This window comes from Cronobacter sp. HA18003, assembly GCF_011605905.1.
Lineage (GTDB): Bacteria > Pseudomonadota > Gammaproteobacteria > Enterobacterales > Enterobacteriaceae > Cronobacter > Cronobacter sakazakii.
Map to the genome: position 1 here is coordinate 1 of NZ_JAANQO010000025.1, position 204,677 is coordinate 204,677.

Consider the following 204,677-nt stretch of genomic DNA (forward strand, 5'->3'; position numbering starts at 1 on the left):
ACGGTTTCCACGGGATTTAACGTCCTGAGCTCTAAGCCAGGGCTGATAACTTTGGCCATAGCCCACTCCTATGCCGTCACCTAGCGCATTTTCATAATCCAAATAGGATTTGAGACGCCTACCCCTAGCCATGATCGTACCCTAAAAACGACATTGATACGTACCTATATGTGCATTTTATAGTCTCCAACCCTATAACCACACATTCAGTAAGTATACAACATTAGCGTCGTTTTTTGAGAATGGTTACAACTTTAGTGCTTTGTGTACAACTTTATTGTCCTCGGACATCAGCGAGCGCCTGGGCGCAGGCCCAGGCGGAGCTCCACGCCCACTGGAAGTTATAACCGCCAAGCCAGCCGGTCACATCCACCACTTCGCCGATAAAATAGAGTCCTGGCACGTTGCGCGCTTCCATGGTGCGCGACGAAAGCTCGTGGGTATCAACGCCGCCGAGCGTCACCTCCGCGGTGCGGTAGCCTTCGGTGCCGTTGGGCTGGACGCGCCAGCCGTGGAGCGTCTCCAGCAATTCCTGCTGCTGGCGGCTGTTGAGCTGTTTCAGCGTGACGTCCGGGATTTGCCCGAGGCTTTGCAGGCACTCCACCAGCCGCTTCGGCAGCAGCATGGCGAGCGTGTTTTTCAGGCTCTGATTCGGGTGCGCGGCGCGCTGTTCATCGATAAACGCGGCAGCGTCCGTATCCGGCAGCAGGTTAACGGTGACCCACTCACCCGGCTGCCAGTAGCTGGAGATTTGCAAGATCGCCGGGCCGGAGAGCCCGCGATGGGTAAAGAGAATGCTTTCGCGAAAGACCGTGCCGTTATCGGCGGTGACCACAGCAGGCACCGAGACGCCGGAGAGCGTCTGGATCTGCTCAAGCAGCGGCTTATGCAGCGTGAACGGCACCAGACCCGCGCGGGTTGGCAGCACTTTCAGGCCGAACTGCTCCGCCACTTTATAGCCAAACGGCGTGGCACCGAGGCCCGGCATCGACAGGCCGCCGCTGGCGATAACCAGCTTCGGCGTAGTCACGGTGCCGCCATTAAGCGTCAGGGTATAACCGCTGTCGTCGCGCGCGATCGCCAGCACTTCGCTGCGCAGCCGCACGGTGACGCCGCCTTTGTCGCACTCCGCCATCAGCATCGTGACGATCTGCTCCGCCGAGTCATCGCAGAAGAGCTGGCCGAGGGTTTTCTCATGCCACGCAATGCCGTGCTTGCCCACCAGATCGATAAAATCCCACTGGGTGTAGCGCGCCAGCGCCGATTTGCAGAAGTGCGGATTGGCGCTGAGGTAAGCGGCTGGCTCAACATAAAGGTTGGTGAAGTTGCAGCGTCCGCCGCCGGACATCAGGATTTTGCGCCCCGGTTTTTTGCCGTTATCCAGCACTAATACCCGGCGGCCCGCCTGCCCTGCCAGCGCCGCGCAGAATAATCCTGCCGCGCCCGCCCCTACGATGATGGCATCAAACTGTTCCACAACCCTTCCTCATTGCCGTTAAGGCCGCGAATTGTAAAGTTTCCTCTCTGGTCGCACCAGACAAAACCCTGTTACAAATTCTAATAAATTGAATTTAAAAGGTAATCTCTTTAGTTAAATTGACACTTCGGTGACACCGATTAAAAAAAGTCTATATTTCACTTTGCCCACGCCGCCGTTGTCTTAGATAATGCGCCGCGTTCATGTCCTCAAAATGGCGTAACGTCCTATGCTACATTTGTTTGCCGGGCTGGATTTACACACTGGCCTGTTACTATTGCTTGCTCTGGGATTTGTACTGTTTTATGAAGCTATCAACGGCTTCCATGATACGGCAAACGCAGTCGCAACGGTTATCTACACACGCGCTATGCGATCGCAGCTTGCGGTGGCTATGGCGGCTCTCTTTAACTTCCTCGGTGTTCTGCTTGGCGGCTTAAGCGTAGCCTATGCGATTGTGCATATGCTGCCGACTGATTTGCTGCTGAATGTGGGCTCCGCGCATGGCCTGGCGATGGTTTTCTCCATGCTGCTGGCCGCGATTGTCTGGAACCTTGGCACCTGGTATCTCGGTCTGCCGGCGTCCAGCTCCCATACGCTTATCGGCTCTATCATCGGGATTGGTCTCACCAACGCCCTGATGACCGGCACGTCCGTTGTGGATGCGCTGAATATCCCGAAAGTACTGAACATTTTCGGCTCGCTGATTGTGTCGCCGATTGTCGGCCTGGTGTTCGCGGGCGGGCTGGTGTTCTTGCTGCGTCGTTACTGGAGCGGCACCAAAAAACGCGCCCGTATCCATCTGACGCCTGCCGAGCGTGAAAAGAAAGACGGCAAGAAAAAGCCGCCGTTCTGGACGCGTATTGCGCTGATCCTCTCCGCTATCGGCGTGAGTTTCTCGCACGGCGCGAACGACGGTCAGAAAGGCATTGGCCTGATTATGCTGGTGCTGATTGGCGTGGCACCGGCGGGTTTTGTGGTGAATATGAACGCCTCCGGCTATGACATCACCCGCACCCGCGATGCTATCAGCAACGTCGAAACGTACTTCCAGCAGCACCCGGCGGCGCTGCGTCAGGTGGCGGGCATAGACCCGGTGATCCCAACGCCGGAGCAGGTGAACCCGACGGATAATCCGAAAGAGTTCCACTGCGACGCCAGCCGCGCCATCGTGGCGCTGGATCGCGCTAAAGGGATGCTTAACAACATCGACAGCTACGACAAACTGACCGTTGAGCAGCGCAGCCACCTGCGCCGCATCATGCTGTGTATCTCTGACACCACCGATAAAGTGGCGAAGCTCAAAGACACCAGCGCGGACGATCAGCGTCTGTTGAAAAACCTGAAAGCCGATATGCTCAGCACCATCGAGTACGCGCCGGTATGGATAATCATGGCGGTCGCGCTGGCGCTTGGCGTTGGTACGATGATTGGCTGGCGCCGCGTGGCGACCACCATCGGTGAGAAAATCGGTAAGAAAGGCATGACCTACGCACAGGGCATGTCGGCGCAGATGACGGCGGCCGTGTCCATCGGTATCGCGAGCTACACCGGTATGCCGGTTTCCACGACGCACGTGCTGTCATCGTCGGTCGCGGGCACCATGATCGTCGACGGCGGCGGTCTGCAGCGCAAAACCGTCACCAGCATTCTGATGGCCTGGGTCTTCACCCTGCCGGCCTCTATCATGCTCTCAGGCGTGCTGTACTGGATTGCGTTGCGTTTCGTGTAAGCGAATTTGCGTGAACGTTAAGAAGCGGGTCAGGAAACTGGCCCGCTTTTTTAATGCCAAATCATCAGCCCGATAAGGCTGATAATCACCAGCCCGCACAGAGCGCTGGTCAGAATAAACTGGCGGCGCACGCGTTCGCAGCGGCGAATAAATTCGTCGTCATGATGATCAAGATAACGTTGCCAGTAGATATACCACACAAGTCGGATCTGCTTGCTGGGCTGACCATGCGCGGTAAAAAACCCGCCGCCATCCACATACTGATACAGCAACGGATCGCATCCTCTGAGCACCACCAGCAGCGCGCGTAACGATGAGAAATAACGCGCCATGTTAATAACGCAAACCAAGAATAAGGCCCAAAACAGCGCGACGGTGCTGATCATACCTTCCCCCCGACGACTCGCCTGGAAAGCAATGGCTCTCCAATACCTGAAAGACTGTTCTGTGAAGCGTGCGTGCGTGAAAGTCGATCGGGTTCACATTTATTCACCCGAACGGCTTTTTTAATAGTGTAGGAGATCCGGTAATTTTTTTACCACATCGTTAATCCTTATCAACGCTTGCTGACCTATTTTCCGCTTCAATGTATGCGACCCCGGCGGATTGACGGATGTACCAGGGCGCTATAAGGTGAAATTAGCTTTAGCACTAAGTCTTTACGCCGGAATGAGTTCCCGCGATTGTGGTACGCAGGACGCGGGCACGGGGATGACGCCGCAGGTAGCCACGCGCCATCCAGTCCACTGGTCATCGACATCTTATGGAAGGAGTAACACTATGGCTTATAAACATATTCTTATCGCGGTCGATCTGTCCCCTGAGAGCAAGGTACTGGTAGATAAAGCGGTATCCATGGCGCGTCCCTACAACGCGAAAATTTCTCTGATTCATGTCGATGTGAATTATTCCGATCTTTACACCGGGTTAATTGACGTTAACCTGGGCGACATGCAGAAGCGCATCTCTGAAGAGACGCACCACGCGCTGACCGAGCTTTCCACCAACGCGGGCTATCCGATTACCGAAACCCTGAGCGGCAGCGGCGATCTGGGCCAGGTGCTGGTCGACGCCATCAAGAAATACGATGTGGATCTGGTGGTATGCGGTCACCATCAGGATTTCTGGAGCAAGCTGATGTCTTCCGCACGCCAGCTTATCAACACGGTTCACATCGATATGCTGATCGTCCCGCTGCGCGACGACGAAGAGGCGTAAGTGGCGACGGCGGGTGCGCAACGCTTACCCGCCCTACAGGCGTTTTTACGATGCAAAAGGCGCTGCCTTCCGGCAGCGCCACACTGAAGCAAGGGGCTGTCAGGCTGGCGTGCCCGTGTAGATATCAAACCGGTGGCCTTTCGTCACTACGGCGTTTGGCGTCGCAACGTCGCCAAGCGGCGGCGCGTAGTCCGGGCGTTTGACGACCACACGCTTGATGGCGAGCCTGCGGGCCGGTGCCAGCAGCCCGTCGGCGTCGAGATCCGGCCCCACCAGCGATTGAAACACCCGCATCTCTTTTTTCACCAGCGCGCTTTTCTGCTTGTGCGGAAACATCGGATCGAGATAGACCACATCCGGGCGCGGCGTTATCGCCTCAAGCGCCGTCAGGCTTGAGGCGTGAATGAGCTGTAACCGCTCGCGCAGCCACGGCCCGATTTCTGCATCCTGATAGCCGCGCGCGAGACCGTCGTCCAGCAGCGCCGCGACAACCGGGTTGCGCTCCAGCATCCGCACGTGACACCCCACCGACGCCAGCACGAACGCGTCGCGCCCGAGCCCTGCCGTGGCGTCCACCACCTGCGGCAGATAACTGCCCTTGATGCCAACGGCTTTCGCCACCGCCTCGCCGCGACCGCCGCCGAATTTACGCCGGTGCGCCATCGCGCCCTCGACGAAATCGACAAAAATCCCGCCAAGCTTTGGCTCGTCGCGCTTGCGCAGTTCAAGACGCGCGGACGTCATCACCAGCGCCATCGGGTTATCGGCATCGTGCGTCAATCCCCAGCGGGCCGCCAGAACAGATAAGGCGCCGTCTCCGGCGCCTGTTTCATCAATAAGACAAATGTTCACGCGTGTCGTCAGCCCTGGATGCCATAGTGTTCCAGCATCGCGTCGAGCTGCGGCTCGCGCCCGCGGAAGCGTTTGAACAGCTCCATCGGTTCTTCGGAGCCGCCGCGCGTCAGGATGTTATCAAGGAACGACTGGCCAGTTTCGCGGTTGAAAATCCCCTCTTCTTCGAAACGGGAATAGGCATCCGCCGCCAGCACGTCGGCCCACAGGTAGCTGTAGTAGCCCGCCGCGTAGCCGCCCGCGAAGATATGGCTGAACGCGTGCGGGAAGCGGCCCCAGCTTGGGCCTGGCACCACGGCGACCTGTTTTTTAATCTCCGCGAGCGTCTCCAGCACTTTCGCGCCCTGCTCCGGGCTGAACTGCGCATGCAGACGGAAATCGAACAGGCCGAACTCCAGCTGGCGCAGGATAAACATCGCCGCCTGGTAGTTTTTCGCGGCCAGCATTTTATCCAGTAGCTCCTGCGGCAGCGGCTCGCCGGTTTCATAATGGCCGGAGATAAACGCCAGCGCCTCCGGCTCCCAGCACCAGTTTTCCATAAACTGGCTCGGCAGCTCGACGGCATCCCACGGTACGCCGCTGATACCCGCCACCCCTGGGGTTTCGATGCGGGTCAGCATATGGTGCAGACCGTGACCAAATTCATGGAACAGCGTGATCACTTCGTCATGGGTGAACAGCGCCGGTTTCCCGCTCACCGGGCGGTTAAAGTTACAGGTGAGGTAGGCGACCGGTTTTTGCAGCGAGCCGTCCGCTTTGCGCATCTGGCCGACGCAGTCGTCCATCCACGCCCCGCCGCGCTTGTTCTCACGCGCGTAGAGGTCAAGGTAGAAGCTGCCGCGCAGCTCGCCGCTCTCGTCATACAGCTCGAAGAAGCGCACGTCCGGGTGCCAGACGTCGATATCTTTGCGCTCTTTGGCGCTGATGCCGTAAATGCGTTTTACCACTTCAAACAGGCCGTTAACCGCTTTGTTTTCCGGGAAATACGGGCGCAGCTGCTCATCGCTGATGCTGTAGAGATGCTGTTTCTGTTTTTCGCTGTAGTACGCAATGTCCCACGGTTGCAGCTCGTCAACGCTGAAGTGTTCTTTGGCGAAGGCGCGCAGCTGGGCAAGCTCTTTTTCACCCTGCGGGCGGGCGCGTTTGGCCAGATCGGTTAAGAAATCCAGCACCTGCTGCGGGTTTTCCGCCATTTTGGTGGCGAGCGATTTGTCGGCGTAGCTGTCAAAGCCGAGCAGTTGCGCCAGCTCGTGACGCAGCGCCAGGATCTCTTCCATCACCGGCGTGTTGTCCCATTTGCCCGCGTTCGGCCCCTGGTCAGAGGCGCGCGTGCTGTAGGCGCGATACATCTCTTCGCGAAGCGCTTGGTTGTCGCAGTAGGTCATCACCGGCAGGTAGCTTGGGATATCCAGCGTCAGCAGGAAGCCCTCCTGCTCTTTGGCTTCCGCCATCGCTTTCGCGGCCGCCTGCGCGCTTTCCGGCATCCCGGAAAGCTCAGATTCATCGGTAATCAGCTTCGTCCAGCCCTGGGTCGCGTCCAGCACGTTGTTGCTGTAGAGCGAGCCCAGCTCAGAGAGACGCGCGGCGATTTCGCCGTAGCGCTTTTGCTTCTCTTTCGGCAGGCCAATACCGGAAAGCTCGAAATCGCGCAGGGCGTTATCAACCGCTTTCTTCTGGGCCGTGTCGAGCTTCGCGTAGTTCTCACCGTCGCGTAAATCGCGATAGGCCTGGTAAAGCCCTTCGTGCTGGCCCACCCAGGTGCTGTATTCAGAAAGCAGCGGCAGCGTTTGTTCATACGCTTCACGCAGTTCCGGGCTGTTTTTCACGGAGTTCAGGTGGCTTATCGGCGAGAAAATACGGCCCAGTCGGTCGTCGGTTTCCGCCAGCGGCTGACAGAGCGATTCCCAGCTGTAAGGCGCGCCGCGGCCGACTATCGCCTCCACCTGCGCACGGCAATCTTCCAGCGCCTTCGTAACGGCAGGCACCACGTGCTCGGGTTTAATGGAGGAAAACGGCGGCAGTTCAAAAGGCGTCAGTAATGGATTGGTCATAAGCGCGTCCTGATTAGTGTTGTTAAGCGCATCTTGCAGCGACAATGTCTTGTAGCATGGGGTTTAGTGTAGTTAATTTCAATGGCTGGCGCTGGGCTTTAAGGGGCACGACAGCACATCCCGTAAGCGGTCACTTTCCGGTATACTGTTCAAAATCGATGTTCATTTACGCCTTTTGGAAACCCATCCTCCATGCTCAGTTACCGCCACAGCTTCCACGCCGGCAACCACGCCGATGTCCTCAAACACACCGTCCAGAGCCTGATCATTGAATCGCTCAAAGAGAAGGAAAAACCGTTTCTGTATCTGGATACCCACGCGGGCGCCGGGCGCTATCTGCTGAGCGGCGAACACGCCGAGCGCACGGGAGAATATCTGGAAGGCATCGCACGCATCTGGCAGCGGGACGATCTGCCCGCCGAGCTTGCGCCTTACATCAGCGCCGTGTCGCACTTCAACCGCAGCGGCCAGCTGCGCTACTACCCCGGCTCGCCGCTCATAGCGCGCCAGCTGCTGCGCCCGCAGGACAGCCTGCAACTGACCGAGCTGCACCCGAGCGATTTCCCGCTGCTGCGCGGCGAATTTCAGAAAGATGAACGCGCCCGCGTTGAGCGCGCCGACGGCTATCAGCAGCTGAAATCGAAGCTGCCGCCCGCCTCGCGCCGCGGCCTGATCCTTATCGACCCGCCGTACGAAATCAAAACCGACTACCAGGCGGTGGTTCAGGGCATCAGCGAAGGCTACAAACGCTTTGCGACCGGCGTCTACGCGCTCTGGTATCCGGTCGTTTTGCGCAACCAAATCAAGCGTATGATGAACGATCTGGAAGCCACCGGCATTCGCCGCATTCTGCAAATCGAGCTGGCGGTGCGCCCGGACAGCGATCAGCGCGGGATGACCGCCTCGGGCATGATTGTTATCAATCCGCCGTGGAAGCTGGAACAGCAAATGGCGACGCTGTTGCCGTGGCTGCACAAGGCGCTGGTGCCGGCGGGCACCGGCCACACGACGCTGAAATGGGTCGTGCCGGAGTAATCGCAGCTATAGGTGGAACCCCTGTTCGTCAGGACTACAATCGCGTTAATTCGAATCATTAAAAGGTAACAGCCATGACCAGACACTACGACTACCTCGCCATCGGCGGCGGCAGTGGCGGTATCGCTTCTGTCAACCGTGCGGCCATGTACGGCCAGAAATGCGCCCTGATTGAAGCCAAAGCGCTGGGCGGCACCTGCGTCAACGTGGGCTGCGTACCGAAAAAAATCATGTGGCACGCCGCGCAAATCGCCGAGGCTATCCACCTTTATGGCCCGGATTACGGCTTTGACACCACGGTGAACCATTTCGACTGGCAGAAGCTGGTGGCGAGCCGTACCGCCTATATCGACCGCATTCATACGTCGTATGACAATGTGCTGGGCAAAAATAACGTCGATGTGATCCAGGGCTTCGCCCGTTTTGTGGACGCGCACACCGTTGAAGTCAACGGCGAGCGGATCACCGCCGATCACATCCTGATCGCGACCGGCGGGCGTCCGAGCCACCCGGACATTCCGGGCGCGGAATACGGTATCGATTCTGACGGTTTCTTCGCGCTGTCGGCGATGCCGCAACGCGTGGCGGTCGTCGGCGCGGGCTATATCGCCGTTGAGCTGGCGGGTGTTATCAACGCGCTGGGCGCGAAGACGCACCTGTTTGTGCGTAAACACGCGCCGCTGCGCACGTTCGATCCGATGCTTTCGGAAACGCTGGTGGAAGTGATGCAGGCCGAAGGCCCGCAGCTTCACACGCATGCGACGCCGAAAGCCGTGGAGAAAAACAGCGATGGCAGCCTGACGCTGCACCTGGAAGATGGCCGTTCAGAAACGGTCGACGCGCTGATCTGGGCGATTGGCCGCGAGCCGGAAACCGATAATTTCAACCTGGCGGCCACGGGCGTTAAAACCAACGAAAAAGGCTATATCGTCGTTGATAAATACCAGAACACGAACGTGCCGGGCATCTACGCGGTCGGCGATAATACCGGCGCGGTCGAGCTGACGCCGGTCGCGGTTGCCGCGGGCCGTCGCCTCTCCGAGCGCCTGTTTAACAACAAGCCGGATGAGCATCTGGATTACAGCAATATTCCGACCGTGGTCTTCAGCCATCCGCCTATCGGCACCGTCGGGCTTACCGAGCCGCAGGCGCGCGAGCAGTATGGCGATGCGAACGTGAAAATCTACAAATCGTCGTTTACCGCGATGTACACCGCTGTCACCACGCACCGCCAGCCGTGCCGCATGAAGCTGGTCTGCGTCGGGCCGGAGGAGAAAATCGTCGGCATTCACGGCATCGGTTTCGGCATGGACGAAATGCTGCAGGGTTTTGCGGTGGCGCTGAAAATGGGCGCGACCAAAAAAGACTTCGACAACACCGTCGCCATCCACCCGACCGCCGCGGAAGAGTTTGTGACGATGCGCTAAGCGCCCATCGCCGCGCCTAAAAACAAGGGGAAGCGTCTGCTTCCCCTTTTTGCTGCCGCGCTTTTACCGCCGCGAGATTACCGGATCGTCTGGTAAATCGTCTCGCGGATTTTCACCCATTTCTTCGTTTCATCATTCGGGTTCGCCTGCGCGCGCAGTTGCGCCTGCTCAAGCTCATGCTTCTGGCGCTCCACGACCGCGGGCACGGTGCAAAACGTCTGCAAATACTCTTTACGCATGGACGTCATTTTCTCGCCCTGCGACAGCGCGTGGCTTAATGTCGTGATCATCCGGCGGCACGGTTTTTTTTCATCCATCTGGAGGCGATAGCGCAGCAGCGTTTCCAGCGTCTCTTCATGATTTTTCGCGAGCGCCTGCTCGGTCCAGGCCACTTTCCAGTTCATTCCGGCCTCGAGAAAGAGGCGCGTAACCAGTTTGTCATCGCGATCGATAGCCGCGCGCAGATTCTCTTCATCCCACGTGATGCCCATTTTGCTGAGCTTATGACGCGGGCTGTCGTCGTTGTTCTCAGGCTCTGCGGCCATGGCGGTCGCGACAGGCGCGGTCACTTCCTCTGCCGCTGGCGGTTTAAGCGTATCGCTGGCGATAAACAGCGCGCCGACCACCATCGCAATCGCGCCGAGGCCTACTGCGCCCCAGACCGCGCCCATCACCAGCTGGCGCGTCTCCTGCTTTTTGCCGTCCTGACGACGGCTCGGGCTTTCGATGGCATCGCGAACGTCAAAAATATCCCCACCGACCACGCTGTTTTTCTTCGCGGCATGATCGATAAACGCTTTCAGCTGTGCGTCATCGGCTTTCATCAGCGCCGCCGGGTTCACGCGCGTGCGCCCTTCGCCACAGGCTTTATGCAGCGGAGCGCTGATGGCATTGAAATAGTTATCCAGCATCACTTCCTGCGCGCCTGAAAGCGGTTTGCCGAGCGCGGCGACGTTGCGGATTTCGCGGATATCATCCAGCAGGGTTTGCAGCGTTTTGCGTGGCTCGACAAACAGCGTCAGCGATGTCGCGCCCTGGAAGAGTTTGTCGTAGTGGCGGGCGAAGAGCTTTTTATCGACCACCAGCATCGCCAGCTCGCTGAATAACATGCCGCTCAGGATGTCGCCCTTGTCGCCCATCTTCAGCCAGCGGCGCACTTTATCGCCGCCGCACAATTGTTTGAGCTGATTGACGCGCTGCTGCTCGTCCGGCCAGGCTTCGCGCACCATGCCGCGCAGGGTGAAATCGAGCGCGCGCAGCTGGCGCAGCGCGTCGGGCTGCATCGCCGTTTTATCGACATTCATCTCAGTGGAATAGCCCAGTTTCGGCTGCTGGTTACGCACTTTCTCAAGGCACGTCACAAAACGCAGCGCCGCGAGAAGCTGGTTCTCCGTCACGTCCTGGCCGCTCTCATACTGCGGCACCAGCTGTTGCAAGTGGCGCAGCTGCAACGTGAACTGCGACATATCGGCGTCGTTAAGGTTCAGCCGGCGGGCGACCGTCGCCCAGTTGCCAAGATTCAGACGCGCCTGGTCGAGCTGTTGTAAGAACCACTGCGGATCTTTGCCCTCCGCAACGTTAACGCCAAGCAAAACCAGGATTTCAACCGACGCCTGGCGGATCACCGTGAGCGCAGTTTCAAATGTTTCTCTTACCAGAGGCTGTGTGGAGCGGGCCATGTTGCATCCTTTTGCGCTCAACGCCCCGTCATAAAGGTGGGCGGAGCGGGCGAAATTTCACTTAAGTATCTTGTTATTTCTGAATTTTTTATCTGCGCTGACGGGCAGTGAGACAACATAGCTGAAAATAGCCGGAAAAAAAGTGACACGTCGGTTTTTGCGTGAAAAATCGCCTTTTCCTGCCTGAATTAGCAGGTAAATGGCGGCGCGAATGACAGCGGCGCGTTTTTCAGGCAACACTGTTTGCTGTACTTACCACATGGAAACCCTATGCACCCTGACACGCCCTTTAACGACGCGTTGTTGACGTTTAGTTCCACACGCCTCGATTACCGGCCCCTCACGCCCGACGACTGGCCGTTCTTTTTAAGCCTGCAACGTGACGACACGGTGATGCGTTTCGTGGCCGACCCGCGCTCTGACGCGCAACGGATGCAGGATTTCGCGTCGCGCCTGCCGCCCTGGACGCCCGCAAGCACCCGCTGGCTCTGTTTACTGATTAGCGAAAAGCACAGCGGGCAGCCGGTCGGCGTGACGGGCTTTGTGATGCGCGGTGAAGGGATTGCTGAAGTCGGGTTTCTGCTGGCGAGCGCCTTTCAGGGCCAGGGCTACGGCTATGAATCGCTGCGCGCTATCTGCCGCCTCGCTTTTGAAGGCTGTAGTCTGCGGCGTCTGGTGGCGACCGTCACCGGCGGCAATATCGCCTCGAAGAAGACGCTGGAAAAAGCGGGATTTCTTCAGGAGGGCACGCTGCGGGAAAGTTACTTTATCGGCGGACGCTGGCATGACGACTGGCTGTTTGGCCTGCTGGCACGCGACTCTTCACCGGAGAGTTAATTCTGACGCACGGTGGGTGCGCTGGCGCTTACCCACCCTACGCACAAATATATACGCCGGTTTTAACCCGCAGGGCGGGTAAGCGCAGCGCACCCGCCATGACGCAAAAATAGATACGCCGGTTTTAGCCCGTAGGGCGGGTAAGCGTAGCGCACCCGCCATGACGCAAAACCATATACGCCGGTTTCAGCCCGTAGGGCGGGTAAGCACAGCGCACCCGCCGTCTGCCCCCACATGCGACTCCGCCGAAAGACGTTTTTGCTTCCTTGTGCCAGGCTTAAAGAACATAAACCTGCAACAACACAGGGAGACGTATGAAAAAAACAGTGATTATCGCCACGCTTTCCGCGTTACTGGCCCTGCCTGCACTGGCAGAAGAGAAAGGCGGCTTCAAGAACGATGAAGCCCCGCCGCCGCCGCATCAGCTTAAAGAGGGCTACCGCGGCATTACCGATGCCCGCTCGATCGACGTGAAGCAGGCAAAAGAGATGCACGATGGCGCCTCCGTGACGCTGCGTGGCTATCTGATCAAGAAAAAAGGCGATGACGTCTATCAGTTCCGCGATAAAGGCGGTGATATCGACGTGATGATCCCGCATGCGGTTTTTCAGGGCAAAGAGGTCAGCCCGGATGAACTGGTGGGCATCAGCGGTACGCTTGATAAAAAACAACAGCCGTACCGCATTCGCGTGACGCACTTCCAGAAAGAGTAACCTGCCAGAACGCCTTGCCCGGTTGCGCCGGGCAAGGCAGCGCTTTACAGGAACATCCCGCCGGAAACCTCAATCCGCTGCGCGTTCATCCAGCCCAGCTCGTCGCCGATAATAGCCGCTATCGCCGCGCCGATATCATCCGGCAGCCCCACGCGCCCCAGCGCTGTCTGCGAGGCGATAAAACGGTTCAGTTCGTCGTTATCACGCACCTGTCCGCCGCCGAAGTCCGTCTCAATCGCGCCTGGCGCGATGATATTCACCGCGATATTACGGCTGCCAAGCTCTTTGGCCTGATAGCGCGTCAGCACTTCCATTGCGCCTTTCATTGAGGCATACGCTGAATAGCCCGGCAGCGCAAAACGCGTCAGCCCGCTGGAGACGTTCAGGATGCGTCCGCCGTTGTTAATGAGCGGCAGCAGTTGCTGCGTCAGAAAGAACGGCCCCTTGAAGTGAATGTTCACTAAATCGTCAAACTGCGCCTCGCTGAACTCGCCAAACGGCGCATAAATCCCGATCCCCGCGTTGTTGATTAAATAATCAAAACTGTCGCGCTGCCAGGTCTGTTGCAGTTGCGCCTTCACCTGTGCAACAAATGCCGGGAAGGAGGCGCTATCGGCGACGTTCAGCGCCAGTGCTGCCGCTTTCACGCCTTTTTGTTCAATTTCACGCACAACGGCCTCGGCATCTGCCCGCCGACGCTGGTACGTCAGCAAAATGCCAATTCCACGCTCTGCGAGCTTCAGCGCCGCGTTTTTACCAAGCCCGCGGCTGCCACCGGTGATGATTGCGATACGTTGCGTCATAAATACCTCGTCAGGGTCTGGGTGATGATTAAAAAAGAGCTTATTAGCTGACAGCAGAACGATAAAGATCGCAGAATACGCTTTACTGTTTCATTAAGAACAACAATGAGAGTCAGCGATGGATAAAATTCACGCAATGCGTTTATTCGTGCGAGTGGCAGAGCTGGAGAGCTTTACCCGCGCCGCCGAGACGCTGAGCCTGCCGAAAGGCAGCGTGTCGCGACAAGTGCAGGCGCTGGAGAGCGCACTCGGCACCCGCCTGCTGCACCGCACAACGCGACGGGTACATCTCACCCAGGACGGCCAGGTCTATTACGAGCGCGCGCGCGATCTGCTCGCGAATCTCGACGAACTCGACGGGCTGTTCCTGCACGATCCGGCGAGCGTCAGCGGGCGTTTACGTGTCGATATGCCGGTGGCGGTAGCGCAAAACGTAGTGATCCCGCGTCTGCCGGAATTTCTTCACCACTACCCTGGCATCGCCCTTGAGCTGAGCAGCAGCGACCGGCTGGTGGATGTGGTGCGCGAGGGTTTCGACTGCGTGGTACGCGTCGGCCAGCTGAAAGATTCCGGACTGGTAGCGCGCCCGCTTGGCAAATTAAGCCAGGTTAACTGCGCCAGCCCGGATTATCTGGCGCGCTTCGGCATTCCTGAAACGCTCGACGATCTCGCTTCGCACGCGCTGGTGCATTACACGCCAACGCTCGGCACGCGTCCGGCGGGCTTTGAAATCGGGCGTGAAAGCGGTAGTGAGTGGATACCAACTGGCGGCGTATTGACGGTGAACAGCACCGAAACCTACCAGGCCGCCTGTTTCGCCGGGCTGGGGATTATTCAGGTGCCGCGCATCGGCGTTCGCGAGGCGCTGCGCAGCGGCAAACTCGTGGAAGTGCTGCCGCAATACCGCGCCGCGCCGATGCCGGTCTCGCTGATTTATCCGCATCGTCGGCACCTCTCGCGCCGCGTTCACCTGTTTATGGAGTGGCTGGCGACCGTCATGAAAGGTTACGTTGACTAGCCGCGGGCTATACTTGGAAGCAAGTTGTAAAAAATAAAAGGAATCAACGCTAATGACCACGCCGGAGCAGCCTGCTAAACGCCCGACCGAAGATCTGAAATATCAGCCTGTCCCGCAGTTGGATACGCGCCCCGAGGAGAAAAACGCCGACGATAAACCCGCCGAGGGCGTTATCGGTACGGTGAAACAAAAGGTGGAAAAAGTAGAACGCCGTCCCGCAGTCGCGCATCTGCTTCGCGCCTTTGAGCGGTTTAACGAACGTATGGGCAACCAGTTTGGTGCCGCGATCACCTACTTTTCGTTTTTATCGATGATCCCGGTGCTGATGGTGTCGTTTGCGGTCGCAGGCTTTGTGCTCGCCTCGCACCCGACCCTGCTTCAGGACATTTTTAATAAAATTCTGCAAAGCGTCAGTGACCCGACGCTCGCCAAAACGCTTAGCAGCAGCATTAACGCCGCGGTGGAGCAGCGCACCACGGTCGGGATTGTGGGCTTTGCCGTAGCGCTCTACTCCGGTGTGAACTGGATGGGCTACCTGCGAGAAGCGATCCGCGCGCAGTTCCGTGACGACTGGGAGCGCGGCGCGGAAGACGACAAAGAGAAATTCTGGGTGAAATACCTGCGCGATTTTATCTCCCTGATTGGGCTGCTGGTGGCGCTGGTCATCACGATGTCGATTACGTCCGTGGCAGGCTCCGCGCAGGAGACGATTATCCGGCTGCTGCATCTGGACGCCATCGGCTGGCTGAAGCCGGTCTGGCATCTGATTGGCCTTGCCGTCTCTTTCTGTGCCAACTATCTGCTTTTCTTCTGGATCTTCTGGCGTCTGCCGCGCCACCGTCCGCGTCGCAAAGCGCTGCTGCGCGGCACCGTGATTGCGGCGATTGGCTTTGAGGTTATCAAAATCATTATGACCTATACGCTGCCGTCGCTCGTGAAATCGCCGTCCGGCGCGGCATTCGGCTCGGTGCTGGGGCTGATGGCGTTCTTCTATTTCTTTGCACGCCTGACGCTGTTCTGCTCCGCCTGGATTGCGACGGCACAGTACAAAGACGATCCGCAAATGCCGGGTAAAAACCCCGCGTAATCCCTCCGCGCGGGCTTGGAAAAACGCATTTTTTCAGCCCGCCGCCTCCCTTTCAGTATAAAAATCCAGGGTGTAACTTTTATTTAACCTAAAACCAGTTTTATCGACTGAATATGAAATTCTGTGAAGCATTTCATAGAAGAGAATAAGCTGGCGCTAAAACTATCCGCTTTTTGCCTGTTTTTTGCGCACTTTCGCGGTGCCCGCTGAATTGAAATGTCGTTTTTGCTGTGGCTAATATGGGGTTTCGACGTGACTACAATAAGAAAATTCTATGCAAGCAACCATCGCCACCAGCATCGACAACGAACACGACGCCGCGCCCGTCAACTCGCGCAGTAAGGTCGTCATCGCCTCGCTCATCGGCACCGCCATTGAGTTCTTCGATTTTTACATTTACGCCACCGCGGCGGTGATTGTGTTCCCGCACATTTTCTTCCCGCAGGGCGACCCGACCGCCGCCACGCTACAGTCGCTGGCGACATTTGCCATCGCCTTTGTGGCACGCCCGATAGGCTCGGCCGTGTTTGGCCACTTCGGCGACCGTGTGGGCCGTAAGGTGACGCTCGTGGCCTCGCTGCTGACCATGGGGATTTCCACGGTGCTGATTGGCCTGCTGCCGGGCTATGAATCGATCGGCATTATGGCTCCGCTGCTGCTGGCGCTGGCGCGCTTCGGCCAGGGTCTGGGCCTTGGCGGTGAATGGGGCGGCGCGGCGCTGCTCGCCACCGAGAACGCCCCGGCGCATAAACGCGCCCTGTATGGCTCCTTCCCGCAGCTCGGTGCGCCTATCGGCTTCTTCTTCGCTAACGGCACGTTCCTGCTGCTGTCGTGGCTGCTCACCGACGAACAGTTTATGAGCTGGGGCTGGCGCGTGCCGTTTATCTTCTCCGCCGTGCTGGTGTTGATTGGCCTGTATGTGCGCGTGTCGCTGCATGAAACGCCGGTATTCGCCAAAATCGCCAAAGCGAAGAAACAGGTGAAAGTGCCGCTCGGCACGCTGCTGACGAAACATATGCGCGTGACCATACTCGGCACGTTCATTATGCTCGCCACCTATACGCTGTTTTACATCATGACGGTCTATTCAATGACCTTCAGCACCACGCCGGCGGCGCAGGGCGGGCTGGGCTTCCCGCGTAACGATGTGCTGTGGATGCTGATGATGGCGGTGATTGGCTTTGGCCTGATGGTGCCGGTGGCGGGCCTGCTGGCGGATCGTTTCGGGCGTCGTAAGAGCATGATTGTTATCACCACGCTGATTCTGCTGTTCGCGCTGTTTGTGTTCCCACCGCTGCTGGGCTCCGGCAGTGAGGCGATGGTGATGGCGTATCTGTTGATCGGCCTGAGTCTGATGGGGCTGACGTTCGGCCCGATGGGCGCGCTGCTGCCGGAGCTGTTCCCAACCGAAGTGCGCTACACCGGTGCCTCGTTCTCCTACAACGTGTCGTCGATTCTCGGCGCATCGGTGGCGCCATATATCGCCACCTGGCTGCAGGCGAATTACGGGCTGTTTTACGTGGGAATTTATCTGGCGGCGATGGCGGCGCTGACGCTTATCGCGCTGATTGCCACCAAAGAGACGCGTCACCAGTCGCTGTAACTGGGCGCGTTAACGAAAAGGCTGCCCGCGGGCGGCCTTTTTTGTTTTTGGATTTGAGAGCGAAAATGGCGGGTGATTTGACGGCATCCGCCTGATGGCGGGTGCGCTGCGCTTACCCGCCCTACGGATGATATACAGGGTACGCGTCAGGTAGGGTGGGTAAGCGCCAGCGCACCCACCTTTGCGTTATGGCGGGTGCGCTGCGCTTACCCGCCCTACGGATGATATGCAGGGTACGAGTCAGGTAGGGTGGGTAAGCGCAGCGCACCCACCTTCCCCATGAAACCCTGTTACTTCTTCATCTGCCCCAGAATCGCGCTGCACTGGTTCTCGCTGCCTTCGGATGGCGAAATCAGCGCCAGCAGCGCCGCGGCGGGCGTCACTAGCGTCGCGAGCGCCGCCGCGACCGCGCCGCGGGCAATCAACGGCCCCGGCTTCACGCCGTAATCCGGATCTTTAAAGGTGCCGCGCACGTACAGCGGCGAGCGCAGCGTCACAATGCGCACCCCTTTGCTTTCCGGGTTAATGGTGAGATCCAGCCGCTCGTCGGCGAAACTGGTGGTGCCGGTGATGTTAATCAGCGCGTTTTCAGTATCAAACGCGAAAATCTCCGGGCGCGCCACGCCGTTGGTCAGGTTCAGATTCGCCGCCGCGCAGTTGACCCGCACTTCGTCGTCGCCAAAAATCTGCCCAACGATAAAGTTACCCACGTTCAGCCCCAGAATTTCCATCAGGTTACGGCTGATAACGCCGTCGTTCATCAACAGCTTCAGGTTGCCGTTACTGGTGCCAAGCAGCGACGCGACCGAGTTACCGGTGCCGCGCAGTTTCGCATCGCCGTTCAGCTCGCCAAGCGTGCGCTGCATCAGCTCGACGTCCGGCATCAGCTCTTTGAGCTTCAGCCGTCGCGCCTGAATTTCCGCCGCGCCCTGCATCGGTTGCTTGTCGCCGTCGAGATGGATATTGGCGTCGATAGTGCCGCCCGCCATGCCGAATTTCAGCGGCTTGAGATGCAAATCGCCGTTGTTGAGCACAATGTGGGTGGTGAGATCGCTAATCGGCAGGCGCGTGCTGTGTTCAATACGACGGCCTTTAAAGCGCACATCGGCATCCATCACGTCCCATTTGTTGGTTTCAAAGGTGTCGTGCGGCAGCACTTTATCGCCCGGCTGCGCCGGTTTTTCGCCTTTTTTCTGCTCGGAATTTTTGCTCTTCTCCGCCCCGGCACCGGAATCGACGCCAATCAGCGGGCCGAGGTCGGCAAGCCGCAGCTGGCGCGATTCCAGATCCCCTTCCAGTTTCGGTCGCGGTTTGCGCTGGCTGTAGGTCAGCGAGCCGTGAATATCGCTCTCACCGATGCGCCCGTTAAAACCGCGATAATCATAGACTGAGCCTTTGTCGCTGTTGATTTTAGCGACCAGCCGGCCATCCGTTTCAAACGGTGGCGTATCGGGCAGCAGCACGCCGGTCAGCTCATAGAGATCGCCCAGCGAATTACCCGCGAATTTCAGCTGTAAATCGACGCCGCCCATGTTCATCGGATCGTTAACCGTCCCGACAAACGCCACGCGGGTGTCGCCGGAGCGCAAATCGGCCTGCACCGGGAACGGCGTGCCTTCACTTTTCAGCGCCAGCATCCCGCCGATTTTCCCGCTGCCGCGCAGCGGCTGGTCGTTATAGGTGCCGCGCGCCTTCAGGCCAAAGACATAATCGCCAACCTTATCGTTCCCTTTTTTGTCTTTGTCACCGGTCACTTCGTTAAACGGCAGCGGTTTGCCAAGCGGATCGATGAGGATCTCCACATCGGCGCGGCTGACGTTATCGTCCACCCGCACGCGGCCCTGATCGAAGAGAATATTGTCGAGCCGGAAAGACCAGGAGGACGGCTGCTGCGCCGCTTCGCCTTCGCTCTGCTTCATGTCGAACGTCCAGTTATTGGTCTTTTCCGACAAGCGAATCAGCTGCGCGTCCGGCTTCTGGAATTTAATCCACGGTAGGTAAACCGTTTTGGTGAGCAGCGCCAGCGGGGCGAGCGTCGCCTCAACGCGAGGCAGATGGATCATGGTGACTTGCGGAATATCCGGCGGGTTGCCGAGCACAACATCTTCAGCGTGTACGTGCGGCCAGGGCACCCAGCTTCGCCAGCCGGGTTCGTCTTTATTACGCTCCCACACCACGCCCAGATCGCCACGTATGGCAAAGGGGCGGTTAAGCTCCGTGGAGACCTTCTGGTTGATGGTCGGCTTAAGCCGATTCCAGTCAAACGTCGCGATAATGATGATGGCGACCACGACCAGCAACAAGAAAACCCCTGCTACCACGCTGATAATTTTGGTTGTTTTTGTCATCCTCACACCTCGTCCTGATGATGCCTGCCTCAACTAAAGATAGTTGACGAAAGCGCAAAGCTCATCAGGAGAGTCTGAGTATTACCGTTTCCAGCGTTTCGAAAGGCACCGGGCGCGAGAGAAAATAGCCTTGTGCGGCCAGCGCAGGCGATTGTTGCACATCCTGCCACTCTTCCAGGGTTTCCACGCCTTCAACAATCACGCCTTCGCAGTAGTGATTCATCAGTTGCAGCAGCATGGTGAACAGATTGCGGCCTTCGCTGCTCTGACGCAGCATGATGAAAAGATCGCGCGCCACTTTGATGTAGTCATAACGGACTTCGTTAAGCGCTGAGAAATTCGCCATGCCGGTGCCGAAATCGTCCAGCCACAGCGGGCCGAATTCGCAGAAACTCGCGAACGTCGAGTCTTGCGGCAGGCTGATGTGCTCTACCAGTTCAAAGCGCACCCACGGCAACGCTTCCGTTAACGCGCGGATTTTCGGCATGTCGCGCATCGCCATGAGCGTCGGGCCATCAACGTTCACGGAGGCGAGAATGTTATTTTCTGTGAAAAACGGCGCGCGCGATGACAGCACCTGTAGCTGCTCTTCAATGACGTCCACGCGATAGCGTACCGGCAGCCCCGCGAAATAGCGGTCCGGCGCGATGCGGCGCGAGGGATCGCTCGGGTGCGTGACGATAGTCAGCAACTCAACCGCCAGCAGACGCCCGTCGGTGCGGTAAATCGGCTGATAGGTGTAGGTGCGCTCGCATTGCAGCCAGTAACGCCGCTCTTGCAGGCTTTCGACACTCGCCGACGGCAGCGCCAGCCGGTGAGTGACCTGTTTTAAATTCATGGTAAAGGGTCCTGTGATGTGAGGGTTTACCGGACTCGTCCTGGAATTATCGGCGCTGCGGTTGAGAACTTTATGCACAGTTGTCCGACCCGCAGGGGTATAAGGAATAACGCTTTTCTTCAGAAACAGGGGCGCAGCTCAAAAAATAATGGAACAGCGTTTTAAAAGGTTTGACTGCGCGATCGCGGCGGCACACACTAATGCCCATCTTCTCGTTTTCAGGTGAGTCACTATGTCAGAGCACAAGATTGCCGTGATTGGCGAATGCATGATTGAACTGTCGGAAAAAGGCGCGCAGATGAACCGCGGCTTTGGCGGGGATACGCTCAACACTGCGGTCTATATCGCCCGTCAGGTGAGCCCGCAGGCACTGTCGGTGCATTATGTCACCGCGCTTGGCAAAGACCCGTTCAGCCAGCAGATGCTCGATGCCTGGCAGGCCGAAAACGTGCACACCGAACTCACGCAGCGTTTGGATAACCGCCTGCCGGGGCTCTACTACATCGAAACCGACGAACGCGGCGAGCGCACCTTCTGGTACTGGCGCAACGAAGCCGCCGCAAAATTCTGGCTGGAGAGCGACGAGGCTGACGCCATCTGCGCGCAGCTGGCGCACTTTGATTATCTTTACCTGAGTGGTATTAGCCTGGCGATTTTAAGCCCACAGAGCCGTGAAAAACTGCTCGGCCTGCTGAAAGCCTGCCGCGCGAACGGCGGTAAAGTGATTTTTGATAACAACTACCGCCCGCGCCTGTGGGCGAGCCGCGAAGAGACGCAGCAGGTTTACCAGCAGATGCTGAGCTACACCGATATCGCTTTCCTGACGCTGGATGATGAAGACGCGCTGTGGGGCGAGAAGCCGGTTGATGAGGTCATTGCGCGCACCCAGGCGGCGGGCGTGCGTGAAGTGGTGATTAAGCGCGGCGCCGAATCGTGCCTGGTGGCGGTACAGGGTGAAGCGCTCTGCGAGGTGCCGGCGGTGAAATTGCCGAAAGAGAACGTAATCGACACCACCGCCGCAGGCGACTCGTTCAGCGCCGGTTATCTGGCGGTGCGCCTCACCGGCGGCAGCGCCGAAGCGGCGGCAAAACGCGGCCATCTGACCGCCAGCACCGTGATTCAGTATCGCGGCGCGATAATCCCGCGCGAGGCGATGCCGCGTTAAACCTGACGTCTTCGATGAGCCCGGCCTGCGCGCCGGGCTTTTTATTTCCGCCGCGCATGAAAAACCCGGCCGGAGCCGGGTGGTCATTAATTGCTTTTGTCAGCGGGCGGCGGAATGTCGGTGACATCCGGGCGCGCGTCATCCGGCGCAGGCGCTGCGGCGACAGGCGTCATAATGCGGTTCCAGGTCTCCTGAAGCGCCTTCACGCTGTACTCTTCCTCACCCTTCGGTTGCAGCAGAATAAGCGCCATCTCCTGAGAGAGTTGCTGGCGTAAATCCTGGTTCAGCTCCGCGGCGGTCAGGTTATTAAGGAAGCTCTGACGCAGGTTCTGGTACTGCTCCGGCGCAATATCCACCACCTGATTTTGCAGCGAACGCATCCGCTGGTTGATAAGCACATCGGTATCGGTACGCGCATAGGTGGCGAACAGCTTCTGTAGCTCCAGCTTTTTCTGGGCAATCAGCGCGTTGAACTCATCCACCGACAGGCCGTTTTCGCGCACGTTCGCCAGCTCGCGGGCAATAAGCGCCAGGTTGCTGTCGAGCTTATCATTCGGCGATTCAACGTTAATGGCGCACTGGGCGCGCTGGAACAGCACGCGGCAGTCAAAGCCGATGCCGATATCTTTGATGTTGTTCTTGCTCAGGTTCTGTTGAACGTGCCAGAACAGCGCCTCGCGCGCCAGATCCGCACGCCAGTAGCGCTGCAGCGCAGAAGATTCGCGGATCGGCTGCCACGGGTTATCCCACATAATGGAGAGACGATCCTGGCGCACGCTGTCGGTCATGATAGCGACCGGCTCGCGACGCAGCGGCGAGAGCGTTGGCACCGGGGCCGGAGTTTCACGCTTGCCTTTTAGCTCGCCAAAGGCTTTGTTGATCTGCTCCGCCACCGCGCGGCTGTCAACGTTGCCGACCACGATAAGCGTCATGGCGTCCGGGGTGTACCACTTCTTGTAGTAAGCGTCGAGCTGTTTGGCGTCTACCGGCTGTTTCAGGTCGACGGACGGATCGTGGCCCAGCAGCGTCGAGCCTTTCAGGCGCTGACGCCACCAGCCATCCTGCGTGTCCGGCCAGGTGGCGACCATATCCTGGGTTTGCAGGGCTTTGGTGATGCTTTCCGGCGTAATGGCGACCCGCCCGGCGGTGTCAGAGAGATACGTCAGCGCTTCTTTCAGCAGGTCGTTGCGGTTATTCGGCAGGCTCAGGTTGAACAGCGTGTAATCGTAGGAAACGACCACTGGCGGCATCGGGCGTTTTGGATCGATGCTCTGCTGCCAGAGCGAGCGCGCCTGTACGGCCTGGAGGCTGCCGCTCTGGGTGAGCGCCAGACGCGGCAGAAAACGGGTATAGCCGCTCTGCTGGGTGTTTTCAGCCAGCGACCCGGTGTTAACGGTCAGGCGAATTTCAATGCGGTCGCTCGGGCGCTGCGGCGTGGAGAGGATTTGCCACTGAAAGCCATTGCTCAGCGTGCCCTGTTGCCAGGCCGGGTCGGGCTGGAGCGGTTCTGCCTGCACGAGGCTGGCGGCGGCCATCAGTAAACCGCCAGCGATAAGTCGAATTCTTGTGCCCTGCATGTGTACCCCTGATCAACATTCCTGGTTAAAAACAGTCAAATGGCGACAAAAGGCTGCTGTGGCCCGTCGCCAAAGATAGCGCTTAAACTTTTCGTTAGACCGCAAAAAAGCGGAAATGTCGCGCAATAGAGTGAAATAAACGTTAATTATGCGCAGGCACCCGCCGCCAGAGCAAGCAGCGGCGGGCTAAAGAGTGAGATCAGGAGGAGATTTGCTGCGTTTTAGCGGCAGAATTCTTGTTATTCAACGTGTCATTGAGCTGTTTTTCATCGAGCTCTTTCACCCACTTCGCAACCACAATCGTCGCCACGCCGTTACCGACCAGGTTGGTTAACGCGCGCGCTTCCGACATAAAGCGGTCAATGCCGAGAATGAGCGCAAGCCCGGCCACCGGCAGATGGCCCACGGCGGAAATGGTCGCCGCCAGCACGATAAATCCGCTTCCCGTCACGCCTGCCGCGCCTTTTGAGGACAGCAACAGCACTACCAGCAGCGTTATCTGATGGAAAATATCCATATGGCTGTTGGTCGCCTGGGCGATAAACACCGCCGCCATCGTCAGGTAAATGGAAGTGCCGTCGAGGTTAAACGAGTAGCCGGTCGGGATAACCAGCCCCACCACCGATTTGCGACAGCCCAGTTTTTCCATTTTATCGAGCATACGCGGCAGCGCGGATTCCGAAGACGACGTGCCAAGCACGATCAGCAGCTCTTCACGGATATAACGAATGAATTTGAAAATGTTAAAGCCAGTGGCGCGAGCGATGCTGCCCAGCACGACCACCACGAACAGAATACAGGTGATGTAGAAGCAGACAATCAGCTGGCCGAGCTGTACCAGCGTGCCGACGCCATATTTACCGATGGTGAACGCCATCGCGCCGAACGCGCCGATGGGCGCGAGACGCATGATCATGTTGATGATGCCGAAAATGACCTGCGAGAAGCTTTCAATGACGTTGAAAATCAGCTGACCGTTGCGGCCCAGACGGTGCAGCGCAAACCCAAACAGTACCGCGAACAGCAGTACCTGCAGAATGTTGCCGCTGGCGAACGCGCCGATCACGCTTGAAGGGATAACATCCATCAGGAAGGCGACGATGCCCTGCTGCTGCGCCTGCTCGGCGTATACCGCGACGGCTTTGGCGTCGAGTGTCGCCGGGTCAACATTCATGCCCGCGCCCGGCTGGACAAGGTTCACAATCACCAGACCGATAATCAGCGCAATGGTACTGACGATTTCGAAATAGAGCAGCGCGACCGCGCCCGTACGCCCTACCGCCTTCATGCTTTCCATACCCGCGATGCCGGTCACGACGGTACAGAAAATCACCGGCGCGATAATCATTTTAATCAGCTTCACGAAGGCGTCGCCCAGCGGCTTCATCTGTGCGCCAAGCTCCGGGTAGAAGTGACCGAGCAATATCCCGATGGCTATTGCAGTCAAGACCTGAAAATAGAGGCTTTTGAAAAGAGAGCGTTTCATAGGGGTGTCCTTGAAGGTAATAACCACAGGAATTGTGTGTTAAAATCCCGCCTGCAGCGCTAAAAGTAACACCCGTAAAACATGTCAGATATATCAGAGCATCAAATTGGAAACATAAATGTTAAGATTTATGAGCTGAAACGCGTCAGCCCATAATGCCTTACACCTTTTGCAGCGACGTCACGGCGCTGTCAGCCACGCGTCTTCAAACGCCGCAGGCGTCGCCGCCTTGCCGAAAAGATACCCCTGGCCCACCGTCACGCCCGCGTTTAACAGCCAGTCACGCTGTGCCTCGTTCTGAATGCCTTCCGCCACCAGTTCAAGGTTAAGCTTTTTCGCCATGCTGATGATGGCCGCGACCACGCTGTCATCGTCCGGCAGGTTATCAATAAAGCTCTTATCGATTTTGAGGCTGTCCACGGGCAGCGCTTTCATTTTCTGTAGCTGGCTCAGGCTCGAATACCCCATGCCAAAATCGTCCAGCGCGATGCGCACGCCCGCCTCGCGCAGGGGGCGCAGAATGGCGATGGCGGCTTCGGTATCGTCAATACGCTGGCTTTCGGTCATCTCCAGAATCAGCGTGCCGGGCGCAATGGCGTAGCGTTCCAGTCGTTGCAGCATCGTTTGTACCAGATCGCGTTTTAACAACTGCAATGACGACACATTCACCGACAGCGGCAGCATAATGCCGTGCGCCTGCCAGCGCGCCAGTAACTGACACGCCTCGTCCAGCACCCAGTCGCCCACGGTAACGATAAGCCCGCTCGACTCAATGTTATCAATAAGCCCTACCGGTAACGTCCACTCGCCATCCGGCTGGCGCTCGCGCAGGAGCGCTTCGGCACCCACAATGTCGCCGTTGCGCATATCCACCTGCGGCTGCAGCCAGACGGCGTACTGGCGGCGCGCCAGCGCATTTTGCATCGCGCTTTCCTGCGCGCTCACCGGGGATTCGCCGAAAAACGCCACCTGATTGACGCCGTTGCGCCGGGCGTCCAGCGCGGCGGAAATCGCGCTCTGGTAAAGCGTCGAGGCGCTCTGGCGGCCATCGAACATCGCCACACCAATACTTGCCGCGCACGCTGGCGCGCCGCTGTCCGACTCCGGCGGTTCGTTAAGGGCCGCCAGCAGCTGTTGCGTCAGCGTCACCGCGTGTTCCGGCGTTTTCACGCCGTGCGCGATAATCGCGAAATCGTCCTGGCTTATCTGCGCCAGCACCATCCGCGGCGTCAGCACCGAGCGCAGCTTCTCAACGCGTGCGCGCTGGAGCGCCTCGCGCTGCGATTCGTCAATATCACGCAGCGGCTCACAAGCCACATACAGCAACGCGGTCGCACCGCCGCTCGCGACGGCCTGCTCAAGCAGTGCGACGAGCAACGCCTGGTTCGGCAAACCGGTGAGCGGGAAACGGGTGCCGCTGGTGCGCGCCTCGTCGAGCTGTTGCGCAAGCGCCTGCTGGTTGCGGTTATAAGTGCGCACCAGCATACCGATCTCATCATCCTTATGCAGACGCGGAATAGTGAGCTGATGATGCGCCAGCTCATGCGCGTCCAGCGCGTTCAGCGTGCGTGTGATATCACGCAGCGGGTGCAGGATCAGGCGGTTGATGCACCAGGTGATCGCCACCGAGAGGATCAGCGCCAGCAGCAGGAAGGTGGTCAGCAGGGTCGAAATCGCATTGATGATAAAGCGGTACATCCGCCAGGAGTCGGCCTGCAACACCAGATAGGCGAGCGGCTGCGGGTTGGCGGGCCGCTCCAGCGAATAGAGCGGCAGGGAGATCTGCACCGGCAGCTCAAAGACGCGGGCGAGCGTCACCGGAATCGGGCGCTCCGGCGTAAAGCGCATGCGCAACGCCTGGAACTGATTAGGCAACACGACATCCGCACGGCTAATCACGCCGGCGGGTTTAATTTCGCGAAGGATCGCCTCCGCCTCCGGAATATTGGCTTTCAGAATGGCCGCAGAGAGCGGCTGGCGCACCGAGCGGGCGATGCTCTCCATCTGCATGGCGGTGTGGTAGCGATGCGACTGCACGAAATGAAACAGCAAAACGACGCTGAAAATAAAAAGAAAAAAGACGGAAACGGCCGAAACCATCGCCATCTGTTTTATCGTGAGGGAACGACTGACTCGCAACTTGATTCTCCACTGATGCCACTGCCCGCATGATAATCACTCATAATTATCATTGCGGGCGGGAGTATACTGCATTGTTGTGGAATTTAACCGCGCGGGCGGGCCGAACGCGCATTAATCTTATTACCGGTCGGCGTACGGTGTCAGCGTCTGCGGCGGCATATCCATATCGCCCTGCCAGCCGCCCTGCGAGTAGCGGATAAACAGCGAGAAATTGCTCGGCGTATAATCCTTCGCCTGCTGAATATCAATGGCGGCACCCACCGACCAGTTTGAAGTAATGCGTCTTTCAATCAGCGCGTTGGCGGTATAACCCCAGCCGCTGCTGCTGCTGCCTTCTTCCAGCGCGTCCTTATCGGCGTAACGGCTTAACGCCGGATTTTGCGCGTTTATCACAGGCGTCGGGATAAGCCCCGACAGCGGATAACGGCGCTCGGTCTTCGTGCGGGAGTGCGACCACGAGCCTGACGCCCCAAGCTCCCACGACCAGTTTTCCGTTCTCATCCGCCAGGCGACCGGCACCGCGAAAGAGACGTACTCCTGCGGGCTGTAGTAGCCGCCCTGGCCTAAAGAATAACCGCTCAAATCTTTCTCATAGTGCCACACCATGTTGTTGAGCCCAATGGTGAGGCGCTGATTATTTTCGTTAATCAGCTTGTAGTAATAGCCGTTCATCCAGCGCACCCGCCAGTTATCAGCGACATTTTTGCCGGTGAGCTGATCGGCGTTAAGACTGGCCCAGACGCCGTGCGCCTCGCCGCGATCGTAGCTGAGGCTCGCGCCGCCGCCGGTAGCGCGCACGCCGCCCCACGTCGTGCCGGTATTAGAAGGCGCGTCGCGCTGGCCGCCAAAAGCCAGCATGGAGCTCGAAATCGGACGTCGATGCGCGTTCAGCGTATAGCCAATCGGCCCCAGATCGCTGCTGTAGCTTAAGCCGCCCACCACATCGACAACATCAAAGCCTATCGGCGTGGTGCCGATATCCATATCCCAGGTATCGTTGCGCCAGCCCGCCGCTACGCTCACGCCGGAGGCGCGCTGTTTCGCGTTGCCGGAACAGGGCGTTTCGGCGCAGGTGCCCCAGGTTTCGCTATAACTGTTGCCGCTAAAGCTGCCCGGATTCATGTTCACCGCGTCGGTACGCAGGAACAGCCGCCCGTCGCGCAGCGGCGCATCCACCTGCAACATCGTGGTATTCGCTTTAAGATCCGAATACCCCGGCGTACCGCTGGAGCCCCAGTAGTCGTGCTGGAGCGTGACGTTTAAATCCTGCTGGCGATAGAGATCCGCCGCATCGCCGCGCACGCTGCGCTTCAGCCAGTCGTCGCTGGCGTCGTTGCGGGTAAGCCGCGTGAAGGCGTCGTTATCACCGGGCCGCGTCGGGGTGATGCCGGAGGCGACCATCGCATCGCGATACGTCTGCAACGCCTGCTGCGGCTGCCCGTTCTGACGCTGAAAGCGCGCCGCGTCGCGCAGTACCAGCGCGCTTTCCTGCGAAGGCGGCTGCGTTTTCGCGGTAGCGGCCAGCACCGCGAAAGCCTGCTGCGCACGCGCCGTGTCGCCAAGCGCCGCTTCGGCATTGGCAATGCGCCGCTGCGTGCCCGGCGAGCGAGGTTCGCCGCCTGCGGCAGGCGTTTGCAGCGCCGCGAGCTGCTCGCGCGCCGCCGCGTTATCGCCCTGCGCGATCAGCACTTCCGCAAGCCCCAGCCGCGCCTCTTCGCTGGCGGGCGAGCGCGTTAATACCGTCTGATACTGCGCGCGCGCCGTGGCGTTATCGCCGCGCTGCTGCGCCCAGTCGGCGAGCGTTAAATCGATGCGATCGGAGACCGGCTGCTGGCGTAACAGCGCGATGGCCTGCGCCTCCTGGCCGCTGTCGCGCAGGCGATTAGCCGTCTCCATCAGTTCATTGGTTTGTAAACGCTGCGACAGCTCAAGAATGTTCGGCGTCCATTTGTCGCGCGCCAGCGTATTGAGGTGGCTTAGCGCGGCGCGCTGACGATCGCTGCCGGAGAGATAAAGCCCGTAGGCGTACACCTGTTCCGGGTCGCCCGGCTTACGTTGCGCCAGTTGGCCCATCACGGCATCGGCGTCGCGGCGCTGGCCGGCAGAAGCCAGATCGCTTGCCAGCCGGTAGGTTATCCAGACGCTGTCCGGGTCGAGCGCCAGACGCTGGCGCTGCACCGCGGCGGCGTCGGCGAAGCGCCCTTCGGCTTCGAGCGCGGCGGCCTGCTGCTCAAGGCGATCGTTCGTCATGCTGCGTTCGATATCGTCAATGCTGCGCCGCTGGCTGGCGGAGAGCGTGGCGATAAACGCTTCGGCGCGTTCCGGCGACTGGCGACGGTAGAGATTCGCAAGCCCCCTCACGGCGTTGCTATTGGTATTATCCATGCGCAGCGCCTGCCGGTAATAACGCTCGGCCGCCGCGTCGTCTTTCTTCGCCACGGCGACGTCGCCCAGGCCAAGCACCGCGTAGCTGTCGGTATTATCCACCGTCGCGGCCTGCTGATATTTCTGCTGTGCCTGCGCCAGATTTTTGGCTTTCAGCGCCGCGTCGCCCTGCTGTATTAACAGCCAGTAGCGGTTCACCTGTAACAGGCTCTGCCAGCGACCGCTGTTAGGGCTGTTCGGATCCTGTTTGAGCGCCTGCTCCAGCAGCGGCACGGCGCGCGCGCGGTTGCCCTGCTGAGAATACGCCTGCGCCAGCGCGCCCAGCGCTTCGCTGTCATTCGGGTTCGCTTTTACGGCGCTGGTCAGTTCCGAAACGGCTTTGGCCCCCTGACCCTGCTCAACGCGCGCGATGCCCTGCATTCTGGCGCGATAAGCCGGATCGGCAAGTTTAGTTTGCTGTTCAGCGAGCAGCCCTTTGGCTTTATCGGCGGTATCACCGCTGCTGAACACCTGTAAAAAACGCTCCAGCGCGGCGACGCTGTCGTCGCTTGCGGGCATACCCTGAATCTGCTGATACCAGAGGTCTGCCGCCGTTTCACGCCCGCCGCCCGATTTCGCCATCTGCTCAAGCACGCTGAAACCTTCCTGCTGGCGGTTGGCGGAAAAGAGCTGTAGCGCAAGCTGCGTGCGTAGCTGGTCATTGCCCGGCGCGCGGGCGTCCAGCGCCTGCATCTGGCGGATGGCCTCGTCGCGCTGCGCCGGATCTTTTGCGACCAGCGCCCAGTATTCAACGGCCAGATCGCCATCCGGCGGCGCGCCGTTAAACAGTTTTTGATACGCCGCCAGCGCCTCCTGCGTATGCCCCGTCGTGCCGAGCAGACGCGCCTGTTGCAGTTGCTGACGCCCTTCCGGCGAGGCCAGCGCAAGCGTGATACGCGCCTGTTGGTACGCTGAGGATTGCGGAGCGAGCTTGCCCAAGCGCGCAAACTGCTGCTGCGCGCCCGCGTTATCGCCCTGACGCAGCAGATAACGCATTTTAGCGGCGATAAAATCGGGATCGTCCGGGTTCATCAGCTCCAGACGATAGAGCGACTGGCGCACCAGATCGTCTCGTTTGGCCGTTTCGCCAAGCCGCACCTGTTCGAGCAACTGCTGTCGGATATCCGTCTGCGCCTGCGCCGGCCCGCTGAGGGCGACGCCGAGCGCCAGCGCGGTGATACTTAACGCGAACTTGTGCATGACTCTCCCCAGGCGGGTTGCAGCTCACCGTCAACGGTGAAGCGGAAACGGTGTTCATCCCATCCCTGGCCAAACAGGGTTAATACATAGCTAAAGTAGGCGTCCTGCTGCGGATAGTTGTCCGCCACGCGCTGGCGTTGCAGCGCCTGGATATCACGGTTTTGCAGGAACGGCAGCAGCGCGGCGGAGAAGCCCACCGGCCCGTTGCCCTGGGTTTTACCGTCGATAACACGAACTTTTTCCGGCGGCACGCCCGCTTTGATTGTGGCGGTTTCCATCGGGCTGAGTTTTTTGAGCAGCGGTGCCTGCTGTTCATCCGCCGGGTTCATCATGCCGACCCACAGATAAACGCGAATGGCGTCGTAGCTGCCAATCAGCGGTTTTTGCGGTGCCGCAGGTTTCATCACCCAGCCTTTCTTCGCCTCGTAGCTCACCCAGTCCGGCGAAAAGCCCTGCGGGGCCGTTTCCAGCAGCAGGCGCAGGTTGGTATCGCGGATGGTCGTCCAGGGTTTGCCGTAACGGGTGAAATAGCGCGCCAGCTGCGGCGGCATATAGCTCGGGTTAAAGCGCCAGAGCGTCGGCTCGGCAAAGCTCACTTTACCCGGCAGCAGCATGTCGCCAAGCGCGGGCACGTTCACCACTTCTTCTTTGGCGATGCGGTCCAGCAGCGCTTTGCCGGTGTCGCTGTAACGCGGCTCTTTCCACAAGCGTCCCGCTTCAAGCAGGCTCCAGGCTATCCACAGATCGGCGTCGGAAGCGGAATTGGTGTCGAGCACCGTCCATTCGTCCGGCCCTTTCATACCCCACAGCCAGGCGGGCAGCGTGTTTTTCAGCGAGCCTTGCGCAAGGTTATTTTCCGTCCACTGAAGAATGTTATCGAACGCCTCGCGGTCGTTGGCCGCAAGGGCGAAGAACAGCGCGTAGCTCTGCCCTTCGGACGTCGTGATTTTGCGCGGATCGCTTGGGTCAATCACGCGTCCTTCTTCGCTGATATAGCCGCCTTTAAAGCGGTCCCAGTCAGCCCAGCCACAGGCGGCATGGGCTGAAACGGTCGCCAGCAGCAGCCCCGCCGCAAGCCATCTGCACAGATTCTTCATGACGCGTTACTCATGGTTGCCCGGATCAAGACGACGACGGCTCAGGATACGCAGCAGACGCCACAGCACCCACGCCAGCAACACGACGCTGATGGCCGCGAAAATCGCCAGCAGGATCGGGTGGTTCGCCAGCGCATACCAGATACGATCGAACCACGGCAGGTGGCCCACGTAGTAAACATCACCCACGCGCAGGCTGTTCACGCCCGATTCACGAATAATCGAGACCGAGCCATACATCGCGGCGCGTTTACCGCTGTCATTGAGCGCGTCGTTGAGCAATTCATAGCCGCGCGGGCTGTCAGCCAGCAGCGCCACGACGCTGCGCTGATCGTGATACGGCGACTGGAAGCCCACGACTGCGGCCATCGGCCCGGAAGAGGTGATTTCCGTTTGCACCTGCGGCTGACGGTCGCGGTCGTCGGTATCGATAAGCGTCACGTCGCGCGTCGGGGTTTTCACCCAGCTTTGCGTGGCGTTCACCAGCATATCGATGCGTTTTTCATCTTTCAGCGACGCGGGCAGCGTACCGATCACCAGAATGTCGGCGTCTTTATTCTGCATGTCGCCGCCCTCGTTGGTGATGGTGAGGTTAACCGCCGGGAAACCGGTCTGCGCGCCGATAGTGCCTGCGGTGTCCAAAAGCGTCGTGAGCTGCGCCGGGTTCGGCTGTTTCGGCATCACGATAAGCGTATCGGAGAGATCCGCCATCCGGCTGAACGGGAAACCCGCGTTGGCGAAAGAGCGCAGATCCGGCATCGCAATAAAGTGATGATAGTTGGAGAAATCCAGCGTGGAATCATCGCCTATCACTACGCGGTTCGGCACCGTCTGGAAGGTCACGCAGTTGTCCAGCGTGCCGCCCGGCAGCGGGTTGGTATAGTTGAAATCAAACCGCAGCTGGTTCGCCGCGCCGAGGCGCAGCGTCGGCAGTGTCACTTCGGTTTTGCCGTCCAGCAGCCCCTGCAACAGCGGCAGACGCAGCAGCAGACGGTTGGTTTCATCTTTCGGCAGCAGGTTGAAAGATTGCAGGAACTGGTTGTTCAGGCTGATATCCATGCGCGAGTTATCGCGCGTGGCGGGCGACGTATAACGATAATTCAGACGCATATCGATGCCGTTGCTGCGCAGCAGATAGAGATCCGGCGGCAGGTTAAGCGTCAGCGAAATCGGGCTCGGCTCAAGGCCGGTCGCCTGTAACTGCTCTTCATAGCCTTTCAGCTCGCCAAACGTCACGGCGCGATCGGTACGCACCCAGTTCGGCGCATCGTAAGGCTGGCGGGCCAGCAGCGGTTTGACCTCGCCCACTTCGACGCTGTCGCCACGGAACAGCAGACTGCCCTGCGCGATGCCTTTAGCGGCCTGGAGTAAATCTTTATCGTCGCGTCCTTCAATCACCAGCAGTTTCACCCACGGGCTTTGCGGATGGCTCATCATGCGTACCATCGGGCCTTTCGCTGGCGGCAGGTCGCGCAGAAAGTCCGGGCGATTATCATTCGTGGCGAAGACGATCGCATGGCGCGTGGGGAGCTGGTTATAGAGCACCGGGAAGCGCTGACCGCGCCAGCCGGAGCGGGAGCCAAACCACGAGGAGACAATAGTCGCGGCCTGCTGGGTCGCGAGATCCGGCGCGGCGGCGAAGACCATCGGCAGCTCCAGCGGACGGTTATCGCGCGAATCAAAGAACGGCACCGGGAAGTGCGACAGATCGTTTTGCAATTGCAGCGTCTGGAAGGTGAGATTCAGGGCGCTGTTGCGTCCGATATCCATCCACAGCGTGTTGCTGGCCTGGTTTTCGCAGACGTCGCGATAGTGGCCGACAAACTCCAGGCGCACGCGGTTGAAATCGCTGACGTACAGCGGATCGATAGGCACCTGGGCGGTGGTTTTCTTGCCGAGCTGCTCTTTGGTCACCGGCAGCACGTCCATCAGCTCATCGTTCAGGTAAACCTTTAGCTGCGACTGTACCGGCAGCAGCGACGGCGACGGGGTGTAGGTCAGGTTCAGAGTGGCTTTCGAGATAATTTCATCGCTGCGCATCCCGAACTCGACAAAACCGTCCGGGCGGGTGCCTTTCAGAACCATGCTGCCTGGCGGCGGCGCGATGCTGGCGAAACTCAGCGTAACGTCGCGCGCGGGCGCGCCATCCTGAACCACGGGCGCACCGGCGCCTTCCACACCCGGCATCACCTGGCCGAGCACCGCGCCTTCCGTCGCAGGCGCAGGCTCGGTGCCCGCGACAGGCGGCGTGGCGGGCGTTAACGCCTCGGTGCGCGCAGGCGTGGCGGTCATGACGCCTTCAGTCGCAGGCGCGACCACCGGCGCAGTCGGTGCGGCGGTGGCGTTCGGATCGTTAGTGGCTTCAGGCGCGCCGTAGGCACCGGGCAACAGGCTCATTCCCACTGCCACAGCGCACATCCAGGAGAGTTTTCTTTTCATCGCATATTCATCATTGTTGAGCCATAACCGGGAGCGCACGCTCCCCCAGCGCCGTCCGCTCCGGACGACGGGGGATAAACGACACTATCCAGGAAACCAGCGTGGTAAGGGTGCGAAAGACAATTTTAAGTGACGCTGGCGCGAATTCCGCCAGGTGGCGATAGCCTCTGAAACCGAGCTTGAGGATATCGAGCATGCTTTCCAGCGGTTTGTCTTCCGGGAAACTGTCCTGCCAGAGCGCCCAAGTGTCGGCGCGCGCGAAGGTACACTGTACAAAATCGATGTGCTGGCGCGTGGTCAGGCCGTCGAGGTTGAGGCCGATTTCGTCGCCGAAGACGCGTACCACTTTCGCCGGGAAGACATACTCCTGCGCGCCGCGTTTCATCAGCAGGTTCACTTTTTGCCCCTGTAACCACTGCGCCCCGCCGTGCACCTTAATGCCGAGGCCACCGTCGGAGTAATCCTGCACCGTGCAGGAGAAGAGGTGACCGTCTTCACGGGCAATCGCCGCCGGCATCACCATCTCGACACGATGGGAGCGGCGCACCTGCTTACTTTCCACCGATACCGCCACCGCGCCGCCGAGGATAATCAGGTTGTAGAAGACCCAGACGATACTCACGATAACCGTCAGCATTTCGTTGGCCGGGCCGTAAAAGTAACGCCAGACGCCGACCAGCACGCCGAGCAGGTTGATCAACACCAGCATCAGATACGGACGTGAAATCACCCAGTCCACGTACTCTTCTTCCACCAGTCCGCCTTTGGCGGTGACGTTAAACTTCCCTTTGTGCGGGTTGAACAACGCCACCATCGTGGGCCGCGTAATGTACCAGGCGAGCACCGTTTCGTAGATTTCGCTCCAGAACGAGTGGCGATATTTGCCCTGAATTTTGGAGTTCGTCAGGCTCGCATGCGCCATGTGCGGCAGTACAAACAGCGCAATCATCAGCGCGGGCGCGTAGATGATGTAGGCGTGCAGCAACAGGAACGCCAGCGGCGCGGTCAGGAAGATAAGCCGCGGCACGCCGGAGAGGAAGTGCAGCATCGCGTTGACGTAGCACAGCCGCTGGCCGAGCTTAAGCCCTTTACCAAAGAGCGGGTTATCGAGACGGAAAATCTGCACCATGCCGCGCGCCCAGCGGATGCGCTGGCCGATATGCGCCGACAGGCTTTCCGTCGCGAGCCCCGCCGCCTGCGGAATACGCATATAGGCGGAGGTGTAGCCGCGCCGGTGCAGACGCAGCGACGTGTGGGCGTCTTCGGTGACGGTTTCTACCGCGATGCCGCCGATTTCATCCAGCGGGCCGCGGCGGATCACAGCGCACGAGCCGCAGAAAAAGGTCGCATCCCACATGTCGTTACCATCCTGCACCAGGCCGTAGAAGAGCGTCCCTTCGTTCGGCGTTTTACGAAAACGCCCGAGGTTGCGCTCAAACGGGTCCGGCGAGAAGAAGTGGTGCGGCGTCTGCATCATCGCGAGCTTTTTATCTTTCAGGAACCAGCCGAGCGTCAGTTGCAGGAAAGAGCGCGTCGGGACGTGGTCGCAGTCGAAAATCGACACGAACTCCCCTTTCGCGAGCTTCAGCGCGTTGTTGATGTTGCCCGCTTTAGCGTGCTCGTGCGTCGGACGCGCCACATACTCCACGCCAACGGATTGCGCGAAGCGGCGAAACTCCTCGCGGTTGCCATCATCCAGTATCCAGATTTTGAGCTTGTCTTTCGGCCAGTCGATGCCAAGCGAGGCGTAAATGGTGTTTTTCACCACGTGCAGATCTTCGTTATAGGTCGGCACGAAAATATCGACGGAAGGCCACGCTTTGAGATCTTTCGGCAGCGGCACCGGCTGGCGGTTAAGCGGCCAGATCACCTGGAAGTAGCCAAGCACCAGCACCACCCACGCGTAGGTTTCCGCCACCAGCAGCACCAGACCACACACCAGGCTGACCGGATCGTTCCAGTTCAGCGTCGAGGTGTAGCGCCACCAGATGTAACGGCAGGAGACGGTCAGCGACAGCACAATCAGCATCAGCGCCGAGAAGCGGCCCGGCATACGGCGCACCAGCAGCGCCACGCCCCAGAGCAGCAGCAGGAAAATAAACTGCGAGAGCGGGTTGAACGGCTGCGTCACACAGATAAGCGCCAGCACCAGCGAGAAAATAACCACCACGCCCAGCACGACGCGTCGCAGTCGTTCGTTAATGTGGCCGAGCTCTTTCTGCTCGTTAAGGTGGTCGGTTTCATCGCTGAAGCGTTGCGGGAGCGTCTCCAGCCAGAGGTTAAAGCGCTCGCGCCAGACCTGTACCTTTGAGACGGGCCGCCAGCGCGGCGTACCGACGGCGCGCCAGGGACGCAGCGCCACCAGCCATAATGCCTGGAGCAGATAACGCACGGTATCGAGCGGACGCGGGCGGTCGGGATGAATATGCGGGAACAGCAGCGCGTGCTGCGCGCGGATCGCCTGCCAGCGCGGGTTTTCCAGCGGCAAAAAGAGCCAGGCGAGCGTCAGCCAGAAACAGCCCAGCGCCGCGCTGAACGGCGGCGCGCCGTTGCGGCGATACGTGATATAACGCTCGCGCAGCCGCGCGCGAACCGGCGGCGCAAGCACCAGCGCGGAGAGGCTTATCATGCGCCCTCACTCCTGTAATGCAGCAGGCACCAGTTCGCCAGCGTGACAATCTCTTCGGCCACCAGCGAATCCGGGCGGTATTCTCCCACCGGCTGTTTGGCGGCCAGGCTCTCCATCATCGCCTCGTCGCGATGCACCGCGACCGGCACCAGGTTACGCTGCGTTTGCAGCCAGAGCTGCCAGATGTCGTTCTGTATCTGGCTTGAAATCAGGCGAAAATTCGCCAGCAGATCGCAGCCGCTCGGCAGCGCCTGCTGATGTAAGCGGGCGTGACAGTTGGCGTCGGGCTGCACCACGCAAAGCGTGCGGTCCGCCACCTGCAACAGGCTGCGGGTCACGGCGTCAAAGCCGCACGGCAGATCCAGCAATATCCAGCGCCACTGGCCGCTCGCCTTGAGCAGGTGAAGATGCTGCGCGAATGCGCCGAGCGCTGGCGTCACGTCGTTTTCCCGCTCCGTCTGCCGCAGCGCGCCATACGGCAGCACGTCCAGACCCGGTGCGTAACGCCAGGCGGTGGACTGCCAGGGTTTATCGTCCAGCAGCGCGCGCGCCCAGCCGTCAGCGTGGTCGAAATCGATATTAAAAGAGAGGCGCAGCAGGTTATCGGGCGAGGCGTCAATCACCAGCACCGATTCGCCCAGCTGATGCAGCGCCCAACCGAGCGCCGCCGTTAATGAGGTTGTCCCCACGCCGCCGCGCACGCCCTGTAATGCCAGAACGGTCATCCTTGCGCTCCTGCGTCGCGACGCGCTAATTCTGCCAGCAAGGGCCAGCGCGCAATTGCCGTCGCGAGTTGTTCACGTTGTGATATATCGGTGTAGTCGAGATCTGGAAGTGAAAACACCCGGCTGAGCGCTTCAAAATCATTCTGGAAGGTATAGCCACGATCGGGCTGGCGTGCGGCCTTAGCGTCATTCTCAGGCATATATTCTATTTTTCCTTAGAGCAATATCACTAAAGCCAGCAAACGAAAACAGTGAATCTACGCAATCCCGGTTTGCATGCTAATGATCATGTTCTTTAATTTCAATGTTAGGTTTATTTCCTGGCTTTCGCTAGTAAACTGACACTCATACTCTTTATATATTGAGGGCGCCATGGCTCTTGTTTTTTCAATTGGCATTGATTCGCTCTGGGATGAACTGCGCCATATTTCCGCAGGCGGAACAGCCTGGATAAATTGCGACCGCCACAGCGATGCCATTACATTCGTCAACCAGACGCTGCTTGCGCAAACCCCCGAAACCAAAGTGGCTGTAATTACGATGGACGCCGCCCCGGAAGCCGTGATTACGCCGCTGCCGGCTGCACCGCAAGGCCCGGATGAAGTACGCCTGTTTACCATGCCGAAAAATCAAAATGCACTTCATCGCCTGCATCACGATCTGCTTTGCAGTTTCGAACCTGAAAACTATTTCATTGTGCTGCTGTGCGCGGAAAACGCCTGGCAAGGCGTAGCGCCCGCTCATATTAAAGCCTGGATAAGAAAAAGCCAAAGCTGGGCGCAGGAACATCACTGCACATTGCTGATTATTAATTCCGGCGCGCAGGCCGACCAGCAAACTTCCATGCTGATGACCGAATATCAGCAGCTCTCCGGGCTTGCCACGCTGCGCTATCAGGGCGACGCCTGGCTGTATGATGTGGCATTCTGGTTTAACGATAAAGGCGTGAGCGCGCGTCAGCAGTTGCCGGTGACATTCATTAATGACCGCCTGTCGCTGGTGCCACGCCAGGAGGTCTCATTCCAGGCGCGCAGCGACGAACGCCGCGTGCTGAGCCATATCGCGGTGCTCGAAGGCGCGCCGCCGCTGTCGGAAAACTGGACGCTCTTTGAGGACAACGATTCGCTGTTTAACGAGGCGCGTCAGGCGCAGGCCGCGACGGTGATTTTCTCCCTCACGCAAAATAACCAGATTGAAGGGCTGGCGCGTCATGTACACGCCCTGCGCCGTCAGCGCGGCAGCGCGCTGAAAATCCTCGTGCGCGAAAACAAAGCCAGCGTGCGCGCCACCGACGAACGCCTGCTGCTGGGCTGCGGCGCGAATATGGTGATCCCGTGGAACGCTCCGCTCTCGCGCTGCCTGACGCTGATTGAAAGCGTGCAGAATCAGCAATTCACCCGCTTTGTGCCGGAAGATGTGAATATGCTGCTGGAGGCGATGCAGCCGCTGAAAATGCGCGGTTACCAGCCGTGGGATATCTTCTGTAACGCCGTCGGCGCGCTGATGAGCAACGTGTTAATTCCGCAGGACAACAAAGGGATTCTGGTCGCGCTGCGCCCCGTGCCTGGCATTCGCGTTGAGCAGGCGCTGACGCTCTGCCGTCCGGGCCGCATGGGTGATATCGTAACGCTCGGCGAAAACCGGCTGGTGCTGTTTTTATCGTTCTGCCGCATTACCGATCTCGACACCGCGCTGAGCCATATTTTCCCGCTGCCGATAAGCGAGCTGTTTTCCAACCGTATGGTGTGGCATGAAGATAAACAGATAGCGGCGGAGATCATGCAGATGAGCGCGATGCGCCCGGAGCAGTGGGCTGCGCCGCTTGAGATGACCCGTAAGGCAAGGGAAACGGCCGCGCTGCTCGCCGACACGCCAAAAACGGTCACGCGCCGTGTGCCGACGCCCGTTACGCTGCTTAACGACACCGCACAGGAGCGCGCGTTATGATGTCGATTAGCGATATTTTTCAGCTTATTGCGCTGTGCGCGCTGATTTTTATCCCGCTGGGATACGCGCTGTGTGTGGGCAAGCGTCGCATGATGAAAACGCTGCGCCCGCTGCTGTTTCGCCCCCGATTTGTTAAACCCGCTGGTACGTTGCGCCGCCGCTCTACCGTCAAGGCAAATTTAAAACATGACTAATCACGTTCACTCCGCTCCCCTTGCCCGCTCAGGCTGGCAAAACTGGCGCGGCCTTTCCGGCTGGAACTACTATTTTCTGCTGAAATTCGGCCTGCTCTGGACGGGCTATCTGAATTTCCACCCGCTCGCCAACCTGGTGTTTATGGCGTTTCTGCTGTTCCCTATTCCGAACCTGCGCCTGCATCGCCTGCGCCACTGGATAGCCATTCCTGTCGGTATCGGCCTCTTCTGGCATGACACCTGGCTGCCTGGCCCGCAGAGCATTATGAGTCAGGGATCGCAGGTGGCGGGCTTCAGCACCAGTTATGTGCTGGATCTGGTGGCACGCTTTATTAACTGGCAGATGATTGGCGCCGCCTTTGTTCTGCTGGTCGCCTGGATGTTCCTCTCACAGTGGGTGCGGGTAACGGTATTTGTGGTGGCGATTATGGTCTGGCTTAACGTGCTGACCGTAACCGGCCCGGTCGTCTCGCTGTGGCCTGCCGGGAATACCACGGCGGCGACGGTCACCACGACCGGTGGCGGCGCGGCACCGACCGTCGCGAACGCGGGGGGTACGGTGGTGGCGGGCGATATTCCGCTGCAAACCGCGCCTGCGAGCAACCAGAGCATTAACGACTGGCTGAACAGCTTTTACACCAGCGAATCCAAACGTCAGACAACCTTCCCGGCGAGCCTGCCGGCAGATGCACAGCCGTTCGATCTGCTGGTTATCAACATCTGTTCGCTGGCCTGGTCTGACGTGGAGGCCACAGGTTTGATGTCGCATCCGCTCTGGTCGCATTTCGACATCGTGTTTAAGAATTTTAACTCCGGCACGTCATACAGCGGCCCGGCCGCTATCCGCCTGCTGCGCGCGAGCTGCGGGCAGCCGTCGCATAAAAATCTCTACCAACCCGCGGGCGAGCAGTGCTACCTGTTCGATAACCTGGCGAAACTGGGCTTTAAGCGCCACCTGATGATGGACCATAACGGCGAGTTCGGTAACTTCCTGAAAGAAGTACGCGAAAACGGCAATATGCAGGAGCCGTTGTTGGATCAATCCGGGCTGCCGGTGAATCTGTTGTCGTTTGACGGCTCGCCGGTGTATGACGATACGGCGGTGCTGAACCGCTGGCAGCAAACCGTGAAGAGCGAGGGCAGCGGCGATCGCAGCGCCACGTTCTATAACCTGCTGCCGCTGCACGACGGCAACCATTATCCGGGCAACAGCAAAACCGCCGATTACAAAGCGCGCGCGCAGAAGCTGTTTGACGAGCTGGATGCATTCCTGACGCAGCTTGAGAAAGAGAACCGCAAAGTGATGGTGGTGGTGGTGCCGGAGCACGGCGCGGCGCTGCAGGGCGATAAGATGCAGGTGTCTGGCCTGCGCGATATCCCGAGCCCGTCTATCACCCATGTGCCGGTGGGCATTAAGTTTATCGGCATGAAAGTGCCGCATCAGGGTTCAGCGCTGGAGATAGACCAGCCGAGCAGCTTCCTCGCGATTTCCGAGCTGGTGGTGCGGATGCTGGACGGCAAAAACTTTGTGGCCGATAACGTGGACTGGCAGAAGCTGACCAGCAATCTGCCGCAGAGCGCGCCGGTTTCCGAGAACGCCAACGCCGTGGTGGTGCAGTATCAGGGCAAACCGTGGGTGCGTTTAAGCGGCGGCGACTGGGTACCTTACCCGCAATAATTTTTCGGGCCATGTTAAAAAAGCCGATGCGTAAGCGTCGGCTTTTCTTTTTAGCGCGGCGGGTGGTGTTGGCGCGGCGGGTGCGCAAGCTTACCCGCCCTACACAGGCCGCATATTTTGTAGGGGGTAGATAAGCGCAGCGCATCTAACAACCACTCCGCTACGGCGGGTGCGCGAGGCTTACCCGCCCTACACAGGTCGTATATTTCGTAGAGTGGATAAGCGCAGCGCATCCACCGCCTTGCACCGTAACGCCCATAAAAAAGCCGACGCTCTGCGTCGGCTTTTTACGTTTTGCTTCACCGTTAAGGAATACGCGGCTCGCCGGTTTCATCCTGATCGACGGCGAAACAGGCGACCAGTTGGCCGTTATATTCCTTAAGCTGCGGCTGGATCTGCGTACACGGGCCGAAACGACGACGGCAGCGGGCGCTAAAGGCGCACCCCGGCGGCGGGTTCAGCGGGCTCGGCAGTTCGCCGGTGAGCTTAATTCGCTCGCGGCGGTCGTCCGGATTCAGGCGCGGCGTCGCGGAGAGCAGCGCCTGGGTATACGGATGACGCGGGTTCGAGAAAATCTGGTCTTTTGTGCCCTTCTCCACGCAGCGGCCGAGATACATCACCATCACTTCATCGGCGATATGCTCCACCACCGACAAATCGTGGGAGATAAACACATACGACAGCCCCAGATCCTGCTGCAAATCCATCATCAGGTTCAGCACCTGCGCGCGCACTGATACATCCAGCGCCGAGACCGGTTCATCGGCTATCACCACATCCGGGTCGAGCATCAGCCCGCGCGCGATGGCGATACGCTGGCGCTGACCGCCGGAGAACATATGCGGGTAGCGATCGTAATGCTCGGTTTTCAACCCCACTTTCGCCATCATCGCCAGCGCTTTCTCGCGGCGCGCCTCTTTACTGAGACGGGTATTGATAAGCAGCGGCTCCTCAAGGATTTGCCCCACCTTTTTGCGCGGGTTCAGCGAGCCGTACGGGTTCTGGAACACGATCTGGATTTTCTGGCGGCGCAGTTTCTCCGCCGTTTCGTCCGGTTTCAGCAGATCCTGCCCCTGGTAGTACAGCTCGCCGCCGGTCGGCGTTTCAATCATGGTGAGCAGACGGCCCAGCGTGGATTTCCCACAGCCGGACTCGCCCACCACCGCCAGCGTTTTACCGCGCTCAAGCGTAAACGACACGCCATCCAGCGCTTTCACCAGACGCTCCGGCGCGAAGAGCCCCTTCTTCACCGGGTAATGTTTTTTCAGGTCGATAGCCTGCAACAGCGGTTGCTGCAGAGTGGCCTCATGCGTGCTCATAATTGGTTGGCCTCCCGGCATCATCGAGGGGGTAGTGGCATTTCGACTGGCGGCCATTGTCCACCAGGTTTAACGCCGGTTCTTCCACGCGGCAGCGTTCAGTCGCGTAGGGGCAGCGCGGGTTGAGCAGACAGCCCGTCGGGCGGTCATATTTCCCCGGCACCACGCCTGGCAGCGACGCCAGACGCGCCTTATCCTGCGCGAATTCCGGCAGGGCGCGCAGCAGCGCCTGGGTATACGGGTGACGCGGCGCGCGGAAGATATCCCGCGCTTCGCCGGTTTCTACCACCTGGCCTGCGTACATCACGATGATTTTGTGCGCCGCTTCGGCCACCAGCGCGAGGTCATGGGTGATAAGGATCAGCGCCATGTTCTCTTTTTGCTGAAGCTCCAGCAGCAGTTCAATGATCTGCGCCTGGATGGTCACATCCAGCGCGGTGGTCGGTTCATCGGCTATCAGCAGCTTCGGACGACAGGCGATAGCCATGGCTATCATCACGCGCTGGCTCATCCCGCCGGAGAGCTGATGCGGGTAGACATCCAGACGCGACGCCGGGTCCGGGATACCAACCTGGTTTAGCAGATCAATCGCACGCTGGCGGCGGGTCTTTTTATTGCCGCCCTGGTGCACTTTGATAGCCTCCATAATCTGGAAACCCACGGTGTAGCAGGGGTTCAGGCTGGTCATCGGATCCTGGAAGATCATCGCCACTTCGGCGCCCACCAGGTTTCGGCGCTCTTTTTCCGAAATACGCTGTAAATCCTGGCCGTTAAATTCCAGTTTGTCCGCCATCACGCGGCCAGGGAAATCGATAAGGCCCATAATCGCCAGCGAGCTGACCGATTTACCGGAACCCGATTCACCCACGATGCCAACCACTTCGCCCTGATTCACGCTGTAGCTCACGCGGTCTACGGCGCGGAACGGGGTGCCTTCGTTGCCGAAGTGCACCGATAATTTATCTACATTCAGTAACGCCATCTCGTGCCTCTTTACTGCTTGAGTTTGGGGTCGAGCGCGTCACGCAGGCCGTCACCCATCAGGTTAAATGCCAGCACCGTCAGCAGGATAGCGAGACCAGGGAAGGTCACGACCCACCAGGCACTTTGCGCGAACTGCAACACGTCGGAGAGCATGGTGCCCCACTCCGGTGTCGGCGGCTGCGCGCCCATGCCGAGAAAGCCCAGTGCGGCCATATCGAGAATGGCATTCGAGAAACCGAGCGACGCCTGAACAATCAGCGGCGCAAGGCAGTTAGGGAAGATGTTCACGAACATCTGGCGCATCGCGCCGGCGCCCGCCACGCGGGAGGCGGTCACGTAGTCGCGGCTCACTTCCACCAGCACCGCCGCGCGCGTTAAGCGCACGTAGTGCGGCAACGCCACGAAGGTCAGCGCGAGTGAAGCGTTAACGATTGACGGGCCGAAAATCGCCACCAGCACCAGCGCCAGCAGCAGGCTCGGCAGCGCCAGCATGATATCGACGATACGCATGATGATGGTATCGACGATGCCGCCGAAATAGCCCGCCACCAGGCCGAGCACAATGCCCATCACCAGCGACAGCACCACTACCAGACAGCCGACCAGCAGCGACAGGCGCGCGCCGTACATCAGGCGCGACATCACATCGCGGCCCACGTCATCGGTGCCGAGAATATGCGCCCAGCTGCCGCCATCCTGCCAGACCGGCGGGGCCAGTAGCGCATCGCGGAACTGCTCTGCCGGGTTGTGCGGCGCGATAAAGTTGGCGAAGACGGCTATCAGGATCATGATGACGACATACACCAGCCCGACGACCGCGCCTTTATTCCGTTTGAAGTAGTGCCAGAATTCCTGAATCGGCGTCATCGGCACCGGTGCGGCCACCACTTTGTTTTCAGTCATTTGCGTCATGATGGCCCCTTATTTCTTATGACGAATACGCGGGTTCACCACGCCATAGAGCAGATCGACCAGCAGGTTGACGAGAATAATCATCGTCGCCACCAGCAGCACACCGCCCTGCACCACCGGATAATCGCGGCGCTGGAGCGCGTCGATAAGCCAGCGGCCGAGGCCGGGCCAGGAGAAGATAGTTTCGGTCAGGATAGCGCCCGCGAGCAGCGTGCCTACCTGAAGCCCAATCACCGTCACGACCGGCAGCATGGCGTTACGCAGCGCGTGAATAATGATGACGCGCATACGGGTCAGGCCTTTGGCGCGCGCGGTGCGGATGTAATCCTCGCCGAGCACTTCCAGCATCGCCGAGCGGGTCATACGCACGATCACCGCCAGCGGAATGGTGCCGAGCACAATGGCGGGCAGGATCATATGCGCCAGCGCGTCGATAAAGTTGCCCTCTTCGCCCCAGATGGCGGTGTCGATAAGCATAAAGCCGGTCAGCGGGTTGGTATCGTCAAGGAACACCATATCGCTGACGCGCCCGGAGACCGGCGTCAGGTTTAGCTGCACCGAGACCAGCATGATCAGCATCATGCCCCACCAGAAGATAGGCATGGAGTAGCCGGTCAGCGCCAGGCCGACTGCCGTGTGATCGAAGATGGAGCCACGTTTAACGGCCGCCAGCACGCCCACCGGAATGCCCACGGCAACCGCGAAAATCATCGCGCAGACGCCAAGCTCCAGCGTTGCTTTAAAGCGCGGCACGAACTCGTCCCACACCGGGAGGCGGCTTTTAAGCGACAGGCCTAAATCGCCATGCAGCACACCCCAGATATAGTGGAGATACTGCTCCCAGAGCGGCTTATCAAGGCCCAGCTCGGCCAGCAGCTGCGCGTGACGCTCAGGGGAAATACCACGTTCGCCCGCCATGATCATCACCGGGTCGCCGGGGATCATATGGACGAAGGCAAAAGTGAGAAGGGTGATACCGATAAACGTCGGGATAACAAGCCCCAGACGTCGGAGGATGAACTGCAACATAACCCGGATTCTCTGTAATGACGCACAACCAGGGGATGTGGTCTGTATTGCTCACAAATCTCATTCCCTCTCCTTTCAGCGAGGGAATAAAGCACTGCTGCCGGGTGTGCTGCGCTTGCCCGGTCTGCAAGTGTAGACCGATATAAGCGCAGCGTCGCCGGACACGGGGCGCTCGCGCGCCCCTGACGGTTTTAATTATTCAACGGAGACGTTTTCGAAGTGGTGTTTGCCCAGCGGATCGACCACGTAGCCTTTGACTTCTTTACGCACCGGCTCATACACGGTGGAGTGCGCGACGATAAGCGCCGGCGCCTGATCGTGCATCACGACCTGAGCCTGTTTATAAAGCTCGATACGTTTGTTGTGGTCATCGGTGGCGCGCGCCGGCTGGATCAGATCCTCAAACGGCTTGTAGCACCAGCGGGAGTAGTTGGAGCCATCTTTCGCGGCGTCGCAGCTAAACAGGGTGGCGAAGAAGTTATCCGGATCCCCGTTGTCGCCGGTCCAGCCCATCATCACCGCCTGGTGTTCGCCTGCTTTGGCGCGTTTCAGGTACTCGCCCCACTCGTAGGTCACGATTTTCGCCTGAACGCCGATTTTCGCCCAGTCAGCCTGGATCATCTCGGCCATACGGCGCGCGTTCGGGTTATACGGGCGCTGTACCGGCATCGCCCACAGCTCAACGGTGAAGCCCTTATCCTGGCCCGCTTCTTTCAGCAGCGCTTTGGCTTTCTCGACGTCATAGGTGTAATCCTTCACGTCGTCGTTATAGCCCCACATGGTCGGCGGGATCAGGTTTTTCGCGGCAACGCCAGCACCCTGGTAAACCGCTTTGATGATGGCGTCTTTGTTCACCGCGTAGGTCAGCGCCTGACGCACTTTCACGTCGTCAAACGGCTTCTTCTCGGTGTTGAAAGAGAGATAGCCCACGTTCAGGCCCGCCTGCTCCATCAGGTTGATGCTCTTGTCCTGCTTCATGCGCGCGATGTCCGCCGGGTTCGGGTACGGCATCACCTGGCACTCATTTTTCTGCAGTTTGGCGTAACGAACGGACGCATCCGGCGTAATGGAGAAGACCAGACGGTCAATCTTCGGTTTGGTGCCCCAGAAGCCCGGGAACGCTTTATACAGAATGCGGGAATCTTTCTGGTATTGCTGAAGCTGGAACGGACCGGTGCCGATCGGGTTCAGGTCGACTTTCTCCGGCGTACCGGCTTTCAGCATGTTATCTGCGTATTCTTTAGAAAGAATCGACGCGAAGTCCATCGCCATATCGGCCAGGAACGGCGCTTCCGGGCGCGTCAGCACAAACTGAACGGTATTGTCGTCGACTTTTTTCACTTCGCTAATCAGCGTCGGCAGGCCCATGCCTTCGAAATATTCGTAGCTGCCGCCAGAGACTTTGTGGTACGGGTTTTGATCGTTTTTCTGACGATCAAACGAGAACACGACGTCATCGGCGTTAAATTCGCGCGTCGGTTTGAAATCTTTATTGTCCTGCCATTTCACGCCCTTACGCAGATGGAAAGTATAGGTTTTACCATCTTCGCTGACGTCCCATTTCTCCGCGAGGCCCGGAATAATTTCCGTAGTGCCGGTTTTAAATTCAACCAGACGGTTGTAAATAGGCACAGAGCTTGCGTCGTAGGTGGTACCAGAGGTGAAGAGCTGTGGGTTAAAGCCTTCCGGCGAGCCTTCTGAACAGTAAACCAGGGTTTTGGCTTGTACGCTTGCGGCGACGGTCATAGCCACCAGGCTCAGACCAAACTTCAGCATCCCTGACTTCTTCAAGGAAATACTCATTCTTCTGCTCCAATGTGATAGGTGTTGTGTGTTCCGTCAGACCTTTTTTATTTTTTGCCCGGTCCGATCGTTAAGTGTGAGGCTGGGGATTCCTTTCGCAAGGGAGACTGAGTTGCAGTACAGATTGTCCGTAAAATGACCCTCACGCCCTACAATCTGTCAACAGAACACGCAAACGTCAATACAGCTATCCGGGATTTACAACCGGGTTGAGAAACGGCAAACAAAGATTAAAAAAACCTCATGGGCATGTTTTCAGCACGGAAATTTATGCTACGCCGCCACTCGCAGAATAATCATCTTGATATTTTGTAACATCCAGCGCTTATGTTTTATCCGCTTAATGCAAAATTTCTGGCCCTGTGGCGAACTTATGAACGGTTTATGGCGCGATTTGTTAGCCATGCAGCAAAAAATGCTGAGGCAATATATAAGCAGAGCGGAAAGTATGTGGGATGTTTCATAACTATTTTCAATGAAATATGTCACAGAATCGCGTTCGCGCGGGAAAATCGAAGCTAAATAAGATTAACGAATTAAGCGGGTGAAAACTTTATTCAGGTATTCCCTGGAACAGAGTCTGAATGTGGGAGTGAAAAGCAATAACCTTTGGCCGCTTACGGTTTTATGGAGGGCCTCTTTAATACGATTTCAGCTCTGGTTTCTTTGACGCGTCACGCCTGAGGCATTCGCCACATCTCTGCCGTGTCGACAAAAAATGGAAACCCTTACGAACTGACAAAAGGTATTGAGGTATATGAAAAGGAATTTTCATGAGCCACGCGTGCTGCGCTTGCAATCATCGGTAGGCGTTTGCGGTGTAAATTATGCTGATGACGTAAAAGCGCTACAAGAATTGATGATGAAAGCTGGTTATCAGACAGCGACAGGGCGTTCCTTAAAAGTGGACGGCATATGCAACAACGAAACCAAAGAAGCCATTATCTGGTATCAACGTTTGTTAACACTGTCCCGATCAGGCCTGGTACAGCCATTTGATCAATGGTTCATTGAAGCATTAAAAAATGCCAGTCAACCCGAGTGGCGTCCACGGATTACTTCCGGGCCGCTACATGTACGTGAAGCACAATTTACTTTTGACAATGAAGGGACGGATTATATTACAGCCACCGATCCTTTCCGTCCGCACCCTTATCCCTGGTTCTCACGCATCTTACACTGGCCTCATTCTGCTGCTTCTGGCGTTACGCCTGGACGTGGCTACGATATGGGAAATCGAAGCGCAGGTGAGATTTTTGCGACACTAAGACAAGCGGGGATAGAAGAATACAAGGCCATTCTGGCATCTAAAGCCGCTTTTCTGAAAGGACGAGAGGCTGCCAGTTTCGTGAAATTTTATGGGCCGCTTTTCGGCGAGATTACGCACCAACAACAGATAAGACTGTTTGAAATTGCTATACAATTTTATATTTCCGAGGCGAAAAGGATCTTTAATGGACGCAAAGCGAGAATGATGTCTGCCATAAGCTGGGAAAAGATGCGTGTCAGATTAAAAGATATATACATCGATAGTTTGTATCAGGGATGTGAGTCAGCAGGTGAATTTGCCCGGTTGATTTTACTCGACGATCTGAAATCGGTGCGTTTATATCTGAAAACAGATCGCGCTCAGATGAACTCGCACGGAAGAAACTTAAAAAGGTTGCAATATATCAATGGGTTATAAGTTAATTTTTTTTCTGCCCTTTCTGTTGCTACCGACCACCTGCGTTGCTGCCTCGTCCATCATTTATGGAGAGGCAGCAAAGATGTGTGCGAAGAGTGCGGATTATGCCGCCGGAACGCGATGTCTTGAGAGGCAGCGCAAGCAAACGGAGCAGGCGCTACAACAGACGCTGGCGGCGGCGCTGAAGCAGGTACAGTCGGAAGACTGGCTGGAGGCTAATGCGGATTACGAGGATGAAGATTCACAAATCGTTGTAGATACGGCAAATGCGCTGAGAGGCGATCAGGCGGCATGGGAAAAACATAAGGCCCTGTTTTGTCAGGTGGCCAGTTCACAGATTAGTGCTAAAACCCCCAACTATTGGGTTCTATCCACCCAGTGCGAAATCAATATGAATAAGGCGCGTATCGACGAGCTGAAAGCATTAATGGCGCAGGTGCAACCTTAAAGCGCGAACGCCGGAAAGCAAAAAGCCCTGCTCGTTGAGCAGGGCTTTTCTAAATTTGGTCGGTGATAGAGGATTCGAACCTCCGACCCCTTCGTCCCGAACGAAGTGCGCTACCAGGCTGCGCCAATCACCGAATGCGGGGCGCATATTACTGCGCACCCTAATTCCCGTCAATCCCTTACTTTAAAAAAGCCTGTCGATCGGCTGAAAAGCCAGCGATATGGCTATTTTGCGGCAGAAGGGACATGACACCAGTTGTTATTCTGGTTGATGCCGCCGTCCGGCGACTGGTAGCCGAGGCAGCCCATAATGGTATCGAACAGCTCAACATGGCGATGCGGGCGCTTCTGCTCTGCCTGCAGTTTAAGCTGCGCGAACGCCTGCGCGTGCTGCGGATCGGCCAGATAGCTGTCGGACATCCAGACCATCATCGGCACGCGGAACTGTTCCGGCGGCGCGACGTTGCGCGGCGTGCCGTGCAGGTGCTCTTTCTCATTGATCGATTCGCCATGATCCGCGGCGTAGAACACAATCGCTTTCTTATTGCGAACCTGGTCGATCACATCGGAGATAAAGCTGTCGACGTACAGCACCGAGTTATCATACGCGTTAATCAACTCCTGACGGCTACAGTCTGAATCGACGCCCATGCACTCCGGCTGCCAGCGCGCATAGCTTCTTGGATAACGCTGCACATAGTTATAGTGAGAGCCTTTGGTATGCAGAATGATAAGGTGTTTGCCCTTATCGTGCCCCGCCAGCGAGTTTTTCATCTCATCCACCAGCAGCATGTCATCCACCTGCTTACCGCGGTTGCGCGGCTCGGCACCGATCTGCTCGCGGTAGGCGATGTTGTCCGCCATCGTGTTGCTGTAGAACCACATTTCGCTCTGCATCGCGTACAGATCCGAGCTAAAGCCCAGCTGTTTAAGCACCGCGAATACGTTCTGTTCTTTCAGCGTGCGCTGCGGGTTGTCATCCGCGCCGCCTTCACGAACAAACATGCAGCGCAGCGAGAGTTTGGTCGCCGTATCGCACGATTCACCGCGGAACGCCGCCAGGTTTTTCTCCTGGGCGAGTTTCGGCGTGGTGTTACGGTCGTAGCCAAGCAGGCCCATATGATCCCAGCGCGTGGTTTCGCCGATGATAAACACAACGTAAGTGTCATCGATACCCTGCGGAGCCTGCCAGGTAAACTTTTTGGCCGGGTTCAGCAGCGATTTGTTATCGCTGGATTCATCGACCTGCGCCCAGGCATACAGCCCCAGCGCGGAAAGCCAGTTCGACGGCAGATAGGAGTTTGCTACCACACCGCCGTAGCTTGGCATATCAACCCCAGACGTGCGCTCTTCATTTTTCTGCTGCAAATCCAGCAGGCGAATCGGTGCCCAGACCAGCAGGCCCGCCACAATCACCACCGCCGCGCTTTTCAGGCGCTGATCGCGGGTGCGCAGCTGACGCAGCAGCGTATCGCGGCAGCGGTTGCCCCAGATAAGCGTCAGCGGCACGATGCACACAAGAATCATCCACGCGATGAACTGCCAGCCGACCACTTCTTTCGAGAGATCGATATCGGTCGTCATTACCGACGCGATAATCCCGTAGCCAATCACCACGTTCATAAACGTCATGTAATAACTTGCCGCGGCAGAGAACAGCACCACCAGCGACGCCAGTACGCGCCAGACGCGCCGCCCCAGTAGCGACAACACACGCAGCAGGAAGAAGGTGACGAGCACCGTGGCCACCAGTTCAACGACCATCGACACGCCATTAACCCAGGAAAGATTCTGCGCATACCCGTCGAAACGACGATATAAAACCGCACAGTTAAAAAACAGACCGATGTAAACCGCCAGCAGAACGCTCAGTTTCTGTTGGGTCATCGAGAGGATGTATTTCATGCAAGCCGCCCGGCAAACAGGTGTGAAACCCGTTCCCCAAAAAATGAAAAAATAATGTATACGTGACAACGCTGAGGGAATCAGGCGATTCTTATCTCAGGCGCGGAGTAGTAGACCACAGCGACGGGAAAAAGTGCGGGCATTTAGAGCGGCCCGGCTCCTATTTACAAAAATATGAGGCCGGAACCGCATTTTACGGAACGGGACAACCGGTTAGTCGGTGATGACGTTCAGTTTAACGTCAATGTTGCCACGGGTCGCGTTGGAGTACGGGCACACGATGTGGGCTTTCTGCACCAGCGCTTCGGCTTCTGCACGGTCCATGCCCGGCAGATGAATATCCAGCTGGGCTTCGATCCCAAAACCGGTCGGCAGCGGCCCAATCCCTACCTGACCTTCAATAAAGGCATCCTGCGGGACTTTCTTTTTCTCCTGGGAGGCGACATGTTTCAGCGCGCCCAGGAAGCAGGCCGAATAGCCCGCGGCGAAAAGCTGTTCCGGGTTGGTCACCTGACCGCCCTGGCCGCCCATCTCTTTCGGCACGCCGAGTTTCACGTCCAGCACGCCGTCATCGGACGTCGCACGGCCATCACGGCCGCCCGTCGCTTTCGCTTTTGCGCGATAAACCACTTTTTCTAAGGACATCTTGTTCTCCTTTGTGTTGGCAATCACAGCTAGTAAGCATAGAACGTCTGAGCGAACTGGGGAGAAAGTGAGAACATTCGGGGAAAGTGCCGCCGCAGAGCGCAGCGGCAAAAGGACATCAGGCGCGGGCGTGTTCCCAGGCCTCGCGGCGCGGCTGGCGAATGGTGGTGGAGATAGCCAGCGAGACAATCAGCAGCGCGAAGATAACGCAGAAGGTGACGTAAAAGCCGCCGAACAGCGAGGCGATAATCGATCCGCAGATGCTGCCGATCCCAAAGCCCAGATAAATCACGCCGTAGTTTTTCGCAAGATTGTTCAGGCCGAAGAAATCGCTGACCAGCGACGGATAGACCGTGATGGTGCCGCCGAAATTAAACGCCACGCAGGCGATAGCCGCGAAGAAGGTCATTTCATTGAGCGGCGCGAAAAGCAGCGCGGCCATCCCCACCAGCGAGACCACCTGGCCGAGCGTAATGACGCGAATGCGCGGCATTTTGTCGGAGAGAATGCCGAGCACCAGGCGGCCCGTCAGGTTGGCGATGGAAATCACCGTGACCGCGTTCGCGGCGGTGGCGGCGTCAAGGCGCACCATGCCCTGCGCGATATCTTTCGCCACGCCAATCACATACAGGCCGCTCATGCAGGCGGTGAGGAACATCAGCGCCAGCATCCAGTACTGCGGTTTACGCATCGATTCGGCCAGACTGTAATCGCCTTCGCCCGCGCTGTTGCCGGTGCGCGCAGGCTGATTCGGCGCGTCTTTCATCAGCAGCGCGCCGCCGATAATCATCACCATCACCATGCCGCCCCAGATAACAAACGTGCGCTCAAGCCCGACGGACGCCAGCAGATGGCTGTCGATAAATTTAAAACCGAGGCTCCCGAGACCATACGCGCCGATAGAAAACGCGGAGATAAGCCCTTTGCGCTCCGGGAACCACTTCACGCAGTTAGAGAGCGTCAACAGATAACCGGCGCCGTCCGCGAGCCCCACCAGCACGCCCGCGCTCAGCCAGAGCATCATCAGGTTGCTGGCGTGAGAGGTGAGCACCAGCCCTAACCCCAGCAGCACGCCAGAGGAGATCGTCACGCGTTTCACGCCGAAACGCTCCTGCAGTTTACCGGCGACCGACGACGACAGCGCCAGCCCCAGGCTCAGCAGCCCGAAGGAGAACGCCACCTGGCTTACCGGCTCATCAAGCTTTTGCGACAGAGCGCTGTTAAACAGGCTCCAGGTATAGACCGAACCCAGCGCGAACTGGGTAATTATCGTGCCCACCAGGGTGAGCCACCGGGTACGCGAATGGATGGAAATACTCATGGTTGTTGTCCCACTGATAAGAAGAAAGCTTCACTACCTGCAACGATAGCGAAACCCCTACTTTTTCGGGGGAAAACGGCATGAGTTGCCGCAGAGGCGGAATGAACTGCCGCGGCGAAGGCATGGATGGCCTTGAACGGGCGCGAATAGCACGTTCTAAAAGGTGGCGCTGAGCCCGAGATTGTACATTTGCGCGTCGTTGTCGCTAAGCCGCCCTTCCGCCTGAGAGAACGACGCCCATGCCGCGAGATGCTTGTTAATCGGCATATCCGCGCCAACCGAAACATCCATCCACGAGCCATACTGGCTGCCAGGCAGCAGCGGCTGCATACTCCACAGCGGATCGCCATGCTGCTGGTTATAGCTCACCTGCGCCCACGGTCGCACCGCGCCAAGACGCGAATCGAGCCGCCAGCCGAGTGAGCCAACGCTCGCATGCCAGTAGGCGTTATCCGCGCTGGCACCGTTCTCCTGTAAAGGCAGGCCGTCGGCTTCGCGCCGCCAGCCCGCCACCGGGCGAGCGACGACCGGCAGCGGCCATGACAGGTTCAGGCCTGCCGGCATCGCCGCCTCGTCGCGCTGCGTCTGCGCTACGCGCTCGGCCAGGATCTCGTCATAACTCGGTGTGCGATCGCTGTCCCACGTATAACGTTCAGAAGTGTTACTTTGGGGGTCAACAGCGATATATTCCTGTTGCCAGGCGTGTGCCGCCTGGGTAAAAACCAGAGACCACAACAGCACCGCCGCGCGTCGTAACGCATGGCGTTCAGAGATAGTTATCATCATCAAAGCGACTCCAGAAGAGAGCCGGTTCCGGCAGTTTTTATTGGCGTTATTAGCGGATGTGCGAGTAACCCTGAATTAACTATTGTCTCTTTATTTGCCACGTCAAGCCGCTTTCGAAAATCGCCAGGGTGCCTGTTAAAACGAGGGGAATGCAGGATGGAACGTTGCGGATGGGTCACTCAGGATCCACTTTATCTCGCCTACCACGATGAAGAGTGGGGAGAACCTCAGAAAGACAACCACACGCTGTTTGAGATGATCTGTCTCGAAGGCCAGCAGGCGGGGTTGTCGTGGATTACCGTGCTGAAAAAACGCGAGCACTACCGCCGCTGTTTTCATGGTTTTGAGCCCGCCGTGGTGGCGCAGATGGGGCCGGAAGACGTCGACGCGCTGGTGCTGGAGCCGGGTATTATTCGCCATCGCGGTAAAATCGACGCCATTATCGCCAACGCCCGGGCGTATCTCGCCATGCAGGCGCAGGGGGAAGATTTTTCAGCGTTTGTCTGGTCATTCGTCGGGGGCGCGCCGAAAGTGAACTCCCCGCAGACGCTCGCGCAGGTGCCGGTGACGACGCCCGAGGCGCAGGCGCTCTCGAAAGCGCTGAAAAAACGGGGCTTTAAGTTTGTCGGCCCGACGATTTGTTACTCCTTCATGCAGGCCTGCGGGCTGGTGAACGATCATCTCGCCGGCTGCGGCTGCCACCCGGAGAACCGGCCATGATCCGCGCGCAGCGGCCTTCTGACCGCGACGCCATCCTTTCGCTGTGGCTTGCGAGCACCACCGCCGGACATCCGTTCATTCAGCCTGATTACTGGCGCGCCAGCCTGCCCGTTGTGCGTGACGTCTATCTGCCCGGAGCCTGCACGTGGGTGGACGAAAACGGCGGTACGCTTCGCGGGTTTATCAGCGTGATGCATGAAAATTTTATCGGCGCGCTGTTTGTGGCGCCTGACTGCGAGGGAACAGGCATCGGCACCGCCCTGCTGACGCATGTGCAGTCGCAGTACGATACCCTGAATCTTGAGGTCTACCAGAAAAACACCCGGGCGGTGAATTTCTATCACGCCCGGGGATTTCGTATTGAAGAGAGCGCGTGGCAGGAAGAAACCGGCCACCCGACCTGGATTATGCGCTGGCAGGCGGATCAAACGCCGTAACGTCCGGCGCGGGCCCGCGGTATTTCTCGACGCGCACCAGCGAGGAGTTCGCCGCGCAGCCGTTGCCGAGCCGCGAGGTCGGGATATCGCGCGTCAGCACGTTCACCGCGCCGTTTTTACAAAGCCCCTGCTGGTTCCAGTCAAAATCGGGCCACGCGCCCTGATGCAGACAAATCACGCCAGGCTTAATGCCGTCCGTGACCACGGCACCCGCCAGCACCTGGCCACGGGCGTTCCACACCCGCACCAGATCGCCGTGGGCGATGCCGCGCTTGCGGGCATCGTCCGGATGCAGCGTCACCGGCTCGCGCCCGGCCACGGCATAGCGCTCGCGAAGCGATGAATAGTTAAGCTGGCTGTGCAGACGGTGCGCCGGGTGCGACGAGAGCAGTTGCAGCTCGTCCGGCTGCGCGTTGCCGTGCCACTCGTCTGGCTCAAGCCAGGTCGGGTGCGGCGGACAGTCGGCATAGCCGAAGCGGGCAATACGCTCTGAGTAGATCTCGATTTTTCCGCTCGGCGTGCTGAGCGGGTTGGCCGCCGGATCGTCACGAAACGCGCCAAAACGCACAAACTCAGCGTTTTTCGGGTTCTCCGGCATCTCGATTATCTGATTCGCCTCCCAGAAATCCGCGAAATCCGGCAGCGTCACCTGCTGCGCTGCGCCGCGCTCACGGGCGATGTTGTAGAAGGTTTCCAGCCACTCCAGCTCGCTTTTGCCTTCGGTGAAACGCGCCCGTCCGCCAGTTTCCCAGCGCTCTGACAGTTCGGCGAAAATATCGAAATCGTTACGCGCTTCATACTGCGGCGGCACAACCTGCTTCATCGGCACCATATGCTGATTGCTGTAGTCGCCGGTCATGGTCATGTCGTTGCGCTCAAACGAGGTGGTTACCGGCAGCACGATATCGGCGTGCTTCGCCGCCGCCGTCCAGAAACATTCGGAAATCACCACCAGCTCCGGCTTTTGCCACGCCTTAATCAGGCGGTGCGTCTCCTGATGATGCGTGAAGTTGGCGCCGCCCGCCCACCAGATAAAACGAATATCCGGGAAGATGCGCTGCTGTCCGTTGTGCGGGTATTCGCCGCCGGGGTTTTCCAGCGCCTCGACAATGCGCGCCACCGGGATTTTATCGACCGCGTCAACGCCGCCTTCCACGCTGCCCTGCATCGAGGCCAGCACGGCTGCGCGTCGCGTCGGGTTGCCGCCGTTGGCGAAGTGATAAGAGAGCCCGAAGCCGCCGCCCGGCAGGCCAATCTGGCCGAGCATCGCCGCGAGTGTCACCAGCATCCAGTGTTTCTGCTCGCCATACTGCTGGCGCTGCATGCCCCAGCCCGCCATCAGCATGGTGCGGTTCTGGCTGAACAGGTGCGCCAGCTCGCGGATGGTTGCGGCATCGACGCCGCAAATCGCCGCCGCCCAGTCGGCGTCTTTCGGCGTGCCGTCGCGCTCGCCGGTCAGGTAGGCCGCAAACTGCGCGTAGCCGTGCGTACAGGCGTTAAGGAAATCGTCATCCTGCCAGCCGTTTTCCACCAGCGTATGGGCGATGCCGAGCATCAGCGCCACGTCGGTGCCCATATGCGGGGCTATCCATTCCATGCGATCGCCGAAGAAATCGGCGGTTTCCGGGCGCATCGGGTTGATGCAGATAAGCTTTTTGCCGCTCTCTCTGAGCTTCTCGAAATAGCCGATGCCCTGTTCGTCAGAGGCGTTCCAGGCAATTTTCAGCGTGTTGAGCGGGTTGGCGCTCCACAGCACTACGACATCGCTGTGCTCCAGCACCAGCGGCCAGCTGGTCTGCTGCTGATAAACTTCGTTGCCGCCGACCACATACGGCATGATCACCTGCGCGGCCCCCGTGGAGTAATCGCCCAGATGACCGGTGTAGCCGCCCGCGAGGCTCATATAGCGTTGCAGCAGCGTGGCGGCTTTATGCAGTACGCCGTTGGAGCGCCAGCCGTAGGAGCCTGCGAAAATCGACGACGGGCCGTAGCTTTCGCGAATGCGCCGGTGCTGCTGGTCAATCAGACGCAGCGCCTCGTCCCAGCTGATACGCACAAACTCATCCTGCCCGCGCACGCCCTGCGGGCTATCCGGCGAGGCGAGAAACCCTTTACGCGCCATCGGATAGCGCACGCGCGCTTTGCTGTGCACCTGGTCCGGTACGGCGGTTTGCAGGGAATTCGGGTGGCGCGTCGGCAGCGCGCCCTGAGAAGAGAGCACGGTTTCACCGTCGGTCTCGACAACCATTGGCCCCCAGTGGGCGGCGGTAACGATGCGTTTTAAAGCAGATGGGTTAGCCAAAACGGGCTCCTGACTGGCGTTTGCAGATGAGGCGGCGTGAGTATGGCTACTTTGTCGCCGCTCGATTCGTTATGGATAAAAAATCAGAACACTTCCCGGAATTTTCATCACATTCCCCCGTCATAATCAACCTCCGCCACTCCAGGCGAACCAGAATTAAATTGAATAAGGATATGCGATGAAAAAACGCATCATTTTTGTGGCCGCGATGGTCAGCGGCGCACTGGCCCTTTCAGGCTGCACCACAAACCCTTACACCGGCGAACGCGAAGCGGGTAAATCCGGCATTGGCGCGGGCATTGGCTCGCTGGTGGGCGCGGGCGTCGGCGTGCTTTCTTCGTCGAAAAAAGATCGCGGCAAAGGCGCGCTGATTGGCGCGGCGGCGGGCGCAGCGCTCGGCGGCGGCGTGGGTTACTACATGGACGTGCAGGAAGCGAAACTGCGTCAGAAAATGCAGGGCACCGGCGTGAGCGTCACCCGCAGCGGCGATAACATCATCCTGAATATGCCGAACAACGTGACCTTCGACAGCAGCCAGGCGAATCTGAAACCGGCGGGCGCGAATACGCTGACCGGCGTGGCGATGGTGCTGAAAGAGTACCCGAAAACCGCGGTGAACGTGGTGGGCTACACCGACAGCACCGGCGGGCAGGCGCTGAACATGAAGCTGTCGCAGCAGCGCGCGGAAAGCGTCGCCAGCGCGCTCATCACTCAGGGCGTTGCCGCTAACCGCATCCGCACCAGCGGCATGGGCCCGGCGAACCCGGTGGCGAGCAACAGCACCGAAGAAGGTAAAGCGCAGAACCGTCGCGTGGAAATCACCTTAAGCCCGCTGCAGTAACGGGCGACAGCCTCATCGGGAAAGCCCGATGAGGCTGCTTCACACCTTAGTGGTGCAGCATTTCATCCACCACCTGCGCTTTGCTTAACTGGTACGGATAGTACGTCGGCCAGTTATCCATCTCTTTCAGCAGCGCCTCATGGGACGTGTTTCCCATGTAAATGTGATAGTGCGCGGATTTACGCGGCGCGATGGTGTGATCGCTGAACTGCACAAACTTCGGCGCTTTTGACGCGCTGTCGGTGCATTCAAAGAGGTAGCGCACGCCTTTCTTGCCGGAGGCGTACTGCAAAATCTTATAGCCGTTATATTTATACGCGCAGGCGTTCACCGTCTGCCCGACGTGAAACTCCATCACGTTGTTTTCAATGCCGATCATGTCAACATCCGTGGCGTACCCTTTTTTGTAATACGCGCGATACTCTTCGACGGTTTTACCGCCTTCCTTCGCTTTTTTCGCCAGCACCGGATCGAGATCGCCGCTCATAAGATACGGATAAATCGACTGCCAGACGCCGTCCCAGTCGCTAAGCGTGCGGTCTTTGACATCTTTATCGTTGAACACCCCTTCGCTCGCCTGGCGTTCTGCCTCCGTCAACGGCTTGCCGTGGTGATGCCCGTGCGCCGCGCTTTGAGCGCTTGCCAGCAGAAGCCCCATTCCCAGTAATAAGGCTAATTTTTTCATTTCTGTCACTCTCCTGTGTGTTAATTATAAATTGATACGTTATAACATAATAAATAACAATGCCACACATTGAGAGACGGAAAATCACGGGTGCCAGTTATGCCCGTCACGCAAACGCCTGCTTTACGACAGCCACCGAAATAATCTAATAATAAAAACAGTCACCTGCCCGCCGGTGTTTTAGCCTGAGAAGGAAGCCTCATGACCACCAAAGCGCCACGCCCCACCATTAGCGACGTCGCCCGCGCCGCGAAAACCGGAAAAACCAGCGTTTCCCGCTACCTGAACGGCGAAAAACATCTGCTTTCCGACGCTTTGCTGGCGCGCATTGAGCAGGCCATCGCACAGCTCGATTACCGACCTAACCAGATGGCGCGCGGCCTGAAGCGCGGGCGTACACGGTTAATCGGCCTGATCATCGCCGATATCACCAACCCCTATTCGGTCAATGTATTAAGCGGCATTGAGGCGGCCTGTCGGGAGAAAGGCTTTACGCCGCTGGTCTGTAACACCAATAACGAGCTCGATCAGGAGCTGCATTATCTGGATCTCCTGCGTAGCTATCAGGTGGAAGGCATCGTGGTGAACGCGGTCGGCATGCGCGAAGAGGGGCTGAACCGGCTGCAACAGTCGGCACTACCGATGGTATTGATCGACCGTAAAATCCCGGATTTCGCCTGCGACGTGGTGGGGCTGGACAACACCCAGGCGGCGACCACCGCCACGGAACATCTTATCGAACAGGGCTTTGAGGCGCTGTTGTTCTTAAGCGAGCCGCTCGGGACGGTAAACACCCGCCGCGAACGCCTGACCGCTTTTCGCGCTACCGCCGCCCGCTACCCTGGCGTCGTCGCGGAAAATGCCGAAACGCCGTTGCACGAGGCCGATTATCTCGACAACACCCTGCGCCACTTCCACACCCGTTTTCGCGGAATGCGCAAAGCGGTCATTTCCGCCAATGGCGCGCTGACGCTCCAGGTGGCGCGCTCGCTTAAGCGTATCGGGCTGAACTGGGGCGCCGACATCGGCCTGCTCGGCTTTGACGAGCTGGAGTGGGCGGAGCTGGCGGGCGTCGGGATCACCACGCTGAAACAGCCGACCTGGCAGATTGGCTACGCCGCGCTGGAGCAAGTCGTCAGGCGCATCGAAGGCCAGGCGCAGGCGGTGCGGGAGCAGGTTTTCTCCGGCGAGCTTATCGTGCGCGGCTCGACGGCGCGCTGAGCGACGGTTCGTGACCCCGATCATAAATTCGCCATTCTGGACTTCTCTTTGGAACCGGTTCCATCTAGCGTATTAATTATGTTATGCAGATGTAATCACTCCGGAGAAGTTAATGGAGAGAGAAATTATCGTCGTCACCGCGGCTTACGGTAACGACAAAATCAAAGCCCTCGGCGGCCAGCAGGCCGTACTGCCGATCATCGCAGGCGCAGGCGCTGACGGCGTGGAGATCCGCCGCGAACTGCTCGATCCCGCGGAGATCGACGCCCTGCCCGCGCTGGCGCAGGCGATCGCCTCTCATCACCTGAAAGCCTGCTATTCAGCACCCGAACCGCTGTTTGAACACGACGGTAAAATCAACGCGCGCCTGCCTTCGCTGCTGGCAGAAGCTCACGAACTCAACGCCCGCTGGCTCAAGCTCTCACTTGGGCATTTCAGCCATCCGCACCAGGCGGAGCCGCTGGCGGGTCTTCTGGCGCCAAGCGACGTCGCGCTGGTCGTGGAAAACGATCAGACAGAATGCGGTCGCCTGGAACCGATGCGCCGCTTTCTCGCCGCGAGCAAAACGCTCAATCTTCCCGTCCGCCTGACGTTCGACATGGCCAACTGGCTGTGGGTGGACGATGCGCCGGAAGAGGCCGCCCGCGCGCTTTGCGCAGGCGTCAGCTATATCCATGTCAAAGCCGCCACCGCGCATCACTACCACTATCGCGCCATCGCGCTGGATGACGCCGGGCCGCGCTGGCGCACGCTGCTGAATATGCTGCCGCCGGACGCGCCGCGCGGCATTGAGTTTCCGCTGGAAGGGCGCGACCTGACCGCCGTCACCCGCCATTACGTCAACCTGCTGCGCGAGGAGTGAACATGGAACAGCCACTGGATGTGATTACCATCGGCGAAGCGATGGCGATGTTTGTCGCGACCGAGCCCGGCGATCTGGCGCAGGTAGAACACTTTTTTAAACGCGTCGCGGGGGCGGAGCTGAATGTCGCCACCGGTCTCGCGCGTCTCGGATTACAGGTGAGCTGGGTGAGCCGCGTCGGCAACGATTCGTTTGGCCGCTTCGTCCTGAATCAGCTCGAAAAAGAGGGCATCGCCACGCGCGGCGTGACGATCGACGACCGCTACCCGACCGGTTTTCAGCTGAAATCGAAAGTTACCGATGGAACCGATCCCAGCGTGGAGTATTTCCGCAAAGGCTCCGCCGCGAGCCATCTGAGCGGCGAAGATTTTAATGCCCCACTGTTTTACAGCGCTCGTCACCTGCACCTGAGCGGCGTCGCAGCAGCGCTTTCCCCGACCTCATATCAGCTACTGGATCACGCGGCGCGCGCCATGAAAAACCAGGGCAAGACGATCTCCTTCGATCCGAATCTGCGCCCGGTGCTGTGGAAAAGCGAGGCCGAGATGACAGAGAAGCTGAACCAGCTTGCCTGCATGGCGGACTGGGTGCTGCCAGGTCTGAAAGAAGGCCAGATCCTGACCGGCCAGCACAGCCCGGAAGGGATTGCCGATTTCTACCTGACGCGCGGCGTGAAAGCCGTCGTTATCAAAACGGGCGCTGACGGCGCCTGGTATCAGAGCGCCAGCGGCGAACAGGGTACGGTGGCGGCGGTGAAGGTCGAAAACGTAGTCGATACGGTAGGCGCGGGCGATGGCTTTGCGGTGGGCGTGATAAGCGCGCTACTGGAAGGCAAAACGCTGCGCGAGGCGGCGACCCGCGGTAACAAAATCGGCGCGCTGGCCATCCAGGTTCAGGGCGACAGCGAAGGGCTGCCGACTCGCGCGCAGCTCGGCGAGTCATAAGTCTACGTTTTTTTAACGCGACACATCACAAGACAACGTATTTCCCTCTCTCCTTTGAGAGAGGGCGGGCATGAGGAAAGCCTCACCCAAACATCACTAGTATGAACAGCTTCCGTCGTCCCCTACACCGACGAGACGCATCCACCTCAACCATAGAGGGAATACGATGAAAAGTCCGACTAACGCTCCAAAACGCTGGTGGTACATCATGCCGGTCGTGTTTATCACGTACAGCCTGGCGTACCTCGATCGCGCAAACTTCAGTTTCGCTTCGGCGGCTGGTATTAATGACGATCTCGGCATTACCAAAGGCATTTCATCGCTGCTGGGTGCCCTGTTCTTTCTCGGCTATTTCTTTTTCCAGATCCCTGGCGCGATTTACGCCGAGCGCCGCAGCGTGCGTAAACTCATTTTCATCTGCCTGATTCTGTGGGGCGGCTGCGCGTCGCTGACCGGGGTGGTCAGCAATATCCCGATGCTGGCGGCGATCCGCTTTATCCTTGGCGTGGTGGAAGCCGCCGTCATGCCCGCCATGCTGATTTACATCAGCAACTGGTTTACGAAGTCTGAGCGTTCGCGCGCCAACACGTTCCTGATCCTCGGTAACCCGGCCACCGTGCTGTGGATGTCGGTGGTTTCGGGCTATCTCATTCAGGCGTTCGGCTGGCGTGAAATGTTCATTATCGAAGGCATCCCGGCGGTTGTCTGGGCGTTCTGCTGGTGGGCGCTGGTGAAGGATAAACCGTCGCAGGTGAAGTGGCTGGCGGATGACGAGAAAGCGGCGCTGCAGGCGCAACTGAATAAAGAGCAGGAAGGCATTAAAGCGGTGCGCAATTACGGCGAAGCCTTCCGCTCACGTAACGTTATCCTGCTGTGCGCGCAGTATTTCGCATGGAGCATCGGCGTTTACGGCTTTGTGCTGTGGCTGCCGTCGATCATCCGCAGCGGCAGTGAAAACATGGGCATGGTGGAAGTGGGCTGGCTCTCCGCGGTGCCCTATCTCGCCGCGACCATCGCCATGATTATCGTCTCCTGGGCCTCCGATAAGATGCAGAACCGCAAGCTGTTCGTCTGGCCGCTGCTGCTGATTGGCGGGCTGGCGTTTATCGGCTCCTGGGCGCTCGGCGCGAACCATTTCTGGGCGTCTTACACCCTGCTGGTGATTGCCGGTGCCGCGATGTATGCCCCGTATGGCCCGTTCTTTGCGATTATCCCGGAGATGTTGCCGAAGAATGTGGCCGGCGGCGCGATGGCGCTTATCAACAGCATGGGCGCGCTCGGCTCGTTCGTCGGCTCCTGGGTGGTCGGCTATCTTAACGGCGCAACCGGCAACCCGTCTGCCTCATACATTTTTATGGGGGTGGCGCTTTTCGCCTCGGTGTGGCTCACTTTGATAGTCAAACCGGCCACCAGCCAACAGCTGCCGGTGGGCGCGCGCCACGCGTAACACGCTGCGGGCGGCGTGATGCCGTCCGCTTGTCTATTCTTTCTGTTTTGTTCAAAAGCTGGAGACCTGCATGAAGCCGTCCGTCATTCTCTACAAATCCCTGCCTGACGATTTGCTTGCCCGCCTGGAGAGCCACTTCAACGTGACCCGCGTGCCAGATCTGAGCCCGGAGACCATTGAGGCTCATGCCAGCGCATTTAGCGAGGCGCAGGGGCTGCTGGGTTCGAGCGAAAAGGTAGACGCGGCGCTGCTTGAGAAAATGCCCGCGCTTCGCGCCGCCTCGACGGTTTCCGTGGGGTATGACAATTTCGACGTGGACGCGCTGAGCGCAAAAAAGATAGCGCTGATGCACACGCCTACCGTGCTGACTGAAACGGTCGCCGATACGCTGATGACGCTGGTGCTGACGACCGCGCGCCGCGCACTCGAAGTGGCGGAGCGGGTTAAAGCGGGCGAATGGACCGGCAGCATCGGCCCGGACTGGTTCGGCTGCGACGTTCACCACAAAACGCTGGGCATCGTCGGCATGGGTCGTATTGGTCTCGCGCTGGCGCAGCGCGCGCATTTCGGCTTTAACATGCCGATTCTCTACAACGCCCGTCGCCATCACAGCGAGGCGGAAGAGCGCTTTAACGCGCGCTACTGTGACCTGGATACGCTGCTCGCCGAATCGGATTTCGTGTGCGTCATTCTGCCGCTCACCGACGAGACGCATCACATGATTGGCGCAGAACAGTTCCGCAAAATGAAGAAATCGGCGATTTTCATCAACGCAGGCCGCGGGCCGGTGGTGGATGAAAACGCGTTGATTGCCGCGCTGCAAAGCGGTGAGATCCACGCGGCCGGGCTGGATGTGTTCGAGCAGGAGCCGCTTTCGAAAGACTCTCCACTGCTGACGATGAAGAACGTAGTGGCGCTGCCGCATATCGGCTCCGCCACTCACGAGACGCGCTACAACATGGCCGCCTGCGCGGTCGATAACCTTATCAACGCGCTTAATGGCGACGTGTCGCAGAACTGCGTGAATCCGAAGGCGGTGAAGTAAAAACCACCTCCGGAGAAGTGGTTTAGCGTGACAATAAAAAACGGCTCATAAGAGCCGTTTTTTTTCACTGCATCGCGTTGGTCGCGGCCGTGTAAGCCTGGGTGAAGGCCTGATGTTGCGCGGCGAGCGGGCCTATCAGCGCGTTATACTGGCTCGCCTGCTGCGACGTCGGGAACTGGATGCCGTTAGCCGCAAAGCCCACCTGCGTGCCCTGCTGCGCGATGAAATCACCGACCTGCACCAGTTGCTGAGTGAACGTCTGCGCGGCCGGGATCAGCGGCTGCAGCGCGTTAGCCGGGCCGGTTACCACTTTTTCATAAGCTTTATCAAATACCGGCTTCAGATCGTCTGCCTGCTTAAGCGACGCGTGAGAGCTGTCCGCCTGCATTTTCGCATTCTGCAGTTGCTGGCTCATTACGCCCAGCGAACCGTTGGCCTGGCGCAGCGCTTCACGCTGGGTCATGTAATCCTGCGGCACGCGAATGCTATTTACGCTATCCACTACCGGGCGGATGCCGGCGTCCATCGCCTGGTTCACCTGCTGAGAGTAGCTGTAAAGGATGGCATAGTCGGAAACGAACGGACCGAACTGTTTTTTCTGATCGGCGGTCAGCGTCGGCAAACGTTCGCCGCTACGCATTACCGTGTTTTGCAGAAAATCGACGAACGCTTTGCGCTGGTCGCCCTCTTTATCAAAACACCCGCTCAGGCTGAATACCATTAACAACGCCGCCAGCGGCGCGAACCAGCGAGAGCAGGACTTACCTGTCGCCATTTTTTTGCTCCTTTCACTCATCAACGCGCACACCACTGCCAGTGTGCTTCAACGCCCACAAGGATAGTTCAGACGCGCCGCGCAGGATACCCTTTATTGCGCTGCAAAAGCGATTATGCGAAAGGCAGCGCGCCGTGCGTAAAAAAGGGCCGCCAGCCTGCGCTGACGACCCTTAATAAAGACGCTCACAGCCATACCGCCCCATAGCCTCGCCTGGCCTGAAAAGGCGGGGTTTCCCCCGCCCTCCAGACGCTACTTACCGGATTCGTAAGCCAGAAACGCAGCGGCCTCCCGATATCTGTCCTTATAACGGATTTCGCACAGCGATTTTCGTATAAGGAGCGTGAATATTAATAGCGTGGTACAAACGATTAATACGCACCAGATAAGCGCATTTCGCAGTAGTTTCATCAGCTTCTTTTCCTTGTCTTGCGACGGGTAAGAGGCTAATCTGCATATGTTCAGTATGGAGACAGCCTCGTTGGTTAATGAAAATTGACCTTCGGGGCTTTCTTCTTTCTGCCATCCGCCATAGCGGTAACTTTGCTGATTGCCGGAGGCAAAAAGCCTCAAGCGCCGGGGGTATTTTACGCTGCCTTTTTAAGCTGCCTGAATGTGATTCGGTGCTTTTCAGAAACCACCATGAGTGCTTTCCCATTGCATGACTGGAACCCTGTATATGAGCGTCAGAAGAGCGGTGCGCGCGTTCTAAAACGCCGGGCTTATGGCGGGATCGCGCAGGGGATAAAGGATCGCGCCATGATCTTTTACAAAACTATACTTTCTTAAGATTAATCCTAATATCAATCAATTAGGACGAGATATTCCACCGCCGAACCGCCACAACCGGCGCTCGCCAGTCAACAAGCGCAAAATCTTATACTACCCTGCCCGCAGTTTGGTTTTTTCCGAACTATGATTAAGAAGCTTCTTAGACGTTCACGATCCCGCTGTGTGATTAGGAGTCCAAAATGGAATCTAAAGACCCTATGTTTGAGTTGCTCAGCAGCCTCGAACAAATTGTATTAAAGAAAGATGCCTCTGATACGGTTACCCTGACGCAGAAACCTAACGTGTTTACAGAATTTGAACTGTTACGCAAAAGAACGGGCCTGAAAACAGATGATTTGGCTCGTGTAATGGGTGTCAGTGTCGCCATGGTTCAGGAGTGGGAATCCCGCCGTGTGAAACCCTCCAGCACCGAACTGAAGCTGATGCGCCTGATTCAGGCGAATCCCATGCTCAGTAAACAACTCATGGAATGAAACGCAAGCCAGTACACTTTTTTTCGCAAACAAAACGCCCCCGCCAATGCGGGGGCGTTGCTTTTCAGAATACATTTGGGTGCGCGCAGGCCAACCCGCCCTCCTGACCAGTGGATGGGGGATTGCTCCCCCATCCAAAGGCTACTTCCCTGGTTCGTAAGCAAGGATTGCCCGTATTTCCCGGCTTCCCTCTTTAATAGTGAATTCACATAAGCGATCACGCATTATTAAGGCGAAACACAGCACCGTAATACACAGCGCTAATATGCTTAAAAAAGCATATCGGGATTTTATTGGCATAATTGCCTCCTTATAGGGAAGAGGCTACAATCAGGCTGTTGGGTCTTGATTGCAGCCTCCCCCGAGGTTAAATGGAATTAACTTAGGGGGGCATTCATCTGACCAGCCTTTGCATCATGCCCAAGCCAGCCAGCCTGAGCACCCGCGCGCTATATTATCCGCAACCGTCTTATTAATAATTACGTGACCGCGTAATAACCCCTCGCTTTTTTGTATTATGATAATAAAATAAGAATTCAACGTAGCGAAAATCGCTATAAAAAAACCCGCCAGCGGCGGGCTTTTTATTATTAACGGAACACGTTACTGCAGCAGGGAAATATCCGCCACCTGCAGGAACAGTGCACGTAATTTTGACAGCAGCGTCAGACGATTAATACGCACCTGCGCATCGTCCGCGTTAACCATCACTTTTTCGAAGAACTCATCCACCGGCTCACGCAGCTGCGCCAGTTCGACCAGCGCTTCCTGGTAGCGGCCTTCCGCGAACAGCGGCTGCAGCTTGTCGCGCATTACAGCGACCTGCAGCGCCAGACGAATTTCCGGATCTTCTTTCAGCACCGATGCATGAACTTCATCGTTCAGCGGCTCGGTGGCTTTCGCGAGAATGTTGGAAACGCGTTTGTTCGCTGCGGCCAGCGCCACGGCTTCATCGAGCGTACGGAAGTGCGATACCGCCTTCATGCGGGCATCGAAATCCGCCGGGCGGGTCGGACGATTCGCCAGCACCGCCTGAATGGTGTCGACGCTGTAGCCTTCATCCTGATACCAAGCGCGGAAGCGGCCCAGCATGAAGTCCACGACATCATCCACCACTTTCGCGTTGGTCAGCTTGCTGCCGTACAGGCGCACCGCTTCTTCCGTCAGGGTTTGCAGATCGAGCGGCAGGTTTTTCTCAACGATGATACGCAGTACGCCAAGGGCAGCGCGGCGCAGCGCGAACGGGTCTTTATCGCCTTTCGGATGCTGACCGATACCGAAAATCCCGGCCAGCGTATCCATTTTATCGGCAATCGCCACGGCGCACGCCACCAGGCTTGACGGCAGGGCATCGCCCGCAAAGCGCGGCATATACTGCTCATTCAGCGCCACCGCAACGTCTTCAGACTCGCCATCATGACGCGCGTAGTGCATGCCCATGACGCCCTGGGTGTCGGTAAACTCAAACACCATGTTGGTCATCAAATCGCATTTAGAGAGCAGGCCCGCACGCGTCGCGTGATTCACATCCGCGCCGATCTGGCTCGCAATCCAGCCGGAGAGCGCCTGAATGCGGTCGGTTTTGTCGCGCAGCGTGCCGAGCTGTTGCTGGAACAGCACGGTTTCGAGACGCGGCAGGTGATCTTCCAGACGTTTTTTGCGGTCGGTGTTGAAGAAGAACTCCGCATCCGCCAGACGCGGACGCACCACTTTTTCGTTACCGGAGATAATCTGGCGCGGATCTTTGGACTCGATATTCGCCACAAAGATAAAGTTCGGCAGCAGCTTGCCGTCGGTACCGTACACCGGGAAATACTTCTGGTCGCCTTTCATGGTATAGACCAGCGCTTCCGCCGGCACCGCCAGGAATTTCTCTTCGAATTTCGCGGTCAGTACCACCGGCCATTCCACCAGCGAGGTGACTTCTTCAAGCAGGCTGTCGCTCAGATCGGCATTGCCGCCGATTTTCGCCGCTGCGGCTTCGGCGTCCTGCTGAATTTTAGCTTTACGCGCGTTGTAGTCGGCGATGACTTTGCCGCGCTCCAGCAGGATCTGCGGGTACTGATCGGCGTGGTCGATAGTGAATTCCGGCTCGCCCATAAAGCGATGACCACGGATCACGCGGTCGGACTGAATACCAAGAATAGTCGCCGGCAGCACTTCATCGTCCAGCAGCAGCGTCACGGTGTGAACCGGGCGCACGAACTGCACGTCGGACGCGCCCCAGCGCATCAGTTTCGGAATCGGCAATTTAGACAGCGCGGTGCTCACCATGTTCGGCAGCAGCGCCTGCGCGCTTTCGCCTTTCACATGGGCGCGATACATCAGCCACTCGCCTTTGTCGGTGACCAGACGCTCCGCCTGATCGACAGTAATGCCGCAGCCGCGCGCCCAGCCTTCCGCCGCTTTGCTCGGGTTGCCCTCTGCGTCAAACGCCGCAGAGACCGCCGGGCCACGTTTTTCGACTTCGCGATCCGGCTGAGACGCCGCCAGATTCGCCACTTTCAGCGCCAGACGACGCGGCGCCGCAAACCAGCTCACGACGCCGTGGGCCAGGCCCGCCGCGTCCAGTTCAGCAGTAAAGTTCGCAGCGAAGGATTCCGCCAGGCTGCGCAGGGCTTTTGGTGGCAGCTCTTCAGTGCCAATCTCCACCAGAAAAGTTTTCTCAGACATGGCAGCCTCTTATTTATTTCTGTTGCACATCGGGAAGCCCAGCGCCTCGCGGGAGGCGTAGTAGGCTTCGGCCACGGCTTTGGTCAGCGTGCGGATACGCAAAATGTAGCGCTGGCGCTCGGTCACCGAGATAGCCTTGCGCGCGTCCAGCAGGTTGAAGCTGTGGGCGGCTTTCAGAATACGTTCATAAGCAGGCAGCGGCAGCGGGTTTTCCAGCGCCAGCAGCTGTTGAGCTTCTTTTTCGTACTGCTCAAAGCAGGTGAACAGGAAATCCACGTCGGCGTATTCGAAGTTATAGGTGGATTGCTCCACTTCGTTCTGATGGAACACATCGCCGTAAGTGGTTTTGCCAAGCGGGCCATCGCTCCAGACCAGGTCATAAACGCTGTCCACGCCCTGAATGTACATGGCGAGACGCTCAAGGCCGTAAGTGATTTCACCGGTCACCGGTTTGCACTCCAGGCCGCCGACCTGCTGGAAGTAAGTGAACTGCGTCACTTCCATGCCGTTCAGCCACACTTCCCAGCCGAGGCCCCAGGCGCCGAGCGTCGGGTTTTCCCAGTTGTCTTCGACGAAGCGAATATCATGAATGGTCGGGTCCATACCCAGCTCTTTAAGCGACCCCAGGTACAGCTCCTGAATATTGTCCGGCGACGGCTTGATGATCACCTGGAACTGGTAGTAGTGCTGTAAACGGTTGGGGTTTTCGCCGTAGCGGCCATCGGTCGGGCGGCGGGAAGGCTGAACATAAGCGGCCGCGATAGGCTCCGGGCCCAGCGCCCGCAGGCAGGTCATCGGGTGGGAGGTGCCGGCGCCGACTTCCATGTCCAGTGGTTGAACGATGGTGCAGCCCTGACGAGCCCAGTAATCCTGTAAGGTCAGGATCAGGCCCTGAAAGGTCCTGGTATCAAACTTTTGCATATGATTTCGCACGCGATACGAGTGGGTTTATTTGGAAGCGGTCAGTATACCCGTTGACCGCCAGATATACAGCCTCAATCCACGACCAAAAGCGGGCGGTTGACGCGCGGTTGCGCCATTAACGCATGGAAAGGTGTAAAAATTGACCGTTCGCGTCGAAAGAGCAGGTAAAGCCCTCTTCACGCGCCGTATAGCCGCGCATTTCATAGCTTCCCTGATACGCCTCGAAACCGTTAACGGTGATATTCTGCGCATCGGTATTGTAGCGATGAGCGGCTTTTGCTTTACACTGCTGCTCCATTTCCAGCGAGTGCGGCGCGCTGACACGTCCTTTTTGCGCATGCTGCGGATGCGCCTCCTCGTGACTGCAACCGGCCAGCGCACCTGTGAACAGCACCAGCCAAAGCGTGCAGGGCAACAGCCTCGTCATAGTTTGTTATCTCCATGTTAAAATGACGACCAAAGCGCGGGTGACCGCAGCGGACAAAGGGCGTGCATTCTGCGAAATCGCCCTAAGGCTGACAACGGGCCGCCCTGAAACTCAGATTGTTCCGTGGAGCAGGATCCAGAATCAGGAAGTCACACTGCTGATAATTAAAGATGGTACAGAGGAACTGATGCAGCAAAAAATTCACTGGATAGACAATCTGCGCGCGATAGCCTGTCTGATGGTCATCATGATCCACACGACGACCTGGTATATTACTAATCCTTCACTGGTCAGCCCGCTAAACTGGGATTTCGCCAACCTGCTGAACTCTGCGTCGCGCGTCAGCGTACCGCTGTTTTTTATGATTTCAGGGTACCTGTTTTTCGGCGAACGCAGCGCCGGGCAGCGGCATTTTCTACGCATCGCGCTCTGCCTGGTTTTTTACAGCGCCGTGGCGCTCGCCTATATAGCGCTACTGACGCCAATTAATGGTGAGCTTTCGCTTAAGCTGTTGTTACAAAAGCCCGTTTTCTACCATTTATGGTTTTTCTTCGCCATTATCGTCATTTATCTGTTGTCGCCGCTGATAAGCGTAAAGCGCATCAATGGCCGGACGGCGCTGGCGCTTATCGTCCTGCTGGGTGTGGTCGCGAATCCCAATACCGTGGCGCAAAAGTTCGACGGCGTACAGTGGCTGCCGGTGAATCTCTATATCAATGGCGATACGTTTTATTACGTGCTGTATGGGTTGATGGGCCGCGCAATTGGGATGATGGAAACGGAGCAGCGCCCCGTAAGCCTGCTGGCGGGTATCGTGCTGGCGGTCAGCACCGTGTCGATTGCGAGCGGTACTCATCAGGCGCTCGAAAGCCACGGCAACTTTGCCGACACCTTTTATCTTTACTGCGGCCCGCTGGTGCTGATCGCCGCGTTAAGTCTGCTGGTACTGGTGAAAAATACGCTCAACCGCGAGATGGCGCCGCTCGCGTTTATCGCGCGTTATTCGCTGGGGATTTACGGCTTCCATGCGCTGATCATTCATTTTCTGCGCACGCGGCATATTGAATTTACGGCATGGCCGGCGCTGGATATCGCCTGGATTTTCAGTATGACGCTGGCGGGTAGCCTGGCGCTGGCCGCGCTGTTGCAGCGCGTCGACCGCCATCGTCTCGTCAGTTAATGGCGCGCGAGCGGGCGCGCTGGAACTGCCGGGCGGATGAAAACCCGGCAGCGACGGCCGCCTGCTCCGCACCCTGCCCCTGCAATAAACACTGGCTGGCAAGCGCCACGCGTAGCTGTTCCAGATAATCACGAACGCTGATCCCCAGATGCTCTTTAAACAGTCGCGTGAGATGACGCGGGCTGACGTGTACACGCGCGGCAATCTCCGTCAGGCTCCATGCCGCCTGCGGATTTGCTGCCAGCAAATCCTGCGCGCGATGCACGGCGGGGTGTAAATGATTCCGGTAACGCAGCCACGGCGAGAGCTGCGGATCGTCGCCGGAGCGGCGAAACCAGACCACCATTTCACGCGCCACGTCAAGCGCCGCGCGCGGCCCGCACAGGCGATGGATCAGGTGCAGGCTTAAATCGATGCCGGACGTAATACCGGCACTGGTCCAGATGCCGCGATCTTCTACAAAAATACGGTTATCGCGCACCTGCGCGCCGGGAGCGGCCATTTTCAGGCGCGCCAGTACGTCATGGTGCGTAGTGCATTCAACGCCATGCAGCAGACCGGCTTTCGCCGCCAGCAGCGAGCCCGAGCAGACGCAGATAAGCGTAAGCTGCTGGCTGTGGATCAGCGGCTGAAGCCGCATCAGCCAGTTGCGGGCGGCCAGCGCCTGCGGCGTAGAAAACCAGCGGCTGGAATCCGCGACACCAGGCAGGACGAGCAGGCTGCCTGGCGGCAATGTTTCCGGCAGCGGCGCGATACCCGCCACCTGTAAGCCGGTCGACATCACGACTCGCTCTTCAGGCCCGATGTAATTGAGGCTGAAGGCGTCACCCGCAAGCGCGAACGTCTCCGCCGGGCCTGTTAAATCGAGCGCCATGACGCCAGGCAACACCACAAACCAGACAGGAATGGTCATCCCAAAGACTCCAGACATTGCGCCACGCTGCTGATCGTCGCAAAACGCCCCGCCAGCACCGTTTCGGTACGGTGGCGCAATGCGTCCACGTCCAGCGTCACGCCTTTCCAGGTCATCGGAAACGTCAGCGTCGCTTCGCTGACAAATGTCACCCGGTAACCCAGATCAGAGGCGACCCGCGTTGTGGTTTCGCAGCACTGCTCGGTACGGATACCGCAGATAATCAGGTGGTTAATATCTCTTTGGCGCAGCCATAAATCCAGCCCGGTGTCGGTAAACGCGTTATGAACATGCTTATGGAATGTCACGGCGGCCTTATGACGCAGGAAAGGCATTGGCGTTACAAAGCCCGATTCAAGCGTAAACACGTCGTCGCCATCGACATGAAAGATATCAACAATCGGAATATTGCGTGCTTCGCAGCCTGCAATAAGCGTGTTGATAGCCTCGCAAAACGCCGGAAAATCGTCTTCACGCCAGTAGCTGCGGTGAAAAAAGGATTGCTGAGTATCGATATTGATAAGTGCAGTACGCGTCATTTCAGGACACCTGTTTAAGTGGGGTTGAACCCTATTCTCACAGGCATGAGTGACGCCGGGCAGACCAGAAAAGGACAAAAAACGGGTGTTTCAGGACGGCTTTCATAACACCCGTTTTTTGGTTATGACATCAACGGCAGTAACTGCCGGTAGAGCTTACGGAAGGTGTCGCGCTGCTCACCATAACGCTGTCGGCGCGCCGCATCCGGCTGATGCTGCTGTTCCAGCGCAAGCGGCGGCAGTAAGTCATTAAGGGGACGCTCTGGCGAAAGCGCAATCTGCGCAAGCCTTGCCGCGCCAAGCGCCGGGCCGACATCGCCGCCGGTGCGGTAATCCAGCGGCACACCGCTGATATCCGCCAGCATTTGCCGCCAGTACGCGCTGCGCGCGCCGCCACCAATCAGCGTAACGCTCTGCGGCGTTACCCCGCATTCATGCACCACATCCATGCCGTCTGCCAGCGCATAACCCACGCCTTCCAGCACCGCGCGCGCCAGTTCGGCAGGCCCATGCTCGTGCGTCAGCCCGAAAAACACGCCTTTCGCCAGCGGATTATTGTGAGGTGTGCGCTCACCGGAAAGATACGGCAGGAACCAGACAGCACCCACGTCGTCGCGCGCGCTTTGCGCCGCGGTAAGCAGCGCCGGTACGCTTCCCGCGCCGGTAATCCTTGCCGCCCAGTCGAGGCACGACGCAGCGCTCAGCATCACTGACATCAAATGCCAGCGCGCCGGTAAGGCATGGCAGAAGCTATGCACCGCGCTTTCAGGGTTTGCCCGAAAGCCATCGCTGACGGCAAAGTAAACGCCAGATGTACCGAGCGACAGCATCGCCTGGCCTGGTTCAGCAAGACCAACGCCCACCGCGCCCGCGGCGTTATCGCCACCGCCTGCCACCACCGGCACTGCATTCATGCCCCACGCCCTGGCAACGTCATCTTTCAGCTCGCCTGTGATTTCACTGCCTTCAAACAGCGCAGGCATATGCTCGCGTTGAAGGTGGCACGCCGCCAGCATGGCATCGCTCCAGTCGCGCTGCGCCACGTTCAACCACATCGTGCCTGCCGCATCGGACATGTCGCTCGCGAAAACACCGGTCATGCGCAGACGCAGGTAATCCTTTGGCAGCAGCACCTTGTCGGTTTGCCTGAAAATGTCCGGCTCGTGACGCGCCACCCACAGCAGTTTTGGCGCGGTGAAGCCGGGCATCATGAGATTGCCAGTAATTTCACGCGAATCGGGTACGTTTTCTTCAAGGATGGCGCACTCCTGCGCGCTTCGCCCGTCATTCCAGAGGATGGCCGGGCGCAAAATTCGCTGATGTGTATCGAGCAAGGTCGCACCATGCATCTGTCCGCTCAAGCCAATCGCTTTCACGTCTCGCAGGCTGTGCTGCGCACCCAGCGCCTGCATAGCGCGGTCAGTCGCCTGCCACCAGCTTTCGGGATCTTGCTCCGACCACAACGGATGTGGACGTGAGACCTGCAACGCTTCGCTGTGCGAGGCGACAAGCGCTCCCTGCTCATCCAGCAGAATAACTTTTACCCCTGATGTCCCAAGGTCGATCCCGATATACATAGCCGCTCCTGTGCAGGACGCCGCCCGAAGGCGGCGCAACGCGTTTTACTTATCAAACAGATAATAATTTACCAGGTTTTCCAGCTGTTCCTGATGTCCGCTCTGATGCTGCGGTGCCAGATTATGCTGCTCAGCGTATTGCGCCAGTTCAGCCAGTGTCATCTGCCCTTTCAGGATCTGCTGACCAAGCTCACCGTTCCAGCCGGCATAACGGCGGGCGACGCGTTTATCCAGTTCGCCCTCTTCGAGCATTTTCGCCGCGACTTTCAGCGACAGCGCCATCGTATCCATCGCGCCGATATGACCATAGAACAGGTCATATTTATCGGTGCTCTGACGGCGCACTTTGGCGTCAAAATTCAGCCCACCGGTCGTGAAGCCGCCCGCTTTGAGGATTTCATACATCACCAGGGCGTTCTCTTCGACACTGTTCGGGAACTGGTCGGTATCCCAGCCGAGCTGCGGGTCACCGCGGTTCGCATCTACCGAACCGAACAGACCGAGCGCAATGGCGCTGGCAATCTCATGGTGGAAAGAGTGGCCCGCAAGCGTGGCGTGGTTGGCCTCGATGTTAAGCTTAATCTCTTTCTCAAGGCCGAACTGTTTCAGGAAGCCATACACGGTTGCCGCGTCGTAGTCGTACTGATGTTTGGTCGGTTCCTGCGGTTTTGGCTCGATAAGCAGCGTACCGCGAAAACCGGTTTTATGTTTATGCTCAACCACCATCTGCATAAAGCGGCCAAGCTGTTCACGCTCCTGGCGCAGATCGGTGTTGAGCAGCGTTTCGTAGCCTTCACGTCCGCCCCACAGCACATAGTTTTCACCGCCCAGTTGATGGGTCGCGTTCATGGCGGTGACCACCTGCGTGGCTGCCCAGGAGAAGACTTCCGGGTCAGGGTTGGTGGCGGCGCCTGCGCCGTAGCGCGGGTGGGTAAAGCAGTTGGCGGTGCCCCACAGCAGCTTCACGCCGCTCTCCTGTTGCTTCTGCGCCAGCACTTCTACCATCTGGGCGAAGTTGTTCAGGTACTCCTTCAGCGACGCGCCTTCCGGCGATACGTCAACGTCATGGAAGCAGTAGTAAGGCACGTTGAGCTTATGGAAAAACTCAAAGGCCACGTCGGCTTTGCGTTTCGCGAGGCTCAGCGCATCGCCTGCTTGCTGCCACGGGCGTTCAAACGCGCCAACACCAAACATATCCGAGCCGTTCCAGCAGAACGTGTGCCAGTAGCAGGCAGCGAAACGCAGATGGTCTTCCATACGCTTGCCGGCAACCAACTCGTCAGGATTGTAATGGCGAAATGCCAGGAGATTCGTGGTTTTCGGGCCTTCATAACGTACACGTTCAAGTTGGTCGAAATAAGTCGGCATAATTAACTCCGTAATCAGGGCTGTTCCAGCGAGAATAAATTAATCCTGGAATTTACTTTCCCTTTGCTCAATTACGTTATTTCACACTGCGATTAAGAGAATGCACAAATGTGCGCTGGCTCGCAAAAACAAAGTTAGTTCCTTTCAATATTGCATTGCGCGATAAATTCCATTTTATTTGTGAAAGCTTTGGATTTAACATTAGAAATCCGATCGGCGTCATAAAATCAGAAATAAACAAAAAAACGTAACCCGAAGATTAAAATCTGTAATTGATCGCCAGCCTTTCCGCGCTAAAAATTCCTGCGTCCGTAAGTATGAATGTCCGTTTCGTCCCCGATGAATTAAGCCCATTCGTAACACTGGAACAGGTATAAAAATCATGAAAATAAAGCAGCTTATTCTTACCCTGTGCGCGTCGCTGGTGTTGACCAGCTTCAGCGGCATCGCAAAAGACGTCAAAATTGGCATGGCGATCGACGACCTGCGCCTTGAGCGCTGGCAGAAAGATCGCGACATTTTCGTTAGTAAAGCAGAGTCACTGGGCGCCAAAGTGTTTGTGCAGTCGGCGAACGGCAATGAAGAAACCCAAATGTCGCAGATTGAAAACATGATCAACCGCGGCGTTGATGTGCTGGTCATTATTCCCTACAACGGGCAGGTATTAAGTAACGTTGTCGCCGAGGCAAAGCGAGAAGGAATTAAAGTGCTGGCGTATGACCGTATGATCAATAATGCCGATATCGATTTCTATATTTCTTTCGATAATGAGAAAGTAGGCGAACTCCAGGCGCAAAGCCTGGTCGATAAGGTGCCGCAAGGGAATTATTTCCTGATGGGCGGCTCGCCGGTCGATAATAACGCGCGCCTGTTCCGCGATGGCCAGATGAAAGTTCTTAAGCCATTTATTGATAGCGGGAAAATAAAAGTCGTCGGCGATCAGTGGGTGGATGGCTGGCTACCAGAAAATGCGCTGAAAATTATGGAAAACGCGCTGACCGCGAACAATAACAAAATCGATGCTGTCGTCGCTTCTAACGACGCGACCGCAGGTGGCGCTATTCAGGCGCTGAGCGCGCAAGGGCTTGCCGGGAAAGTGGCTATTTCTGGTCAGGATGCCGACCTTGCCGGAATCAAGCGCATCATCGCTGGCACACAGACCATGACGGTTTATAAACCGATTACGCAGCTTGCTAATACGGCCGCCGAAGTCGCGGTGGAGCTTGGCAACGATAAGCAGCCTAAATCCGACGCCACACTTAATAACGGGCTGAAAGAAGTGCCTGCGCGCCTGTTAACCCCCATCAAGGTGGATAAATCCAATATTGAATCCACCGTCATTAAAGACGGCTTCCATAAGAAGAGCGAACTGTAATCCCACGGCGTTTGCGGTTCGCCGTAAACGCCAGTGACGCCCTCCGACCAGTGCAGGCGGACTTGTTATGCCTTATTTACTCGAAATGAAAAATATCACCAATGCCTTCGGCGCCGTTAAAGCGGTCGATAACGTGTCGCTCGCGCTGGCACCAGGCGAGGTGATGTCGCTGTGCGGTGAAAACGGCTCCGGCAAATCAACGCTGATGAAAGTGCTGTGCGGGATCTACCCCTGGGGCAGCTATGAAGGCGAAATCACATTTGCCGGTGAGCCGCTCAAGCCAGCCCATATTCGTGATACCGAGCGCAAAGGGATAGCGATTATTCACCAGGAACTGGCGCTGGTAAAAAATCTGACGGTGCTGGAGAACATCTTCCTTGGTGCGGAAATCACGCGCCACGGCGTGCTGGATTACGACGCCATGACGGTGCGCTGCGAAAAACTGCTGGCGCAGGTGAGCCTGTTTGTTTCTCCGCATACCCGAACGGGCGATCTCGGCCTTGGCCAGCAGCAACTGGTGGAGATCGCGAAAGCACTGAATAAACAGGTGCGTCTGCTGGTGCTGGATGAGCCTACGGCATCACTCACCGAGCAGGAGACTGCGCTGTTGCTGGATATCATTCGCGATCTTCAGCAGCACGATATCGCCTGCATTTACATCTCCCACAAACTAAACGAAGTAAAAGCGATATCCGACACCATTTGCGTCATCAGGGATGGCAAACCGGTCGGCACACGCCCGGCCGCGCAAATGAGTGAAGAGGAGATTATCTCCATGATGGTAGGCCGCGAACTGACGGCCCTCTACCCGAGCGAGCCTCATACGCCCGGTGATGAAATTTTGCGTGTGGAAAACCTGACGGCCTGGCACCCGGTGAACCGCCATATCAAGCGCGTCAGCGATCTCTCATTTTCGCTGCGTCGTGGTGAAATTCTTGGCATTGCGGGGCTGGTCGGTGCCGGGCGTACCGAGGCGATGCAGTGCCTGTTCGGCGTCTGGCCTGGACGCTGGCAGGGCGACATTTTTATCGACGGCAAGCCGGTGTCGCTTCGCAACTGCCAACAGGCCATCGCCCACGGGATCGCGATGGTGCCGGAGGATCGCAAAAAAGATGGCATTGTGCCGGTGATGGCGGTTGGGCAGAACATTACGCTCGCCGCGCTGGATGAGTTCAGCGGGCCGCTCAGTGCGCTGGATGCAGCGGCGGAACAGCAGTGCATTCTTGATTCGCTACAGCGCCTGAAAGTGAAAACCGCGTCGCCGATGCTGGCGATAGGCCGCCTGAGCGGCGGCAATCAGCAAAAAGCGATTCTCGCGCGCTGCCTGCTGCTTAATCCACGCATTCTTATCCTCGATGAACCCACGCGCGGCATTGATATCGGTGCCAAATATGAAATCTACAAACTCATTCACCAGCTGGTGCAGCAGGGTATCGCCGTCATTGTTATCTCATCGGAACTGCCGGAAGTGCTCGGTCTGAGCGACCGGGTGCTGGTGATGCATGAAGGCCGACTCAAAGCCAATCTCGTTAACCGCCATCTCACACAAGAACAGGTGATGGAAGCCGCCCTGAGGAGCGATCGCCATGTCGAAAAGCAATCCGTCTGAAATCAAGCTGGCCGCGCCGTCAGCCACTTCGCCGGTCTCGTTCGGCGCACTGAATAAAATCAACGTTCAGGTTTTTGTGATGATCGCGGCCATCGTGGTCATTATGCTGTTCTTCACTTTCATGACCGATGGCGCGTACCTGAGCGCCCGTAATATCTCAAACCTGCTGCGCCAGACCGCGATTACCGGCATTCTGGCGGTCGGGATGGTCTTCGTTATTATTTCCGCAGAAATCGATCTTTCTGTCGGTTCAATGATGGGTCTGCTGGGCGGAGCAGCGGCGATTTTTGACGTCTGGCTGGGCTGGCCGCTGCCGCTGACGATTGTCGTCACGTTACTGCTCGGCCTGCTGTTGGGCGCATGGAATGGCTGGTGGGTCGCTTACCGCAAAGTCCCGTCGTTTATTGTCACCCTGGCGGGAATGCTCGCGTTTCGCGGCGTGCTGATAGGCATCACCAACGGCACGACGGTGTCGCCCACAAGCCCTGCGATGTCGCAGATTGGCCAGAGCTATCTGCCGGGCGGCGTCGGCTTTGCCATCGGCGCGCTCGGGCTGGCGCTGTTTATTTTCTGGCAGTGGCGCGGTCGGATGCGCCGCCAGGCGCTCGGGTTGACCTCAACGCCTTCCAGTGCCGTTGTCAGCAAGCAGGCGCTGACGGCGGTGATTGTGCTGGGTGCCATCTGGCTGCTGAATGATTATCGCGGCGTGCCCACACCAGTGCTCATCCTCACGTTCCTTCTGCTGGCAGGCATGTTTATGGCACTCCATACGGCGTTTGGTCGCCGCATATACGCCATCGGTGGCAATATCGACGCCGCACGGCTTTCCGGCATTAACGTGGAGCGTACTAAACTTGCAGTGTTTGCGATAAACGGTGTGATGGTCGCGATCGCCGGCCTGATTTTAAGCTCGCGTCTCGGGGCCGGGTCACCTTCGGCCGGGAATATCGCCGAACTGGACGCCATCGCCGCCTGCGTTATCGGCGGCACCAGCCTTGCGGGCGGCGTCGGGAGCGTCGCGGGCGCGGTGATGGGCGCATTTATTATGGCGTCACTTGATAACGGCATGAGCATGATGGACGTGCCCACCTTCTGGCAATACATCGTCAAAGGGGCCATTTTGCTGCTGGCGGTCTGGATGGATTCCGCGACGCGTCGACGCGCATAAACATAACCTGCAATGGATCACATTGCAGGTGCGCGGTTATCCTGCCTCGCGGGATATGTGTTATTCAAACAACAGGTTCAAGGCTGGATACTGACACTATGTTTGAAAAGCGTCATCGCATTACGCTGCTGTTCAATGCCAACAAAGCTTATGACCGTCAGGTGGTTGAAGGCGTTGGTGAGTACCTGCAGGCTTCACAATCAGAGTGGGATATCTTCATGGAAGAGGATTTCCGCACCCGGATTGAGAATATTAAAGAGTGGCTTGGCGATGGGGTCATCGCCGATTTTGACGACCCGGAAATCGAGCAGTTGCTAAAAGATGTCGAGGTGCCGATCGTCGGCGTCGGCGGCTCTTATCACCGGCCCGAGCACTACCCGCCAGTGCACTACATCGCGACAGACAACTACGCGCTGGTCGAAAGCGCGTTTTTACATCTCAAAGAGAAAGGCGTTCACCGTTTCGCCTTTTATGGACTTCCCTCGTCCAGCGGCAAGCGCTGGGCCGCCGAGCGCGAGCATGCGTTTAGCGAACTGGTCGCGCGTGAGAAATACCGTGGCGTGATTTATCAGGGGCTGGAGACCGCGCCGGAGAACTGGCAACACGCCCAAAACCGGCTTTCTGACTGGCTCCAGACGCTGCCGCCGCAGACCGGCATTATCGCCGTGACGGATGCCCGTGCCCGCCATCTGCTTCAGGTATGCGAGCATTTACATATTCCGGTGCCGGAGAAACTGTGCGTTATCGGCATTGATAACGAAGAGCTGACCCGCTATCTCTCCCGCGTGGCGCTCTCTTCTGTGGCGCAGGGCACGCGCCAGATGGGGTATCAGGCCGCGAAACTGCTGCATCGTCTGCTGGATAATGAAAACCTGCCGCTCCAGCGTGTGCTGGTGCCGCCTGCCCGTGTAGTGGAGCGGCGCTCTACGGATTACCGCTCGCTGCACGATCCCGCCGTCATTCAGGCGATGCACTACATTCGCAATCACGCCTGTAAAGGGATCAAAGTCGAACAGGTGCTTGATGCTGTAGGGATTTCCCGTTCTAACCTGGAGAAGCGCTTTAAAGAAGAAGTCGGCGAAACTATTCACGCCGTGATCCATGCAGAGAAGCTGGAAAAAGCGCGCAGCCTGCTGATTTCTACCTCATTGAGCATTAACGAAATTTCACAGATGTGCGGCTATCCGTCGCTGCAATATTTCTATTCGGTATTCAGAAAAGAGTATGACACCACGCCGAAGGAGTATCGCGACAGATTCAGCGAGGTGATGATATAGCGTGCGCGGCAGTTTAACGTAAAAACGTTAAGCGACGCTTATGCTGGCAGGCGTTAATAGTGTCTGGATACAACGCTTCGCAAAGCAATAAAAAACGTCTTCCGAAGAAGACGTTTTTTGTGCCTGATTCATCAGAGCTGTTAATTAATTGGTTGCCAGCAGGTGCTGATTATCCTGATACATGGCAAACAGATAATTGTTATAGCTTTTCCCTTTAGTGGAATAGCCTTTCAGCTTATGGATCATATTACTGGCCGTCACTTCCTGATCCGCTTTACGCAGTTGCAGACGCGATTTGCGGAAAGAAGCATAAGCCGGATGCGTATTCAGATTCACCGCATAGGCATTAACGGATTCTTTAACGGAGTTAAAGTGAGAATAACCTTTCACTTTGCCTGGCTCGTTATTACAACGCTTGCTGGCGCATTTCATACCAAACAAGTTGTTGTTATTACGGGCAAGTTTCGAGGTTCCCCAGCCGCTTTCAGCCGCCGCCATGGTCGCGACCATGCTGGCAGGAATAATATCGACACGTTCAAACAGCGTATTCCACGGTACGCGGCGCGTGTTGCCGTTCCATTTTACCTTATAACGCTTCGCGATATCTTTCAGGCGCGCGCGTTCAGCAGGCGACCACTGGGCGTCATACTGCTTTGAGATAAGCCAGTTACGCTCAGCGGAAATAGCCGCATTCTGGCTGGTAATGTAAGGCATGACGGTCCGGAGAAACGCTTTTTTCCGTGGTGTTCCGGAAGGGTATTTTCGCAAATCAGGCAGTGAACCACTTATTACACTATTGCGAGAATACTCTTTTTTACTGCTTGCCAGTTTTTTACCGCTTGTCTTTGTAACGTGTACTGTGTGGCTCTTTTTCGTTGTGTGCTGCGTTGCCAGCACTTCACCCGAAAATGCCAGGGTGGCTAACATACACAGCGCCGCCCCTAATCGTCGAATTGAAGTCGATATCATCAGGTCTCCTGGTCGGATTTAAGCATTCCAACACCTTATTATTTAATTGGATTTAAGAAAGTAATCTTAAATCTTATCAAAAATACCGTTTTGGATCATCTAAAGAAATAAGTCGATTCTGAATTGTCGACGCTTACAGGTAGTTTAACTCGCTGAAAATAAACATTAAAAAATGCCATTTTTAGCATTTAATGCTGGCGTTGAAACGACGCGGCTCAGCCTCCCGTTTCCTCCCCTTTCACTGCCGCTTAAGGATGAGGAATTCCTTATATCGCCATGCGACACTGAACAAAAATCGCACAGGATGCATATAATGAACCTCTCCCCTCTCGCACTACTGCTGCTGCCGGGCATCGCGCTCGCACAGTGGTCCGCTCCAGACCTGCCTGCGTTTCAGGAAAAAACCCCCGGCGTGTTTATAAGCCAGGGGCCGCTGGCGAAAGGCACGCAGCCGCTGCGCCTGACGATGGACAATGCCTGCTGGCAGCCTGCCGGGCCTGTCAAACTGAATCAGATACTCTCACTGACGCCATGCGTTGACCCGGCTCCCGAATGGCGACGCTTTCGCGACGGCAATTACAAGGTGCAGATAGACACGCGATCCGGCACGCCGACCCTGATGTTAAGCGTCGAGCAGGAAGCGCAAAAAGCGGTCGCGGAAGTGACACGCCAGTGCCCGAAATGGGACGGCAAATCGCTCACGGTCTCCGTGAAAGAGACGTTCCCGGAAGGCAGCCTGGTGCGCGACTTCTACAGCGGCAATACCGCCACGGTCACGCAGGGGCAAATCACGCTGACACCCGCGCCCGGCAGCAACGGGCTTCTGCTGCTGGAACGGGCTGATGCCGCTTCGCAGGCCGCATTCAACTGGCATAACGCCACCGTCTATTTCGTCCTGACCGATCGCTTTGTGAACGGCGACCCGACCAATGACAACAGCTATGGCCGCCATAAAGACGGCATGCAGGAGATTGGCACGTTTCACGGCGGCGATCTCAAAGGGCTGACCAGCAAGCTGGATTATCTGCAAACGCTCGGCGTCAACGCGCTATGGATAAGCTCGCCGCTGGAGCAGATCCACGGCTGGGTCGGCGGCGGTACCAAAGGCGATTTCCCACATTATGCCTACCACGGGTACTACCCGCAGGACTGGACGAAACTGGATGCCAACATGGGTACGCCGGACGACTTACGCCATCTGGTCGATGAAGCGCACCGACGCGGCATTCGTGTTTTATTCGACGTGGTGATGAACCACACGGGCTACGCCACGCTCGCCGATATGCAGCAATTCCAGTTTGGCGCGCTCTACCTCAAAGGTGACGAGCTGAAAAAGACGCTTGGTGAAAACTGGACCGACTGGCGCCCTGGCGCAGGCCAGAACTGGCACAGCTTCAATGACTATATTAATTTCAGCGACAAAGCGGCCTGGGAAAAATGGTGGGGTAAAACGTGGATCCGCACGGATATCGGCGACTACGACAGCCCCGGTTTTGACGATCTCACGCTCTCGCTCACCTTTTTACCGGACCTGAAAACGGAATCGACGCAGCCCTCCGGCCTGCCAAACTTTTACCAGCACAAGCCGGATACCGCGGCACAGCTTATCGACGGTGCCACCCCACGCGATTACCTGACACGCTGGCTCAGCCAGTGGGTGCGCGATTACGGTATCGACGGTTTCCGCGTGGATACGGCAAAACATGTTGAGCTGGCCGCCTGGCAACAGCTGAAAAACGAGGCCAGCGCGGCGCTCGTCGAATGGAAAGCCAAAAACCCGGATAAAAAGCTTGATGACGCGCCATTCTGGATGACCGGCGAGGCCTGGGGTCACGGTGTGATGCAGAGCGATTACTACCGCCACGGTTTCGACGCAATGATAAATTTCGATTATCAGGAGCAGGCCGCGAAAGCCGCCGACTGCTTCGCGAATATCGATATGGTCTGGCAGCAGATGGCGGAAAAACTCCAGGGGTTCAATGCGCTGAGCTACCTCTCCTCGCACGATACCCGGCTGTTTCGCGAAGGCGGGCCGCGGGCGGCAGAATTACTTTTGCTCACACCCGGCGCGGTACAAATTTTTTACGGCGACGAAAGTGAGCGGCCTTTCGGGCCAACCGGTTCCGATCCAATCCAGGGCACACGATCCGATATGAACTGGCAGGATCTCAACGGCAAAAGCGCGGCGACGCTCGCGCACTGGCAAAAGCTCGGGCAGTTTCGCGCGCGTCACCCGGCCATCGGCGGCGGCAAGCAGACGACGCTTTCACTGCAACAGGGCTACGGTTTTATCCGCCAGCAGGGTGACGATACCGTTATGGTCGTCTGGGCTGGCCAGCAGTAATCACCAGGCGGCGTGTCTTCGGGCGCGCCGCCTCGTTATTCAGCATTTAATGCTGCATGCTGTCAGCATCGAAACATTTTGCATCAGAAAAGCCCCCGCCCGCCGATTTGCACCCGCCATCCTGTAGCGCTATGGTTAGCCTCTTTTTAAAAGAATGCGACAGACAGACCGCTATGACGTTTTCACTTTTCGGCGACAAATTTACCCGCCATGCAGGCATTACGCGCCTCATGGAAGATCTCAACGACGGATTACGCACCCCCGGCGCTATCATGCTTGGCGGCGGAAACCCGGCGCAAATCCCGGCGATGAACCACTATTTCCAGGAACTGCTGGCATCGATGCTTGAAAGCGGCAAAGTGACTGATGCGCTTTGCAATTATGATGGCCCGCGCGGAAAAAGTGAGCTCCTGGTAGCCCTGGCGGGCATGTTGCGAAAAGAGTTTGGCTGGGATGTCGAACCACAGAATATTGCGCTGACAAATGGCAGCCAGAGCGCATTTTTCTACTTGTTTAACCTGTTTGCCGGCCGCCAGGTGGATGGCACGTCGAAAAAAGTGCTGTTCCCGCTGGCGCCTGAATACATCGGCTATGCGGATTCCGGGCTTGAGGAAGACTTGTTCGTCTCCGCGCGCCCGAATATCGAATTGCTGCCGGAAGGACAGTTTAAATATCACGTCGATTTCGAGCACCTGCATATCGGCCCGGAAACCGGCATGATCTGCGTATCGCGCCCAACCAACCCGACCGGCAACGTGATCACCGACGACGAACTGATTAAGCTCGACGCGCTCGCCAACCAGCACAACATTCCGCTGGTGATCGATAACGCCTACGGCTTGCCATTCCCGGGCATTATCTTTAGCGAAGCGCGCCCGCTCTGGAACCCGAATATCATTCTGTGCATGAGCCTCTCCAAGCTCGGCCTGCCGGGCAGCCGCTGCGGCATTATCATCGGTAATGAAAAAGTCATCTCAGCCATCAGCAACATGAACGGGATCATCAGTCTGGCGCCGGGCGGCATCGGGCCTGCGATGGCCTGCGAGATGATTAAGCGCAACGATCTGCTGCGTCTGTCTCAGGAAGTAATCAAGCCTTTCTATCAGCAGCGCGTTCAGGAGACGATTGCCATCATTCGCCGTTATCTGTCGCCGGAGCGCTGCCTCATTCACAAGCCTGAAGGCGCAATTTTCCTGTGGCTCTGGTTTAAAGATTTGCCGATCACCACCGAGCTGCTCTATCAGCGCCTGAAAAAACGCGGCGTGCTGATGGTGCCGGGCGATTTCTTCTTTCCGGGGCTGGATAAGCCGTGGCCGCACACGCATCAGTGCATGCGCATGAATTATGTGCCGGAGCCGGAGAAAATCGAGGCGGGCGTGAAAATCCTGGCGGAAGAGATTGAGCGCGCCTGGCAGGAAGCGGGGCAGTAATCTCTCGGCCTCAGAGAAAACGCCGCCTCCTGGCGGCGTTTTTGTTCCTCAGAGCGTGATGATAAGCGCTCGCGCCTCACGCTCCGGCGTCAACACAACACCCCATTCGCTGCCCTTACTACTACCGCCGTCAACGGTTGCCACCTGCTGAATATTACGCAGGCAGAGTGTCCAGCCGGTCGCATGACCGCGCCCTTCGACCGTAATCCGCTTGCCCTCGCGCTTAGCGCATAGCGTAAAGGTCGTCTCGCCATTCGCGGCAGGCACCTCACAGCGCGCTTCAGCGCCGTCCGCCAGGTTAAACAGCTGGAACGCCGTGCTCTCATGCCACGCGTAGTCGGGCTTCTGTTCGTTATTACCGAGCGCCAGCAGCGTATTGTCGCGCACATACACCGGCAGGCTCAGGAAATCGTGACGCTGCTTATGCCAGCGGCCGCCGTCCAGCTCATCGTTATGCCACAGATGCGTCCAGCGCCCTGGCGGCAGATAAAACGCCACGTCGCCCGCCTCGCTGAAAACCGGCGCGACCAGCACGCTGTCGCCGAGCATATACTGGCGGTCAAGATAATCGCAGGCCGGGTCGTCCGGAAACTCCAGCATCATGGCGCGCATGACGGGCGTACCGCGCTCGTGCGCTAATACCGACTGACGATACAGATAAGGCATCAGGCGGCACTTCAGTTGTGTAAAGTGGCGCACCACATCGCAGGCTTCGTCGTCATACGCCCACGGCACGCGGTACGATTTGCTGCCATGCAGGCGGCTGTGGCTGGAGAGCAGCCCAAACGCGCACCAGCGTTTGTAGACATGCGCAGGCGCGGTGTTTTCGAATCCGCCGATGTCGTGGCTCCAGAAACCAAAGCCGGAAAGGCCGATGGAGAGGCCGCCGCGCAGGCTTTCCGCCATCGATTCATAGTTGGCGTAACAGTCGCCGCCCCAGTGCACCGGGAACTGCTGCGCGCCGACGGACGCCGAGCGGGCAAACAGCACCGCTTCTTGCTCGCCCACGGTGTCTTTCAGCACATTCCAGACCAGCTCGTTATAAATGAAGGCATAGTGATTGTGCATTTTTTGCGGATCAGCGCCGCTATGCCACACCACATCGGTGGGTATGCGCTCGCCGAAATCGGTTTTGAAGCAGTCAACGCCCATCCCGACCAGCCGTTTCAGATGGCCTGCGTACCAGTCACACGCCGCCGGGTTGGTGAAATCAACAATCCCCTGCCCTGGCTGCCATTTGTCCCACTGCCACACGGCACCATCAGGCCGCTTCAGCAGGTAGCCCTTCTCCATGCCTTCGCGGAACAGCGGTGATTTCTGGCCGATGTAAGGATTTATCCAGACGCAGATTTTCAGGCCGCGCGCCTTCAGGCGTTTAAGCATGCCTTCAGGGTCCGGGAACGTCGCCGGGTCCCACTCGAAATCGCACCACTGGAAGGCTTTCATCCAGAAGCAGTCGAAGTGAAAGACATGCAGCGGCAGTTCGCGCTCCGCCATGCCGTCGATGAACCGGTTCACGGTCTCTTCGTCATAGTTAGTGGTAAACGAGGTGGTCAGCCACAGTCCGAACGACCAGGCGGGCGGCAGCGCCGGACGCCCCGTAAAGCGCGTATAACGGTCCAGCACCGCTTTTGGCGTCGGGCCGTCGATAACGAAATATTCCAGATATTCACCCGCCACGCTGAACTGCACTTTCGAGACTTTCTCCGAGGCGACTTCAAAAGAGACGCACTCCGGGTGGTTCACCAGCACGCCATAACCGCGGTTGGTCAGGTAAAAGGGAATATTTTTATAGGCCTGCTCTGTGCTGGTGCCGCCGTCGCGGTTCCAGGTTTCTACCGTCTGGCCGTTTTTCACCAGGGCGGTAAACCGCTCTCCGAGGCCGTAGACCGTTTCGCCGACGCCGAGATCCAGCCGCTCGAACATGTAGCTGCCGCCGGTGTTGCTATCCTGCACATAGCCGTTGTTCTTCACCTGGCTGCCGGTAATGCGCTCGCCGTCGCGCAGAAAATCGAGCGCCCAGTTCTCACCTTTGGTCACCCGCACGCTGAGCGCGCCGCTTTGCAGCTCCGCGTAGCGGTCCGTGTCACGTAGCTCAACAGGCACCTGCGCTTGCGCATTGAGCGGATAATGCGGGCCGTGGTCTGGCACGCCCTGAAAATGTTCGATACGCACGCCGATGATTCCCTCCTGCGGCGAGAAAAAGCGCAGGGTAAAAAGCGGCGTATCGAGCTGTCCGGCGCGTTCGCGCACGTCGCGCGGCGCGGCATAAACCACCATTTCGCCGTCGCGCTGCTCAACATCGAATACCTGAACGGGATGCAGCAGGCTTAAACCCGGCTGAATCAGCCAGTTTCCGTCACTGATTTTCATGGCTTACCCCTTCGATTTCTGGAATGTCTTACTGACCGGCAATGTTTCAAATTCCCGCTGGTTATGGCGCGCGCTCTTCGCCAGCTCTGCAAGAATGTTTTTCAAAAACGGGGTCTTCAGCGTGTAGTAACGCTTCGCGATGATGGCGCTCAGCACGTAGCAGATGCCCGGCGCCAGCGTGAACAGTGAAACAATGATGGTGAGCGTGGCGCTGTTCTGGGTTTTCGCGGCGGCGTCATACCCGCCACCTGCCAGCATCCAGCCGATCAGCGCGCCGCCCAGCGCCAGGCCGAGCTTCAGCACAAACAGCGTGCCCGCGAAGCTAATCCCGGTGAGACGTTTACCGTTGCGCCATTCGCCGTAATCGACCGTATCGGACATCATGACCCACTGAATGGGTGTCACCAGCTGGTGCAGGACGCCAATAACGAAGATAAAAACGAACATAACGACGGTGGCGCTCATTGGCACGAAGAACATGGCGACACTCAGCACGGCCAGCGCGGCGTTGGTCCACCAGAAAACACTGACCTTGCACTTCCAGTCCGTCAGCGGTTTGGCAAGCGCGCTGCCAAAAAGATTGCCGACGCAGTAAAGGCCGAGGAACCAGGAGAAGAGCGCGGCATCGCCCATAATCCAGGTGACGTAATACATCATTGCCCCGCCACGCACGCAGACGGCGAGGATATTGAGAATGGTCAGCACGCCCACGACGCGCCACTGATCGTTTTGCAGGATATCGCGCAGGTCTTCACGCATGGTGGAAGTATTCGGCGGCGCCTCGACGCGTTCTTTAGTGGTGAAGAAGCAAAACGCGAGCATCAGAAACGCCACGGCGGCAAGCACCGCAATCCCTGCCTGAAAGCCGAACGCTTTATCTTCGCCGCCGAAAAAATTCACCAGCGGCATCATCAGTACCGTCGAGAGCATGCCGCCCGCCGTCGCCAGCACAAAACGCCAGGATTGCAGCGAAATACGCTGCTGCGGATCGCTGGTAATCACGCCACCCAGCGCGCAGTAAGGAATGTTCACGACCGTGTACATCAGCGTGAGCAGCGTATAAGTGACAGCGGCGTAGATCATTTTGCCGCTAAGGCTGAGCTCCGGCGTGCTGTAGGCGAACACGCACACCACGCCGAATGGTAGCGCGCCAAATAGCACCCACGGGCGGAATTTACCCCAACGGCTGCGGGTGCGGTCGGCAATAAGTCCCATCGCCGGATCGGAGATGGCATCAAGCGCGCGGGCCAGTAAAAACATCGTGCCGACAAACCCGGCGGGAATGCCGAAGATATCGGTGTAGAAAAACATCATGTAAAGCATGACGTTATCAAAAACGATATGGCTTGCGGCATCTCCCATGCCGTAGCCAATCTTCTCCTTCACGGAAAGCGCTTGCTCACTCATTCGGTGGTCCTCCGGCGATACGCGAAATTTCACTTAAGTTTTTAGCGCCGTTCGGAACCGCCAGAAATTCTGTTTTCTGGTTATTTATTTATGATTCTTACTTTCTGTGATCGCGATAACCTGCTGATGCAACGAATGAATAATTCTTGTGGCCCGTAACAACGGAAAAACACTTAAGCAAAACCGCATAACGGGTATCGGAAGGGCGAAAAAAGAGTGTGACGGGGGTATTGGTAAGCGTCTGAAACGCGCCTATAATGCGCCGGCCTCCATGTAGCAATGCAGGCGCGGAAGATCGTCGTCTCCGGTGAGGCGGCTGGACTTCAAATCCAGTTGGGGCCGCCAGCGGTCCCGGGCAGGTTCGACTCCTGTGATCTTCCGCCAAAATGCCTTCCCGCTTTGTGATTAGTCGCTTCTGAACTTCCTTTTGATGGCTTGTCTTTTATTCATTATTTTATCCGCCACAGTGATAAGCGCAGCTGAAATAATTAACGCCATAACCGTTGTGGAGCCGACAAAAAACAATTCCTCTAAAAGATCGATCTGACTTTCAATTTCGGTAAACCTTTCCGCGGAAGAATAATGGCTTACAAGATACCAGGCCAGGCAACCAGAATAATACCCAACATCAGAAAAAATAATGATAACCAGAAAACAAAAATAATAGACGCTTCCTTTGATAAGTTTATACCATGACCAGATGTTCATTAGTCTGATGATTAATCCCCACAAGAAAATATTAAAGAAAAGCAGTGAAACCGTTGCAAAGAGCGGCGGTAGTCCACCACCATAGGTTCCTGTTTCCATAAAAATTATGTTTGCTGGGGGGATAACAATTAATATCAATAATTGCAATAACTTTTTCATAAAAGATTTAAAACGTGTTGGCATAAGGCATTCCTATAACATTAATATCGCCATAGGCCTCAAGTCCGTTACAGTAAACAACATATTTCATTGTATTAAACAATGCTGTTCTCAAAGTATAAAAATCAGTTCTTTTATAAAAGGTTATACACCCATCCGAAACGCCAGTCCCATCCATTCTTAAGGGATGAAGTCTAAAACTTTTACGGGATGTCCCTCCGACAACAGTTGTGTCGTCAAGGAACCCATCTTGCCTAAACAAAGCGAACCATTCATCGTAGACATTACCTGTGGATCTTTCTTTTTGCCATGTCCGAAATCTCGAATACGGTCCACCTCGTGGACGATCGACTATCCAGTATTTCCCCAATGGAATAGGCCCGTTACGTCTTCCAGAAAATTCAAGCACATTTTTGTAACTGCCAAGCCCAGAAAACACAGGAAAAACGCCGACACCAGCGCAACGCAATAAGAGTTTGCCGTCTGCGGTTTTCTCATTGTAGTTAAGTTCACAATTGATCATAGCGCTATCCTAAGCATACATCTGGCTGTTCCAGGCATCCGTATATTGGATATTCCCGTTCAGGTATTTCCAGGTTATTTTGTTGTATATCAACCCTACGGACTCCACCGGAGTGGAAAGCAACCCTTCCGGGTGTTTAAAGTTTTGCATATTAGGATGGATACCAGTAATTCTTACATCTTCCAGTATCATCTGGAAAAATTCTTCTTCCATACCCGCGTGGTTAATTCGATACCAGCGAATGATAGCTCGCTGTAGTTTTTCACTGGTAGCGACTGCGCGATAAAGATAAGGCGATGATTTATCGAATTCCTTTTCTATGTTCATCAGGTTATGAACGCGTGTTGCTGTTAGTTTGCCGGTATTCCCGTCGTAAGGTACAGACAAACCATGACCAAAGCTCTGAACCTCTATACTCCCCTCGCGCCCCATCACTTCTGATCCACCACAAATTAACGCGCCCGAGGCGTCATAAAGCCATAAATGTGCCGGGACAGCCATAATGATCTCCTTTATTAAATCATATCGATGACATCACGCTTTTTCATTGCTTCATTGAATAGATCTCGACAGCAATAACGGTTATTTACCGCTATACGACACAAGAAGTAAAAAGGGGTTGTTATTTAATTAAGTTATCTTTGATGAAGATTAAAAAATGCAGTAGGTATTCATAGTTTTGATATCAACCATAAATTAATACACTTTCATAATTAATGATTCATGTCATCCCTTCAAATAACCCCCTAACAACCGCGACAAATGCATCTGAAATTGCCCGGTATAGTCGTGTGGAATAAACCCTTCGAGAAACGCCTTAGTCGGCCCGGTAATGACGCCCAGCGCCAGATGGGCGGTGAATACCGGGTCGGGGAAGGTATTATCCGGGGCGGTAATAAGTGTTTGCGCAATATCATTCACCATTCGCTCATACATCACGCCCATTAACCGGGCACCATCACGCTCTGCCGCCACGCCATACAGCGCTTTTGATTCCTCAGGATTCGCTAGTTTCAGTTGCAGATAGGCCTGCACTATCGCATCCGCCATTTCCCGGACGGGTTTGCCACGCACGGAAATACACGCGGCTTCAAGCGCATCGGCAATTTTGGTTAAGTGTAATTCCAGCACGCCGGAAAGCAGCGCGTCGCGGTTAGGGTAATACTGATAAAGGCTCCCGACCGACATCCCTGCGCGGTTGGCGACGCGCGTGGTGGTGCAACGGCTGAGCCCTTCGGTCACTAAAACCTGAATAGTCGCCGTATGAAGCGCCTCCACCGTCGCCACGGAACGGCGCTGGATCGGGGTTTTACGCGGGCTTAGCGGTGCTGCGGTGGTCTTCATGGAATGCGAATTCTTAAACTGAAGGATGCTTCATATACTAATACTTCCTTCACACCGGTACAGCAAGCAGGTCGTCATGAACACTATTGAAAAAAGCGGTACGTATAAACTCGGCAGCCGTGAAGTCAGACGGTTTGGATATGGCGCGATGCAGCTCGCAGGCCCAGGCGTATTTGGCCCGCCGAAAGATAAAAACGCGGCCCTCAGCGTATTACGCGCGGCCGTTGAGGCGGGCGTTAATCATATTGATACCAGCGATTTTTACGGGCCGCACATTACGAATCAACTGATTTGCGAAGCGTTATACCCTTACCGCGACGACCTGACGATTGTAACTAAAGTCGGTGCGACACGCGGAAATGATGCCTCGTGGAACCCGGCATTTTCGGCTGAAGAATTAACGCAAGCCGTTCACGATAATTTGCGCAACCTGAAGCTCGACGCACTGGATGTCGTTAATTTTCGCGTGATGTTTGATGTCCACGGCCCGGCGGAAGGATCTATCGAAGCGCCGCTCACGGCCCTGGTTAAATTAAAAGAACAGGGGCTGATTAAACATATCGGTTTAAGTAACGTCACGCAGAAACAGGTTGCGCAGGCGCGGCAGATAACGTCGATAAGCTGCGTGCAGAATATGTATAACATCGTTCACCGCCGCGATGAGGCGTTAATTGATGAACTGGCCGCCGTCGGGATTGCTTATGTGCCGTTTTTCCCGTTAGGCGGATTCTCACCGTTGCAGTCCTCAACGCTTGAGACTATCGCAACGCAATTATCAGCGACACCGATGCAGGTGGCGCTCGCCTGGCTGTTAAACCGCGCGGAGAATATTTTATTAATTCCGGGTACGTCGTCAGTCGCGCATTTCCATGAAAACAGTAAGGCCACGGAATTAACGCTCTCTCAGGAAACCCTCGACGCGTTAAATAAGCTGGCCGCGTAAGCGCGAAACGCCGTCAGATTTTACGCATTTCACCAGCGTGTTCGTAAAATCTGTACGGCGCTATTTTTTATCGTGTTCAGCCGCCGCTAAATCCGCCGGCACGTCAATGTCCTGCACGATGCCTGCGTCGTTTAGCGCAAGCGTTAATACGTCTGCGCGCGCCCTTGCCACCTGCACAATCGATTTTGCGCCCTCATCGCCAGAAAGCGCGACAAGCGCGTCGAAATACTCACGCCGGAAGCCGACCGGGTGACCATGACGCTGCTGGTAGTACGGCACCACCACGGGCTTTTCATTCAGCGCCTGCGCCACCCGTTGCAGCGACGCGGCCGTTATGAGCGGCAGATCGCCCGGCAGGATCAGCCAGCCTGCGGCGTCTGGTGTGGCTTTGACACCGAGCGCGATGGACTCGCCCATGCCGTCAGTGCCCCCTTCCGGCCTGACCAGATGCCACGGCAGGCCAGAGGCTTGCGCCGCCGCCAGTACGTGTTGCAGCACCGGCTTGCCTGCCAGCAGCGCCTCCAGCTTGTGCGTCGTTCCGCCGCCCGCGCGAAAGCGCTCGCCCTTTCCGGCGGCGAGAATAATGATGACCGGCTGTGCTTCGGGCATCAGACTGCGGCCTCACGGTTGAGTCGCGCCGCCGCAACATCAGCAAGAATCGACAGCGCCAGCGACTGCGCGTCGCGGGCTTTCGGGAAGATCCCGATCGGCGCTTTAATGCGGGCGATATCCTGCTCGCTAAAGCCCCGCTCGCGCAGTGCCACGGTGCGTGCGGCATGGGTGCGCTGGCTGCCGAGCGCGCCGATGTAAAACGGCGCGCCGCAAAGCGCCGCCTCAAGTACCGGTAACTCGCGATCAAGATCGTGAAAAAGCACGATCACGGCGGTATCGGCGTCCATCTGTGCACAAGCAGTCTGCGGATTGACGCCGTCATTCACCAGCACGTCATAACCTGCCGCCCGCGCGATAGTGGCGGTGGCCTCGGCCTCTACGGAGCGGCCAAAAATGATGACCTGCGTGCAGGGCGTGTAGCGCACGTCAAAGGCGTCGTCGCGCCAGCCGGTCTTTTGTAACGGCAGCACGGTTTGCAGCGTCTGCGTGGCAGGGTGATAACGCAGCCCCGCCGCTTTGCGCTGCGAAAGGGCGTTCAGCACCGCCAGCAGCGGCATCGCATCACGTAGCGGGTGAATCGCGAGCGTAATGCCGCCGCCGCACGGCAGCACAATATCGAAATAAGGCGAACCTTCGCCATATTTCACCAGGCGGTCTTTACCGCAGGCGATCGCCTCCAGCGCCTCGAAAGCGGCGGCCGCCTCCACGCAGCCGCCGGAAACAAAGCCGCAATACGCGCCGTCGTCGCGCACGGCCATCTGCGCGCCGAGCGCCCGTGACGAGCCGCCGCGGATCTCCACCAGCGTGACCAGCGCGGCGGCCATACCGGCGCGCAGCGCCTGCGCCGCAAAGCGCAAAATCGCGGTGCTGTCATCGGTCAGAAACGCCGCCTCAGGCCGCGCCTGTTCTGTCAGCAGGGGTTGTTGCAGCACCTTTTCTCATCCTTCTGTTAAACGGCGATCGGGTGCGGCTGGCGACGCGTGGCCGCCAGCCGTCACGTCCTTATGCCATCTCTGGCAGCCCTTCAAGCAGCTTATCCAGCGTGATGGGGTAATCGCGCACGCGCACGCCGGTGGCGTTGTAAATCGCGTTCGCAATGGCGGCGCTGACGCCGCACAGGCCCAGCTCGCCCACGCCTTTAGCTTTCATCGGTGACGACACCGGGTCTGTGTCTTCCAGGAAAATCACCTCCTGCGTCGGGATATCGGCGTGAACCGGCACTTCATAGAGCGCCATGTCGTGATTAACGAAAAAGCCGCGCCGCGTATCGACGAACAGCTCTTCCATCAGCGCCCCGCCAAGCCCCATCGTCATCGCGCCAATGACCTGGCTGCGCGCGGTTTTCGGGTTGAGAATGCGCCCGGCGGCGCAGACCGCCAGCATCCGGCGCACGCGCACTTCGCCGGTGTTCGCCTCGACGGCCACTTCCACAAAATGTCCGGCGAAGGTCGACTGCTGGAACTGTTTATCGAGATCGCCATATTCCATGGTGTCTTCAACCGTCAGCGTGCCGTCAGCGGCGGCATCGGCGAGCACCGCGATGCGCCCGTCGCCCTGAATATTGCCATCAAAAAATTCAGCGCGGTTCGGGTCAAAACCGAGCTTACTGGCGACCGCTTCGCGCAGTTTGACGCACGCCGCGTACACGCCCGCCGTGGAGCTGTTCGCGCCCCACTGCCCGCCTGAGCCGGAAGAGATGAGGTAATCGGAGTCGCCCAGCCGCACCGTCACACGCTCCAGCGGCACGCCCATCATTTCAGCGGCGGTTTGCGCGATGATGGTATAGCTACCGGTACCGATATCCGTCATGTCCGTTTCCACGGTGACATGGCCCTGCGCGTCCAGATGCACGCGCGCGCCCGATTTGGTCACCAGGTTATTACGAAACCCCGCCGCCATACCGAGCCCAATCAGCCAGTCGCCTTCGCGTACCTGCGCCGGTTGCGGGTTGCGCTGATGCCAGCCGAAGTGCGCCGCCCCGGTTCGCAGACACTCCACCAGCTGGCGGCGCGAGAAAAAGCGCTCCGGGTGCGCCGGGTCCACTTGCGTGTCGTTGATAATGCGAAACTCCACCGGATCGATGCCGAGTTTTTCGGCCATCTCATCCATCGCGATCTCCAGCACCATCATGCCCGGCGCTTCGCCAGGCGCGCGCATGGAGTTGCCCTCGGGCAGATCCAGCTCCGCCAGCCGCAGCCCGGTGTGGCGGTTCGCGCCCGCGTAGAGCAGCTCCGTCTGGTTGGTCGCCGTCTCCGTCGGGCCGCCCGGCAGGTTGCCGGACCAGCTTTCATGGGCGATGGCCGTGATGCGCCCGTCATTGTGCGCGCCGATGCGCACCCGCTGGATCGTGGCCGGGCGGTGCGTGGTGTTGTTGGGAATAAAGGGGCGCGGCAGCATCACTTTCACAGGGCGTTGCGTTGCACGGGCGCCGAGCGCCGCCAGCACCGCGTCGCTGCGCAAAAAGAGTTTGCTGCCAAAGCCGCCGCCGATAAACGGCGAACGCACGCGGATATTTTCAACAGGAATACCGAGTGTTTTGGCGAGATCGCCGCGCCACCAGTTAATCATCTGGCTGGACGTCCAGAGCGTGAGTTTATCGCCCTCCCACGCGGCCATGGACGCATGCGGCTCCATCGCCATATGGCTTTGATCCGGCGTGGTGTACGTGGCATCGAGCTGCACGGCGGCGCTTTCAAAAGCGCTGTTAAAATCGCCAACGATTTTATCGGGCGTATCGTCCGGCGGCGTGGTCACCGACGGTTTTTCCTGCGCCAGATCGTAATGCCCCGGCGCTTCTTCATATTCCACGGCGATAAGCCCGGCGGCCGCACGCGCCTGCTCGAAGGTTTCCGCCACCACCAGCGCGATAGCCTGGTGATAGTGCTCAATGTCCGGGCCGCCCAGTAGTGTTGCGGCGTTCATGTCGCCCTTACCGGGCAGGGCGGCGTTTTCCGCCGTCACCACGGCCAGCACGCCGGGTGCCTGTTGTGCCGCCTGGATATCCATCGCGACGATGCGCCCTTTGGCGATGGCGGAGCCTACAACGTGACCATAGGCGGCGTTCGGCGCTTCATCGTGCCACTCATAGGCGTAAGTGGCCTGGCCTGAGGTTTTCAGCGGGCCGTCGATACGATCGCGCGGCCGTCCGACCACGTTCTGCTGGTCGATCGGGTTCTCTGTTGCCGGTTTTTCAAATTTCATCAGCCTGCCCTCGCTTGCGTCAGTACCGAGGCGATGGTGCGTTTCGCCAGCACCAGCTTGAATGCGTTTTCCGCGGTCGGCTGCGCATCGGCAAACAGCGCGTCATACACCGCCTGCGCGCCGTGCGGCACCTGCGCATCCGCGGCATCGAGCCGCCAGGGTTTATGCGCCACGCCGCCCACCGCCACGCGCCCGGTGCCGTCCGGCTGCACAATCGCCGCCACCGATACCAGCGCGAACGCGTAAGAGGCGCGGTCGCGCACTTTGCGATAGATATGCGTTCCGCCCACCGGCGGCGGCAGCGTGACGGCCGTGATGAATTCGCCAGGCTCCAGCACCGTTTCCAGATGCGGCGTATCGCCAGGCGCGCGGTAAAACTCCGCGACCGGAATGCGGCGCGCCTGATCGTTCGGGTTGATGGTTTCTACCACCGCGTCCAGCAGGCGCATGGCGACCGCCATATCGCTCGGGTGCGTGGCGATACAGGCGTCGCTCGCGCCCACCACGGCTAACTGGCGGCTGTAACCCTGCATGGCAGCGCAGCCGCTACCAGGCTGACGTTTATTGCACGCCTGGTTGGTATCGTAGAAATAGGGGCAGCGGGTGCGCTGCAAGAGATTCCCGGCGGTCGTCGCCCGGTTGCGTAACTGCCCGGATGCCCCGGCCAGCAGCGCGCGTGAAAGCACGGCGTAGTCGCGGCGCACGCGGTCATCTGCCGCCAGATCGGTGTTGCGCACCAGCGCGCCAATCCGCAAACCGCCGTTTTCTGTCGGCTCAATTGTGTCCAGCGCGAGACCGTTAACGTCAATCAGATGTACCGGCGTTTCTATCTCCAGTTTCATCAGATCGAGCAAATTTGTGCCGCCCGCGATGAATTTTGCGCCCGGCGTGCGCTGCGCGCTGGCCGCCGCCTCTGCGGGCGTCGCGGCGCGTTCGTAAGTGAAAGCTTTCATGAGGATTCACTCCCGGCGACATCTTCGATCGCAGCAAGAATGTTGGCATACGCGCCGCAGCGGCAGATATTGCCGCTCATGCGCTCGCGGATTTCGTCGGCGGTCATTTCCGGCGGTGAAACTAAATCGTGCGTCACATGGCTTGGGATGCCCGCTTCGATTTCTTTAAGCATCGCGACCGAGGAGCAGATCTGCCCCGGCGTGCAGTAGCCGCACTGAAAACCGTCATGCTCTACAAACGCCGCCTGCATCGGGTGCAGGTTTTCCGGCGAGCCGAGCCCCTCAATGGTGGTGACGTCGGCATCCTGATGCATCACCGCCAGCGTCAGACACGAATTCACGCGCCGTCCGTCGATGATGACCGTACACGCGCCGCACTGGCCGTGATCGCAACCCTTCTTGGTGCCCGTCAGCGCCAGATGTTCGCGCAGCGCGTCCAGAAGCGTCGTGCGGGTGTCCACCTCCAACTGCCGGGGTTCGCCATTCACCGTCAGCCTCAGCGGGACATATTGCGGCGGCGGGCCGCCTGCATCGCGCAGATGCCCGTGGTGTGTTTCATCGCCGTGGTTGCTCATGCCAGGCCTCCAGTATTGTCAAAGTGAAAAGAGTGTTGCCGCTACGATGCCGCGCGGCTTTTTTTATAACGGAGAGTTAATAATAGACGGCGCTGACGCGCTGGCAGGCACCGCTAAAAAATTGCCACCCGCCGCCGATACCTCTGGTATCGTGAATTCCCCCGAAGCCGCCTGAACCTGACGCTATGATTTCCATCTGCATGATCGTGAAAAACGAGGCAAAGCATCTTGCCGATACCCTCGCCTCCGTCGCCGCGCATTTCGACGATATCGTGATTGTCGATACCGGATCGCAGGACGACACCAAAGCCGTCGCGCAACGCTTTACCGACAAGGTGTATGACTTCGCGTGGGTGGATGATTTCGCGGCGGCGCGTAACGCCTCGCTGACTTACGCCCGCCACGAATGGGTGCTGGTGATTGATGCCGATGAATCCATAATGGCGGTGGATATCCCGGCGCTGCAGGCGCTTATCCATGCGCACCCGGAGGGCGTCGGGCGCGTGGAGCGGATTAACTACATTGACGAAGGCGACGGCGTCACCACCCTGCGTGAGCGCGTGTCGCGCCTGTTCCCAAAGGCGCGTTATCACTATCAGGGCGTGATCCACGAGCAGGTGACGCCGCGCGAGGGCCACGCGCCGGGCGACATGTTCCCGGTGCCTGTGACGCTCGATCATGTCGGCTACAAAAAAGCGGTGTTGCAGGAGACGGATAAAATTACCCGCAACATTCGCCTGCTGGAGCGGGCATTGCAGACGCAGCCGGACGATCCGTATCTCTGGTTTCAGCTAGGCAAAAGCCATTTTCTCAAACGCGACTATGCCCCGGCGGCAGAGTCGTTTCGCAAGGCGCTGAGCTATGAACCGAACGTGGCGCTGGAGTATGTTGAAGAGATGGTCGAAACGCTGGGCTATGCGCTGATTAATCAGGGCGATTACGCGGCGGCCATGAGCATTCTTGATTACGAGCGCTGGTATACCTCCGCCGATTTCATGTTTCTTAAAGCGCTGATTCTGATGAATAACGGCCAGCTACAGGCGGCGGTGGACACCTTCTTACACTGCACCCGCATGCCGGAGAGCAGCAAAGCGGGCGTGACCAGTTTTAAGGCCTGGTACAACATCGGGGTGATCCTGGAAATCTCCGGCATGACGACAGAGGCGCAGGCCTGTTATACGCAGTGCGGCGATTACCCACCCGCGCAGGCAGGGCTGGCGCGGCTGAACGCCTGACGCACGTCTTTACCTTTTCCGATTGCCGGTCATTTTTAGGGCTTCGACCACCAGCGAAAAGGCAGGAGATGGCTGCTTTCTGCTGGGATAATAAAGGTAATAACCGGGAAACGGTGCGCACCACGCTTCAAGCACGCGCACCAGTTTTCCGTCTTTAAAATGGTCGTCAAACTCACCTTCTGGCAGAAAGGCGATGCCGAGTCCGTCCAGCGCGGCATGAACGATATGCGCAGCCGTATTGAAAATAAGCTGGCCCTCAACGCGCACATTCACCGGCCCGTCCTGCCCATCAAATTCCCAGACATACAGCCCGCCTCCGCTGGTCATACGCAAGTTAATGCAGTTGTGAGCCACCAAATCGTGCGGCGTTTCCGGCACCGGATGCGCCGCGAAGTAATCCGGCGAGGCGGCGGCAGCCATCCGCATCGGCGGGCTAATCGGCACGGCAATCATGTCTTTATCGATCGTACCGCCAAGCCGCACGCCTGCATCAAAGCGATCCGCGACGATATTGCGAAACCCATGGTTGGCATCAAATTCCATCTCGATATCCGGGTAATCGCGTAAGATCGGCGTCAGTTTTGGTAATAAGAGCGCATGCAGAACGTGTGGATCGCAGGTAATACGCACCTTACCCGCAGGCTTATCACGCAGCGCGCTCAGCATGTCGAGTTCTGCTTCGATTTCATCAAAACGATTGCCGATCGCCTCCAGCAGGCGCTCGCCTGCGGTCGTGAGCGAAATGCTGCGCGTCGTGCGCGTCAGCAGACGCAGCTTTAGCCGGTTTTCCAGCCCGGCAATCGCCTGGCTTAACGCCGACTGCGTCACGCCTAGCTGCGCCGCAGCGCGGGTAAAACTGCCCTCGCGCGCAACGGTCACAAAAGAAAACAGATCGTTCAGGTTACGTTTCATCGCCCGGCTTCTCGCCTTGATTTATTAGTAATTCTAATAATGGTGTTCAGCATTCATTAGCTAGTCAGCCTGACACACCCGTGTAAAATTTTCATCAACAATCCGTTCTGCTCTCGCGGCGCAGGTTTACGCACCGCCTCTTTTTACGGAGCCAGAAACGCCGAACGCCCGTTCTGGCTCGTTTCCCGGCACCCGATAACACCAAGGTTTTCAGCCATGTGCCGCATTTTTACGGCGCCTGCGCTGGCGTGCGCGCTATGCAGCGCGTCGGACCACCCTCTATCACGCTACAGGGCCTGTTGAAGATGACAACGACAACACATGATGACACCCACCCGCGCGCGTACTGGAGCGGCGTGCTGGCAATGACGCTCTGCGCCTTTGCGCTGGTGGCCTCGGAATTTATGCCGGTGAGCCTGCTGACGCCGGTATCACAGGATTTAGGCATCAGCGAAGGACTGGCGGGCCAGGGCATCGCGATTTCCGGCGCGCTGGCGGTACTGACCAGCCTGTTTCTGTCACGGCTCGCTGGCAATCTCAACCGCAAGACCTTGCTGCTGGGGCTGACGCTGCTGATGGCGCTGTCCGGCAGCGTCATCGCGCTCGCGCCCGATTACCTCACCTATATGGCGGGCCGCGCGCTGATTGGCGTAGCGATCGGCGGGTTCTGGTCGCTCAGCACCGCAACGGCGATTCGGCTGGTGCCGCGTCATCAGGTGCCACGCGCGCTGGCGATTTTCAACGGCGGCAATGCGCTGGCCACGGTTATCGCCGCCCCGCTCGGCAGCTGTCTCGGCGCGGTGATAGGCTGGCGCGGCGCGTTCTTCTGCCTCGCACCGATCGCGCTGTTCGCCTTTATCTGGCAATGGCGAAGCCTGCCTGCGATGCCTGCGCAGGGGCACAACGCGCGTGCTGGCGGCGCGCTGCGCCAGCCGCTGGTGATCGTGGGCATGGCGGCCTGCGGGATTTTCTTCATGGGCCAGTTCGCGCTCTTTACCTATGTGCGTCCGTTTCTGGAAACCGTCACGCGCGTCAGTGTCCCTGCGCTGTCGCTCATTCTGCTTGGCATTGGCACCGCCGGGTTTACCGGCACGCTGCTGATTAGTGGTGCGCTGCGCTCAGGCTTCTACCGGACGCTTATTGCTATCCCTTTTTTAATGGCGGCAATTGCCGTCGCGCTGACCGTCGTGGGCCACAGCGTATCGCTGGTTGCGGCACTGCTGTGCGGCTGGGGCCTTATCGCCACCGCCGCGCCCGTGGGCTGGTGGACATGGGTCGCCCGGACGCTGCCCGATAACGCCGAGGCGGGCGGCGGTCTGATGGTGGCAGTCGTTCAGCTTTCCATCGCGCTCGGCTCCACGCTCGGCGGGTTCGCTTTTGACCACAGCGGCTGGCGCAGCACGTTCTTTCTGAGCGCCGGGCTGTTACTGCTGGCGGCGCTACTGACAACCATCACGTCAAAACAGGATTTACATCCTGACATCTGAGCCGCAAGCCGGCCGAACATTGAGGAGTTTCGTTATGCACATTAAGGCTATTGGCGCGCTTTCCGCCACTCAACCGCTTGAACCGATGACGATTAACCGCCGCGAACCCGGCGAGCACGATGTGCAAATCGCCATCGCGTATTGCGGCGTTTGCCACTCGGATATTCATCAGGCACGTGCCGAATGGGCGGGCACGTTATTTCCCTGCGTGCCGGGCCATGAAATCGTCGGTCGCGTCACTGCAATCGGCACGAAAGTCACCGGTTTCGCGCCCGGCGATCTGGTGGGCGTCGGCTGCATCGTCGACAGCTGTAAATATTGCGAAGAGTGCGATGACGGGCTTGAGAATTACTGCGATCACATGATCGGCACCTATAACTTCCCGACGCCGGACGCGCCGGGCCATACGCTTGGCGGTTATTCACAGCAAATTGTCGTGCATGAGCGCTATGTGCTGCGCATCCGTCATCCGGAATCCCAGCTCGCCGCCGTCGCACCGTTACTGTGTGCAGGTATTACGACCTATTCGCCGCTGCGTCACTGGCAAGTTGGGCCCGGGAAAAAAGTGGGCATCGTCGGCATCGGCGGGCTTGGGCATATGGGTATCAAACTGGCGCACGCGATGGGCGCGCAGGTCGTGGCGTTTACCACATCAGAATCCAAACGCGACGCGGCGAAAGAGCTGGGCGCCGATGAAGTGGTGGTATCGCGTAACGCCAGTGAAATGCAGGCGCACGCCAAAAGCTTCGATTTCATCCTGAACACCGTGGCCGCGCCGCATAACCTGGATGCCTTCACTGCGCTTTTAAAACGCGACGGCACAATGACGCTGGTGGGCGCGCCCGCGTCGCCGCATCCGTCGCCGGAAGTCTTTAACCTGATTTTCAAACGCCGCGCTATCGCGGGATCGATGATTGGCGGCATCCCGGAAACGCAGGAGATGCTCGATTTTTGCGCCGAGCACCGTATCGTCGCCGACATTGAGCTTATCCGCGCCGATGAAATTAACGAGGCGTGGGAGCGCATGATCAAAGGCGATGTGAAATATCGCTTTGTCATCGACACCGCGACGCTGGCGTGATGCTAAACACGCCGGGCGGCACCATCGTCCAGCCATTTTGAGGATAACACCATGAAAGCTTTTACTTTGCTATTAGGTCTGCTGACCAGCGCGTTTGCCGCGAGCGCCGCCGATATGTCGCGGGGCGCTGATAACTTTTATGAGAGCGACAGCGTCATCCGTCAGAAAGTGACCTTCAAAAACCAGTATCAGATGAAGGTCACCGGCAATCTGTTCATGCCGAAAAAGATGAATCAACACGTCAGAAATCCGGCGATTATCATTGGCCACCCGATGGGTGCGGTGAAAGAGCAAAGCTCGAATCTTTATGCCCAGAAGCTGGCGGAGCAGGGCTTTGTTACGCTCGCTATCGATCTCTCCTTCTGGGGCGAAAGCGAAGGCCAGCCGCGCAATGCCGTTTCGCCAGATATTTATGCGGAAGATTTCAGCGCCGCGGTGGATTATCTCGGCACGCGTCCGTTCGTCGATAAAAACCGCATCGGGGTGCTGGGCATCTGCGGCAGCGGCAGCTTTGTCATCAGCGCGGCCAAAATCGACCCGCGCATGAAGGCTATTGCCACGGTCAGCATGTATGACATGGGCTCGGCGAATCGCAACGCGCTTCACCATTCATTAACGCCTGAGCAGCGCCAGAAAATTATTGCCGACGCGGCAGCGCAGCGCGAGGTGGAGTTCACAGGCGGCAAGACACGCTATACCGGCGGCACCGTGCATAAAATTGATGAAAACACTTCGGCTATAGAGAAAGAGTTTTACGATTTCTACCGCACGCCTCGCGGCGAATTTACGCCGAAAGGCTCCACGCCAGCGCTCACCACGCACCCGACGCTTACCAGTAATGTGAAGTTTATGAACTTCTATCCATTCAACGATATCGAGACGATTTCGCCGCGCTCGATGCTCTTTATTACCGGCGATCAGGCGCATTCTAAGGAGTTTAGCGAAGACGCCTATCGTCGCGCCGCACAGCCGAAAGAACTTTACGTCGTGCCGAACGCAGGCCATGTAGATTTGTACGATCGTACCGATCTCATCCCGTTCGCGAAGCTGACCTCGTTCTTTCAGGCTAACCTGAAATAATCACCATTAACGACGAACGGGGCGGTTCAACGCATTTCGACGCACAACGCCGCCCCATCGACGCCAAAGAGGAATTAAATTATGACGGATATTTATTATTGTGGTTCCCAGGCCTCTTACGCTGGCCCGGAAGACTGGTTTACCGGTACGGTGCGTGTCGATCCGCTTTTCCCGGCGAATGCCCCGGCGCGCGCTGGCGGTAATAGCGTCACATTTGAACCGGGTGCGCGAACCGCCTGGCATACGCATCCACTGGGCCAGACGCTGATCGTGACCGCAGGTTTCGGCTATGTGCAGACCTGGGGCGAGCCTGCTCGTGAGATTCGCCCCGGTGATGTGGTCTGGATCCCGCCGTATGAAAAACACTGGCATGGTGCCAGCCCGACTACGCCGCTGACCCATATCGCTATCCAGGAAGCGCAGGACGGCAGCGTGGTGGAGTGGCTTGAACACGTGTCCGACGAGCAGTACGGGGAGCGCGGGTAAGCCATCGTACAGGCCTGTGCCAAAAACGCAGGCCTGTACAAAAAAGCTTATCGGCGGGGAAAGGCCAGGTATAATCCGCGGCAGCGGGAATGGCCCGCTCTCCTTTCCTTAGCCACAAGGACGTCCTGATGAACGCGCCCGCCGACCGATTCCAACATACTCTGCTCTGTATTGCCGTCGGGCTGGCCTGGTTTATGCTGCCGCTGGTGGTGTCGATGCTGCCGGGCTATATGAGCATTTACCGCGCCGGGCTCGCCACGCCGCTGCTCTATTTCGTGTTTTGGCTGCCGTTCGCGCTGTTTTGCTGGCAGCGCTACCAGAAGCGCTTCGGCCTGCTGCCTGCGGGCGGGCTGAGCGTACAGTCGCTGGTATGGCCGGGGCTGGCGCTGCTGGCGCTCTCTTTTATTCACGGGCTGTTCGGCAGACAAGAGCCGTGGAGCGCGACGCTTTCACAGATGTCATCCTTTAATCTTGCGCTGACGGCGGTCTGCATCTGCCTGCTGGCCCCTGTCGTGGAAGAAGTTATCTGCCGCGGCTTTTTGCTGAATGCGGGCATCGGCTGGGGGAAAACCGGCCAGACGGTCGCGATGGTCGGCACATCGCTGTTTTTCGCCATCGGCCACGCGCAGTACCAGATGCCCACCACATTCGTCTGGCTGTTTGTTTTCTCGATAATTCTCTGCCAGGTGCGTATTCACACCGGCAGCCTGCTGGCGCCCATTGTCCTGCATTCGGCAACCAATATTATCGGTATGATGGCGGCGCTGAGGCTCTCCTGATCAGGCCGCCGGGAACCGCAGACGAAAGCGATTCCATCCCGCCTCATGGTCTACCGCCGTGTAGCCGCCGTGCAGGCGCGCGATCGCCTCTGTAAGCGCCAGCCCAAGCCCGGTGCCGGGCGTGTGGCGTGCGTTATCCCCGCGCCAGAAACGCTGAAATAACTTTTCCGCCTCCGCTATCGGCGCGCCCTGGTTGGCGACGCTGAGCACAGTTTCTCCTGACTCCTGAACGGCGGTAATCCGCACCTCGCTGCCTGCGGGCGCGTGGCGCAGCGCGTTGGTCAGAAGGTTAGTGAGTGCTCGCTGGAGGAGCAGACGATCGGCGAAAATATTTCCGTGCGCCTGTACGTTAAACGTTATCTCCTGCTCTTCTGCCAGCGGCTCCAGAAAATCGGTCAGCTGATGAATAAACGGCTCAAGCGCCAGCCTTTCGCGCTTCAGTGCGATGTTTTGATGATCGGCGCGGGCGAGAAACAGAATGTTTTCAATCAGCCGGGTCATCTGCTCCAGCTCTTCGATATTCCCGGCCAGCAGACTCTGATACTCCTGCACGCTGCGCGGGCGTTGCAGCGCGACCTGATTTTGCCCCAGCAGAATATTCACCGGCGTGCGCAGTTCGTGGGCCAGATCGTCAGCAAAGCGCGTCAGCTGAGCAAAATCCTCCGCCAGACGGTGGCGCATGGTATTGAGCGCCTCGCCGAGCGGCAGCAGCTCGCGCGGTAAGGTTTCCAGGCTGAGCGGCTGTTGCAGCGTCTCGCTGCCGGTGCGCGCGGTGGCCTCGCTGAGACGGGCGATGGCGCGCAGGCCACGGCGGATAAGCCACGGGCTGAGCAGCGCGGCGGCGAGCGTCGCCAGCAGGCACACCATCAGGCTCTCCCGGCGATACTGGGCCAGCATCTGCGCGCGCTCCTGCGCCACGCGCGCCACGGTGATGATGAGCGGGCCGCGGGCATCGCTCGCCGTCAGCGCCAGCGCGCTGATAGAGACGCCGTCAGGCCGCTGCCAGCGGTGCAGCGCCTGCTCGTTCACGCCGCGCCCCGGCGGCACCGGCGCAAGTGTCGGCAGCGCGACGCCCGCCTGGTTGATGTTCACCAGCGTCTCGCCCTCCGCGCGTTTTATCATTAGCAGATCCTGGCGGGTATCCAGCATCCGGTTGAAATAGAGCGGCAGCTGGCGCGGCTCAGCACCGTCCGTCAGCAGCTGGCGCAGCTGTGAGGCGCGGTTCAGCAGCGTCTGGTCATCGCGCCAGAGAAGCTCGGCGCTTAACGAACGGTAGAGCGACACGCCAGTGACGCCGCAGGCAAACGCCACCAGCAACGTGAAGATGAGCGTCAGGCGCAGCGTTAACGATGGGCTACGCATCGCTCTGCTCCGGCGCGTTAAGGCGATAACCCATGCCGCGCACGGTTTCTATCAGCTTGAGCGGGAACGGATCGTCGATTTTTTTGCGCAGGCGACGAATGGCGACATCCACCACGTTGGTTTCGCTGTCAAAGTTAATCCCCCAGACTTCGCTGGCGATCAGCGTGCGCGGTAAAATTTCCCCGACGCGGCTTGCCAGCAGCCACAGCAGCGTAAATTCCTGGCGGGTCAGCGCGATCCGCTCGCCGCCGCGGCTGGCGGCGTGGCGCGCGGTATCAAGCGTCAGATCCGCCACCTGTAGCGTCGCGGCGGCAGGCGCATGGCGGCGCAGTTGCGCCCGCACGCGCGCCAGCAGTTCGGCGAAGGAAAAGGGCTTCACCAGATAATCATCGGCCCCCAGCTCCAGCCCTTTCACGCGATCGCTTACCGCATCTCTGGCCGTCAGGCAGAGCACCGGCGTGGCTTTGGCGGTGCGCAGCGCGCGCAACACCTGCCAGCCGTCGAGCCCCGGCAGCATGATATCGAGGATAATCAGCGCGTAGTCTTGCTCCAGAGCCAGGTGCAGGCCATCGCGCCCGTCGGCGACAGTGTCCACTACCAGCCCCGCCTCCCGCAGCCCTTTTTCGAGCCACGCGCGGGTTTTGTCGTTGTCTTCAATCAGCAGCAGTTTCATGGCGACAGTCTCGCAAAGAACGCGGGCGCTGCCCAGCAGCGATGCGCAGGATGACAAAACTGTCATCTTCGCGTCAGGCGTTTTCGCCCGCGCGGGTGGCAGGATGAGTGCACAACCACTTAAGGAGGAATGATGATGAACCGTTTTCAAACGCTTGCCGCCGCAGCCCTTTTCGCCCTGCCGGGCCTCGCACTTGCCGCGCCGGCGAATTTACTGAGCGTGCATGTACTGAACGAACAGACCGGTAAACCCGCGCCGGGCGTGGTGGTGAAACTGGAGAAAAAACAGGGCAATGCGTGGGAGCCGCTGAACCAGGCGACGACCGATAAAGATGGCCGCATCAAAGCGCTCTGGCCGGACGCGCCCGCTGCCGCAGGCGACTACCGCGTGATTTTTGAAACCGGCGATTACTTTGCCTCACACAAGCAGTCCAGCTTCTTCCCGGAAGTGCCGGTGGTGTTCCATATCGATAACACCGACGAGCATTACCATGTGCCGCTGCTGCTGAGCCAGTACGGCTACTCCACCTATCGCGGCAGCTGAAAACCGGGCGGCGGGCAGCAGAGAATATTGCCGAGAAAGACGAGCAGCGGCGAGGATTCGGTCTCGCCGTAGTAGTCCACATCGGGCAGCGCGTAGAGGAAGCGGATCTCGCTGACGCCGCGCTCGCACAGCTGTTCCCCCGCCGCGCGGGTTAAAAACGCGAAGTGCGGGTCGAGCGCCGGGTTATGCGGGTGTATCGACCCTTTTTCGCCAGGCGTCGCGCCGTACCAGAGCGCGATCGCGTCGTCGGCGTACCCCTGCGCGAAGCCGAAATCCTGCAAAAAATGGCGCTCGCAGCCGGGCGCGGGCAGCGCCTCCCGCAGCGCCTGTACGTCGTCCGTCGTGGAATACCAGACCGCAAAATGCATCGTCGCCATAATGGCCTCCGCATCGTGTTGCTTCAGAGTTTACCCAACAGCCGGAACCAGCCGTAATCGAGCGGCAACAGGAAAAGAAAGGTGACTATCGCCAGCGCCAGACAGAGCTTCATGCCCGCGCGCGCCGGAACATTACCCAGCGCCATCGCCACCACGATGGGCGACGCCTGATACGGCAACAGCGGCGTGGAATATCCCAGTACCTGAATCATGATGGTCGAGAGTAGCGGGAAACCAGTGCTGCGCGAAAAGCTCTCCGCAAGCGTGGTATAGAGCGCCGGAACGCCGTTGGCCGTCATGATGAAGTTAAGCGCCGTCGTGATGCCGGTGAGCGCGGCGAAACTGGTAAAGGGACGCGCCGGATCGAGCGGCATGACCTGCATCAGCGCCGCGCCGACCGCGTTGCCGATGCCCGTGTGGGTCACAGTCGTTGCCAGCCCCAGAATGCCCGCCACGTAGATGCAGGTGCGCATGTTGACGCCGCTTGCGAACTCATCGCCAGTGATAAACCCGACGCGCGGCAAAAGCGTGATAACCGCCGCCGCAAGCCCCGTCCACGCCGGGCCGATGCCGTGCCAGCTTTCTGTAACCCACAGCGCCAGTACCACCAGCAGCAGCCAGCCGAGGCGCTTTTCCGCGCGGCTCATCGGCGTCGCGGCGGGCAGCTCGCGCGGCGGCTGCGGCTTGCCGGGGAAGAACCAGCAAATAAGGGCAATCAGCACCGCGCCCTTGAGCAGCCCCAGCACCGGCGTGTGCAGCAGCAGATACGGCAGATAGTTGAGATGGATGCCGAAGGAGCCTTCCGCCGCGCCGCTCATCACCAGGTTCGGCACGTTGGCGGGCAAAATGGTGGCAGAGAGCTGGAACGTGCCAAAGCCCACCGCCAGCGCCAGGCCGTACCAGCCGCGGGTGTTTTCTTCGATACCGGCGCGTTTCGCCATCGCCGCCACGACGGGCATCAGCAGCGCGATGCGCCCCATGTTCGACGGCATGACGAACGCCAGCGCATAGCTGAGCAGCACCACGCTCGCTACCATTTGCCACCAGGAATCGGTCAGCCGCGCCGACAGCGCCCGCGCTGCCCGATCCGCAAGCCCCGTTTTACGGATAGCCACGCCCAGCACGAAGCCGCTGAACACCAGCCAGAACGCCGACGACGCAAAACCGCCGAACAGGACTTCCGGCGGCGCGATTTTGGCTATCATCGCCACCGCGAAAAAGAGCAGCGCCGTGATGAATTCCGGCAGCAGGGACGTCGCCCAGAGCACGATGGTCAGCAGAATAATGAGTGAAGGTAAGAGCAGCGGGTGTGCAAGCCAGACGGACATACCTGTCTCCTGATGAATTTTTCAGCAAGTCTACGGCGCACCTGACGTTAAGTAAATGTTATGGCGTGCCTTCGTGAAGCAGCGCGCAGTCGTGATCCTGAAGCTCTTCGCTGTGCGCCAGATTGAATTGCAATAACTGACGTTGCGTGGCGAGCAGGACAAACGCGCCATCCTTGAGCGGTGCCAGCGCCAGCGAGTAGCGCCCCATGTGCTCACGCGCTTGCGGCACCTCTTCCGCCAGCATCATGAACGGCGAGCGGCGTGACAGCTCTTCGCCGGAAACACGGCGCGCTAAATAGTCGTGACCGCGCAGACTGCCCGGAAACGGCTGCCAGCGGCTGCCGATGGCGTTCATCGCGGCATCAAGCTGCGCGCGTACATCCGGGCGCAGGCAGGAAATATGGATGTGAAAATGATTCTGGGAGCGGCCCATCCTGGAGTTGATGGTCAGTGAAACCGCGCTGTCGGGCACCGGGCTACCGCGTTTTTCGCTCATCCAGCGGCGCGCCTGCCATGCCTGCCAGAAAAAGTTGGGCGTGTTATCGGAAAGCAGGAGCGGGCTTTCGACGCCATTGATTTTCCACGTCGGCATCAGCAGATATTGCAGCGGACCGTTGATGTCTTTCAGGACGACATAACCTGCCGGGAGATTAACCTGGGCGCAAGGGGCCGGCTCCTGGCGTTCTCGCTCGCCGGGCAGGCACTGCTGCATAACGATATGTCTTAACGCGTCCGGATCGTGTGGAAAGAGATATCGCCACGCCACCAGCGTGGTTAATGCCAGTACTGCGATAAGCGCGACGGTGATCAATAGCGCTCGTTTCATGCGTCTCCCCTGTTAACGCTGAAAACGCAAAGGGTAGCGTAAAACGGGACGAAGCGGGGGTTTATTATGGAGGAAAGCTGGCCACATCCGTGTGGCCGGGGTATTTAACGCTGGCTTATCTGATCGAACGTGCCGCCGTTCGCAAAGTGCGTTTGCTGCGCTTTGGTCCAGCCGCCGAACACGTCATCAATGGTGAACAGTTTCAGTTTCGGGAAGGTGCTTTCATATTTCGCGGCGACTTGCGCATCGCGCGGGCGATAGAAGTTTTTCGCGGCGATCTCCTGGCCTTCCGGTGAGTAGAGATATTTCAGGTAGGCTTCCGCCACCGCCTGGGTGCCCTTCTCCTGCGCCACTTTATCGACGACCGAAACAGTCGGCTCGGCGAGGATAGATTCACTCGGCGTCACGATTTCAAATTTGTCTTTGCCAAGCTCATTGGCGGCCAGCAGCGCCTCATTTTCCCAGGCGATCAGCACATCGCCGATGCCGCGCTCAACAAAGGTGTTGGTCGCGCCGCGTGCGCCGGAATCGAGCACTTCGACGTTTTTATACAGCGCCTTGACGAATTCCTGCGCTTTGGCCTGATCGCCGTTGTTGTGATGCAGCGCGTAGCCCCAGGCCGCCAGATAGTTCCAGCGCGCGCCGCCGGAGCTTTTCGGGTTCGGCGTGATGACCGACACGCCCGGCTTCACCAGATCGTTCCAGTCTTTGATTTGCTTCGGATTGCCTTTGCGAACAAGGAACACGATGGTGGAGGTGTACGGCGCGGAGTTGTCCGGCAGGCGTTTGATCCAGTTTTTATCGATACGGCCGCGCTCGGCGATCGCGTCAACGTCATAGGCCAGCGCCAGCGTCACGACATCCGCTTTGATACCGTTAATGACCGAGGTCGCCTGCTTGCCGGAACCGCCATGCGACTGGCGGACCACGACGTTATCGCCGGTCTCTTTTTTCCAGTGCGCGCTGAACGCTTTGTTGTACTGCTCATAGAATTCGCGCGTCGGATCGTAAGAGACGTTTAACAACTGCACGTCTTTCGCCAGTACGCTTGCCGAAGCCAACAGTAAAGTAATGCCCACGCCCCACTTGTTCATCGCACGCTCTCTTTTAAATTTTCAGATGTGAATTTCGATAAAAGCAGCGTGCCAGAAAGCGTGGCGCGGATTAAAGAATAAAAAAAAATTGGCTATAACTAAGGGGAATAACACAGGCAAAAGAAACGCCCGGGCGCATTAGCATACCGGGCGTTTACCGAGAGGCTTAGTAGAGCTTTTTCGCGCACTCCAGCCAGTCGCCTTTGAACGGACGCTTCATGTTTTCGATAGCGTCGATGATGTCATGATGCACCATTTTTTCGTTCTGGATGCCGACGCAGCGGCCGCCGTGGCCCTGCAGCAGCAGTTCGATGGCGTAAGCGCCCATACGGGATGCCAGGATACGGTCATAAGGCACCGGCGAGCCGCCGCGCTGGATATGGCCGAGCACCGTCGCGCGGGTTTCGCGTTTGGTTTCGGTTTCGATGTATTTCGCCAGCTCGTCGATGTCGCAGATGTGCTCGGTGATCGCAACGATAGCGTGTTTTTTACCTTTCGCGATGCCGGCTTTGATTTCTGCCACCAGATCTTCGCGGTTGAACTCCACTTCCGGCAGAACGATAAATTCGCAACCGCCCGCGATGGCCGCCGCCAGAGTCAGGTCGCCACAGTAGCGCCCCATCACTTCCACAATGGAAATACGCTGGTGGGAAGAAGAGGTGTCGCGCAGACGGTCAATCGCCTCAACCACGGTGTGCAGCGCGGTGAAGTAACCGATGGTGTAATCGGTGCCTGCGACGTCGTTATCGATGGTGCCCGGCAGGCCGATGCACGGGAAGCCCATTTCGGTCAGGCGTTTAGCACCCATGTAGGAGCCGTCGCCGCCGATGACCACCAGCGCGTCGATACCGCGTTTCTTCATGTTCTCGATAGCCACGGCACGGATATGTTCTTCGCGGAATTCCGGGAAGCGCGCGGAACCGAGGAAGGTGCCGCCGCGGTTGATCATGTCGGAAACGCTGTAGCGGTCGAGCTGGATCATGCGGTCTTCATACAGGCCAAGATAGCCGTCGTAAACGCCGAACACTTCCAGACCTTCCGTCAGCGCCGCGCGGACAACACCGCGGATGGCGGCGTTCATGCCTGGCGCATCACCGCCACTCGTCAACACACCGATTTTCTTAATCATGACTACCTCTGAACGTAGAATGCAAAAGGAATACTTTCGCCGGAAACCGCCTGCGCAAGCGCGACAGGTGATCGACTATTGCTGCAAATAGTATATCAACAGCTTCCTGCTGAATTGATTCAGGTCAGCCCGCGTGGGGGTGATATATACAAAAAATGCCTGACCGAACCACGCCTTTACAACGAATGCTTAGTGCTCAAATTGCCCTTGCTGGAAACGCGGAACGACTGAGCATGGATCCTGATGAATAATGACGTCCGACCCCGGAAACCGGGACAGGATCGCCTGCTCCACCTGTTCGGCGATGAGATGCGCCTGAACCAGCGGCAGGTTGTCTTCCATTTCAAGATGAAGCTGGATAAAGCGGGTCGGCCCTGACTGCCGCGTGCGCAGATCGTGTGCGCCACGAACGCCAGGCCAGGCGGCGACAATGTCGACTATCGCCTGGCGCTCGTCATCGGGCAGAGCCCGGTCGAGCAGCGACTGTATCGCTTCATAGCCCATCCGTAATGCACTATATAAAATCCAGACGCCAATCCCGAGCGCGAACAGCGCGTCGGCGCGGTGCAGGCCATACCAGGAGAGGGCCAGCGCCACCAGAATAGCGCCGTTCATCATAACATCAGACTGATAATGAAGCATATCCGCCCGCACCGCCTGGCTGCGGGTTTTACGCACCACCCAGCGCTGAAACGTGACTAACATCAGCGTGGTAACCAGCGCGGCCACCGTCACGACAATGCCGACCAGCGGCGCGCGCATCGGCTCAGGCGTAATCAGATGCTGAATGCCGGTCAGGAAAAGAAACAGCGCCGAGCCGGAAATAAACATGCTTTGCGCGAGCGCCGCCAGCGATTCCGCTTTTCCGTGACCAAACGTGTGTTCTTCATCGGCAGGCTGAAGCGAATAGCGCACCACTAAAAGATTGGTCAGCGACGCGGCGATATCCACCAGCGAATCCACCAGAGCGGCAAGAATGCTGACAGAGCCGGTATACCACCAGGCGAAAATTTTAATGATCAGCAGTAATGTTGCCACAAGCGTTGCGGCCAGCGCCGCCCGGCTCACCAGACGGCCATAATCATGATTCATAACGACTCCTGCGAAGGCATGTTGCCAGTATAACTAACCGTTCGCTGGAGTTTGATGAAATTCGTCTGACGCATGAAGGCAGTGAACGTTAAAGCACCGTGAAAAAAGGGCAAAAAAAACCCCCACATCATGTGGGGGAAGACAGGGATGGTGTCTATGGCAAGGAAAACAGGGTTGTTACTGGTTACTACTACGGGTACTGCTACTTAAAAGCGGCAGCGCGGACTGGCGCTGCATCTGTGCAACCTCACGGAACTGTTCCATGCGTTGCTGGTGTTTCTTGTTTAAAACCGCTTGCTGCTCGGGCGTTAACAGGCGATACATCTGGTTTCTTACCTTCGCCATTTCGACCTGACGAGCCACTTGCTCCTGGGCCATTTTTTCCGCCTGAGCGCGCACAGCGTTTTCATCAAAATTTTCTGCGGTGACCAGCCTGTGCATGGCCTCCATTTCGCTAACATTAACAGGGGGCTGCTCATGCCGCGCTCGCTGCATCAAATCGCGCATTTGCTGGCGCTGATGCTCTGTTAAGTTAATACCGTCAAACATATGGCTCTGCACACTGTTGCGCTGCGTCAGCATGTCCGCCGGATGCCAGCTTTCGTCCGTCGGGACCGATGCTGCCTGGCTGGTTAACGCACCGACAGCCAGCGTTGAGGCCATGACGGCGGCGGTAACTTTGCGCATCACTGACTCCTGGAAACTTATGTGCTGCGGTTCAACGAAATCCAGTCTACGATTCGGGCTGCAAACATGCGTCAGGGGGTGTAAAACAACGTAAAGTCATGGATTAGCGCGCCTTGATGACGTAATTTCTGCCTCGGAGGTACTGAAAATGAATAAAATCCTGTTAGTTGATGATGACCGCGAGCTGACGTCCCTGTTAAAGGAATTGCTCGACATGGAAGGGTTTAACGTCCTCGTAGCCCATGATGGCGAACAGGCGCTTGACCTCCTGGATGACAGCATCGACCTGCTTTTGCTCGACGTGATGATGCCGAAGAAAAACGGCATTGATACTTTGAAAGAGCTTCGCCAGACACACCAGACACCCGTCATTATGTTGACCGCGCGCGGCAGCGAGCTGGATCGCGTACTCGGCCTTGAGCTGGGCGCGGATGATTACCTGCCGAAACCGTTTAATGACCGCGAACTCGTGGCCCGTATTCGCGCCATTTTGCGCCGCTCGCACTGGAGCGAACAGCAGCAGAACAGCGATAACGGCTCGCCAACGCTGGAAGTGGACGCGCTCTGCTTAAACCCGGGCCGCCAGGAAGCGAGCTTCGATGGACAGACGCTGGAGCTCACCGGTACCGAATTCACCCTGCTCTATTTGCTCGCGCAGCATCTGGGACAGGTGGTATCGCGCGAACATTTAAGCCAGGAAGTGCTCGGCAAACGCCTTACGCCGTTCGATCGCGCGATCGATATGCACATTTCTAACCTGCGTCGTAAATTGCCGGAGCGCAAAGACGGCCATCCGTGGTTTAAAACCCTGCGCGGACGCGGCTATCTGATGGTTTCCGCTTCATGATAGGCAGTCTTACCGCCCGCATCTTCGCCATTTTCTGGCTGACGCTGGCGCTGGTGTTAATGCTGGTCCTGATGCTGCCTAAGCTCGACAGCCGTCAGATGACGGAATTGCTGGAGAGCGAGCAGCGTCAGGGCACGATGATTGAGCAGCACGTCGAAGCTGAGCTTGCGAGCGACCCGCCCAACGATCTGATGTGGTGGCGGCGGTTGTTCCGCGCTATCGACAAATGGGCACCGCCGGGGCAGCGATTGCTGCTGGTTACCAGCGAAGGGCGCGTGATCGGCGCTGAGCGCAATGAAATGCAGATCATTCGCAACTTTATCGGCCAGTCTGATAACTCCGATCATCCGCAGAAGAAAAAATATGGCCGCGTGGAGCTGGTCGGGCCGTTTTCCGTGCGCGACGGCGAAGATAATTACCAGCTTTACCTGATCCGCCCGGCGAGCAATTCGCAGTCCGATTTTATCAACCTGCTGTTCGACCGCCCGCTGCTACTGCTGATTGTCACGATGCTGGTCAGCTCGCCGCTGCTGCTGTGGCTGGCGTGGAGCCTGGCGCGCCCGGCGCGTAAGCTTAAAAACGCCGCCGATGAAGTGGCTCAGGGCAACCTGCGCCAGCACCCGGAGCTGGAAGCCGGGCCGCAGGAGTTTATCGCCGCAGGCGCGAGTTTTAACCAGATGGTGACGGCGCTTGAGCGGATGATGACGACTCAGCAACGACTGCTTTCTGATATCTCCCACGAACTGCGCACACCGCTTACGCGTCTGCAACTAGGCACCGCGCTGCTGCGCCGCCGCAGCGGAGAGAGCAAAGAGCTTGAGCGCATCGAAACCGAAGCGCACCGGCTCGACAGCATGATCAACGATCTGCTGGTGATGTCGCGTAACCAGCAAAAAAACGCGCTGGTGAGCGAGACCATGAAAGCGAACCAGATCTGGGGCGAAGTCCTTGATAACGCCGCGTTTGAAGCCGAGCAGATGGGTAAATCGTTTGAAGTGACGTATCCGCCTGGCCCGTGGCTGCTTTATGGCAACCCGAACGCGCTGGAAAGCGCGCTGGAGAATATCGTACGTAACGCGCTGCGCTACTCGCACAGCAAGATTTCCGTGAGTTTTGCCGTGGATAAAGAAGGGATTACGATTAATGTCGATGATGACGGTCCGGGCGTCAGCCAGGCCGATCGGGAACAGATTTTCCGGCCGTTCTATCGCACTGACGAGGCGCGCGACCGCGAATCCGGTGGTACGGGTCTCGGCCTCGCTATCGTAGAAACCGCCGTTCAGCAGCATCGCGGCTGGGTGAAGGCAGACGACAGTCCGCTGGGCGGCCTGCGCCTGACGCTCTGGTTGCCGCTTTATCACCGCTCCTGAGGTCGCCCTCCCTCTGCGGGAGGGCATTGTTTCTCCTGCGCCCGCAGTGTTTACCCACCGGCAATTCTGTTATTCTGCGCGCCTCTGCACAAGGGGAGCCGTATGCTGAATATCGTCCTGTTTGAACCTGAAATTCCGCCCAACACCGGTAATATCATCCGTCTTTGCGCTAATACAGGCTTTCGCCTGCATATTATTGAGCCGATGGGTTTTACCTGGGATGATAAGCGCCTGCGCCGCGCCGGGCTGGATTACCACGAATTTACCGCCGTGATGCGCCATGCCGACTATGCCGCGTTTCTGGAAGCGGAAAAGCCGCAGCGCCTGTTTGCGCTCACCACCAAAGGCACGCCCGCGCACAGCGCGGTCAGCTATCAGGACGGCGACTATCTGATGTTTGGCCCGGAAACCCGCGGTCTGCCCGCCTCAATTCTGGACGTACTGCCACAAGAGCAGAAGATCCGCATCCCGATGATGCCGGACAGCCGCAGCATGAACCTCTCCAACGCGGTTTCCGTCGTGGTGTACGAGGCCTGGCGGCAGCTTGGTTATCCAGGCGCGGTATTGCGCAGCTAAACGCCACCGTCAGAAACAACAAAGCCGCGCACCGCGCGGCTTTTTAATGCAAACCTTGCAGGCTCAGATGCCATCGCCGTACTCAAACCCGTGGTTGATGCCGTTGAAATGCTGATCCATATCCATCGACGGTTTATCGCTCTCAGGCTTACCGACAATACGCGCCGGGACGCCCGCCGCCGTGGTGTGCGGCGGCACCGGCTGAAGCACCACCGAGCCCGCGCCGATTTTCGCGCCGCGCCCGACCTCGATATTGCCAAGAATTTTCGCGCCCGCGCCAATCATCACGCCTTCGCGGATTTTCGGGTGGCGATCGCCGCTGGTTTTACCGGTACCGCCCAGCGTAACCGACTGCAGAATAGAAACGTCATCTTCCACCACGGCGGTTTCGCCGATCACAATGCCGGTCGCATGATCGAGCATGATCCCGCGGCCAATGGTCGCCGCCGGATGAATATCAACCTGAAAAGAGACCGACACCTGATTTTGCAGGAAAATCGCCAGCGCCTGACGCCCCTGTTTCCAGAGCCAGTGGCCGATGCGGTAGGCCTGCAGGGCATGAAAACCTTTGAGATAGAGCAGCGGCGTGGAGTATTTATCCACCGCCGGATCGCGGGTGCGGACGGCCTGGATGTCACACGCGGCGGAGGCGATCATTTCCGGGTCTGCCCGGTACGCCTCTTCGACCACTTCACGAATGGCGATCGCCGGCATAATCGGCGACGCCAGTTTGTTCGCCAGCATGTAACTTAACGCGCTGCCCAGATTTTCGTGCTTAAGCAATGTCGCATGGTAAAAACTGGCCAGCATCGGCTCACAATCGGCCAGCTGACGGGCTTCGGCTTTAATATTCTTCCACACCAGATCCAGTTCTTCACACGGCATTGCTTTCTCCAGACAAACAAACAGCGGCCGACAAAACAGTTTGTCGGCACGCATCAATCATTACGGGCGCTCGTCCTTACTGGCTGCTTCGCTCATCCTTGCGGGTACGGCCCAGCAGCGTTAATGCTGCCTCGCGCGCATTTTTTCCGCAATAGAGTACCTGATAAATTTCCTCGGTTATTGGCATTTCGACGCCAACACGCGCCGCCAGTTCGCGCACCTCTTTGGTGTTGCGATAGCCTTCCACCACCTGACCGATCTTCTCCTGCGCGCTTTGCACATCAGCGCCCTGGCCGAGCATCATGCCGAAACGGCGGTTGCGCGACTGGTTGTCAGTACAGGTCAACACCAGATCGCCAAGGCCCGCCATGCCCATGAAGGTGGTCGGGTCCGCGCCGAGCGCTGCGCCCAGGCGAGACATCTCTGCAAGCCCGCGTGTAATCAGTGCGGTACGTGCGTTCGCGCCGAAGCCGATACCGTCAGACATCCCAGCACCGATAGCGATAACGTTTTTCACCGCGCCGCCAAGCTGCACGCCGATGAAATCCGGGTTGCTGTAAACGCGAAAACTTTTGCCGCAGTGCAGAAGCTGCTGGAGATCGTCTGCGAATGTCTCGTCCGTCGCCGCCAGCGAAATCGCCGTTGGCAGCCCTGCCGCCAGCTCTTTGGCGAACGTCGGCCCGGAGATAACCGCAAGCGGAATCTCATCGCCCAACGCCTCACGCGCGACATCCTGCAATAGCCTGCCCGTCTCCGCTTCAAGGCCTTTGGTCGCCCATACCACGCGGGCATCGGGGCGCATCAGCGGTTTAATCTGGCGCAGCACCTGACCAAACACATGGCTTGGCACCACCACCAGAATATTACGGCTGGCGGCAAGCGCTGTGGCTAAATCGCTCTCAAGATGAAGTGTATCCGGGAAAGGCACATCGGGAAGGAAAGCCGCATTGCAGCGGTCAGCCTGTAGCGTCGCGATATGCGCAGGGTCATGACCCCACAGCACGACGTGATGGCCGTTTCTTGCCAGTGTGATGGCAAGAGCGGTGCCGTAGGAGCCGGCACCGATGACTGTCATTGACGCATTAATGGTGTTCATCAGGCATCCTGATGGTTTGGCGCACCTTCAGCAGCCTGCTGCTGCAGATAGTTCATGAACAGCGCGTCGAAGTTAACCGGCGCAAGGTTCAGCTGCGGGAAAGTGCCGCGGGAAACCAGGTTGGTGATGCATTCGCGAGCGTACGGGAACAGGCTGTTCGGGCAGTAAGCGCCGAGGCAGTGCGCCATCTGGGTGCCTTCGATGCCGGAAATATTGAAAATACCTGCCTGCTGCACTTCGCAAAGGAAAGCGGTCTCTTCGCCCAGCGACGCGGTGACCGTCACGCGCAATACTACTTCGTAGACATCGTCAGCGAGCTGGCTGGAGGCAGTATCCAGATCCAGTTTCACTTCCGGCTGCCAGTCTTTCTGAAACACGTGCGGCGCATTCGGTGCTTCAAAAGAGATGTCTTTGGTGTAGATGCGCAGAAGCTGAAAATTCATTTCAGTGTTGTTTTGTTCTGACATGAGCGAAAACCCTTTGTATGTAATGTCCTTAAATGTGCCGTCACGGCTTAAGCGCACTAGCGCAGCAGAGGATCGAGTCCGCCGCGCGCATCCAGTGCATGCAGGTCGTCGCAGCCGCCAATGTGCTGACCGTCGATAAAGATCTGCGGTACAGTGGTGCGGCCACTACGCTGAATCATTTCTTCCCGTTTGGCGGTGTCGCCGTCAATGGGCAGCTCGAGGAAAGCGGCGCCTTTGCTGTTCAGCAGGGCCTTCGCACGATGGCAATACGGGCAGGTTGCTTTGGTATACATTTCGATATTAGCCATGTCGTTACCTCTTATGAAAATTATTTACCACGCACCAGCGGCAGGTTTTCACCACTCCAGCCGGCGACGCCTTCTTTCAGCACATATACCTGTTCAAACCCGGCGTTCGTCAGCGCCGTCGCTGATTCCTGTGCCGTCAGGCCGTTGCCGTCAACCACGATAACCGGCTTCGCTTTATGCTTGTCCAGTTCGCCCACGTTGTTGGCTTTGATATCGGCAGGCAGCACGTTCATGGCGCTGGCGATATGGCCTTTGCGGAAGTCGTCGCGCTGGCGGATATCCACTACCACGGCATCTTCTTTGTTGATAAGACGCGTCGCTTCACCACGGGTAATCACCTTCACTTTAGAGGTCAGGCTTTTGAAAGTGGTGTAAATCACCGCCGCGAGTAACGCAATCCACGCGATACTAAGTATGGGGTGGCGGCCAACGAATTGCATAATTTCTTGCATGGGGGGGTCAAACTCCCGACTCAGTAAAAAAACCAGGTGTGGAGTATACCTGCGCGCTGTGTCAATTACAGCCAGTACAAGGCAGGTTGTGTGTTTTCTGCGGCGCGTTACGAAAAAAAGAATGAAATGCGCCGTCACGCTTGCACGCCCCGGCCTGTTCTTTGATCTTCTGCGGCTATTTGCCCTCAGGCGGTGTAGTAAAATTACGCCAATTTTTTCGTCTTTGACGCATGAGGTTCTGCAATGTCGCTTACTAAAAAACCTGTCGTATTAGTGATTCTGGATGGCTATGGCTACCGTGAAGATAGCCAGGATAACGCTATTTCCGCCGCCAAAACGCCTGTGATGGATAGCCTGTGGGTCAACCGTCCGCACACGTTAATCGATGCTTCTGGCCTTGAAGTGGGCCTGCCGGACCGTCAGATGGGCAACTCTGAAGTCGGTCACGTTAACCTGGGCGCCGGGCGCATCGTCTACCAGGATCTCACGCGTCTCGATGTAGAAATCAAAGAGCGCACGTTCTTTGAAAACCCGGTGCTGACTGCCGCCGTCGATAAAGCCGTCGCCGCAGGCAAAGCCGTACACATTATGGGTCTGGCGTCGCCTGGCGGCGTACACAGCCATGAAGATCATATCCTGGCGATGATTGAGCTGGCCGCCGCTCGCGGCGCAGAGAAAATCTACCTGCACGCATTCCTGGACGGCCGTGATACGCCGCCGCGCAGCGCGAAAGCATCGCTTGAGAAATTCGCGGCGAAATTCGCCGAAGTCGGCAAAGGCCGCATCGCCTCTATTATTGGCCGTTATTTTGCGATGGATCGCGACAACCGCTGGGACCGCGTGGAGCAGGCGTACGACTTGCTGACGCTGGCGAAAGGCGAGTATGAAGCGCCAAACGCCGTGGCCGGCCTTGAAGCCGCCTACGCGCGTGATGAAAACGATGAATTCGTTAAAGCGACCGTGATTCGTGGCGAAGGCGAAGCCTCTGCCGCAATGGAAGATGGTGACGCGCTGATTTTCATGAACTTCCGCGCCGACCGCGCGCGCCAGATAACCCGCGCGTTTGTAAACCGCGATTTTGAAGGCTTTAGCCGCAAGAAAGTCGTGAAGTTCGCGGATTTTGTCATGCTGACGGAGTATGCAGCGGATATCCGCACCGCCTGCGCTTACCCGCCAGCCTCGCTGCTTAATACTTTCGGCGAGTGGATGGCGAAACATAACAAAACCCAGCTGCGTATCTCTGAAACCGAGAAGTACGCGCATGTGACCTTCTTCTTTAACGGTGGCGTGGAAGAGCCGTTCCCGGGCGAAGACCGCATTCTGATTAATTCGCCGAAGGTCGCGACCTACGATCTGCAGCCGGAAATGAGTTCTGCCGAGCTTACCGAAAAACTCGTCGGCGCGATTAACAGCGGCAAATATGACGCGATTATCTGTAACTACCCGAACGGCGATATGGTCGGGCATACCGGCGTATTCGACGCGGCTGTTGCGGCGGTGGAAGCGCTGGATAACTGCATCGCGCAGGTGACCCGCGCCGTTGAGGCCGCAGGCGGCCAGATGCTTATCACCGCCGACCACGGCAACGCCGAACAGATGCGCGATCCGGCAACAGGCCAGGCGCACACCGCGCACACTAACCTGCCGGTGCCGCTGATTTACGTGGGCGATAAAGCCGTGAAAGCCGTGGACGGCGGCAAGCTCTCTGATATCGCGCCGACCCTGCTGACGCTGATGGGGATGGAAATCCCGCAAGAGATGACTGGCAAGCCGCTGTTCATCGTGGAATAATCCCTCCCCATGAGGGGAAAGGCGATTTTTTCAATGACATGGGGCAACAGGCCGTTTCGGTTCTTACTTAAGCCCCTGCTTTACGCCAGCGCGCTCAGCGCTGGCGTATTGTTATGCCCGCTTTCCGCCCACGCGGATGACCGCGATCAGCTTAAATCCATCCAGGATGATATCGCCGCCAAAGAGCGCGCCGTGCGCCAGCAACAGCAGCAGCGCGCGAAACTGCTCGCCCAGCTGAAAAGTCAGGAACAGGCGATCGCCGCCGCCAGCCGCAAGCTGCGCGAAACCCAGAATACGCTGGCGGAACTCAACCGTCAGATAGCCCAGATGAATGACTCCATCGCAAAGCTGGAGAAGCAAAAAGCGGCACAGGAACGCAACCTGGCGGCCCAGCTTGATGCGGCGTTCCGTCAGGGGCAACACAGCGGCCTTCAGTTGATCCTGAGCGGCGAAGAGAGCCAGCGCGGCCAGCGTTTACAGGCCTATTTCGGCTATCTCAACGAAGCGCGACAGGAAACCATCGCCCAGCTCAAGCAAACCCGCGAAGAAGTCGCCACGCAAAAAGCGGAGCTCGAAGAGAAGCAGACGCAGCAACAGACGCTGCTTTACGAGCAGCAGGCGCAACAGGCGAAGCTGGAGCAGGCCCGCAACGAACGTAAGAAAACCCTCGGTGCGCTGGATTCTTCCATTCAGGAAGGGCAGCAGCAGCTAAGCGAGCTGCGCGCCAACGAATCGCGCCTGCGCGATCGCATCGCCCGTGCGGAAGCGGCGGCCAAAGCGCGCGCCGAACGCGAGGCGCGTGAAGCCGAACAGGTTCGCTCCCGTCAGAAAGAGGCCTCGCGCAAAGGCACCACCTATAAACCTTCCGACAGCGAACGTTCACTGATGGCGCGCACCGGCGGGCTCGGCTCGCCGAACGGTCAGGCATTCTGGCCGGTACGCGGCCCGTTGCTGCACCGTTATGGCGAACAGCTGCAAGGTGAACTACGTTGGAAGGGCATCGTTATCGGTGCCAGCGAAGGCACCGAGGTGAAAGCCATCGCCGACGGGCGCGTTATCCTTGCCGACTGGCTGCAGGGTTATGGTCTGGTCGTGGTGGTTGAGCACGGCAAAGGCGACATGAGCCTTTACGGTTACAACCAGAGCGCGCTGGTGAACGTGGGCGCGCAGGTCCGCGCCGGTCAGCCCATCGCGCTGGTGGGTAACAGCGGCGGTCAGGGTCGTCCTTCACTCTATTTTGAAATTCGCCGTCAGGGTCAGGCGGTCAATCCACAACCGTGGTTGGGAAGATAAGTTTTGCTTCAGTTGCGTCGTCTTGTTTTTGCTCTCGCCGGTTCGCTGGCACTCGCCGCGCCCGCCCTTGCCGGCAAACTCGCTATCGTGATTGATGATTTCGGCTATCGCCCGGGCACCGAAAACCAGGTGCTGGCGATGCCTGCCGAAGTCTCCGTCGCCGTGCTGCCTAATGCGCCGCACGCCCGCGAAATGGCGACTAAAGCCCATAATCAGGGACATGACGTGCTCATCCACCTGCCGATGGCGCCGCTCAGCAAACAGCCGCTGGAAAAAGACACGCTGCGCCCGGATATGAGCGCTGATGAAATCGCGCGTATTATTCGCGAAGCGGTAAACAGCGTGCCTTACGCCATCGGCATGAATAACCATATGGGCAGCGCGATGACATCAAGTCTTCCAGGTATGCAGAAAGTGATGGCGTCGCTCGCGCACTACAATCTCTTTTTCCTCGATAGCATGACCATCGGTAACAGCCAGGCCATGCGCGCCGCCGCAGGCACCGGCGTGAAAGTCATCAAGCGTAAAGTCTTTCTGGACGACACCCAGAACGACGCGGATATTCGTTATCAGTTTAACCGCGCGGTCGCGCTGGCGCGCCGTAACGGCTCGGCGATTGCTATCGGCCACCCTCACCCGTCAACGGTACGCGTGCTCCAGCAAATGCTCTACAATCTGCCGCCCGATATTACGCTGGTGCGCGCGAGCAGCCTGCTGAACGAGCCGCAGGTGGATACGTCGAGACCAGACGCGACACCGCCCTCACAGACCGTGCCGACCGCGCCGCGTAACCCGTTCCGTGGTGTGAAGCTTTGCAAGCCGAAACGCCAGCCTGAGCCGGTCTATGCCACGCGTTTCTTTACGGTGATCGGCGAAAGCGTCAGCCAGAGCCCGCTGGTGAGTTATTTGCGCCATCAATGGCAAGGATGGGGCAAACAGTCCTGAATAAAAAACCCGCCGGAAGGCGGGTTTTTTATTAGCGAGGGAGCGGTGAGTCAGAATGTTTTTTTACCGGCACCTTTTTTTTATCGCCGTGCGCATACCAGGCTTTGAAGTATTTGAGGAAGCTGTAAAACGTGGCATATAAGCCCGTTACCAGCCCCACCCGACCCTGTCGCCAGGCACCGCTAAACAGATACCATTTAAAAAACGCGCCGATCGCGCTTATCACACCGCGAAGCAGCGACGGACGCACTTTTTTATATTTCACCAGCCGCGTCGTATAACTGTTTAATTTATTAAAAACTTCATGCAACGAATAAAACGTATCGTGACGAACATAGCCGGGAATTTTTACCGTCTGTAATTGCCCTTCCACTTTGTCATCCACAGGGCGATCGTTAAATCGCGCCGAACGACGGTTAAAAAGCCGAACCGGGAAATCGGGCGAGGAGATGGGATAAATGGTGCGCACAGGCTCGCCAAGTACATGCCAGTAGCGGGAAATTCGCCAGGCCTGATCAGGGCGCGGTTCGTCACCTGCTTTCAGCGCCAGAATAAAATCGACGGTTTCATCATCGAGGATTTCATCGCTGTCCATACAGAGCACCCAGTCATGCGAGGCAAGGCTAATCGCATGATTCATCTGCTGGCCGTGCATAGCATAAGGGTGAAAATGCGGCGTAATGCCATATTCATGACAAATCGCCACGGTGTCGTCATGGCTGCCGGAATCCAGCACCACCATTTCATCAGCAATAATCAACAATGGTGGTAACACTTCACGCAGCAAGCGCGCAGAGTTGCAGGTCAGAACGCAAACGGAGAGTTTAAGCATAGTGATTCACAACATTTAACCAGGCCTGAACAAACAATATAGGCACGGCAGGCAAAAACGATAAAGAAAAAGTGCGCAAATGTGGCGTAAGTCCAGAATCAGCCACGATATTTTTTTCTGTCTACGCAGACGAACAGCCTGTCATGGCGATAAAGGGCGCGTACACGGGCCTGCAGCGATAAGAGATTGGCTCAACAATAGCGAGCTTGCGTAACGTAGATAACGATTAGCAGAGAAATTACCAACAACAAAACGCTCGAAATACGCAGGCCCTATTTCGTGGACTTTTGTTCTAACAGAATAGACATGAAGACCCGGATTGTATTTTATTTTTTCTGACGACACTTTTAAATACATGCAAAAAAAAGCCCACCGCTCTTCTACAAAGAGAGCCAGGTATTAGCGTGATATTGCGTGTAAAAAAGGGAGTTATAAAAATCGGGGCAGACGGTAGCAATTCGCTTTTATAAAGTCAAATCGCTGAAAATGGTAGCGGCGCCCGAATAATCAGGCGCCGTAATTAAGGGTTAATCCCAGCTCAGGATCACCTTCCCGGACTGACCGGAACGCATAGCGTCAAAGCCCTTCTGGAAATCGTCGATGGTGAAGCGATGGGTAATAATCGGTGACAGATCCAGGCCAGACTGAATGAGCGCGGCCATTTTGTACCAGGTTTCAAACATCTCGCGGCCATAAATGCCTTTGATGAAAAGCCCTTTGAAAATGACTTTGTTCCAGTCGATGGACATATCGGAGGGCGGAATGCCAAGCATCGCAATACGCCCGCCGTGGTTCATGGTATCCAGCATGGTGCGGAACGCCGGCGGCGCGCCGGACATCTCAAGACCCACATCGAAGCCTTCGGTCATGCCCAGTTCGTTCATCACGTCCTGCAGGCTTTCGTTCGCGACGTTCACCGCGCGGGTAACGCCCATTTTGCGGGCCAGCGACAAGCGATACTCATTCACATCGGTAATGACGACGTTACGCGCACCGACGTGTTTCGCCACCGCTGCCGCCATGATGCCGATCGGGCCCGCGCCTGACACCAGCACATCTTCACCGACCAGATCAAACGAGAGCGCCGTATGTACGGCGTTGCCGAACGGGTCAAAGATGGAAGCCAGATCGTCAGAGATATTGTCCGGGATTTTGAACGCGTTGAACGCCGGGATCACCAGATATTCGGCGAAACAGCCCGGACGGTTGACGCCCACGCCAACGGTGTTGCGGCACAGATGCGTGCGCCCGCCGCGGCAGTTACGGCAGTGGCCGCAGGTAATGTGGCCTTCGCCGCTGACGCGATCGCCGATTTTAAAGCCTTTCACTTCCTGGCCAATGCCGACCACTTCGCCAACATATTCATGGCCGACAACCATCGGCACCGGAATGGTCTTCTGCGACCATTCATCCCAGTTGTAAATGTGCACATCGGTGCCGCAAATCGCGGTTTTGCGAATTTTGATCAGCAGATCGTTATGACCCACTTCTGGCTCCGGCACATCGGTCATCCAGATGCCTTCTGCCGGTTTCAGTTTTGATAATGCTTTCATTTCACGCCCTCAGGCAATCACGCCTAACTGTTTACCGATGCGGGTAAACGCATCGACCGCACGTTCAATTTGTTCAGGAGTATGCGCCGCCGACATCTGGGTGCGAATACGCGCCTGGCCTTTCGGCACCACCGGATAGAAGAAGCCGGTCACGTAAATGCCCTCTTTTTGCAGCTCGCGGGCGAATTCCTGCGCGATAACGGCATCGCCCAGCATTACCGGGATAATGGCGTGATCGGCGCCCGCCAGCGTAAAGCCCGCCGCCGTCATCTTCTCGCGGAACAGACGCGCGTTGGACCACAGACGCGCACGCAGATCAGCGCCGGATTCCACCATCTCCAGCACTTTGATGGATGCCGCGACAATCGCCGGTGCCAGGGAATTAGAGAAGAGATACGGACGTGAGCGCTGACGCAGCCATTCGACGACCTCTTTGCGCGCCGCGGTATAGCCGCCGGACGCGCCGCCAAGCGCTTTGCCCAGCGTGCCGGTGATAATGTCCACGCGGCCCATCACGTCACAATATTCATGTGAACCGCGCCCGTTTTCGCCGACAAAACCGACCGCGTGGGAATCATCCACCATGACCAGCGCGTCATATTTATCCGCCAGATCGCACACGCCTTTCAGGTTGGCGATCACGCCGTCCATCGAGAACACGCCGTCTGTCGCGATAAGAATATGGCGCGCGCCCGCTTCACGGGCCTCTTTCAGACGCGCTTCCAGCTCCTGCATATCGTTATTGGCGTAACGGAAACGCTTTGCTTTACACAGGCGCACGCCGTCGATGATGGAGGCGTGGTTCAGCGCATCGGAGATAATCGCGTCTTCCGGGCCGAGCAGCGTTTCAAACAGCCCGCCGTTGGCGTCAAAGCAGGAAGAGTAAAGAATGGCGTCTTCCATGCCGAGAAACGCGGCCAGCTTATTTTCGAGCAGCTTGTGGCTGTCCTGGGTGCCGCAGATAAAGCGCACCGAGGCCATGCCGAAGCCGTGAGTGTCCATGCCCTGCTTCGCCGCGGCGATAAGCTCAGGGTGATTCGCCAGACCAAGATAGTTGTTGGCGCAAAAGTTAACGACGTGGCTGCCGTCTGCCACCTGGATATCCGCCTGCTGGGCGGAGGTGATGATTCGTTCTTCCTTAAACAAGCCTTCGGCGCGCGCCGTTTCTAAATCGGCGGAAAGCTGTTGGTAAAAATCCCCTCGCATTGCAATTCTCCAGACATGAGCCAGTTCGGCACATATTATTACCCAAAGCTATGGACAGAGACGAGATGACGAAGCACCGATTCTTTGTTTTGCAGCATAAATCACGCGAGACGGGCAAACTTGCTTCGGCTGAAACGGCCAATGGCTGTAGGGCAACCAATGTGATGGTATGATTGATACTATTCACGCCGGAGATTTTTCCCGGCTCACATTCTGAAGGACAGGCTTATGATTATCGTTACCGGCGGCGCGGGTTTTATCGGCAGCAACATTGTTAAGGCTCTGAACGACATCGGCTATACCGACATTCTGGTGGTGGACAACCTGAAAGACGGCACCAAGTTCGTCAACCTGGTGGATCTGAATATCGCCGATTACATGGATAAAGAAGATTTCCAGGTGCAGATCATGTCTGGCGAGGAGTTCGGCGAGGTTGAAGCCGTGTTCCACGAAGGCGCCTGCTCATCCACCACCGAGTGGGACGGCAAGTACATGATGGACAATAACTATCAGTACTCCAAAGAGCTACTGCACTACTGCCTGGAGCGCGAAATCCCGTTCCTGTATGCCTCTTCCGCCGCCACCTACGGCGGGCGCACCTCTGACTTTATCGAATCACGCGAATATGAGAAGCCGCTGAATGTATACGGCTACTCGAAATTCCTGTTCGATGAATATGTTCGTCAGATCCTGCCGGAAGCGAACTCGCAGATCACCGGCTTCCGTTACTTTAATGTCTACGGACCGCGCGAAGGCCACAAAGGCAGCATGGCGAGCGTGGCGTTCCACCTCAATACGCAACTGAACAACGGCGAAAGCCCGAAACTGTTTGAAGGCAGCGAAAACTTCAAGCGCGACTTCATCTACGTGGGCGATGTGGCCGCGGTGAACCTGTGGTTCTGGCAGAACGGCGTATCCGGCATTTTCAACTGCGGCACCGGCCGTGCGGAGTCGTTCCAGGCCGTTGCGGATGCCGCGCTGGCCTTCCATAAAAAAGGCAGCATCGAATACATCCCGTTCCCGGAAAAACTCAAAGGCCGCTATCAGGCGTTTACTCAGGCCGATCTCACTAACCTGCGCGCTGCGGGCTACGACAAGCCGTTTAAAACCGTTGCCGAAGGGGTCGCGGAATATATGGCCTGGCTGAACCGCGACGCATAAGCAGGCTGATGCATGAAAATACTGGTGATCGGCCCGTCATGGGTGGGCGACATGATGATGTCGCAAAGTCTCTATCGCACGCTCCGGGCCCGTTATCCGCAGGCGGTGATTGATGTGATGGCACCCGCGTGGTGCCGTCCACTGCTGTCTCGTATGCCGGAGGTGAATGAGGCGATCCCCATGCCGCTCGGCCACGGCGCGCTGGGGCTTGGCGAGCGCCGTCGTCTGGGCCATAGCCTGCGTGAACGCCGCTACGATCGCGCGTACGTGCTGCCAAACTCATTCAAATCGGCGCTGGTGCCTTTTTTCGCAGGTATCCCGCACCGCACCGGCTGGCGCGGCGAGATGCGCTACGGCCTGCTGAACGATGTTCGCGTGCTGGATAAACAGGCATGGCCGCTGATGGTCGAGCGTTATGTCGCGCTGGCCTACGATAAGGGCGTGATGCAGTCGGCAAAAGATTTGCCGCAGCCCTTACTCTGGCCGCAACTGCTGGTCACGGACGCGGAAAAAAGCCAGACCTGCGCGCAGTTCGCGCTTTCCGCCGAGCGCCCGGTCATCGGCTTCTGCCCTGGCGCGGAGTTTGGCCCGGCGAAACGCTGGCCGCATTATCACTACGCGGAGCTGGCAAAACAGCTGATTGACGAAGGTTATCAGGTGGCGCTGTTCGGCTCGGCGAAAGATCACGAAGCGGGCAATGAAATCCTCGCGGCGCTGAGTGTTGAACAGCAGGCGTGGTGCCGCAATCTGGCGGGTGAGACCCAGCTTGAGCAGGCCGTGGTGCTGATTGCCGCCTGTAAGGCCATAGTGACCAATGATTCCGGCCTGATGCACGTGGCCGCTGCGCTCGATCGCCCGCTGGTCGCGCTCTACGGCCCGAGCAGCCCGGATTTCACGCCGCCGCTGTCGCATAAGGCCAAAGTGATTCGTCTTATCACCGGCTACCATAAAGTGCGTAAAGGCGACGCCGCCGAAGGCTATCACCAGAGTCTCATCGACATTACGCCTGCCCGCGTTCTGGAGACGCTCAACGAACTGCTGCTGAACGAGGAAGCCTGACGGATGCGGGTGCTTGTTGTGAAAACCTCCTCAATGGGCGATGTGCTTCATACGCTGCCCGCGTTAACCGACGCCATGCAGGCGATGCCGGATATCCGATTCGACTGGGTCGTGGAAGAAGGCTTCGCGCAGATCCCTTCATGGCATCCGGCGGTTGAACGCGTGCTGCCGGTGGCGATCCGCCGCTGGCGCAAGGCGTGGTTTTCCGCGCCGGTCAAAGCCGAGCGCCGCGCCTTTCGCGACGCGCTGCGGGCGGTAAATTACGATGCGGTGATCGACGCGCAGGGGCTGGTCAAAAGCGCAGCCCTGGTGACGCGCCTGGCACGCGGCGTTAAGCATGGCATGGACTGGCAGACGGCGCGCGAGCCGCTTGCCAGTCTTTTTTATCACCGCCGTCACCATATTGCGAAAGCGCAGCACGCGGTGGAACGCACCCGCGAACTCTTTGCGAAAAGCCTCGGCTATGCAAAACCCGCCGCGCAGGGCGATTACGCCATCGCGCAGCACTTTTTGCGCCAGGCTGCGGACGACGCCGGGCGTTATGTCGTGTTCCTGCACGCCACCACGCGCGATGAAAAACACTGGCCGGAAGCGCACTGGCGCGAGCTTATCGCACTGCTGGGCCCGACGGGTCTGCAGATTCGTCTGCCGTGGGGCGCGCCGCACGAAGAAGCGCGGGCCAGACGGCTTGCTGAAGGTTTTAATTATGTGCAGGTGCTCCCACGCCTGACGCTTGAACAGGTGGCCCACCAGCTGGCGGGCGCGCGGTTTGTGGTGTCGGTAGATACCGGTCTGAGCCATCTCACCGCCGCGCTCGATCGCCCGAACGTCACGCTCTACGGGCCGACCGATCCGGGGCTGATTGGGGGCTACGGGAAAAACCAGTTTGTCTGTCGTCCGGTGGATTCGCTGAAGCTTGCCGATCTGCCCGCCGCTACCGTTTTTGAACAACTGCGTCCCTGGCTTTGCGGGGAAACATCCGTTTCAGAGAGTGCCCATGCCTGACTTATTCACGCCTGAACGCCCGCCAAAGCGCGTTCTGATCATTAAGCTGCGCCACCACGGCGACGTATTGTTGACCTCTCCCTGCTTTACGGTGGTGAAAAAAGCGTACCCGCAGGCAGAAGTGGATGCGCTGGTATATGACGACACCCAGGCGATGCTGACCAGCCATCCGCATATCGACCAGGTGCACACCATTGGCCGCAACTGGCGCAAACAGGGGCTTCTTAAGCAGTTTCAGCTTTACCGGGGACTGGTGAAAACCCTCAAAGCCCGCCAGTATGACGTGCTGATTAACCTGACCGAACACTGGCATGGCGCTCGTCTGGCGCGCCTGCTGAAACCCCGCGTCTCTGTGGGCTTTCGCCCGGACAAACGCAGCGGCTTCGCGCGCCGCCGCTGGGTAAAATCGTTCACCACGCTCTATCCGGCCATTCAGGACAACACGCGTCATATGGTGGAAGTGAACCTCGACGCGCTGCGCCGTATCGGTATTCATCCGGCCACTAGCGACGACAAACGCACGCTGTTTGTGCCCGGCGACGAAGCAGAAGCGTTTATCCAGGACAAGCTGGCCGCGTTTGGCCTGAAAAGCGGCGACTACATTCTGGTGCATCCCACCTCGCGCTGGATGTTTAAATCCTGGGATACCCGCACGCTGGCCGCTACCGTCGATGCACTGGCGAGCCGTGGGCTGCCGGTTATCCTCTCCGCCGCGCCGTCCCGCGAAGAAACAGAGTATATGGATAAACTTCGCGCTGCGCTGACACAGCCAGTATTTGATCTGAGCGGTCAGCTGAATCTGAAACAGCTTGGCGCGCTGATGAAACACGCCCGGATTTACTTCGGCGTCGATTCTATGCCGATGCATCTGGCAAGCGCCGTCGGCACGCCCACCGTGGCGATTTTCGGGCCGACCGGCGCCATCAAATGGTCGCCCTGGGGCGTATCGCATCGCGTTATCACCGCAGGCTTTACCTGTCAGCCCTGCGGTAAAGCAGGCTGCGGCGACAGCGGCGTCTCTGACTGCATCACCGCCATTACGCCTCAACAGGTGCTGAGCGCTATCGATACTCTGCTGCTGGAAACGCCTGCATGAAACTGGCCATCGTCAGACAGACCTGGAACCCTAACGGCGGCGCGGAGCGCTTTGTTTCGCGCGCGCTGAATGTGCTGTCGCAAAGCGGCGAGCTGGATGTCACGCTGATTGCCCGCCAGTGGGAAAGCGGCGCGGGCTGGCAGACGCTGACGGTCGATCCGCCGTTTCGCAATCGTAAAGCGCGTGAGGCCGGTTTTGCCGCCGCCGCCGCCGCGCAGTTTGCGGCATTTGATATCGTGCAAAGTCATGAGCGTATCCCGGGCGCCACGATTTTTCGCGCCGGCGATGGTGTGCACGCCGCCTGGCTTGAACAATACCATCGCATTCAGTCGCCGCTGGCACGCTGGGCGCAGTCCTTTAGCGCATATCATCGTTACATTCTCAAAGCGGAGCGCGAGATGTTTATGCATCCGAAACTTCGCAAAGTGATTTGTAACTCCCGAATGGTGCGCGACGATATCGCCCGCCGTTTCGGACTGGCGGATAATCAACTGACGGTGATTTATAACGGTGTTGATACGTCAGTGTTTCACCCCTCAGTACGTGAGCACTCACTTCGAAGCGAGCTGGGTGTTCCGGCTGATGCGCCGGTACTCGCTTACGTCGGTTCCGGATTTGCCCGTAAAGGCGTTGCGGTAGCGCTGAAAGCGATAGTTGACCACCCCACCGTCTGGCTGCTGGTGGCCGGACGCGATAAACACGCGCGCCGTTTCGAAGCGCTGGCGCACAAGCTTGGCGTCGCGGCGCGCGTCAAATTTCTCGGCCCGATCGCGGATATCAAAACGGTGTATGGCAGCGCTGATGCCCTGATTTTGCCGACGCTCTACGATCCGTTCCCCAATGTCTGCGTGGAAGCGCTCGCCTGCGGCCTGCCGCTGTTAACGAGCCACGGCTGCGGCGCAGCGGAATGGGTGCAGGAAGGCGAGAATGGCTGGGTGCGTGATGCGCTTGATGCGCCCGGCTATAGCGAGGCGATTGGTCAGTGGCTGACAGGGCGCGCCGCCGGGAAAGATTACATCAGCGCCGCGCGGCGCACCGCAGAGCCCTGGACGCTGGAAAGAATGGCCCAGGAACTCAATGCGCTTTATCGTGAACTGCTGGCCTGACGGCTGGCGTTTCGGAACACCTGCTCCATCGCATCCAGCATACAATCACGCGTAAAATGGCTGCACAGGTACTCATACCCCTGCTGCGCCAGCCGCTCGCGTAGCGCCGCGTCGTCATAGAGCCGCATGATGGCGGCTTTTAACGCCTGCGCGTCCCGCTGGCCGACTAATAATCCGGTTTGATTATCAATGACGGCATCCGCCGTGCCGCCCGCGTCCGTGGCGATGGTCGCAACGCGCGACGCCAGCGACTGCAAAACGCCCTGCGGCACGCCTTCCATATCGTGCGACGGGCTCAGTGCAATATCAAACGCCGGAAACCACTTCTGCGGCTCGCGCTGATGCCCGGCCATTACCACACGTGTTTGCAACCCCAGCGCGGCGATTTCCTGCTCCAGCGCGGCGCGGTGCGGCCCTTCGCCAACAATCGCCAGCCGGATATGCGGATTATCGATTTGCGCCAGCGCCTGTAACAACACGCTATGGCCTTTGTTTGGACGCAAATGCGAGACCACGCCAAGCCAGAAAGCGTCTTCACTCAGTCCGCAATCCTGACGCGCCGCGTGTTTATCGCCTGGCTTAAACCGCGCGGTATCGACGCCGCTTGGCACAGAAGTGCTGTGAGAAAGCGGCACGCCGATCTCTTCAAGCTGATGGCGCAACGCTTCACCGGTCGTCACCACATGCGCGCAGGCGGTGCCAAACAACCATCGCGTCCCACGGTTATTTCGCGGCTTGCCGGAAGCGTGACGGGTACGCACCAGCGGCGGCGGGTTACGCAGCGTCGCGCTGGCCAGCGCGACAAGCCAGGTGTCAACGGAGTTGTGGCTATTGATAACGTCAATATGTCCCGCCTCATGTTTCAGCCACGCACGCAGGCGCAGCAGATTGGGAATTTTTTTACGACCGACAGGCAGATTGACGACCGTCAGGCCGGCGTCCCGCGCCAGCGTGTTCAGCGGTACCTCTTCAGGGCAGACAATAGTGACCTGATGGCCGCGCGCCTGCATGCCGAGAGATTCGTTAATAATGCGCAGCGGCTGACCACCCTTTCCGCCGTCTGCTTCGGTATGAACGATATGCATAATCTTCCTGTTATTAGCCAGCGTGTCCGGCAGCACAATTATACCTTTGGCTTTATGAATACTTACAAACATTATCCTTCTTTATAGATATTATCTGTGCTACTTTGCCGTGCAATTTATTGTTTTTTCGCAGAGTCTTACGAGATATTTCTGAATTTTTAAGACCACATGTTAAGCAAACTGTCCTTACAAGTTGTTAATTTTTATGAACACTAAACGTAATGCTTTGTCCGGGCTTTTGTTCGTATCCGTACTGGCGCTTTGCTTTGTATGGCCTATTCCGAATGGAATGCTACCTTTCCATCGCAACGTCTTTATCTATCTTTCTATTGCGCTCACTGTTGGCCTGTTTTTTACGTCGTCTTCAGCTCGTCAGCATTTAAACATACCTAAAATCAAACCGGTGATGCTGTTCATCTGGTTACTGACGTTCTTTATTTTAATCAACGGCTTTATTATTGCGCCTGATATTAAAGAAATGATCGGAACCTGGGACGGGCAATGGGTCAGACCCGTTTTACTTTTTACCTCGGGTATCCTGCTGATGCCGGTTTTACAGGACAGATTCCCTTCACTTACTGCCGCCAGGCTGTTCACGGCGGTGATCCTGTGTTTCTGGGGCGTTATCCTGATCCATTTACTGGACTCGCTTTATCTGTACTGGCGTGACGGAGTCATTCACTGGGGCGAGACGCGAATTGTGTTTAACCGCACCCGCATGAGCTTCCAGGTCAATATGATAACCGGCTTCTTGCTGGCAGAGTTACTGACGCGCAGTCTGCTGCATCAGCGCTTTATGACGCTAAAATCGCCGGTTCTGGTTTTGATGTTGCTTGCCAATCTGCTATGCACCGCACTGGTCGACACCCGCTGGGGCACGATCGGCCTTGTGGGCAGCCTCTTTTCGACTTTTCTCCTGCTAAGCCTGCATAAGATGCGGCGTAGCAATGTGATTAAAGTGGGTAGCATTTTCCTGGCTATCGTCGTGGTGGCAGGCGCGCTGGTGGTGACCTCATGGAAAACCGACCCGCGCTGGGGCAGTCTGGAAGATGACGCCGAGACGGGCTGGAATGCCTCCTTCAATAGCTTCTGTTACAACAGAGCCACCGGAAAACATCCCGTTAATGACTTAGGCAAGCCGATCAATCATTCCAATGGCTGCCGCGCCAGCTTTTTCCATCAGGGCTGGAAACTGGTCGCAGAACATCCGTTCGGCATGGGGCCGCGTAAAGAGGCGTTTAATTACCTTTTACGTCACGACACTAATAATCAGCGTATTGATATCCCGCACAGTCATTATGGGCTTATTGAATTCGGGTTACAGAATGGTATCGCGGGCATCGCAGGCTGGCTGATATTGCTGGTCATGTGCTGGTATATCGGCTGGCGTGAATACCGCCACGGTAATACGATGCCAGGGCTTTTCTTGCTCTTGTTTACGATTGGTTTCTTCTCTCGTACCCTGGTTGACCATAACCTTAAAGACCATTATCTGGAGCAGTATATGATGCTGACAGGGCTGTTAATTGGGATTTGTGCCCTGCGCACGCCGCCAGAAGCGTCAACTAACCCTTCTTAAACGCAGGCTCGCGCCGGTAGCTTTCTTTATCGCTTCATAGATAATAGGCAGCCACCGGCGCAATGGCCTGGCGAACTTCTGACATCACATGCTGTCGAAACGCCGTTACGCCAGGTGAAAAGTGTTTATCTGTAAGACCCGGTATCCCACGGAGAAAGCATGTCTGATACCCCCCTTCTGAGTATCATTGTCGCGGTTTATAACGGCGAGAAGTTCCTGAGCGCCTTTTTTGACAGCATTAAAAGTCAGCAACTGGAGAGCGTTGAGCTCATCGTCGTGGACGACGGGTCGACCGACCGCTCCGCTGAAATTACCGAAAGCTACCGCGCGCAATTTCCGCGTTTTCAGCATGTAAAACAGGAAAATCAGGGCGTATCCGCCGCGCGTAATACCGGACTGGCACTGGCGCAAGGCCAATACCTGGCGTTTCCGGATATCGACGACGTTATCTACCCGACGCTTTATCCGCGCCTGCTCGATATCGCCACGCAAAATAATCTTGATGTCGCGACCTGTAACGGTACATACATTTATGATGACGGTCGTCCGGCGAAGAAGATTTTCCCCTCGGATCGACTGACGTCTACCGGCGTACTGGATGGCCCTACCTGGCTGCAAATGGCGTTGAACTCACGCAAATTCCTGCATGTCACCTGGCTGAATATTTATCGCCACGACTTCATCAAACGTCATGGTTTCCGCTTCGAACATGGCCTGCGTCATCAGGATATTCCGTGGACCACCGAAGTGTTGCTGACGGCGCAGCGGGTGCAATATATCGACGAAACGCTGTATGACTACCTGATCCACGCCGCCTCGGTTTCCCATACGCCGGGCACCGATGACACGCGCATGCGTTCAGCTCGTCACTACATGAAAATTCTTGAGATGCTGAACGCCATTAATGAGCGTTATCCCGAACAGGTGAAACGTGTTCCGGCGTGTCACTGGCAGATAGCCAAAGAAGGGCTTGGGATCTTACATAGCATTAATAATATTGAAGATCCTGTGAAGAAACGCGAAATCACGCGCGAGCTTTTCGATCGGGGCATCTGGGAGATGATCTGGAAGAACGCGCGCGGCTTTAAACAGCGCTGGCGTCTGGGTCGTCGCTACTTCCGTCTTAAAAAATTAGTTACGACAATTTCCTGATGAATAAAATTAAACTACATGCCGTTTCACGTAGCGATTTTATCGCTAAAAACTACCCCGATTTTCAGTCGCTTGTCGATGCCCGCGTCAACCCGGACACCATTCCCGAGCGCTTTTACTGCGGTGGGCGCGGCGGCTGGACTTTCCAGACGGCCCTGACGCTGAATTATTACTATCCCGAGCGGGTAGAGGTGTCGTTTGGCTCTGAGTGCCGCCCCGATGCCATCAATTTAATGCATAACGACGATTTCGGCTCGCGCGTAAAACCCTGGAAAGGGCTCACCGTTGTTGCACGTGCTGACCGCCCGCCGGTTATCGGCTCAGACTATGTTGTAGAGCAAAATCCGCAATTCAAAAATCGCGGAAACAGAGTTTTTGTGCCGTACTGGCCACAGCCTGGCGTACAACCACGCGAACGCACCGATAATGACGTCCGCACGGTCGCTTATTTTGGCCGTGTCGATAGCTTCCCGGCGGAATTTGGCAGCGATGCCTTCAAACAGCGTCTTGCGGAACAGGGCATTACGCTGCGTATCTCGTTCAATAACTGGACCGATTATCGCGATGTGGACGTGTGCCTTAGCTTCAGGAAATCACACGACCATAAACTGGCGCGTAAGCCTGCCAGTAAACTGATTAACGGCTGGCTCGGAAAAACCGTCATGATTTGTGATGACGAACCCTCCTTCAACGCTATCCGCGAAAGCGAGCTGGACTACCTGATTGCCAAAACGCCGGACGAGGCTTTCAACGCCATTATGCGTCTGAAAAATGATCCTGAGCTCTTCCGGCGTATGCTGGAACAGGGTGAGAAACGCCTTGAGGTTTATTCTCGTCAGGCTGTTGCGGCGCGTTGGTACAGCCTGTTTGAGGAGATCTGGCAGAAAGGCGTTCACCAGCGCCCCACGGCCTTACGTGCGCTTCGCTTTGCGTTCGGTAAAGCCATTCGCCCTTTAACCAAAAAGATGTAATGACGGCCTAAGGTTCTTTTTCATGCTCTCTATTCTTTCTGGAGCCCGTCCGGTGTCGCCGCGTAATATCGTGCGCACGCTGGTACTGGCAGCGATAATTCTTGTTCTGTTTTCACTATCAGAAATCGCCATCCTGATGAAAGATAATGTCTATCGCCCTAAAGCGGATGATATGGCGTTATACCTCATTATTGCGTTACTGGCGGCTGCCAGCGCCCGCTTTTTCGTTACGCGGTTGCTGCTCGCAGTAACCTTTATCGTGCAAATCAGTGAGGCGATTTATTACACCTTCTACGGGCAGTTTTATGGCCCAAGCGAAGTCTGGCTCGCTTTCGTCGAAACCAAAGATATCGCCAGCGGCATTAGCGACAGCCTCAGTTCGTTAGGGATTTATTTTCTTATTATGCTGGTAGCCGTGCTGTTCTCGCTCTTTGCAGCGCGCCGCCTGGCACCGGAATGGAAAAAGTGGCAAGCCTTGCCTTGCCTGCTGATTATTGTGGTGATGTTTGGCGGGCAGTTTTACAAAGCGATTAACGGGCAGATGTATAAATTTAACCCGGATCTGCGCCACTCTTTGCTACGTAACGGCCTCTCTGCGATGAGCTTTAGCTCCATTCGTCTCATTCCGGAGGCGATTTCCGGCGAAAATCAGCAAATAGCGCATTACGAGCCGTATCAGGTGACGCCGGTGCCGGGTTATCAGCAAGGTAAATATTCCGTCATTCTGGCGATTGGCGAAAGTCTGAACCCTCACCATGTCAGCGCCCTGGGTTACGAACGTGATACCACACCAGAGCTTTCCGCACTGATGAAACAGTATCAGGGCTCCTCAAGCATTTTGATTTCCAATGCGGTGTCGACACGTGTTGCTATTCCCATGCTGGTGAATAACCTGCGCGAGCCGGATAACTATTTTGCTTACAAATCAAAAGCAGCAAATCTGTTCGCCAATGCGAAAAAGCAAGGCTATCAGACGGCATTTATTTCCGCGCAAGGGCTGGAAGGCCTGAGCAACTGGATCGGTATTCATAATATTGATCACTGGGAAGATACGCAGATCCGCCCGGCGCCGGATGTCGGTGCCGATCGCGTACTGACGCCTTCTGTAGAAGCCTCACCTGTGGATTACACGAAGCCATTTTTGATGGTGCTTAACAGTCGCGCGCCGCATATTCCCTATGAAAGAAACATTCCGCAGGGTTTTGCAAAATTCTCCACACCGAAGCTTAGCGATGATGTCGCGCAAAAGAAAAACGAGTACGACGACGCGGTACGCTATTACGATAAAGAACTGGCATCAGCTATCCGCACCGTGATGGCAAAATCGAAGCTACCCGTTCTGGTCTTCATTACTTCGGATCACGGTGAACGTGTGGGCGATGGCGGCTTGTTTGGTCACTCAGTGGTAGAGATGCCTATTGCGCAGGTGCCTTTTATCTATTTCAGCAACGATCCGGCTTACCGGTTGAATGCGCTCACCACGCAACCCCCGCGTAACCACTACCAACTGGCGACACTGATTAACAAAGCGCTCGGATTTACTGTAACGAACCCGAATCAAACCGATGACAGCTTTTTCATTACGGGGGGCGACATTCGCGGTCTTTCGGAACGTATTACCTACCATCTGGATGCAGTAGCACCGCCTGCGCACTGATCTTTTTCCTGTCAGATCCTGACACTGCGGGCGGTGGCCGCCGCCCGCTTCTTCCTCTCCAGGCTTATCTGTATACTTCACGCAGGCAAAACTCTCCTGTTGGCGCCAAAACAATAGCTTTACCCCGGTGAAATGCTTAGAATTTGCCCGCCGATAAAGAAAATAACGGATATTAGCTTGGAATCGTTGTATACCGCTCTGCTCTACCTGATACAGCCTTTTGTCTGGGTGCGGCTTTTACTCCGCAGCCGTAAAGCCCCTGCCTATCGCAAACGATGGGGGGAGCGCTATGGCTTTTGTCAGGGAAAAGTGTTGCCGGACGGTATCCTGCTGCACTCGGTGTCGGTGGGCGAAACCCTTGCGGCCATTCCGCTGGTGCGCGCGCTGCGTCACCGCTATCCGTCACTGCCCATTACCGTTACCACGATGACGCCAACAGGCTCTGAGCGCGTACAGTCGGCGTTCGGCAAAGACGTGCATCACGTTTATCTGCCTTACGATTTGCCCTGCGCCATGAACCGTTTTCTGGAAACCGTGCGCCCGAAACTGGTGATCGTCATGGAAACCGAGCTGTGGCCGAATATGATTTCCGCGCTGCATCAGCGCAAAATTCCGCTGGTTATCGCCAACGCCCGCCTTTCCGAACGCTCCGCTAAAGGCTATCAAAAGCTTGGCGGGTTTATGCGCCGCCTGCTTGCGAAAATTACGCTCATCGCCGCGCAGAATGATGAAGACGCCAGCCGTTTTACCGCGCTGGGTCTGAAACGCAACCAGCTGGCGGTCACCGGCAGCCTGAAATTCGATATCTCCGTAACGCCTGAGCTTGCGGCACGCGCGATTACGCTGCGCCGCCAGTGGGCACCGCGTCGCCAGGTCTGGATCGCGACCAGCACTCACGACGGTGAAGAGGCGATTATTCTGCAGGCGCACCGCCAGTTGCTGGAAACGTTTCCCGATCTTCTGTTGATTCTGGTGCCTCGCCACCCGGAGCGCTTCAAAGACGCGCGCGATATGGTACAGAAAGCAGGCTTTAGCTTTACGATGCGCAGTACCGGCGAAATTCCATCCGGCGGCACGCAGGTAGTGATTGGCGATACGATGGGCGAACTGATGCTCCTGTATGGCATCGCCGATCTGGCGTTTGTCGGCGGTAGCCTTGTCGAACGCGGCGGCCACAACCCGCTGGAGCCTGCCGCGCACGCCATTCCGGTGCTGATGGGTCCGCATACCTTTAACTTCAAAGATATCTGCGCCAAATTGCAGGAAGCCGACGGGCTTATCACCGTGACCGACGCCGATTCGCTGGTAAAAGAGATTTCCACACTGCTGACTGACGAAGATTATCGCCTCTGGTATGGCCGTCACGCGGTGGAAGTGCTGCACCAGAATCAGGGCGCGCTACAGCGACTGTTGCAGTTACTGCAGCCTTACCTTCCGCAGCGGAGCCACTGATGCGCGCACGCCTCTCGGTGGTGATGATCGCCAAAAACGCGGCGTCGCTGCTGCCGGATTGTCTCGCTTCCGTGGCCTGGGCCGATGAAATTGTGGTGCTGGATTCCGGCAGCAGTGATGACACGGTCGCCGTGGCCACCGCCGCCGGTGCAAAAGTCTTTACCGAAAGCGACTGGCAGGGCTACGGCATTCAGCGTCAGCGTGCCCAGCAATACGCCAGCGGCGACTACATTTTGATGATCGATACTGACGAGCGCGTAACGCCCGAGCTGGCGCAGGCGATTCGTCAGGTGCTGGAGCAGCCCGACCCGCAGGCGGTGTACAGCATCGCCCGCCGCAATCTGTTTCTGGGCCGCTTTATGCGCCACAGCGGCTGGTATCCCGATCGCGTCACCCGCCTCTATGCGCGCGAGCGCTATCGCTATAATGACAATCAGGTGCATGAATCGCTCGATGCGCCAGGTGCACGCGTGGTGACACTTTCCGGCGATCTGCTGCACCTGACCTGCCGCGATTTCGCGAGCTTCCAGCGCAAACAGCTCAATTACGCCACCGCCTGGGCGCAGGAGCGCCATCAGCAAGGTAAAAAGGTTTCGGTGCCTGGCATTTTCGGGCGCACGCTGGCGGCATTCTGCAAGACGCTTATCCTGCGCGCTGGCGTGCTGGATGGCCGCCAGGGCTGGCTGCTGGCGGTTGTTAACGCCCAGTACACCTTCAACAAATATACCGAGCTGTGGGCGCTGAACCGCGGCTTTACGGAAAAGTAACGCTATGACCACTCGCGCGATTTACCCCGGTACTTTCGACCCGATAACCAACGGTCATCTCGATATCATCACCCGTGCGGCCAGCATGTTTGACGAGCTGATCCTGGCGGTCGCGGCCAGCCCGCATAAAAAGACGATGTTTTCGCTGGATGAACGCGTAGCGCTGGCGCAGCAAGCCGCGGCACATCTGCAAAATGTCAGCGTGACCGGCTTTAGCGATCTGATGGCGAACTTTGCGCAGGCGCAGCAGGGTAATGTTCTGGTGCGCGGTTTACGTACCGCGGGCGATTTCGAATATGAGATGCAGCTGGCGCATATGAACCGTCATCTGATGCCAACGCTTGAAAGCGTTTTTCTGATGCCGTCGAAGGAGTGGTCGTTTATCTCCTCAAGTCTGGTGAAGGAAGTGGCGCGTCACCAGGGCGACGTCTCCCACTTCCTGCCTGCGCATGTTCATCAGGCGCTGCTCGAAAAGCTGCGTTAATCACTTCTGACAGCGTCGGCACCAGTAGGTGCGGCGCTGGGCATGTTTCCCCGCCAGAATCGGCGTGCCGCACACCCGGCACGGTTCGCCTTCGCGCCCGTAGACCTGCAACTCCTGCGCGAAATAGCCCGGTTTGCCGTCGCTTTGCAGAAAATCGCGAAGCGTGGTGCCGCCCTGCTCAATCGATCGTAACAGTACCGCTTTGATCGCCTGCGCCAGCAGTTCGCACTCTTTTTCTGACAGCGACGAAGCCAGCCGATCGGGGTGGATCCCGGCCGCAAACAGCGACTCGCTGGCGTAGATGTTGCCGACACCCACCACCAGCTTGTTATCCATCAGCCAGGGCTTAATCGCGACTTTCTTTTTCGCACATTTTTCACGCAGGTACGCGCCGTTAAAGGCATCGCTTAGCGGCTCCGGCCCCAGATGCGCCAGCACATTATGGCCTTCGAGTTCACGCGTCCACAGCCAGGCGCCGAAACGGCGCGGGTCGGTGTAGCGCAGCACTTTGCCGTTGCTCATCACGAGGTCAACATGATCGTGCTTCTCGGCCGGGCGCTCCTCCGGCAGGATGCGCAGGCTACCGGACATGCCAAGGTGGATGATTATCCAGCCATCCGGCAGTTCAAGCAGCAGGTATTTGGCGCGACGCTGCACGCTGAGAATGGGTTTATCGCTTAGCGCGTGGATTTCGTCGGACACCGGCCAGCGCAGGCGGCCATTACGCACAACGGCGTGCAATATTGTTTCGCCAACCAGATGCGGTTCAATTCCGCGACGGCTGGTTTCCACCTCAGGTAATTCAGGCATAGCGTCTCTCGCGTGAGTTCATTAACAGGGAGCGGTAACAGAAGATATGAGGGCGGTTCGGAAAACAAAAAACCCCGCCGGAGCGGGGTTTTTGTACAAATCAGACAAAAATCTTATTTGATTTTAGCTTCTTTGTAGAGAACGTGCTGACGGACAACCGGATCGAATTTCTTCAGTTCCAGTTTTTCCGGCTTAGTACGTTTGTTCTTCGTGGTGGTATAGAAGTGACCAGTACCAGCAGAAGAAACCAGCTTGATTTTCTCGCGAATACCTTTAGCCATGATTTATTTCCTCTAAGTACTTAGTACTTTTCGCCACGGGCACGCAGTTCAGAAAGAACTACATCGATGCCTTTTTTATCAATTACACGCATACCTTTAGCAGATACGCGCAGAGTAACGAAACGCTTTTCGCTCTCAACCCAGAAACGGTGAGAGTGCAGGTTCGGCAGAAAACGGCGTTTAGTCGCGTTCAGTGCGTGGGAACGGTTGTTACCGGTCACCGGACGCTTGCCAGTTACTTGGCAGACTCGGGACATGTCTATTCTCCAAAAATCAAATTAGCTCGAGCTTCGTATAGGGTGTTGGCAGCCTCGTCAGGCCTGATGGCCCAGTCTGGCGGTTCAATGGAACTCGCATTGCCAGGCCCACATGCCAAACCCGAGATTCTCAAAGGTGGCGTAGTATACGCTGCCGGGGCCGTCTGCTCAAGTCCCGAACAGATAAAGATCGCTAAGGATCGCCACGTCTGGCTTATATCCACCCACGTTCGGCGAAAGAAACGTATTCTCCACGCCCAATGACCAGATGGTCAAGTACCCGAATGTCCACCAGCTGGCAGCTTTTCACGATGCGCTCGGTCACCATTTTATCCGCCCGGCTGGGCTCGGCGCGCCCGGAAGGGTGATTGTGCGCCAGGATAATCCCGGCGGCGTTGAGCCGCACCGCTTCACGGACGATTTCACGTGGATGCACTTCCACATGGCTGAGCGTGCCGGTGAACAGCGTATTCTGCCTGATGATGCGGTTCTGGCTGTCGAGAAAAATCACCAGAAACACTTCGCGCTCCTGCTCCGCAAGCTGGCTTTCCAGAAAGTCGCGTGTAATGGTCGGGCTCAACAGCGCTGTCTCTTCGCAAGGGCGCGAGCGATAGTAGCGGCGCGCCAGTTCGCCGATGGCTTTAAGCTGCGCATATTTCGCCATGCCGACGCCGCCGATATCCCGAAATGGCCGAATATCCGCCGACAACAGCCCGTAGAGCGAACCAAAATGCGCCAGCAGCCGTTTTGCCAGCGTCATGACATCCATGCCTGGCGTCCCGGTACGCAAGAAAATCGCCAGCAGTTCTTCATCGCTTAAATCGGCCGCGCCATAACGCATCAGCTTTTCCCGCGGCCCGTTGTCCATTTTCACTATGGTCTTCCCTGCCCTGTGTCGCGCCGCCATTATCCGCTTGTGGTCAGAGGCTGGCGACAGTGGCTTTTTATCCCTGCGCGACGTCTCGCAAAGTTTAAATTTCATACCGCCGCGCAGGTTTTGGGATTGTGATAAAATGCCCGCTTTCCAGAAAGTGACAGGAAGAGAAGACCATGGGCCTTGCCGGTAAAAAAATCGTTCTGGGCGTCAGCGGCGGCATTGCGGCGTATAAAACGCCGGAACTGGTACGCCGTCTGCGCGAGCGCGGCGCGGAAGTGCGCGTCGCAATGACCGAAGCCGCAAAAGCGTTCATAACGCCGCTGAGCCTGCAGGCCGTTTCCGGCTACCCGGTGTCAGACAGCCTGCTCGACCCGGCTGCCGAAGCCGCGATGGGCCATATTGAACTCGGCAAATGGGCGGATTTAGTGATTCTTGCGCCTGCCACCGCCGATCTCATCGCGCGTGTCGCCGCGGGTATGGCAAACGATCTGGTGACGACAATTTGCCTCGCCACGCCGTCGCCTGTCGCGGTCGTCCCGGCGATGAATCAGCAGATGTACCGTAATATCGCGACGCAGCAGAATATTGAGCGGCTCGCCTCGCGCGGTCTGCGCATCTGGGGGCCGGACAGCGGCAGCCAGGCCTGCGGCGATGTGGGGCCTGGCCGTATGCTCGACCCGTTAGAGATAGTCGAGCTGGCCGCTAACCACTTCGCGCCTGTCAACGATCTGCAACATCTCAACATCATGATTACCGCGGGTCCGACCCGTGAGCGGCTCGATCCGGTGCGCTATATCACCAACGACAGCTCCGGCAAAATGGGGTTCGCGATTGCAGCAGCGGCGAGCGCCCGCGGCGCGCGCGTTACGCTGGTGGCAGGGCCAGTCGCCCTGCCGACGCCGCCAGGGGTTGAGAGAATCGATGTCGAGAGCGCACTGGAGATGGAAGCCGCCGTGCAGCAGCGCGCCCAGCAGCAGCAGATTTTCATCGGTTGCGCAGCCGTGGCGGACTACCGGGCAGAGACGATTTCTTCCGAAAAAATAAAAAAACAGGGCGATGAGCTGACGCTGAAAATGGTGAAAAATCCCGATATTGTCGCAGGCGTCGCGGCGCTCTCGCAAAATCGCCCTTATGTTGTCGGGTTTGCTGCCGAAACAAATAATGTGGAAGAATATGCGCGGCAAAAACGCCAGCGCAAAAACCTTGATCTGATTTGCGCGAACGATGTGTCGCAAGCCGGTCATGGCTTTAATAGTGATACCAACGCTTTGCATCTTTTCTGGCAGGAGGGAGATAAAGTCTTACCGCTTGAGCGGAAGGCGCTCCTTGGCCAACGTTTACTGGACGAGATTGTTACCCGTTATGATGAAAAAAATCGACGTTAAGATTCTGGACCCGCGCGTGGGCGAGCAATTCCCGCTGCCGACGTATGCCACCTCCGGCTCAGCAGGTCTCGATCTGCGCGCCTGCCTGGACGAGTCCGTTGAACTGACGCCGGGTGCGACAACGCTCCTGCCAACCGGCCTGGCCATTCATATCGCCGATCCGTCGCTTGCCGCTGTGATTCTGCCGCGCTCGGGCCTTGGGCATAAACATGGCGTAGTGCTGGGCAACCTGGTCGGGCTTATCGATTCTGACTACCAGGGGCAACTGATGGTTTCCGTGTGGAACCGCGGCCAGCAGAGCTTCACGATTGAACCCGGCGAGCGCATCGCGCAAATGGTGTTTGTACCCGTCGTGCAGGCGGAATTTAATCTGGTGGAAGACTTTACCGCCACCGATCGCGGCGAAGGCGGCTTCGGGCACTCCGGGCGTAAATAAGCCGCCCGCGTAACCGCGCATTCCTTAAGTTAAATAAAGCGAAATGAGTACCGCAGGCGAAAGCCTGCGGACGCTTTGTGGATGCTCGCCTGGCAAGTGATTATTTTTCAGGGGTATTTTAAAACATGGCAGAAAAACAAACCGCGAAAAGGAACCGTCGCGAAGAAATACTTCAGTCTCTGGCGCAGATGCTTGAATCCAGCGATGGCAGCCAACGCATTACGACCGCGAAACTTGCGGCCTCCGTTGGCGTTTCCGAAGCGGCGCTGTATCGCCACTTCCCCAGTAAAACGCGCATGTTCGACAGCCTGATTGAGTTTATCGAAGACAGCCTGATCACCCGCATTAATCTGATTCTGAAAGATGAAAAAGAGACGCTTAACCGTCTGCGTCTGATTGTGTTACTTATCCTCGGTTTCGGTGAGCGCAACCCAGGGCTGACCCGCATTCTGACCGGTCATGCGTTGATGTTCGAACAGGATCGTCTGCAAGGGCGCATTAATCAGCTGTTTGAGCGTATTGAAGCCCAGTTGCGTCAGGTGCTGCGCGAGAAAAAAATGCGCGAAGGCGAAGGCTATGCGACTGACGAAGCGTTGCTGGCAAGCCAGCTGCTGGCGTTTTGCGAAGGGATGCTGTCGCGCTTTGTGCGCAGCGAATTCCGCTACAGCCCGACGGCGGATTTCGAAGCCCGCTGGCCGTTACTGGCCGCGCAGCTGCAATAAAAACGACGCAAATTAAGCAAAAGGCCGGATATCCGGCCTTTTTCGTTTCTGTCAGACGCCGTACTGCTGGCGATATGCCTCTACGGCAGCCAGATGGTTGGCCATCTCCGGCTTTTCCGCCAGATAAGCGATGAGGTCATTCAGCGTAATAATCGCAATCACCTGACAGCCGTAATCGCGCTCCACTTCCTGAATAGCGGAAAGCTCGCCGCGTCCGCGCTCCTGCCTGTCGAGGGAAATCATCACGCCAGCAAGCGTCGCGCCGTTCGCCTGGATAATCTCCATCGATTCACGAATCGCAGTACCGGCGGTAATCACATCATCCACCAGCATAACGCGGCCCTGAAGCGGGCTACCGACCAGGTTGCCGCCTTCACCGTGGTCTTTGGCTTCTTTGCGGTTGAAGCAGTACGGGACGTCGCGTTCGTGATGCTCTGCGAGTGCGACGGCAGTCGTGGTGGCGATAGGAATGCCTTTATAAGCCGGGCCGAACAGCAGATCGAAATCGACGCCGGAATCGACCAGCGCCTCAGCATAAAAACGGCCCAGCAGCGCCAGATCGCGCCCGGTATTAAATAAACCGGCGTTAAAAAAGTAAGGGCTCTGGCGCCCGGATTTCAGCGTGAACTCACCAAATTTAAGCACCTGTTTGTTAAGGGCGAATTCAATAAACTGGCGCTGATACGGTTTCATGGCTTTGCTCCTCAAATAGCATATTGCAGGCATAAAAAAGGCGACTCTTCAGTCGCCTTAAAAATCAGTTTGCTAACGCCGCCTTCTGCGACGCCACGATCGACTCGATTCCCCCGCGGGCCAGCGCCAGCAAGTCGAGCAACTCCTCATGGGTGAAGGGCTCGCCTTCCGCGGTGCCCTGCACTTCAATCATGCGGCCATCTTCGGTCATGACAACGTTCATATCGGTTTCGGCCGCAGAATCTTCTACATATTCCAGATCGCATACCGCTTCACCGTTGACGATGCCCACGGAGACCGCCGCCACCATCCCTTTCATCGGGTTGGTTTTCAGCTTGCCTGCCGCGACCAGTGCGTTCAGCGCATCAGCCAGCGCTACGCAGGCTCCCGTGATGGACGCCGTGCGGGTGCCGCCGTCAGCCTGAATAACATCGCAGTCTAGGGTAATCGTAAACTCGCCGAGCGCTTTCAGATCCACTGCCGCACGCAGCGAACGGGCAATCAGACGCTGGATTTCAAGGGTACGGCCGCCCTGTTTGCCTTTCGCCGCTTCACGGGCGTTACGGGTATGGGTCGCGCGCGGCAGCATGCCATATTCGGCAGTGATCCAGCCCTGCCCCTGGCCTTTAAGAAAGCGCGGCACGCCTTCTTCAATGGAGGCGGTGCAGAGCACTTTAGTATCGCCAAACTCAACCAGCACGGAGCCTTCTGCGTGTTTAGTGTAATGACGGGTCAGGGTAACTGGGCGCACTTCTGATGCGCTACGGCCTGCTGGACGCATGGGCATATCTCCGGCTTGTTAACGAATGTGGCTGCGCATTATACGGGCTGAAAGCGCTTATTCCTATCCTGTCAGACTTACGGTAGCTATAATCCCCTCATTCACATCAGAAAACGGGTACTTCTATGATCCGCAGTATGACCGCCTACGCCCGGCGAGAAATTAAGGGTGACTGGGGCAGCGCCACCTGGGAGCTGCGTTCAGTGAACCAGCGCTACCTGGAAACCTATTTTCGTCTGCCGGAGCAGTTCCGCAGCCTTGAGCCCGTGGTGCGCGAGCGCATCCGTACCCGTCTGACACGCGGTAAAATCGAGTGTAGCCTGCGTTTTGAGCCCGATGCCAGCGCGCAGGGTGAGCTTATCCTCAACGAAAAACTGGCGAAGCAGCTGGTTTCTGCCGCTAACTGGGTAAAACTGCAAAGCGATGAAGGCGAAATCAACCCGGTCGATATTCTGCGCTGGCCGGGTGTCATGGCTGCTCAGGAGCAGGACCTTGATGCTATCGCCGCCGACATTCTCGCCGCGCTCGACGGCGCGCTTGACGATTTCATCGTCGCTCGCGAAACCGAAGGCCAGGCGCTGAAAGCGCTTATCGAACAACGTCTCGAAGGCGTCAGTGCTGAAGTCGCTAAAGTACGAGCGCATATGCCAGAAATCCTTCAGTGGCAGCGCGAGCGCCTGGTGTCGAAGCTCGAAGAAGCGCAGGTGCAGCTTGAAAATAACCGCCTGGAGCAAGAGCTGGTGATGATGGCGCAGCGTATTGATGTCGCGGAAGAACTCGACCGCCTCGAAGCGCACGTTAAAGAAACCTATAACATCCTGAAGAAAAAAGAGGCCGTCGGTCGTCGGCTGGACTTCATGATGCAGGAATTTAACCGCGAATCGAACACGCTGGCGTCGAAGTCAATTAACGCTGAAGTGACCAATTCCGCCATCGAACTCAAAGTATTAATTGAGCAGATGCGCGAGCAGATTCAGAACATCGAATAACTTTTAAAAGGCCCGTCAGGGCCTTTTTTCCTTACAGCCACATCCATTCTCGCCTTTTACTCACTTCTCATTTTGCCTTAAAAAAACTAATCCGAAAGCGCTTGCCTTAGAAAATCTCAATCGTGATGCCCTTCACGAATCGTTACCCTTTGCAGCCGATTTGGGGGGACCGATGTTACTGCATGTACTTTATTTAATTGGCATTACCGCAGAGGCGATGACCGGCGCTCTGGCGGCCGGCCGTCGCCGTATGGATACTTTCGGCGTCATTATCATCGCGACGGCAACCGCGCTTGGCGGCGGTTCCGTCCGGGATATCTTACTTGGCCACTACCCGCTGGGCTGGGTAAAACACCCTGAATATGTCGTGATCGTCGCCGCTGCTGCGGTGATCACCACGTTTGCCGCGCCCGTGATGCCTCACCTGCGGCGTCTTTTTCTGGTGCTGGACGCGCTGGGGCTTGTCGTTTTCTCCATTATCGGCGCGCAAATCGCACTGGATATGGGCGAAGGCCCAATCATCGCCTCGATAGCCGCTGTTGTAACGGGCGTCTTTGGCGGCGTATTACGCGACATGTTCTGTAAACGTATCCCGCTCGTCTTTCAAAAAGAGCTGTACGCAGGCATCTCTTTCGCCGCCGCGGTGCTGTATATCACCCTGGAGCACTATGTCTCAAGCCACGATGTTGTGGTGATAGCAACTCTGCTGTTCGGCTTTACTGCTCGTCTGTTAGCGCTGCGCTTTCGCCTCGGGCTACCGGTTTTTCATTACCGCGCCGGGACACACTGAGAGGCTGTCCGCATCGTCGCACCCGTAATTTATGGCAACGCGAAGCCGTCAATTCGCTGAGCTGCCAGCCATTCGGCAAGCGCAGCGATATCCGGGTGGTGGATATAACTGACAAGCTGGCGCGCACGTTCGGCACCAACACCAGGAAGCGTCTGCCAGCTTCGCTCATCACGTGCCTGTAGCTGTTGCCATTTATCATCTGTCAGCGCCTGCCAGTCCCGTGCGGGTAAAGGTAAACCAAGCGCTTTTACCCAGCGCTGAAAAGGCTGCTGACGGGTCAGGTTGAACTGATGCCAGAGCTGTGCCGCGCGCTGCGCGCTAAAACCCGGCGTTTGTTTTAAGGCATCAACGCTGAGCGCAAGCCAGGAAAAGAGGTGCTCAAAATGATGGTGCTCTGATAACTGACGCCACGTTGCTTCACCCATGCCCGCGAGATCAAATACGTGCTTTCCGCTAAGCCAGACCAGACGTGAAATAAACTGCTCTTCGCAACCGGTAGTGCCATACAGACAGCTCAGCGTATCGAAGCGTGCGGTTGGCGGCACTGGCTTAATACGCTGCGTTGGCCGCCAGATAACCGCATCCAGCCGTGGAATTCCCTGACCAGCAAGACTGATTTCCACCTGATCGCCTTCAGCCAGATCGAGTTTTTCCCAGCGCGCCAGCGAACCTATACTCACTTTAGACACCTTTTTATCATCAAGCGTTACCGGCTCCAGTTGGGCCACAACGCTTATTTTGCCGGTCCGACCAACAGCAAAACGCAGCGCTTTAATTTCTGTTATCTGTTTCGCAGGCGGATATTTCCATGCCACAACCCATGAGCCTTCGCCCGGACGCCAGCTTTTTCCGGGCGGCTCCCTGCCTTCGCGAATTACGACACCATCGGTTACAAACGGCAGCGGCTCGCTGAACCACTGCTCCCGCAGGCGTGCAACGTCCGAAACTGAATGTACCGGCTTACTCCAGGCTTGTGCCAGCGGGAACCCACCTTCCGCCAGCGTGGACAACCGCGCCTCCATCGCTTTCGGGCCATCCGGCCACGCCCAGATAAACAGATCCAGATCGTTTAGCACTGATGACACCGTACTACGCATCATTGCCCCCGCCACCTGCCCTCGTGCGTTGATGCCACCATCCTGCTGCTGACGATGCCCTGTCTGGCGCAGGAAAAGCTCGCCCTGTAACACGCTGTCAGCCAGCTCACCTGTTACCTGCAAAGGTATTGCCGGAATATGTCGGGCCCGCGCCGTCCAGTCCTCGCCCCGCTCGCCATCGCCACGACTGATAACCTGTTGCAGTTTGCCTTTCCGATACACCAGCGAAACCGCCACACCATCTACCTTTGGTTGTACCCACAGATCCGTTTTGCCGTGCATCCATTGCGAAAGTGAAGTGGCATCTTTGAGCTTTTGCACACCAGTATGGGCGACAGGATGGCGCGTGCGTCCTGCGGCAAGCGCTACTGGCGCGTCGTTGAATACTGGCAGCGCAAAACAGGTCTGCCATGCACGAAGCCTTTGACGCATGCTGTCATATACCGCGTCGCTGACCTTATTTTCGCCATGCAGCCAGTACGCTTCATCCCAGCGCGTCAGTTGGTTTTCCAGCGCCGCGACCTCCTGTTGTGCCTGCTGCGGCGTCCAGTCAGGACAGGCCGCATAAGCGCCTGCGGATGCCAGAATGATAAGCAGTAAGAAAATCGTAATACGCACATTTCACCCCCTTCGCTTTTCTGCCGGGACGGTAATACATGACGTAGCCTGGCTGCGATGGGAGTTGTTACGTTTTACGAGAGGTTTTCCAGGGATTTTCGCTGATTGCATAAACGAGACAATTTTTCTGGATATTGCCTCGCAAAAATGCGCAAAGCGACGTGAACCCTGCGACAAAGACTACGCCAGCGTAGCGCGACGTGTATAATAAGGCGGTATACGCACCTCTTTTCGCATACCAACAGACGTAAAACCACATGGCTCAAGGCACGCTTTATATTGTTTCCGCTCCCAGTGGCGCGGGTAAATCCAGCCTTATTCAGGCTTTTCTGAAGACGCAACCGCTTTATGACTCTCAGGTGTCGGTGTCGCATACCACGCGCAATCCGCGTCCTGGCGAAGTTCATGGCGAGCACTACTATTTCGTTAATCACGACCAGTTTAGGGCGATGATTGCTGAAGACGCGTTTCTTGAACATGCGGAAGTGTTTGGCAACTATTACGGCACGTCACGCGCTGCGATTGAGCAGGTACTGGCAACCGGCGTCGATATTTTCCTGGATATCGACTGGCAGGGCGCGCGGCAGATCCGTGAAAAAATGCCTCAGGCGCGCAGCATTTTTATCCTGCCGCCGTCTAAGGAAGAGCTGAACCGCCGCCTGCGTGGGCGTGGTCAGGATAGCGAAGAGGTGATTGCAAAACGTATGGCGCAGGCCGTGGCGGAAATGAGCCACTATGCGGAGTACGATTACCTTATCGTGAATGACGATTTTGATACCGCGCTGGCTGACTTAAAAATCATCCTGCGCGCCGAACGTCTGCGTATGAGCCGCCAGAAGCAGCGACATGACGCTTTAATCACCAAACTATTGGCAGACTGAGCGTAGTTTCAGTATCATGCCCAGTCATTTCTTCACCTGTGGAGCTTTTTAAATATGGCACGCGTAACTGTTCAGGACGCTGTAGAGAAAATTGGTAACCGTTTTGACCTGGTGCTGGTCGCCGCGCGTCGCGCTCGTCAGATGCAGGTGGGCGGTAAAGATCCGCTGGTACCGGAAGAAAACGATAAAACCACCGTTATTGCGCTGCGTGAAATCGAAGAAGGTCTGATTAACAACCAGATCCTCGACGTGCGTGAGCGCCAGGAGCAGCAGGAGCAGGAAGCCGCAGAACTGCAGGCCGTTACCGCTATCGCTGAAGGCCGTCGTTAATCACTAGTGCGGGTAGCCCTTGTATCTGTTTGAAAGCCTGAATCAACTGATTCAACAATACCTGCCTGCGGACCAGATTAAGCGTCTGCAGCAGGCCTATCTCGTTGCACGTGATGCTCACGAGGGACAGACACGTTCAAGTGGCGAACCTTACATCACTCATCCAGTAGCCGTGGCCTGTATTCTGGCCGAGATGAAGCTCGACTATGAAACGCTCATGGCTGCGCTACTGCATGATGTGATTGAAGATACACCTGCTACCTACCAGGACATGGAACAGCTGTTCGGTAAAAGCGTTGCCGAGCTGGTGGAAGGGGTATCGAAGCTTGATAAGCTGAAATTTCGCGACAAGAAAGAGGCGCAGGCCGAAAACTTTCGCAAAATGATCATGGCAATGGTGCAGGATATCCGCGTCATTCTGATCAAACTCGCTGACCGCACCCATAATATGCGCACGCTGGGCTCTCTGCGCCCGGATAAACGTCGCCGCATCGCCCGTGAAACTCTTGAAATCTACAGCCCGCTCGCTCACCGCCTCGGTATTCATCACCTGAAAACCGAACTGGAAGAGCTGGGATTCGAGGCGCTTTACCCTAACCGTTACCGCGTTATTAAAGAGGTCGTTAAGGCTGCGCGCGGCAACCGTAAAGAGATGATTCAGAAGATCCTTTCTGAAATCGAAGGGCGTTTGCAGGAAGCTGGAATTCCGAGCCGCGTCAGCGGCCGCGAAAAACATCTTTACTCCATCTACTGCAAAATGGTGCTTAAAGAGCAGCGTTTTCACTCGATCATGGATATCTACGCGTTTCGCGTGATCGTGAAAGATGTTGATACCTGCTACCGCGTGCTTGGTCAGATGCATAGCCTTTATAAGCCGCGTCCCGGCCGTATGAAAGATTACATCGCTATCCCCAAGGCGAACGGCTATCAGTCGCTTCATACCTCAATGATTGGTCCGCACGGCGTACCGGTCGAAGTGCAGATCCGCACCGAGGATATGGATCAGATGGCGGAGATGGGGGTTGCGGCGCACTGGGCTTATAAAGAGCACGGCGAGAGCAGCACTACCGCGCAGATCCGCGCCCAGCGCTGGATGCAGAGCCTGCTGGAGCTGCAGCAGAGCGCAGGCAGTTCCTTTGAATTTATCGAGAGCGTTAAATCCGATCTCTTCCCGGATGAGATTTACGTTTTCACGCCGGAAGGGCGCATTGTCGAGTTGCCTGCGGGTGCGACGCCTGTCGATTTCGCCTATGCGGTGCACACCGATATCGGGCACGCCTGCGTCGGCGCACGCGTCGATCGCCAGCCCTATCCGCTGTCTCAGTCACTCTCCAGCGGTCAGACGGTAGAAATTATTACTGCCCCGGGCGCTCGCCCGAACGCCGCCTGGCTCAATTTTGTCGTCAGCTCCAAAGCGCGCGCTAAAATTCGCCAGATGCTGAAAAACCTCAAGCGCGATGACTCGGTGAGCCTTGGTCGCCGTCTGCTGAACCATGCACTGGGCGGCAGTCGCAAGCTTGCAGAAATTCCGCCGGAGCATATCCAGCGTGAGCTTGAGCGTATGAAGCTCGCAACACTTGACGATCTGCTGGCGGAAATCGGTCTCGGCAACGCCATGAGCGTGGTGGTCGCGAAAAACCTGTTGCAGGGTGAAGCCACCGCCAGCAACCAGCCGAACGTGCCCGCATCCGGCCACAGCCATCTGCCAATCAAAGGCGCGGATGGCGTGTTGATTACCTTCGCGAAATGTTGTCGTCCGATTCCAGGCGACCCGATCGTGGCACATGTCAGCCCGGGCAAAGGCCTCGTTATCCATCATGAATCCTGCCGGAACATCCGTGGCTATCAGAAAGAGCCCGAGAAATTTATGGCGGTCGAATGGGATAAAGAGACCGAGCAGGAGTTTATCACCGAGATCAAGGTGGATATGTTTAACCACCAGGGCGCGCTGGCAAACCTGACGGCGGCGATTAACACTGCCGGTTCAAATATTCAGAGCCTGAATACCGAAGAGAAAGATGGCCGCGTGTACAGCGCCTTCATTCGCCTCACGGCGCGCGATCGCGTACATCTGGCGAATATCATGCGTAAAATCCGCGTGATGCCGGACGTGATTAAAGTCACCCGTAACAGAAACTAACTGTATGAATTCTCAGCGTTACGCGCGTATCTGCGAGATGCTGGCCCGGCGTCAGCCCGATCTCACGGTCTGCATGGAGCAGGTGCATAAGCCTCATAATGTCTCGGCAATCATCCGCACCGCAGACGCGGTGGGTGTGCACGAAGTCCACGCCGTCTGGCCTGGCAACCGCATGCGTACCATGGCCTCTTCCGCCGCTGGCAGCAACAGCTGGGTGGAAGTGAAAACCCATCGCAATATTAGCGATGCGGTGAACCACCTGAAAGCGCGAGGCATGCAGATTCTCGCGACTCACCTTTCTGATAAAGCGGTCGATTTTCGTGAAATCGACTATACGCGCCCGACCTGCATCCTGATGGGCCAGGAAAAAACCGGTATTACCGAAGAGGCGCTAAGCCTCGCGGATCAGGACATTATCATTCCGATGACAGGCATGGTGCAGTCGCTGAACGTTTCTGTCGCCTCCGCGCTTATCCTTTATGAAGCGCAACGCCAGCGGCAGAACGCGGGCATGTACCAGCGCGCCAACAGCACTTTGCCTGAAAAAGAACAGCAGCGCCTGCTGTTTGAAGGCGGCTACCCGGTGCTGGCGAAAGTGGCGAAGCGTAAAGGCCTGCCCTATCCTCGCGTGAACGAGCACGGTGAAATCGACGCGCCACAGGACTGGTGGGCCACTATGCAGGCTGCGGAGTAAACGATGCGCGGCCGTTTGCTGGATGCCGTACCGCTAAGCTCACTGACCGGCGTGGGCGCCAGCCAGAGCGCAAAGCTCGCAAAAATCGGCCTGCATACTATTCAGGATCTGCTGCTCCATTTTCCCCTGCGCTACGAAGACCGCACCCATCTTTACCCCATCAGTGATCTTCTGCCTGGCGTATACGCCACGGTGGAAGGCGAAGTGCTGAACTGCAATATCACGTTTGGCGGCCGCCGCATGATGACCTGCCAGATCAGCGACGGCACCGGCATCCTGACGATGCGCTTTTTCAATTTCAACGCCGCGATGAAAAACAGCCTGGCGACGGGCCGCCGCGTGCTGGCCTATGGCGAAGCAAAACGCGGTAAATATGGCGCGGAAATGATTCACCCTGAGTACCGTATTCAGGGTGATGTCAGCACGCCGGAAATGCAGGAAACCCTGACGCCCGTTTATCCAACCACTGAAGGGGTGCGTCAGGCAACGCTGCGTAAGCTGACCGATCAGGCGCTGGAGCTGCTGGAAACGTGCGCCATTACCGAGCTGTTGCCGCCAGAGCTGTCACAGGGGCTAATGAGCCTACCGGAAGCGTTGCGTACGCTGCATCGCCCGCCGCCAGATATGAAGCTCGAAGATTTAGAGAGCGGCCAGCACCCTGCGCAGCGTCGTTTAATTCTGGAAGAGTTGCTGGCCCATAACCTGAGCATGCTGGCGCTTCGCGCCGGCGCACAGCGCTACCACGCACAGCCGCTTGAGGCTCGTGATGCGCTTAAGCAACAGCTGCTCGCCTCGCTGCCGTTCAAACCCACCGGCGCGCAGGCGCGCGTGGTGGCGGAAATCGAGCGCGATATGGCGCTGGATATTCCCATGATGCGGCTGGTTCAGGGCGATGTCGGCTCTGGCAAAACGCTGGTGGCAGCACTTGCCGCGTTGCGCGCGATCGCGAACGGCAAGCAGGTGGCGCTGATGGCGCCCACGGAACTGCTCGCCGAACAACACGCCAACAATTTCCGCAACTGGTTCGCGCCGCTCGGGATTGAAGTGGGCTGGCTGGCGGGCAAGCAGAAAGGAAAAGCGCGCCAGGCGCAGCAGGAAGCCATCGCCAGCGGCCAGGTTTCTATGGTCGTCGGCACACATGCGATTTTCCAGGAACAGGTACAGTTTAATGGCCTGGCGTTGGTCATCATTGATGAACAGCACCGCTTTGGCGTGCATCAGCGTCTGGCGCTCTGGGAAAAAGGACAGCAGCAAGGCTTTCATCCGCATCAGCTGATCATGACCGCCACGCCAATACCCCGCACGCTGGCCATGACGGCGTATGCCGATCTGGATACGTCCGTTATCGATGAACTGCCGCCAGGCCGCACACCCGTCACCACCGTTGCCATTCCTGATACACGTCGCGGCGATATTATTGAGCGCGTACGCAGCGCCTGCCTTGAAGAAGGCCGTCAGGCATACTGGGTATGTACGCTGATTGAAGAGTCGGAGCTGCTGGAAGCGCAGGCCGCGGAAGCGACCTGGGAAGAGCTTAAAACCACGCTGCCTGAACTCAACGTCGGACTGGTGCATGGCCGTATGAAACCTGCCGAAAAACAGGCTGTAATGCAGGCGTTTAAGCAGGGCGAGATGCATCTTCTGGTCGCGACCACCGTTATTGAAGTCGGCGTGGATGTCCCTAACGCCAGCCTGATGATTATCGAAAACCCGGAGCGACTCGGCCTTGCGCAGCTTCATCAGTTGCGCGGACGCGTCGGGCGCGGCGCGGTGGCCTCGCATTGTGTACTGCTCTACAAATCTCCGCTCTCGAAGACAGCGCAGATTCGCTTGCAGGTGCTTCGCGACAGCAACGATGGCTTTATGATAGCACAAAAAGATCTCGAGATACGCGGGCCTGGAGAGCTGCTCGGCACTCGTCAGACGGGCAATGCCGAATTCAAAGTGGCGGATCTGTTACGCGATCAGGCAGTTATTCCTGAAGTGCAGCGAATCGCACGACATATTCATGAGCGTTATCCCGAGCAGGCAGCAGCATTGATCGAGCGCTGGATGCCGGAAACCGAGCGGTATTCTAACGCCTGAAGTGACTTGTACTTTTATCATCGCTAATTTTATCCGTTTTTCGGTTCTATGCTCTGGAATTTTATATGTTTACCCCTTCAGCTTGTTGTCGCTGCCGCCAAGACGGAACCTATTCTTTCTCAATAAAAGCCCTGTGAGCATTCATTGAATGCATAAAATCACTTTTTAATAATTCACATTTAAAATCTTATATAAGTGCATAACCATATATCTATTATATGTATCACTTCATTTATATTATTCTGCAAGCGGGAAAAGAGAGATAAAAATGAGAATTTTGCCTGTCCGCTTTCAGAAAATAAAGATTAAATCCATAACCACATAACACAACACATTCATTAGTCAAATAATACATTACTCCTCTGATTCAATGGTAAAGCACAATTAGTCAAGAAACAAAAAGACCGCATTGCCAATAATCCACCCCACTATTAATTGTGCGATATCACTACCCAGAATCAATATTGGCTTTATAGCCTTCCTGCCAGCGCACAAATTTTAATTCAGGATGATATGTGGTCTGAATTTTCAGGCTATTTACAATAAGGGAGTGGTTATTATGAAAAAATATGCATTAGTGCTTGCGCTGAATGCCATTCTCGCAGCGGGAGTGGTTCAGGCTGCAGAAAATGATGTTTCAGCGACGCTTTCTGTATCAGGCACAGTTAAAGATGCGTCCATGGGTTGTACAATTGAATTTGTTCAGCCGACTGTCGATATGGGAAGCCGTGATATCGATTCTTTGCCATTGCAGGGACATCATGTCGATGGAGCTCAACTCACCGCGGTCACAGCAAACTTTATCGGCAACTGCACCAAAGATGGCCAGTTAGCTCCGAACCTCTCATTTACCAGCATCGTTGATGATGCAGAAGGTAATGCACTGGTTAACACTGCAACCGGTTCTACCGCAGCGACAGGATTAGGCGTTGGCATTTACTCTTATGCAGGCAATGTGATTACGCCTAACGGTAGTCCGGTTATAGGTACCGGTAAAGAGAGCACCATGTTTTACATAGGCATGGTGAAACTTAACGGTGCTACCCCGACACCGGGCCAGGTTCAGTCATCATTAACCATGCAGATAGAATCACTGTAAAACGTTATTTTTAAACCATCAGGCCCGGTGATGTTTATTCATCATCGGGTTTGCATTCACTATAAGTATTTTAGGTTTTATAAAATGAGAAAATTGATCCTGACGACAATTCTTGCCGCAAGCTGCTGGTCAGGAATGGGCCATGCTGCCCTGACATTGAGCGCAGATCGTCTGGTTTATAGTGAAAAAGATGGCGATGCGTCCATCACTATTCACAGTAATGAAGATCGCGCCTATTTAGTGCAGTCCTGGCTGGATGCCGGCGACAGTACGGTAAAAAAAGATTTGCCCTTTGTGGTGACACCACCGCTGTTTCGCCTGGCGCCCAAAAGCGACAACGTTATTCGTATCGTTTACCTGGGTAATGGTTTGCCAGCCGATCGCGAAAGCCTTTTCTGGCTGGATGTAAAGGGCGTACCTGGATTAACTGATGAAGAGTCGAAAGTACCCAACCGCATGGTACTGGCAATCAATAATCGCATTAAATTTTTCTACCGGCCCGCAGGCCTGCAAGGCGACCCTGGCGATGGCGTAAAAAATGCTCACTGGAGCCACTCAGGTAATAAATTATCTGTTAAAAACTCATCACCTTATTACCTGGTATTAAGCAAAATTATTGCTGATAAAGAATCTATTAAGGTTTCTGTTGTAGATAATAATACAGTTATCCCACCCTTTGGAGAAAAATCATACACGCTCAAACATACTCCAGCGAGCGGTTCCAGCGTTGAGTGGGATGGTATTAACGATTTTGGCGTGACCTCTCAAACTTATTCTCAGCACCTTGAATAAATGAAAGGGCGCTATGCGTGGTAGCAAAGTAAAATGGCTCGCCTCGTTTGTCATGTCAGCCATTTTTTGCCGAACGGTGACAGCAGGAGAGTATTTTGATCCTGGTCTGCTGCAGAATATTGATGGGAAAGCCGCATTAAGCGACACAAGCTTATTGAGTCAGGGCTATCAGCCCGCCGGAACGTATCGCGTTCATATCAACGTGAACGAAAAACCGATAATGATGAGCAGCGTGCGGTTTGAGCCGGATAAAAATAAGCAGCTAGTTGCCTGCCTTTCTTTCAAAGCTTATCAGAAGCTTGGGGTGGATATGAGCAAGGTTAGTTCTAAAGCAGAAGACAACGAACTCAAAAACACCTGTGTGCCTATGGAAGAGCAAGTTCCAGGGGCTAAATCGTCTTTCGATTTCTCAAAGCTGCAGCTGGACATTACCCTACCCCAAACAGTACTACGTGATGAAAGCGTTCAGGGAGTTCCTGAAGAAGAGTGGGACGATGGCATTCCGGCGATTATTAGTAATTATCAGCTATCAGGCCAGCAATACCTTAAAAAAGGCGAGGGCACGGAAGACTCCACCTACGCCAACCTGACAAATGGTGTGAACATCGGCGCGTGGCGTTATCGCAATAACTCGGCGATCAGTAACAGCGAAGGCTGGCAGAGCATCACCAATTACGTTGAAACTGCGATCCATACACTGAAAAGCGAACTGACCGTTGGGGATTCCAGCACACCCGGCGACGTCTTCGACAGCTTGCTGATTCGGGGCGTACAGCTTTCTTCCGATGACGATATGCTGCCTGACCAACTCAATGGGTTTGCGCCCATTATTCGCGGTATCGCCAAAAGCAATGCACGAGTCACGGTACGCGAAAATGGTTACGTAATTTATCAGCGCTCTGTGCCGCCGGGGCCCTTCGTCATCAGCGATCTCGCCTCGGTGTCAGACGGCGGAAAATTAGACGTTGTCGTAACGGAAGCGGATGGTTCGGAGACACACAACACCCTCGCTTATTCCAGTGTGCCGCAGTTATTACGAACCGGACAGATGAAGTACAACCTGTCGGCAGGGCGTTATATGTCCGGTACCAGTTCGTTTGAGCATAAACCTGATGTTATACAAGCGGTCATAAGTCGTGGCTTGCCGCTGAATACTACGCTCTACGGTGGTGCGCAATATCATGACCGCTACCGGGCATTTAGCCTGGGTCTGGGCATGGATATGAAAAGCCTGGGAGGTATCGCAGCCGATCTCACCGAGAGTAAAGGTCGCCGTGGTAATTCACAGGAAGCCGACGGAAAAATGATCCGCCTGACGTACCGTAATTACATTCCTGATAGTGATACACAGATTCAGGTAGATAACCGCTATTACACTGGCGATTACCTTTCTTTCAGCGACTGGGCAACAGCAGAAGATTTGTTTGCTGATACGCGCAGGCGTCGGGAATATAATCTGTCGATTAACCAGTCGCTTGATGACACCAATAGCTTCTATACCACGCTGAGTCGTAGCGAAAACATGGATAACTCTGTGTCTCGCATGTGGCAAATCGGCTGGAATGGTTCATTAAAAACGGTGAGCTTTTCGTTAGCTTACAGTATGTCTCGTAGCGAGAGTGAAGCCCGTTGGGATAAACAACTGGCGTTAACGCTGTCGATCCCTCTGAGCGAAACCTTCCCGACGACGCAGCCAATGGTCAATTACACGGCAACCTCAGGCCTGGAAAGGGACCTTAATAATCAGTTGGGCATTAACGGAAAAGTTGGCGATAGCCAGGATATGCACTGGAACACCCAACTCTCGTATGCGGCAAAACATGGCGAATCGAGCACAAAATCTGGCTCTGCCGGGTTCGATTACCAGGGCAACTACGGCGATCTAAACGTTACTTACAACGCCGATCAAAATAATTATATTTCCTGGAATGCCTCGGGCAGCGTGGTAGGGCATCGTCATGGCGTGACATTTGGGCGTAACTCCACAGGCAGTATGGCGCTGGTATCTATACCTGGTGTACCAGACGTACCGCTGGAAGGTGGGCAGGATTTACATACTGACTCACGTGGCTATGCGCTGGCTACGGATTTACGTTCTTACCACCGCAACAGCCTGAGCGTTGATACGCAAAAAGCAGGTAAAGATATCGATTTCGCCAGTACGTCAACTCAACTTGTACCTACAAAAGACGCCGTCGTATTGGCTGAATTTACCGCTATCCGCGGTCGCAAAGCGGTTTTTACGATTAATTATAAAGGTGAAGTTCTGCCCTTTGGCACAAGAGCGCATATTGAAGGCATGGATAACGCCTATTACGTAGGCGATAAAGGCCAGGTTTATCTCAACGCCGTACCGGATAAAGGCATATTAACTTTTAAATGGGGTGAAGATAAAAGCTGTTCTACTCCCTTTGAGATGCCGGTAAACCAGACGCCAGCATTACCGATTGTTTTACTCACTCTCAACTGTCAGTAAAGATTATGAACATCTATTTTCGACTGGCGAAAAGCGCCGCAATAGCCATGTTAATAAAAGGTCTGATAGCGCCAGTATATGCCAGCGACTGTAACCTGAAACAAAATCCTTCGAATGTGACAATACCTGTTACGGTCCAGTTGCCAGACAACATCACAATGATGCCGGTCGGCAGCGTTATTTATAAAAAAGAAGCGAGTCTGGCCGAACTCAGTGGATCGCACGATATTATTAGCACAGCGTGCAAAGCTGAAATTAGTCAGCTCCTTAATGGAAAGATGCCAGGCCGACAAAATGGGCAAGACACCTATGCCACGGCATTACCAGGCCTGGGTATTCGCATCACGATGATCTATGACAAACCGGGATCCGCACACAGAGAGTGGATATTGCCCTTTTCAGCGCAAACGCGTGACTTAAGTAATAAAACGATTACGTCTGATGATATTAAACTGCGGCTGGAAGCGATAAAAACGGGGACGATAACGTCGGGCGGCATACTCAGTTTTCGTATTCCTTCTCTAATAACGCTTAATGACAACTCTTTTGTCGTCAATCTGGCGATGGCCCTTATTTCACCGAAAGCGCACTGCATGATTCAGGTGGTGAACCCTCAGATTGACTTGCCGCCTGTCAAAATCAGCGAGCTCAAGTCTAATAGCGGAATAACAGCGCAATCGGTCAATGTAAATTTATTGTGTATGAATACACGCAGGGCCAGCATCAATATTGAAGGTTTAACCGATGCGAACAACCCGACCGTATTCAAAAACGTAGCGCCAGATAGTCATGCCGAGAATGTCGGTATTGAAATGTTATTTAATGGCACAGTAATGCGTCCTAATTCACCGCTGGATTTATCATTACCTAACCAAAACAGTTATCCATTACCGCTTTCTGTTCGTTATGCAAAAACCAGCAACAATTTGTCAGGAGGTAAAGTAAAAGCGCAAATCACCTTGCGTATAAATTATCTTTAACAATGTTAATAAGCATATAGAATTTATTTGCCAGAAATATGGAAAAGTATTCTTGCGCGTTATGTGCAGGATTGCTTTTCGCCTATTTCAATGTAAAAATTTTAAAGGATATAAAATTATGAAAAAGTCTGTATTAGGATTAGCCGTTTCTGCACTGTTTATGGTTGGCGCAGCTCATGCTGAAACTAACCCGAACGATGTTTCCGCGACACTGAGCGTAACCGGTACAGTTGTAGAAAGTATTTCTGATCAGTGTTCCGTAAACCTTTCTACCAACAGCATTAACCTTGAAAGCGATGTAGCTGACCTGGTCAACCAGGGCGATGCAACGCTGATCAATGCGGCCGGTGTGAAAACCGTTCGTCTGTCTATTAATGGCGGGAGCGAATGCCAGGATCAGGTTGCTCAGGGAAAAATGGCATATAAATTCACCGGTACTGCAGATGACGCTGACGGCACCGTACTGGCCAATGGCAATGTTTCCACTGGCGCAGCGACAGGTGTAGGCATCGGCCTGTTTACGGTTAATCACACGCCAATCAAAATTAACCAGGACACCATGGCTGCAACGTCTAACGTAGGCGGCGACATTCTGGCCATCAATATGGTTAAACTGAATGGTCAGAAAGCCGTTGCGGGTGACGTAGCGGGTTCCTTAACGATTGAAATTGAACGTCTGTGATTTAATTACAGCGCCGTGTAATTAATATTTGAACATTCTGAAAATATAATAATGCAGGCACCCTTACAGGGGTGCACTGCATTTATAAAGTTGCACCTAATAAATTCGTTTAATTTTTAGGTCAGCAACTGCAGCATATAAAACAGTTATACTGGCTGACAACTGATGGCCGGAAGTGCCTGACTTCCAATGCATAATGTAAGTAATCTGGCAGCAGATTAAGAAAATACACCGCCTTAAAGCATTAAGAGCAAGCGATTTTCCCGGAACGCTCTCTACCTTCTTGTATAAAGACGACACCCCGGGCAAGGCACTCTGAAGCAAGGGTTAAAGATTTCCGACTTACTGCTGAAGATAGTATTTCAGGGGCATTGTTGAGCCATAGATTCTAAGCATCATCTAAGGCGATTCGTCCCGTGGCCGTCTTATTACCAGAATTTAACACCCATACTTAAAAGAACGCGAATAATTTATGCAGGCATCGTATGACTGCAATGTATCGGCGACGTCAGCGTTGATGCCGTACAGCCTTAGAAACCAGGTAAATACCCTAACATACTTACATGACTAAACATGACTTATTTTCAAAATGTTAAATTCAAAAGTTAAACATGGAGGAGCTAACGCCTGACCGGCATTGAATTTCGAATGTTTGAATAAGTGTACCATCTGTATAAACAACTGTAAGGGAACAACATGAAAAAAAATTTTTTTAAAATAACGCTTTCTGCTCTGCTGCTGGCAAGTACAGCTCATGCAATAGCGGAAACACAGGATCAATCCGCAACCCTCGCTGTCACAGGCAAAGTTAGTAATACTTCGGCAGCCTGCCAGGTGACTTTGTCAAAAAACGTTATCACTCTTAACTCAACATCCGGCAGCCTGATTGAACAAGGGCAAAATGCCACCGATCCCGCTCTCATCACCTTTTCAGTTAAGGGTTCGGCTGACTTTACGCAATGCAGTGAAGAAGTTTACAACGGAAAAGTTGCCGTTAAATTTACCGGCAGCTTTGACAATGCTGACGGTAATGTTTTTTCGAATACTGACACAAGTGGAAATGCCGCCTCTGGTGTAGGTATTGGTTTATTTAAGGGTGATAAAACGCCTATTGATGTACGTGAAACTTATACCATTGCGGATAAGACAAATGATTCCACCAACATCATTGGGATACAGTTAGTAAAACTGAAAGGCCAGACGGTTACTTCCGGCTCCGTCACAGGCAATATTACGTTCCAGATAGAGCGTCTTTAATCCATTTTTTACTGAAATACATATTTACCTATTGAGATTCATGTCAAGGAGAAACTCATGAAATTAAATAAAATCACAGGATTAATGATTACTGGCTTGCTCTTCGCAGGCGCGGCTCAGGCAAGTGTTTCGTCTGAGGATGTGCCCGCCTCACTGTTTGTCACCGGAAAACTTTCTTCTGTAAATCAAGGGTGCAGAGTTTCACTTTCTCAGGAGAGTGTTTCTTTTACGGTTGACGCGTCACAACTGGTATCGCAGGGAGATAACGCTACCGCTCCCCAGGCCATTTCCGTTTTTATCAATGGTGCTGATAAAGACGGGGCCTGCGCCGATGCCGTTTCAAACGGTCATATCGCGGTGAAATTTATGGGGCAAGCTGATAATGCTGAAGGCACAACTTTAGCAAATCAATATGCGTCCTCAGGGAACGCAGCCAGCGGTGTGGGCATTGGTTTTTTTGCAGAAGATGACACGCCTCTTGCTATTAATAATGACTTGTTAAAGGTCAGCAAAATCACTTTATCGCATTTAGGTAAAGTCAGCTTCGGCGTCCAGCCGGTTAAGCTGGCTAACCAAAATGTCACCGCTGGCGGTGTTTCAGGCGCAGTCACGGTACAGATCGAACGGCTTTAATTTTTTACCGCCTTTCCAGTGGAAAGGCGGTTTTTCCTGTTCGCCCTAAAACTCACTTCATTTTTTAATGCGTGTCAGCAGTAACGATGCGCAGACATTAACTTTGTTCGTGTCATGAATATCTGTCAGGCAGCACAGACTGATGGCGGTAAATCGCGTCGTGGATACGGATTTCCGTTTTTTCAGACGGGTATGCTCGCCGTTTGCAATCGTTTGCTTTTGTGATGCACTTCGCTAGAATGTCCGCTTTTCCACCGTGGGATTATGTCGATGTCCATTAACACCCTTGAGTCTGAAAACGCGCAATCGGTTGCGCCCGCGCGAAATAGCGAACTCATCTATCGTCTGGAAGACCGGCCGCCGCTGCCGCAAACGCTGTTTGCCGCCTGCCAGCATCTTCTGGCGATGTTCGTTGCGGTGATTACGCCTGCGCTGCTGATTTGTCAGGCTCTTGGACTCCCCGCGCAGGATACCCAGCACATCATCAGCATGTCGCTGTTTGCCTCCGGTGTGGCATCGATTATTCAGATTAAAGCGTGGGGGCCGGTCGGCTCCGGGTTACTTTCCATTCAGGGCACCAGCTTTAACTTTGTGGCACCGCTCATTATGGGCGGGACGGCGCTGAAGACCGGCGGCGCGGACGTGCCAACGATGATGGCCGCGCTGTTCGGCACTCTGATGCTGGCGAGCTGCACCGAAATGGTCATCTCCCGCGTTCTTCACCTGGCGCGCCGCATTATCACGCCGCTGGTTTCCGGTGTGGTGGTGATGATTATCGGTCTGTCGCTGATTCAGGTCGGGCTGACGTCAATTGGCGGCGGCTATGCTGCGATGAGCGATCACACCTTCGGCGCGCCGAAAAACCTGCTGCTGGCAGGCGCAGTGCTGGCGGTAATCATTCTGCTTAACCGCCAGCGTAACCCGTATCTGCGCGTTGCGTCGCTGGTGATTGCGATGGCGGTGGGTTATCTGCTGGCCTGGGCGATGGACATGCTGCCGCAAAGCGTGGCACCTGCGCAGAGCGCGCTGATTATGATCCCCACCCCGCTGCATTACGGGCTTGGCATCGACTGGAACCTGCTGTTGCCGCTGATGCTGGTCTTTATGATCACGTCGCTTGAAACCATCGGCGATATCACCGCCACCTCTGACGTCTCCGAACAGCCCGTTTCCGGCCCGCTGTATATGAAGCGCCTGAAAGGCGGCGTGCTGGCGAACGGTCTGAACTCGTTTGTCTCCGCCGTGTTCAACACCTTCCCGAACTCCTGCTTCGGACAAAACAACGGCGTTATCCAGTTAACAGGCGTCGCCAGCCGCTATGTCGGCTTTGTGGTGGCGCTGATGCTGATTGTGCTCGGCTTGTTCCCGGCGGTCAGCGGTTTCGTTCAGCATATCCCTGAGCCGGTGCTGGGCGGCGCGACGATTGTGATGTTCGGCACCATTGCGGCGTCCGGCGTGCGTATCGTCTCCCGCGAGCCGTTAAACCGCCGCGCGATCATGATTATCGCGCTGTCGCTGGCGGTGGGCCTCGGCGTTTCTCAGCAGCCGCTGATCCTGCAGTTCGCGCCGGACTGGGTGAAAAACCTGCTCTCCTCCGGCATCGCCGCGGGCGGCATCACAGCCATTGTGCTAAATCTGATTTTCCCGCCGGAAAAACAGACCAACGACTGATCCCCTGCCGATGGCGGCGCGGTGCCGCCATCGCTGACACCTCCGTTGACAATCCCCGCCTTGAGCAATTCGCCTGAATAGTGCATAAATCCATCATCGGAAGTTCACAGGATGGAAGACAATGAAATTTCTCGGAAAGCTCATCATTGCGCTGATCGCCGCCGTTCTGCTGATTCTGCTCGTGCTTTACGTGCTGTTGCAGACGCGCTGGGGCGCGGGCTGGCTCACCGGCTGGGTGAATCAGCACAGCGGCTATCACATCACCTTTGATGAAATGGACCACAGCTTTTCCGCGCCTTCGCATCTGGTGCTCAAAAATGTGACGTTCGGGCGCAACGGCCAGCCCGCCACGCTGGTGGCGCAAAAGGTCGATATCGGGCTGAGCAGCCGACAGGTCACCGAGCCGATGCACGTCGATACCATTTTGCTCTACAAAGGCACGCTGAATTTATCCCCTTCCACCGCGCCGCTGCCGTTTCGTGCCGACCGCCTTCAGTTAAGCGATATGGCGTTTAACAGCCCGAAAACCGGCTGGGATCTCAGCGCGCAGCGCGTTAGCGGCGGTATCAGCCCGTGGCTGCCGGAGGCCGGGAAAATCCTCGGCAGCAAAGCGGATATCGCCCTGAGCGCAGGCTCGCTGACGCTAAACGGCATGCCCGCCAGCAATGTGCTGGTGCAGGGCGAAATTAACAATGACGAAGTGACTATCACCAATCTCGGTGCCGATATCGCCCGCGGCGCGCTTACCGGCAACGCGCGTCGGTTAGCGAACGGCGGCTGGGTGGTGGATAACCTGCGCTTAAGCGATATCCGTCTGCAAACCGCGAAATCGATAAGCGATCTGCTGCAACCGCTGACAACGCTCCCCTCGCTTGCGCTTGGCCGCGTTGACGTGACCGACGCGCGGCTTGAAGGGCCTGGCTGGGCGGCAACCGATCTGGATATCAGCCTGCGCAATCTGACGCTCGTGAACGGCAGCTGGCAGAGCGATGACGGCAAGGTGTCGATGAACGCCAGCGAGGTGGTTTACGGCTCGCTGCATTTCCTCGACCCTATCGTGAACGCCGATTTGTCAGCGCAGGGCGTGGCGCTGCGACAGTTCAGCTCGCGCTGGGAAGGCGGCATGGTGCGAACCTCCGGCGTCTGGCAGCGGGCAGGCAACGCGCTGACGCTCGACGAGCTGGCCCTGGCGGGGCTTGAATACACGCTGCCTGCCGACTGGAAAAAGCGCTGGCAGGAGAAGCTGCCCGCGTGGCTGCAAACCGTGACGGTGAAAAAGCTCTCCGGCAGCCGAAATTTGATTATCGATATCGATCCTGACTGGCCGTTCCAGCTCACCGCGCTGGACGCGTGGGGCAATAATCTGCAGCTGGCGCGTAACGGCGAATGGGGGATCTGGGGCGGCAACGCCACGCTGAACGCCGCCGCCGCGACGTTTAACCGCGTCGATGTGCGCCGCCCGTCGCTGACGCTGAACGCGAACCCTTCCACCATCGCCATTAGCGAGCTGAGCGCGTTTGCGGGCCAGGGCATGTTGCAGGCCACCGCGACGATTTCTCAGTTACCGCAGAGAATGACAACGGTGAGCCTGAATGGTCGCGCGGTGCCGGTCAACGTGTTACATAACTGGGGTTGGCCACAGGTGCCGCTGGAGGGTGACGGTAATTTACAGCTCACCGCGAGCGGCAGTCTGGCGGCAGACGCGCCGCTGCGCCCAAGCGTTAACGGGCAGTTGCAGGCGACAGGGAAAAGCGGGCAGCAGGTCCAGCAAATTATGCAGAACGGCGTGGTGCCGGGGACGTGATGGCCCTTATGGTGTAGGGCATGTAGGAAGCGACGGCAGGTGCGCTGCGCTTACCTGCCCTACGTTATCGCCTTAATGTCAGGGATCGTAGGGTGGGTAAGCGCAGCGCACCCACCAAACCCACCAGCACCAGTTCCCGTAGGGCGGGTAAGCGCAGCGCACCCACCAAAATCACCAGCACCAGTTCCCGTAGGGTGGGTAAGCGCAGCGCACCCGCCAAACCCACCAGCATCAACCCTCGTAGGGCGGGTAAGCGCAGCGCACCCGCCGGATCAAAAAACACCCGGCCCTGACGCCTACTCCTCCTCGTTGCCGCCCTCTTCCAGTGGCCCGAAAGGTTTGGCGGGCAACACAATATAAATGCCTTCAAACACCGCGCCGGGCGTCTCGTCGCCTGTGAGTTCCACCTGCAGCTGCACGCGCGCTTTACGCCCGCGCGCCAGACGGTCAAGATCGCCGCTGAGCGACCCTAAATCGGCCACCGCGCCGGGCTTGCCGGTAATCGGTCGGCTGTAGCGAATATGCGCGTCGGCCAGAATAATCGTCCCGCCCAGATGCCGCTCGCGCAGCATCAGCCAGATAAGCCCCCAGCCCGTCAGCGTCGCCAGGGAAAACAGGCTGCCTGCGAACAGCGTATGGTGCGGATTCTGGTTGCCGGTCTCCGGCATCGTCGTAATAAATTTCTGCCCGGTATATTGCAGGATGCGCACGCCCATCTTTTCGCTGAGCGGAATATGCTGATACCACGCCTGCTGCAACTGCGCGCACCAGTCGGCGCGGTGGAGAATATCATCCAGCGAGGCTATCGGTTTAATCATCAGAAAGTGGCGCAGCGGCGTGGTTTGCGGCGTGGTTATCTCGCCTTCATTCACAAACCCCAGCTTGGCGAAGAACTCCACGGCATCCTCGCGCGCGCTACAGACCACGCGCTTCACGCCTTCCTGGCGCGCGACCGACTCCAGCGTCATCGCCACCAGCGTGCCGAGCCCTTTCTCCTGCACCGCCGGGTCGACCGCCATAAACCGGATCGAGCCTTCGTTATCGGCATTGATATAGAGCCGCCCGATGGCGACAGGGTTGCCCTCTTCATCCACCACCATCTGATGGTGAGCCATCGCGTCGTAGGCGTCCCGCTCTGAGCCTTTCGGCTGATGCAGCGGCTTGCGTAACATCTCCCAGCGGAACTGGTAGTAGCGCTCAAGTTCTTCTTCTGTTTCGGGTACACGAAGGTGATACATAGCGGTACTCTCTCTTGTTGTGCGCGGCCACGATGGCATCTGGTTCATATCTGCAACCAGAACGTCACGGGGCCGTCATTCGTCAGTGAGACCTGCATATCGGCGGCGAAACGTCCTGTTTCGGTGGTCATGCCCGCGGCCCGGCAGCGACTGACAAAATAGTCGTAAAGGGCTTGCGCCTGCTCAGGCGGCGCGCCGCGCGAAAAGCTCGGGCGCAGGCCTTTTTCGGTATCTGCCGGTAACGTAAATTGCGATACCACCAGCACGCTGCCGCCCGCCTGCTGCACGTTCAGGTTCATTTTGCCCTGTTCGTCGCTAAAGATGCGATAGCCGAGCACGCGCTCGCACAGGCGGTTCGCTTTCTGCTCGTCGTCGTCTTTTTCGACACCTAACAGCACTAAAAGTCCCGGCCCGATTTCACCCGTCACTTCGTCTCCCACGCGCACGCTGGCGTGGGTCACACGTTGAATTAATGCAATCATACTGATTCAGCTTCTTCTCTGGCGGCCTGTCGTAATTTGCGATAATCCCCGAGAGTGACAGTAATTTCCGCGCCAAGCAAGACGATGCACCACGTCCAGTAGACCCAGAGAAAGAGAATAGGGATCACCGCCAGCACGCCATAAATCAGCTGATAAGAAGGGAACATCGTGATGTAAAGAGCAAAGCCCTTTTTGCCCAGTTCAAAGAGCAGCGCGGCCACCAGAGAACCAATCAGCGCGTCGCGAGCCGGCACGCGCGTCGTCGGCACCACGCTGTAAAGCAGCCAGAACGAGAGCCACGACAGCAGCAGCGGAAAAATACGCAGCACGTCGTCAATCATGGTGTTAAAGCCGCTCGCCCAGCGCAGCGACAACAAATAAGAGCTAATCACCAGGCTCGCGCCTGCAAGCAGCGGGCCGAGCGTCAGGATCATCCAGTAAACGGCAAAGGAGTAGACTTTTGGCCGTTGACGGGTGCTGCGCCAGATAGTGTTCAGCGCGCTGTCGATGGCGTACATCAACAAGAGCGAGGTAACAATCAACCCCAGCGCGCCAACGGCTGTCATCTTGCTGGAATTAGCGACGAACTGTTCGATATAACGCTGGATGATGTCGCCCGTGGCGGGCATAAAATTGGCGAACACAAAATGGCGCAGCTGAACGCTGACGTCAGAAAACATCGGGAACGCGGCAAACAGCGCAAAAATGACCGCGACAAACGGCACGAGCGAGAGCAACGACACATACGCCAGGTTACCGGCAAGCGTCGTCATATGATCCTCATCGATTCGCACCCACAGCAGCTTAAGCCAGGCGAGCAGCGGCCCGGTTCGACGGGCCACTTTTTGATGAACGGATTTTAACATGCGGGATTCGAGAAATAGCTGGGCACAGTTTTACGGTCAGTCACCAGCACGCTGGTAATGCCCACTTTGCGCGCGCCGTCGATATTCGCCTCGTTATCATCGAAAAACACAGCGTCGCGGGCGCTAAAGCCTTCCTGCTCCAGCACTTTCTGGTAGATTTCCGGCTCCGGCTTGCGCATCCCCATCTCCTGCGAAAGATAGATAGCGTCGGCGGCGGCCCGCACTTCCGGATACTGTTCCGGCCAGTATGTCGTATGCAGCCGGTTGGTGTTGGAGAGCACCACCACACGATGCCCCTGCTCGCGCAGTTGCTGCATGATAGTAATCACTTCCGGGCGCAGCCCGACAAACACCGCCTGCCAGCCCGCGGAGAACTGCTCAAAGCTCAGCGGCAACGCCATTTCTTCGCATAGCGCCTTCGCGAAATCCTCGTCGCTCAGCTCGCCACGCTCGTGCTGATGAAACGGCTCGCCCATGGAGAAACTCTGGCGCAGATTCGCCAGCGGCACGCGGCTGTAATCACTCCAGACGCCCAGCACGCGGTTAAAGTCGATATCTACAATGACATTACCTAAATCAAAGATATAGAGCATGACTCACTCTCCTTTCGGGCCATGTGAATGTTAACTGTAGCGAGAAAGGCGAACTTTGACTATGTGCTAACGCGCGGGTTTTGCATCGCCCGCGCGCGGCGTAAGAAAATTAGTGGTCGGTGGCGTCGTCGCCAGACGGCAATTCCGCCTGCACCAGCTCAATCTGATGGGCTTTTAAAATCGAGTTCAGCGATGCGCCAGGCTGCCGGTCGGTAAAGAGCGCCGTGGCCTGCGAAAGGTTGCCAATACTGACCGCCGCCGAGGCGTGGTATTTCGTATGATCGGCCGCCAGTAAGATATGCCGCGAGTGGGCCATCATGGTTTTCACCACGTTCGCCTCGTTCACGTCAAACTCCAGTAGCTCGCCGTCACTCTCAATGGCACCGACGCTCGTTATCAGATAATCCGCACGAAATCCTTCTATGAACGCAGAAGCCCCCGGGCCGATAATGCCGCCGTTGTGCGGGCGCAGCGTCCCGCCGGGTACCATCACTTCAAACCGACTGTTTTTATAGAGAATATGCGCCACGCGCAGGCTGTTGGTAATAATGCGCAGATGATTATGATTCAGCAGCGCGCGCGCTATCTGCTCTACCGTCGTGCCGATAGTAATAAACAGCGTGGAGCCGTCCGGCACATAGTCGGCGATCGCCTGAGCTATCGCGATTTTCTCCCCGGTCATGGAGATCTCGCGCTGCTCAAACGCGGTATTCACCACGCTTGACGCCCGCCCCGCGCCGCCGTGATGTCGGGTAATCAGTCCCTGTTCGCTTAGCTTGCGAATATCGCGCCGCACCGTCTGGGTGGAAACATCCAGCAGTTGCGCCAGCTCGTCGATATTCATATATCCCCGCTCGGCGATAAGCCCGATCAGCTGATCGTGGCGCGGATTGCCCGTCACTCCGGTAAGGCTCATGAACGATCCCCTTAAAATCATTGCTCGCCGGGCATTTTATACAAAAAGAGACAGAAAAGAGCGGGTTTGATCACAGTCGGGGATCCCGGCGCGCCCGCCAGGGCGGGTGCATTTCAGCGCGGCGACGGCGCTGGCGAAGCGCACCGCCTCCTGCGGCGATTCGCCGCGAGCCAGCATTACCGCCAGCGCGCCGTGAAAAACATCGCCTGCCCCGGTGGTGTCCACCGCCTCGACCGTAAAGCCCGCCTGACGGTGCAGCGTGTCGTCATTTTCAAGCCACAGACAGCCCTCTTTACCAAGCGTGACGTAAACATGACCGTTCGTGAGCGTTTTTGTTGTTTTAAGGGCGTCCTGCGGCGCTAACCCCGGCGCCAGGCGCGCCAGCCCCGGCGCGGAGAACGCGGCGTGATCGCTTAAAGCCACCAACGAACGAATATCCTGTGGTGTCACGTCGCCATCCAGTAGCGTCATCACACCCGCCCGGCGCGCCAGCGTTAACGCGCGGGTCGCGCCTTCATGCCAGCGTACGTCCGCCAGCACGGCGTCGTAACGGCCGAAGTCGATGCCATCGAGCCAGTCCGCGTCGTCAGGCAAATCGGGGCTCGGATAGTTAACAATCACTCTTTCGCCCGCGGCATCAACAAGAATGGCCGACTGCGACGAACGCGCACCCGTAATCTGGCGCGCCCGCGAGGTGTTAACGCCCAGCGATTCCAGCTCCGCAAAGAGTTGCGCGCCCGTCGCGTCATCACCGACGCGGCCAATAAAATCCACCTGCGCGCCCAGTCGCGCGGCCGCTACAGCCGCCGTAGCGGCCGGGCCGCCGCCCACTTCGCGGTACTGTTGCGCCACATATTTGCCACCCTCATGCGGCAAGGCTTCCAGCGTATAAATGCGATCCTGTACGGCGATACCCACACACGCGATGCGAACCATAGCTTCCTCTCTGTTTGCGCTCAGGACGGGCCTGCGCCCGTCACGATTCCTGTCAATCAACATAGCGGCATTTTAATTTTCCCGGATCGTAAAAAAGTGATAGCTGTCAATTTTTTGACTTTAAATTACAAATACGCTCATAAACAGACAAAAATAGTCCACCATGAATGACAAAACTGACATCCCGCTTTTACGCTGACAGGAGCATGTTATGGCGACGATTGGATTTATCGGACTGGGACAGATGGGCGCGCCGATGGCGGCAAACCTGCTGCGCCACGGGCACCGGTTGCAGGTGTGCGATGTAAACACCAGCGCCGTGGAGACGCTGGCGTCAGAGGGCGCGACGGCGTGCGCCACGCCACAGGCTGCCGCCCAGGGCGCGGAATTCGTGATTACCATGCTGCCGAACGGTGATCTGGTGCGCGAGGTGCTGCTTGGCGATAACGGCGTCTGCCAGTCGCTCTCCCGCGAGGCGCTGGTTATCGACATGTCCACCATTCACCCGCTGCAAACCGACAGGCTGATAAGCGATCTCGCCGCGCGCGGCTTCAGCATGATGGATGTGCCGGTGGGCCGTACCTCGGATCATGCGAAATCCGGCACGCTGCTGCTGCTGGCGGGCGGAACGCCGGAGCGGGTGACGCGTGCCGAGCCGGTGCTGATGGCGATGGGTTCAGAGCTCATCCGCGCAGGCGGGCCGGGAATGGGCATTCGCGTCAAGCTTATCAATAACTACATGAGCATCGCGCTCAACGCGCTCTCCGCCGAAGCCGCCGTGCTGTGTGAAGCGCTCGGGCTTTCGTTCGATGTGGCGCTGCAGGTGATGAGCGGTACGCCTGCCGGTAAAGGCCACTTCACCACTTCCTGGCCGAACAAAGTGCTCAAAGGCGATCTCTCACCCGCCTTCATGATTGACCTTGCCCATAAAGATTTAGGCATCGCGCTGGACGTGGCGAATCAGCTGCATGTGCCGATGCCGCTTGGTGCTGCCTCGCGGGAAGTCTACAGCCAGGCGCGCGCCAGCGGGCGCGGTCGCCAGGACTGGTCCGCCATTTTAGAACAGGTTCGCGTCAGCGCCGGGCTGACGCCGCGCCAGGCCACGCTTTGACATTCACCCTTAAGGAAAACGTTGATGGAAAAATACACCCTGAAAGAGATTGCCCGCCCGTCTGGCGGATTCGCCATGCTGGCGGTGGATCAGCGCGAAGCGATGCGCCTGATGTTCGCTGCCGCGGGCGCGGCGACGCCGGTCACCGATGCCGTACTGACTGACTTTAAGCTCAACGCCGCGCGCGTTCTTTCGCCGTACGCATCCGCCATTCTGGTGGACCGCCAGTTCTGCTACCCGCAGGTGGTGGAGCAAAAGGCCATCGCAGAGAGCTGCGCCATGATTGTCGCCGCCGACCAGTTTATCCCCGGCAATGGTATTCCCGTCGACAGCGTGACGCTGGATGACGCCATCGACGCGCAGGCGGTGCGCCAGCAGGGCGGCAAAGCGCTCAAGCTGCTGGTGCTGTGGCGCAGCGATGAAGACTCACAGCAGCGCCTCGCGATGGTGAAAGCCTTTAACGAGAAATGCCACGCGCAGGGGCTGCTGAGCATCATCGAGCCGGTGGTACGCCCGCCGCGCCGCGGCGATAAGTTTGACCGTGAACAGGCGATTATCGCGGCGGCGAAAGAGCTCGGTGATAGCGGAGCCGATCTCTATAAAGTCGAGATGCCGCTTTCCGGGCGCGGCGATGCCAGCACGCTGCTTGGCGCGTCGCAGAAACTGAATGACCAGATCAACATGCCGTGGGTGATCCTCTCCTCCGGCGTCGACGAAAAGCTCTTCCCGCGTGCCGTGCGCATCGCGATGAGCGCGGGCGCCAGCGGTTTCCTCGCCGGTCGCGCTGTCTGGTCGACGGTTATCGGGCTGCCGGATACCGACATGATGTTGCGCGACGTGGCGCTGCCGAAGCTACGCCGCTTAGGGGAAATTGTGGACGACATGATGGCTCGCCGCTGAAAGGAGAACAGACAATGAAATGGTTTAACACACTGAGTCACCACCGCTGGCTGGAACAGGAAACCGACCGTATTTTCGCGTTTGGCCGCAACGCCGCCGTACCCACCGGCTTCGGCTGGCTGGGGAACAACGGCCAGGTGAAAGAAGAGATGGGCACGCATCTGTGGATCACCGCCCGTATGCTGCATGTTTACGCCGTCGCCGCCCTGATGGGCCGCCCTGGCGCGTACGCGCTGGTGGAGCATGGCATCAACGCCCTTAACGGCCCGCTGCGTGATAAAAAATATGGCGGCTGGTACGCCTGCGTGAATGACAAGGGCGTGATGGACGCCTCCAAACAGGGCTATCAGCATTTCTTCGTGCTGCTTGGCGCCGCCAGCGCCGTCACCACCGGCCATCCCGCCGCCCGCGCGCTGCTGGATGACGCCATTGCGGTGATCGAGAAGTATTTCTGGAGCGAAGAAGAGCAGATGTGCCTGGAGTCCTGGGATGAAGCCTTCACCGAGACGGAAAACTACCGCGGCGGCAACGCCAACATGCATGCCGTCGAAGCGTTTCTTATCGTCTACGACGTCACCCAGGACAAGAAATGGCTGGATCGCGCGCTGCGCGTTGCCTCGGTCATCATTCACGATGTCGCCCGTAAAGGCGATTACCGCGTCAATGAACACTTCGATACCCGCTGGAACCCCATCCGCGATTACAACAAAGAGAACCCGGCTCACCGGTTCCGCGCTTACGGCGGCACGCCGGGCCACTGGATTGAATGGGGCCGCCTGATGCTGCACCTGCGCGCCGCACTAATCGCGCGCGGCGACGCTGCTCCGGAATGGCTGCTGGAAGATGCCAAAGGCCTGTTTAACGCCACAATCCGCGACGCCTGGGCACCGGATGGCGCAGACGGTTTTGTCTACTCCGTTGGCTGGGACGGCAAACCAATTGTCCGCGAACGCGTGCGCTGGCCGATTGTGGAGGCGATGGGCACCGCCTGGGCGCTCTATAACGTCACGGGCGATCCGCAGTACGAAGCCTGGTACCAGAAATGGTGGGACTACTGCATGAAATACCTGATGGATTACGAAAACGGCTCGTGGTGGCAGGAGCTGGACGAAAACAATCAGGTAACCACCAAAGTCTGGGACGGCAAACAGGATATCTACCATCTCCTGCACTGCCTGGTGATCCCTCGCCTGCCGCTCGCGCCGGGCCTTGCGCCTGCGGTCGCCGCCGGGTTGCTCGACAGCCTCGCGAAATAACGCGCTGACCCCACGCGAGGAGACGGACATGCATAAAAGCGGAACCACCATAGTGTTAACGGCAGGGGAATGGCAGGCGACTATCGTGACGGTCGGGGCGGGGTTAGCCTCGCTGACGCGGCGGCAGCGCCACGTCGTGATCCCGCACGCCCCCGAGGAGATGCCGCTCGCGCATCTGGGTAAAGTGCTGATCCCCTGGCCGAATCGCATCACCGGCGGGCGCTTTACCTTTGAAGGTCAGACGCTGACGCCCGCGATTAACGATCGCGTCGGCAATACGGCCATTCACGGGCTGCTGGCGTGGCACAACTGGGCGATTCGGGAGCAAAGCTCCACGCACGTCGTGCTGAGCGCCTTTTTGCCGCCGACCTATGGTTACCCTTTTATGCTGACGGCGGACGTCACTTATCAGCTTGATGAAGCGGCGGGTCTGCGCGTGTGTATCTCAGGCTCAAATGCGGGTGACACCCCGGCGCCTTATGGCGTCGGGATGCACCCCTATCTGACCTGCAATCTGCATGACATCAACGCGTGCGAGCTCGCGCTGCCAGCCGCGAAAATCCTGGAGATTGACGCCGTGCGGCTTCATCCCGCCGGGGACGAGGGGCTCGACTTTCGCACCCCGCGCCGCATTGCCGATACGCACATTGACCACACCTTCAAAGCGCCGTCTTCCGCGCGCTGGGAGGCAAGGCTGTCGCACCCGACGATGTCTGTCTGGCTACGGGCCGAAGCGCCCTGGATACAGGTCTATACCGGCGAAAAGCTGGGCCGCGTCGGGCTTGCCGTTGAACCGATGAGCTGTCCGCCCAACGCGTTTAATTCCGGCATTGATGTGGTCAGGCTCGCGCCCGGCGAAACGCACACCCTGAATATGGAAATCGGCGGCGAATAAGCAAAACAACACCGCCTTATTGACTGATTACCCTACACCGGAGGTCTTCATGGCTTCGTCACACATTACACTCGTTTCCCATGACGACGGATTTACGTTGTCGTACCAGCAAAGAACGATCCTGCATCACTCAAGGCAAACACCCTGCCTGTGGGCGGGCGCAGGCACAGCGGATATCGAGATGTTCCGCGGCAACTTCAGCATTAAAGACCGGCTCGATGAGAAAATCGCCCTGACCCAGGCGGCCGTTAGTGAGCGCGCTTCTGGCTGGGTGATTCGCTTTACGCGCGGCGAGACGATCGGTGCCACGCTTGAGGTGAGCACCGATGACCATGATCGTCTGGTGCTGAGGCTCAAAAACGACGCCGTCGCGCACAATCGTCTCTGGTTGCGGCTGGCGGCGAAGCCAGCCGATCATATTTACGGCTGCGGCGAGCAGTTCTCTTATTTCGATCTGCGCGGTAAACCGTTCCCGCTGTGGACCAGCGAACAGGGCGTGGGCCGCAATAAACAGAGCCACGTTACCTGGCTTGCCGACTGTAAAGAGAACGCGGGCGGCGACTACTACTGGACCTTCTTTCCGCAGCCAACGTTCGTCAGCACCCAAAAGTACTACTGCCACGTCGATAACAGCGGCTATATGAACTTCGATTTCAGCGCGCCGCACTATCATGAGCTGGCGTTCTGGGAAAACCATGCCACGCTGCGCTTCGAATGCGCGCCGACCTACATCGAACTGCTGGAAAAACTCACCGCCCTGCTGGGCCGCCAGCCGGAGCTGCCGGACTGGGTTTACGATGGCGTAACGCTCGGCATTCAGGGCGGTACCGAAGTCTGCCAGCAGAAACTCGACGTGATGCGCCGCGGCGGCGTGAAGGTAAACGGCATCTGGGCGCAGGACTGGTCCGGCATCCGCATGACCTCCTTCGGCAAGCGCGTGATGTGGAACTGGAAATGGAACCGCGATCTTTACCCGCAGCTTGATACGCGCATTGCACAGTGGAAACGCGAAGGCGTGCAGTTCCTCGCTTATATCAACCCGTACGTGGCAAGCGATCGCGATTTGTGCGAAGAAGCGGCGTCGCGTGGTTATCTGACACAAGATGCCGCAGGCAAGGATTATCACGTCGAGTTTGGCGAGTTCTACGCAGGCGTCGTCGACCTGACCAACCCGGAAGCGTACGCCTGGTATAAAGAGGTCATCAAAAAACAGCTGATTGAACTGGGTTGCGGCGGCTGGATGGCTGATTTTGGCGAATATCTGCCGACCGACACGCACCTGTATAACGAGGTCAGCGCGGAGATTATGCACAACGCCTGGCCTGCGCTGTGGGCGAAGTGCAACTACGAGGCGCTTGAAGAGACCGGAAAACTCGGCGAGGTGCTGTTCTTTATGCGCGCCGGTTATACCGGCAGCCAGAAATATTCCACGATGATGTGGGCAGGCGATCAGAACGTCGACTGGAGTCTCGACGACGGGCTCGCCTCGGTGATCCCCGCCGCGCTGTCTTTGGCGATGTCCGGGCACGGCCTGCACCACAGCGATATCGGCGGATACACCACGCTGTTTGAAATGAAACGCAGCAAAGAGCTACTGCTACGCTGGTGCGATTTCAGCGCGTTTACGCCGATGATGCGCACGCATGAGGGCAACCGCCCTGGCGATAACTGGCAGTTCGACGGCGACGCGCAAACCATCGCGCATTTTGCCCGCATGACGACAATTTTCAGCACGCTCAAACCCTATATCAAACAGGCGGTGGCGCAGAATGCCCGCACCGGCCTGCCGGTGATGCGTCCGCTGTTTTTGCACTATGAGGATGAACCCCGCGCCTACACGCTGAAATATCAGTATCTGTTTGGCCGCGATCTGCTGGTGGCACCGGTGTATGAAGAAGGACGCCAGGACTGGTCGCTGTGGTTGCCTGACGATCGCTGGGTAAACGTCTGGACCGGTGAAACCCACGGCGGCGGCGACATTACGGTGGATGCGCCGCTCGGCAAACCGCCGGTGTTCTACCGCGAGGGCAGCGAATGGCAGTCCCTTTTCGCCACGCTGCGTCAGATAAACCCCATGTAAAAAGGACGAATCATGGGCTTCTTCACCCTTTTGACCCCGGATGGTCTTGTGCTCAGCAACGACACGGTGATCGCGATTATCGGCATCATGTTTTTATATACCTTCGTTGGGATCTGCGCCGGCTTTGGCGGCGCACTCACCACGATGCCGCTGATAACGCTGCTGTTGCCGTTAAAAATGGCAGCGCCCATGTCGGTGATTGTGGGCACTGCTACCGCCCTCTACGCGACCTGGCTTTCGCGTAAGGAAACGCAATGGAAACCGGCGCTGGTGCTGATTGTGTTTTCGTTTGTCGGCGTGCCGGTGGGCCTGTACGCCCTCGCCAGTCTGCCGGATCAGATAATGAAAATCGGGCTCGGCGGCTTTTTGATCCTCTATTCCTTCTACAGCCTGTTTATTCCCAGGCTGCCGGTCTATGACAAAAACTGGCTGGCGATGCCGACCGGCGTTATCGCGGGCGCGTTAGGCTCGGCATTCTCCACCAACGGGCCGCCGGTGGTGGTCTACGGCATGTTGCGAAATCTGGCCCCCGCCGCCTTTCGCGGCACGCTCAACGCTTTTTTCACCGCCAATAACGCCGCCATTATCGGTGGGCTCGCCACCAGCGGGATCTTAACGCTCTCGACCATCAAGCTGGTGCTGTTCTGCATTCCCACCATGGTGCTCGGTTCGTTTGTGGGCCAGTACGTCCATCAACGTATTTCCGTTCGGGTCTTCCGGGTGCTGGTCTTTCTGCTGCTGATAGCTTCCGGGGCGATGCTCATCAAAGGCGCGCTGGGGATTTCCACGCTGAGCGCGCTGGCGCCGCCTTTCGGCGTCCTCGCGGTTTTGCAGCTTCTGTTTGGCAAAAAGGTCGCGGCCATCCGGGCTGCGGATCAGACATAACGCGTCGCCTGCGTGTGCGATGGAGAAAAACAATGTCTCAGACAAATACCGTTCAGAATCAAGACGTAGCCACGCTGCGTTTGCCGTTCAGAGAAAAAGTCGCCTATGGAATGGGCGATCTGGGCTCCAATATCCTGCTGGATATCGGCACGCTGTATCTGCTGAAGTTTTATACCGACGTGCTGGGGCTGCCGGGCACGTATGGCGGCATAATCTTTCTGATTGCCAAGTTTTTTACGGCGTTTACGGACATGGGCACCGGGATTATGCTCGATTCGCGCCGCCGGATCGGGCCGAAGGGCAAGTTCCGGCCTTTCGTGCTCTACGCCGCTTTTCCTGTGACGCTGCTCGCTATCGCGAATTTCGTCGGCACGCCGTTTGAGATAACCGGTAAAGCCGTGATGGCGACGGTGCTGTTTATGCTCTACGGGCTGTTCTTCAGCATGATGAATTGCTCGTATGGCGCGATGGTGCCCGCCATTACAAAAAACCCGGATGAGCGCGCGTCGCTTGCCGCGTGGCGTCAGGGCGGCGCGACGCTGGGCCTGCTGCTGTGTACCGTCGGTTTTGTGCCGGTGATGAATCTTATCGAAGGCAACCCGCAGCTGAGCTATATCTTCGCCGCCACGCTGTTTTCGCTCTTTGGCCTGCTCTTTATGTGGTGGTGCTATGCGGGAACGCGCGAGCGCTATGTGGAAGCCCCTGCCGCGCGCGCCGCGCATAAGCCTGGGCTGTTGCAGTCGTTTCGCGCCATCGCGGGCAACCGGCCGCTGTTCGTGCTCTGTATCGCCAATCTCTGTACGCTCGGCGCGTTTAACATCAAGCTCGCCATTCAGGTCTATTACACCCAGTACGTGCTGAACGATCCGATTCTGCTGTCCTATATGGGCTTTTTCAGTATGGGCTGCATTTTTATCGGCGTGTTCCTGATGCCGGGCGCGGTGCGGCGTTTTGGCAAGAAGAAGGTTTATATCGGCGGGTTGCTGATCTGGGCGGCGGGCGACGTGCTCAATTACGCCTTTGGCAACGGTTCGGTGAGCTTTGTGGCGTTCTCGTGCCTCGCATTTTTCGGCTCCGCGTTTGTAAACAGCCTCAACTGGGCGCTGGTTTCAGACACGGTCGAGTATGGCGAATGGCGCACCGGCGTGCGCTCAGAGGGCACGGTCTACACCGGCTTCACCTTCTTTCGCAAAGTCTCCCAGGCGCTGGCCGGGTTTTTCCCTGGCCTGATGCTGACGCAAATCGGCTATGTGCCGAACACCGTACAGTCGGCCGCTACGACCGAAGGCCTGCGCGAACTGATTTTCATCTGGCCGTGCGTGTTGGCTGTGGTGACGATTGTCGCGATGGGCTTTTTCTACAACCTCAACGAGAAGATGTACGTGCGGATTGTGGATGAGCTGGAAAACCGTAAACGGGCGTTTTCGCCTGGCGCATAACCATCACGGTGCCCGCGCCTGCGCGGGCCCTCGCTTTGAGGAACGGCTATGACGATATTCACCAGTCAGGACCCGCTGACGCTGCGACTGAGCCTGCGGGAGAAGTTTTCTTACGGCATGGGCGATTTTGGCTCCAATCTGATGCTGTGCATCGGGACGCTCTACCTTCTGAAATTTTATACCGACGAGCTTCACCTGCCTGCCTTTTACGGCGGCGTGATTTTTCTGGTGGCGAAGTTTTTCACGGCGCTGACCGATATGCTCACCGGCGTGCTGGTGGATTCACGGCGCGCGCCTGGCCCACGCGGCAAATTCCGGCCGTTTATTCTTTTCGCCTCCTTCCCGGTGGCGCTGGTGGCGACGGCGCAGTTTGTGGCAAACGATCTGCCGCTTGCGATGAAAACCGCGCTCGCCACGGTGCTGTTTATGCTGTTCGGCCTGTTTTACAGCCTGATGAACTGTGCCTATGGCGCGATGGTGCCCGCCATCACTAAAAACCCGCAGGAGCGCGCGCATCTCGCCGCGTGGCGTCAGGGCGGCGCGACGCTCGGGCTGCTGCTCTGTACCGTTGGCTTTATGCCGATCCAGTCGCTCTTTACCGCGCGTCCGTCGCTGGGCTACCTGACGGCAGCGCTGATTTTCGCCCTCGTCGGGCTTATCAGCATGTTCTTCTGCTATCGCGGTGTGCGCGAGCGCTATGTAGAAGTGGTGCCCGCCGGACATAAGCCCGGCATGCTGAAATCGTTCTGCGCGATTTTCCAGAACCCGCCGCTGCTGGTGCTGTGCATCGCCAATCTCTGCACGCTGGCGGCATTTAATATCAAGCTCGCCATTCAGGTCTACTACACGCAGTACGTGCTAAACGATCTGCATCTGTTGTCGTGGATGGGCTTTTTCAGCATGGGCTGCATTCTGGTGGGCGTGTTTATGGTGCCGGGCGCGGTGAAGCGCTTTGGCAAAAAACAGGTCTATCTCGGCGGGCTGACGCTCTGGGCGCTGGGCGATATTTTCAATTACGTCTGGGGCACGACATCGCTCAGTTTTGTGCTGTTTTCCTGCATGGCGTTTTTCGGCACCGCGTTTGTGAACAGCCTGAACTGGGCGCTGGTGCCGGATACGGTGGATTACGGTGAATGGAAAACCGGCATTCGCGCCGAAGGATCGGTCTATACCGGCTATACGTTCTCCCGCAAGATTTCCGCGGCGCTGGCGGGGTTTCTGCCCGGCATAATGCTCACGGAGATTGGCTATGTGCCGAATGCGCTGCAAACGCCTGCGACGCTTGATGGCCTGCGCCAGCTGATTTTCCTCTGGCCCTGCGTGCTCGCGATAATCGCAGCCGTCACGATGGGGCTGTTTTATAAGCTCAATGAACAGCGCTTCGCCTTTATTATTGAGGAAATCGCCAGGCGGAAGAAATATGTCGCCGCCGCCCCAAAAGTCAGCGCCGACAATAAAGCGTCAGCCGTCACGTTATAACGATAACCATCTTCGCTCCTCCCCTTCTGTTTACAGAAGGGGCGGCCTTTCTGTACCTGTTATAGGGAAATACTATGAAGAGAATCGCAACCGCACTGCTCTGTTCGTCTGTGCCCTGCGCGGCTTTCGCGGGTGCCTATGTCGAAACCCGTGAAGCATATAACACCGCCTCGGAATTGCATGAGGTTATCCTGCGCGCGGGCTATAACTTTGATATGGGCGCCGGTCTGATGGCCACCAACGCCTACAACGTGGGGAAATGGGACGAGATTAAGCACAGCTATAATGAAATCGAAGGCTGGTATCCCTTATTTAAACCAACAGAAAACCTGACGTTCCAGCCCGGCGGGCTGATTAATGACAGTATCGACGGCTCCGGCGGCGCGCTCTATTTAGACACCAACTATAAATTTACGCCCTGGTTTAACCTGACGGTTCGCTATCGTTATAACCACAATAATTACGACACGCCGGATTTTAACGGGAAGATGGATAAAAACGACACGCACGAGTTCGCCAATTACTGGAATTTTAAAGTCACGGATAAACTCGCGTATACGTTTGAGCCGCACTTCTTTCAGCGGGTAAATGATTACCACAGTAAAAACGGCAAAGACCATCACTGGGAAATTACCAACGGCTTTCGCTATAAGCTCGATCAGCACTGGCTGCCCTATGTCGAACTGCAGTGGCTGGACCGCTGGAATGAGTATCACCGTGAACAGTACCGGCTACGTCTCGGGTTACGGTATTCGTTCTGACATAAAAAAAGCCGCTGAAAATTCAGCGGCTTTTTATTCATACCAGGCGACGCGAACGCCTGCCTGGTTTACGGATGTACCGTATTAGTCTTCTTTAGCACCGCGCATGGCACGTTTACGATCGTTTTCCGTCAGGTGACGTTTACGGATACGTACAGACAGCGGAGTCACTTCGACCAGTTCATCATCATCGATGAATTCCAGCGCCTGCTCCAGCGTCATTTTGATAGGCGGAACCAGAACCGTGGCTTCGTCCGTACCGGACGCACGCATGTTGGTCAGTTTCTTACCGGTCAGGCAGTTTACCGTCAGGTCGTTAGAGCGGCTGTGAATACCGATGATCTGGCCTTCATAGACTTCCGCACCGTGACCCAGGAACAGCTTGCCGCGATCCTGCAGACCGAACAGCGCGAACGCGACCGCCTTACCCTGACCGTTAGAGATCAGTACGCCGTTGTTACGCTGGCCCACTTCGCCCGGACGGATATCGTCGTAGTGGCTGAAGGTGGAGTACAGCAGACCCGTACCGGAGGTCATGGTCATGAACTCAGAACGGAAGCCGATCAGGCCACGGCTTGGGATCACGTAGTCGAGACGTACGCGGCCTTTGCCGTCCGGATTCATGTTTTTCAGGTCGCCTTTACGCTCGCCCAGCGCCTGCATCACAGAACCCTGGTGCTGTTCTTCAACGTCCAGCGTCACGTTCTCGAACGGCTCCTGTTTACGGCCATCGATTTCGCGGAAGATAACTTTCGGACGGGAAACCGCCAGTTCGAAACCTTCACGACGCATGTTCTCGATAAGAACAGACAGGTGCAGTTCGCCACGGCCAGACACGCGGAACGCGTCAGCGTCTTCGGTTTCTTCAACGCGCAGCGCCACGTTGTGCACCAGCTCTTTGTTCAGACGGTCAAGGATCTGACGAGAGGTAACGTATTTACCTTCTTTACCGCAGAAAGGAGAGGTGTTGACGTTGAAGTACATAGAAACGGTCGGCTCGTCAACGGACAGCGCCGGCAGCGCTTCGACATTCTGCGGGTCGCAGATGGTGTCGGAGATGTTCAGCTCGCCAAGACCGGTGATAGCGATGATATCGCCAGCTTCCGCCAGATCGGTATCGATACGCTCCAGGCCCAGATGACCCAGCACTTTACCGACTTTACCGTTACGGGTTTTGCCTTCGCTATCGATGATAGTGACCTGCTGGTTCGGCTTCACTTTACCGCGTTTGATGCGGCCGATGCCGATGACGCCAACGTAGTTGTTGTAGTCCAGCTGGGAGATCTGCATCTGCAGCGGGCCGTCGAGGTCAACGTCCGGTGCCGGTACATGGTCGACGATCGCCTGGTACAGCGGGGTCATGTCTTCCGCCATATCAGAGTGATCCAGACCTGCGATACCGTTCAGCGCGGACGCGTAAACGATAGGGAAGTCCAGCTGCTCGTCGGTCGCGTCGAGGTTCACGAACAGGTCGAACACCTGATCCACAACCCAGTCAGGACGCGCGCCCGGACGGTCAACTTTGTTGATAACCACGATAGGTTTCAGGCCATGGGCAAATGCTTTCTTGGTCACGAAGCGCGTTTGCGGCATGGGGCCGTCAAATGCGTCAACCACCAGCAGCACGGAATCAACCATGGACATTACACGTTCAACTTCACCACCGAAGTCGGCGTGCCCTGGGGTATCAACGATATTGATACGGTAATCATTCCATTTGATCGCGGTGTTTTTCGCGAGGATGGTAATCCCACGCTCTTTCTCCAAATCGTTGGAGTCCATCACGCGCTCTTGAGTTTCAGCACGCTCGTCGAACGTACCGGATTGCTGCAGCAGCTTGTCAACCAGGGTCGTTTTACCATGGTCAACGTGCGCAATGATGGCGATGTTACGCAATTTTTCGATCACAACTTTGCCTCAGGCATTAGAAATAGCGCGTTATTGTACACGTATTAATCGAAGGACTAAACAGGATCACAATCATCTGACGCAAACAAGTGTTGTCGCCAGGCTTTGTGATCCTTTTCACGCAGCGGTAAAAGGGCTATTAAACGTAAATTGCACCAACACAGTGCTTGTTTTTTACACACAGGCACTATATTGGTGCAATCTCTCCATCGTGGTGCAGCCCTTTTGCACTATGACGCGCATCATAGCGCCTTTTTGGGGGAATTTGAAAGTTGGCACAGATTTCGCTTTAAAGAATTCAGGGCGGCAACGCCAATTTTAATAAGTACTGAAGACCTCGTTACCACGACGACAATGACAAATCCGGGAGAGTTAAGTATGTCCGCTGAACACGTTCTGACGATGCTGAATGAACATGAAGTGAAGTTTGTGGATCTGCGCTTCACTGATACTAAAGGTAAAGAACAGCACGTCACCATCCCAGCCCACCAGGTAAACGCCGACTTCTTCGAAGAAGGCAAAATGTTCGATGGCTCTTCCATCGGTGGCTGGAAAGGCATCAATGAATCTGACATGGTGCTGATGCCGGACGCCTCCACCGCTGTCATTGACCCGTTCTACGAAGAACCTACTCTGATTATTCGTTGCGACATCCTTGAGCCGGGCACCATGCAGGGCTACGATCGCGACCCGCGCTCCATCGCCAAGCGCGCTGAGGAGTACCTGCGCTCTACCGGCATCGCGGACACCGTCCTGTTCGGGCCGGAACCTGAGTTCTTCCTGTTTGACGACATCCGCTTCGGCAGCACCATTTCTGGCTCCCATGTCGCGATTGACGACATCGAAGGCGCGTGGAACTCCTCCACCAAATACGAAGGCGGCAACAAAGGCCACCGTCCGGGCGTGAAAGGCGGTTACTTCCCGGTTCCGCCGGTTGACTCTTCTCAGGACATCCGTTCTGTGATGTGTCTGACCATGGAAGAGATGGGCCTGGTCGTTGAAGCGCACCACCACGAAGTGGCCACCGCCGGTCAGAACGAAGTGGCAACCCGCTTCAACACCATGACCAAGAAAGCGGACGAAATTCAGATCTACAAATATGTCGTGCATAACGTCGCGCACCGCTTCGGCAAAACCGCGACCTTTATGCCGAAACCAATGTTCGGTGATAACGGCTCCGGTATGCACTGCCATATGTCTCTGTCCAAGAACGGCACCAACCTGTTCTCTGGCGACAAATACGCGGGTCTGTCTGAGCAGGCGCTGTATTACATCGGCGGCGTAATCAAACACGCCAAAGCCATCAACGCCCTGTCTAACCCGACCACCAACTCTTACAAGCGTCTGGTACCAGGCTACGAAGCGCCGGTGATGCTGGCTTACTCCGCGCGTAACCGCTCTGCGTCTATCCGTATCCCGGTGGTTGCGTCTCCGAAAGCGCGTCGTATCGAAGTGCGCTTCCCGGACCCGGCCGCTAACCCGTACCTGTGCTTCGCTGCCCTGCTGATGGCCGGTCTTGATGGCATCAAGAACAAGATCCACCCGGGCGAAGCGATGGACAAAAACCTGTATGACCTGCCGCCGGAAGAAGCGAAAGAGATCCCGCAGGTTGCCGGTTCTCTGGAAGAAGCCCTGCAGGCGCTGGACGCAGACCGCGAGTTCCTGACCGCAGGCGGCGTGTTCACTGACGATGCGATCGATGCTTACATCGCGCTGCGTATGGAAGAGAACGACCGCGTTCGCATGACGCCGCACCCGGTAGAGTTCGAACTCTACTACAGCGTGTGATGATTTATTGATGTTGATAGCCAGCGGATTTCAGGTTGTCGCCACTGCGTGAAATCCGCGAATGTTTTTTTGTTGCCGTGGAAACTTTAGCCCATCTTCGGATGGGCTTTTTTCACCACCCGAAACCGGTTTAACGCCCTTTTTAGCGTTAAAACGCTATAATGCACTAAAATGGTGCAAACCCTGGGGGACTGCTGAATGGCAACAGGCACGCTGCCCGATGCTGGGCAGATCCTTAACGCATTAATCAATAGCATTTTACTGGTCGACGACGAGCTGGCGGTGCATTACGCCAACCCGGCGGCGCAGCAGTTGCTCGCGCAAAGTTCACGTAAGCTTTACGGCACGCCACTCCCGGAGCTGCTGAGTTATTTTTCCCTGAATATCAGCCTGATGCAGGAGAGCCTGAACGCGGGACAGGGATTTACCGATAACGAAGTGACGCTGGTAATAGATGGCCGCTCACACATTCTTTCCCTGACGGCGCAACGTCTGCCGGATGGCCTGATCCTGCTGGAGATGGCCCCGATGGATAATCAGCGGCGTTTAAGCCAGGAACAGCTCCAGCATGCCCAGCAAGTCGCCGCGCGCGATCTGGTACGCGGCCTGGCACATGAAATCAAAAATCCGCTCGGCGGCCTGCGAGGCGCAGCACAATTGCTGAGCCGCGCCCTGCCCGACCCGTCGCTGACGGAATACACCAAAGTCATCATTGAACAGGCCGACCGCCTGCGTAACCTGGTGGACCGCCTGTTAGGGCCGCAGCAGCCGGGCATGCACGTCACCGAAAGCATTCATAAAGTGGCCGAGCGCGTGGTGAAGCTGGTCTCCATGGAGCTGCCGGAAAACGTTCGGCTTCTGCGCGACTACGATCCGAGCCTGCCGGAATTTACCCACGACCCGGACCAGATAGAACAGGTACTGCTGAATATCGTGCGTAACGCGCTCCAGGCGCTGGGCGAGGACGGCGGCGAGATCACGCTGCGCACCCGCACCGCGTTTCAGTTGACGCTGCACGGCGTGCGCTACCGCCTGGCCGCCCGTATCGACGTGGAAGACAACGGGCCAGGCATTCCGGCGCATCTGCAGGATACGCTGTTTTACCCGATGGTCAGCGGCCGCGAGGGCGGCACCGGGCTGGGGCTGTCCATCGCCCGAAATCTTATCGATCAGCATTCGGGAAAAATCGAATTTAACAGTTGGCCAGGCCATACCGAATTCTCGGTCTTCCTGCCTATTCGGAAATAGAGGTGATTATGCAACGAGGGATTGTCTGGATCGTCGATGACGATAGCTCCATTCGCTGGGTGCTTGAGCGCGCGCTCACCGGAGCAGGCTTAAGCTGCACCACCTTTGAAAGCGGTAACGAGGTGCTGGACGCGCTGAGCACAAAAACCCCGGACGTACTGCTGTCAGATATTCGTATGCCGGGCATGGACGGCCTGACGCTGTTAAAGCAGATCAAACAGCGTCATCCGATGCTTCCGGTCATCATTATGACCGCGCATTCCGATCTCGACGCCGCGGTGAGCGCCTATCAGCAGGGCGCGTTTGATTACTTGCCAAAGCCGTTTGATATTGACGAGGCGGTGGCGCTGGTCGAGCGTGCTATCAGCCATTACCAGGAGCAACAGCAGCCGCGCAGCGCGCAGGTTTTCGGCCCGACCACCGACATCATCGGCGAAGCGCCGGCGATGCAGGATGTGTTTCGCATTATCGGCCGTCTCTCCCGCTCCTCCATCAGCGTGCTGATTAACGGCGAATCGGGCACCGGTAAAGAGCTGGTGGCGCATGCACTGCACCGCCACAGCCCGCGCGTCAAAGCGCCGTTTATCGCGCTGAATATGGCGGCCATTCCCAAAGACCTTATCGAATCGGAGCTGTTCGGGCACGAGAAAGGCGCGTTCACCGGCGCAAACCAGATTCGTCAGGGCCGTTTCGAACAGGCTGACGGCGGCACGCTGTTTCTTGATGAAATCGGCGACATGCCGCTGGATGTGCAGACCCGTCTGCTGCGCGTGCTGGCCGACGGCCAGTTTTACCGCGTCGGCGGCTATGCGCCGGTGAAAGTGGATGTGCGCATTATCGCGGCGACGCACCAGAACCTGGAGCTGCGCGTTCAGGAAGGGAAATTCCGCGAGGATTTATTCCACCGCCTGAACGTTATTCGCGTGCATCTGCCGCCGCTGCGCGAGCGCCGCGAGGATATCCCGCGTCTGGCGCGCCATTTCCTGCAGGTGGCGGCGCGCGAGCTGGGTGTGGAAGCCAAACAGCTGCACCCGGAGACGGAAGCCGCGCTGACGCGTCTCGCGTGGCCCGGCAACGTGCGTCAGCTGGAGAACACCTGCCGCTGGCTCACCGTGATGGCCGCGGGCCAGGAAGTGCTGATTCAGGATCTGCCGGCCGAGCTGTTTGAAACCAGCGTGCCGGACGCGCCGTCGCAGGCGCTGCCGGAGAGCTGGGCGACGCTGCTCGCGCAGTGGGCCGACAGGGCGCTGCGTTCCGGTCATCAAAACCTGCTTTCTGAAGCGCAACCGGAGATGGAGCGTACGCTTTTGACCACGGCGCTGCGGCACACACAGGGACATAAACAGGAGGCCGCACGCCTGCTGGGATGGGGACGGAACACCCTGACGCGCAAGCTAAAAGAGCTGGGAATGGAGTAAGCGACAGCGTTGTGTAAAAAAGCGCTGTCGCCTGCAAATTGCTCTAATTTTATACTTTACTGTCCGCCAGGCTTGAGTATGATCGGGCGCGGTTATGGGGGAGAGTTGTTATGCTGGAATCACTGATCCATATCGCCACGCAAAGCGCAGAGGCGGGCGCCGCCGCGAGCCATACGCCCCAGACGGCGATTGCCGCCCTGCTGTGCGCAGCGCTGGTCAACTTCTTTAGTTAAAAAAAGCGGGCGTTATGCCCGCTTTTTTTATATCACGCGTGAGAACTGTTGCAGCCGCGCTTTGCGGCGCAGATAGACGTCAAAGCACATGCAGACGTTGCGAATCAGCAACCGCCCTTTCGCCGTCACGGTGATACCGCGCGCGTTTACGTCCACCAGCCCGTCTTTCGCCAGCGGCGCCAGCAGTTGCAAATCCTCGGCAAAATAGTCGGCGAAACGGAGCGACCACGCTTTTTCTACCTCAGCGAAATCGAGCCGGAAATTGCAGATTAGCGCTTTGATAACGTCGCGGCGGATACAGTCGTCGCGCGTCAGCTCAAGCCCGCGCCACAGCGCGCTGCCCTGCTCATCCACCGCCTGATAGTAGCGCTTAAGCTCTTTCTGGTTTTGCGCGTAGCAGTCGCCGATCATACTAATCGCCGAGACGCCCAGGCCGAGCAGATCGGTGTCGCCCTGCGTGGTGTAGCCCTGGAAGTTACGATGCAGCACGCCGTTACGCTGGGCGATAGCCAGCTCGTCATCCGGCTTCGCGAAGTGATCCATACCAATGAACTGATAACCCGCGTGGGTCAGCGACTGGATAGTCTGCTGAAGGATATCGAGCTTCTGCTGCGCCGAGGGCAGATCCGCCTTTTTGATTTTGCGCTGCGCGGCAAAGAGCGTTGGCAGATGCGCATAGTTAAAGACGCTCAGGCGGTCCGGGTTCAGCTCCGCCACGCGTTGCAGCGTAAAGGCGAAGCTTTCCGGCGTCTGCTTCGGCAGGCCGTAGATCAAATCAATATTGGCGGAGGTGAAGCCCACTTCCCGCGCGCGTTTGATGAGCGCAAAGATGAAGTCTTCATCCTGCTCGCGGTTCACCAGACGCTGCACCTCTTTATTGAAATCCTGCACGCCCATACTGAGACGGCGGAAACCTTCGGCATGCAGGTGATCCAGCACGTCCAGCTCGATTTCACGCGGGTCGACTTCAATGGAGATTTCGGCGTCATCGTTGAACCGGAAATTCGCGCGCAGCAGGCCCATCAGGCGGCTGATTTGCGCTTTGCTGAGGTAAGTCGGCGTACCGCCGCCCCAGTGCAGCTGGCTGACGCGACGCCCGGCAAACAGCGGCGCGCGATGAATAATCTCCTGCTCCAGCACATCGAGATACTGGTCGGCTTTATGCTGCTGGCGGGTGACGATTTTATTGCAGCCGCAGAAGTAGCAGAGCTTGTGGCAGAAAGGGATGTGAACGTAGAGCGAGAGCGGCCTGTCGGGATAACGCGCGACCGCGCGCGCGAAGTCAGGCTCGCCAAACGTTTCAGAAAACTCAAGAGCCGTGGGATATGAGGTATAGCGCGGCCCGGAATAGTTATATTTCTGGATGAGGGCCAGATCCCAGTCGATTACCTGCTCAGACATGCTTACTCCTTCCGACGGTTTCGCCGACGCGTTCGGCGAACTGGCCCACCCGGATGGCGGGTGATAAGCCGGCTGCGCAGCCACTTCTGGCGCCGCGACAGCCGGTGTAGTTTAACGAATAACCACACCAGATAACATACTATCGGAAGGAGTATAAGCAGGACGGTCGGCCCCATCGGAAGGGTTAGTTTCCGCCTTTGAGCAGGCGCATCATATCTTCCTGCTGCTCTTCTTCTTCGTCTTCTTCGTCGTCGTAAGAAAGGCCGAGCTGCTGCATCAGCTCATCAATGCGATCGAGACGGGAATCGACCCACGCCTGATCGTCCGCGCTCAGGGTTTCCCCCTCTTCCAGGCGCTCCAGCAGCGCATCCAGGCGCTCGTCATTCTCCAGCATGTCCAGCTCTTCCTGCGGTGACAACATAGGTTTCTCACTCTTAGGTTGTGGTTGGTGCTTCTGAGGTCGGGTTTCCTGAGCATCGCTCACTCCAAGCGGAATTGGCTTTTTACTGCCGATGCGTGGATCTTTCTGTGTCGACTGACCGGAGGATTTTCCGGACGCGCTGGCACCCGTGGCGCGGCTACCCGGCGCATGGCCGCGGTGCTTTTTATCGCGCTTGCGATCGCGGGCTTCCTGGTTTAATTCTTCACGCGTTTTACGGCGAGCTTTAGCTTTGGCGGGGCCTTTGCCGCGCACAGAGGATGAGGGTTGCTTCATAATTTTTCGTCTTGGGCCGTTTTAAACAGTATAGAATTGCGGCGGAATCTAGCAGAAAGCAAGTAAAGAAAAAAGGCGACAGGTAAACCTGTCGCCTTTTTTCCTGACTTTTTAACCGGTCATCGGTATCCACCGTCCTGGTGCGCTTACAACCAACCCTGTTTTTCCTTCAGCCGACAACGCTCCGTGTCGTGTTCCTTTATCCTTGTTAACGTCTCCGACGTTGACCGTCCTGGTATGCTGTGTGCTTCGTCGCCCTGACGCTCCAGACCCCTCATCCTGAGTTATTATCCGTTGCGACACTCCGTTGCCCGTGCCTATTACTTTACCAGCCTGAACGAGGGGCTCAAGGCGCAAACGGCCTTAAAAGTCCATTTTAGGACATTTCTGCAAGGTTAACTAACTGTTTTTACTTAACTAAAATTCAAACACCCGCCTTTCAAGCCGATGATATCTCAATGTAAAACGGGCAGATCTCTTACAGACCTCGCGGGTGTTTTGTAAGCCGCCAGAGAGAACAACAGCCTTTTAGCCCTGTTCAGGTATAATCGCGGCTATTGCTTAAGCTTATCCTGACGGAGACGACCGTTTTGACTCAGTTGAACTATCAACAGACGCATTTTGTGACCAGTGCGCCGGATATTCGCCACCTGCCTTCCGACACGGGCATTGAAGTGGCTTTCGCAGGCCGCTCCAACGCCGGAAAATCCAGCGCGCTCAATACGCTGACCAATCAGAAAAGCCTGGCGCGCACCAGTAAAACGCCGGGACGCACGCAGCTGATTAACCTGTTTGAAGTCGCCGACGGCAAGCGTCTGGTGGATTTGCCTGGCTACGGCTACGCCGAAGTCCCGGAAGAGATGAAGCGCAAATGGCAGCGCGCGCTGGGTGAATACCTGGAAAAACGCCTGTGCCTGAAAGGCCTGGTGGTGCTGATGGATATTCGCCATCCGCTGAAAGATCTCGACCAGCAGATGATTGAGTGGGCCGTGGACAGCGGTATTCCCGTTCTGGTGCTGCTGACCAAAGCCGACAAACTGGCGAGCGGCGCGCGTAAAGCGCAGCTGAATATGGTGCGTGAAGCGGTGATTGCCTTTAATGGCGACGTACAGGTTGAAGCGTTTTCTTCACTGAAGAAAACCGGCGTGGATAAGCTGCGCATCAAGCTGGACAGCTGGTTTAACGATCTGCCGCCTGCGGCCGAAGACGCCGCCCCGCAAGCGTAATCCTTCCTGGCGCGGGCCTCGCTCGCGCGTCTGACTTTCCGACGCAATAAAAAACGCCCCAGTCATTTCTGACTGGGGCGGCTAAAATATTCAGCCAAATCCGATTACGTGAAGTAAAAGGTCTGAAAGATAGAACATCTTACCTCTGTACCCTACGTCGATAACTCTACCCTTTTTTTATGACGGGAAAAAGCACTTTTTGTAATTTCTTTTCATAGTTTACATAGCAATTTCTAATGACTATCACAAAAATCTATTAGTTATGTTGCTAAGTTACAAAAGCGACTAGGCGTGTTTGGGCATCAGTGCGCTTCATCCCAGTTCACGCCGCTGCCGACTTCCACCAGCAACGGCACGTCAAGCTGCATGCTGTTCTCCATGAGTTCATGGATTTTCTGCGACACGGCTTCCACGTCATCTTTATGCACTTCAAACACCAGTTCATCGTGCACCTGCATGATCATTTTCACGCGCGGCTGCTCTTTCTGCAGCCAGCCATCGACCGCAATCATGGCGCGTTTGATGATGTCTGCGGCCGTTCCCTGCATCGGGGCGTTGATCGCCGCACGCTCAGCGCCTGCACGCCGCGCCGCGTTGCTGGCGTTAATATCCGGCAGATAGAGACGACGTCCGTCCAGCGTTTCGACATAGCCCTGTTCTTTCGCCTGCTTACGGGTGCGCTCCATATATTCCAGCACGCCAGGATAGCGTTCGAAGTAGAGATCCATGTACTTCTGCGACTCTTTACGCGGGATATTGAGCTGGCGCGACAGGCCGAACGCGCTCATGCCGTAGATAAGACCGAAGTTAATCGCCTTGGCGCTGCGGCGCTGTTCGTTAGAGACGCTCTCCAGCGGCAGGCCAAATACTTCCGCCGCCGTTGCGCGGTGGATGTCTTTGCCTTCCGCAAACGCGCTGAGCAGCCCTTTATCGCGCGACAGATGCGCCATGATGCGCAGCTCAATCTGCGAGTAGTCCGCCGAGACAATGACGTAATCCTCCGGCGCGATAAACGCCTGGCGGATACGGCGGCCTTCGTCGTTACGCACCGGAATGTTTTGCAGGTTCGGATCGGTGGACGACAGACGCCCGGTGGCCGTGACTGCCTGATGGTAAGAGGTATGCACGCGGCCGGTTTTCGGGTTAATCATCTGCGGCAGTTTGTCGGTGTAAGTCGATTTCAGCTTCGCAAGGCCGCGGTATTGCAGAATGACTTTCGGCAGCGGGTAGTCGAGCGCCAGCTCTTCCAGCACCTCTTCTGAGGTTGACGGCGCGCCGCCCGGCGTTTTCTTCAGCGGCTTGATGCCCTGTTTTTCAAACAGAATAGTCTGCAGCTGTTTGGTGGAAGAGAGATTAAACGGCTCGCCCGCGATCTCATGCGCTTTTTGCTCAAGCTCGGTGAGCTTAAGGGCAATCTCCTGCGAGTGCGCGTGCAGCACTGCCGGATCGATTTTCACGCCGTTGCGCTCGATGCGCGACAGCACCGGCACCAGCGGCATCTCAATATGTTCAAAGATATTCAGCGGGCCTTTGTGCTGCTGCAGTTTTGGCCACATCTTCAGGTGCAGCTGGAGCGTCACGTCGGCGTCTTCCGCCGCGTAGCGCCCGGCCTGTTCGAGATCGATCTGGTTAAACGTAAGCTGGTTTTTGCCTTTACCGGCGATCTGCTCAAACGTGATGGTGGTGTGTTTAAGCCAGCGGCTGGAGAGGCTGTCCATATCGTGGCGGCCTGAGACGCTGTCCAGAATGTACGACTCCAGCATGGTATCGAAAGCGATGCCGCGCAGTTCGATGCCGTAATTCTGCAAAATGCCGCGGTCGAATTTCAGGTTCTGGCCCACTTTTACCAGCGATTCGTCTTCCAGCAACGGTTTTAATAGCTCCAGCACGCGATCGCGGGAAAGCTGATCCGGCGCATCGAGGTAATCATGCGCGACCGGGATATACGCCGCAAGGCCTGGCTCGGTGGCGAAAGAGATGCCAACGAGGTTGGCCGTCAGGTTATCGAGGCTGTCGGTTTCGGTATCCACAGCCACCACCGGCGCGTTTTTAATGCGCTCGATCCACGCCTGAAGCGTCTCTTCGTCAAGAATAGTGACGTAGCGCTCTGACGAGAGGGCGACGGCTTCTTCTTCCGGCTCGGCCTCAACGACAATCGTCTCTGTCGGCTTCGCGGCAGGTTTGCCACGGGACTGGAGCCATTTGCCCGCCTCGACATCGGATGTCCAGCGCTTAAATTCGTACTGCCGGAAAAGCGCCAGCAATTCATCAGCCTGCGGTTGCTGCACCTCCAGACGATCGTGGCTCAGCTCCAGCTCCACGTCAGTTTTAATGGTCGCCAGCTGATAGGAGAGATACGCCACTTCTTTATTCTGCTCAAGCTTCGCCGCCATCGTTTTAGCGCCGCGGAAGGAGAGTTCAGCGATTTTCTCCGGGTTAGCGTAAAGTGCGTCCAGACCACCAAGCCCCTGCAACAGCGCCTGAGCAGTTTTCTCGCCGACGCCCGGCACGCCGGGAATGTTATCGGACGAATCGCCCATCAGCGCCAGGAAGTCGATGATAAGTTCCGGCGGCACGCCATACTTCGCGCACACTTCTTCCGGCCCCAGCACGGTATTAGTCATGGTGTTGATAAGCGTGACGTCTGGCGTGACGAGCTGCGCCATGTCTTTATCGCCGGTGCTGATAAGCACCGCGCGGCCCGCTGCGGCGGCTTCTTTGGCGAGCGTACCGATAACGTCGTCCGCTTCCACGCCGGAGACCGCCAGAAGCGGCAGGCCCATCGCTTTAACCATCGCATGCAGTGGCTCTATTTGCGCACGCAGATCGTCAGGCATGGGCGGGCGGTGAGATTTGTAGTGCTCGAACAGTTCATCACGGAAGGTTTTGCCTTTCGCGTCGAACACTACGGCCGCGTGGGTCGGCTGGTACTGCAGTATCAGGCTGCGCAGCATATTCAGCACGCCATACATCGCGCCCGTGGGCTCGCCGGCACTGTTGGTGAGCGGCGGAAACGCGTGGTACGCCCGATACAGGTAAGAAGAGCCATCGACGAGAATAAGGGGATTTTCTGGGATCTGAACCATAATGTCCGTGCCTGATAATGAAGTTATGGATAAAGGATGCCATAGCCTGGCGCAAAACATGAAACCCAAAGGGCCGATCGCAGGGAAAGTTTTGTCGATCCGCGCGATCGCTCGCAACGCCGCCTGTGGATAACTTTGTGCACAAAAACCTAAGCTATTAATAACGTGAGATAAAAAAGGAGCGAAGCGCTGTAAATCATCTAAAAAATCAGTGGTTTATAAAAACCCTGACGCCGCTAATTATTTTTTGACGGAAAAGTTTTATTGTGGATATAAAAAATGGCTTTTGCCGTCTGGCTTACGCCACGCTTAAAACCAGGCGGTAATTCATCGCACGTTACGTTTCGGCTCATTACGCCGGAATGTTTTCTGTTAGAATCTGCGCCCTCTGCCGTCACTGGCATTTTATCTAACCGCCTGAAAATTATTATGTCGAGATTACTCGCTGCGCTGACGCTTATGCTCAGCATCGTGCTTACTATTCTGGTGACTATTTTATGCTCCGTGCCGATTATCCTTGCCGGAATAATTAAACTGGTGCTGCCTGTACCAGCCGTATGGCGCACGGTGTCCCGCTTCTGCAATTTTATGATGTATTGCTGGTGCGAAGGGCTGGCATTGCTGCTGCACCTGAATCCGCATCTTAAATGGGAAGTACAGGGGCTCCAGGGGCTAAATAAAAAGAGCTGGTATTTACTTATCTGCAATCATCATAGCTGGGCAGATATTGTGGTGCTGTGCGTATTGTTTCGTAAGCATATTCCGATGAATAAATATTTTCTGAAACAGCAGCTTGCATGGGTGCCTTTTATTGGGCTCGCCTGCTGGGCGCTGGATATGCCGTTTATGCGCCGCTATTCCCGCAGCTATTTGCTTCGTCATCCGGAACGACGCGGTAAAGATGTAGAAACAACGCGTCGTTCGTGTGAAAAGTTTCGCCATCACCCGACAACGATTGTGAATTTCGTCGAAGGCTCTCGGTTTACCGTGGAAAAACAGCGCCAGTTGCGTTCACCGTTCCGGCATTTACTACCGCCGAAAGCGGCGGGCATTGCAATGGCGTTGAATGTGCTGGGAAAACAATTCGATAAGATGCTGAATGTGACGCTCTGCTACCCGGAAAATAACCGCACACCGTTTTACGATATGCTCACAGGAAAGTTAACGCGTATTGTGGTGCAGATCGATTTATTGCCGGTGGAGGCATCGCTGCACGGTGATTACATTAACGATAAAAACTTTAAACGTGGTTTCCAGCAGTGGCTGAACGGGCTGTGGAGCGAGAAAGACGCCAGGCTTGAGGCCATTTATCAGCAATATAAAAAAGCCGGTCAGTGACCGGCTTTTTCATTTAACGCATTCGATTATTTTTTACCGAGCAGGTAGTTAACGGTATCCGCATATTGCTGGACGAAGACGTCCATATTGCTGGTATCCATGCCCTGCGGGTTCAGCTGATATTTGCCGTTAACGTACATGGCAGGCACGCCCTGCAGGCCCACATCCGCCGCCGCTTTTTCCTGCTGCGCGACGAGCGATTTCACCACGAAGCTGTTCCAGGCGGCGTCATACTCTTCCGGCTTCACGCCCGCGTCGATAAAGACTTTGCGGATATCGGCAGGGGTCTGTACGGTCTGGGTTTTCTGCACCGCTTCAAACATCGGAGCCGTAATTTTATCTTCGATGCCCATCGCCATCGCAACCGCCCACGCCTGCGTCAGGTCTTTACCCAACGGGCCCAGGAACTCAACGTGGTATTTGGTCATTTTGGTGCCAGCCGGCAGCTTTTTCTTCACGCTGTCAGAAACGTGCAGCACTTCTTCAAACTGGTAGCAGTGCGGGCAGTAGAAGGAGAAGAACTCCATTACCTGCGGCGCGCCGGCAACCGGCTTCTCCAGCGTGTTGTACTGTTTCCCGTCAGAATAATCGGCGGCGGAAACGCTGAATGCCATCACCATACCGGCCAGCGCCAGCCAAATCTTTTTCATCATTTACTCTCTCCTGAATATTACAGATCAATACATTGGCGTTAGTTGTAAAGGAGGCTCATTGAGCGCCCGAATTTGCTCGTTAAAAGTCGCTGTCTGACGGCGCCAGAAATCTTCTTCAGCAAGCCAGGGGAAGTTGCGTGGAAACGCCGGATCTTCCCAACGGCGAATAAGCCAAGCCAGATAATAGACCTGTCGCATCGCGCGCAGCGGCTCTATCAGCTCAAGCTCTTTGATATTGAATGTAGTGAACTCTTCATAAGCTTCCAGAATGGTTTCCATCTGCATGCGTTGTTCAGCGGTATCGCCGTTCAGCAACATCCAGAGATCCTGAATGGCCGGGCCGTTGCGAGCGTCATCGAGATCGACAAATAGCGGGCCGTCGCGCCAGAGGATATTGCCAGGATGGCAGTCGCCATGCAGACGCAGGGCATCGTAACCCGGCTGCCAGCGGGCGATGACGGCACCCGTCAGCGCATCGGTCGCCTGCAAAAATGCGGTTTTGAGCGAAGCAGGAATAAGCGAGCTGGTCTCGTAGATCGCGCGTGGCTCCAGCAGATATTCATTGATACCGATAGTAGGGCGATGTGAGAAAAGACGCTGCTTGCCGGTCTGATGAATACGGCCAAGATAACGGCCAACCCACTCCATCTGGTCAAGGTTATCCGTTTCATACTGGCGGCCACCGAGACCCGGGAACACGGCGAACATAAAGCCATCGTGCGTTAACAGGGTGTCCCCATGAAGGCGCAACGGCGCGGCAACCGGCACTTCGTCGGTTTCAAGCTCCAGCGCGAAGTGATGTTCTTCACGGATCTGATCGGCGCTCCAGCGGTGAGGGCGGTAGAACTTCACAACAAAACGCTTACGATCTTCATCCTGAAAAAGATAAACGCGGTTTTCAAAGCTATTAAGCGCAGTTAAGCCAGAATCCACACGAATGCCATGTTCAAACAGGGCATCCATGATGGTGTCTGGCTGTAGCGTCTGGAAATTAAAAGCGTTATCTGTCATCCCGATACCCGGAAAACACAAGCAATGCTTCAGGATATCATCTCAAAGCCGCAGCGAGAGCGTCTCTTACAAGCTTTTACTCTTTTATCACGCCGCGGGCGCGCAGCAGGGCCGTTTTGAAGTCTTCTTCATAGTCTTTCTGAATGCCCGGGATCACGGCGTCTTTATCGGCATCACGCATTTTTAACTGATAAATGAGGATATCATCGGTAAGATCGGCCAGTTCACCGGTAAAACCGGATTCAGCAGCCAGCTTTTGCAGGAACTCCAGCAGGTTGAGATCGGGCTCTTTTTCCCAGGCTGGTTGCAGCAGTTCGATAACTTCATTAAGACGTTTGCATTTCATCATGGTCTCCTTTTATCTGGCCGACACGTTAGCAGGGACAAAACCGTATGAAAAGAGGTGATATTCTTGGATAAGCTTAGCGCGATTACCGGCGTGGTGCTGGCGGGCGGCCGGGCGACGCGAATGGGCGGGAAAAATAAAGGGCTGATGACGCTCAATGGCAAAGCGCTGTGGAAGCACGTGGCGGAGCGCCTGGCGGCACAGGTCGCGCACGTTGCGGTAAGCGCTAACCGGGATCTGGAGGCTTATCGCGCCAGCGGTTATCCGGTCATCACGGATACTCTCCCGGATTTTCCGGGGCCGCTCGCGGGAATGCTTTCTGTCATGCAGCAACTTAATAGCGAGTGGTATCTCTTTTGCCCGTGCGACACGCCTCATATCCCTGCCGATCTCGCGCAACGTCTGTGGAACGCGAAAGGCGCAAGACCCGCTGTGTGGGCCAATGATGGCGAGCGCGATCACCCTGCGATTGTATTGATGCATCACTCCCTTAAAGCACCTCTGGCTGATTACCTCGCACGCGGAGAACGCCGCGTGATGGTTTTCTTGCGTGAGGTTAATGGCTGTAGCGTAGCGTTTGCGAATAAAGATGACTTTGCCAATGTGAATACGCTGGCCGAGCTTGAACGCTGGCAGGAGGAATAATGGTTCCGTTACTGGGCATTGCCGCGTGGAGCGGTACGGGAAAAACGACGCTGCTTAAGGCGCTGATTCCGCTGTTGCGTGAGCGAGGCATCCGTACCGGCCTGATTAAACACACTCACCACAATATGGATGTGGATACGCCGGGTAAAGACAGCTATGAACTTCGCAAGGCAGGTGCGGCGCAGACGCTGGTTGCCAGCGCGAAACGCTGGGCGCTAATGACAGAAACACCACAAGAGCACGAGCCAGACCTTCATTATCTGGCGAGCCGGATGGACAGCTCGCAGCTGGATCTGATTCTGGTGGAAGGGTTTAAACACGAGGCGATCGCGAAAATCATGCTGTTCCGGGAGGGTGCCGGGCGGGACGTTGCAGAGTTAATGCCGGACAGCCACGTGATTGCCGTGGCCAGCAATATCCCCCTGCCCGGCGTGGCGCAGACGGTACTGGATATCAACGAGCCCGCGCAGGTGGCGGCGTTTATCGCTGACTGGTTGACAGCGCAGCGAGCACAGGTGTCATTCCGTCGATAAGCGTAAAGGGCGGGGTTCAGGGAAAGGAGGAGAATCTGGCGGGCAGGCAGGCGCATGGCGTCTGGTCGCGCGTAAAAAGCCGGATACGGTAATACCCTAAATCCTGCGATTCTGTATCCATTTCATAAAACAAAAACCCCTCAGCGGTGCTGAGGGGTTCTTTTATTTGATGCCTGGCAGTTCCCTACTCTCGCATGGGGAGGCCCCACACTACCATCGGCGCTACGGCGTTTCACTTCTGAGTTCGGCATGGGGTCAGGTGGGACCACCGCGCTACAGCCGCCAGGCAAA

General features: G+C 57.1%; 184 protein-coding genes, 2 tRNA genes, 1 rRNA gene and 2 pseudogenes. 94 read left to right on the forward strand and 95 right to left on the reverse strand.

Annotated features, from left to right (window positions below):
• Together G6041_RS17605 and G6041_RS17610 are read right to left on the reverse strand one after the other, a co-directional pair.
• Nucleotides 1-132 (reverse strand): annotated as a pseudogene (locus G6041_RS17605) (TnsA endonuclease N-terminal domain-containing protein); the annotation flags it as partial.
• Between the two features lie 142 nt (nt 133-274).
• Nucleotides 275-1,477 carry an NAD(P)/FAD-dependent oxidoreductase gene (locus G6041_RS17610; RefSeq protein ID WP_012126332.1) on the reverse strand — a complete coding sequence of 401 codons (1,203 nt, stop codon included), beginning with the start codon at nt 1,475-1,477 and terminating at the stop codon, nt 275-277.
• 229 nt (nt 1,478-1,706) lie between these two features.
• Between G6041_RS17610 and pitA the strand changes: the two genes are divergently transcribed.
• Nucleotides 1,707-3,209, forward strand: coding sequence for an inorganic phosphate transporter PitA (gene pitA / locus G6041_RS17615; RefSeq protein ID WP_004388312.1), 1,503 nt, complete (start codon nt 1,707-1,709; stop codon nt 3,207-3,209).
• Nucleotides 3,210-3,259: 50 nt separating this feature from the next.
• On the opposite strand, the gene uspB is transcribed toward pitA, so the two are convergent.
• On the reverse strand, nt 3,260-3,595 hold the full coding sequence (uspB, locus tag G6041_RS17620; protein WP_004388311.1) for a universal stress protein UspB: 336 nt from the start codon (nt 3,593-3,595) through the stop codon (nt 3,260-3,262).
• Nucleotides 3,596-3,989: 394 nt separating this feature from the next.
• Between uspB and uspA the strand changes: the two genes are divergently transcribed.
• On the forward strand, nt 3,990-4,427 hold the full coding sequence (uspA, locus tag G6041_RS17625; RefSeq protein ID WP_004388310.1) for a universal stress protein UspA: 438 nt from the start codon (nt 3,990-3,992) through the stop codon (nt 4,425-4,427).
• Nucleotides 4,428-4,526: 99 nt separating this feature from the next.
• Here the strand turns inward: uspA and rsmJ are convergent, their stop codons facing one another.
• Together rsmJ and prlC are read right to left on the reverse strand one after the other, a co-directional pair.
• The gene (gene rsmJ, locus G6041_RS17630) at nt 4,527-5,279 is read right to left on the reverse strand and encodes a 16S rRNA (guanine(1516)-N(2))-methyltransferase RsmJ (RefSeq protein ID WP_012126331.1); all 753 of its coding nucleotides are present in this window, start codon (nt 5,277-5,279) and stop codon (nt 4,527-4,529) included.
• 8 nt (nt 5,280-5,287) lie between these two features.
• Entirely contained in the window at nt 5,288-7,330 is a 2,043-nt protein-coding gene (gene prlC / locus G6041_RS17635) for an oligopeptidase A (protein WP_041460664.1), read from the reverse strand.
• 192 nt (nt 7,331-7,522) lie between these two features.
• Here prlC and G6041_RS17640 point away from each other — a divergent pair, with 192 nt between their 5' ends.
• Nucleotides 7,523-8,365 carry a 23S rRNA (adenine(2030)-N(6))-methyltransferase RlmJ gene (locus G6041_RS17640; protein ID WP_004388308.1) on the forward strand — a complete coding sequence of 281 codons (843 nt, stop codon included), beginning with the start codon at nt 7,523-7,525 and terminating at the stop codon, nt 8,363-8,365.
• A gap of 74 nt (nt 8,366-8,439) precedes the next feature.
• Entirely contained in the window at nt 8,440-9,792 is a 1,353-nt protein-coding gene (gene gorA / locus G6041_RS17645; RefSeq protein ID WP_007852840.1) for a glutathione-disulfide reductase, read from the forward strand.
• Nucleotides 9,793-9,869: 77 nt separating this feature from the next.
• Here the strand turns inward: gorA and G6041_RS17650 are convergent, their stop codons facing one another.
• Nucleotides 9,870-11,471 carry an STY4199 family HEPN domain-containing protein gene (locus G6041_RS17650; protein ID WP_012126329.1) on the reverse strand — a complete coding sequence of 534 codons (1,602 nt, stop codon included), beginning with the start codon at nt 11,469-11,471 and terminating at the stop codon, nt 9,870-9,872.
• Between the two features lie 57 nt (nt 11,472-11,528).
• Nucleotides 11,529-11,711 carry a hypothetical protein gene (locus G6041_RS17655; RefSeq protein WP_012126328.1) on the reverse strand — a complete coding sequence of 61 codons (183 nt, stop codon included), beginning with the start codon at nt 11,709-11,711 and terminating at the stop codon, nt 11,529-11,531.
• Between the two features lie 30 nt (nt 11,712-11,741).
• On the opposite strand from G6041_RS17655, the gene G6041_RS17660 reads away from it, so the two are divergent.
• A complete protein-coding gene (locus G6041_RS17660; RefSeq protein ID WP_012126327.1) occupies nt 11,742-12,308 on the forward strand; it encodes a GNAT family N-acetyltransferase in 567 nt (188 codons plus the stop codon).
• 314 nt (nt 12,309-12,622) lie between these two features.
• Nucleotides 12,623-13,021 carry a YdeI family stress tolerance OB fold protein gene (locus G6041_RS17665; RefSeq protein WP_007797247.1) on the forward strand — a complete coding sequence of 133 codons (399 nt, stop codon included), beginning with the start codon at nt 12,623-12,625 and terminating at the stop codon, nt 13,019-13,021.
• A 44-nt stretch (nt 13,022-13,065) separates the two neighbouring features.
• On the opposite strand, the gene G6041_RS17670 is transcribed toward G6041_RS17665, so the two are convergent.
• A complete protein-coding gene (locus G6041_RS17670) occupies nt 13,066-13,824 on the reverse strand; it encodes an SDR family NAD(P)-dependent oxidoreductase (RefSeq protein ID WP_012126326.1) in 759 nt (252 codons plus the stop codon).
• Nucleotides 13,825-13,942: 118 nt separating this feature from the next.
• Between G6041_RS17670 and G6041_RS17675 the strand changes: the two genes are divergently transcribed.
• The 3 genes from G6041_RS17675 to G6041_RS17685 all read left to right on the forward strand — a co-directional run bounded on the left by G6041_RS17675 (nt 13,943) and on the right by G6041_RS17685 (nt 17,532).
• Entirely contained in the window at nt 13,943-14,842 is a 900-nt protein-coding gene (locus tag G6041_RS17675; RefSeq protein ID WP_007892707.1) for a LysR family transcriptional regulator, read from the forward strand.
• Nucleotides 14,843-14,894: 52 nt separating this feature from the next.
• Nucleotides 14,895-15,929, forward strand: coding sequence for an inner membrane protein YhjD (gene yhjD / locus G6041_RS17680; protein WP_004388300.1), 1,035 nt, complete (start codon nt 14,895-14,897; stop codon nt 15,927-15,929).
• Nucleotides 15,930-16,203: 274 nt separating this feature from the next.
• Nucleotides 16,204-17,532, forward strand: coding sequence for an MFS transporter (locus G6041_RS17685; RefSeq protein ID WP_012126325.1), 1,329 nt, complete (start codon nt 16,204-16,206; stop codon nt 17,530-17,532).
• A 290-nt stretch (nt 17,533-17,822) separates the two neighbouring features.
• Here the strand turns inward: G6041_RS17685 and G6041_RS17690 are convergent, their stop codons facing one another.
• Nucleotides 17,823-19,880: an AsmA family protein gene (locus tag G6041_RS17690; protein WP_012126324.1), complete on the reverse strand. Its 2,058-nt coding sequence runs from the start codon at nt 19,878-19,880 to the stop codon at nt 17,823-17,825.
• 64 nt (nt 19,881-19,944) lie between these two features.
• On the reverse strand, nt 19,945-20,718 hold the full coding sequence (gene pdeH, locus G6041_RS17695; RefSeq protein ID WP_004387638.1) for a cyclic-guanylate-specific phosphodiesterase: 774 nt from the start codon (nt 20,716-20,718) through the stop codon (nt 19,945-19,947).
• A 232-nt stretch (nt 20,719-20,950) separates the two neighbouring features.
• Here pdeH and G6041_RS17700 point away from each other — a divergent pair, with 232 nt between their 5' ends.
• Nucleotides 20,951-21,883 carry a sugar kinase gene (locus G6041_RS17700; RefSeq protein WP_012126323.1) on the forward strand — a complete coding sequence of 311 codons (933 nt, stop codon included), beginning with the start codon at nt 20,951-20,953 and terminating at the stop codon, nt 21,881-21,883.
• An 86-nt stretch (nt 21,884-21,969) separates the two neighbouring features.
• Here G6041_RS17700 and G6041_RS17705 read toward each other — a convergent pair whose 3' ends face one another.
• The 9 genes from G6041_RS17705 to bcsR all read right to left on the reverse strand — a co-directional run bounded on the left by G6041_RS17705 (nt 21,970) and on the right by bcsR (nt 37,802).
• A complete protein-coding gene (locus tag G6041_RS17705; protein WP_004387636.1) occupies nt 21,970-23,460 on the reverse strand; it encodes a M16 family metallopeptidase in 1,491 nt (496 codons plus the stop codon).
• Nucleotides 23,461-23,659: 199 nt separating this feature from the next.
• Nucleotides 23,660-24,946 (reverse strand): dicarboxylate/amino acid:cation symporter, encoded by a 1,287-nt coding sequence (locus tag G6041_RS17710; protein WP_004387635.1) that lies wholly within the window; start codon nt 24,944-24,946, stop codon nt 23,660-23,662.
• A gap of 180 nt (nt 24,947-25,126) precedes the next feature.
• A complete protein-coding gene (locus G6041_RS17715) occupies nt 25,127-27,085 on the reverse strand; it encodes a sensor domain-containing phosphodiesterase (RefSeq protein WP_041460663.1) in 1,959 nt (652 codons plus the stop codon).
• 123 nt (nt 27,086-27,208) lie between these two features.
• Nucleotides 27,209-30,712: a cellulose synthase complex outer membrane protein BcsC gene (gene bcsC, locus G6041_RS17720; RefSeq protein WP_012126320.1), complete on the reverse strand. Its 3,504-nt coding sequence runs from the start codon at nt 30,710-30,712 to the stop codon at nt 27,209-27,211.
• Nucleotides 30,694-31,809: a cellulose synthase complex periplasmic endoglucanase BcsZ gene (gene bcsZ / locus G6041_RS17725; protein WP_007852866.1), complete on the reverse strand. Its 1,116-nt coding sequence runs from the start codon at nt 31,807-31,809 to the stop codon at nt 30,694-30,696. Before bcsZ ends, bcsC begins: the two co-directional genes overlap by 19 nt.
• A 6-nt stretch (nt 31,810-31,815) precedes the next feature.
• The gene (bcsB, locus tag G6041_RS17730; RefSeq protein WP_012126319.1) at nt 31,816-34,248 is read right to left on the reverse strand and encodes a cellulose biosynthesis cyclic di-GMP-binding regulatory protein BcsB; all 2,433 of its coding nucleotides are present in this window, start codon (nt 34,246-34,248) and stop codon (nt 31,816-31,818) included.
• A gap of 10 nt (nt 34,249-34,258) precedes the next feature.
• Entirely contained in the window at nt 34,259-36,877 is a 2,619-nt protein-coding gene (gene bcsA, locus G6041_RS17735; protein WP_012126318.1) for a UDP-forming cellulose synthase catalytic subunit, read from the reverse strand.
• Nucleotides 36,874-37,602 (reverse strand): cellulose biosynthesis protein BcsQ, encoded by a 729-nt coding sequence (gene bcsQ / locus G6041_RS17740; protein ID WP_012126317.1) that lies wholly within the window; start codon nt 37,600-37,602, stop codon nt 36,874-36,876. Before bcsQ ends, bcsA begins: the two co-directional genes overlap by 4 nt.
• Complete coding sequence (gene bcsR / locus G6041_RS17745) at nt 37,599-37,802, reverse strand: cellulose biosynthesis protein BcsR (protein ID WP_004387626.1); 204 nt, start codon at nt 37,800-37,802, stop codon at nt 37,599-37,601. Before bcsR ends, bcsQ begins: the two co-directional genes overlap by 4 nt.
• Before the next feature lie 172 nt (nt 37,803-37,974).
• On the opposite strand from bcsR, the gene bcsE reads away from it, so the two are divergent.
• From bcsE to bcsG, 3 genes are read left to right on the forward strand one after another with little or no spacing between them, the layout of a single operon-like run.
• Entirely contained in the window at nt 37,975-39,549 is a 1,575-nt protein-coding gene (gene bcsE / locus G6041_RS17750; protein WP_012126316.1) for a cellulose biosynthesis protein BcsE, read from the forward strand.
• Nucleotides 39,546-39,743 (forward strand): cellulose biosynthesis protein BcsF, encoded by a 198-nt coding sequence (bcsF, locus tag G6041_RS17755; RefSeq protein WP_012126315.1) that lies wholly within the window; start codon nt 39,546-39,548, stop codon nt 39,741-39,743. Before bcsE ends, bcsF begins: the two co-directional genes overlap by 4 nt.
• On the forward strand, nt 39,736-41,421 hold the full coding sequence (gene bcsG, locus G6041_RS17760; RefSeq protein WP_012126314.1) for a cellulose biosynthesis protein BcsG: 1,686 nt from the start codon (nt 39,736-39,738) through the stop codon (nt 41,419-41,421). The genes bcsF and bcsG overlap by 8 nt, the downstream gene beginning before the upstream one ends.
• Before the next feature lie 305 nt (nt 41,422-41,726).
• On the opposite strand, the gene dppF is transcribed toward bcsG, so the two are convergent.
• From dppF to dppA, 5 genes are all read right to left on the reverse strand, one after another.
• Nucleotides 41,727-42,740 carry a dipeptide ABC transporter ATP-binding subunit DppF gene (dppF, locus tag G6041_RS17765; protein ID WP_007797331.1) on the reverse strand — a complete coding sequence of 338 codons (1,014 nt, stop codon included), beginning with the start codon at nt 42,738-42,740 and terminating at the stop codon, nt 41,727-41,729.
• The gene (gene dppD / locus G6041_RS17770) at nt 42,727-43,722 is read right to left on the reverse strand and encodes a dipeptide ABC transporter ATP-binding protein (protein WP_012126312.1); all 996 of its coding nucleotides are present in this window, start codon (nt 43,720-43,722) and stop codon (nt 42,727-42,729) included. The genes dppF and dppD overlap by 14 nt, the downstream gene beginning before the upstream one ends.
• Nucleotides 43,723-43,733: 11 nt before the next feature.
• Nucleotides 43,734-44,636, reverse strand: a complete 903-nt coding sequence (gene dppC, locus G6041_RS17775) for a dipeptide ABC transporter permease DppC (protein WP_012126311.1) — start codon at nt 44,634-44,636, stop codon at nt 43,734-43,736.
• A 9-nt stretch (nt 44,637-44,645) separates the two neighbouring features.
• Nucleotides 44,646-45,665: a dipeptide ABC transporter permease DppB gene (gene dppB, locus G6041_RS17780; RefSeq protein WP_004387619.1), complete on the reverse strand. Its 1,020-nt coding sequence runs from the start codon at nt 45,663-45,665 to the stop codon at nt 44,646-44,648.
• Between the two features lie 195 nt (nt 45,666-45,860).
• Complete coding sequence (dppA, locus tag G6041_RS17785) at nt 45,861-47,468, reverse strand: dipeptide ABC transporter periplasmic-binding protein DppA (protein ID WP_012126310.1); 1,608 nt, start codon at nt 47,466-47,468, stop codon at nt 45,861-45,863.
• Between the two features lie 757 nt (nt 47,469-48,225).
• Between dppA and G6041_RS17790 the strand changes: the two genes are divergently transcribed.
• Together G6041_RS17790 and G6041_RS17795 are read left to right on the forward strand one after the other, a co-directional pair.
• Nucleotides 48,226-49,155 carry a peptidoglycan-binding protein gene (locus tag G6041_RS17790; protein WP_041460661.1) on the forward strand — a complete coding sequence of 310 codons (930 nt, stop codon included), beginning with the start codon at nt 48,226-48,228 and terminating at the stop codon, nt 49,153-49,155.
• A complete protein-coding gene (locus G6041_RS17795) occupies nt 49,145-49,603 on the forward strand; it encodes a lysozyme inhibitor LprI family protein (RefSeq protein ID WP_012126308.1) in 459 nt (152 codons plus the stop codon). Before G6041_RS17790 ends, G6041_RS17795 begins: the two co-directional genes overlap by 11 nt.
• Nucleotides 49,604-49,659: 56 nt before the next feature.
• Here the strand turns inward: G6041_RS17795 and G6041_RS17800 are convergent.
• The 5 genes from G6041_RS17800 to G6041_RS17820 all read right to left on the reverse strand — a co-directional run bounded on the left by G6041_RS17800 (nt 49,660) and on the right by G6041_RS17820 (nt 54,259).
• Nucleotides 49,660-49,736, reverse strand: a tRNA-Pro gene (locus G6041_RS17800).
• Between the two features lie 91 nt (nt 49,737-49,827).
• Nucleotides 49,828-51,507, reverse strand: a complete 1,680-nt coding sequence (gene eptB, locus G6041_RS17805; protein WP_007871877.1) for a kdo(2)-lipid A phosphoethanolamine 7''-transferase — start codon at nt 51,505-51,507, stop codon at nt 49,828-49,830.
• Nucleotides 51,508-51,720: 213 nt separating this feature from the next.
• A complete protein-coding gene (locus G6041_RS17810) occupies nt 51,721-52,152 on the reverse strand; it encodes an organic hydroperoxide resistance protein (RefSeq protein WP_004387614.1) in 432 nt (143 codons plus the stop codon).
• Between the two features lie 118 nt (nt 52,153-52,270).
• Nucleotides 52,271-53,473, reverse strand: coding sequence for an L-lactate MFS transporter (locus G6041_RS17815; RefSeq protein ID WP_012126306.1), 1,203 nt, complete (start codon nt 53,471-53,473; stop codon nt 52,271-52,273).
• A 156-nt stretch (nt 53,474-53,629) separates the two neighbouring features.
• Nucleotides 53,630-54,259 carry a hypothetical protein gene (locus G6041_RS17820; RefSeq protein WP_012126305.1) on the reverse strand — a complete coding sequence of 210 codons (630 nt, stop codon included), beginning with the start codon at nt 54,257-54,259 and terminating at the stop codon, nt 53,630-53,632.
• A 156-nt stretch (nt 54,260-54,415) separates the two neighbouring features.
• Between G6041_RS17820 and G6041_RS17825 the strand changes: the two genes are divergently transcribed.
• Nucleotides 54,416-54,979, forward strand: coding sequence for a DNA-3-methyladenine glycosylase I (locus G6041_RS17825; RefSeq protein WP_012126304.1), 564 nt, complete (start codon nt 54,416-54,418; stop codon nt 54,977-54,979).
• The gene (locus tag G6041_RS17830; protein WP_007895598.1) at nt 54,976-55,416 is read left to right on the forward strand and encodes an N-acetyltransferase; all 441 of its coding nucleotides are present in this window, start codon (nt 54,976-54,978) and stop codon (nt 55,414-55,416) included. The genes G6041_RS17825 and G6041_RS17830 overlap by 4 nt, the downstream gene beginning before the upstream one ends.
• Here G6041_RS17830 and G6041_RS17835 read toward each other — a convergent pair.
• Nucleotides 55,385-57,718 carry a molybdopterin guanine dinucleotide-containing S/N-oxide reductase gene (locus tag G6041_RS17835; RefSeq protein ID WP_041460660.1) on the reverse strand — a complete coding sequence of 778 codons (2,334 nt, stop codon included), beginning with the start codon at nt 57,716-57,718 and terminating at the stop codon, nt 55,385-55,387. The two genes, G6041_RS17830 and G6041_RS17835, sit on opposite strands and share 32 nt — an antisense overlap.
• A 178-nt stretch (nt 57,719-57,896) precedes the next feature.
• Between G6041_RS17835 and G6041_RS17840 the strand changes: the two genes are divergently transcribed.
• A complete protein-coding gene (locus tag G6041_RS17840; RefSeq protein ID WP_004387610.1) occupies nt 57,897-58,559 on the forward strand; it encodes an OmpA family lipoprotein in 663 nt (220 codons plus the stop codon).
• 46 nt (nt 58,560-58,605) lie between these two features.
• On the opposite strand, the gene zinT is transcribed toward G6041_RS17840, so the two are convergent.
• Nucleotides 58,606-59,244 (reverse strand): metal-binding protein ZinT, encoded by a 639-nt coding sequence (gene zinT, locus G6041_RS17845; protein ID WP_012126302.1) that lies wholly within the window; start codon nt 59,242-59,244, stop codon nt 58,606-58,608.
• A gap of 201 nt (nt 59,245-59,445) precedes the next feature.
• On the opposite strand from zinT, the gene G6041_RS17850 reads away from it, so the two are divergent.
• The 5 genes from G6041_RS17850 to ghrB all read left to right on the forward strand — a co-directional run bounded on the left by G6041_RS17850 (nt 59,446) and on the right by ghrB (nt 64,763).
• Nucleotides 59,446-60,465: a LacI family DNA-binding transcriptional regulator gene (locus G6041_RS17850; RefSeq protein WP_004387608.1), complete on the forward strand. Its 1,020-nt coding sequence runs from the start codon at nt 59,446-59,448 to the stop codon at nt 60,463-60,465.
• Between the two features lie 112 nt (nt 60,466-60,577).
• Entirely contained in the window at nt 60,578-61,327 is a 750-nt protein-coding gene (locus tag G6041_RS17855) for a sugar phosphate isomerase/epimerase family protein (protein ID WP_012126300.1), read from the forward strand.
• Nucleotides 61,328-61,329: 2 nt separating this feature from the next.
• A complete protein-coding gene (locus G6041_RS17860; RefSeq protein ID WP_012126299.1) occupies nt 61,330-62,271 on the forward strand; it encodes a sugar kinase in 942 nt (313 codons plus the stop codon).
• Between the two features lie 166 nt (nt 62,272-62,437).
• Nucleotides 62,438-63,718 (forward strand): MFS transporter, encoded by a 1,281-nt coding sequence (locus G6041_RS17865; RefSeq protein WP_014727840.1) that lies wholly within the window; start codon nt 62,438-62,440, stop codon nt 63,716-63,718.
• A gap of 70 nt (nt 63,719-63,788) precedes the next feature.
• On the forward strand, nt 63,789-64,763 hold the full coding sequence (gene ghrB, locus G6041_RS17870) for a glyoxylate/hydroxypyruvate reductase GhrB (protein WP_004387605.1): 975 nt from the start codon (nt 63,789-63,791) through the stop codon (nt 64,761-64,763).
• 64 nt (nt 64,764-64,827) lie between these two features.
• Here ghrB and G6041_RS17875 read toward each other — a convergent pair whose 3' ends face one another.
• The 3 genes and pseudogenes from G6041_RS17875 to G6041_RS21630 form a co-directional block, all read right to left on the reverse strand.
• Nucleotides 64,828-65,538 (reverse strand): DUF3053 domain-containing protein, encoded by a 711-nt coding sequence (locus G6041_RS17875; RefSeq protein WP_004387604.1) that lies wholly within the window; start codon nt 65,536-65,538, stop codon nt 64,828-64,830.
• Between the two features lie 252 nt (nt 65,539-65,790).
• On the reverse strand, nt 65,791-65,949 hold the full coding sequence (locus G6041_RS17880) for a type I toxin-antitoxin system Hok family toxin (RefSeq protein WP_041460659.1): 159 nt from the start codon (nt 65,947-65,949) through the stop codon (nt 65,791-65,793).
• Nucleotides 65,906-66,196: pseudogene (locus G6041_RS21630) on the reverse strand (DUF5431 family protein); the annotation flags it as partial. The gene G6041_RS17880 and the pseudogene G6041_RS21630, both read right to left, overlap by 44 nt.
• A 313-nt stretch (nt 66,197-66,509) precedes the next feature.
• Here G6041_RS21630 and G6041_RS17885 point away from each other — a divergent pair.
• A complete protein-coding gene (locus G6041_RS17885) occupies nt 66,510-66,803 on the forward strand; it encodes an HTH-type transcriptional regulator (RefSeq protein ID WP_004387600.1) in 294 nt (97 codons plus the stop codon).
• 141 nt (nt 66,804-66,944) lie between these two features.
• On the opposite strand, the gene G6041_RS17890 is transcribed toward G6041_RS17885, so the two are convergent.
• The 4 genes from G6041_RS17890 to G6041_RS17905 all read right to left on the reverse strand — a co-directional run bounded on the left by G6041_RS17890 (nt 66,945) and on the right by G6041_RS17905 (nt 70,827).
• A complete protein-coding gene (locus G6041_RS17890; RefSeq protein WP_015387147.1) occupies nt 66,945-67,103 on the reverse strand; it encodes a Hok/Gef family protein in 159 nt (52 codons plus the stop codon).
• A 303-nt stretch (nt 67,104-67,406) separates the two neighbouring features.
• Nucleotides 67,407-69,476, reverse strand: coding sequence for a glycine--tRNA ligase subunit beta (glyS, locus tag G6041_RS17895; RefSeq protein ID WP_012126294.1), 2,070 nt, complete (start codon nt 69,474-69,476; stop codon nt 67,407-67,409).
• A gap of 9 nt (nt 69,477-69,485) precedes the next feature.
• On the reverse strand, nt 69,486-70,397 hold the full coding sequence (glyQ, locus tag G6041_RS17900) for a glycine--tRNA ligase subunit alpha (protein WP_004387598.1): 912 nt from the start codon (nt 70,395-70,397) through the stop codon (nt 69,486-69,488).
• A gap of 118 nt (nt 70,398-70,515) precedes the next feature.
• Complete coding sequence (locus tag G6041_RS17905) at nt 70,516-70,827, reverse strand: YsaB family lipoprotein (protein WP_012126292.1); 312 nt, start codon at nt 70,825-70,827, stop codon at nt 70,516-70,518.
• Nucleotides 70,828-71,014: 187 nt separating this feature from the next.
• Here G6041_RS17905 and G6041_RS17910 point away from each other — a divergent pair, with 187 nt between their 5' ends.
• Complete coding sequence (locus G6041_RS17910) at nt 71,015-72,007, forward strand: acyltransferase (protein ID WP_041460658.1); 993 nt, start codon at nt 71,015-71,017, stop codon at nt 72,005-72,007.
• On the opposite strand, the gene G6041_RS17915 is transcribed toward G6041_RS17910, so the two are convergent.
• From G6041_RS17915 to xylA, 4 genes are all read right to left on the reverse strand, one after another.
• Complete coding sequence (locus tag G6041_RS17915) at nt 72,000-72,920, reverse strand: GlxA family transcriptional regulator (protein ID WP_012126290.1); 921 nt, start codon at nt 72,918-72,920, stop codon at nt 72,000-72,002. The genes G6041_RS17910 and G6041_RS17915 overlap by 8 nt on opposite strands.
• Complete coding sequence (locus G6041_RS17920; RefSeq protein WP_012126289.1) at nt 72,917-73,459, reverse strand: isochorismatase family protein; 543 nt, start codon at nt 73,457-73,459, stop codon at nt 72,917-72,919. The genes G6041_RS17915 and G6041_RS17920 overlap by 4 nt, the downstream gene beginning before the upstream one ends.
• Before the next feature lie 122 nt (nt 73,460-73,581).
• Nucleotides 73,582-75,036 carry a xylulokinase gene (xylB, locus tag G6041_RS17925; protein ID WP_012126288.1) on the reverse strand — a complete coding sequence of 485 codons (1,455 nt, stop codon included), beginning with the start codon at nt 75,034-75,036 and terminating at the stop codon, nt 73,582-73,584.
• A 45-nt stretch (nt 75,037-75,081) separates the two neighbouring features.
• Complete coding sequence (xylA, locus tag G6041_RS17930; protein WP_012126287.1) at nt 75,082-76,404, reverse strand: xylose isomerase; 1,323 nt, start codon at nt 76,402-76,404, stop codon at nt 75,082-75,084.
• 382 nt (nt 76,405-76,786) lie between these two features.
• On the opposite strand from xylA, the gene xylF reads away from it, so the two are divergent.
• The 4 genes from xylF (at nt 76,787) to xylR (ending at nt 81,833) form a co-directional block, all read left to right on the forward strand.
• On the forward strand, nt 76,787-77,779 hold the full coding sequence (gene xylF / locus G6041_RS17935) for a D-xylose ABC transporter substrate-binding protein (protein ID WP_004387592.1): 993 nt from the start codon (nt 76,787-76,789) through the stop codon (nt 77,777-77,779).
• 67 nt (nt 77,780-77,846) lie between these two features.
• Nucleotides 77,847-79,388 (forward strand): xylose ABC transporter ATP-binding protein, encoded by a 1,542-nt coding sequence (locus G6041_RS17940; protein ID WP_166491679.1) that lies wholly within the window; start codon nt 77,847-77,849, stop codon nt 79,386-79,388.
• Nucleotides 79,366-80,556 (forward strand): xylose ABC transporter permease XylH, encoded by a 1,191-nt coding sequence (xylH, locus tag G6041_RS17945; protein WP_004387590.1) that lies wholly within the window; start codon nt 79,366-79,368, stop codon nt 80,554-80,556. The genes G6041_RS17940 and xylH overlap by 23 nt, the downstream gene beginning before the upstream one ends.
• 98 nt (nt 80,557-80,654) lie before the next feature.
• Nucleotides 80,655-81,833, forward strand: coding sequence for a D-xylose utilization transcriptional activator XylR (gene xylR, locus G6041_RS17950; protein ID WP_004387589.1), 1,179 nt, complete (start codon nt 80,655-80,657; stop codon nt 81,831-81,833).
• 144 nt (nt 81,834-81,977) lie between these two features.
• On the opposite strand, the gene G6041_RS17955 is transcribed toward xylR, so the two are convergent.
• Nucleotides 81,978-82,802: a protein bax gene (locus tag G6041_RS17955; RefSeq protein WP_071601437.1), complete on the reverse strand. Its 825-nt coding sequence runs from the start codon at nt 82,800-82,802 to the stop codon at nt 81,978-81,980.
• A gap of 313 nt (nt 82,803-83,115) precedes the next feature.
• On the opposite strand from G6041_RS17955, the gene G6041_RS17960 reads away from it, so the two are divergent.
• Both G6041_RS17960 and avtA read left to right on the forward strand, forming a co-directional pair.
• Nucleotides 83,116-85,146 carry an alpha-amylase gene (locus G6041_RS17960; protein WP_041460657.1) on the forward strand — a complete coding sequence of 677 codons (2,031 nt, stop codon included), beginning with the start codon at nt 83,116-83,118 and terminating at the stop codon, nt 85,144-85,146.
• Between the two features lie 173 nt (nt 85,147-85,319).
• Entirely contained in the window at nt 85,320-86,576 is a 1,257-nt protein-coding gene (avtA, locus tag G6041_RS17965; RefSeq protein WP_041460656.1) for a valine--pyruvate transaminase, read from the forward strand.
• A gap of 48 nt (nt 86,577-86,624) precedes the next feature.
• Here avtA and yicI read toward each other — a convergent pair whose 3' ends face one another.
• Together yicI and G6041_RS17975 are read right to left on the reverse strand one after the other, a co-directional pair.
• The gene (gene yicI / locus G6041_RS17970) at nt 86,625-88,949 is read right to left on the reverse strand and encodes an alpha-xylosidase (protein ID WP_012126284.1); all 2,325 of its coding nucleotides are present in this window, start codon (nt 88,947-88,949) and stop codon (nt 86,625-86,627) included.
• Between the two features lie 3 nt (nt 88,950-88,952).
• Nucleotides 88,953-90,356: a glycoside-pentoside-hexuronide family transporter gene (locus G6041_RS17975; protein ID WP_012126283.1), complete on the reverse strand. Its 1,404-nt coding sequence runs from the start codon at nt 90,354-90,356 to the stop codon at nt 88,953-88,955.
• A 289-nt stretch (nt 90,357-90,645) separates the two neighbouring features.
• On the opposite strand from G6041_RS17975, the gene G6041_RS17980 reads away from it, so the two are divergent.
• Nucleotides 90,646-90,740: transfer RNA gene (locus tag G6041_RS17980), tRNA-Sec, on the forward strand.
• Nucleotides 90,741-90,761: 21 nt separating this feature from the next.
• Here G6041_RS17980 and G6041_RS17985 read toward each other — a convergent pair.
• The 4 genes from G6041_RS17985 to G6041_RS18000 all read right to left on the reverse strand — a co-directional run bounded on the left by G6041_RS17985 (nt 90,762) and on the right by G6041_RS18000 (nt 93,090).
• The gene (locus G6041_RS17985) at nt 90,762-91,247 is read right to left on the reverse strand and encodes a hypothetical protein (RefSeq protein ID WP_041460655.1); all 486 of its coding nucleotides are present in this window, start codon (nt 91,245-91,247) and stop codon (nt 90,762-90,764) included.
• Nucleotides 91,231-91,746 (reverse strand): DUF2778 domain-containing protein, encoded by a 516-nt coding sequence (locus tag G6041_RS17990; RefSeq protein ID WP_071818039.1) that lies wholly within the window; start codon nt 91,744-91,746, stop codon nt 91,231-91,233. The genes G6041_RS17985 and G6041_RS17990 overlap by 17 nt, the downstream gene beginning before the upstream one ends.
• Before the next feature lie 9 nt (nt 91,747-91,755).
• Nucleotides 91,756-92,247, reverse strand: coding sequence for an Hcp family type VI secretion system effector (locus G6041_RS17995; RefSeq protein ID WP_004386533.1), 492 nt, complete (start codon nt 92,245-92,247; stop codon nt 91,756-91,758).
• 225 nt (nt 92,248-92,472) lie between these two features.
• Nucleotides 92,473-93,090 (reverse strand): TetR/AcrR family transcriptional regulator, encoded by a 618-nt coding sequence (locus tag G6041_RS18000; protein ID WP_012126280.1) that lies wholly within the window; start codon nt 93,088-93,090, stop codon nt 92,473-92,475.
• Nucleotides 93,091-93,166: 76 nt separating this feature from the next.
• Between G6041_RS18000 and G6041_RS18005 the strand changes: the two genes are divergently transcribed.
• Complete coding sequence (locus G6041_RS18005; RefSeq protein WP_041460654.1) at nt 93,167-94,033, forward strand: aldo/keto reductase family oxidoreductase; 867 nt, start codon at nt 93,167-93,169, stop codon at nt 94,031-94,033.
• A 60-nt stretch (nt 94,034-94,093) separates the two neighbouring features.
• On the opposite strand, the gene G6041_RS18010 is transcribed toward G6041_RS18005, so the two are convergent.
• The 5 genes from G6041_RS18010 to paoA form a co-directional block, all read right to left on the reverse strand.
• Complete coding sequence (locus G6041_RS18010) at nt 94,094-94,642, reverse strand: nucleotidyltransferase family protein (RefSeq protein ID WP_012126278.1); 549 nt, start codon at nt 94,640-94,642, stop codon at nt 94,094-94,096.
• The gene (locus G6041_RS18015) at nt 94,642-95,577 is read right to left on the reverse strand and encodes an XdhC family protein (protein WP_012126277.1); all 936 of its coding nucleotides are present in this window, start codon (nt 95,575-95,577) and stop codon (nt 94,642-94,644) included. Before G6041_RS18015 ends, G6041_RS18010 begins: the two co-directional genes overlap by 1 nt.
• Before the next feature lie 70 nt (nt 95,578-95,647).
• Nucleotides 95,648-97,846, reverse strand: a complete 2,199-nt coding sequence (gene paoC, locus G6041_RS18020) for an aldehyde oxidoreductase molybdenum-binding subunit PaoC (protein WP_084999188.1) — start codon at nt 97,844-97,846, stop codon at nt 95,648-95,650.
• Nucleotides 97,846-98,799, reverse strand: a complete 954-nt coding sequence (locus G6041_RS18025; RefSeq protein WP_012126275.1) for an FAD binding domain-containing protein — start codon at nt 98,797-98,799, stop codon at nt 97,846-97,848. Before G6041_RS18025 ends, paoC begins: the two co-directional genes overlap by 1 nt.
• Complete coding sequence (gene paoA, locus G6041_RS18030; RefSeq protein ID WP_012126274.1) at nt 98,796-99,374, reverse strand: aldehyde dehydrogenase iron-sulfur subunit PaoA; 579 nt, start codon at nt 99,372-99,374, stop codon at nt 98,796-98,798. The genes G6041_RS18025 and paoA overlap by 4 nt, the downstream gene beginning before the upstream one ends.
• Before the next feature lie 185 nt (nt 99,375-99,559).
• Between paoA and G6041_RS18035 the strand changes: the two genes are divergently transcribed.
• Nucleotides 99,560-100,609 (forward strand): glycosyltransferase family 2 protein, encoded by a 1,050-nt coding sequence (locus G6041_RS18035; RefSeq protein WP_012126272.1) that lies wholly within the window; start codon nt 99,560-99,562, stop codon nt 100,607-100,609.
• Between the two features lie 9 nt (nt 100,610-100,618).
• Here the strand turns inward: G6041_RS18035 and G6041_RS18040 are convergent, their stop codons facing one another.
• Nucleotides 100,619-101,521: a LysR family transcriptional regulator gene (locus tag G6041_RS18040; RefSeq protein ID WP_012126271.1), complete on the reverse strand. Its 903-nt coding sequence runs from the start codon at nt 101,519-101,521 to the stop codon at nt 100,619-100,621.
• A gap of 218 nt (nt 101,522-101,739) precedes the next feature.
• Between G6041_RS18040 and G6041_RS18045 the strand changes: the two genes are divergently transcribed.
• From G6041_RS18045 to G6041_RS18065, 5 genes are all read left to right on the forward strand, one after another.
• A complete protein-coding gene (locus tag G6041_RS18045; RefSeq protein WP_041460653.1) occupies nt 101,740-103,008 on the forward strand; it encodes an MFS transporter in 1,269 nt (422 codons plus the stop codon).
• A gap of 34 nt (nt 103,009-103,042) precedes the next feature.
• Nucleotides 103,043-104,089: an NAD(P)-dependent alcohol dehydrogenase gene (locus G6041_RS18050; protein ID WP_012126269.1), complete on the forward strand. Its 1,047-nt coding sequence runs from the start codon at nt 103,043-103,045 to the stop codon at nt 104,087-104,089.
• A 51-nt stretch (nt 104,090-104,140) separates the two neighbouring features.
• On the forward strand, nt 104,141-105,169 hold the full coding sequence (locus G6041_RS18055; RefSeq protein WP_012126268.1) for an alpha/beta hydrolase: 1,029 nt from the start codon (nt 104,141-104,143) through the stop codon (nt 105,167-105,169).
• Nucleotides 105,170-105,250: 81 nt separating this feature from the next.
• Nucleotides 105,251-105,655, forward strand: a complete 405-nt coding sequence (locus G6041_RS18060; RefSeq protein ID WP_007895508.1) for a (R)-mandelonitrile lyase — start codon at nt 105,251-105,253, stop codon at nt 105,653-105,655.
• A gap of 128 nt (nt 105,656-105,783) precedes the next feature.
• Nucleotides 105,784-106,434 carry a CPBP family intramembrane glutamic endopeptidase gene (locus tag G6041_RS18065; RefSeq protein WP_041460652.1) on the forward strand — a complete coding sequence of 217 codons (651 nt, stop codon included), beginning with the start codon at nt 105,784-105,786 and terminating at the stop codon, nt 106,432-106,434.
• Here the strand turns inward: G6041_RS18065 and G6041_RS18070 are convergent, their stop codons facing one another.
• Nucleotides 106,435-107,796: a heavy metal sensor histidine kinase gene (locus tag G6041_RS18070; RefSeq protein ID WP_012126266.1), complete on the reverse strand. Its 1,362-nt coding sequence runs from the start codon at nt 107,794-107,796 to the stop codon at nt 106,435-106,437.
• Nucleotides 107,789-108,469 carry a response regulator transcription factor HprR gene (gene hprR, locus G6041_RS18075; RefSeq protein WP_012126265.1) on the reverse strand — a complete coding sequence of 227 codons (681 nt, stop codon included), beginning with the start codon at nt 108,467-108,469 and terminating at the stop codon, nt 107,789-107,791. The genes G6041_RS18070 and hprR overlap by 8 nt, the downstream gene beginning before the upstream one ends.
• A gap of 132 nt (nt 108,470-108,601) precedes the next feature.
• Here hprR and uraH point away from each other — a divergent pair, with 132 nt between their 5' ends.
• Complete coding sequence (gene uraH / locus G6041_RS18080) at nt 108,602-109,012, forward strand: hydroxyisourate hydrolase (RefSeq protein WP_007779416.1); 411 nt, start codon at nt 108,602-108,604, stop codon at nt 109,010-109,012.
• Here uraH and G6041_RS18085 read toward each other — a convergent pair.
• The 7 genes from G6041_RS18085 to cpxP all read right to left on the reverse strand — a co-directional run bounded on the left by G6041_RS18085 (nt 108,997) and on the right by cpxP (nt 115,545).
• Nucleotides 108,997-109,389: a hypothetical protein gene (locus G6041_RS18085; RefSeq protein WP_007853015.1), complete on the reverse strand. Its 393-nt coding sequence runs from the start codon at nt 109,387-109,389 to the stop codon at nt 108,997-108,999. The two genes, uraH and G6041_RS18085, sit on opposite strands and share 16 nt — an antisense overlap.
• Nucleotides 109,390-109,412: 23 nt before the next feature.
• Nucleotides 109,413-110,717, reverse strand: coding sequence for an SLC13 family permease (locus G6041_RS18090; RefSeq protein ID WP_007895485.1), 1,305 nt, complete (start codon nt 110,715-110,717; stop codon nt 109,413-109,415).
• Nucleotides 110,718-110,775: 58 nt separating this feature from the next.
• A complete protein-coding gene (locus G6041_RS18095; protein WP_012126262.1) occupies nt 110,776-111,543 on the reverse strand; it encodes a CDP-diacylglycerol diphosphatase in 768 nt (255 codons plus the stop codon).
• Nucleotides 111,544-111,647: 104 nt separating this feature from the next.
• Nucleotides 111,648-112,637 carry a sulfate ABC transporter substrate-binding protein gene (locus G6041_RS18100; RefSeq protein ID WP_012126261.1) on the reverse strand — a complete coding sequence of 330 codons (990 nt, stop codon included), beginning with the start codon at nt 112,635-112,637 and terminating at the stop codon, nt 111,648-111,650.
• A 166-nt stretch (nt 112,638-112,803) separates the two neighbouring features.
• Nucleotides 112,804-113,766, reverse strand: a complete 963-nt coding sequence (gene pfkA, locus G6041_RS18105) for a 6-phosphofructokinase (protein ID WP_004388500.1) — start codon at nt 113,764-113,766, stop codon at nt 112,804-112,806.
• A 189-nt stretch (nt 113,767-113,955) separates the two neighbouring features.
• Nucleotides 113,956-114,858, reverse strand: coding sequence for a CDF family cation-efflux transporter FieF (fieF, locus tag G6041_RS18110; protein WP_012126260.1), 903 nt, complete (start codon nt 114,856-114,858; stop codon nt 113,956-113,958).
• A 177-nt stretch (nt 114,859-115,035) separates the two neighbouring features.
• Nucleotides 115,036-115,545: a cell-envelope stress modulator CpxP gene (cpxP, locus tag G6041_RS18115; protein WP_004388498.1), complete on the reverse strand. Its 510-nt coding sequence runs from the start codon at nt 115,543-115,545 to the stop codon at nt 115,036-115,038.
• 148 nt (nt 115,546-115,693) lie between these two features.
• On the opposite strand from cpxP, the gene cpxR reads away from it, so the two are divergent.
• The 3 genes from cpxR to trmL all read left to right on the forward strand — a co-directional run bounded on the left by cpxR (nt 115,694) and on the right by trmL (nt 118,338).
• A complete protein-coding gene (cpxR, locus tag G6041_RS18120) occupies nt 115,694-116,392 on the forward strand; it encodes an envelope stress response regulator transcription factor CpxR (RefSeq protein ID WP_007895453.1) in 699 nt (232 codons plus the stop codon).
• Complete coding sequence (gene cpxA / locus G6041_RS18125; RefSeq protein ID WP_007797501.1) at nt 116,389-117,762, forward strand: envelope stress sensor histidine kinase CpxA; 1,374 nt, start codon at nt 116,389-116,391, stop codon at nt 117,760-117,762. The genes cpxR and cpxA overlap by 4 nt, the downstream gene beginning before the upstream one ends.
• A 102-nt stretch (nt 117,763-117,864) precedes the next feature.
• A complete protein-coding gene (gene trmL, locus G6041_RS18130; RefSeq protein WP_007895451.1) occupies nt 117,865-118,338 on the forward strand; it encodes a tRNA (uridine(34)/cytosine(34)/5-carboxymethylaminomethyluridine(34)-2'-O)-methyltransferase TrmL in 474 nt (157 codons plus the stop codon).
• A 63-nt stretch (nt 118,339-118,401) separates the two neighbouring features.
• Here the strand turns inward: trmL and cysE are convergent, their stop codons facing one another.
• From cysE to G6041_RS18155, 5 genes are all read right to left on the reverse strand, one after another.
• Nucleotides 118,402-119,223, reverse strand: a complete 822-nt coding sequence (cysE, locus tag G6041_RS18135; protein ID WP_004388495.1) for a serine O-acetyltransferase — start codon at nt 119,221-119,223, stop codon at nt 118,402-118,404.
• Nucleotides 119,224-119,299: 76 nt separating this feature from the next.
• Nucleotides 119,300-120,319, reverse strand: coding sequence for an NAD(P)H-dependent glycerol-3-phosphate dehydrogenase (gene gpsA / locus G6041_RS18140; RefSeq protein ID WP_004388494.1), 1,020 nt, complete (start codon nt 120,317-120,319; stop codon nt 119,300-119,302).
• Complete coding sequence (secB, locus tag G6041_RS18145) at nt 120,319-120,786, reverse strand: protein-export chaperone SecB (RefSeq protein ID WP_004388493.1); 468 nt, start codon at nt 120,784-120,786, stop codon at nt 120,319-120,321. The genes gpsA and secB overlap by 1 nt, the downstream gene beginning before the upstream one ends.
• A gap of 56 nt (nt 120,787-120,842) precedes the next feature.
• Nucleotides 120,843-121,094, reverse strand: coding sequence for a glutaredoxin 3 (gene grxC / locus G6041_RS18150; protein WP_004388492.1), 252 nt, complete (start codon nt 121,092-121,094; stop codon nt 120,843-120,845).
• A gap of 20 nt (nt 121,095-121,114) precedes the next feature.
• Nucleotides 121,115-121,546 (reverse strand): rhodanese-like domain-containing protein, encoded by a 432-nt coding sequence (locus G6041_RS18155; RefSeq protein ID WP_004388491.1) that lies wholly within the window; start codon nt 121,544-121,546, stop codon nt 121,115-121,117.
• Between the two features lie 243 nt (nt 121,547-121,789).
• Here G6041_RS18155 and gpmM point away from each other — a divergent pair, with 243 nt between their 5' ends.
• The 3 genes from gpmM to G6041_RS18170 are packed head-to-tail and all read left to right on the forward strand — an operon-like array spanning nt 121,790 to nt 125,575.
• Nucleotides 121,790-123,337, forward strand: a complete 1,548-nt coding sequence (gene gpmM, locus G6041_RS18160; protein WP_012126257.1) for a 2,3-bisphosphoglycerate-independent phosphoglycerate mutase — start codon at nt 121,790-121,792, stop codon at nt 123,335-123,337.
• 33 nt (nt 123,338-123,370) lie between these two features.
• Nucleotides 123,371-124,630: a murein hydrolase activator EnvC gene (gene envC / locus G6041_RS18165; RefSeq protein ID WP_231081458.1), complete on the forward strand. Its 1,260-nt coding sequence runs from the start codon at nt 123,371-123,373 to the stop codon at nt 124,628-124,630.
• A 3-nt stretch (nt 124,631-124,633) separates the two neighbouring features.
• Complete coding sequence (locus G6041_RS18170; RefSeq protein ID WP_012126255.1) at nt 124,634-125,575, forward strand: divergent polysaccharide deacetylase family protein; 942 nt, start codon at nt 124,634-124,636, stop codon at nt 125,573-125,575.
• A 31-nt stretch (nt 125,576-125,606) separates the two neighbouring features.
• Here the strand turns inward: G6041_RS18170 and G6041_RS18175 are convergent, their stop codons facing one another.
• From G6041_RS18175 to kbl, 3 genes are all read right to left on the reverse strand, one after another.
• Complete coding sequence (locus G6041_RS18175) at nt 125,607-126,407, reverse strand: glycosyltransferase family 2 protein (protein ID WP_004388487.1); 801 nt, start codon at nt 126,405-126,407, stop codon at nt 125,607-125,609.
• Nucleotides 126,408-126,934: 527 nt separating this feature from the next.
• On the reverse strand, nt 126,935-127,960 hold the full coding sequence (tdh, locus tag G6041_RS18180) for an L-threonine 3-dehydrogenase (protein WP_007895443.1): 1,026 nt from the start codon (nt 127,958-127,960) through the stop codon (nt 126,935-126,937).
• 9 nt (nt 127,961-127,969) lie between these two features.
• The gene (gene kbl, locus G6041_RS18185) at nt 127,970-129,166 is read right to left on the reverse strand and encodes a glycine C-acetyltransferase (protein ID WP_012126254.1); all 1,197 of its coding nucleotides are present in this window, start codon (nt 129,164-129,166) and stop codon (nt 127,970-127,972) included.
• A gap of 228 nt (nt 129,167-129,394) precedes the next feature.
• On the opposite strand from kbl, the gene rfaD reads away from it, so the two are divergent.
• The 5 genes from rfaD to G6041_RS18210 are packed head-to-tail and all read left to right on the forward strand — an operon-like array spanning nt 129,395 to nt 134,593.
• Nucleotides 129,395-130,327 (forward strand): ADP-glyceromanno-heptose 6-epimerase, encoded by a 933-nt coding sequence (rfaD, locus tag G6041_RS18190; RefSeq protein WP_004388484.1) that lies wholly within the window; start codon nt 129,395-129,397, stop codon nt 130,325-130,327.
• Nucleotides 130,328-130,339: 12 nt separating this feature from the next.
• The gene (gene rfaF / locus G6041_RS18195) at nt 130,340-131,386 is read left to right on the forward strand and encodes an ADP-heptose--LPS heptosyltransferase RfaF (RefSeq protein WP_012126253.1); all 1,047 of its coding nucleotides are present in this window, start codon (nt 130,340-130,342) and stop codon (nt 131,384-131,386) included.
• 3 nt (nt 131,387-131,389) lie between these two features.
• Nucleotides 131,390-132,391 (forward strand): lipopolysaccharide heptosyltransferase RfaC, encoded by a 1,002-nt coding sequence (gene rfaC / locus G6041_RS18200; protein WP_012126252.1) that lies wholly within the window; start codon nt 131,390-131,392, stop codon nt 132,389-132,391.
• Complete coding sequence (gene rfaQ, locus G6041_RS18205) at nt 132,384-133,487, forward strand: putative lipopolysaccharide heptosyltransferase III (protein ID WP_012126251.1); 1,104 nt, start codon at nt 132,384-132,386, stop codon at nt 133,485-133,487. The genes rfaC and rfaQ overlap by 8 nt, the downstream gene beginning before the upstream one ends.
• Nucleotides 133,484-134,593, forward strand: a complete 1,110-nt coding sequence (locus G6041_RS18210; protein WP_012126250.1) for a glycosyltransferase family 4 protein — start codon at nt 133,484-133,486, stop codon at nt 134,591-134,593. The genes rfaQ and G6041_RS18210 overlap by 4 nt, the downstream gene beginning before the upstream one ends.
• Here G6041_RS18210 and G6041_RS18215 read toward each other — a convergent pair.
• A complete protein-coding gene (locus tag G6041_RS18215; RefSeq protein WP_227003026.1) occupies nt 134,572-135,678 on the reverse strand; it encodes a glycosyltransferase family 4 protein in 1,107 nt (368 codons plus the stop codon). The genes G6041_RS18210 and G6041_RS18215 overlap by 22 nt on opposite strands.
• A gap of 289 nt (nt 135,679-135,967) precedes the next feature.
• Here G6041_RS18215 and G6041_RS18220 point away from each other — a divergent pair, with 289 nt between their 5' ends.
• The 7 genes from G6041_RS18220 to coaD all read left to right on the forward strand — a co-directional run bounded on the left by G6041_RS18220 (nt 135,968) and on the right by coaD (nt 143,740).
• Nucleotides 135,968-137,257: an O-antigen ligase family protein gene (locus tag G6041_RS18220; protein WP_012126248.1), complete on the forward strand. Its 1,290-nt coding sequence runs from the start codon at nt 135,968-135,970 to the stop codon at nt 137,255-137,257.
• A gap of 159 nt (nt 137,258-137,416) precedes the next feature.
• Entirely contained in the window at nt 137,417-138,409 is a 993-nt protein-coding gene (locus G6041_RS18225) for a glycosyltransferase (protein ID WP_012126247.1), read from the forward strand.
• Nucleotides 138,409-139,380: a glycosyltransferase gene (locus G6041_RS18230; protein WP_004388477.1), complete on the forward strand. Its 972-nt coding sequence runs from the start codon at nt 138,409-138,411 to the stop codon at nt 139,378-139,380. The genes G6041_RS18225 and G6041_RS18230 overlap by 1 nt, the downstream gene beginning before the upstream one ends.
• A gap of 22 nt (nt 139,381-139,402) precedes the next feature.
• Nucleotides 139,403-141,037, forward strand: a complete 1,635-nt coding sequence (locus tag G6041_RS18235; RefSeq protein ID WP_007894817.1) for a sulfatase-like hydrolase/transferase — start codon at nt 139,403-139,405, stop codon at nt 141,035-141,037.
• Nucleotides 141,038-141,214: 177 nt separating this feature from the next.
• Nucleotides 141,215-142,489: a lipid IV(A) 3-deoxy-D-manno-octulosonic acid transferase gene (waaA, locus tag G6041_RS18240; RefSeq protein ID WP_041460651.1), complete on the forward strand. Its 1,275-nt coding sequence runs from the start codon at nt 141,215-141,217 to the stop codon at nt 142,487-142,489.
• Nucleotides 142,489-143,256, forward strand: coding sequence for a glycosyltransferase family 2 protein (locus G6041_RS18245; protein WP_012126245.1), 768 nt, complete (start codon nt 142,489-142,491; stop codon nt 143,254-143,256). Before waaA ends, G6041_RS18245 begins: the two co-directional genes overlap by 1 nt.
• 4 nt (nt 143,257-143,260) lie before the next feature.
• Entirely contained in the window at nt 143,261-143,740 is a 480-nt protein-coding gene (gene coaD / locus G6041_RS18250) for a pantetheine-phosphate adenylyltransferase (RefSeq protein WP_012126244.1), read from the forward strand.
• Here coaD and mutM read toward each other — a convergent pair whose 3' ends face one another.
• The 4 genes from mutM to radC all read right to left on the reverse strand — a co-directional run bounded on the left by mutM (nt 143,741) and on the right by radC (nt 145,956).
• Nucleotides 143,741-144,550 (reverse strand): bifunctional DNA-formamidopyrimidine glycosylase/DNA-(apurinic or apyrimidinic site) lyase, encoded by an 810-nt coding sequence (gene mutM, locus G6041_RS18255; protein WP_004388472.1) that lies wholly within the window; start codon nt 144,548-144,550, stop codon nt 143,741-143,743.
• A gap of 113 nt (nt 144,551-144,663) precedes the next feature.
• On the reverse strand, nt 144,664-144,831 hold the full coding sequence (gene rpmG, locus G6041_RS18260) for a 50S ribosomal protein L33 (protein ID WP_003024094.1): 168 nt from the start codon (nt 144,829-144,831) through the stop codon (nt 144,664-144,666).
• 20 nt (nt 144,832-144,851) lie between these two features.
• Nucleotides 144,852-145,088: a 50S ribosomal protein L28 gene (gene rpmB, locus G6041_RS18265; protein WP_004388471.1), complete on the reverse strand. Its 237-nt coding sequence runs from the start codon at nt 145,086-145,088 to the stop codon at nt 144,852-144,854.
• A gap of 214 nt (nt 145,089-145,302) precedes the next feature.
• A complete protein-coding gene (gene radC, locus G6041_RS18270; protein ID WP_029464270.1) occupies nt 145,303-145,956 on the reverse strand; it encodes a RadC family protein in 654 nt (217 codons plus the stop codon).
• Between the two features lie 182 nt (nt 145,957-146,138).
• Here radC and coaBC point away from each other — a divergent pair, with 182 nt between their 5' ends.
• The 3 genes from coaBC to slmA all read left to right on the forward strand — a co-directional run bounded on the left by coaBC (nt 146,139) and on the right by slmA (nt 148,508).
• Nucleotides 146,139-147,350 carry a bifunctional phosphopantothenoylcysteine decarboxylase/phosphopantothenate--cysteine ligase CoaBC gene (gene coaBC, locus G6041_RS18275; protein WP_007853094.1) on the forward strand — a complete coding sequence of 404 codons (1,212 nt, stop codon included), beginning with the start codon at nt 146,139-146,141 and terminating at the stop codon, nt 147,348-147,350.
• Entirely contained in the window at nt 147,328-147,786 is a 459-nt protein-coding gene (dut, locus tag G6041_RS18280; protein WP_012126242.1) for a dUTP diphosphatase, read from the forward strand. Before coaBC ends, dut begins: the two co-directional genes overlap by 23 nt.
• A 125-nt stretch (nt 147,787-147,911) precedes the next feature.
• Nucleotides 147,912-148,508, forward strand: a complete 597-nt coding sequence (slmA, locus tag G6041_RS18285) for a nucleoid occlusion factor SlmA (protein WP_004388468.1) — start codon at nt 147,912-147,914, stop codon at nt 148,506-148,508.
• A 51-nt stretch (nt 148,509-148,559) separates the two neighbouring features.
• On the opposite strand, the gene pyrE is transcribed toward slmA, so the two are convergent.
• Both pyrE and rph read right to left on the reverse strand, forming a co-directional pair.
• Nucleotides 148,560-149,201: an orotate phosphoribosyltransferase gene (gene pyrE, locus G6041_RS18290; protein ID WP_004388467.1), complete on the reverse strand. Its 642-nt coding sequence runs from the start codon at nt 149,199-149,201 to the stop codon at nt 148,560-148,562.
• Nucleotides 149,202-149,265: 64 nt separating this feature from the next.
• Nucleotides 149,266-149,982 (reverse strand): ribonuclease PH, encoded by a 717-nt coding sequence (gene rph / locus G6041_RS18295; RefSeq protein WP_004388466.1) that lies wholly within the window; start codon nt 149,980-149,982, stop codon nt 149,266-149,268.
• Between the two features lie 125 nt (nt 149,983-150,107).
• On the opposite strand from rph, the gene G6041_RS18300 reads away from it, so the two are divergent.
• Nucleotides 150,108-150,971, forward strand: coding sequence for a YicC/YloC family endoribonuclease (locus tag G6041_RS18300; RefSeq protein WP_004388465.1), 864 nt, complete (start codon nt 150,108-150,110; stop codon nt 150,969-150,971).
• 172 nt (nt 150,972-151,143) lie between these two features.
• Nucleotides 151,144-151,761, forward strand: a complete 618-nt coding sequence (locus G6041_RS18305; RefSeq protein WP_012126236.1) for a trimeric intracellular cation channel family protein — start codon at nt 151,144-151,146, stop codon at nt 151,759-151,761.
• Between the two features lie 29 nt (nt 151,762-151,790).
• On the opposite strand, the gene ligB is transcribed toward G6041_RS18305, so the two are convergent.
• The gene (ligB, locus tag G6041_RS18310) at nt 151,791-153,476 is read right to left on the reverse strand and encodes an NAD-dependent DNA ligase LigB (protein ID WP_054628537.1); all 1,686 of its coding nucleotides are present in this window, start codon (nt 153,474-153,476) and stop codon (nt 151,791-151,793) included.
• 257 nt (nt 153,477-153,733) lie between these two features.
• Here ligB and gmk point away from each other — a divergent pair, with 257 nt between their 5' ends.
• The 14 genes from gmk (at nt 153,734) to G6041_RS18380 (ending at nt 171,000) form a co-directional block, all read left to right on the forward strand.
• Nucleotides 153,734-154,357, forward strand: a complete 624-nt coding sequence (gene gmk / locus G6041_RS18315; RefSeq protein ID WP_004387719.1) for a guanylate kinase — start codon at nt 153,734-153,736, stop codon at nt 154,355-154,357.
• A gap of 54 nt (nt 154,358-154,411) precedes the next feature.
• Entirely contained in the window at nt 154,412-154,687 is a 276-nt protein-coding gene (rpoZ, locus tag G6041_RS18320; protein WP_000135058.1) for a DNA-directed RNA polymerase subunit omega, read from the forward strand.
• Between the two features lie 19 nt (nt 154,688-154,706).
• Nucleotides 154,707-156,827, forward strand: coding sequence for a bifunctional GTP diphosphokinase/guanosine-3',5'-bis pyrophosphate 3'-pyrophosphohydrolase (gene spoT / locus G6041_RS18325; protein WP_004387718.1), 2,121 nt, complete (start codon nt 154,707-154,709; stop codon nt 156,825-156,827).
• A 4-nt stretch (nt 156,828-156,831) separates the two neighbouring features.
• Nucleotides 156,832-157,521, forward strand: a complete 690-nt coding sequence (gene trmH, locus G6041_RS18330) for a tRNA (guanosine(18)-2'-O)-methyltransferase TrmH (protein ID WP_012126234.1) — start codon at nt 156,832-156,834, stop codon at nt 157,519-157,521.
• Nucleotides 157,522-157,524: 3 nt separating this feature from the next.
• The gene (gene recG / locus G6041_RS18335) at nt 157,525-159,606 is read left to right on the forward strand and encodes an ATP-dependent DNA helicase RecG (protein WP_012126233.1); all 2,082 of its coding nucleotides are present in this window, start codon (nt 157,525-157,527) and stop codon (nt 159,604-159,606) included.
• Nucleotides 159,607-160,165: 559 nt separating this feature from the next.
• On the forward strand, nt 160,166-160,705 hold the full coding sequence (locus G6041_RS18340; protein WP_041460649.1) for a fimbrial protein: 540 nt from the start codon (nt 160,166-160,168) through the stop codon (nt 160,703-160,705).
• A gap of 84 nt (nt 160,706-160,789) precedes the next feature.
• Nucleotides 160,790-161,497: a fimbrial biogenesis chaperone gene (locus tag G6041_RS18345; RefSeq protein ID WP_029039178.1), complete on the forward strand. Its 708-nt coding sequence runs from the start codon at nt 160,790-160,792 to the stop codon at nt 161,495-161,497.
• Nucleotides 161,498-161,510: 13 nt separating this feature from the next.
• Nucleotides 161,511-163,973 carry a fimbria/pilus outer membrane usher protein gene (locus G6041_RS18350; RefSeq protein ID WP_012126230.1) on the forward strand — a complete coding sequence of 821 codons (2,463 nt, stop codon included), beginning with the start codon at nt 161,511-161,513 and terminating at the stop codon, nt 163,971-163,973.
• Between the two features lie 5 nt (nt 163,974-163,978).
• Complete coding sequence (locus tag G6041_RS18355; protein ID WP_012126229.1) at nt 163,979-164,953, forward strand: fimbrial protein; 975 nt, start codon at nt 163,979-163,981, stop codon at nt 164,951-164,953.
• A 118-nt stretch (nt 164,954-165,071) separates the two neighbouring features.
• The gene (locus G6041_RS18360) at nt 165,072-165,635 is read left to right on the forward strand and encodes a fimbrial protein (RefSeq protein ID WP_012126228.1); all 564 of its coding nucleotides are present in this window, start codon (nt 165,072-165,074) and stop codon (nt 165,633-165,635) included.
• A gap of 696 nt (nt 165,636-166,331) precedes the next feature.
• Nucleotides 166,332-166,892, forward strand: coding sequence for a fimbrial protein (locus G6041_RS18365; RefSeq protein ID WP_012126227.1), 561 nt, complete (start codon nt 166,332-166,334; stop codon nt 166,890-166,892).
• Between the two features lie 57 nt (nt 166,893-166,949).
• On the forward strand, nt 166,950-167,525 hold the full coding sequence (locus G6041_RS18370; RefSeq protein ID WP_012126226.1) for a fimbrial protein: 576 nt from the start codon (nt 166,950-166,952) through the stop codon (nt 167,523-167,525).
• 270 nt (nt 167,526-167,795) lie between these two features.
• Nucleotides 167,796-169,196, forward strand: coding sequence for a nucleobase:cation symporter-2 family protein (locus G6041_RS18375; protein WP_004387709.1), 1,401 nt, complete (start codon nt 167,796-167,798; stop codon nt 169,194-169,196).
• Nucleotides 169,197-169,317: 121 nt separating this feature from the next.
• Nucleotides 169,318-171,000, forward strand: a complete 1,683-nt coding sequence (locus G6041_RS18380; RefSeq protein ID WP_012126224.1) for an AsmA family protein — start codon at nt 169,318-169,320, stop codon at nt 170,998-171,000.
• A gap of 296 nt (nt 171,001-171,296) precedes the next feature.
• Here the strand turns inward: G6041_RS18380 and fabY are convergent, their stop codons facing one another.
• The 6 genes from fabY to G6041_RS18410 all read right to left on the reverse strand — a co-directional run bounded on the left by fabY (nt 171,297) and on the right by G6041_RS18410 (nt 176,031).
• Nucleotides 171,297-172,238, reverse strand: a complete 942-nt coding sequence (fabY, locus tag G6041_RS18385) for a fatty acid biosynthesis protein FabY (protein ID WP_007853129.1) — start codon at nt 172,236-172,238, stop codon at nt 171,297-171,299.
• A gap of 44 nt (nt 172,239-172,282) precedes the next feature.
• Complete coding sequence (gene dtd / locus G6041_RS18390; protein ID WP_004387705.1) at nt 172,283-172,720, reverse strand: D-aminoacyl-tRNA deacylase; 438 nt, start codon at nt 172,718-172,720, stop codon at nt 172,283-172,285.
• Nucleotides 172,717-173,586: a virulence factor BrkB family protein gene (locus G6041_RS18395; RefSeq protein WP_012126223.1), complete on the reverse strand. Its 870-nt coding sequence runs from the start codon at nt 173,584-173,586 to the stop codon at nt 172,717-172,719. Before G6041_RS18395 ends, dtd begins: the two co-directional genes overlap by 4 nt.
• Nucleotides 173,580-174,179 carry a glucose-1-phosphatase gene (gene yihX, locus G6041_RS18400; RefSeq protein WP_004387703.1) on the reverse strand — a complete coding sequence of 200 codons (600 nt, stop codon included), beginning with the start codon at nt 174,177-174,179 and terminating at the stop codon, nt 173,580-173,582. The genes G6041_RS18395 and yihX overlap by 7 nt, the downstream gene beginning before the upstream one ends.
• Nucleotides 174,180-174,288: 109 nt before the next feature.
• Nucleotides 174,289-175,095, reverse strand: a complete 807-nt coding sequence (locus tag G6041_RS18405) for a DeoR/GlpR family DNA-binding transcription regulator (protein WP_041460648.1) — start codon at nt 175,093-175,095, stop codon at nt 174,289-174,291.
• Between the two features lie 36 nt (nt 175,096-175,131).
• On the reverse strand, nt 175,132-176,031 hold the full coding sequence (locus G6041_RS18410) for a sugar kinase (RefSeq protein ID WP_041460647.1): 900 nt from the start codon (nt 176,029-176,031) through the stop codon (nt 175,132-175,134).
• A 211-nt stretch (nt 176,032-176,242) separates the two neighbouring features.
• Between G6041_RS18410 and yihU the strand changes: the two genes are divergently transcribed.
• The 9 genes from yihU (at nt 176,243) to ompL (ending at nt 186,837) form a co-directional block, all read left to right on the forward strand.
• Nucleotides 176,243-177,142 carry a sulfolactaldehyde 3-reductase gene (gene yihU, locus G6041_RS18415; RefSeq protein ID WP_012126220.1) on the forward strand — a complete coding sequence of 300 codons (900 nt, stop codon included), beginning with the start codon at nt 176,243-176,245 and terminating at the stop codon, nt 177,140-177,142.
• Between the two features lie 24 nt (nt 177,143-177,166).
• The gene (yihT, locus tag G6041_RS18420; RefSeq protein ID WP_012126219.1) at nt 177,167-178,042 is read left to right on the forward strand and encodes a sulfofructosephosphate aldolase; all 876 of its coding nucleotides are present in this window, start codon (nt 177,167-177,169) and stop codon (nt 178,040-178,042) included.
• A gap of 14 nt (nt 178,043-178,056) precedes the next feature.
• Nucleotides 178,057-179,298, forward strand: coding sequence for a sulfoquinovose isomerase (yihS, locus tag G6041_RS18425; RefSeq protein WP_012126218.1), 1,242 nt, complete (start codon nt 178,057-178,059; stop codon nt 179,296-179,298).
• 28 nt (nt 179,299-179,326) lie between these two features.
• Nucleotides 179,327-180,193: an aldose-1-epimerase gene (locus G6041_RS18430; protein ID WP_012126217.1), complete on the forward strand. Its 867-nt coding sequence runs from the start codon at nt 179,327-179,329 to the stop codon at nt 180,191-180,193.
• Between the two features lie 49 nt (nt 180,194-180,242).
• Nucleotides 180,243-182,273, forward strand: a complete 2,031-nt coding sequence (locus G6041_RS18435; RefSeq protein WP_012126216.1) for an alpha-glucosidase — start codon at nt 180,243-180,245, stop codon at nt 182,271-182,273.
• A 12-nt stretch (nt 182,274-182,285) separates the two neighbouring features.
• A complete protein-coding gene (locus G6041_RS18440) occupies nt 182,286-183,158 on the forward strand; it encodes a sulfite exporter TauE/SafE family protein (protein WP_012126215.1) in 873 nt (290 codons plus the stop codon).
• Between the two features lie 32 nt (nt 183,159-183,190).
• Nucleotides 183,191-184,597: an MFS transporter gene (locus G6041_RS18445; protein WP_012126214.1), complete on the forward strand. Its 1,407-nt coding sequence runs from the start codon at nt 183,191-183,193 to the stop codon at nt 184,595-184,597.
• A 48-nt stretch (nt 184,598-184,645) separates the two neighbouring features.
• Complete coding sequence (locus G6041_RS18450; protein WP_012126213.1) at nt 184,646-186,076, forward strand: MFS transporter; 1,431 nt, start codon at nt 184,646-184,648, stop codon at nt 186,074-186,076.
• Between the two features lie 74 nt (nt 186,077-186,150).
• Nucleotides 186,151-186,837 (forward strand): porin OmpL, encoded by a 687-nt coding sequence (gene ompL, locus G6041_RS18455; RefSeq protein WP_007872040.1) that lies wholly within the window; start codon nt 186,151-186,153, stop codon nt 186,835-186,837.
• An 84-nt stretch (nt 186,838-186,921) separates the two neighbouring features.
• On the opposite strand, the gene typA is transcribed toward ompL, so the two are convergent.
• Entirely contained in the window at nt 186,922-188,745 is a 1,824-nt protein-coding gene (typA, locus tag G6041_RS18460; RefSeq protein ID WP_004387692.1) for a ribosome-dependent GTPase TypA, read from the reverse strand.
• A 378-nt stretch (nt 188,746-189,123) separates the two neighbouring features.
• Here typA and glnA point away from each other — a divergent pair, with 378 nt between their 5' ends.
• The 4 genes from glnA (at nt 189,124) to G6041_RS18480 (ending at nt 193,432) form a co-directional block, all read left to right on the forward strand.
• Nucleotides 189,124-190,533 (forward strand): glutamate--ammonia ligase, encoded by a 1,410-nt coding sequence (glnA, locus tag G6041_RS18465; protein ID WP_004387691.1) that lies wholly within the window; start codon nt 189,124-189,126, stop codon nt 190,531-190,533.
• A gap of 198 nt (nt 190,534-190,731) precedes the next feature.
• The gene (gene glnL / locus G6041_RS18470) at nt 190,732-191,781 is read left to right on the forward strand and encodes a nitrogen regulation protein NR(II) (protein WP_007797649.1); all 1,050 of its coding nucleotides are present in this window, start codon (nt 190,732-190,734) and stop codon (nt 191,779-191,781) included.
• 8 nt (nt 191,782-191,789) lie between these two features.
• Nucleotides 191,790-193,199, forward strand: coding sequence for a nitrogen regulation protein NR(I) (gene glnG, locus G6041_RS18475; RefSeq protein WP_004387689.1), 1,410 nt, complete (start codon nt 191,790-191,792; stop codon nt 193,197-193,199).
• A 110-nt stretch (nt 193,200-193,309) separates the two neighbouring features.
• Nucleotides 193,310-193,432: a YshB family small membrane protein gene (locus tag G6041_RS18480; protein WP_139153189.1), complete on the forward strand. Its 123-nt coding sequence runs from the start codon at nt 193,310-193,312 to the stop codon at nt 193,430-193,432.
• 27 nt (nt 193,433-193,459) lie between these two features.
• On the opposite strand, the gene hemN is transcribed toward G6041_RS18480, so the two are convergent.
• Together hemN and yihI are read right to left on the reverse strand one after the other, a co-directional pair.
• Nucleotides 193,460-194,833, reverse strand: a complete 1,374-nt coding sequence (hemN, locus tag G6041_RS18485) for an oxygen-independent coproporphyrinogen III oxidase (RefSeq protein ID WP_012126212.1) — start codon at nt 194,831-194,833, stop codon at nt 193,460-193,462.
• Between the two features lie 184 nt (nt 194,834-195,017).
• Entirely contained in the window at nt 195,018-195,548 is a 531-nt protein-coding gene (gene yihI / locus G6041_RS18490) for a Der GTPase-activating protein YihI (RefSeq protein WP_012126211.1), read from the reverse strand.
• Nucleotides 195,549-196,138: 590 nt separating this feature from the next.
• On the opposite strand from yihI, the gene yihA reads away from it, so the two are divergent.
• Nucleotides 196,139-196,774, forward strand: a complete 636-nt coding sequence (gene yihA, locus G6041_RS18495; RefSeq protein ID WP_004387684.1) for a ribosome biogenesis GTP-binding protein YihA/YsxC — start codon at nt 196,139-196,141, stop codon at nt 196,772-196,774.
• A gap of 90 nt (nt 196,775-196,864) precedes the next feature.
• Here the strand turns inward: yihA and G6041_RS21695 are convergent, their stop codons facing one another.
• Both G6041_RS21695 and polA read right to left on the reverse strand, forming a co-directional pair.
• Complete coding sequence (locus G6041_RS21695) at nt 196,865-196,912, reverse strand: spot 42 RNA, inhibition of DNA synthesis (RefSeq protein ID WP_071892919.1); 48 nt, start codon at nt 196,910-196,912, stop codon at nt 196,865-196,867.
• A gap of 164 nt (nt 196,913-197,076) precedes the next feature.
• Nucleotides 197,077-199,860 carry a DNA polymerase I gene (gene polA / locus G6041_RS18500; RefSeq protein ID WP_012126210.1) on the reverse strand — a complete coding sequence of 928 codons (2,784 nt, stop codon included), beginning with the start codon at nt 199,858-199,860 and terminating at the stop codon, nt 197,077-197,079.
• Between the two features lie 429 nt (nt 199,861-200,289).
• On the opposite strand from polA, the gene G6041_RS18505 reads away from it, so the two are divergent.
• Complete coding sequence (locus G6041_RS18505; RefSeq protein ID WP_004387682.1) at nt 200,290-201,198, forward strand: acyltransferase; 909 nt, start codon at nt 200,290-200,292, stop codon at nt 201,196-201,198.
• Nucleotides 201,199-201,224: 26 nt separating this feature from the next.
• On the opposite strand, the gene dsbA is transcribed toward G6041_RS18505, so the two are convergent.
• From dsbA to G6041_RS18520, 3 genes are all read right to left on the reverse strand, one after another.
• Nucleotides 201,225-201,848 (reverse strand): thiol:disulfide interchange protein DsbA, encoded by a 624-nt coding sequence (gene dsbA, locus G6041_RS18510; RefSeq protein ID WP_004387681.1) that lies wholly within the window; start codon nt 201,846-201,848, stop codon nt 201,225-201,227.
• A gap of 27 nt (nt 201,849-201,875) precedes the next feature.
• Entirely contained in the window at nt 201,876-202,862 is a 987-nt protein-coding gene (locus tag G6041_RS18515; RefSeq protein ID WP_012126208.1) for a serine/threonine protein kinase, read from the reverse strand.
• A 76-nt stretch (nt 202,863-202,938) separates the two neighbouring features.
• A complete protein-coding gene (locus G6041_RS18520; protein WP_004387679.1) occupies nt 202,939-203,208 on the reverse strand; it encodes a YihD family protein in 270 nt (89 codons plus the stop codon).
• A 66-nt stretch (nt 203,209-203,274) separates the two neighbouring features.
• Between G6041_RS18520 and mobA the strand changes: the two genes are divergently transcribed.
• Together mobA and mobB are read left to right on the forward strand one after the other, a co-directional pair.
• Nucleotides 203,275-203,853, forward strand: a complete 579-nt coding sequence (mobA, locus tag G6041_RS18525) for a molybdenum cofactor guanylyltransferase MobA (protein ID WP_041460646.1) — start codon at nt 203,275-203,277, stop codon at nt 203,851-203,853.
• Nucleotides 203,853-204,386: a molybdopterin-guanine dinucleotide biosynthesis protein MobB gene (mobB, locus tag G6041_RS18530; protein ID WP_012126205.1), complete on the forward strand. Its 534-nt coding sequence runs from the start codon at nt 203,853-203,855 to the stop codon at nt 204,384-204,386. The genes mobA and mobB overlap by 1 nt, the downstream gene beginning before the upstream one ends.
• 171 nt (nt 204,387-204,557) lie before the next feature.
• On the opposite strand, the gene rrf is transcribed toward mobB, so the two are convergent.
• Nucleotides 204,558-204,673, reverse strand: a 5S ribosomal RNA gene (gene rrf, locus G6041_RS18535).
• Between the last annotated feature and the right edge of the window lie 4 nt (nt 204,674-204,677).

What these genes read in the sequence shown, in the direction of transcription:
- G6041_RS17820 (WP_012126305.1), bottom strand. Translation starts at nt 54,259, where the DNA reads ATGATGATAACTATCTCTGAACGCCATGCGTTACGACGCGCGGCGGTG.
- gpmM (WP_012126257.1), top strand. Translation starts at nt 121,790, where the DNA reads ATGTCGCTTACTAAAAAACCTGTCGTATTAGTGATTCTGGATGGCTAT.
- G6041_RS17890 (WP_015387147.1), bottom strand. Translation starts at nt 67,103, where the DNA reads ATGCCAATAAAATCCCGATATGCTTTTTTAAGCATATTAGCGCTGTGT.
- fabY (WP_007853129.1), bottom strand. Translation starts at nt 172,238, where the DNA reads ATGTATCACCTTCGTGTACCCGAAACAGAAGAAGAACTTGAGCGCTAC.
- polA (WP_012126210.1), bottom strand. Translation starts at nt 199,860, where the DNA reads ATGGTTCAGATCCCAGAAAATCCCCTTATTCTCGTCGATGGCTCTTCT.
- pfkA (WP_004388500.1), bottom strand. Translation starts at nt 113,766, where the DNA reads ATGATTAAGAAAATCGGTGTGTTGACGAGTGGCGGTGATGCGCCAGGC.
- gorA (WP_007852840.1), top strand. Translation starts at nt 8,440, where the DNA reads ATGACCAGACACTACGACTACCTCGCCATCGGCGGCGGCAGTGGCGGT.
- G6041_RS17990 (WP_071818039.1), bottom strand. Translation starts at nt 91,746, where the DNA reads ATGATCAATTGTGAACTTAACTACAATGAGAAAACCGCAGACGGCAAA.
- pitA (WP_004388312.1), top strand. Translation starts at nt 1,707, where the DNA reads ATGCTACATTTGTTTGCCGGGCTGGATTTACACACTGGCCTGTTACTA.
- G6041_RS18450 (WP_012126213.1), top strand. Translation starts at nt 184,646, where the DNA reads ATGACGATATTCACCAGTCAGGACCCGCTGACGCTGCGACTGAGCCTG.
- G6041_RS17865 (WP_014727840.1), top strand. Translation starts at nt 62,438, where the DNA reads ATGAAAAGTCCGACTAACGCTCCAAAACGCTGGTGGTACATCATGCCG.
- mutM (WP_004388472.1), bottom strand. Translation starts at nt 144,550, where the DNA reads ATGCCTGAATTACCTGAGGTGGAAACCAGCCGTCGCGGAATTGAACCG.
- G6041_RS18060 (WP_007895508.1), top strand. Translation starts at nt 105,251, where the DNA reads ATGACGGATATTTATTATTGTGGTTCCCAGGCCTCTTACGCTGGCCCG.
- gpsA (WP_004388494.1), bottom strand. Translation starts at nt 120,319, where the DNA reads ATGAACACCATTAATGCGTCAATGACAGTCATCGGTGCCGGCTCCTAC.
- grxC (WP_004388492.1), bottom strand. Translation starts at nt 121,094, where the DNA reads ATGGCTAATATCGAAATGTATACCAAAGCAACCTGCCCGTATTGCCAT.
- cpxA (WP_007797501.1), top strand. Translation starts at nt 116,389, where the DNA reads ATGATAGGCAGTCTTACCGCCCGCATCTTCGCCATTTTCTGGCTGACG.
- G6041_RS17790 (WP_041460661.1), top strand. Translation starts at nt 48,226, where the DNA reads ATGAAAAGGAATTTTCATGAGCCACGCGTGCTGCGCTTGCAATCATCG.
- G6041_RS18005 (WP_041460654.1), top strand. Translation starts at nt 93,167, where the DNA reads ATGAACACTATTGAAAAAAGCGGTACGTATAAACTCGGCAGCCGTGAA.
- G6041_RS18480 (WP_139153189.1), top strand. Translation starts at nt 193,310, where the DNA reads ATGCTGGAATCACTGATCCATATCGCCACGCAAAGCGCAGAGGCGGGC.
- G6041_RS18085 (WP_007853015.1), bottom strand. Translation starts at nt 109,389, where the DNA reads ATGGCGACGATGCATTTTGCGGTCTGGTATTCCACGACGGACGACGTA.
- uspB (WP_004388311.1), bottom strand. Translation starts at nt 3,595, where the DNA reads ATGATCAGCACCGTCGCGCTGTTTTGGGCCTTATTCTTGGTTTGCGTT.
- G6041_RS18340 (WP_041460649.1), top strand. Translation starts at nt 160,166, where the DNA reads ATGAAAAAATATGCATTAGTGCTTGCGCTGAATGCCATTCTCGCAGCG.
- G6041_RS18235 (WP_007894817.1), top strand. Translation starts at nt 139,403, where the DNA reads ATGCTCTCTATTCTTTCTGGAGCCCGTCCGGTGTCGCCGCGTAATATC.
- bcsA (WP_012126318.1), bottom strand. Translation starts at nt 36,877, where the DNA reads ATGATAAGCCTCTCCGCGCTGGTGCTTGCGCCGCCGGTTCGCGCGCGG.
- dppD (WP_012126312.1), bottom strand. Translation starts at nt 43,722, where the DNA reads ATGGCGTTACTGAATGTAGATAAATTATCGGTGCACTTCGGCAACGAA.
- rph (WP_004388466.1), bottom strand. Translation starts at nt 149,982, where the DNA reads ATGCGTCCAGCAGGCCGTAGCGCATCAGAAGTGCGCCCAGTTACCCTG.
- G6041_RS17915 (WP_012126290.1), bottom strand. Translation starts at nt 72,920, where the DNA reads ATGACCATTCCTGTCTGGTTTGTGGTGTTGCCTGGCGTCATGGCGCTC.
- G6041_RS17860 (WP_012126299.1), top strand. Translation starts at nt 61,330, where the DNA reads ATGGAACAGCCACTGGATGTGATTACCATCGGCGAAGCGATGGCGATG.
- tdh (WP_007895443.1), bottom strand. Translation starts at nt 127,960, where the DNA reads ATGAAAGCATTATCAAAACTGAAACCGGCAGAAGGCATCTGGATGACC.
- dtd (WP_004387705.1), bottom strand. Translation starts at nt 172,720, where the DNA reads ATGATTGCATTAATTCAACGTGTGACCCACGCCAGCGTGCGCGTGGGA.
- G6041_RS18040 (WP_012126271.1), bottom strand. Translation starts at nt 101,521, where the DNA reads ATGAAACGTAACCTGAACGATCTGTTTTCTTTTGTGACCGTTGCGCGC.
- G6041_RS18505 (WP_004387682.1), top strand. Translation starts at nt 200,290, where the DNA reads ATGTCGAGATTACTCGCTGCGCTGACGCTTATGCTCAGCATCGTGCTT.
- G6041_RS18095 (WP_012126262.1), bottom strand. Translation starts at nt 111,543, where the DNA reads ATGAAACGAGCGCTATTGATCACCGTCGCGCTTATCGCAGTACTGGCA.
- G6041_RS18435 (WP_012126216.1), top strand. Translation starts at nt 180,243, where the DNA reads ATGGCTTCGTCACACATTACACTCGTTTCCCATGACGACGGATTTACG.
- G6041_RS18430 (WP_012126217.1), top strand. Translation starts at nt 179,327, where the DNA reads ATGCATAAAAGCGGAACCACCATAGTGTTAACGGCAGGGGAATGGCAG.
- mobB (WP_012126205.1), top strand. Translation starts at nt 203,853, where the DNA reads ATGGTTCCGTTACTGGGCATTGCCGCGTGGAGCGGTACGGGAAAAACG.
- xylB (WP_012126288.1), bottom strand. Translation starts at nt 75,036, where the DNA reads ATGTATATCGGGATCGACCTTGGGACATCAGGGGTAAAAGTTATTCTG.
- G6041_RS18230 (WP_004388477.1), top strand. Translation starts at nt 138,409, where the DNA reads ATGAATAAAATTAAACTACATGCCGTTTCACGTAGCGATTTTATCGCT.
- G6041_RS18070 (WP_012126266.1), bottom strand. Translation starts at nt 107,796, where the DNA reads ATGCGTAGCCCATCGTTAACGCTGCGCCTGACGCTCATCTTCACGTTG.
- G6041_RS18000 (WP_012126280.1), bottom strand. Translation starts at nt 93,090, where the DNA reads ATGAAGACCACCGCAGCACCGCTAAGCCCGCGTAAAACCCCGATCCAG.
- zinT (WP_012126302.1), bottom strand. Translation starts at nt 59,244, where the DNA reads ATGAAAAAATTAGCCTTATTACTGGGAATGGGGCTTCTGCTGGCAAGC.
- glyS (WP_012126294.1), bottom strand. Translation starts at nt 69,476, where the DNA reads ATGTCTGAGAAAACTTTTCTGGTGGAGATTGGCACTGAAGAGCTGCCA.
- paoA (WP_012126274.1), bottom strand. Translation starts at nt 99,374, where the DNA reads ATGAGCAACCACGGCGATGAAACACACCACGGGCATCTGCGCGATGCA.
- xylF (WP_004387592.1), top strand. Translation starts at nt 76,787, where the DNA reads ATGAAAATAAAGCAGCTTATTCTTACCCTGTGCGCGTCGCTGGTGTTG.
- G6041_RS17665 (WP_007797247.1), top strand. Translation starts at nt 12,623, where the DNA reads ATGAAAAAAACAGTGATTATCGCCACGCTTTCCGCGTTACTGGCCCTG.
- G6041_RS17705 (WP_004387636.1), bottom strand. Translation starts at nt 23,460, where the DNA reads ATGCAGGGCACAAGAATTCGACTTATCGCTGGCGGTTTACTGATGGCC.
- bcsQ (WP_012126317.1), bottom strand. Translation starts at nt 37,602, where the DNA reads ATGACCGTTCTGGCATTACAGGGCGTGCGCGGCGGCGTGGGGACAACC.
- hemN (WP_012126212.1), bottom strand. Translation starts at nt 194,833, where the DNA reads ATGTCTGAGCAGGTAATCGACTGGGATCTGGCCCTCATCCAGAAATAT.
- G6041_RS18305 (WP_012126236.1), top strand. Translation starts at nt 151,144, where the DNA reads ATGTTACTGCATGTACTTTATTTAATTGGCATTACCGCAGAGGCGATG.
- fieF (WP_012126260.1), bottom strand. Translation starts at nt 114,858, where the DNA reads ATGAATCATGATTATGGCCGTCTGGTGAGCCGGGCGGCGCTGGCCGCA.
- bcsE (WP_012126316.1), top strand. Translation starts at nt 37,975, where the DNA reads ATGGCTCTTGTTTTTTCAATTGGCATTGATTCGCTCTGGGATGAACTG.
- G6041_RS17850 (WP_004387608.1), top strand. Translation starts at nt 59,446, where the DNA reads ATGACCACCAAAGCGCCACGCCCCACCATTAGCGACGTCGCCCGCGCC.
- G6041_RS17985 (WP_041460655.1), bottom strand. Translation starts at nt 91,247, where the DNA reads ATGCCAACACGTTTTAAATCTTTTATGAAAAAGTTATTGCAATTATTG.
- glyQ (WP_004387598.1), bottom strand. Translation starts at nt 70,397, where the DNA reads ATGCAAAAGTTTGATACCAGGACCTTTCAGGGCCTGATCCTGACCTTA.
- G6041_RS17810 (WP_004387614.1), bottom strand. Translation starts at nt 52,152, where the DNA reads ATGTCCTTAGAAAAAGTGGTTTATCGCGCAAAAGCGAAAGCGACGGGC.
- bcsR (WP_004387626.1), bottom strand. Translation starts at nt 37,802, where the DNA reads ATGCCTGAGAATGACGCTAAGGCCGCACGCCAGCCCGATCGTGGCTAT.
- G6041_RS17710 (WP_004387635.1), bottom strand. Translation starts at nt 24,946, where the DNA reads ATGAAACGCTCTCTTTTCAAAAGCCTCTATTTTCAGGTCTTGACTGCA.
- glnL (WP_007797649.1), top strand. Translation starts at nt 190,732, where the DNA reads ATGGCAACAGGCACGCTGCCCGATGCTGGGCAGATCCTTAACGCATTA.
- G6041_RS17940 (WP_166491679.1), top strand. Translation starts at nt 77,847, where the DNA reads ATGCCTTATTTACTCGAAATGAAAAATATCACCAATGCCTTCGGCGCC.
- cpxR (WP_007895453.1), top strand. Translation starts at nt 115,694, where the DNA reads ATGAATAAAATCCTGTTAGTTGATGATGACCGCGAGCTGACGTCCCTG.
- yicI (WP_012126284.1), bottom strand. Translation starts at nt 88,949, where the DNA reads ATGAAAATCAGTGACGGAAACTGGCTGATTCAGCCGGGTTTAAGCCTG.
- bcsC (WP_012126320.1), bottom strand. Translation starts at nt 30,712, where the DNA reads ATGCACAAGTTCGCGTTAAGTATCACCGCGCTGGCGCTCGGCGTCGCC.
- rfaC (WP_012126252.1), top strand. Translation starts at nt 131,390, where the DNA reads ATGCGGGTGCTTGTTGTGAAAACCTCCTCAATGGGCGATGTGCTTCAT.
- recG (WP_012126233.1), top strand. Translation starts at nt 157,525, where the DNA reads ATGCGCGGCCGTTTGCTGGATGCCGTACCGCTAAGCTCACTGACCGGC.
- G6041_RS18090 (WP_007895485.1), bottom strand. Translation starts at nt 110,717, where the DNA reads ATGTCCGTCTGGCTTGCACACCCGCTGCTCTTACCTTCACTCATTATT.
- bcsB (WP_012126319.1), bottom strand. Translation starts at nt 34,248, where the DNA reads ATGAAAAGAAAACTCTCCTGGATGTGCGCTGTGGCAGTGGGAATGAGC.
- G6041_RS18225 (WP_012126247.1), top strand. Translation starts at nt 137,417, where the DNA reads ATGTCTGATACCCCCCTTCTGAGTATCATTGTCGCGGTTTATAACGGC.
- G6041_RS17880 (WP_041460659.1), bottom strand. Translation starts at nt 65,949, where the DNA reads ATGAAACTACTGCGAAATGCGCTTATCTGGTGCGTATTAATCGTTTGT.
- yihI (WP_012126211.1), bottom strand. Translation starts at nt 195,548, where the DNA reads ATGAAGCAACCCTCATCCTCTGTGCGCGGCAAAGGCCCCGCCAAAGCT.
- uspA (WP_004388310.1), top strand. Translation starts at nt 3,990, where the DNA reads ATGGCTTATAAACATATTCTTATCGCGGTCGATCTGTCCCCTGAGAGC.
- envC (WP_231081458.1), top strand. Translation starts at nt 123,371, where the DNA reads ATGACATGGGGCAACAGGCCGTTTCGGTTCTTACTTAAGCCCCTGCTT.
- G6041_RS18375 (WP_004387709.1), top strand. Translation starts at nt 167,796, where the DNA reads ATGTCCATTAACACCCTTGAGTCTGAAAACGCGCAATCGGTTGCGCCC.
- G6041_RS17670 (WP_012126326.1), bottom strand. Translation starts at nt 13,824, where the DNA reads ATGACGCAACGTATCGCAATCATCACCGGTGGCAGCCGCGGGCTTGGT.
- G6041_RS18345 (WP_029039178.1), top strand. Translation starts at nt 160,790, where the DNA reads ATGAGAAAATTGATCCTGACGACAATTCTTGCCGCAAGCTGCTGGTCA.
- cpxP (WP_004388498.1), bottom strand. Translation starts at nt 115,545, where the DNA reads ATGCGCAAAGTTACCGCCGCCGTCATGGCCTCAACGCTGGCTGTCGGT.
- G6041_RS18350 (WP_012126230.1), top strand. Translation starts at nt 161,511, where the DNA reads ATGCGTGGTAGCAAAGTAAAATGGCTCGCCTCGTTTGTCATGTCAGCC.
- G6041_RS18520 (WP_004387679.1), bottom strand. Translation starts at nt 203,208, where the DNA reads ATGAAATGCAAACGTCTTAATGAAGTTATCGAACTGCTGCAACCAGCC.
- glnA (WP_004387691.1), top strand. Translation starts at nt 189,124, where the DNA reads ATGTCCGCTGAACACGTTCTGACGATGCTGAATGAACATGAAGTGAAG.
- avtA (WP_041460656.1), top strand. Translation starts at nt 85,320, where the DNA reads ATGACGTTTTCACTTTTCGGCGACAAATTTACCCGCCATGCAGGCATT.
- rpoZ (WP_000135058.1), top strand. Translation starts at nt 154,412, where the DNA reads ATGGCACGCGTAACTGTTCAGGACGCTGTAGAGAAAATTGGTAACCGT.
- G6041_RS17700 (WP_012126323.1), top strand. Translation starts at nt 20,951, where the DNA reads ATGTCAGAGCACAAGATTGCCGTGATTGGCGAATGCATGATTGAACTG.
- G6041_RS18035 (WP_012126272.1), top strand. Translation starts at nt 99,560, where the DNA reads ATGATTTCCATCTGCATGATCGTGAAAAACGAGGCAAAGCATCTTGCC.
- yihX (WP_004387703.1), bottom strand. Translation starts at nt 174,179, where the DNA reads ATGCTCTATATCTTTGATTTAGGTAATGTCATTGTAGATATCGACTTT.
- G6041_RS18100 (WP_012126261.1), bottom strand. Translation starts at nt 112,637, where the DNA reads ATGAACAAGTGGGGCGTGGGCATTACTTTACTGTTGGCTTCGGCAAGC.
- G6041_RS18380 (WP_012126224.1), top strand. Translation starts at nt 169,318, where the DNA reads ATGAAATTTCTCGGAAAGCTCATCATTGCGCTGATCGCCGCCGTTCTG.
- G6041_RS18155 (WP_004388491.1), bottom strand. Translation starts at nt 121,546, where the DNA reads ATGCAAGAAATTATGCAATTCGTTGGCCGCCACCCCATACTTAGTATC.
- bcsG (WP_012126314.1), top strand. Translation starts at nt 39,736, where the DNA reads ATGACTAATCACGTTCACTCCGCTCCCCTTGCCCGCTCAGGCTGGCAA.
- G6041_RS17960 (WP_041460657.1), top strand. Translation starts at nt 83,116, where the DNA reads ATGAACCTCTCCCCTCTCGCACTACTGCTGCTGCCGGGCATCGCGCTC.
- G6041_RS17855 (WP_012126300.1), top strand. Translation starts at nt 60,578, where the DNA reads ATGGAGAGAGAAATTATCGTCGTCACCGCGGCTTACGGTAACGACAAA.
- paoC (WP_084999188.1), bottom strand. Translation starts at nt 97,846, where the DNA reads ATGAAATTTGAAAAACCGGCAACAGAGAACCCGATCGACCAGCAGAAC.
- hprR (WP_012126265.1), bottom strand. Translation starts at nt 108,469, where the DNA reads ATGAAACTGCTGCTGATTGAAGACAACGACAAAACCCGCGCGTGGCTC.
- G6041_RS17660 (WP_012126327.1), top strand. Translation starts at nt 11,742, where the DNA reads ATGCACCCTGACACGCCCTTTAACGACGCGTTGTTGACGTTTAGTTCC.
- cysE (WP_004388495.1), bottom strand. Translation starts at nt 119,223, where the DNA reads ATGCCGTGTGAAGAACTGGATCTGGTGTGGAAGAATATTAAAGCCGAA.
- G6041_RS18365 (WP_012126227.1), top strand. Translation starts at nt 166,332, where the DNA reads ATGAAAAAAAATTTTTTTAAAATAACGCTTTCTGCTCTGCTGCTGGCA.
- rfaF (WP_012126253.1), top strand. Translation starts at nt 130,340, where the DNA reads ATGAAAATACTGGTGATCGGCCCGTCATGGGTGGGCGACATGATGATG.
- G6041_RS18055 (WP_012126268.1), top strand. Translation starts at nt 104,141, where the DNA reads ATGAAAGCTTTTACTTTGCTATTAGGTCTGCTGACCAGCGCGTTTGCC.
- G6041_RS18445 (WP_012126214.1), top strand. Translation starts at nt 183,191, where the DNA reads ATGTCTCAGACAAATACCGTTCAGAATCAAGACGTAGCCACGCTGCGT.
- G6041_RS17640 (WP_004388308.1), top strand. Translation starts at nt 7,523, where the DNA reads ATGCTCAGTTACCGCCACAGCTTCCACGCCGGCAACCACGCCGATGTC.
- dppB (WP_004387619.1), bottom strand. Translation starts at nt 45,665, where the DNA reads ATGTTGCAGTTCATCCTCCGACGTCTGGGGCTTGTTATCCCGACGTTT.
- dut (WP_012126242.1), top strand. Translation starts at nt 147,328, where the DNA reads ATGATGAAAAAAATCGACGTTAAGATTCTGGACCCGCGCGTGGGCGAG.
- prlC (WP_041460664.1), bottom strand. Translation starts at nt 7,330, where the DNA reads ATGACCAATCCATTACTGACGCCTTTTGAACTGCCGCCGTTTTCCTCC.
- dsbA (WP_004387681.1), bottom strand. Translation starts at nt 201,848, where the DNA reads ATGAAAAAGATTTGGCTGGCGCTGGCCGGTATGGTGATGGCATTCAGC.
- G6041_RS18010 (WP_012126278.1), bottom strand. Translation starts at nt 94,642, where the DNA reads ATGCCCGAAGCACAGCCGGTCATCATTATTCTCGCCGCCGGAAAGGGC.
- G6041_RS18215 (WP_227003026.1), bottom strand. Translation starts at nt 135,678, where the DNA reads ATGCATATCGTTCATACCGAAGCAGACGGCGGAAAGGGTGGTCAGCCG.
- coaD (WP_012126244.1), top strand. Translation starts at nt 143,261, where the DNA reads ATGACCACTCGCGCGATTTACCCCGGTACTTTCGACCCGATAACCAAC.
- xylA (WP_012126287.1), bottom strand. Translation starts at nt 76,404, where the DNA reads ATGCCGACTTATTTCGACCAACTTGAACGTGTACGTTATGAAGGCCCG.
- G6041_RS17825 (WP_012126304.1), top strand. Translation starts at nt 54,416, where the DNA reads ATGGAACGTTGCGGATGGGTCACTCAGGATCCACTTTATCTCGCCTAC.
- yihS (WP_012126218.1), top strand. Translation starts at nt 178,057, where the DNA reads ATGAAATGGTTTAACACACTGAGTCACCACCGCTGGCTGGAACAGGAA.
- slmA (WP_004388468.1), top strand. Translation starts at nt 147,912, where the DNA reads ATGGCAGAAAAACAAACCGCGAAAAGGAACCGTCGCGAAGAAATACTT.
- ghrB (WP_004387605.1), top strand. Translation starts at nt 63,789, where the DNA reads ATGAAGCCGTCCGTCATTCTCTACAAATCCCTGCCTGACGATTTGCTT.
- G6041_RS17920 (WP_012126289.1), bottom strand. Translation starts at nt 73,459, where the DNA reads ATGACGCGTACTGCACTTATCAATATCGATACTCAGCAATCCTTTTTT.
- G6041_RS17875 (WP_004387604.1), bottom strand. Translation starts at nt 65,538, where the DNA reads ATGGCGACAGGTAAGTCCTGCTCTCGCTGGTTCGCGCCGCTGGCGGCG.
- pdeH (WP_004387638.1), bottom strand. Translation starts at nt 20,718, where the DNA reads ATGAATTTAAAACAGGTCACTCACCGGCTGGCGCTGCCGTCGGCGAGT.
- G6041_RS18300 (WP_004388465.1), top strand. Translation starts at nt 150,108, where the DNA reads ATGATCCGCAGTATGACCGCCTACGCCCGGCGAGAAATTAAGGGTGAC.
- G6041_RS17910 (WP_041460658.1), top strand. Translation starts at nt 71,015, where the DNA reads ATGCAGCAAAAAATTCACTGGATAGACAATCTGCGCGCGATAGCCTGT.
- trmL (WP_007895451.1), top strand. Translation starts at nt 117,865, where the DNA reads ATGCTGAATATCGTCCTGTTTGAACCTGAAATTCCGCCCAACACCGGT.
- dppC (WP_012126311.1), bottom strand. Translation starts at nt 44,636, where the DNA reads ATGACGCAAATGACTGAAAACAAAGTGGTGGCCGCACCGGTGCCGATG.
- G6041_RS18175 (WP_004388487.1), bottom strand. Translation starts at nt 126,407, where the DNA reads ATGCTTAAACTCTCCGTTTGCGTTCTGACCTGCAACTCTGCGCGCTTG.
- G6041_RS17975 (WP_012126283.1), bottom strand. Translation starts at nt 90,356, where the DNA reads ATGAGTGAGCAAGCGCTTTCCGTGAAGGAGAAGATTGGCTACGGCATG.
- G6041_RS18065 (WP_041460652.1), top strand. Translation starts at nt 105,784, where the DNA reads ATGAACGCGCCCGCCGACCGATTCCAACATACTCTGCTCTGTATTGCC.
- trmH (WP_012126234.1), top strand. Translation starts at nt 156,832, where the DNA reads ATGAATTCTCAGCGTTACGCGCGTATCTGCGAGATGCTGGCCCGGCGT.
- G6041_RS17840 (WP_004387610.1), top strand. Translation starts at nt 57,897, where the DNA reads ATGAAAAAACGCATCATTTTTGTGGCCGCGATGGTCAGCGGCGCACTG.
- rpmB (WP_004388471.1), bottom strand. Translation starts at nt 145,088, where the DNA reads ATGTCCCGAGTCTGCCAAGTAACTGGCAAGCGTCCGGTGACCGGTAAC.
- eptB (WP_007871877.1), bottom strand. Translation starts at nt 51,507, where the DNA reads ATGAAATACATCCTCTCGATGACCCAACAGAAACTGAGCGTTCTGCTG.
- G6041_RS17995 (WP_004386533.1), bottom strand. Translation starts at nt 92,247, where the DNA reads ATGGCTGTCCCGGCACATTTATGGCTTTATGACGCCTCGGGCGCGTTA.
- yihT (WP_012126219.1), top strand. Translation starts at nt 177,167, where the DNA reads ATGGAAAAATACACCCTGAAAGAGATTGCCCGCCCGTCTGGCGGATTC.
- yihU (WP_012126220.1), top strand. Translation starts at nt 176,243, where the DNA reads ATGGCGACGATTGGATTTATCGGACTGGGACAGATGGGCGCGCCGATG.
- rfaQ (WP_012126251.1), top strand. Translation starts at nt 132,384, where the DNA reads ATGCCTGACTTATTCACGCCTGAACGCCCGCCAAAGCGCGTTCTGATC.
- G6041_RS18405 (WP_041460648.1), bottom strand. Translation starts at nt 175,095, where the DNA reads ATGAGCCTTACCGGAGTGACGGGCAATCCGCGCCACGATCAGCTGATC.
- bcsZ (WP_007852866.1), bottom strand. Translation starts at nt 31,809, where the DNA reads ATGAAGAATCTGTGCAGATGGCTTGCGGCGGGGCTGCTGCTGGCGACC.
- G6041_RS18410 (WP_041460647.1), bottom strand. Translation starts at nt 176,031, where the DNA reads ATGGTTCGCATCGCGTGTGTGGGTATCGCCGTACAGGATCGCATTTAT.
- G6041_RS18440 (WP_012126215.1), top strand. Translation starts at nt 182,286, where the DNA reads ATGGGCTTCTTCACCCTTTTGACCCCGGATGGTCTTGTGCTCAGCAAC.
- yhjD (WP_004388300.1), top strand. Translation starts at nt 14,895, where the DNA reads ATGACCACGCCGGAGCAGCCTGCTAAACGCCCGACCGAAGATCTGAAA.
- G6041_RS17690 (WP_012126324.1), bottom strand. Translation starts at nt 19,880, where the DNA reads ATGACAAAAACAACCAAAATTATCAGCGTGGTAGCAGGGGTTTTCTTG.
- G6041_RS18355 (WP_012126229.1), top strand. Translation starts at nt 163,979, where the DNA reads ATGAACATCTATTTTCGACTGGCGAAAAGCGCCGCAATAGCCATGTTA.
- radC (WP_029464270.1), bottom strand. Translation starts at nt 145,956, where the DNA reads ATGGACAACGGGCCGCGGGAAAAGCTGATGCGTTATGGCGCGGCCGAT.
- G6041_RS17905 (WP_012126292.1), bottom strand. Translation starts at nt 70,827, where the DNA reads ATGACGAGGCTGTTGCCCTGCACGCTTTGGCTGGTGCTGTTCACAGGT.
- G6041_RS17815 (WP_012126306.1), bottom strand. Translation starts at nt 53,473, where the DNA reads ATGAGTATTTCCATCCATTCGCGTACCCGGTGGCTCACCCTGGTGGGC.
- G6041_RS17650 (WP_012126329.1), bottom strand. Translation starts at nt 11,471, where the DNA reads ATGGCCCGCTCCACACAGCCTCTGGTAAGAGAAACATTTGAAACTGCG.
- pyrE (WP_004388467.1), bottom strand. Translation starts at nt 149,201, where the DNA reads ATGAAACCGTATCAGCGCCAGTTTATTGAATTCGCCCTTAACAAACAG.
- bcsF (WP_012126315.1), top strand. Translation starts at nt 39,546, where the DNA reads ATGATGTCGATTAGCGATATTTTTCAGCTTATTGCGCTGTGCGCGCTG.
- G6041_RS18210 (WP_012126250.1), top strand. Translation starts at nt 133,484, where the DNA reads ATGAAACTGGCCATCGTCAGACAGACCTGGAACCCTAACGGCGGCGCG.
- G6041_RS18360 (WP_012126228.1), top strand. Translation starts at nt 165,072, where the DNA reads ATGAAAAAGTCTGTATTAGGATTAGCCGTTTCTGCACTGTTTATGGTT.
- G6041_RS18515 (WP_012126208.1), bottom strand. Translation starts at nt 202,862, where the DNA reads ATGACAGATAACGCTTTTAATTTCCAGACGCTACAGCCAGACACCATC.
- dppA (WP_012126310.1), bottom strand. Translation starts at nt 47,468, where the DNA reads ATGAGTATTTCCTTGAAGAAGTCAGGGATGCTGAAGTTTGGTCTGAGC.
- G6041_RS18220 (WP_012126248.1), top strand. Translation starts at nt 135,968, where the DNA reads ATGCTACCTTTCCATCGCAACGTCTTTATCTATCTTTCTATTGCGCTC.
- coaBC (WP_007853094.1), top strand. Translation starts at nt 146,139, where the DNA reads ATGGGCCTTGCCGGTAAAAAAATCGTTCTGGGCGTCAGCGGCGGCATT.
- G6041_RS17795 (WP_012126308.1), top strand. Translation starts at nt 49,145, where the DNA reads ATGGGTTATAAGTTAATTTTTTTTCTGCCCTTTCTGTTGCTACCGACC.
- ompL (WP_007872040.1), top strand. Translation starts at nt 186,151, where the DNA reads ATGAAGAGAATCGCAACCGCACTGCTCTGTTCGTCTGTGCCCTGCGCG.
- xylR (WP_004387589.1), top strand. Translation starts at nt 80,655, where the DNA reads ATGTTTGAAAAGCGTCATCGCATTACGCTGCTGTTCAATGCCAACAAA.
- G6041_RS17685 (WP_012126325.1), top strand. Translation starts at nt 16,204, where the DNA reads ATGCAAGCAACCATCGCCACCAGCATCGACAACGAACACGACGCCGCG.
- glnG (WP_004387689.1), top strand. Translation starts at nt 191,790, where the DNA reads ATGCAACGAGGGATTGTCTGGATCGTCGATGACGATAGCTCCATTCGC.
- G6041_RS17885 (WP_004387600.1), top strand. Translation starts at nt 66,510, where the DNA reads ATGGAATCTAAAGACCCTATGTTTGAGTTGCTCAGCAGCCTCGAACAA.
- kbl (WP_012126254.1), bottom strand. Translation starts at nt 129,166, where the DNA reads ATGCGAGGGGATTTTTACCAACAGCTTTCCGCCGATTTAGAAACGGCG.
- secB (WP_004388493.1), bottom strand. Translation starts at nt 120,786, where the DNA reads ATGTCAGAACAAAACAACACTGAAATGAATTTTCAGCTTCTGCGCATC.
- rpmG (WP_003024094.1), bottom strand. Translation starts at nt 144,831, where the DNA reads ATGGCTAAAGGTATTCGCGAGAAAATCAAGCTGGTTTCTTCTGCTGGT.
- G6041_RS18245 (WP_012126245.1), top strand. Translation starts at nt 142,489, where the DNA reads ATGCGCGCACGCCTCTCGGTGGTGATGATCGCCAAAAACGCGGCGTCG.
- G6041_RS17830 (WP_007895598.1), top strand. Translation starts at nt 54,976, where the DNA reads ATGATCCGCGCGCAGCGGCCTTCTGACCGCGACGCCATCCTTTCGCTG.
- G6041_RS18050 (WP_012126269.1), top strand. Translation starts at nt 103,043, where the DNA reads ATGCACATTAAGGCTATTGGCGCGCTTTCCGCCACTCAACCGCTTGAA.
- dppF (WP_007797331.1), bottom strand. Translation starts at nt 42,740, where the DNA reads ATGAGCACGCATGAGGCCACTCTGCAGCAACCGCTGTTGCAGGCTATC.
- uraH (WP_007779416.1), top strand. Translation starts at nt 108,602, where the DNA reads ATGATGAACCGTTTTCAAACGCTTGCCGCCGCAGCCCTTTTCGCCCTG.
- G6041_RS18370 (WP_012126226.1), top strand. Translation starts at nt 166,950, where the DNA reads ATGAAATTAAATAAAATCACAGGATTAATGATTACTGGCTTGCTCTTC.
- G6041_RS17955 (WP_071601437.1), bottom strand. Translation starts at nt 82,802, where the DNA reads ATGATATCGACTTCAATTCGACGATTAGGGGCGGCGCTGTGTATGTTA.
- G6041_RS18025 (WP_012126275.1), bottom strand. Translation starts at nt 98,799, where the DNA reads ATGAAAGCTTTCACTTACGAACGCGCCGCGACGCCCGCAGAGGCGGCG.
- xylH (WP_004387590.1), top strand. Translation starts at nt 79,366, where the DNA reads ATGTCGAAAAGCAATCCGTCTGAAATCAAGCTGGCCGCGCCGTCAGCC.
- gmk (WP_004387719.1), top strand. Translation starts at nt 153,734, where the DNA reads ATGGCTCAAGGCACGCTTTATATTGTTTCCGCTCCCAGTGGCGCGGGT.
- rfaD (WP_004388484.1), top strand. Translation starts at nt 129,395, where the DNA reads ATGATTATCGTTACCGGCGGCGCGGGTTTTATCGGCAGCAACATTGTT.
- G6041_RS17675 (WP_007892707.1), top strand. Translation starts at nt 13,943, where the DNA reads ATGGATAAAATTCACGCAATGCGTTTATTCGTGCGAGTGGCAGAGCTG.
- G6041_RS18395 (WP_012126223.1), bottom strand. Translation starts at nt 173,586, where the DNA reads ATGTTAAAATCCGTTCATCAAAAAGTGGCCCGTCGAACCGGGCCGCTG.